Source organism: Roseateles sp. DAIF2, assembly GCF_015624425.1.
In the GTDB taxonomy this organism is placed as follows: domain Bacteria; phylum Pseudomonadota; class Gammaproteobacteria; order Burkholderiales; family Burkholderiaceae_C; genus Kinneretia.
The window spans coordinates 1,112,824-1,337,769 of the sequence record NZ_CP049919.1 but is presented as its reverse complement, the minus strand read 5'-3'; the positions used below and the strand labels follow the sequence as shown (position 1 = coordinate 1,337,769).

At 69.1% G+C, this 224,946-nt stretch carries 204 protein-coding genes, 1 tRNA gene and 2 pseudogenes (2 of these 207 cut by a window edge); 95 read left to right on the top strand and 112 right to left on the bottom strand.

Going from position 1 to position 224,946, the window contains the following annotated elements; genetic code table 11:
• Positions 1–328 carry the 3' portion of a UbiX family flavin prenyltransferase gene (locus tag G8A07_RS06260; RefSeq protein WP_195796212.1) on the top strand. 242 nt of this gene lie to the left of the window's left edge, so 328 of the gene's 570 nt are visible here — the last part of the coding sequence; its start codon lies off the left edge, out of view; its stop codon occupies positions 326–328.
• Here the strand turns inward: G8A07_RS06260 and G8A07_RS06255 are convergent, their stop codons facing one another.
• Positions 329–946, bottom strand: a complete 618-nt coding sequence (locus G8A07_RS06255; RefSeq protein ID WP_195796211.1) for a lytic transglycosylase domain-containing protein — start codon at positions 944–946, stop codon at positions 329–331. It lies immediately after the preceding gene.
• The gene (locus tag G8A07_RS06250) at positions 943–2,688 is read right to left on the bottom strand and encodes a proline--tRNA ligase (RefSeq protein ID WP_195796210.1); all 1,746 of its coding nucleotides are present in this window, start codon (positions 2,686–2,688) and stop codon (positions 943–945) included. Before G8A07_RS06250 ends, G8A07_RS06255 begins: the two co-directional genes overlap by 4 nt.
• Before the next feature lie 123 nt (positions 2,689–2,811).
• Here G8A07_RS06250 and G8A07_RS06245 point away from each other — a divergent pair, with 123 nt between their 5' ends.
• Complete coding sequence (locus G8A07_RS06245; protein WP_195796209.1) at positions 2,812–3,405, top strand: RNA pyrophosphohydrolase; 594 nt, start codon at positions 2,812–2,814, stop codon at positions 3,403–3,405.
• Positions 3,406–3,484: 79 nt separating this feature from the next.
• Here the strand turns inward: G8A07_RS06245 and proB are convergent, their stop codons facing one another.
• The 4 genes from proB to rplU form a co-directional block, all read right to left on the bottom strand.
• Complete coding sequence (proB, locus tag G8A07_RS06240; RefSeq protein WP_195796208.1) at positions 3,485–4,615, bottom strand: glutamate 5-kinase; 1,131 nt, start codon at positions 4,613–4,615, stop codon at positions 3,485–3,487.
• Positions 4,612–5,679: an Obg family GTPase CgtA gene (gene cgtA, locus G8A07_RS06235; protein WP_195796207.1), complete on the bottom strand. Its 1,068-nt coding sequence runs from the start codon at positions 5,677–5,679 to the stop codon at positions 4,612–4,614. The genes proB and cgtA overlap by 4 nt, the downstream gene beginning before the upstream one ends.
• Positions 5,680–5,800: 121 nt before the next feature.
• Positions 5,801–6,058 carry a 50S ribosomal protein L27 gene (rpmA, locus tag G8A07_RS06230; protein ID WP_195796206.1) on the bottom strand — a complete coding sequence of 86 codons (258 nt, stop codon included), beginning with the start codon at positions 6,056–6,058 and terminating at the stop codon, positions 5,801–5,803.
• 40 nt (positions 6,059–6,098) lie between these two features.
• Positions 6,099–6,410 (bottom strand): 50S ribosomal protein L21, encoded by a 312-nt coding sequence (gene rplU / locus G8A07_RS06225; protein ID WP_195797624.1) that lies wholly within the window; start codon positions 6,408–6,410, stop codon positions 6,099–6,101.
• A 197-nt stretch (positions 6,411–6,607) separates the two neighbouring features.
• On the opposite strand from rplU, the gene ispB reads away from it, so the two are divergent.
• Together ispB and G8A07_RS06215 are read left to right on the top strand one after the other, a co-directional pair.
• Entirely contained in the window at positions 6,608–7,594 is a 987-nt protein-coding gene (gene ispB, locus G8A07_RS06220) for an octaprenyl diphosphate synthase (RefSeq protein ID WP_371816435.1), read from the top strand.
• A gap of 57 nt (positions 7,595–7,651) precedes the next feature.
• Positions 7,652–7,728, top strand: a tRNA-Pro gene (locus G8A07_RS06215).
• Positions 7,729–7,812: 84 nt separating this feature from the next.
• Here the strand turns inward: G8A07_RS06215 and G8A07_RS06210 are convergent.
• Positions 7,813–10,200 (bottom strand): tetratricopeptide repeat protein, encoded by a 2,388-nt coding sequence (locus tag G8A07_RS06210; RefSeq protein ID WP_195796205.1) that lies wholly within the window; start codon positions 10,198–10,200, stop codon positions 7,813–7,815.
• 233 nt (positions 10,201–10,433) lie between these two features.
• Between G8A07_RS06210 and pilB the strand changes: the two genes are divergently transcribed.
• From pilB to G8A07_RS06180, 6 genes are all read left to right on the top strand, one after another.
• Positions 10,434–12,161 (top strand): type IV-A pilus assembly ATPase PilB, encoded by a 1,728-nt coding sequence (gene pilB / locus G8A07_RS06205; protein WP_195796204.1) that lies wholly within the window; start codon positions 10,434–10,436, stop codon positions 12,159–12,161.
• A gap of 36 nt (positions 12,162–12,197) precedes the next feature.
• On the top strand, positions 12,198–13,418 hold the full coding sequence (locus G8A07_RS06200; protein WP_195796203.1) for a type II secretion system F family protein: 1,221 nt from the start codon (positions 12,198–12,200) through the stop codon (positions 13,416–13,418).
• An 18-nt stretch (positions 13,419–13,436) separates the two neighbouring features.
• Positions 13,437–14,363, top strand: a complete 927-nt coding sequence (locus tag G8A07_RS06195; RefSeq protein WP_195796202.1) for an A24 family peptidase — start codon at positions 13,437–13,439, stop codon at positions 14,361–14,363.
• A 2-nt stretch (positions 14,364–14,365) separates the two neighbouring features.
• A complete protein-coding gene (coaE, locus tag G8A07_RS06190) occupies positions 14,366–14,959 on the top strand; it encodes a dephospho-CoA kinase (protein ID WP_249937244.1) in 594 nt (197 codons plus the stop codon).
• An 82-nt stretch (positions 14,960–15,041) separates the two neighbouring features.
• Entirely contained in the window at positions 15,042–15,797 is a 756-nt protein-coding gene (gene zapD, locus G8A07_RS06185; RefSeq protein WP_195797621.1) for a cell division protein ZapD, read from the top strand.
• A 5-nt stretch (positions 15,798–15,802) separates the two neighbouring features.
• Positions 15,803–16,015 (top strand): DNA gyrase inhibitor YacG, encoded by a 213-nt coding sequence (locus tag G8A07_RS06180; protein ID WP_195796201.1) that lies wholly within the window; start codon positions 15,803–15,805, stop codon positions 16,013–16,015.
• Here G8A07_RS06180 and G8A07_RS06175 read toward each other — a convergent pair.
• Genes G8A07_RS06175 through tal form a run of 3 tightly spaced genes read right to left on the bottom strand, consistent with a single transcriptional unit; the run spans position 16,004 to position 19,232 of the window.
• On the bottom strand, positions 16,004–16,621 hold the full coding sequence (locus tag G8A07_RS06175) for an HAD family hydrolase (RefSeq protein WP_195796200.1): 618 nt from the start codon (positions 16,619–16,621) through the stop codon (positions 16,004–16,006). The genes G8A07_RS06180 and G8A07_RS06175 overlap by 12 nt on opposite strands.
• Before the next feature lie 25 nt (positions 16,622–16,646).
• Positions 16,647–18,269, bottom strand: a complete 1,623-nt coding sequence (gene pgi, locus G8A07_RS06170) for a glucose-6-phosphate isomerase (protein WP_195796199.1) — start codon at positions 18,267–18,269, stop codon at positions 16,647–16,649.
• Between the two features lie 6 nt (positions 18,270–18,275).
• The gene (tal, locus tag G8A07_RS06165; protein WP_195796198.1) at positions 18,276–19,232 is read right to left on the bottom strand and encodes a transaldolase; all 957 of its coding nucleotides are present in this window, start codon (positions 19,230–19,232) and stop codon (positions 18,276–18,278) included.
• 134 nt (positions 19,233–19,366) lie between these two features.
• Here tal and zwf point away from each other — a divergent pair, with 134 nt between their 5' ends.
• Complete coding sequence (gene zwf, locus G8A07_RS06160) at positions 19,367–20,812, top strand: glucose-6-phosphate dehydrogenase (RefSeq protein WP_195796197.1); 1,446 nt, start codon at positions 19,367–19,369, stop codon at positions 20,810–20,812.
• A 2-nt stretch (positions 20,813–20,814) separates the two neighbouring features.
• Complete coding sequence (locus G8A07_RS06155) at positions 20,815–21,675, top strand: MurR/RpiR family transcriptional regulator (protein ID WP_195797620.1); 861 nt, start codon at positions 20,815–20,817, stop codon at positions 21,673–21,675.
• A 10-nt stretch (positions 21,676–21,685) separates the two neighbouring features.
• Here the strand turns inward: G8A07_RS06155 and G8A07_RS06150 are convergent, their stop codons facing one another.
• From G8A07_RS06150 to G8A07_RS06030, 25 genes are all read right to left on the bottom strand, one after another.
• Entirely contained in the window at positions 21,686–21,988 is a 303-nt protein-coding gene (locus tag G8A07_RS06150; protein ID WP_195796196.1) for a lipid asymmetry maintenance protein MlaB, read from the bottom strand.
• Between the two features lie 14 nt (positions 21,989–22,002).
• Positions 22,003–22,656 carry a phospholipid-binding protein MlaC gene (locus tag G8A07_RS06145; RefSeq protein WP_195796195.1) on the bottom strand — a complete coding sequence of 218 codons (654 nt, stop codon included), beginning with the start codon at positions 22,654–22,656 and terminating at the stop codon, positions 22,003–22,005.
• A 77-nt stretch (positions 22,657–22,733) separates the two neighbouring features.
• On the bottom strand, positions 22,734–23,510 hold the full coding sequence (locus tag G8A07_RS06140; protein WP_195796194.1) for a VacJ family lipoprotein: 777 nt from the start codon (positions 23,508–23,510) through the stop codon (positions 22,734–22,736).
• Positions 23,507–23,992, bottom strand: a complete 486-nt coding sequence (gene mlaD, locus G8A07_RS06135; RefSeq protein ID WP_195796193.1) for an outer membrane lipid asymmetry maintenance protein MlaD — start codon at positions 23,990–23,992, stop codon at positions 23,507–23,509. Before mlaD ends, G8A07_RS06140 begins: the two co-directional genes overlap by 4 nt.
• A gap of 14 nt (positions 23,993–24,006) precedes the next feature.
• Positions 24,007–24,789: a lipid asymmetry maintenance ABC transporter permease subunit MlaE gene (gene mlaE / locus G8A07_RS06130; RefSeq protein WP_195796192.1), complete on the bottom strand. Its 783-nt coding sequence runs from the start codon at positions 24,787–24,789 to the stop codon at positions 24,007–24,009.
• A 2-nt stretch (positions 24,790–24,791) separates the two neighbouring features.
• Complete coding sequence (locus G8A07_RS06125) at positions 24,792–25,625, bottom strand: ABC transporter ATP-binding protein (RefSeq protein ID WP_195796191.1); 834 nt, start codon at positions 25,623–25,625, stop codon at positions 24,792–24,794.
• A 71-nt stretch (positions 25,626–25,696) separates the two neighbouring features.
• Positions 25,697–26,359, bottom strand: coding sequence for a hypothetical protein (locus tag G8A07_RS06120; protein ID WP_195796190.1), 663 nt, complete (start codon positions 26,357–26,359; stop codon positions 25,697–25,699).
• Between the two features lie 8 nt (positions 26,360–26,367).
• Positions 26,368–29,910 (bottom strand): pilus assembly protein, encoded by a 3,543-nt coding sequence (locus tag G8A07_RS06115; protein ID WP_195796189.1) that lies wholly within the window; start codon positions 29,908–29,910, stop codon positions 26,368–26,370.
• Between the two features lie 30 nt (positions 29,911–29,940).
• Entirely contained in the window at positions 29,941–30,594 is a 654-nt protein-coding gene (locus G8A07_RS06110) for a hypothetical protein (protein ID WP_195796188.1), read from the bottom strand.
• A 1-nt stretch (position 30,595) separates the two neighbouring features.
• On the bottom strand, positions 30,596–31,645 hold the full coding sequence (locus G8A07_RS06105) for a PilW family protein (protein WP_195796187.1): 1,050 nt from the start codon (positions 31,643–31,645) through the stop codon (positions 30,596–30,598).
• 60 nt (positions 31,646–31,705) lie between these two features.
• Positions 31,706–32,122: a pilus assembly protein PilV gene (locus tag G8A07_RS06100; RefSeq protein ID WP_195796186.1), complete on the bottom strand. Its 417-nt coding sequence runs from the start codon at positions 32,120–32,122 to the stop codon at positions 31,706–31,708.
• A 17-nt stretch (positions 32,123–32,139) separates the two neighbouring features.
• A complete protein-coding gene (locus G8A07_RS06095) occupies positions 32,140–32,712 on the bottom strand; it encodes a GspH/FimT family pseudopilin (RefSeq protein ID WP_195796185.1) in 573 nt (190 codons plus the stop codon).
• A 91-nt stretch (positions 32,713–32,803) separates the two neighbouring features.
• Positions 32,804–33,274 carry a type IV pilin protein gene (locus tag G8A07_RS06090; RefSeq protein WP_195797619.1) on the bottom strand — a complete coding sequence of 157 codons (471 nt, stop codon included), beginning with the start codon at positions 33,272–33,274 and terminating at the stop codon, positions 32,804–32,806.
• Positions 33,275–33,551: 277 nt separating this feature from the next.
• Positions 33,552–35,018 carry a glutamate synthase subunit beta gene (locus G8A07_RS06085; RefSeq protein ID WP_195796184.1) on the bottom strand — a complete coding sequence of 489 codons (1,467 nt, stop codon included), beginning with the start codon at positions 35,016–35,018 and terminating at the stop codon, positions 33,552–33,554.
• Positions 35,019–35,029: 11 nt separating this feature from the next.
• Entirely contained in the window at positions 35,030–39,778 is a 4,749-nt protein-coding gene (locus G8A07_RS06080) for a glutamate synthase-related protein (RefSeq protein ID WP_195796183.1), read from the bottom strand.
• 130 nt (positions 39,779–39,908) lie between these two features.
• Positions 39,909–40,601: a transposase gene (locus tag G8A07_RS06075; protein ID WP_195796182.1), complete on the bottom strand. Its 693-nt coding sequence runs from the start codon at positions 40,599–40,601 to the stop codon at positions 39,909–39,911.
• A 59-nt stretch (positions 40,602–40,660) separates the two neighbouring features.
• Positions 40,661–41,797, bottom strand: coding sequence for a deoxyguanosinetriphosphate triphosphohydrolase (locus G8A07_RS06070; protein ID WP_195796181.1), 1,137 nt, complete (start codon positions 41,795–41,797; stop codon positions 40,661–40,663).
• 17 nt (positions 41,798–41,814) lie between these two features.
• Positions 41,815–42,942, bottom strand: a complete 1,128-nt coding sequence (gene aroB, locus G8A07_RS06065) for a 3-dehydroquinate synthase (RefSeq protein ID WP_213086240.1) — start codon at positions 42,940–42,942, stop codon at positions 41,815–41,817.
• A complete protein-coding gene (locus tag G8A07_RS06060) occupies positions 42,932–43,495 on the bottom strand; it encodes a shikimate kinase (protein ID WP_195797617.1) in 564 nt (187 codons plus the stop codon). Before G8A07_RS06060 ends, aroB begins: the two co-directional genes overlap by 11 nt.
• Positions 43,496–43,537: 42 nt before the next feature.
• A complete protein-coding gene (locus tag G8A07_RS06055; RefSeq protein WP_195796180.1) occupies positions 43,538–45,562 on the bottom strand; it encodes an Ig-like domain-containing protein in 2,025 nt (674 codons plus the stop codon).
• A 56-nt stretch (positions 45,563–45,618) separates the two neighbouring features.
• The gene (gene pilQ, locus G8A07_RS06050) at positions 45,619–47,820 is read right to left on the bottom strand and encodes a type IV pilus secretin PilQ (RefSeq protein ID WP_195796179.1); all 2,202 of its coding nucleotides are present in this window, start codon (positions 47,818–47,820) and stop codon (positions 45,619–45,621) included.
• Positions 47,817–48,365: a pilus assembly protein PilP gene (locus G8A07_RS06045; protein ID WP_195796178.1), complete on the bottom strand. Its 549-nt coding sequence runs from the start codon at positions 48,363–48,365 to the stop codon at positions 47,817–47,819. Before G8A07_RS06045 ends, pilQ begins: the two co-directional genes overlap by 4 nt.
• Entirely contained in the window at positions 48,362–49,069 is a 708-nt protein-coding gene (locus G8A07_RS06040; RefSeq protein WP_195796177.1) for a type 4a pilus biogenesis protein PilO, read from the bottom strand. Before G8A07_RS06040 ends, G8A07_RS06045 begins: the two co-directional genes overlap by 4 nt.
• 15 nt (positions 49,070–49,084) lie before the next feature.
• Entirely contained in the window at positions 49,085–49,693 is a 609-nt protein-coding gene (locus G8A07_RS06035; RefSeq protein WP_195796176.1) for a PilN domain-containing protein, read from the bottom strand.
• The gene (locus tag G8A07_RS06030; protein WP_195796175.1) at positions 49,690–50,769 is read right to left on the bottom strand and encodes a pilus assembly protein PilM; all 1,080 of its coding nucleotides are present in this window, start codon (positions 50,767–50,769) and stop codon (positions 49,690–49,692) included. The genes G8A07_RS06035 and G8A07_RS06030 overlap by 4 nt, the downstream gene beginning before the upstream one ends.
• Positions 50,770–51,066: 297 nt before the next feature.
• Here G8A07_RS06030 and G8A07_RS06025 point away from each other — a divergent pair, with 297 nt between their 5' ends.
• Entirely contained in the window at positions 51,067–53,463 is a 2,397-nt protein-coding gene (locus tag G8A07_RS06025; protein WP_195796174.1) for a penicillin-binding protein 1A, read from the top strand.
• A gap of 119 nt (positions 53,464–53,582) precedes the next feature.
• On the opposite strand, the gene cyaY is transcribed toward G8A07_RS06025, so the two are convergent.
• Positions 53,583–53,939, bottom strand: a complete 357-nt coding sequence (gene cyaY / locus G8A07_RS06020; RefSeq protein WP_195796173.1) for an iron donor protein CyaY — start codon at positions 53,937–53,939, stop codon at positions 53,583–53,585.
• Between cyaY and G8A07_RS28070 the strand changes: the two genes are divergently transcribed.
• Positions 53,938–54,117, top strand: coding sequence for a lipoprotein (locus G8A07_RS28070; RefSeq protein WP_371816434.1), 180 nt, complete (start codon positions 53,938–53,940; stop codon positions 54,115–54,117). The two genes, cyaY and G8A07_RS28070, sit on opposite strands and share 2 nt — an antisense overlap.
• A 21-nt stretch (positions 54,118–54,138) precedes the next feature.
• On the opposite strand, the gene G8A07_RS06010 is transcribed toward G8A07_RS28070, so the two are convergent.
• From G8A07_RS06010 to G8A07_RS05975, 8 genes are all read right to left on the bottom strand, one after another.
• Entirely contained in the window at positions 54,139–55,137 is a 999-nt protein-coding gene (locus G8A07_RS06010; protein WP_195796172.1) for an ABC transporter ATP-binding protein, read from the bottom strand.
• Positions 55,134–56,117 carry an ABC transporter ATP-binding protein gene (locus G8A07_RS06005; protein ID WP_195796171.1) on the bottom strand — a complete coding sequence of 328 codons (984 nt, stop codon included), beginning with the start codon at positions 56,115–56,117 and terminating at the stop codon, positions 55,134–55,136. Before G8A07_RS06005 ends, G8A07_RS06010 begins: the two co-directional genes overlap by 4 nt.
• An 11-nt stretch (positions 56,118–56,128) precedes the next feature.
• Positions 56,129–57,073, bottom strand: coding sequence for an ABC transporter permease (locus G8A07_RS06000; protein WP_195796170.1), 945 nt, complete (start codon positions 57,071–57,073; stop codon positions 56,129–56,131).
• Entirely contained in the window at positions 57,070–58,317 is a 1,248-nt protein-coding gene (locus G8A07_RS05995; protein ID WP_195796169.1) for a M20 aminoacylase family protein, read from the bottom strand. Before G8A07_RS05995 ends, G8A07_RS06000 begins: the two co-directional genes overlap by 4 nt.
• A 1-nt stretch (position 58,318) precedes the next feature.
• Positions 58,319–59,302 (bottom strand): ABC transporter permease, encoded by a 984-nt coding sequence (locus G8A07_RS05990; RefSeq protein ID WP_195796168.1) that lies wholly within the window; start codon positions 59,300–59,302, stop codon positions 58,319–58,321.
• A gap of 245 nt (positions 59,303–59,547) precedes the next feature.
• The gene (locus tag G8A07_RS05985) at positions 59,548–60,297 is read right to left on the bottom strand and encodes a DUF3047 domain-containing protein (RefSeq protein WP_195796167.1); all 750 of its coding nucleotides are present in this window, start codon (positions 60,295–60,297) and stop codon (positions 59,548–59,550) included.
• A 205-nt stretch (positions 60,298–60,502) separates the two neighbouring features.
• Positions 60,503–61,894 carry a porin gene (locus G8A07_RS05980; RefSeq protein WP_249937242.1) on the bottom strand — a complete coding sequence of 464 codons (1,392 nt, stop codon included), beginning with the start codon at positions 61,892–61,894 and terminating at the stop codon, positions 60,503–60,505.
• Positions 61,895–62,118: 224 nt separating this feature from the next.
• Positions 62,119–63,135: a porin gene (locus G8A07_RS05975; protein ID WP_195796166.1), complete on the bottom strand. Its 1,017-nt coding sequence runs from the start codon at positions 63,133–63,135 to the stop codon at positions 62,119–62,121.
• A gap of 264 nt (positions 63,136–63,399) precedes the next feature.
• Between G8A07_RS05975 and coq7 the strand changes: the two genes are divergently transcribed.
• Complete coding sequence (gene coq7, locus G8A07_RS05970) at positions 63,400–64,056, top strand: 2-polyprenyl-3-methyl-6-methoxy-1,4-benzoquinone monooxygenase (protein WP_195796165.1); 657 nt, start codon at positions 63,400–63,402, stop codon at positions 64,054–64,056.
• Positions 64,057–64,077: 21 nt separating this feature from the next.
• On the opposite strand, the gene G8A07_RS05965 is transcribed toward coq7, so the two are convergent.
• Entirely contained in the window at positions 64,078–64,500 is a 423-nt protein-coding gene (locus tag G8A07_RS05965) for an OsmC family protein (RefSeq protein ID WP_195796164.1), read from the bottom strand.
• Positions 64,501–64,963: 463 nt separating this feature from the next.
• Between G8A07_RS05965 and ilvA the strand changes: the two genes are divergently transcribed.
• Both ilvA and G8A07_RS05955 read left to right on the top strand, forming a co-directional pair.
• Complete coding sequence (gene ilvA / locus G8A07_RS05960) at positions 64,964–66,550, top strand: threonine ammonia-lyase, biosynthetic (protein WP_195796163.1); 1,587 nt, start codon at positions 64,964–64,966, stop codon at positions 66,548–66,550.
• 74 nt (positions 66,551–66,624) lie between these two features.
• Complete coding sequence (locus G8A07_RS05955; protein ID WP_195796162.1) at positions 66,625–67,707, top strand: nicotinate-nucleotide--dimethylbenzimidazole phosphoribosyltransferase; 1,083 nt, start codon at positions 66,625–66,627, stop codon at positions 67,705–67,707.
• A gap of 8 nt (positions 67,708–67,715) precedes the next feature.
• Here G8A07_RS05955 and G8A07_RS05950 read toward each other — a convergent pair whose 3' ends face one another.
• Positions 67,716–68,294: a hypothetical protein gene (locus tag G8A07_RS05950; protein ID WP_195796161.1), complete on the bottom strand. Its 579-nt coding sequence runs from the start codon at positions 68,292–68,294 to the stop codon at positions 67,716–67,718.
• Between the two features lie 111 nt (positions 68,295–68,405).
• On the opposite strand from G8A07_RS05950, the gene gspG reads away from it, so the two are divergent.
• The 11 genes from gspG (at position 68,406) to gspF (ending at position 78,963) form a co-directional block, all read left to right on the top strand.
• The gene (gene gspG, locus G8A07_RS05945) at positions 68,406–68,843 is read left to right on the top strand and encodes a type II secretion system major pseudopilin GspG (RefSeq protein ID WP_195796160.1); all 438 of its coding nucleotides are present in this window, start codon (positions 68,406–68,408) and stop codon (positions 68,841–68,843) included.
• A 94-nt stretch (positions 68,844–68,937) separates the two neighbouring features.
• On the top strand, positions 68,938–69,414 hold the full coding sequence (locus G8A07_RS05940; RefSeq protein ID WP_195796159.1) for a prepilin-type N-terminal cleavage/methylation domain-containing protein: 477 nt from the start codon (positions 68,938–68,940) through the stop codon (positions 69,412–69,414).
• Complete coding sequence (gspI, locus tag G8A07_RS05935; protein ID WP_195796158.1) at positions 69,411–69,782, top strand: type II secretion system minor pseudopilin GspI; 372 nt, start codon at positions 69,411–69,413, stop codon at positions 69,780–69,782. Before G8A07_RS05940 ends, gspI begins: the two co-directional genes overlap by 4 nt.
• Positions 69,783–69,808: 26 nt before the next feature.
• Positions 69,809–70,495: a prepilin-type N-terminal cleavage/methylation domain-containing protein gene (locus G8A07_RS05930; protein WP_249937241.1), complete on the top strand. Its 687-nt coding sequence runs from the start codon at positions 69,809–69,811 to the stop codon at positions 70,493–70,495.
• The gene (gene gspK / locus G8A07_RS05925) at positions 70,492–71,442 is read left to right on the top strand and encodes a type II secretion system minor pseudopilin GspK (protein ID WP_249937240.1); all 951 of its coding nucleotides are present in this window, start codon (positions 70,492–70,494) and stop codon (positions 71,440–71,442) included. The genes G8A07_RS05930 and gspK overlap by 4 nt, the downstream gene beginning before the upstream one ends.
• A 55-nt stretch (positions 71,443–71,497) precedes the next feature.
• Positions 71,498–72,733 (top strand): type II secretion system protein GspL, encoded by a 1,236-nt coding sequence (gspL, locus tag G8A07_RS05920; protein WP_195796157.1) that lies wholly within the window; start codon positions 71,498–71,500, stop codon positions 72,731–72,733.
• The gene (gspM, locus tag G8A07_RS05915; RefSeq protein WP_195796156.1) at positions 72,730–73,245 is read left to right on the top strand and encodes a type II secretion system protein GspM; all 516 of its coding nucleotides are present in this window, start codon (positions 72,730–72,732) and stop codon (positions 73,243–73,245) included. Before gspL ends, gspM begins: the two co-directional genes overlap by 4 nt.
• Positions 73,246–73,250: 5 nt before the next feature.
• Entirely contained in the window at positions 73,251–74,078 is an 828-nt protein-coding gene (gene gspN / locus G8A07_RS05910) for a type II secretion system protein N (RefSeq protein ID WP_195796155.1), read from the top strand.
• A gap of 4 nt (positions 74,079–74,082) precedes the next feature.
• A complete protein-coding gene (gene gspD / locus G8A07_RS05905; protein WP_195796154.1) occupies positions 74,083–76,299 on the top strand; it encodes a type II secretion system secretin GspD in 2,217 nt (738 codons plus the stop codon).
• Between the two features lie 18 nt (positions 76,300–76,317).
• Positions 76,318–77,733, top strand: a complete 1,416-nt coding sequence (gene gspE, locus G8A07_RS05900) for a type II secretion system ATPase GspE (protein WP_305798668.1) — start codon at positions 76,318–76,320, stop codon at positions 77,731–77,733.
• A 9-nt stretch (positions 77,734–77,742) separates the two neighbouring features.
• Complete coding sequence (gene gspF / locus G8A07_RS05895) at positions 77,743–78,963, top strand: type II secretion system inner membrane protein GspF (RefSeq protein WP_195796152.1); 1,221 nt, start codon at positions 77,743–77,745, stop codon at positions 78,961–78,963.
• A 1-nt stretch (position 78,964) separates the two neighbouring features.
• Here the strand turns inward: gspF and G8A07_RS05890 are convergent, their stop codons facing one another.
• Positions 78,965–79,669: a 2OG-Fe(II) oxygenase gene (locus tag G8A07_RS05890; RefSeq protein WP_195796151.1), complete on the bottom strand. Its 705-nt coding sequence runs from the start codon at positions 79,667–79,669 to the stop codon at positions 78,965–78,967.
• Positions 79,670–79,729: 60 nt separating this feature from the next.
• On the opposite strand from G8A07_RS05890, the gene G8A07_RS05885 reads away from it, so the two are divergent.
• The 3 genes from G8A07_RS05885 (at position 79,730) to gnd (ending at position 85,654) form a co-directional block, all read left to right on the top strand.
• Complete coding sequence (locus tag G8A07_RS05885; RefSeq protein ID WP_195796150.1) at positions 79,730–80,629, top strand: 5'-nucleotidase; 900 nt, start codon at positions 79,730–79,732, stop codon at positions 80,627–80,629.
• A 100-nt stretch (positions 80,630–80,729) separates the two neighbouring features.
• A complete protein-coding gene (locus tag G8A07_RS05880; protein WP_249937239.1) occupies positions 80,730–84,080 on the top strand; it encodes a S41 family peptidase in 3,351 nt (1,116 codons plus the stop codon).
• A 110-nt stretch (positions 84,081–84,190) separates the two neighbouring features.
• The gene (gene gnd, locus G8A07_RS05875) at positions 84,191–85,654 is read left to right on the top strand and encodes a decarboxylating NADP(+)-dependent phosphogluconate dehydrogenase (RefSeq protein WP_195796149.1); all 1,464 of its coding nucleotides are present in this window, start codon (positions 84,191–84,193) and stop codon (positions 85,652–85,654) included.
• Here gnd and G8A07_RS05870 read toward each other — a convergent pair.
• Positions 85,642–86,292, bottom strand: coding sequence for a hypothetical protein (locus tag G8A07_RS05870; RefSeq protein ID WP_195796148.1), 651 nt, complete (start codon positions 86,290–86,292; stop codon positions 85,642–85,644). The two genes, gnd and G8A07_RS05870, sit on opposite strands and share 13 nt — an antisense overlap.
• A 31-nt stretch (positions 86,293–86,323) precedes the next feature.
• Positions 86,324–87,502: a tyrosine--tRNA ligase gene (tyrS, locus tag G8A07_RS05865; protein WP_371816432.1), complete on the bottom strand. Its 1,179-nt coding sequence runs from the start codon at positions 87,500–87,502 to the stop codon at positions 86,324–86,326.
• A 313-nt stretch (positions 87,503–87,815) separates the two neighbouring features.
• On the opposite strand from tyrS, the gene G8A07_RS05860 reads away from it, so the two are divergent.
• Entirely contained in the window at positions 87,816–89,198 is a 1,383-nt protein-coding gene (locus G8A07_RS05860) for a M23 family metallopeptidase (protein ID WP_249937238.1), read from the top strand.
• A 13-nt stretch (positions 89,199–89,211) separates the two neighbouring features.
• Positions 89,212–90,321 carry an anhydro-N-acetylmuramic acid kinase gene (locus tag G8A07_RS05855; RefSeq protein ID WP_195796146.1) on the top strand — a complete coding sequence of 370 codons (1,110 nt, stop codon included), beginning with the start codon at positions 89,212–89,214 and terminating at the stop codon, positions 90,319–90,321.
• 67 nt (positions 90,322–90,388) lie between these two features.
• On the opposite strand, the gene erpA is transcribed toward G8A07_RS05855, so the two are convergent.
• The 3 genes from erpA to rplM all read right to left on the bottom strand — a co-directional run bounded on the left by erpA (position 90,389) and on the right by rplM (position 91,749).
• Entirely contained in the window at positions 90,389–90,763 is a 375-nt protein-coding gene (gene erpA / locus G8A07_RS05850; RefSeq protein WP_195796145.1) for an iron-sulfur cluster insertion protein ErpA, read from the bottom strand.
• A gap of 155 nt (positions 90,764–90,918) precedes the next feature.
• Positions 90,919–91,311: a 30S ribosomal protein S9 gene (rpsI, locus tag G8A07_RS05845; protein ID WP_195796144.1), complete on the bottom strand. Its 393-nt coding sequence runs from the start codon at positions 91,309–91,311 to the stop codon at positions 90,919–90,921.
• Positions 91,312–91,320: 9 nt separating this feature from the next.
• Positions 91,321–91,749, bottom strand: a complete 429-nt coding sequence (gene rplM / locus G8A07_RS05840; protein WP_195796143.1) for a 50S ribosomal protein L13 — start codon at positions 91,747–91,749, stop codon at positions 91,321–91,323.
• Between the two features lie 263 nt (positions 91,750–92,012).
• Between rplM and G8A07_RS05835 the strand changes: the two genes are divergently transcribed.
• The 3 genes from G8A07_RS05835 to G8A07_RS05825 all read left to right on the top strand — a co-directional run bounded on the left by G8A07_RS05835 (position 92,013) and on the right by G8A07_RS05825 (position 94,758).
• Complete coding sequence (locus tag G8A07_RS05835) at positions 92,013–92,720, top strand: GNAT family N-acetyltransferase (RefSeq protein ID WP_195796142.1); 708 nt, start codon at positions 92,013–92,015, stop codon at positions 92,718–92,720.
• Between the two features lie 149 nt (positions 92,721–92,869).
• Positions 92,870–93,658, top strand: coding sequence for a DUF2726 domain-containing protein (locus G8A07_RS05830; protein WP_195796141.1), 789 nt, complete (start codon positions 92,870–92,872; stop codon positions 93,656–93,658).
• Between the two features lie 50 nt (positions 93,659–93,708).
• Complete coding sequence (locus G8A07_RS05825; protein WP_195796140.1) at positions 93,709–94,758, top strand: serine/threonine protein kinase; 1,050 nt, start codon at positions 93,709–93,711, stop codon at positions 94,756–94,758.
• 61 nt (positions 94,759–94,819) lie between these two features.
• Here G8A07_RS05825 and htpG read toward each other — a convergent pair whose 3' ends face one another.
• The 5 genes from htpG to rsmI form a co-directional block, all read right to left on the bottom strand.
• Positions 94,820–96,700 (bottom strand): molecular chaperone HtpG, encoded by a 1,881-nt coding sequence (gene htpG / locus G8A07_RS05820; RefSeq protein WP_195796139.1) that lies wholly within the window; start codon positions 96,698–96,700, stop codon positions 94,820–94,822.
• Between the two features lie 163 nt (positions 96,701–96,863).
• Positions 96,864–97,175 (bottom strand): hypothetical protein, encoded by a 312-nt coding sequence (locus tag G8A07_RS05815; RefSeq protein WP_195796138.1) that lies wholly within the window; start codon positions 97,173–97,175, stop codon positions 96,864–96,866.
• 36 nt (positions 97,176–97,211) lie between these two features.
• Complete coding sequence (locus G8A07_RS05810; protein ID WP_195796137.1) at positions 97,212–98,324, bottom strand: 3-deoxy-7-phosphoheptulonate synthase; 1,113 nt, start codon at positions 98,322–98,324, stop codon at positions 97,212–97,214.
• A gap of 268 nt (positions 98,325–98,592) precedes the next feature.
• Positions 98,593–100,056: a metalloprotease TldD gene (gene tldD, locus G8A07_RS05805; RefSeq protein ID WP_195796136.1), complete on the bottom strand. Its 1,464-nt coding sequence runs from the start codon at positions 100,054–100,056 to the stop codon at positions 98,593–98,595.
• Positions 100,057–100,063: 7 nt separating this feature from the next.
• Positions 100,064–100,978, bottom strand: coding sequence for a 16S rRNA (cytidine(1402)-2'-O)-methyltransferase (gene rsmI / locus G8A07_RS05800; RefSeq protein WP_249937237.1), 915 nt, complete (start codon positions 100,976–100,978; stop codon positions 100,064–100,066).
• On the opposite strand from rsmI, the gene G8A07_RS05795 reads away from it, so the two are divergent.
• From G8A07_RS05795 to G8A07_RS05785, 3 genes are read left to right on the top strand one after another with little or no spacing between them, the layout of a single operon-like run.
• The gene (locus G8A07_RS05795; RefSeq protein ID WP_195796135.1) at positions 100,971–101,360 is read left to right on the top strand and encodes a YraN family protein; all 390 of its coding nucleotides are present in this window, start codon (positions 100,971–100,973) and stop codon (positions 101,358–101,360) included. The two genes, rsmI and G8A07_RS05795, sit on opposite strands and share 8 nt — an antisense overlap.
• 23 nt (positions 101,361–101,383) lie before the next feature.
• Positions 101,384–101,935 (top strand): SIS domain-containing protein, encoded by a 552-nt coding sequence (locus G8A07_RS05790; RefSeq protein ID WP_195796134.1) that lies wholly within the window; start codon positions 101,384–101,386, stop codon positions 101,933–101,935.
• Between the two features lie 41 nt (positions 101,936–101,976).
• A complete protein-coding gene (locus tag G8A07_RS05785; RefSeq protein WP_195796133.1) occupies positions 101,977–102,603 on the top strand; it encodes a BON domain-containing protein in 627 nt (208 codons plus the stop codon).
• 43 nt (positions 102,604–102,646) lie between these two features.
• Here the strand turns inward: G8A07_RS05785 and G8A07_RS05780 are convergent, their stop codons facing one another.
• The 3 genes from G8A07_RS05780 to G8A07_RS05770 form a co-directional block, all read right to left on the bottom strand.
• Positions 102,647–103,549, bottom strand: a complete 903-nt coding sequence (locus tag G8A07_RS05780) for an NAD(P)-dependent oxidoreductase (protein ID WP_195796132.1) — start codon at positions 103,547–103,549, stop codon at positions 102,647–102,649.
• Positions 103,550–103,559: 10 nt separating this feature from the next.
• Positions 103,560–104,696 carry a PilT/PilU family type 4a pilus ATPase gene (locus G8A07_RS05775; RefSeq protein ID WP_195796131.1) on the bottom strand — a complete coding sequence of 379 codons (1,137 nt, stop codon included), beginning with the start codon at positions 104,694–104,696 and terminating at the stop codon, positions 103,560–103,562.
• A gap of 147 nt (positions 104,697–104,843) precedes the next feature.
• A complete protein-coding gene (locus tag G8A07_RS05770; protein WP_195796130.1) occupies positions 104,844–105,887 on the bottom strand; it encodes a type IV pilus twitching motility protein PilT in 1,044 nt (347 codons plus the stop codon).
• Positions 105,888–105,914: 27 nt separating this feature from the next.
• On the opposite strand from G8A07_RS05770, the gene G8A07_RS05765 reads away from it, so the two are divergent.
• The 7 genes from G8A07_RS05765 to G8A07_RS05735 all read left to right on the top strand — a co-directional run bounded on the left by G8A07_RS05765 (position 105,915) and on the right by G8A07_RS05735 (position 114,094).
• Positions 105,915–106,604: a YggS family pyridoxal phosphate-dependent enzyme gene (locus tag G8A07_RS05765; RefSeq protein ID WP_195796129.1), complete on the top strand. Its 690-nt coding sequence runs from the start codon at positions 105,915–105,917 to the stop codon at positions 106,602–106,604.
• A complete protein-coding gene (locus G8A07_RS05760; RefSeq protein ID WP_195796128.1) occupies positions 106,601–108,025 on the top strand; it encodes a PLP-dependent aminotransferase family protein in 1,425 nt (474 codons plus the stop codon). The genes G8A07_RS05765 and G8A07_RS05760 overlap by 4 nt, the downstream gene beginning before the upstream one ends.
• A gap of 44 nt (positions 108,026–108,069) precedes the next feature.
• Positions 108,070–108,768 carry a c-type cytochrome gene (locus G8A07_RS05755; protein ID WP_195796127.1) on the top strand — a complete coding sequence of 233 codons (699 nt, stop codon included), beginning with the start codon at positions 108,070–108,072 and terminating at the stop codon, positions 108,766–108,768.
• A complete protein-coding gene (locus tag G8A07_RS05750; protein ID WP_195796126.1) occupies positions 108,765–110,027 on the top strand; it encodes a cytochrome c in 1,263 nt (420 codons plus the stop codon). The genes G8A07_RS05755 and G8A07_RS05750 overlap by 4 nt, the downstream gene beginning before the upstream one ends.
• Positions 110,028–110,268: 241 nt before the next feature.
• Positions 110,269–111,825 carry a methyl-accepting chemotaxis protein gene (locus G8A07_RS05745; protein WP_195796125.1) on the top strand — a complete coding sequence of 519 codons (1,557 nt, stop codon included), beginning with the start codon at positions 110,269–110,271 and terminating at the stop codon, positions 111,823–111,825.
• Positions 111,826–111,880: 55 nt separating this feature from the next.
• Complete coding sequence (locus tag G8A07_RS05740; protein ID WP_195796124.1) at positions 111,881–112,216, top strand: energy transducer TonB; 336 nt, start codon at positions 111,881–111,883, stop codon at positions 112,214–112,216.
• A gap of 270 nt (positions 112,217–112,486) precedes the next feature.
• Positions 112,487–114,094, top strand: coding sequence for a methyl-accepting chemotaxis protein (locus tag G8A07_RS05735; RefSeq protein ID WP_371816431.1), 1,608 nt, complete (start codon positions 112,487–112,489; stop codon positions 114,092–114,094).
• Between the two features lie 7 nt (positions 114,095–114,101).
• On the opposite strand, the gene G8A07_RS05730 is transcribed toward G8A07_RS05735, so the two are convergent.
• Positions 114,102–114,515 carry a cupin domain-containing protein gene (locus G8A07_RS05730; RefSeq protein ID WP_195796122.1) on the bottom strand — a complete coding sequence of 138 codons (414 nt, stop codon included), beginning with the start codon at positions 114,513–114,515 and terminating at the stop codon, positions 114,102–114,104.
• A gap of 192 nt (positions 114,516–114,707) precedes the next feature.
• Between G8A07_RS05730 and G8A07_RS05725 the strand changes: the two genes are divergently transcribed.
• The gene (locus G8A07_RS05725; protein WP_195796121.1) at positions 114,708–115,946 is read left to right on the top strand and encodes an HD-GYP domain-containing protein; all 1,239 of its coding nucleotides are present in this window, start codon (positions 114,708–114,710) and stop codon (positions 115,944–115,946) included.
• Positions 115,947–116,016: 70 nt separating this feature from the next.
• Here G8A07_RS05725 and G8A07_RS05720 read toward each other — a convergent pair whose 3' ends face one another.
• Positions 116,017–116,790 (bottom strand): ferredoxin--NADP reductase, encoded by a 774-nt coding sequence (locus tag G8A07_RS05720; RefSeq protein ID WP_195796120.1) that lies wholly within the window; start codon positions 116,788–116,790, stop codon positions 116,017–116,019.
• A 75-nt stretch (positions 116,791–116,865) separates the two neighbouring features.
• Entirely contained in the window at positions 116,866–117,177 is a 312-nt protein-coding gene (locus tag G8A07_RS05715; protein ID WP_195796119.1) for a flagellar basal body protein, read from the bottom strand.
• A gap of 160 nt (positions 117,178–117,337) precedes the next feature.
• Here G8A07_RS05715 and ylqF point away from each other — a divergent pair, with 160 nt between their 5' ends.
• Positions 117,338–118,264 (top strand): ribosome biogenesis GTPase YlqF, encoded by a 927-nt coding sequence (gene ylqF, locus G8A07_RS05710; protein WP_195796118.1) that lies wholly within the window; start codon positions 117,338–117,340, stop codon positions 118,262–118,264.
• On the opposite strand, the gene G8A07_RS05705 is transcribed toward ylqF, so the two are convergent.
• Genes G8A07_RS05705 through G8A07_RS05690 form a run of 4 tightly spaced genes read right to left on the bottom strand, consistent with a single transcriptional unit; the run spans position 118,261 to position 123,859 of the window.
• Positions 118,261–119,124 (bottom strand): 3-keto-5-aminohexanoate cleavage protein, encoded by an 864-nt coding sequence (locus G8A07_RS05705; protein WP_195796117.1) that lies wholly within the window; start codon positions 119,122–119,124, stop codon positions 118,261–118,263. The genes ylqF and G8A07_RS05705 overlap by 4 nt on opposite strands.
• Before the next feature lie 4 nt (positions 119,125–119,128).
• Complete coding sequence (locus G8A07_RS05700; RefSeq protein ID WP_195796116.1) at positions 119,129–121,057, bottom strand: biotin carboxylase N-terminal domain-containing protein; 1,929 nt, start codon at positions 121,055–121,057, stop codon at positions 119,129–119,131.
• 6 nt (positions 121,058–121,063) lie between these two features.
• Positions 121,064–122,218: an acyl-CoA dehydrogenase family protein gene (locus G8A07_RS05695; RefSeq protein WP_195797609.1), complete on the bottom strand. Its 1,155-nt coding sequence runs from the start codon at positions 122,216–122,218 to the stop codon at positions 121,064–121,066.
• A gap of 30 nt (positions 122,219–122,248) precedes the next feature.
• Positions 122,249–123,859 carry an acyl-CoA carboxylase subunit beta gene (locus G8A07_RS05690; RefSeq protein WP_249937236.1) on the bottom strand — a complete coding sequence of 537 codons (1,611 nt, stop codon included), beginning with the start codon at positions 123,857–123,859 and terminating at the stop codon, positions 122,249–122,251.
• Between the two features lie 226 nt (positions 123,860–124,085).
• On the opposite strand from G8A07_RS05690, the gene G8A07_RS05685 reads away from it, so the two are divergent.
• The 4 genes from G8A07_RS05685 to G8A07_RS05670 are packed head-to-tail and all read left to right on the top strand — an operon-like array spanning position 124,086 to position 129,100.
• Positions 124,086–124,541, top strand: a complete 456-nt coding sequence (locus G8A07_RS05685) for a MerR family DNA-binding transcriptional regulator (protein WP_195796115.1) — start codon at positions 124,086–124,088, stop codon at positions 124,539–124,541.
• A complete protein-coding gene (locus tag G8A07_RS05680; RefSeq protein WP_195796114.1) occupies positions 124,538–125,716 on the top strand; it encodes an acyl-CoA dehydrogenase family protein in 1,179 nt (392 codons plus the stop codon). The genes G8A07_RS05685 and G8A07_RS05680 overlap by 4 nt, the downstream gene beginning before the upstream one ends.
• A gap of 22 nt (positions 125,717–125,738) precedes the next feature.
• Positions 125,739–126,944 carry an acetyl-CoA C-acetyltransferase gene (locus G8A07_RS05675; RefSeq protein WP_195796113.1) on the top strand — a complete coding sequence of 402 codons (1,206 nt, stop codon included), beginning with the start codon at positions 125,739–125,741 and terminating at the stop codon, positions 126,942–126,944.
• A gap of 2 nt (positions 126,945–126,946) precedes the next feature.
• Positions 126,947–129,100, top strand: a complete 2,154-nt coding sequence (locus G8A07_RS05670) for a 3-hydroxyacyl-CoA dehydrogenase NAD-binding domain-containing protein (protein WP_195796112.1) — start codon at positions 126,947–126,949, stop codon at positions 129,098–129,100.
• 3 nt (positions 129,101–129,103) lie between these two features.
• Here G8A07_RS05670 and G8A07_RS05665 read toward each other — a convergent pair whose 3' ends face one another.
• Complete coding sequence (locus G8A07_RS05665) at positions 129,104–129,478, bottom strand: EF-hand domain-containing protein (RefSeq protein WP_195796111.1); 375 nt, start codon at positions 129,476–129,478, stop codon at positions 129,104–129,106.
• 46 nt (positions 129,479–129,524) lie between these two features.
• Positions 129,525–130,361 (bottom strand): lectin, encoded by an 837-nt coding sequence (locus tag G8A07_RS05660; RefSeq protein ID WP_249937235.1) that lies wholly within the window; start codon positions 130,359–130,361, stop codon positions 129,525–129,527.
• Positions 130,362–130,623: 262 nt separating this feature from the next.
• Here G8A07_RS05660 and G8A07_RS05655 point away from each other — a divergent pair, with 262 nt between their 5' ends.
• Positions 130,624–131,055, top strand: a complete 432-nt coding sequence (locus G8A07_RS05655) for a hypothetical protein (RefSeq protein ID WP_195796110.1) — start codon at positions 130,624–130,626, stop codon at positions 131,053–131,055.
• A 15-nt stretch (positions 131,056–131,070) separates the two neighbouring features.
• On the opposite strand, the gene G8A07_RS05650 is transcribed toward G8A07_RS05655, so the two are convergent.
• On the bottom strand, positions 131,071–132,252 hold the full coding sequence (locus tag G8A07_RS05650) for a YbfB/YjiJ family MFS transporter (protein WP_195796109.1): 1,182 nt from the start codon (positions 132,250–132,252) through the stop codon (positions 131,071–131,073).
• A gap of 80 nt (positions 132,253–132,332) precedes the next feature.
• On the opposite strand from G8A07_RS05650, the gene G8A07_RS05645 reads away from it, so the two are divergent.
• Complete coding sequence (locus tag G8A07_RS05645) at positions 132,333–133,151, top strand: zinc-dependent peptidase (RefSeq protein WP_195796108.1); 819 nt, start codon at positions 132,333–132,335, stop codon at positions 133,149–133,151.
• Here the strand turns inward: G8A07_RS05645 and G8A07_RS05640 are convergent.
• Positions 133,141–134,064: a LysR substrate-binding domain-containing protein gene (locus G8A07_RS05640; RefSeq protein WP_195796107.1), complete on the bottom strand. Its 924-nt coding sequence runs from the start codon at positions 134,062–134,064 to the stop codon at positions 133,141–133,143. The two genes, G8A07_RS05645 and G8A07_RS05640, sit on opposite strands and share 11 nt — an antisense overlap.
• Positions 134,065–134,178: 114 nt before the next feature.
• On the opposite strand from G8A07_RS05640, the gene G8A07_RS05635 reads away from it, so the two are divergent.
• Genes G8A07_RS05635 through G8A07_RS05625 form a run of 3 tightly spaced genes read left to right on the top strand, consistent with a single transcriptional unit; the run spans position 134,179 to position 137,142 of the window.
• Entirely contained in the window at positions 134,179–135,150 is a 972-nt protein-coding gene (locus tag G8A07_RS05635) for a tripartite tricarboxylate transporter substrate binding protein (protein ID WP_195796106.1), read from the top strand.
• A 19-nt stretch (positions 135,151–135,169) separates the two neighbouring features.
• Positions 135,170–136,327, top strand: coding sequence for a CaiB/BaiF CoA-transferase family protein (locus G8A07_RS05630; protein WP_195796105.1), 1,158 nt, complete (start codon positions 135,170–135,172; stop codon positions 136,325–136,327).
• Positions 136,324–137,142 carry a CoA ester lyase gene (locus G8A07_RS05625; protein WP_195796104.1) on the top strand — a complete coding sequence of 273 codons (819 nt, stop codon included), beginning with the start codon at positions 136,324–136,326 and terminating at the stop codon, positions 137,140–137,142. The genes G8A07_RS05630 and G8A07_RS05625 overlap by 4 nt, the downstream gene beginning before the upstream one ends.
• Here the strand turns inward: G8A07_RS05625 and G8A07_RS05620 are convergent.
• Complete coding sequence (locus G8A07_RS05620; RefSeq protein ID WP_195796103.1) at positions 137,139–137,678, bottom strand: protein phosphatase CheZ; 540 nt, start codon at positions 137,676–137,678, stop codon at positions 137,139–137,141. The genes G8A07_RS05625 and G8A07_RS05620 overlap by 4 nt on opposite strands.
• 99 nt (positions 137,679–137,777) lie before the next feature.
• Entirely contained in the window at positions 137,778–138,458 is a 681-nt protein-coding gene (locus G8A07_RS05615) for an HPP family protein (RefSeq protein ID WP_195796102.1), read from the bottom strand.
• Between the two features lie 47 nt (positions 138,459–138,505).
• Here G8A07_RS05615 and G8A07_RS05610 point away from each other — a divergent pair, with 47 nt between their 5' ends.
• The 3 genes from G8A07_RS05610 (at position 138,506) to G8A07_RS05600 (ending at position 141,876) form a co-directional block, all read left to right on the top strand.
• Positions 138,506–138,766 carry a hypothetical protein gene (locus tag G8A07_RS05610; protein ID WP_195796101.1) on the top strand — a complete coding sequence of 87 codons (261 nt, stop codon included), beginning with the start codon at positions 138,506–138,508 and terminating at the stop codon, positions 138,764–138,766.
• A gap of 27 nt (positions 138,767–138,793) precedes the next feature.
• Positions 138,794–139,831, top strand: coding sequence for a patatin-like phospholipase family protein (locus G8A07_RS05605; protein ID WP_195796100.1), 1,038 nt, complete (start codon positions 138,794–138,796; stop codon positions 139,829–139,831).
• Positions 139,832–139,911: 80 nt separating this feature from the next.
• Positions 139,912–141,876, top strand: a complete 1,965-nt coding sequence (locus tag G8A07_RS05600) for a C1 family peptidase (protein ID WP_195796099.1) — start codon at positions 139,912–139,914, stop codon at positions 141,874–141,876.
• On the opposite strand, the gene G8A07_RS05595 is transcribed toward G8A07_RS05600, so the two are convergent.
• The 9 genes from G8A07_RS05595 to G8A07_RS05555 all read right to left on the bottom strand — a co-directional run bounded on the left by G8A07_RS05595 (position 141,863) and on the right by G8A07_RS05555 (position 149,394).
• Positions 141,863–142,636 (bottom strand): ABC transporter substrate-binding protein, encoded by a 774-nt coding sequence (locus G8A07_RS05595; RefSeq protein ID WP_195796098.1) that lies wholly within the window; start codon positions 142,634–142,636, stop codon positions 141,863–141,865. The two genes, G8A07_RS05600 and G8A07_RS05595, sit on opposite strands and share 14 nt — an antisense overlap.
• Before the next feature lie 17 nt (positions 142,637–142,653).
• The gene (gene cyoE / locus G8A07_RS05590) at positions 142,654–143,544 is read right to left on the bottom strand and encodes a heme o synthase (RefSeq protein WP_213086287.1); all 891 of its coding nucleotides are present in this window, start codon (positions 143,542–143,544) and stop codon (positions 142,654–142,656) included.
• Positions 143,545–143,586: 42 nt separating this feature from the next.
• Complete coding sequence (locus tag G8A07_RS05585; RefSeq protein WP_195796097.1) at positions 143,587–143,895, bottom strand: cytochrome C oxidase subunit IV family protein; 309 nt, start codon at positions 143,893–143,895, stop codon at positions 143,587–143,589.
• A 9-nt stretch (positions 143,896–143,904) separates the two neighbouring features.
• Positions 143,905–144,588: a heme-copper oxidase subunit III family protein gene (locus G8A07_RS05580; RefSeq protein ID WP_195796096.1), complete on the bottom strand. Its 684-nt coding sequence runs from the start codon at positions 144,586–144,588 to the stop codon at positions 143,905–143,907.
• 20 nt (positions 144,589–144,608) lie between these two features.
• Positions 144,609–145,196, bottom strand: a complete 588-nt coding sequence (locus G8A07_RS05575) for a bb3-type cytochrome oxidase subunit III (RefSeq protein WP_195796095.1) — start codon at positions 145,194–145,196, stop codon at positions 144,609–144,611.
• Positions 145,193–146,971, bottom strand: coding sequence for a cbb3-type cytochrome c oxidase subunit I (locus tag G8A07_RS05570; RefSeq protein ID WP_195796094.1), 1,779 nt, complete (start codon positions 146,969–146,971; stop codon positions 145,193–145,195). The genes G8A07_RS05575 and G8A07_RS05570 overlap by 4 nt, the downstream gene beginning before the upstream one ends.
• A gap of 9 nt (positions 146,972–146,980) precedes the next feature.
• Entirely contained in the window at positions 146,981–148,111 is a 1,131-nt protein-coding gene (gene coxB / locus G8A07_RS05565) for a cytochrome c oxidase subunit II (protein WP_195796093.1), read from the bottom strand.
• Positions 148,112–148,178: 67 nt separating this feature from the next.
• Positions 148,179–148,655 (bottom strand): hypothetical protein, encoded by a 477-nt coding sequence (locus G8A07_RS05560; RefSeq protein WP_249937234.1) that lies wholly within the window; start codon positions 148,653–148,655, stop codon positions 148,179–148,181.
• A 268-nt stretch (positions 148,656–148,923) separates the two neighbouring features.
• Positions 148,924–149,394 (bottom strand): Lrp/AsnC family transcriptional regulator, encoded by a 471-nt coding sequence (locus tag G8A07_RS05555; RefSeq protein WP_195796091.1) that lies wholly within the window; start codon positions 149,392–149,394, stop codon positions 148,924–148,926.
• 129 nt (positions 149,395–149,523) lie between these two features.
• Between G8A07_RS05555 and G8A07_RS05550 the strand changes: the two genes are divergently transcribed.
• The 6 genes and pseudogenes from G8A07_RS05550 to G8A07_RS05525 all read left to right on the top strand — a co-directional run bounded on the left by G8A07_RS05550 (position 149,524) and on the right by G8A07_RS05525 (position 158,878).
• Positions 149,524–153,102 carry an indolepyruvate ferredoxin oxidoreductase family protein gene (locus G8A07_RS05550; protein WP_195796090.1) on the top strand — a complete coding sequence of 1,193 codons (3,579 nt, stop codon included), beginning with the start codon at positions 149,524–149,526 and terminating at the stop codon, positions 153,100–153,102.
• A gap of 328 nt (positions 153,103–153,430) precedes the next feature.
• Positions 153,431–154,681, top strand: a complete 1,251-nt coding sequence (locus tag G8A07_RS05545; RefSeq protein ID WP_195796089.1) for a trypsin-like serine protease — start codon at positions 153,431–153,433, stop codon at positions 154,679–154,681.
• A 187-nt stretch (positions 154,682–154,868) separates the two neighbouring features.
• Positions 154,869–155,120, top strand: coding sequence for a hypothetical protein (locus G8A07_RS05540; RefSeq protein ID WP_195796088.1), 252 nt, complete (start codon positions 154,869–154,871; stop codon positions 155,118–155,120).
• 258 nt (positions 155,121–155,378) lie between these two features.
• Positions 155,379–155,957: pseudogene (locus tag G8A07_RS05535) on the top strand (CsgG/HfaB family protein); the annotation flags it as partial.
• Between the two features lie 93 nt (positions 155,958–156,050).
• Positions 156,051–157,610, top strand: a complete 1,560-nt coding sequence (locus G8A07_RS05530; RefSeq protein WP_249937232.1) for a DUF1800 domain-containing protein — start codon at positions 156,051–156,053, stop codon at positions 157,608–157,610.
• Positions 157,607–158,878 (top strand): DUF1501 domain-containing protein, encoded by a 1,272-nt coding sequence (locus tag G8A07_RS05525; protein ID WP_249937231.1) that lies wholly within the window; start codon positions 157,607–157,609, stop codon positions 158,876–158,878. The genes G8A07_RS05530 and G8A07_RS05525 overlap by 4 nt, the downstream gene beginning before the upstream one ends.
• A gap of 182 nt (positions 158,879–159,060) precedes the next feature.
• Here G8A07_RS05525 and G8A07_RS05520 read toward each other — a convergent pair whose 3' ends face one another.
• The 11 genes from G8A07_RS05520 to G8A07_RS05470 all read right to left on the bottom strand — a co-directional run bounded on the left by G8A07_RS05520 (position 159,061) and on the right by G8A07_RS05470 (position 171,125).
• Positions 159,061–159,579, bottom strand: a complete 519-nt coding sequence (locus G8A07_RS05520) for a DUF3592 domain-containing protein (protein ID WP_195796087.1) — start codon at positions 159,577–159,579, stop codon at positions 159,061–159,063.
• Positions 159,580–159,670: 91 nt separating this feature from the next.
• Positions 159,671–160,489: a M55 family metallopeptidase gene (locus tag G8A07_RS05515; protein ID WP_195796086.1), complete on the bottom strand. Its 819-nt coding sequence runs from the start codon at positions 160,487–160,489 to the stop codon at positions 159,671–159,673.
• Positions 160,486–161,514: a P1 family peptidase gene (locus G8A07_RS05510; protein ID WP_195796085.1), complete on the bottom strand. Its 1,029-nt coding sequence runs from the start codon at positions 161,512–161,514 to the stop codon at positions 160,486–160,488. The genes G8A07_RS05515 and G8A07_RS05510 overlap by 4 nt, the downstream gene beginning before the upstream one ends.
• Position 161,515: 1 nt before the next feature.
• On the bottom strand, positions 161,516–162,439 hold the full coding sequence (gsiD, locus tag G8A07_RS05505; RefSeq protein WP_195796084.1) for a glutathione ABC transporter permease GsiD: 924 nt from the start codon (positions 162,437–162,439) through the stop codon (positions 161,516–161,518).
• 1 nt (position 162,440) lies between these two features.
• Complete coding sequence (gsiC, locus tag G8A07_RS05500; RefSeq protein WP_195796083.1) at positions 162,441–163,361, bottom strand: glutathione ABC transporter permease GsiC; 921 nt, start codon at positions 163,359–163,361, stop codon at positions 162,441–162,443.
• A gap of 71 nt (positions 163,362–163,432) precedes the next feature.
• Positions 163,433–164,983, bottom strand: coding sequence for a glutathione ABC transporter substrate-binding protein GsiB (gene gsiB, locus G8A07_RS05495; RefSeq protein WP_195796082.1), 1,551 nt, complete (start codon positions 164,981–164,983; stop codon positions 163,433–163,435).
• Positions 164,984–165,047: 64 nt separating this feature from the next.
• Entirely contained in the window at positions 165,048–166,946 is a 1,899-nt protein-coding gene (locus G8A07_RS05490) for a dipeptide ABC transporter ATP-binding protein (protein WP_195796081.1), read from the bottom strand.
• Positions 166,947–166,981: 35 nt separating this feature from the next.
• Positions 166,982–167,956 (bottom strand): isoaspartyl peptidase/L-asparaginase family protein, encoded by a 975-nt coding sequence (locus tag G8A07_RS05485; RefSeq protein WP_195796080.1) that lies wholly within the window; start codon positions 167,954–167,956, stop codon positions 166,982–166,984.
• Positions 167,953–168,918, bottom strand: a complete 966-nt coding sequence (locus G8A07_RS05480) for a MurR/RpiR family transcriptional regulator (protein ID WP_195796079.1) — start codon at positions 168,916–168,918, stop codon at positions 167,953–167,955. The genes G8A07_RS05485 and G8A07_RS05480 overlap by 4 nt, the downstream gene beginning before the upstream one ends.
• A 192-nt stretch (positions 168,919–169,110) precedes the next feature.
• Positions 169,111–169,752, bottom strand: coding sequence for a response regulator transcription factor (locus tag G8A07_RS05475; RefSeq protein ID WP_195796078.1), 642 nt, complete (start codon positions 169,750–169,752; stop codon positions 169,111–169,113).
• Positions 169,749–171,125: a histidine kinase gene (locus G8A07_RS05470; RefSeq protein ID WP_195796077.1), complete on the bottom strand. Its 1,377-nt coding sequence runs from the start codon at positions 171,123–171,125 to the stop codon at positions 169,749–169,751. The genes G8A07_RS05475 and G8A07_RS05470 overlap by 4 nt, the downstream gene beginning before the upstream one ends.
• Before the next feature lie 212 nt (positions 171,126–171,337).
• Between G8A07_RS05470 and G8A07_RS05465 the strand changes: the two genes are divergently transcribed.
• Genes G8A07_RS05465 through G8A07_RS05455 form a run of 3 tightly spaced genes read left to right on the top strand, consistent with a single transcriptional unit; the run spans position 171,338 to position 176,894 of the window.
• On the top strand, positions 171,338–172,528 hold the full coding sequence (locus G8A07_RS05465) for an efflux RND transporter periplasmic adaptor subunit (RefSeq protein WP_195796076.1): 1,191 nt from the start codon (positions 171,338–171,340) through the stop codon (positions 172,526–172,528).
• Entirely contained in the window at positions 172,525–175,578 is a 3,054-nt protein-coding gene (locus G8A07_RS05460; protein ID WP_195796075.1) for an efflux RND transporter permease subunit, read from the top strand. Before G8A07_RS05465 ends, G8A07_RS05460 begins: the two co-directional genes overlap by 4 nt.
• A complete protein-coding gene (locus G8A07_RS05455; protein WP_195796074.1) occupies positions 175,572–176,894 on the top strand; it encodes a TolC family protein in 1,323 nt (440 codons plus the stop codon). The genes G8A07_RS05460 and G8A07_RS05455 overlap by 7 nt, the downstream gene beginning before the upstream one ends.
• A 9-nt stretch (positions 176,895–176,903) precedes the next feature.
• On the opposite strand, the gene G8A07_RS05450 is transcribed toward G8A07_RS05455, so the two are convergent.
• Complete coding sequence (locus tag G8A07_RS05450; RefSeq protein ID WP_195796073.1) at positions 176,904–177,392, bottom strand: OmpA family protein; 489 nt, start codon at positions 177,390–177,392, stop codon at positions 176,904–176,906.
• A gap of 131 nt (positions 177,393–177,523) precedes the next feature.
• On the opposite strand from G8A07_RS05450, the gene G8A07_RS05445 reads away from it, so the two are divergent.
• Positions 177,524–177,871: a hypothetical protein gene (locus G8A07_RS05445; RefSeq protein ID WP_195796072.1), complete on the top strand. Its 348-nt coding sequence runs from the start codon at positions 177,524–177,526 to the stop codon at positions 177,869–177,871.
• 1 nt (position 177,872) lies between these two features.
• Here G8A07_RS05445 and G8A07_RS05440 read toward each other — a convergent pair whose 3' ends face one another.
• Positions 177,873–178,556: a 2-hydroxychromene-2-carboxylate isomerase gene (locus tag G8A07_RS05440; RefSeq protein WP_249937230.1), complete on the bottom strand. Its 684-nt coding sequence runs from the start codon at positions 178,554–178,556 to the stop codon at positions 177,873–177,875.
• A 367-nt stretch (positions 178,557–178,923) separates the two neighbouring features.
• On the opposite strand from G8A07_RS05440, the gene G8A07_RS05435 reads away from it, so the two are divergent.
• From G8A07_RS05435 to G8A07_RS05405, 7 genes are all read left to right on the top strand, one after another.
• Positions 178,924–179,307 carry a FagA protein gene (locus G8A07_RS05435; RefSeq protein ID WP_195796071.1) on the top strand — a complete coding sequence of 128 codons (384 nt, stop codon included), beginning with the start codon at positions 178,924–178,926 and terminating at the stop codon, positions 179,305–179,307.
• 26 nt (positions 179,308–179,333) lie between these two features.
• Complete coding sequence (locus G8A07_RS05430; protein ID WP_195796070.1) at positions 179,334–180,713, top strand: lyase family protein; 1,380 nt, start codon at positions 179,334–179,336, stop codon at positions 180,711–180,713.
• Complete coding sequence (locus tag G8A07_RS05425; RefSeq protein WP_195796069.1) at positions 180,700–181,194, top strand: hypothetical protein; 495 nt, start codon at positions 180,700–180,702, stop codon at positions 181,192–181,194. Before G8A07_RS05430 ends, G8A07_RS05425 begins: the two co-directional genes overlap by 14 nt.
• A 7-nt stretch (positions 181,195–181,201) precedes the next feature.
• Positions 181,202–181,828 carry a superoxide dismutase gene (locus G8A07_RS05420; RefSeq protein ID WP_195796068.1) on the top strand — a complete coding sequence of 209 codons (627 nt, stop codon included), beginning with the start codon at positions 181,202–181,204 and terminating at the stop codon, positions 181,826–181,828.
• A complete protein-coding gene (locus G8A07_RS05415; protein ID WP_195796067.1) occupies positions 181,825–182,751 on the top strand; it encodes a ZIP family metal transporter in 927 nt (308 codons plus the stop codon). The genes G8A07_RS05420 and G8A07_RS05415 overlap by 4 nt, the downstream gene beginning before the upstream one ends.
• 60 nt (positions 182,752–182,811) lie before the next feature.
• Positions 182,812–184,818 (top strand): S9 family peptidase, encoded by a 2,007-nt coding sequence (locus tag G8A07_RS05410; protein ID WP_195796066.1) that lies wholly within the window; start codon positions 182,812–182,814, stop codon positions 184,816–184,818.
• A gap of 130 nt (positions 184,819–184,948) precedes the next feature.
• Entirely contained in the window at positions 184,949–185,692 is a 744-nt protein-coding gene (locus G8A07_RS05405; protein ID WP_195796065.1) for an ABC transporter substrate-binding protein, read from the top strand.
• Between the two features lie 4 nt (positions 185,693–185,696).
• Here G8A07_RS05405 and G8A07_RS05400 read toward each other — a convergent pair whose 3' ends face one another.
• Positions 185,697–186,788: a diguanylate cyclase gene (locus G8A07_RS05400; RefSeq protein WP_195796064.1), complete on the bottom strand. Its 1,092-nt coding sequence runs from the start codon at positions 186,786–186,788 to the stop codon at positions 185,697–185,699.
• Positions 186,789–186,943: 155 nt separating this feature from the next.
• Between G8A07_RS05400 and G8A07_RS05395 the strand changes: the two genes are divergently transcribed.
• Positions 186,944–187,657 carry a hypothetical protein gene (locus tag G8A07_RS05395; protein WP_195796063.1) on the top strand — a complete coding sequence of 238 codons (714 nt, stop codon included), beginning with the start codon at positions 186,944–186,946 and terminating at the stop codon, positions 187,655–187,657.
• On the opposite strand, the gene G8A07_RS05390 is transcribed toward G8A07_RS05395, so the two are convergent.
• From G8A07_RS05390 to G8A07_RS28255, 9 genes are all read right to left on the bottom strand, one after another.
• Positions 187,654–188,784 (bottom strand): acyl-CoA dehydrogenase family protein, encoded by a 1,131-nt coding sequence (locus G8A07_RS05390; RefSeq protein ID WP_195796062.1) that lies wholly within the window; start codon positions 188,782–188,784, stop codon positions 187,654–187,656. The two genes, G8A07_RS05395 and G8A07_RS05390, sit on opposite strands and share 4 nt — an antisense overlap.
• A complete protein-coding gene (locus G8A07_RS05385; RefSeq protein WP_195796061.1) occupies positions 188,771–189,226 on the bottom strand; it encodes a hypothetical protein in 456 nt (151 codons plus the stop codon). The genes G8A07_RS05390 and G8A07_RS05385 overlap by 14 nt, the downstream gene beginning before the upstream one ends.
• Positions 189,223–189,891 (bottom strand): SDR family oxidoreductase, encoded by a 669-nt coding sequence (locus G8A07_RS05380; RefSeq protein ID WP_195796060.1) that lies wholly within the window; start codon positions 189,889–189,891, stop codon positions 189,223–189,225. The genes G8A07_RS05385 and G8A07_RS05380 overlap by 4 nt, the downstream gene beginning before the upstream one ends.
• Positions 189,892–191,070 carry an acetyl-CoA C-acyltransferase gene (locus G8A07_RS05375; RefSeq protein ID WP_195796059.1) on the bottom strand — a complete coding sequence of 393 codons (1,179 nt, stop codon included), beginning with the start codon at positions 191,068–191,070 and terminating at the stop codon, positions 189,892–189,894. It abuts the gene before it with no gap.
• Between the two features lie 36 nt (positions 191,071–191,106).
• Entirely contained in the window at positions 191,107–192,996 is a 1,890-nt protein-coding gene (gene aceK, locus G8A07_RS05370; protein ID WP_195796058.1) for a bifunctional isocitrate dehydrogenase kinase/phosphatase, read from the bottom strand.
• 22 nt (positions 192,997–193,018) lie between these two features.
• Positions 193,019–193,693, bottom strand: coding sequence for a carbonate dehydratase (gene can / locus G8A07_RS05365; RefSeq protein WP_195796057.1), 675 nt, complete (start codon positions 193,691–193,693; stop codon positions 193,019–193,021).
• Positions 193,694–193,778: 85 nt separating this feature from the next.
• Entirely contained in the window at positions 193,779–194,696 is a 918-nt protein-coding gene (locus tag G8A07_RS05360; protein WP_195796056.1) for a pyridoxal-phosphate dependent enzyme, read from the bottom strand.
• Positions 194,697–195,875, bottom strand: a complete 1,179-nt coding sequence (locus G8A07_RS05355) for an isovaleryl-CoA dehydrogenase (protein WP_195796055.1) — start codon at positions 195,873–195,875, stop codon at positions 194,697–194,699.
• A gap of 31 nt (positions 195,876–195,906) precedes the next feature.
• Positions 195,907–196,392, bottom strand: coding sequence for a hypothetical protein (locus tag G8A07_RS28255; RefSeq protein ID WP_371816430.1), 486 nt, complete (start codon positions 196,390–196,392; stop codon positions 195,907–195,909).
• 43 nt (positions 196,393–196,435) lie between these two features.
• On the opposite strand from G8A07_RS28255, the pseudogene G8A07_RS05345 reads away from it, so the two are divergent.
• A pseudogene (locus tag G8A07_RS05345) lies at positions 196,436–196,639 on the top strand (sodium-dependent bicarbonate transport family permease); the annotation flags it as partial.
• On the opposite strand, the gene G8A07_RS05340 reads toward G8A07_RS05345, so the two are convergent.
• Positions 196,636–197,523: a LysR family transcriptional regulator gene (locus G8A07_RS05340; protein ID WP_195796053.1), complete on the bottom strand. Its 888-nt coding sequence runs from the start codon at positions 197,521–197,523 to the stop codon at positions 196,636–196,638. The pseudogene G8A07_RS05345 and the gene G8A07_RS05340 sit on opposite strands and share 4 nt — an antisense overlap.
• Positions 197,524–197,624: 101 nt before the next feature.
• On the opposite strand from G8A07_RS05340, the gene G8A07_RS05335 reads away from it, so the two are divergent.
• The gene (locus tag G8A07_RS05335) at positions 197,625–198,047 is read left to right on the top strand and encodes a PACE efflux transporter (protein ID WP_195796052.1); all 423 of its coding nucleotides are present in this window, start codon (positions 197,625–197,627) and stop codon (positions 198,045–198,047) included.
• On the opposite strand, the gene G8A07_RS05330 is transcribed toward G8A07_RS05335, so the two are convergent.
• Entirely contained in the window at positions 198,048–198,524 is a 477-nt protein-coding gene (locus tag G8A07_RS05330) for a DUF1854 domain-containing protein (protein WP_195796051.1), read from the bottom strand.
• Entirely contained in the window at positions 198,524–200,803 is a 2,280-nt protein-coding gene (locus G8A07_RS05325; protein ID WP_195796050.1) for an ABC transporter ATP-binding protein, read from the bottom strand. The genes G8A07_RS05330 and G8A07_RS05325 overlap by 1 nt, the downstream gene beginning before the upstream one ends.
• Positions 200,804–200,998: 195 nt before the next feature.
• On the opposite strand from G8A07_RS05325, the gene cphA (G8A07_RS05320) reads away from it, so the two are divergent.
• The 4 genes from cphA (G8A07_RS05320) (at position 200,999) to G8A07_RS05305 (ending at position 208,984) form a co-directional block, all read left to right on the top strand.
• On the top strand, positions 200,999–203,173 hold the full coding sequence (gene cphA / locus G8A07_RS05320; RefSeq protein WP_195796049.1) for a cyanophycin synthetase: 2,175 nt from the start codon (positions 200,999–201,001) through the stop codon (positions 203,171–203,173).
• 33 nt (positions 203,174–203,206) lie between these two features.
• Positions 203,207–205,789, top strand: coding sequence for a cyanophycin synthetase (gene cphA / locus G8A07_RS05315; protein ID WP_195796048.1), 2,583 nt, complete (start codon positions 203,207–203,209; stop codon positions 205,787–205,789).
• Between the two features lie 160 nt (positions 205,790–205,949).
• Positions 205,950–208,226 carry a bifunctional diguanylate cyclase/phosphodiesterase gene (locus tag G8A07_RS05310; protein ID WP_195796047.1) on the top strand — a complete coding sequence of 759 codons (2,277 nt, stop codon included), beginning with the start codon at positions 205,950–205,952 and terminating at the stop codon, positions 208,224–208,226.
• Positions 208,223–208,984, top strand: coding sequence for an ABC transporter substrate-binding protein (locus G8A07_RS05305; RefSeq protein ID WP_195796046.1), 762 nt, complete (start codon positions 208,223–208,225; stop codon positions 208,982–208,984). Before G8A07_RS05310 ends, G8A07_RS05305 begins: the two co-directional genes overlap by 4 nt.
• Here G8A07_RS05305 and G8A07_RS05300 read toward each other — a convergent pair.
• Complete coding sequence (locus G8A07_RS05300) at positions 208,968–210,359, bottom strand: sigma-54 dependent transcriptional regulator (protein ID WP_249937229.1); 1,392 nt, start codon at positions 210,357–210,359, stop codon at positions 208,968–208,970. The genes G8A07_RS05305 and G8A07_RS05300 overlap by 17 nt on opposite strands.
• A gap of 203 nt (positions 210,360–210,562) precedes the next feature.
• Here G8A07_RS05300 and G8A07_RS05295 point away from each other — a divergent pair, with 203 nt between their 5' ends.
• The 5 genes from G8A07_RS05295 (at position 210,563) to G8A07_RS05275 (ending at position 216,039) form a co-directional block, all read left to right on the top strand.
• Positions 210,563–212,239, top strand: a complete 1,677-nt coding sequence (locus tag G8A07_RS05295; RefSeq protein WP_195796045.1) for an OFA family MFS transporter — start codon at positions 210,563–210,565, stop codon at positions 212,237–212,239.
• 92 nt (positions 212,240–212,331) lie between these two features.
• Complete coding sequence (locus tag G8A07_RS05290; protein WP_195796044.1) at positions 212,332–214,686, top strand: FdhF/YdeP family oxidoreductase; 2,355 nt, start codon at positions 212,332–212,334, stop codon at positions 214,684–214,686.
• Complete coding sequence (locus G8A07_RS05285) at positions 214,679–214,942, top strand: hypothetical protein (RefSeq protein WP_249937228.1); 264 nt, start codon at positions 214,679–214,681, stop codon at positions 214,940–214,942. The genes G8A07_RS05290 and G8A07_RS05285 overlap by 8 nt, the downstream gene beginning before the upstream one ends.
• Positions 214,929–215,771, top strand: a complete 843-nt coding sequence (gene fdhD / locus G8A07_RS05280; protein ID WP_195796043.1) for a formate dehydrogenase accessory sulfurtransferase FdhD — start codon at positions 214,929–214,931, stop codon at positions 215,769–215,771. The genes G8A07_RS05285 and fdhD overlap by 14 nt, the downstream gene beginning before the upstream one ends.
• A gap of 82 nt (positions 215,772–215,853) precedes the next feature.
• Entirely contained in the window at positions 215,854–216,039 is a 186-nt protein-coding gene (locus G8A07_RS05275) for a hypothetical protein (protein ID WP_195796042.1), read from the top strand.
• Here G8A07_RS05275 and G8A07_RS05270 read toward each other — a convergent pair.
• Both G8A07_RS05270 and G8A07_RS05265 read right to left on the bottom strand, forming a co-directional pair.
• Positions 216,023–217,312 (bottom strand): tetratricopeptide repeat protein, encoded by a 1,290-nt coding sequence (locus G8A07_RS05270; protein WP_195796041.1) that lies wholly within the window; start codon positions 217,310–217,312, stop codon positions 216,023–216,025. The two genes, G8A07_RS05275 and G8A07_RS05270, sit on opposite strands and share 17 nt — an antisense overlap.
• 42 nt (positions 217,313–217,354) lie before the next feature.
• The gene (locus G8A07_RS05265) at positions 217,355–217,726 is read right to left on the bottom strand and encodes a hypothetical protein (protein ID WP_195797998.1); all 372 of its coding nucleotides are present in this window, start codon (positions 217,724–217,726) and stop codon (positions 217,355–217,357) included.
• Positions 217,727–217,960: 234 nt separating this feature from the next.
• On the opposite strand from G8A07_RS05265, the gene G8A07_RS05260 reads away from it, so the two are divergent.
• Positions 217,961–218,401 carry a hypothetical protein gene (locus tag G8A07_RS05260; protein ID WP_195796040.1) on the top strand — a complete coding sequence of 147 codons (441 nt, stop codon included), beginning with the start codon at positions 217,961–217,963 and terminating at the stop codon, positions 218,399–218,401.
• On the opposite strand, the gene G8A07_RS05255 is transcribed toward G8A07_RS05260, so the two are convergent.
• A complete protein-coding gene (locus G8A07_RS05255) occupies positions 218,349–219,260 on the bottom strand; it encodes a LysR family transcriptional regulator (protein ID WP_195796039.1) in 912 nt (303 codons plus the stop codon). The two genes, G8A07_RS05260 and G8A07_RS05255, sit on opposite strands and share 53 nt — an antisense overlap.
• 131 nt (positions 219,261–219,391) lie before the next feature.
• Between G8A07_RS05255 and G8A07_RS05250 the strand changes: the two genes are divergently transcribed.
• The 5 genes from G8A07_RS05250 to G8A07_RS05230 form a co-directional block, all read left to right on the top strand.
• Complete coding sequence (locus G8A07_RS05250) at positions 219,392–220,174, top strand: SDR family NAD(P)-dependent oxidoreductase (protein WP_249937227.1); 783 nt, start codon at positions 219,392–219,394, stop codon at positions 220,172–220,174.
• A 166-nt stretch (positions 220,175–220,340) separates the two neighbouring features.
• Positions 220,341–220,850 (top strand): RNA polymerase sigma factor, encoded by a 510-nt coding sequence (locus G8A07_RS05245; protein ID WP_195796038.1) that lies wholly within the window; start codon positions 220,341–220,343, stop codon positions 220,848–220,850.
• A 58-nt stretch (positions 220,851–220,908) separates the two neighbouring features.
• Positions 220,909–221,964, top strand: coding sequence for a FecR domain-containing protein (locus tag G8A07_RS05240; protein WP_195796037.1), 1,056 nt, complete (start codon positions 220,909–220,911; stop codon positions 221,962–221,964).
• Between the two features lie 115 nt (positions 221,965–222,079).
• Entirely contained in the window at positions 222,080–224,461 is a 2,382-nt protein-coding gene (locus G8A07_RS05235; protein ID WP_195796036.1) for a TonB-dependent siderophore receptor, read from the top strand.
• A gap of 49 nt (positions 224,462–224,510) precedes the next feature.
• Positions 224,511–224,946: the start of a lysine N(6)-hydroxylase/L-ornithine N(5)-oxygenase family protein gene (locus G8A07_RS05230; RefSeq protein ID WP_195796035.1), read on the top strand. The gene runs 896 nt beyond the window's last position; 436 of the gene's 1,332 nt are visible here — the first part of the coding sequence; it begins with the start codon at positions 224,511–224,513; the stop codon falls past the right edge of the window.

The following is a 224,946-nucleotide window of genomic DNA, read 5'->3' as shown; positions in this document are numbered from 1 at the left end:
GATGGTGGTGGCGCCCTGCTCGATGAAGAGCCTGGCCGCGATTGCCCATGGTTTCGGCGACAACCTGCTGACGCGCGCCGCCGACGTCACGCTGAAGGAACGGCGCCGCCTGATCCTGATGGTGCGCGAGACGCCCTTCAACCTGGCGCATCTGCGCAATATGACTGCCGTGACCGAGATGGGCGGCATCGTGTTCCCGCCGCTGCCGGCCTTCTATCACCACCCGAAGAGCATCGAGGAGCTGGTGAACGAGAGCGCCGAGCGGGTGCTGGAGCTGGCCGGCGTGGCCGGCGCCGCGCCGCAGGCCTGGAACGGCCTGCGGCCCTGATCAGGCCTCGCCGGGCATCAGCCAGCGCTTCCTGGCGCCGAACACCAGGTTCGGATACTCGGCCTTGCCGCGGCTGCCGTTGTAGCGGCCCAGGGCCAGGAACAGGTCGCCCTTCTCGCGGTCGAGGTAGTGGCGCAGGATCACGCAGCCGAAGCGCAGGTTGGTCTGCATGTGGAACAGGTGCGAGGCATTGCCGTCGCCGATCACGCGGGCCCAGAAGGGCATCACCTGCATATAGCCGCGCGCGCCGGCCACGCTGATCGCGTACTTGCGAAAGCCGCTCTCGACCTGGATCAGGCCCAGCACCAGGCTCGGCTCCAGGCCCGCGCGCCGGCTCTCGTACCAGACGGTCTCGAGGAACTCGATGCGGGTCTGCGCCTCCGACAGACGCTTCTTCAGCCGCTCGCTCATCTCGCCCAGCCAGCGCAGATAGGCCAGGCGTTCCTCGACCTGGTTAAAGCGCGGCTTGGGCGGCGCGCTGTTGGCGACGGCCGAGGACAGGGCCGAGCGCACGGCATCGGCCAGCGGTTCCTCGACCTGGGCACCGGCCTGCGCGTCGCGCAGCGGCGACAGCGCCGTCAGCGCGGCTGCCGAGATCAGCAGGCCACGCCGCCTCAAAGCTTCAGCTTGCCCTTCAGATGGGACACGACCTCGGCCAGGGCCAGCTTGGTGGCCTCGGCATCGCGGCGGCCCTGGTACTCGACCTGGCCTTCCTTCAGGCCGCGGTCCGACAGCACGACGCGATGCGGCGCGCCGATCAGCTCCCAATCGGCGAACATCGCGCCGGGGCGCTCGCCGCGGTCGTCCAGCAGCACGTCGACGCCCAGCGCCTGCAGCTCTTCGTACAGCTTCACGGCGGCGGCCTTGACCTCCTCGCTGCGGTCCATGCCGATCGGGCAGACCACGACGGTGAAGGGCGCGATCGCGTCCGGCCAGATGATGCCGCGCTCGTCATGGTTCTGCTCGATCGCCGCGCCCAGGATGCGGGTCACGCCGATGCCGTAGCAGCCCATCTCCATCGGCTTGGGCTTGCCGGTCTCGTCCAGGAAATTGGCGTTCATCGCGGCCGAATACTTGGTGCCGAGATAGAACACATGGCCGACCTCGATGCCGCGCTGGATCGCCAGCACGCCCTTGCCGTCCGGCGAGGGGTCGCCGGCGACGACGTTGCGGATGTCGGCCACCAGATCGGGCTCGGGCAGGTCGCGGCCCCAGTTGGCGCCGGTGTAGTGGAAGTCGGCCTCGTTGGCGCCGCAGACGAAGTCGGCCATATTGGCCACGGTGCGGTCGGCGATGACCTTGACCGGCTTCTTCAGGCCGATCGGGCCCAGGTAGCCGGGCTTGCTGCCGAAGTGATCCTCGATCTCGGCCACGGTCGCGAAGCGGAAGCCGGCCTTCAGACCCTCGACCTTGCCGGCCTTGACCTCGTTCAGGTCGTGATCGCCGCGCAGCAGCAGCAGCCAGACCTGGCTCTTGGCGATGTCGCCGGTCTCGTTCAGCTCGTCGGTGGCCAGCACCAGGGACTTGACGGTCTGCGCCAGCGGCAGCTTCAGCAGCTCGGCCACATCGGCGCAGGTGCTCTTGCCCGGCGTCGGCGTCTTGGTCAGCGCCTGCGCAGGCGCGGCGCGGGCGGCCAGCAGGGCCACGGCCTCGGCCAGCTCGATATTGGCCGCGAAGTCGCTGGTGGGGCAGTAGATGATCGCGTCCTCGCCGGTGTCCGCGATCACCTGGAACTCGTGCGAGCGGTCGCCGCCGATCGCGCCGGTGTCGGCCGCGACGGCGCGGTACTCCAGGCCCAGGCGGTCGAAGATCTTGCAGTAGGCCGCGTACATGTTCTCGTAGCTGCGGCCCGCGCTCTCGACGTCGCGGTCGAAGGAGTAGGCATCCTTCATCGTGAACTCGCGGCCGCGCATGATGCCGAAGCGCGGACGGCGCTCGTCGCGGAACTTGGTCTGGATGTGATAGAAATTCTTCGGCAGCTGCTTGTAGCTGCGCAGTTCCTGGCGCGCGATGTCGGTCACCACCTCTTCCGAGGTCGGCTGGATGATGAAGTCGCGCTCATGGCGGTCCTTCACGCGCAGCAGCTCGGGGCCCATCTTGTCGAAGCGGCCGGTTTCCTGCCACAGCTCGGCCGGCTGAACGACGGGCATCAAGAGCTCGACGGCGCCGGCGCGGTTCATCTCCTCGCGGATGATGTTCTCCACCTTGCGGATCACGCGCAGGCCCATCGGCATGTAGTTGTAGATGCCGGCGCCCAGGCGCTTGATCATGCCGGCACGCATCATCAGCTTGTGGCTGACCACTTCGGCGTCGGCGGGGGCTTCTTTCAGCGTGGAGATGAAGAACTGGGAGGCTTTCATGGCGCGAGCAGCAAGGCCTGACCGGGGGCCAAGCACAGAGAGGAAAGGTGAGGGTTAGCGAGGGTAATGCCCGGAGGGCGCCCCGATGCAATAATCGATCTAACTATAGATTTGGGGTTGATTATGCTCGACCGTGAAGGCTTCCGGCCCAACGTCGGCATCATCCTGCTCAACCACAGGAACGAGGTGTTCTGGGGCAAACGCATCCGGACCCATTCCTGGCAGTTCCCGCAAGGGGGCATCAAACATGGCGAGACGCCCGAGCAGGCGATGTTTCGTGAGCTCCACGAAGAGGTGGGGCTGCACGCGGATCAGGTGCGCATCATTGCGCGCACGCGCGACTGGTTGCGCTACGAGGTGCCCGAGCACTTCATCCGGCGCGATGCGCGCGGGCACTACAAGGGACAGAAGCAGATCTGGTTCCTGCTGCAGCTGACCGGGCGCGACTGCGACATGAATCTGCGCGCCACCGACCACCCGGAGTTCGACGCCTGGCGCTGGAACGAGTACTGGGTGCCGCTGGAGGCGGTGATCGAGTTCAAGCGCGGCGTCTACCAGATGGCGCTGACCGAGCTGGCCCGCTACCTGCCGCGCATCAACCATCACAACCGCTATCTGCGCGCCGGCATGCGGCCGCAGCACCGCGAGCCGCGGCCGGCGCCGGACTGCGGCGAGGCGCTGCCGCAGCCGGCACCGGAGGCAGGGGACACGAAGTAAGCGAGCCCGCAGCCACCAGGTTATGGCTTCGGCTCACATCGCTGACGCGATATGAGCCTGCGCCGCAATCTCGCGCTCGTTACACGAGCACGAGATTGTCTCTGTGGATCAACTCCGGCTCGGCCGCATAACCGAGCACCAGCTCGAACTGGTTCGAGGCCTTGCGCGCGATCAGGCGCGCCTCGGCGCTGCCATAGTTGGTCAGGCCGCGCGCCAGCTCGCGCCCCGCGGCATCGCGCACCGCGATCACATCGCCGCGATGGAACTCGCCCTGCACCTCGGTGACGCCGATCGGCAGCAGGCTCTTGCCCTCGTCGCGCAGCTTGACGGCGGCACCGGCATCGACGATCACCGCGCCGCGCAGCTGCAGATGATCGACCATCCACTGCTTGCGCGCCGCCTGCTTCTGGGTGCTTGCAATCAGGGCCGTGCCGATCGCCTCGCCGCCGGCCAGGCGCAGCAGCACATCGGGCTCACGGCCCCAGGCGATCACGGTGCTGGCACCGGAACCCGCGGCGCGCTTGGCGGCCAGGATCTTGGTGATCATGCCGCCGCGGCCCAGCGATGAACCGGCGCCGCCCGCCATCTGCTCCAGCTCGGGCGTGCCGGCCACCGCGACGTCGATGAAGCGCGCGTTCGGATCCTTGCGCGGATCGGCCGAGTACAGGCCCTTCTGATCGGTCAGGATCACCAGCGCATCGGCCTCAACCAGGTTCGCGACCAGCGCGCCCAGGGTGTCGTTGTCGCCGAACTTGATCTCGTCGTTGACGACCGTGTCGTTCTCGTTGATCACCGGCAGCACACGGTGCTGCAGCAGGGTCAGCAGGGTCGAGCGCGCGTTCAGGTAGCGCTCGCGATCGGCCAGGTCGGCATGGGTCAAGAGCACCTGGGCGCTGCCCATGCCCTGCTCGCTGAGCTTGCTCTCGTACATCTGGGCCAGGCCCATCTGGCCGACCGCGGCGGCGGCCTGCAGCTCATGCACTTCCTTGGGTCGCGTGGCCCAGCCCAGGCGCTTCATGCCTTCGGCGATCGCACCGCTGGACACCATCACCAGCTCGCGGCCCTGGCCGGCCAGCGCGGCCAGTTGGCGGCACCAGTTGCCGATCGCCTCGGCATCGACGCCGCGGCCCTCGTTGGTGACCAGGCTGGAACCCACCTTGACGACGATGCGGCGCGCGTCCTTCAGCGGCGACGACGAGCCGGCACTCATGCCTGTTCGCCGTCCGCCGATTCAAAGCGCACGTCGGGCTCGACATGGTGCACCTGGAAGGCCGCCACATGCTCGTAGATCGCATGGATCAATGGCTGGCAGCCCTCGCGGGTCAGGGCCGAGATCTCGAACACCGGGCCCTTCCACTTGTAGCGCTTGACGAAGTCCTTGACGCGCTTGGCGCGCTCGTCCTCGGGCACCATGTCCAGCTTGTTCAGCACCAGCCAGCGCGGCTTGTCGTGCAGCGATTCGTCGTACTTCTTCAGCTCGTTGACGATGGCCTTGGCCTCGGCAACCGGATCGACCTCGGGATCGAAGGGCGCCAGGTCGACCACATGCAGCAACAGGCGGGTGCGCTGCAGATGGCGCAGGAACTGGTGGCCCAGACCGGCGCCTTCCGAGGCGCCCTCGATCAGGCCGGGAATGTCGGCGACGACGAAGCTCTTCTCCGGACCGACACGCACCACGCCCAGGTTCGGATGCAGGGTCGTGAACGGGTAGTCGGCGATCTTGGGCTTGGCGTTCGAGACCGCGGTGATCAGGGTGGACTTGCCGGCATTGGGTTGGCCCAGCAGGCCGACATCGGCCAGCACGCGCAGTTCCAGCTTGAGCTTCTTGGCCTCGCCGGGCCAGCCGGGCGTCTTCTGGCGCGGCGCGCGGTTGGTGCTGGTCTTGAAATGCAGATTGCCAAAGCCGCCATCGCCACCCTTGGCCAGCAGCACCTTCTCGCCCGGCTCGATCAGCTCGGCGATCACGGTGTCGGTTTCCAGGTCCTTGACGATGGTGCCGACCGGCATGCGCAGCACGATATCGTCCGCCGCGGCGCCATACTGATCCGAGCCGCGCCCGGCCTCGCCGTTGCGGGCCTCGTGGCGGCGCGCATAGCGGTAGTCGATCAGCGTGTTCAGGTTCAGGTCGCCGACCGCCCAGACGCTGCCGCCGCGGCCACCATCGCCGCCGTCCGGTCCACCGAAGGGGATGAACTTTTCACGGCGAAAGCTCGCACAGCCGGCACCACCATTGCCGGCCACGATGTCGATGGTGGCTTCGTCTACGAACTTCATGTTTTTGCGCCTTGAGGGGCCCAGATGTTAAGGCAGCCTTGAAACGCAAAAGCCCCGGCGGGCCGGGGCTTCTGTGGCTGGCGGGCGGCTGCAGCCCTCCGCCAGCATAACGCGCGGTGACTTAGACCGGCGTGACGATGACCGTCGAACGGTTGGCCTCGCCCTTGACGGCGAAGGACACCGTGCCGTCGATCAGCGCGAACAGGGTGTGGTCCTTGCCCATGCCGACATTGGTGCCGGCGTGGAACTTGGTACCGCGCTGACGCACGATGATCGAACCGGCCGAGATGGTCTGGCCGCCGTAAACCTTCACGCCCAGCATTTTGGGCTTGGAGTCGCGGCCGTTCCGTGTGGAACCGCCGCCCTTTTTCTGTGCCATGGATTAGCTCCTTGAACTGTTGGCGAAGAAGAAAGCCGGATTAACCGTTGACCGCGCTGATTTCCAACTCGGTGTAGGTCTGGCGATGGCCCTGGCTCTTCTTGTAGTGCTTGCGACGACGCAGCTTGAAGATGCGCACCTTGTCGTGCTTGCCTTGTGCCACAACAGTGGCTTTGACGCTTGCGCCAGCAACCAAGGGAGTGCCAACCTTGAGCTCCGCGCCGTTACCCACGGCGAGAACTTGGTCGATCACGATCTCTTGGCCAACATCCGCAGCAATCTGTTCTACCTTGATCTTTTCGCCAGCAGCAACCTTGTATTGCTTGCCGCCGGTTTTTATGACCGCGTACATATCAGCCCTTTCAATAAAACCACCTCCGCCGACTCTGCCCGGCAAAGGCACTACTCCAGCGCAAAAAGCGCAGAGCCCGAAAGTATAGCACCCTCTCGGGAAAACACCAAGAGCCCCGGCGAACACCGCGCGGCGGGCCCGCGCCCTCTTCCTATAATCCCGGCTTCGCCCGAACAAGGCCCGAAAGAGAGTTGAGAGTGCACGCAGCATCCGCATCCCCCATCGCCGAGGTCCAAGCCCTGCTGGACGCCGAGATGCGCGAGGTCGATGCCGTGATCGCGCGGCGCCTGAGCTCCGATGTCGCCCTGATCGACCAGATCGCCGGCTACATCGTGCATGCCGGCGGCAAGCGCATCCGGCCCAAGCTGGTGCTGCTGTTCGCCAACGCGCTGGGCTTCCAGCGGGCCGAACGCTTCGAGCTGGCCGCGGTGGTCGAGTTCATCCACACTGCCACCCTGCTGCACGACGATGTGGTCGACGAGTCCTCGCTGCGCCGCGGCAAGCCGACCGCCAATGCGCTGTTCGGCAACGCGGCCAGCGTGCTGGTCGGCGACTTCCTCTATTCCCGCGCCTTCCAGATGATGGTGTCGGTCAACCGCATGCGCGTGCTGGAGGTACTGGCCGAGGCGACCAATGTGATCGCCGAGGGCGAGGTGCTGCAGCTGATGAACATGCACGACCCCGACATCGCGGTCGAGCAGTACCTGCGCGTGATCCGCTACAAGACCGCCAAGCTGTTCGAGGCCAGCGCCCGGCTCGGCGCGGTGCTGGCCGATGCCAGCCCCGAGGTCGAGGAGGCCTGCGCCGGCTACGGCCGCGCGCTGGGCACCGCCTTCCAACTGATCGACGATGCGCTCGACTACAGCGGCGACACCAGCGCGCTGGGCAAGAACGTCGGCGACGATCTGCGCGAGGGCAAACCGACGCTGCCGCTCTTGGTCGCGATGGAGCGCGGCAGCCCGGCCGAACGCGAGCTGATCCGCCATGCGATCGAGCAGGGCGAGGTGCAGGGCCTGGCCGAGATCGTCAAGATCGTGCGCAAGACCGGCGCGCTGGATGCCACCCGCGAGGCCGCGCGCGCCGAGGCGGATCGGGCGCGCGAATGTTTAAATGCATTACCCCCTTCCCTCTGGCGAGAAGCTCTGCTAGAATTTTGCGTTCAGTCAGTTGATCGCTCTTTCTAGCGCCAGACGACAGACCAGCAAACGCTTGAAGACCTGCCTTCAAGAGGGTTCGCAAATCGGGGTGTAGCTTAGCCTGGTAGAGCGCTACGTTCGGGACGTAGAGGCCGGAGGTTCGAATCCTCTCACCCCGACCAGATTCATTGGATGACCGACTACCCGGTCATCGCCGAGAAGCCCCGCATGCCGGGGCTTTTTTGCGTCGATACACGGCCAATCCATCAATCGGGCGCCAGCGCGCCCAGCATGCGCCGCAGCGCGGCCGAATGGCGCCGCACCGATTCCCAGCCGGCGATGTCGGCGCGGTACACATAGCGCGGCGTCCGTTCCTGCGCCAGCTCGTTGCGCAGCGCCGCCAGCATCCGCGCCCCCTCCTCGTCGCGCCCCAAGCCACGCAGCGCCACCGCCCTCACGATCTGCGCGGACTCGCACCAGGCCGCCCGAGCCAAGGCCGCGTCGGCCTTGTCGAGCGCCAGCGCATGCCGCCCATCCCGCAGCGCCAGCCAGCCCTCCAGCGCCAGCAGCTGCGGCTCGGTGGCACGCAGGGTACGCGCCTCGGCCAGTTGCACCCGCGCCGCCTCGACGCGCCCCGCCAGCATCAGGTCACGCACCAGGTCCAGGCGCAGCGCCAGGATGCCGGTGCGCAGCCGCAGCGCCCGCTCGTAGACGACAAAGGCCTCATCCCAGCGCGACGCCAAGGCCAACGCGGCCGCCCGTCCCCAGAGCGCCTCGGGGCTGTCGCCCTGCTGCGCCAGCGCGCGGTCGAAGATCTGCAGCGCCGCCTCGGCCCGGCCCTGGTGCAGGGCGTAGCCACCCAAGGCCAGATCCACCTCGAAGCCATCCTCGGCGCGCAGCGCCTCCCGGCCGGCCGCCAGCCGCGTCACCAGCGGTGCCAGCGCCCGGCCCCCGTGCCACAAGGCATCGGCCGCGGCGACGCGCAGCGCGCCGCTGTCGGGATGGCGCGCCAAGGCCCGCGCCGCCAGGGGCTCGACCGTGCCGGCCTGCCCGCGCAGCGCGAGCCCATACAGGTTCGCGCCCAGCACCTGCTCGTCCTCCGGCGCCAGACCCAACGCCCGCGTCAGCAAGGCTTGTCCAGCCTCCAGCTCGCCGGCCTCGAGATGCCGCTGCCCACCGTTGACCAGCGCCACCGGCAGGCTGGCCGCCACATCCTGGGCCGCGAAGTGGCGCAGCACCAGGGCCTGCAAGGCCGGATCGTGCGCGACCAGGCGCTCGCGCACGATCTCGCGATGGTCAAAACGATCGCGGCGCGGCGAGTCCAGCGAGTTCGCGCCCTCGGCAAAATACTCCCAGACCGAGCCGCCGGCATAGCGCGACAAAAAGGCCTCGCCGGTCCTGGCATCGCGCTCCTTGGCCTGGCGGTACAACTCCTGGATCTCACGCTTGTGCGCCGCGGTCATCACGCCATGCACCTGATGCGTCAGCTCATGCAGTACCGTGTTGTAGCGTCCGAACACGGAGCGCTCGACATCTTCGATGCCGGTCACCGTCATATGGCCGCCAACGCCGCGCACGTCGTCCCACAGGCGCGAGTCGTAATCGATGCGGGCATCGCGCAGCGCCGCCGCGCCGGGCGTCTCGGACAGGCGCAGATAGAGCGGCTTGATGTAGTGCGTCGCCCCGCCTGCGACCAGGATCGGCACATAGGCCTTCCAGGGCGCGATCGACAGCGCGACCCGCTTGCGATGGCGCGCCGACAGCGAGCGCCAGTTCAGGACATAGCGCTCGATCTGCGGCACCTCGGGCATCGGCGTGGCGGCAAAGCGGCGCTCATGCGCCGCGCGATGCACATCCACCGCCAGCCGCTCCGACTCGGCCACCTTGGCCAGCACCGCATGCGCGCGACCATAGCCGGGGCAGGCCCGCAGCGCGGCCCGTGCGCCCTGCCGCGCCAGGTCCAGCCGGCCGCGCTCGAAGGCATCGGAGGCGCGTCGCGTCGCGTGCGCAGCCCGCTCGAAGCCGGCGTCGCCGCAATCCCGGGCCAGCTCGCTGTAGTTGCGGCGCGTGTAGCCGTTGCCGAGCTGGTAGTTGGCGGCCTCGTGATCGGGATTCAGGCGGATCGCCTCCTCAAGAGCGGCAACGGCCTCGTTGGTGCGGCCCAGCCGGACCAGGATCTCGGACTGGGTCACCAGCACATCGGCCGTGGCGGCCTCGCGCCGCGCGGCCTCCAGCTGCCGCAGCGCACCCTCGTAGTCGCGCCGCTGATGCGCCAGCAAGCCCAGACCGCGCAGGGCTGGTGCTCGATGTGCGGCCGAGTCGGCCTCGCGCAATGCTCGCTCGAACAATTGCCCCGCCCGCTCGAAGTCCCGCCCTTCCAGCGCCAGCCGCCCTGCGGCGAGCAGATCAACGGCCGCCGACCCGGTGGCGCTGCGGCGCTCCACCTCGGCCAGGTCGTCGACCGCAAACAGCCAGTCGTAGATCAGCGCACGTTCGGCGGCATCGGGCCGAGCCTTGGCCAGCAGCGGTCGCATCAGCGGCGCCGCTTGGCGGAACTGCTGCGCCTCCAGCAAGTCCCGCGCCGTGCGCGGCGCGGGTTCGGCCTCGACGGCACCGGCCGCCAGCAGCCCCAGGGAAAACCAGAATCCGGACATGCGCGTTTTCTTCATGCCGACATCTTCGCCCGGCACCTGGTCGTTGCCCATCCGGCACGGCCACGATGCCGGAAAACATCAGTTGCAACTGCCTGACTCATGAATCGTGAGCTCTAGCACGCTTGGCGGGGTATTTCGGGACACGGCTCGGTTTACAGTGTGAAATCCTTGGGCCATGATGATTCGCTGCACCGCTGGCGACATGCCGCCCGGTCCTTGCGCAGAATCGTCCGATGAACGTGGATACCACCCTGGTCGAGCCGCCCCATTCCGCCCTGTCCGGCGTCGCCCGCGTGCTGGTGCATGCCGGCAAGCTGCAGGCCAAGACCGCCGAGGATCTGGTGCGTCAGGCGCGCGAGAAGAAGACCACCTTCGTCGCCGCGGTGATGGCGGCCAATGCGGTCTCGGCCACCGAGCTGGCGCATACCCTGTCCGCAGCGTTGGCGTTGCCGCTGCTGGACCTCAACGCGATGGACGCGCAGCGCCTGCCGACCAATATCATCGACAGCAAGCTCGCGCTGCAGTATCAGGTGATCGCGCTGGGCCGGCGCGGCAACCGCCTCTTCATCGGCGGCGCAGACCCGACCGACCAGGAGGTGGTGGAGCGCATCAAGTTCGCCACCCAGCTGGCGCCCGAATGGGTCATCGTCGAGTACGACAAGCTGGTCAAGCAGTTGCAGGGCAGCAGCGCCAGCGCGGCCGAGGCGCTGGAATCGATCGCCGGCGGCGACTTCGATTTCGACATCGCCGAGGAAGACACCACTCCTGAGCAGGAGGCGGCCGAGATCGCCGATGTGGAAGACGCGCCGGTGGTGCGCTTCCTGCAGAAGATGCTGGTGGATGCGATCAATATGCGCGCCTCGGACCTGCACTTCGAGCCCTACGAGTACCATTACCGGGTGCGCTTCCGCGTCGATGGCGAGCTGCGCGAGATCACGCAGCCACCCATTGCGATCAAGGACAAGCTGTCCTCGCGCATCAAGGTGATCTCGCGCCTGGACATCGCCGAGCGCCGCGTGCCACAGGACGGCCGCATGAAGCTGAAGTTCGGCGCCAAGGCGATCGACTTCCGCGTCAGCACCCTGCCGACCCTGTTCGGCGAGAAGATCGTGATCCGGATCCTGGACCCCTCCTCGGCCAAGCTGGGCATCGAGGCGCTGGGCTACGAGAAGATCGAGAAAGACCGCCTGCTCGCCTGCATCCACCGCCCCTACGGCATGATCCTGGTGACCGGTCCGACCGGCTCGGGCAAGACGGTGTCGCTCTACACCTGCCTGAACATCCTGAACCAGCCGGGCGTCAACATCTCCACCGTCGAGGACCCGGCAGAAATCAACCTGCCGGGCATCAACCAGGTCAATGTCAACGACAAGGCCGGCCTGACCTTCTCGGCCGCGCTGAAGTCCTTCCTGCGCCAGGATCCGGACATCATCATGGTCGGCGAGATCCGCGACCTGGAGACGGCCGACATCGCGATCAAGGCCGCCCAGACCGGCCATATGGTGATGTCGACCCTGCACACCAACGACGCGCCGACCACGCTGACCCGCCTGCTGAACATGGGCGTCGCACCCTTCAACATTGCGTCCAGCGTGCTGCTGATCACCGCCCAGCGGCTGGCACGGCGCCTGTGCGAACACTGCAAGGCGCCGGCCGACTATCCACATGACGCTTTGCTGCGCGCCGGCTATGCCGAGGAGGAGCTGGACGGCAGCTGGAAGCCCTACCGTGCCGTCGGCTGCTCAAGTTGCAACAACGGGTATCGAGGACGTGTCGGTCTTTACCAAGTGATGCCGGTCACGGAGGCGATTCAACGCATCATCCTGTCCGAGGGAACGGCCATGGACATCGCCGAGCAGGCGCGCAGCGAAGGCGTGCGCGATCTGCGGCAATCCGGGCTGGTCAAGGTCAGGGCCGGCGTCACGACACTGGAAGAAGTGCTGGCGGCCACCAACGAATAACGCGATATGGGACGGGGCCGCCCCGCTGGAGGTGATATGGCAACAGGCGCAATAGCCAAGAACGTCAAGGACTTTGTCTTCGAATGGGAAGGCAAGGACCGCAATGGCAAGACCGTGCGCGGCGAGCTCCGCGCGGGCGGCGAGGCCATGGTCAGCGCCACCCTGCGCCGCCAGGGCATCCTGGTCAGCAAGGTCAAGAAGCGCCGCAACACCGGCGGCAAGGCCATCAAGCAGAAGGACATCGCGGTCTTCACCCGCCAGCTCGCGACGATGATGCGCGCCGGCGTGCCGCTGCTGCAATCTTTCGACATCGTCGCGCGTGGCAGCACCAACCCGCGCCTGACCCGGCTGCTGAACGACATCCGCCAGGACGTCGAGACCGGCACCAGCCTGTCGGCCTCCTTCCGCAAGCATCCGATGTACTTCGACGCGCTGTACTGCAATCTGGTTGAAGCCGGCGAAGCGGGCGGCATCCTGGAAGCGCTGCTGGACCGCCTGGCGATTTACCAGGAGAAGACGGTCGCGCTCAAGAACAAGATCAAATCCGCCCTGACCTACCCGATCGCGGTGCTATCCGTGGCCTTCATCGTCGTGGCCGTGATCATGATCTTCGTCGTGCCGGCCTTCAAGGACGTGTTCCAGTCCTTTGGTGCCGACCTGCCGGCACCTACCCTGGCCGTGATCGCGATGTCGGAATTCTTCGTCAGCTACTGGTGGGCCATCTTCGGTTTCATCGGTGGCGGCCTCTATTTCTTCATCCAGTCCTGGAAGCGCTCGGAGTCGATGCAAAAGCGCATGGACCGGTTGCTGCTGAAGATCCCCGTTTTCGGCGACCTGCTCTACAAGTCCGCGGTCGCGCGCTGGACCCGCACCCTGTCGACGATGTTCGCCGCCGGCGTGCCCTTGGTCGAGGCCCTGGACTCGGTCGGCGGGGCGTCGGGCAATGCGGTGTTCGTCGAGGCGACCGAGAAGATCCAGCGCGATGTTTCGACCGGCGCGGCCCTGACCACCTCGATGCAGGCCACCGCCATCTTTCCCACGATGGTGCTGCAGATGGCCTCGATCGGTGAGGAATCCGGCTCGCTGGACCATATGCTGTCCAAGGCCGCCGAGTTCTACGAGGACGAAGTGGACGAGGCGGTCAAGGCCCTGTCCAGCCTGATGGAACCCTTCATCATCGTGATCCTCGGTACCGTGATCGGTGGCATCGTCGTCGCGATGTACATGCCGATCTTCAAGCTCGGCCAGGTGGTCTGAACCCGCTGCTCTCTCTTCATGATCCAAGACTACGAATGGCTGCTCTCGCCCTGGGGCCTGGGCGTGCTGGGCCTGTGCATCGGCAGCTTCCTGAATGTGGCGGTGCACCGCCTGCCGCTGATGCTGGAACGCCAATGGCGGCTTGAGGCCTGTGCCCAGTTGGGCGACGGTGCCGACCTGCAGAAGGCCGGCTTCGCCAAGGCCCAGGCCGACCGGCTGGCCGCGGACGCCGAGGCCTTTCACGACCATCTGGAGCGGCAGCCCGCGCTGGGCATCGCCCGGCCGCGCTCGCGCTGCCCGCATTGCGGCCATGCGATCGCCTGGCACGAGAACCTGCCGCTGATCGGCTGGCTGCGCCTGGGTGGCCGCTGCGCCGGCTGCAAGGCGCGCATCTCGATCCGTTATCCGCTGGTGGAACTGGGGACCGGCGCGCTGTTCGCCGCGCTCGGCTGGCGCTTCGGCGCCCAGCCGCTCGCGTTGCTGTGGTGCGGCTTCGGCGCCACGCTGCTGGCTCTCGCCCTGATCGACTGGGACACCACCCTGCTGCCCGATTCGATCAACCAGCCCCTGCTGTGGGCCGGCCTGATCGCGGCGCTGGCGGGCTGGACCCTGCCGCTGGACAAGGCGCTGATCGGCGCGCTGGTCGGCTATCTCTCGCTGTGGTCGGTCTACTGGTTGTTCAAGCTGGCCACCGGCAAGGAGGGCATGGGCTACGGCGACTTCAAGCTGCTGGCCGCGCTGGGTGCCTGGCTGGGCTGGCAGATGGTGCTGCCCATCGTGCTGGGCGCCTCGCTGATTGGCGCCATCGTCGGCATCGCGATGAAGCTCAACAGCGCGCTGCGCGAGGGCCGCTACGTGCCCTTCGGCCCCTTCCTGGCCGGCGGCGGCCTGGTGGTGCTGTTCGCCGGCTCCGAGCGCGTGCTGGGCTGGCTGGGCTGGGCCTGACGGTGCCGCTGCGCATCGGCCTGAGCGGCGGCATCGGCAGCGGCAAGAGCACGGTGGCCGCGCTGCTGGCCGAGGCCGGCGCGGCCGTGATCGACACCGATGCGATCTCGCGCGCGCTCACCGCCGCCGCCGGTGCCGCGCTGCCGGCCATCGAAGCCGCCTTCGGCCCCGCGGTGATCGCCGCCGATGGCGCGCTGGACCGCGTCCGCATGCGCGAGCTGGTGTTCGCCGACCCGCCGACCCTGCAGCGACTCGAGGCCATCCTGCATCCAATGATCGGCGCGGAGACCGACCGGCTGGCGCAGGCAGCGGCCGACCGGGCGTTGATCGTGTTCGACGTGCCGCTGCTGGTCGAATCGGGCCGCTGGCGCGCCCGCGTCGACCGCGTGCTGATCGTCGACTGCGCGGCCGAGACCCAGATCGCGCGCGTGATGGCGCGCTCCGGCTGGACCCGCGAGGCGGTCGAGGCCGTGCTGCGCAAGCAGGCCACGCGCGCGCAACGCCGCGCCGCGGCCGATGCGCTGATCCACAATGACGGACTTGATCTCGACGCCTTGCGCCGTCTCGTGCTGGCCCTGGCCGCGCGCTGGGGCTAAGACCTACACGGGGCCGCATCGGCTTGTGAAACAATCGGGGTCAGACGCGGCTCTGTCAGCCGACACACAAGGAATGGCCCCCTTGGTCCTCTACGAATATCCGTTCAACGAAAGCATCCGCACGATGCTGCGCCTGGAGCATCTGTTCGACCGACTCGGTCAGCTGATGGCGCGCGAAACCCCGCTGGACCACCATTTCGCCCTGGTCACGATCTTCGAGATCATGGACGTGGCCTCGCGCGCCGACCTGAAGTCCGATCTGCTGAAGGAGCTGGAGCGCCACAAGGCCCAGCTCAACAGCTATCGCGGCAACCCGGCGATCGCCGAGGAGGCGCTGGACGAGGTGATCCGCCGCATCGACCATGCCTTCAACGGGCTGAACCAGCTCAATGGCAAGGCCGGCCATGCGCTGACCGCCAACGAATGGTTGATGAGCATCCGCAGCCGCATCAGCATCCCGGGCGGCACCTGCGAGTTCGACCTGCCGGCTTACTACAGCTGGCAGCAGCTGCTGCCGGTGCGCCGCCGCAACGACCTGATGAGCTGGGCCCAGACCCTGATGCCGATGGCCGAGGCGCTGCAGGTGCTCTTGAGCCTGCTGCGCGACTCGGGCGCGCCGCACAAGGTGGCAGCCCAGAGCGGCCAGTTCCAGCAGAGCCTGGCCGCCGGCAAGACCTATCAGCTGTTGCGCATGCGCCTGGACCCCAGCCTGGGCCTGATCCCGGAGATCAGCGGCCACCGGCTGATGGTCTCGATCCGGCTGATGCGCCAGGACGAGGAAGGCCGCCTCAAACCCGCCCAGCAAGATGCCAGCTTCGAGCTGACCCTGTGCGCCTGACGATCATGAGCAGCAGTACCTCCGACCCGAGCGCGGCCAAGCCGCCGCGCATCGTGCCCTGCCCCACCTGCGGTGGGGACAGCGTTTTCGCGCCCAGCAATCTGTGGCGCCCCTTCTGCAGCGAGCGCTGCCGCCAGCTCGATCTGGGCGCCTGGGCCAGCGAGAGCTTTCGCGTGCAGGCCGCGCCGCCCAGCGAGGATCAGGACCTAGAGCAGTAGGCCCAGCTCGCGCAGCCGCGGCCGCACCGCCTCGGCGCTCGTGAAGTGCAGCGCCTGCCAGCCGGCGGCATGGGCCGCGTCGATATTGGCCGGGTGATCGTCCAGGAACAGGCAGCTCTCGGCCGGCACGCCGAACTGCTCGGTCGCCAGACGATAGATCTCGGCGCCCGGCTTGGACTGCTTGACCCGCCCCGAGAACAGGCCTCGCTCGAACCAGTCGCGCAGCGGATGGCTGCGCTCCAGATGGTCCGCATAGGGCTCGGGCATATTGGAGAGGTAGAAGAGCCGATGGCCGGCCGCCTTCAGCTCCTCGATCAGGGCCACGGTATCGGGCAGCAGGGCCAGTTCGTCCGGCACCGCGGCCACCACCTGCGCCACCTCGGTGCGCGGCCAGCCGGTGCGCGCCGCGATGCGGTCCGTCACCTCCTCCGCACCGATCAGGCCCTGGTCGAAGGCGCCCCAATCCCCGGCGTAGTGCTGGAAGAACTGGCCCGCCACGGCCTTGCCGGCCGCCTCGTCTGCCACCCGATGCGGCCAGACACGAGCCAGGAAACTGGGCGGATGCCAGCGGAACAGCACGCCGCCGAAATCGAAAACGATATTCATCGCTTGAGAAGATTCGGAGTCAGGTTCAGGCGCGCAGCTTGGCCAGCAGGCCGGCGGTCGAGCCGTCCAGGCCCGTCGCGTCGCCGCTGGCCAGGCGCGGCAGCAGGCTGTTGCACAGGGCCTTGCCGAGTTCCACGCCCCATTGGTCGAAGCTGTTGATGCCCCACAGCGCGCCGGTCACGAACACGCGGTGCTCGTACAGCGCGATCAGCGCGCCCAGCGAGCGCGGCGTCAGCGCCTCCAGCAGCAGGGTGCTGCTGGGCCGGTTGCCGGGGAAGCTGCGATGCCGCGCCACGGTCAGCGGGCCCAGGGTCTTGGACGCCGTCGGCGCCTTCTCCTGCAACGCCTCCTCCACGCTCTTGCCCTGCATCAGCGCCTGCGACTGGGCCAGGCAGTTGGCCAGCAGCTTCTGGTGCTGATCCGCCAGCCGCTCGGCCAGCTCGCCGCGGGCCGCGCCATGGTTGGGCCGCTTGACCGCGATGAACTCGACCGGGATCACGTCGGTGCCCTGGTGCAGCATCTGGAAATAGGCATGCTGGCCATTGGTGCCGGCCTCGCCCCAGACCACCGGGCTGGTGCCATAGGGCAAGGCCTGACCCTCGCGGTCCACGCCCTTGCCGTTGCTCTCCATCTCCAGCTGCTGCAGATAGGCCGGCAGGCGGCGCAGGCCCTGATGGTAGGGTGCGACCGAGCGGCTCGTGAAGCCATGGAAGTTGCGGTACCAGATGTCGATCAGGCCCTGCAGCACCGGCACATTGCGCTCCAGCGGCGTGCGGCGGAAATGCTCGTCCATCGCATGGGCGCCGGCCAGCAGCGCGCGGAAGTGCTCGGCACCGATCGCGATCGCGATCGGCAGGCCGATCACCGACCACAGCGAGTAGCGGCCGCCGACCCAGTCCCAGAAGCCGAAGGCGGTCGTGATGCCGAAGGCCGCGGCGGCCTCGGTGTTGCTGCTGGTGGCGACAAAGTGGCGCGCGATGTCGCGCCCGCCCTGCTGCAGGAACCAGGCCTTGGCGGCCTGGGCGTTGGCCAGGGTCTCCTGGGTCGTGAAGGTCTTGGAGGCGATCACGAACAGGGTCTTGTCCGCCTCCAGCAGCGGCAGCACCGCGGCCAGGTCATGACCGTCGACATTGGAGACGAAATGCAGGCGCTGGCCCGGCTGGGTGTAGGCGCCCAGCGCCTGCACCACCATCGCCGGCCCCAGGTCGCTGCCGCCGATGCCGATATGCACGATGTCACGGATGCCGCTGGATGCCTGGTCGCGCACGCTCTCGGCGAAGGTCAGCATGCGCGTGAGCGCGGCCTGCACCTCATCGCTGAACAGGCCCTGCCCCGCGGGGGCGCGCAGCGCGGTATGCAGCACCGCGCGGCCCTCGGTGTGGTTGATGGCCTCGCCCTTGAACATCGCCTCGCGTTGCGCCTCCAGCCCGCAGTCACGCGCCAGCTGCAGCAGCAGCTGCAGGGTCGGCGCGTCGATACGGTTCTTGGACAGATCGGCGAAGACCTCCGGGGCCTGGAAGGACCAGGTCTCGAAACGCCGCGCATCGGCCGCAAAGGCCTCGCGCAGATCGAAGCCCCGGCCCTGCGCCAGGTAAAGGTCCTGCAAGCCGGCCCAGGCCGGGCTCTGGTCGCAACGCGAATACAGCATCGGTTCTTACCCTTGTTGTCGGTCGATGATCATCTGGTCCAGCTTGCCGGCGTCGACGGCGAACAGGCGGATGCCCTCGGCCAGCTTCTCGGTGGCCATGGCGTCCTGGTTCAGCGCGAAGCGGAAGGTCGCCTCGTCGTAGGCCACGGCGGGAATGTCGGCGCGGCGCGCGGCCTCGGCATCCAGCGCGCGCGGCAGAGGCGCCTCGCTGGCCTGCAGCTGGGCCAGCAGGTCCGGGCTGATGGTCAGCAGGTCGCAACCCGCCAGGGCCTGGATCTGGCCCACATTGCGGAAGCTCGCGCCCATCACCTCGGTCTTGATGCCGTGCTTCTTGTAGTAGTTGAAGATCTGGGTCACGGACCTGACGCCCGGGTCGTTGACGCCGGCGCTGGCCGCCTCGTCCCAGGCGCTGCCGGCGCTCTTTTTGTACCAGTCGTAGATGCGGCCGACGAAGGGCGAGATCAGCTGGATGCCGGCCGCACCGCAGGCCACCGCCTGGCAGAAGGAGAACAGCAGGGTCAGATTGCAGCGGATGCCCTCGCGCTCCAGCTCGGCCGCGGCCTGGATGCCCTCCCAGGTGGAGGCCACCTTGATCAGCACGCGCTCGCGCGAGATGCCGGCGGCCTCGTACAGGCCGATGAGGCGATGCGCGCGCGCGATCGTGGCGGCCTTGTCGAAGGACAGGCGCGCGTCCACCTCGGTCGAGACGCGGCCCGGCACCACCTTCAGGATCTCCAGGCCGAAGCGCACCAGCACCTGATCGACGATCTCGTCCAGCGGCTTGGCACGATAGGCGGCCACCGTGTCGTCCAGCAGCGGCGCGTAGTCCTTGGACTGCACCGCCTTCAGGATCAGCGAGGGATTGGTCGTCGCATCGCGCGGCGCGAACTGGGCCAGCTGCAGGAAGTTGCCGGTGTCGGCGACGACGGTGGTGTGGGACTTCAGTTGATCGAGCTGGTTCATGGTCAGAATGGGGTCGTGGGACAACAAGCCTTATTAGAACCCGCCTCGGCGATCCGGATTGACCCCTGAAAGAAACTCGTGCATCATAAATCCGGTAACTTCGTTACATCAACAAAACATTCTTGCATCCACGCATGTCATTCGATCTCGTGTTCTTCGGCGGTACCGGCGACCTCACCTGGCGCAAGCTGATGCCGGCCCTGTTCCAGGCCTTCCGCCACGGCAAGCTGCCCGAGGGCGGCCGCATCCTGGCCGTCGCCCGCGACGAGCAAAGCGACGAGCGCTATCGCGAATGGCTGCAGGAGCGCTTCCGCGAAGTCGAGGGCCCGAAGCGCCCCAGCGATGAGGAATTCGAGAGGTTCGCCGCCCTGATCCATTACCGGCGCATGGACCTGTCCCAGCCCGAGCATTACCAGCGCCTGAAAGACTGGCTGGCGGAACGCAATGCCGACACCGTGGTGCTGTATCTCGCCACCAGCCCGCACCTGTTCACCCAGATCTGCGCGCAGCTGGGCGCAGCCGGCCTGAACGGCCCGCAGGTGCGCGTGGTGCTGGAGAAGCCGCTGGGCCATGACCTGGCGAGCGCGCAGCAGATCAACAAGGTGGTGCGCTCGGTGTTCGCCGAGAACCAGGCCTTTCGCATCGACCACTACCTCGGCAAGCCCTCGGTGCAGAACCTGATGGCGCTGCGCTTCGGCAATGCCTTCTTCGAGCCGCTGTGGCGCCGCGAGAGCATCGCCAACATCCAGATCACCCTGGCCGAGAGCCTGGGCGTCGGCACGCGCGGCCCGTTCTACGACGGCACCGGCGCGCTGCGCGACATGGTGCAGAACCATGCGCTGCAGCTGCTGACGATGATCGCGATGGAGCCGCCCTCCACCAACGACGCCGACGCCATCCGCGACGAGAAGCTCAAGGTGCTGCGCTCCCTGAAGCCCTTCACCGCCGAGTCGGTGGCGCGCGATGTGGTGCGCGGCCAGTACCGCGCCGGCACGGTGGACGGCAACGCCGTCGTGTCCTACCTCGACGAAGGCAAGATCCCGGCCGACAGCCATACCGAGACCTTTGTCGCGCTGCGCACCGAAGTGCAGAACTGGCGCTGGGCCGGCGTGCCCTTCTACCTGCGCACCGGGAAGCGCCTGGCCGCGCGCGACGCGCAGATTGTCGTCAACTTCCGGCCGGTGCCGCACCCGATCTTCCCTGGCGCCAACCAGGCCAACCAACTGGTCATCAAGCTGCAGCCCGAGGACGGACTGGAACTGCGCCTGCTGGCCGCCAAGGGCGGTGCGCACGGCGAGGCGCTGGCCCCGGTCTCACTGGACTTGGACTTCGAAAAAGTCTTCCCGACCCACCGCGTCGGCGCCTACGAGCGCCTGCTGCTGGATGCGATCGCCGGCCGATTGAACCTGTTCGTGCGCAGCGACGAGCAGGAGCAGGCCTGGCACTGGGTCGAACCCATTCTCGACGCCTGGGCTCAGGATCCCTCCGGCCCGCGCACCTACGGCGCCGGCTCCTGGGGGCCACCGGCCGCCAGCGCCCTGGTCGCACGCGACGGCTTCAGTTGGGCCGAAGAACAATGAGCATGCTCGAGCGGATCAAGGCGGCGCTGCCGGCGCTGCCACCGGCGGAGCAGCGGGTGGCCAAGCTGCTGCTGGCCGACGCGCGCTCCTTCGCGAACCTGCCGGTCAGCGAGCTGGCGGACCGCGCCCATGTGTCGAAGCCGACCGTGGTGCGCTTCTGCCGCTCGGTCGGCTATGACGGCCTGGCCGACTTCAAGCTCAAGCTGGCCGGCAGCGTCAACGAGGGCGTGCCCTTCGTGCACCGCGCGGTGGATGAGGACGACAAGCCGGGCGACCTGATCGTCAAGGTGGTGGACAACGCGGTGGCGGCCTTGCTGCACTATCGCAACGACGCCGCCAGCCATGCCTTCGAGCGGGCGATCGCGGCGCTGGCCGAGGCCGGCCGCAACGGCCGGCGCATCGAGTTCTACGGCGTCGGCAACTCGGGCATCGTCGCGCAGGATGCGCAGCACAAGTTCTTCCGCCTGGGCGTCAACACCATCGCCTGCAGCGATGGCCATGTGCAGCTGATGAGCGCCACGATGTTGGGCCCGGGCGACTGCGCGGTGATCATCAGCAACTCGGGCCGCAGCCGCGACCTGATGGACGCCGCCGAGATCGCGCGCAAGAAGGGCGCGACCACGGTGATCATCACCGCCAGCGGCTCGCCACTTGCCGCGATGGGCCAGGCCCCGGGTCAGGTCTTGCTGGCGGTCGACCATCCGGAGGATTTCGACCGCTACAGCCCGATGGTGTCGCGCCTGCTGCACCTGATCGCGGTGGACATCCTGACCACCGGCGTGGCGCTGCAGCTGGGCCCGAAGCTGCGACCGCTGATGCAGGAGATCAAGCGCAATCTGCGCAGCAAGCGCTACGCAGCTTGATCAATATCGTTCAGGCCTGGGCGTTGTTCGGCCACAGCAGTTCGGCGACACCGTAGACGCGCGCGAGCTCCTGCAGCTTGGCCGGGGCGTTGTGGATCTGCAGGGTCAGGCCTTGCTGGCCGCACAGCCGCGCTGCCTGCAGCAGCAGGGTCAGCGCGGAGGAGTCGAACTCACGCAGCTCGCCGGCATTCAGGCCCAGGGTCTTACCGGCGGCATTGCCGATCTGCGCCGCCTCGGCGCGCAGGCCCGCCTGCAGCTGGGTCCACAGGCCGGTGGCCTGGGCCAGCCGCACGCTGGCGGGCAGCTTCAGCATCGCATCCTGCGGCATCAGGACTTGGCCGCCGCGGGGCCGCCAGCCTTGGCATTGCGATCGGCCAGGGCCTTGATCAGGCCGTCGATGCCGTTGGCGCCTATTTCCTGGGCGAAGCTGTTGCGGTACTGGTCCGCCAGCCAGATGCCCAGCACATTGACGTCATAGATCTTCCAGACGCCGCTGCTCTTTTCCAGGCGGTAGTCCAGCTGGATCGCGTCGCCCTTGCCGCGCACCTCGGTGCGCACCACCACCTCGGTGTCGTCGGGCGAGGCGCGCAGCGGCTTCAGCGCCACGGTCTGCTCCTTCACTTGGGTCAGCGCGCCGGCATAGGTGCGCATCAGCAGGGCCTTGAACTCCTCCTGCAGGCGCTTTTGCTGCTCGGGATTGGCCTGGCGCCAGTAGCGCCCCACGGCCGAGGCGGTCATGCGCTGGAAGTTCACATGCGGCATGACCTTGCTGTCGACCAGCTGGACAATCTTCTGCACATCGCCGCCCTGGATGGCCTTGTCGGCCTTGACAGCCTCGATGGTTTCCAGCGAGAGCTGGCGGATCAGGGTGTCGGGGGCGCTGGCATCGGCGGCATGGGCCGCGATCGGCAGCGCGCTCAGCGCCGCCAGGCTCAGGCCCATCAGGCCGCGCAGCAGGCTTCGTTTGGATGCGAAGAACATGGACTTCCTTTCGTCTCTTTCACGGGGGCCGGCAGCGCCGGGCTCAAAGGCCTCAACGCATGCCAGCGCGATTGGGTTCACCGGTCGGCCTGCGGGTTCGCGGGCGTCTCGGGGGTCAGCACCTCGTAATCATCCTCTTCGTCGTCGTCCTCGAAGCTGCGCCGCTTGGTCAGGTAGGCGTCGCGGATGAAGGTGTACTTGTCCAGCGCGATGCCATCCAGCATCTCGCCGGCACGCAGGAAATTGGCGCGCGCGTTGATGGTCTGCAACGCGATGATCGCGGCCTTGCTGTTGCCGCCTTCCAGCACCAGGGCCGGACTGGCCAGGCGGTCGAACGGCAGCGCGAAGGAATCGCGCACCGACGAAGGCCCGAAGAAGGGCCAGACGACATAGGCGCCGGTGCCGGTGCCCCAGCGGCCGAAGGTCTTGCCCAGGTCCTCGCTGTGCCGCTCCAGGCCGGCCTCGCTGGCGATGTCCAGCACGCCGGCAAAGCCCAGGGTGGAGTTGACCGCGAAGCGCATGGTCTGCTGCACGCCGATCTTGAAGCGCCCCTGCAGGAACAGGTTCACCGCCGACCAGGCATCGCCGACATTGCCGAAGAAGTTGTCGACGCCCTGGCGCACCGGGCTGGGCACGACCTCGCTGTAGGCCGTTGCGACGGGCTTCAGCACCGCCTCGTCGACGCTCTCGTTGAAGTTGAAGACCTTGCGGTTCCAGCTTTCCCAGGGATCGAGCTTCTGGCCCGGCGAGCCCGGGCCCTTGGTGCTGGCGCAGGCCGTCAGGCCCAGCACCAGCAGGCCGGCCAGCAGCAGGCGCGACCAGCGGGGCCGGGACAGCGCCGCGGCGCCGCTCACTTCTTGTCTCCGTTGCTACTGCTACTGCCCATGTCGGCCGCCTTGCTGTTGATGAACTGGCCGATCAGGTTCTCAAGCACCACGGCCGACTGCGTCAGCTTGATGCTGTCGCCCGCCGCGAGGTTCTTCTCGTCCGCGCCGGGTTCCAGGCCGATGTACTGCTCACCCAGCAGGCCCGAGGTCAGGATCTTGGCCGAACTGTCCTTCGGGAAGGCCACATTCTTGTGCAGATTCAGCACAACCTTGGCCTGAAAGGTCTTGTCGTCGAAGACGATGGACTCCACCCGGCCGATCACCACGCCCGCGCTCTTCACCGCGGCGCGCGGCTTCAGGCCACCGATATTGTCGAACTTGGCCGTCACCTGGTAGGTCTCGTCGAAGTTCAGGCTCAGCAGATTGCCGGCCTTCAGCGCCAGGAACAGCAGCGCAGCGCCACCCAGCAGCACAAAGAAACCCACCCAAGCATCGTGACGAGATTGCATCTTCTCATCCCTCCTCAAATCGAAAACATCATCGCGGTCAGCACGAAGTCCAGACCGAGCACCGCCAGCGAGGACAGCACCACGGTGCGCGTCGTCGCCTGCGACACGCCTTCCGGCGTGGGCTTGCAGGTGTAGCCCTGCAGCAGCGCGACAAAGCTGACCGTGATGCCGAACACCAGACTCTTGATCACGCCGTTGCCGACATCGGCAAACACATCCACCCCGCCCTGCATCTGCGACCAGAACGCGCCGGAGTCGATCCCGATAAGTACCACGCCGACCAGCCAGCCGCCAATCACCCCAACGGCCGAGAACACCGCAGCCAGCAGCGGCATCGCAATCACACCGCCCCAGAAGCGCGGCGCCAGCACCCGCTTCACCGGATCGACCGCCATCATCTCCATCGCGGTCAGCTGCTCGCCGGCTTTCATCAGGCCGATCTCGGCGGTCAGCGAGGTGCCCGCACGGCCGGCGAACAGCAGCGCCGTCACCACCGGACCGAGCTCGCGCACCAGGCTCAGCGCCACCAGCAGGCCCACCGCCTCGGCCGAGCCATAGCGCTGCAGGGTGTAGTAGCCCTGCAAGGCCAGCACGAAGCCGACGAACAGACCCGACACGCCGATGATGGACAGCGAGCGGTTGCCCAGGAAGAACACCTGCTCGCGCACCAGGCTAAAGCGCATCAGCGCCTGGCCGCTGCGCGCCAAGATCTGCACGAACAGCCGCGCGCTGGCACCGATGTCGGCCAGCTCCAGGCGCAGGGCTCGCCCGATACGGGCCAGGAAACTCTGGGTCATGCCTACGCCCCCGTCACGCCGAAATCGGCCGCCACCGGCAGCGCCGGCTGATGGAAACGCACCGGCCCGTCGGCCTGCGCACCGACGAACTGCCGCACCAGCGGATCCTCGCTGTGGCGCAACTCGTCCGGCGTGCCCTGGGCCACGACCCGGCCGTTGGCAATCATCGCCACCTTGTCGGCGATGCCGAAGGTCTCGTGCAGGTCATGCGAGACGATGATGCTGGTCAGGCCCAGCGCGTCATTGAGATCGCGGATCAGCCGCGCGGCCACGCCCAGCGAGATCGGATCCAGGCCCGCGAAGGGTTCGTCATACAGCACCAGGTCCGGATCCAGCGCGATCGCCCGCGCCAGCGCCACGCGCCGCGCCATGCCGCCCGACACCTCCGAGGGCATCAGGTCGCGCGCACCGCGCAGGCCCACCGCGTTCAGCTTCATCAGCACCAGGTCGCGGATCATCGCCTCGGGCAGGTCGGTGTGCTCGCGCAGCGGGAAGGCCACGTTCTCGAACACCGACAGATCGGTGAACAACGCGCCGAACTGGAACAGCATGCCCATGCGCCGGCGCACCGCGTACAGCTGCTGCTGATCCAACGCGGCCAGATCCTGGCCATCGAACAAGACCTGACCCTTGATCGGGCGCAGCTGACGCCCCAGCAGACGCAGCACCGTGGTCTTGCCGCCGCCCGAGGTGCCGATCAGTGCCAGAACCTGGCCGCGCTCGAGCGTGAGGTTGACGTCCTCCAGGATCAGGCGATCGCCGTAGCCGCAGCTGACGTCGCGCAGTTCGATCAGGGGTGTCGTCGAGTTCGGTGGAGAAACAGTCGATGGGGCCATAAGCCTCGCGATGAAGGGCCTGGACCCTCGATCCAAAGCTCACATCATAGGGGAAACACCAGGCGTCCACGTTAAGGCGTTGCAGGCGGTCCGAGCGGCAGCAATTCGGCGTCGAAACTGACTTCGATGCGGATCCAGGAGCGGACTGCGCGCCCCTGCACTTCGCCCGGCTTGAAGCTGGCAGCAAGGAAGGCTTGTCGAGCCACATTAACCAAAGAGACAGGCAACTCCTCATCATCGGGCTCAACCCGCTGGACACGCCCCCGCTCATCGATGAAGAGTTTTAGCACGCCACGGTAAGAGCCCCTGGCCGGGCCGTCCGAGGGCCACTGCAGCAGTACCGGACGCTGTGCCACGGGTGCGGCACTCAGAAGCGACCGAGGCACATAGGCCGGTTCACCGACATGCGTCGACACGCGCTCCTCCGCCTCATCCGGAACCACCCGATCGGCCGCAAAAGCCTCTGTCGAGGTCGGCAGCTCCAGCTCGGCGGCGCCTAGAGAATCGGCATCGGATAGCGGTATCGGATCGCTCGACTGCGGGGGCCCCGCCGGCTTCACGCTGACATGCACCGACAGCGGCCGCGGAGGCTGCGAAGGCACGATGGAGCGGATCCATTCGCGCCACGCTGCACGGCCCTGCTCCAGCAAAAGCAGGTGCCCCGCCAGCACTGCCGCGAGGCACAAACCGAAACTCCATCGCCTCGCGGAGACCGAGGACTTGCGACGCGGCATCTGCTCCGTCAGTTCATCAGCTCACGCCAGGAGGTGCGACGCACCGAGCCCGGTGGCATGTTGCTTGGATCTGCACCGGCCTTGGCCAGCGTCCTGCCGTCAGCGTACTGAGGCAATCCCACCAACTTGCCGGTCGTCGTCTGGATGAGCGTGACCCCCACCAGCAGCGCCGGCCCCGAGTAGCTGAGCAGGGGCTTGCCGCTGCCCACATCCAGGTAGTAAAGCCAGGAACTGCCGCCAGGCGAGCAGGCCGTGGGCGTAGGAATGTTGCTCGCCACCACCAGTTGGTTGAGCTGCTGCTCCACATCGACATTGACCCGCTCGCCAAGGGTGAGGCTCAGATCCACGTACCAGCCAAGCTGGTCTTTCCACACCACCGCCTTTGGATTGTCCAACCCGCTGCGATCGGCCTTCATGGTCTGCTTGACCATGGCCGTATTGCTGCGCAGCACGCCCATCGAGCCATCCCCGAGGGTGTCCTTGAAGGTGTAGACCGATTGCACCGTCTTGTCACCGACGTCGCTGACGCCCAGATAGCGGCCGGTGGCCACGGTCACCACCGGATAGCGATACGCGCCCTCGACGATTTCGCTGAGCACCGGTCGAGTGGTGATGGGCTGTCCGCTGCCCGTGGACCCCAGCAGCGTGGCCTCCTGGCCGGCGGCGCCGTAGTTGTCATCGAAATCAAAGCGCCAGATGTTGCCCAACATGTCACCCGCATAGAAGCGTGAGGCCACATTGCGCGTCGGATCCTCCACCCAGGCATTCAGACGCCCCAGATTGCTGGGCGTCGCAGCATCACCGGTGAACACCTTGGTGTCGGCGGTCTTTGCCTCGATCTTGCTGATCTTGGCGCCGGTGATGGCGTCCAGCACGTAGAGGAAACCCTTGCCGCTGCTGTTGTTGTAGCCGGAGGTGAAGGCCACCACCCACTTGCCGGCCTTGTTCTTGGTGATCACCGGGTTGCCGTAGCTATAGCCCAGATCCTGAGTCGAGCCGTCCTGCGCGGCCGTGAACTCCCACAACACCAGCGGATTGTCGGGATTCGTGACATCCAGGGCGTAGTAGCCCTGCCCACCCTTGCCCAACCCACCGACCAGGATGGTGCGCCAGTCGCCGCCTGCATTCTTCACATCGGCCACCACCGGAGCCGCGTCCACGAAGAAGCGGTGATTGGATTCGTAAGTGGCATCGGCCAGCAGGTACATCTGGTCCATCACCATGCTGGGCACATAAGCCCAGAGCTCCTGGCCACCTGTGGGCCCCTCATCAACCTTGATCGCATGCAGCATGCCGTCGTTGGCTGCAACATAGACCACGGCCTGGCGGGTGGCATTGCTGCTGGCGAACTGGGCATATCCGTCACCGTAGGGCATCACCGGCTTCTTCACATAGACCGGCGCCCCGTTGACGATGTCGCCCAGAGGACTGGTGCGCGAGCGGAACAGTCGGTCGGACTCGACCGTGGCGCTCAACTCATGGGTGGCGCTGCCACGCAGGAAGGTGATCACATTCGCGCCCGTGACCTTGGCCTTGGATTCCTCGCTAAGGGTTGCGCATTGAGACAGCTTCGGCGTGCCGGAGCACAGCCCTTGGAACTTGCTCACCAGACTCGAGTCATCCTTGGTGAATTCGGCACGAGCCCCATTCTTGTTGAAGTAGATCTTGCGCGCGTCCGCGCCCTGCGCCTTGATGCGCTCCGCGGCCGACCAGATCGGCTTGGTCGGGTTGATCACTTCGCCGGTGGCCGTGTTGAGCTTGAAGGCATTGACCGTGCCGTCCCAGGTTCTGGTGGTGTACAGCGGCACGAACAGCCAGTCATCCCCGGCGCTCGGCGTCAGGGAACTGGTCGCCGCGGCGGCCGAACTGCCAGTCGCTGCCTCAATCTTGCTCAGCGCGTCCACCAGACTCGAGGCCATGTCCGCTGCATTGCTCGCGCTGTAGTAGCTGCCCCGTCCATTGACCGCGGCGTGCCACAGGTCGTCGATACGCTCCGCACCGCTGTTGTTGATTGGATCGGGCCAGACCTTGGTGCCTTGCTTGATATCGAAGAAATGGCCACTGGTCTGTGTCAGGTAATTCTTGTCGTAGGTCAGCTTGCCGCTGAGCCCCAGACCGAGCGTGAAGGTCGTCATGTGCTGGGCCGGGTTGGTGTCGCGGCCACCATCGCTGGGCACATTGTTCTCGCAAACATCCTGGTTGGCGACCGAGCCGCTGCAGTTGGTCAGGCCGTCGGTCCGCAAATCGTTGACGTAGTAGTACATCGCCACGTCGGCCAGCGTGTCGCCGAAGCCAACGCCGGCATTGATCTCGTCGCGCATAGGGCGCTCCACCGAGTTGCCCGCATCGGGATTGCCGACTCCCGCCCCTCCCGTGAGGTTCAGCGGCGATGCATCGTCCTGATTCCAGTAGCCATCGGTAGAGAGAATGGTGTAGTTGCGCTGGCAGGAGTACTGCACGGGGTCGCTCTGGCCCGAAAGCTTGTTCGCGAAGTAGCGCCCGGCCCGAGCCAGCGCAGGACGCAGCGGCGTGTTGCTGGTGCCGGAGGTGTTGTACAGGCGTGAGAAGAATGCGACCTTCTGGTCGTTCGTGTTGCCCTTCTCATAGTCGTAGTCGCGGATGTTCAGGAATCCCCGGCTGTCAGCACCACCGTTGGCATACTCGCTGATCTTGGAGAAGCCAACGCGAAACCGGGTGGCATCGATCTTCGCGAAGGCGCGCCCCGCACCGGCCCGCATGGCCAGCATGCGGGTTCGGTAGTAGGAGAACCAATTGGCATAGTTCGTCTTCTGCGTCGCAGTGAGCGCGGCGCTGGCCCGCACCACGTCAAAGTCCGCCACATTGCAGCTATCCGGATTGGCACCGCTCTTGCGCTTGGCCCACAAGAAGGAGCCCGGCCGGCCCTCGGTCGTCGTCACCGTCTTGGTGGTGCGCAGCGAGCAGCTATTGGTGGAATTGTTGCGGCAGGTCTTGCCCGGCGCATCGATGCGCTCGACCTTGATCTCGGTAATGACAGTATTGGTGCCGTCGTACGATTCGCTGTAGCTGGGGTTGTCTTCCGGCAAGGCACAAGCCCAGGAGTTTCGCGCACCACAGACGTAGCTATCGCTAGAAACTGCAGGGGTGCCAACGACAGCACCATAGATCGAGGGCGTTTGGGGATTGTTATTACCAAGATTGACCAAGTCGCCGGAGTTGTTGTACCCATCCTCACGAGCCGCAGTGAAGCTGGCATTGCTCATCGAGGTACCGTCCGAATTCAGCGGTGCGAGATAGGTGCGGGTCGGGTCGTAGAAGATGAGGTTCTTGTCAACCGACCCAAAACAGACATCGTTGCGCGGGGCAGTGTCGGGCAGGTAGTTCCAGTTCATCGAACCCGAGTCGTCCAGCACGAACATCAGGTTGCTGCGCACCGTCGCACCGCTGTTTGCCGTGGCCAGAGGCCGATCCGCCAAATCGGCCGCCCCCCCCCAACTCCCGGTGCTAAGCAATGCCAACACCCCCAGTACGGCACTTGCGCGGACGCCGCAAAGAGACCAGATCTTGCTCATGTTCATGCTCCTGCCGGGCTCTGACGCCCATTACATCTGGACGATGGCTTCGGTAAAGGCTGCGGTGCCCCTAGGCCCCTGCACCCGCACCACCACTCGGTAGTACTGGCTGCTGCTGAAGGGCAACTGAATCCGCTGAGACTTCTGACTAATTTCGCCCCTGTTGCCCCCAGGAGGGGTTGCGGAGCCTGGCGGCGTGGCGCAGTCAATCCCATTGGGATTGCCTTCGGTGGCACACAGCCGCGTGATGACCCAACTCGCCGTGTTCCCACCAATAGACTGCGGATTCGAGGAGCGCATGCAGCTGCCAAAGCTGTCCTTGGCGAAGGTCGAGCAGTCACCCTTGCCGGACCAATCTACGACGGCACGGCCCACGTCCTTGCTGCTCTGGCCGGTCGGGTCCATGCTGTCGCGACTAGCGGCGTAGTAGCCCTGCTGTGCATTGTCGTTTTGCAGGCCCGCTCCGGCATTGGCGATCAGCCAGGTGATCGCCAGCTCCGTAGCGCGGCCCGCGGTGGCGGTGGCATCCTGCTTGAAACCCAGATTGCCAATCACCAGTCCCGTGGTGTCAACCGAACGTATCAGGGCCACGGAAGCTAGCGAGATCACCACCAGCGCCATCAAGGCGAACAGCAGCGACAGGCCTCTTTGGGCAAGCGAATTCTTGGATACGCGAGCAGCCATTTCAGTTGCTCCTCCACAGCATATTGCGCAGGGGAATGATCACGTCATAGACCGAGTAGCGGTAGTGCTTCCAGTCAGGCTGGGCATCGACTTTCAGGGTGAGGCACTTGCTGGCTCCGCAGTCTGCAGAGCCAGCCACCGGCACCGAGGTGCCCACATCCCAACCGGGCTGGGCGGTTGTCACCTCGTCCTTCTGGTAGGCCACGCTGCGCGCCACCAGGGCAACGCGCACCGTCATCACCTGCAGCCAGGCCGCGTTGCCCACCGGCGTCTGGTTGTCGTAGACATCTACCTGCAGATCGCCATTGGTATCGCGGCCATAAAGAGCCTGCATGTTGACGATCTGCGGAAACAGGTCCTGGCTGTCCATGCCACCGGTGGTCAACAGCAGCGTCTGCTGATTCAGCGAGAGGCCGTTGGTGACAGAAAAGGTGCGGCTGACGATGCTCCCGGCGTTCATGAGCTGGCTACCTGCTGGGTAACCACCTGCCGGGGCTATCTGGGCGCTGTTCCAGTCTCCCCCGCTATGAACCAGTTGGTTGGTGTTCTCGATATCCGTGATGCGATAGGTACTGCACCAGTTGGTCGCTGCATTGAAATTCTTGTCGGCTGGCACCGCGATCACCAAGTCGCCCTTCTTCACGCCGACGGCCGAGCGCACAGTAAATCGATCGGCGGTGGTGGGATGGTCCGTCGAAACGGCGATCGGCACGGAATAGGCGCGACTGGAGCTGAGGATAGAAATGGTATCGGATGCACCATTGGCCCCATCCGTGATCACAATGGGGGCCAGATTCCAGCTCAAGGCACCAGCGGTTGCATGGTTGGCCTTAACAGGGCATCCCAGCACATCCTTGTCGCTGATCAAGCCGTAGCCCGCCATTTGGATTTCACGTTGCAGGCTGTACAGCGCCAGCGCTCCATTGACCTGTGCATCGCCACCGCCGGTGGTGACACGCTTTTGCCCTTCGGCGAAGCCGAGCACCTGGGCCACCACAAGCACCACGACCAGGCCGAGCACCAGGCCCACCATCAATTCGATCAGGGTCACCCCCCGCAGCCGGAAAGCGAACGGCCGATGGCCAAATGACGAGGCTCGCATAGATTGGGCTCAGTTCGAGGTCACGGCCGTGACCGTGTTGTAGCGATTGACCGACTCACCCGGTACCGCCCATCGGATCTCGATGGCCACGGTCCCAGCGCCATCGACGGCCACCGTCGCGGCCCCCTGAGGCAGCTTGGCGGCCAAGCGATCAAGCCAGGCCTTGCAGGGAGCCGCGCAGCTAGCCGTGTTGTACTGGGCCATGTTCTGGCGATTGCTCCATATCTCTCCGATCAACTGTTGAGCCTGGAAAGCGGCTTCGGCACGGAAGGTCGATGCGCTCTGCGCCCGGGTCATCGAACCCTGCAGTCCGACCACTCCGAGGATGCCCATGGCGCAGATCAGCAAGGCGATCAGGGCTTCGAACATCACGAAGCCTTTGCTGGAGCGGCGGCGGATACGGGGGGGGGAAGAGCGCAGCATCATCAGTCTCCGTCGATGCATCAGCAGGCCCGAGGGTCCGAAACAGTACTGACCTTGGGTTCGCACATACGTACGGTGCCACCAAGACCGACCATGATGCGCAAGGCCCGATAGTCGTCACCCGGAGTCTCGTTATCGATATCGACCACGCTGATGCTGCCAGCCCCCGTTACGCGCCCGAAGCCGTCGAACAGAACCTGCGCCGCATCTTCGCCGTTGGCGGCCGTTCCCAGCACCTTGGCCGCCTTGCTCGTTCCACCAGTCGCATGCGAGTCGATCATGCGAGGGGCTGTGGCATCGGAAACAGCCTCACCGCATTTGCCTGCGGGATCGTCGAGGCTCACAACCCATGACAGGCCGTTCTCTGCGACGGCGCAGCTGTTGTCCATCAAGCCGGGATTGCCGAGAGTCACCAATGAGAAGCGAACGACCTCGTTGCGTCGCATGGCCTCAGCACGTGCGCGCTGCAATCCGGCCTGGATCGATGTGGCGGTGTTACGGATCTGGGTATTTCGGATCCACACCTGAACACTGGGCACGGCCATCATCGCCAGAAACAACAGCAGAACCAGCACTACGATCAGCTCAACCAAGGTCAAGCCGCGTGTCGCGGCACGCCAGCCGGACCGATGAACCCGGTCCCCGGGCAGGCTGACGGAGCTTAAGGTGCTATGTGGCCTCATCTCAGCACTCGCTGCCGCGCAGCATCCAGCAGCTCTTGGTGACCGAAGCCCCCTTGTAGGCCGTGGTGCGCTGCAGGTTGGTATGGTCGATCGTGTACGTATGACCACTGGCCGGCGTGCCGCTCTTGCCGGTTGCTGTTACCAGGAAGCCCTGCCCGTTAGCCTGAATAGCGCAGCCATAAGAAAAATTCTTGGCGGCGGCCGGCGCAAAGTTCTTCCAGCTCGGATTGCTCCCACCATCGGCGCAGGCCGCAGCGCCATAGTTGCGGTTGTCCTGGTAATACTGTTCCAGCTTGACCCGGTAGTCGGCCAGTTGGGCGAAACTCTCCGGCAAGGAGCCGCGGCGCACGTAGTCGGTGTAGGCCGGCAAAGCCACCGACGCCAGGATGCCGATGATGGCCACCACGATCATCAGCTCCACCAAGGTGAAACCGCGGTTGCGGCAAGAGGGGAAGCGTCGTGCTTGGGGCATAAGGTCACCTGAGTTCGGAACCCGCAAGCCTTGCGGGAGAGGCCAATAAGCCTGGATGGCGCTCATTGTGCGCATCGCATGGCGGCCATATCGTGCATATTGCTCACTTTTTGACCCACACCCGACGGGCGCACCGCCCGGCACGACAAACGGAGGCAGAACGTAAGCAGCTGCTACATCCCGCAGCCATCCGTCCCACGCCAGCCACACAAACCTCGACGCCGAAAAAGACAAAGCCACCCGAGGGTGGCTTTGTCAATCCGGATAAGGGGCCCGCTCAGCGCGGCAGATCGCTCCCCCCCATCAGGAATTCATCCATCGCCCGCGCGGCCTGACGGCCCTCGCGGATGGCCCAGACGACCAGGCTCTGGCCACGGCGCATGTCGCCGGCGGCGAAGACCTTGGGCACGTTGGTGGTGTAGCCGCCGCTGAAGTCGGTCGTGGCCTTGGCGTTGCCGCGGTTGTCCTTGCTGACGCCGAAAGCGTCCAGGATGGTCGCGACCGGGCTGACGAAGCCCATGGCCAGGAATACCAGGTCGGCCTTCAGGATCTGCTCGCTGCCGGGCACTTCCGTCATCTTGCCGCCGGACCATTCGACCTTGACGGTCTTGACGCCGGTCAGCTTGCCCTTCTCGCCAAGGAATTCCTTGGTGGCGATCGCGAAGGCGCGCTCACAGCCCTCTTCGTGGCTGGACGAGGTGCGCAGCTTGACCGGCCAGTAGGGCCAGGTCAGCGGGCGGTCCTCGACCTCGGGCGGCTGGGGCATCAGCTCGAACTGGGTGACGCTCTTGGCGCCGTGGCGGTTGCTGGTGCCGACGCAGTCGCTGCCGGTATCGCCGCCGCCGATCACGATCACATGCTTGCCGTCGGCGCGGATCTGGCCCTTCAGCTTGTCGCCGGCATTGACCTTGTTTTGCTGCGGCAGGAACTCCATCGCGAAGTGCACGCCCTGCAGATCGCGGCCGGGCACCGGCAGGTCGCGCGAGGCCTCGGCGCCGCCGGCCAGCAGCACCGCGTCGAATTGCGACTTCAGCTCCTCGGCCGACACCGTTTCCTTGGCCCAGTTGGTGACCTTGGAACCCTCGTCCAGATGGGCCACCAGCACGCCGGTGCGGAACACCACGCCCTCGGCCTCCATCTGCGCGACGCGGCGGTCGATGTGCGACTTCTCCATCTTGAAGTCGGGAATGCCGTAGCGCAGCAGGCCGCCGACACGGTCGTTCTTCTCGAACACCGTGACGCTGTGGCCGACGCGCGCCAGCTGCTGGGCCGCGGCCAGCCCGGCCGGGCCGGAGCCAACCACGGCCACGGTCTTGCCGGTCTTGCCCTTGGGCGGCAGCGGCTTGACCCAGCCCTCTTCCCAGGCGCGGTCGATGATCGCGTGCTCGATCGACTTGATGCCCACCGCGTCGTCGTTGACGTTCAGGGTGCAGGCCGCCTCGCAGGGAGCGGGGCAGATGCGGCCGGTGAACTCGGGGAAGTTGTTGGTGCTGTGCAGCACCGTGATCGCGTTGGCCCAGTCGTTGCGATACACCAGGTCGTTGAAGTCCGGGATGATGTTGTTGACCGGGCAGCCGTTGTTGCAGAAGGGCGTGCCGCAGTCCATGCAGCGCGCACTCTGGATCTTGGCCTGCTCGGCGTTCAGGCCGATGACGAATTCCTTGTAGTTCTTGACGCGAGCGACGACGGGCTCATAGCCCTCTTCCAGGCGCTCGTACTCCATGAAGCCGGTGACTTTTCCCATGATCTTGTTCCTTAAACCTTCGCGGCTGCAGAGGGCGCCTTGGCGTGGGCGATGGTGTCGGCGGTTTCCTTGACGGCGTTGATCTCGCCCAGCGCGCGCTTGTACTCGTGCGGGAAGACCTTGACGAACTTGGCGCGCGAATCGGCCCAGTGGTCCAGGATGTCGCGGGCGCGCTGGCTGCCGGTCCAGCGGTGATGGTCCTCGATCATCTTCTTCAGGATGGCCTCGTCGCTCATCGGCTCGTGGTCACCCAGGTGATGCCAGACGGCGCGGTCCTGCGTGGCTTCCTGCTCGGCCGCGGGCAGCACCTTGTCCAGCGCCACCATGCTGGTGTTGCAGCGCTTGGCGAACTGGCCGTCCTCGTCGTAGACATAGGCGACACCGCCGCTCATGCCGGCAGCGAAGTTGCGGCCGGTCCTGCCCAGCACGACGACGGTGCCGCCGGTCATGTATTCGCAGCCATGATCACCGGTACCCTCGACCACCGCCTTGGCGCCCGACAGGCGCACCGCGAAACGCTCGCCGGCCACGCCGCGGAAGAAGGCTTCACCGCGGGTCGCGCCGTAGAGCACGGTGTTGCCGACGATGATGTTCTTGGTCGCGTCGCCGCGGAAGTCGATCGAGGGCCGCACCACCACGCGGCCGCCCGACAGGCCCTTGCCGGTGTAGTCGTTGGCATCGCCGATCAGGTAGAAGGTGATGCCCTGCGCCAGGAAGGCGCCAAAGCTCTGGCCGCCGGTGCCCTCCATCTGGATGAAGATGCTCTGGTCCGGCAGGCCCTCGGGCTTGCGGCGCACCAGCTCGCCCGACAGCATCGCGCCCACGGTGCGGCGCACATTGGTCACCTGCTGCATGAACTGCACCTTCTCGCCCTTCTCGAAGGCGGGCAGGCATTTCTCGATCAGCTTGACGTCCAGCGCGCGGTCCAGGCCATGGTCCTGGCTGTCGTTGTGAATGCGGGCCACATCGGCCGGCACCTGGGGACGATGGAAGACGCGGCTGAAGTCCAGGCCCTTGGCCTTCCAGTGCGTGATGCCCTTCTTGGTGTCCAGCAGGTCCGAGCGGCCGATCAGCTCGTCGAACTTGCGGATACCCAGCTGGGCCATGATCTGGCGCGCTTCCTCGGCAACGAAGAAGAAATAGTTCACCACATGCTCGGGCTTGCCGGTGAACTTGGCGCGCAGCACCGGGTCCTGCGTGGCCACGCCCACCGGGCAGGTGTTCAGGTGGCACTTGCGCATCATGATGCAGCCCTCGGCCACCAGCGGCGCGGTGGCGAAGCCGAACTCGTCCGCGCCCAGCAGCGCGCCGATCACGACATCGCGGCCGGTCTTCATCTGGCCGTCGGCCTGCACCCGCACGCGGCCGCGCAGGCGGTTCAGCACCAGGGTCTGCTGCGCCTCGGCCAGGCCCAGCTCCCAGGGCGTGCCGCAATGCTTGATCGAGCTCCAGGGCGAGGCACCGGTGCCGCCGTCATGGCCGGCAATCACGATATGGTCGGCCTTGGCCTTGGCCACGCCGGTGGCGATCGTGCCGACGCCCACTTCCGACACCAGCTTGACCGACACGTCGGCCTTCGGGTTGACGTTCTTCAGGTCGTGGATCAGCTGGGCCAGATCCTCGATCGAGTAGATGTCATGGTGCGGCGGCGGCGAGATCAGGCCGACGCCCGGCACCGAGTAGCGCAGGAAACCGATGTAGTCGCTGACCTTGCCGCCGGGCAGCTGGCCGCCCTCGCCGGGCTTGGCGCCCTGGGCCATCTTGATCTGGATCTGATCCGCGCTGACCAGGTACTCGGTCGTGACGCCGAAGCGGCCCGAGGCCACCTGCTTGATCTTCGAGCGCAGGCTGTCGCCTTCCTTGAGCTCATAGTCGACCGCGATCACCTTGGAGCCGACCACGTCGGACATCTTGGTGCCGGCCGTGATCTTGATGCCCTTCAGCTCGTTGCGGTAGCGCGCCGGATCCTCGCCGCCCTCGCCGGTGTTGCTCTTGCCGCCGATGCGATTCATCGCGACGGCCAGGGTGGCATGCGCCTCGGTGGAGATCGAGCCGAGCGACATCGCGCCGGTGGCGAAGCGCTTGACGATATCGGCGGCCGACTCGACCTCCTCGACCGGGATCGCCTTGCTCGGGTCGAACTTGAACTCGAACAGGCCGCGCAGGGTCATGTGGCGCTTGCTCTGGTCGTTGATCAGCTGGGCGTATTCCTTGTAGGTCTCGAACTTGCCCGAGCGCGCGCTGTGCTGCAACTTGGCGATCGCGTCCGGCGTCCACATATGCTCCTCGCCGCGGGTACGCCAGGCATATTCGCCGCCGGCGTCCAGCATCGTGGCCAGCACCGGGTCGTCGCCGAAGGCGGCCTTGTGCAGGCGGATCGCCTCCTCGGCCACCTCGAACACGCCGATGCCGCCGACCTGGGTCGGCGTGCCGCGGAAGTACTTCTCGACGAAGTCCTTCTTGAGGCCGATGGCCTCGAAGATCTGCGCGCCGCAGTAGGACATATAGGTCGAGATGCCCATCTTGGACATGATCTTCGAGAGACCCTTGCCCACCGCCTTGATGTAGTTGTAGACCGCCTTCTCGGCGCTCAGGTTGCCGGGCAGCTCGGCATGCATCGCGGCCAGCGTCTCCAGCGCCAGATAGGGATGCACGGCCTCGGCGCCGAAGCCGGCCAGCACCGCGAAGTGATGCACCTCGCGCGCGGTGCCGGTCTCGACCACCAGGCCGGCGGTCGTGCGCAGGCCCTCGCGCACCAAGTGGTGATGCACGGCCGACAACGCCAGCAACGCCGGGATCGCGATGCGCTCGGCCGAGATATGGCGGTCGCTGATGATCAGGATGTTGTGGCCGGTGCGGATCGCATCGACGGCCGAGGCGCACAGCGAGGCCAGCTGCGCCTCGACGCCCTCGCGGCCCCAGGCCAGCGGGTAGGTGATGTCCAGCTCGAAGGGCTTGAACTTGCCATGCGTGTGGGCCTCGATGCCGCGCAGGCGCGCCATGTCCTGGAAGTCCAGGATCGGCTGGGTCACCTCCAGGCGCATCGGCGGGTTCACCGCGTTGATGTCCAGCAGGTTGGGCTTGGGGCCGATGAAGCTGTTCAGGCTCATCACGATGGCCTCGCGGATCGGGTCGATCGGCGGGTTCGTGACCTGGGCGAACAGCTGCTTGAAGTAGTTGTAGAGCGGCTTGTCCTTGGATGAGAGCACGGCCAGCGGCGAATCGTTGCCCATCGAGCCGATGCCCTCTTCGCCGTTGGTGGCCATCGGCGCCATCAGGAACTTGATGTCCTCCTGCGTGAAGCCGAAGGCCTGCTGGCGCTCCAGCAACGGCGTCTCGAAGGCCTGCGGTGCCACGTCGGCCACCTCAATCTCGTCGAGCTTGACGCGGACGTTCTCGATCCACTGGCGGTAGGGCTTGGCGAAGGCGAACTGGTTCTTCAGCTCCTCGTCATCGACGATGCGCCCCTGTTCCAGGTCGATCAGGAACATCTTGCCGGGCTGCAGGCGCCACTTCTTGACGATCTTGCTCTCGGGGATCGGCAGCACGCCGCTTTCCGAGGCCAGCACGACCAGGTCGTCGTCGGTGACGCAGTAGCGCGCCGGGCGCAGGCCATTGCGGTCCAGCGCGGCACAGACCTGGCGCCCGTCGGTGAAGACCATCGCGGCCGGGCCGTCCCAGGGCTCCATCATCGCCGCGTGGTACTCGTAGAAGGCGCGGCGGCGCTCGTCCATCAGCTCATGGTTCTCCCAGGCCTCCGGGATCATCATCATCGCCGCATGGGCCAGCGGATAGCCGCTCATCGTCAGCAGCTCGATCGCGTTGTCGAAGGTGGCGGTGTCGGACTGGTGCTCGAAGCTGATCGGGTACAGCTTCTTCAGGTCCTCGCCCAGCACCGGCGACTTCATCACGCCCTCGCGGGCGCGCATCCAGTTGAAGTTGCCCTTGACGGTGTTGATCTCGCCGTTGTGCGCCACCATGCGGTAGGGGTGGGCCAGCGGCCATTCCGGGAAGGTGTTGGTCGAGAAGCGCTGGTGCACCAGGGCGATCGCCGAGACCACGCGCGGATCGGCCAGGTCCTGGTAGTACTTGCCGACCTGGTCGGCCAGCAGCAGGCCCTTGTAGATGACGGTGCGGCAGCTCATGCTGGGCACGTAGTACTCGCGGCTGTGCGTCAGCTTCAGCGCCTGGATCGCGCTGGAGGCGGTCTTGCGGATCACATAGAGCTTGCGCTCCAGCGCATCGGGCACGATCACATCGGTGCCGCGGCCGATGAAGATCTGGCGGATGATCGGTTCCTTCTCACGCACGGTGGGCGACATCGGCATGTCGCGGTCCACCGGCACGTCGCGCCAGCCCAGCAAGACCTGGCCCTCGGTCTTGATCGCGCGGGCCAGCTCCTGTTCGCAGGCCAGGCGCGAGGCATGCTCCTTGGGCAGGAAGATCATGCCGACGCCGTATTCGCCGGGCGGCGGCAGCTCGATGCCCTGCTTGGCCATCTCGGCGCGGTAGAAGTCGTCGGGGATCTGGATCAGGATGCCCGCGCCGTCGCCCATCAGCTTGTCGGCGCCGACCGCGCCGCGGTGATCCAGGTTCTCCAGGATCTTCAGGCCCTGCTGGACGATCGAATGCGCCTTCACCCCCTTGATATGGGCCACGAAGCCCAGGCCGCAGGCGTCCTTCTCGTTCGCCGGGTTGTAGAGACCATGGGTGCTCAGGGCCTCGATTTCTTGTTGCTGGGTGGGAATGGCCTGGCTCATGCTGCTCTCCAAAGGGGCTCGGGAGGCGAAGATTACTGCGCTGCAGCAGCAGGAGCAATGCCAATAAATTAGGGTCAGACTCTTTTATAGAAGAAACACCACAGGCCGCGCCAATTAAATAGGGACATAGTCAAGAAAGGCGTGGCGGCCGCCCCCGCTTGCGGGGCTGCAGGGGCCGGTCGGTGTCCTGGGCCAGATCTTGCAAGAAGCCTGCCGAGCCCAGTGGCCAACCCTTCTGCGCCGCCTCGTGCAGGCGCAGGCGTTCGTCCGGCCCGACACCCTGCTCCAGCCGGGCGCGCCAGGCGGCCTCGCGTTCGAAGGGGGTGTTGCCCAGGGCCCAGAACAGGGCATGGTCGTAGACCAGCGGGTCGCGACGCAGGCCCAGATGGTGCGCCGCGCTGCACCAGCGGTAGTCTTCAGGTGCTGCCAGCCACTGGCCGGCGCGCTGGGGGTTCAGCTCGATATAGCTCATGCAAGCCAGCAGCCAGGCCTGGGCCTCCAGCGGCGCGGCGCGAAAGCGCCCGTCCCACAGGGTGCCGCTGCGGCCATGGCGCTTGTTGAAGGCCGCCACATAGCGGCGGCCCAGCGACTGCATCATGCGGCTCAGGCCCTCGGCCGTCTCGGGCGTGGCCAGCAGGTGCAGATGGTTGTCCATCAGCACATAGGCGTGGATGGCCACCTTGTGCAGCGCGGCGCTTTCGCGCAGTTCGGCCAGCAGGCGCTCACGGTCGGTGTCGTCCAGCACGATGGGCTGGCGGTTCAGGCCGCGCTGGATCAGGTGGTGGGGCAAGCCGGCAAGAGCCAGGCGGGCAAGTCGGGCCATGGTGGGGTCGGATGAATCTGACCCCAATTATCAGCCCGGACGCTCACAGGCGTCCGGCCTCAGAACAATTGCTGCCCGGTCAGGCGCTGATGCTCCTTCAGCGCGAAACGGTCGGTCATGCCGGCGATGTAATCGGCGCAGGCCCGCGGCAGGTCCTCGCTGGACGCGTGATCGGTCGGCAGCTGGGCCGGGTCGGCAAGATAGATGCCGAACAGTTCGCGCAGCACCTGCTCGGCGCGGATGCGGGTGCCCTGAACCTGCGGATGACGGTACAGGCTGGCGAACAGGAAGCGCTTCAGCTCGCTGCTGGCGCGCCGCATCTCGGGCGAGAAGCGCAGCAGCGGCGTGCCGGCCCGCCGCACCGCGTCGACATCGGCCGGATCAGCCTCGGCCAGGGCCAGGCGGCTGGCGTCGATGATGTCGTAGACCTGGGCCGAAAGCATGCGGCGGATGGTCTCGAACAGCAGGCGCTTGCCGGCCAGGGCCGGGAACTCGGCCAGCGCCTCGCGCAAGAAGCGCCGCACCAGCGGCACAGCCGCCTCCAGCTGCTCCAGCTCCAGCAGGCCGGAGCGCACGCCGTCGTCGATGTCGTGGGCGTTGTAGGCCACCTCGTCGGCCAGGTTGCAGAGCTGGGCCTCCAGGCTCGGTTGCTCGCCGCGCAGGAAGCGCGCACCGACGCCGCCGGGCTCCTGCGCCTCGATCAGCTCGGCGTTGCGCCGGCTGCAATGCTTGAGGATGCCCTCGCGGCTCTCGAAGGTGAGGTTCAGGCCGTCGAAGGCCGGGTAGCGCTGCTCCAGCCGGTCCACCACGCGCAGGCTCTGCAGGTTGTGCTCGAAGCCGCCATAGTGCTTCATGCATTCGTTCAGCACGTCCTGGCCGGCATGGCCGAAGGGCGTATGGCCCAGGTCATGGGCCAGCGCGATGGTCTCGATCAGGTCCTCGTCCAGCGCCAGACTGCGGCCGATCGAACGCCCCAGCTGCGCCACCTCCAGCGAATGGGTCAGCCGGGTGCGGAACAGGTCGCCCTCATGGTTCAGGAAGACCTGGGTCTTGTAGACCAGGCGCCGGAAGGCCGTGCTGTGCACGATGCGGTCGCGGTCACGCTGGTACTCGCTGCGTGTGGGCGCTGCCGGCTCGGGGAAACGCCGGCCACGGCTGGATGTGAAAGGGTCACAGGCGTAGCAGGCGAGCGGCATCTTGTGTGGGGGGGGCCTCAGTCGCAATAGGCGTCGAGCACTTCGGCGACCAGGGCATCGGGTGCGCCCCGCATGCCGGCCCGTCCCAGGCCCTCGATCACGACGAAGCGGATCTCGCCGCCCTCGCTCTTCTTGTCCACCCGCATCAGCTCCAGGTAGCGCTCGACGCCCAGCCGCGGCGCCCGCACCGGCAGGCCGGCGCGTTCGATCAGCTTGCGCATGCGAGTCAGAAACTCGGGTGGCATCAGGCCCAGGCGCACCGACAGGTCGGACGCCAGCACCATGCCGCAGCCGACCGCCTCGCCATGCAGCCATTCGCCGTAGCCCAGGCCGGTCTCGATCGCATGGCCGAAGGTATGGCCGAAGTTCAGGATCGCGCGCAGGCCGCTTTCGCGCTCGTCCTGGCCAACGACCCAGGCCTTGATCTCACAGCTGCGCTGGACCGCGTGGGCCAAGGCCGCCTTGTCGCGCGCTAGCAGCGCGTCGAGATTGGCTTCGATCCAGCTCAGGAACTCCGCATCGGCGATCGGGCCGTACTTGATGATCTCGGCCAGGCCCGCGGCCAGCTCGCGCGGCGGCAGGCTGTCCAAGGTGTCCAGATCGGCAATCACGCGCGCCGGCTGGTAGAAGGCGCCGAGCATGTTCTTGCCCAGCGGATGGTTGATCGCGGTCTTGCCACCGACCGAGGAATCGACCTGGGCCAGCAGGGTGGTTGGCACCTGCACGAAGGGCACGCCGCGCATATAGATCGCCGCGGCGAAGCCGGTCATGTCGCCCACCACGCCGCCGCCCAGCGCGAACAGCACGGTCTTGCGGTCACTGGCCGTGGCCAGCAGATGGTCGACGATGCGGTTCAGCGAATCCCAGTCCTTGTAGCGTTCGCCATCGGACAGGATCACAGCATCGACGCGGGCATAGTGGGGCGCCAGCTGCGCACGCACGCGCGCCAGAAACAGCGGCGCGATCGTCTCATTGCTGACGATCACCGCGGCCGCGGCCTTAGGCAGGCCCTGCCAGGTGGCGGGACGGTCCAGCAGCGCCGGGCCGATCAGGATGTCGTAGCTGCGCTCATCCAGCGCGATGGGCACCACCCGCACCGGGCCGCCGCTCAGATCGTCATTGTTGCCGTCATGCTCAGTCATCATGCCCCGAGTGTACGGGGCGCGGCTCGGCGCCGACCGTGGCCGCCACCCGCTCGGGGCTGACCAGGCCCGCCAACTCCAGCTGCATCAGCACCATATTGACCAGCGCATGCACGGAGGGGCGGCCGGTCTCCAGCACGTAATGCGCGGTGCGCCGGTACAGCGGGTCGCGCTGCGCATAGAGCTCGCGCAACTTCTTCAGCGGATCCTTGACCTGCAGCAGCGGGCGCTGCGTGTCATGCCGCAGCCGGCGGAACAGCTCCTCGGGCGAGGAGCGCAGATAGAAGACCGTCGAGCCCTTGGACATTGCCTGGCGATTGGCCTCGCGCAGCACGGCGCCGCCGCCGGTGGCCAGCACCATGTCCTGGTTCGAGGCCAGCAGCTCGAGGATCACCTCGGTCTCCAGATCGCGAAAAGCCTCCTCGCCCTCTCGGTCGAAGAAGCTCCGGATCGGCATGCCGATGCGTTTCTCGATTTCGCTGTCGGAGTCCAGGCAGGGCATCCCCAGCTGCCGAGCCAGCTGCCGCCCGACGGTGGATTTGCCACCGCCGGGCATGGCGACGAGGGAGAGGATCAAGGCCAAAAGCCCGAGCCCCTATCAGTTCGCACTCGTGCAACTGCTGTTCTGGCCATACGGACTCAAACGGAACGGGGGCTCGCCTTCCGCTGCGACGGCTTCGGTCGGAACACCGAGTATGCGTGCCGTGCCTTCCAGGCTTGCAGCAGGAACGCCAGGTGCGGCAAAGCGGCCCATCCAGGCGGGGGGGCTCACCACCCCGGTAGCACTCACTTGAATCCGATACTCGACCCACGAACCCATGCTCTGAGGGTACTCGATGCGCACAACGGCCTGACCATTGGAGTCGGTCCTGGCCAAGCCCACGAACGAGACGGAGATATCCGACTGCCGCGGATCCAACTGTCCGTTGCCATTCAGATCCTCACCCGACTCCATTACGGTACTGCGGACCCCGCCCTTGTTGTCCTCGTTGATGCACAGCGTATTTACGGTCTGCATCCATCGGAGGCCCACACGAGTCCAGAAACCCTTCAAATAGGTCGGCAAATCAAGAACCGCGGACAACTGCACGTCCGCCTTCGGATTGTTCGCCGAGTCAACCACCAGCACCACAAAATCCTGAGCATAGGTGTGGGTGTTAACAACTAGCTTGTTGTTCGTCCCAATGGAGATCGAAACAGGCTCCTCCACGACCGTCAAGGAGATTTCTTTCAGATTCCCGGCTGGACAGGCAGCAATCTGCTCCACCGCATCGGTCTTTCCGAAGCAGGCATAGACCTTTACGCCCCCCACGGGGCTAGATCGCAGTCCGGGAACAAAACTGCTGGCTGCCACGCCGTTTGGGTCAGCGACGATGACCTTGTCGTTACCTGTCCCGACGACGCCATCCGTTCCTGACGCGTTGCCCCCTAAGCCCAGGCGCACCCGCACATTGGGCACCGGCAGATTCTGGTCGTTGCGGAAGAGCAGGCGCAACTCGGAACGATTGGCGGTACTCCCTGGCTGATTCACATTGACAACCGCGGGCGCCGCCGTGAAGGTCGCCGATGCAATCGTGGTTCCCGCAGGAACATCCGAAACCGGAGTGTTAATCTGAATATTGCTTTCGACGCGGACGTCTCCCGGCGCGACGGCCGAGATCAGGGTAGAGCCACTACCCGCTGCGGTAAAGCTATAGGTGTACTTGCCCTGGAAATTCGTTGCACCGCTTCCGGTGGCACCGCCCGGACCACTCACGGTGATCGTCGAACCCTCGATCGGGTTGCCCCCCGAGTCCAGGAGGGTGTATTCGACCGTCCCCGGCTGGCCGGCGGTCAGCGAGTTTTGCGCCAGCGATGCGGAGAGCTTGGCACCGGTTACGCGAAAAACCGTCTGGCGACTCAGGGTTCCGACCTCGGCAACGACATTGACGGTGCGGTTGTTGCGATTCGCGCCGATACGGATCGTGGCGCGAGCCTGACCATTGGCATCGGTGCTGGTGTTTGTCGCAACGATCAACGCGCTGTTGTCGTCGGAGCTGAATTTCACCGGCAGGCCAGCAACGGCATTGCGAGCGGCGTCCACGGCGGTGACGGTAGCCTCGACCGAATCCGACCCCGTGTTTGTCACGCTGGCCTTGCTCAGAATCACACTTGCGTCACTGGCCACAGGTTGTGAAGTGGTCGACTCGACGACCGCTACCGTCGCGGCCTTGCTCGCGCTCCCGGCTTTGGCCGTCACGGTGATCGTGCGCTTGGTCTTGTTGTCACCAATGCCCAGCGTCGCCTTGATTTCCCCTTTGTCGTCCGTGGCAGTCGCCAGGGGGCTGATGGTGCCGCTATCCGCTGCAAAGGTCACGGCAACGTTCTTGATCGCCACATTGTTGGCGTCCAGTGCCGTCACTGTGATCGTGGACGTCTGCGTGCCATCGTTAGGCAGCGAAGCCAAACTGGGCGCGACAGACAACGAGGCCACAGCAATGGGAGTGCTGCCGCCCCCATCCCCTCCAACTACCGGTGAGCCAGAGTTGCCACCGCCACCGCCACAGGCACTCAGCAAGACGGCCAGCGCCATGGCCGCGCACATGCGTCCTGGGGCCCGCTTCGATTTCCAAAAACCACTCATCGATAACTCCTTATATGCCGCACGTCGCGTCCGCCACGTGCGACCTCTCCCTCATGTCAACGCGCCACCACCCGGTCGGTCACAACCTTGGGGGTGAGGAATATCAGCAATTCGGTCTTGCTTGAGATACGCGACTTGCTCTTGAACAGATGTCCCAGCACCGGCACATCACCCAGCAGCGGCACCTGCGAGACATCTTCCTTTTCGTCCATCGTAAAGATGCCGCCGATCACCACGGTACCGCCGTTCTCCACCAGTACCTGGGTCTGCACATGCTTGGTATTGATCGCATAGCCCTGCGGGGTCAGGGTGCCACGGGTGTCCTTGTTGATATCGACGCTCAGGATCACGTTGCCTTCGGGCGTGATCTGCGGTGTGACCTCCAGCTTCAGGTTCGCCTTGCGGAACTGGATCGATGTTGCGCCACTGGCCGTAGCAACCTGGTAGGGCAACTCTTCGCCCTGTTCGATCAAGGCCTTGACCTGATCGGCCGTGATCACACGAGGGCTGGACACCACCTTGCCCTTGCCGTCAGCCTCCAACGCCGACAGCTCCAGGTTCAAGAAACGATTCGCCGAAGCACTGAACAAGGACAACGCGAAACTCGCGGCAGTGGCACCGCCGAACGCGTCGGAAGACACGTTCGCAGGCAGATTGACGAAATTGCTGTTGCCGTAGTTTTGGGCCACGCCTTGCCGTGTCTGCGCCCCCACCGCGTTGTAGTTGCCGCCAATCGTCACATAGTTGTTGCCCCCGACGTTGTAGCCCGGAACTCCGCCTTGTATGCCGCGCAGGTCTTGCGATCCCAATTTGACGCCTAGCGCACGGCCAAAACGGTCATCGGCTTCGACGATACGGGCCTCGATCAGCACCTGCCGCACCGGAATGTCGATCTTGGCGATCATCGCCATGATCTCTTCCAGTTTCGAGGGGATGTCAGTCAAGAACAGTTGGTTGGTGCGGGTTTCGTAGATCAGACTGCCGCGCGGCGACAGAATGCGCGCATTGTTCTGGCTGCCGCCACCTCCGCCGCCCTGCCCCGCCGTCTGCCCCGTCAACCCCTTGGCAACCTCCTCGGCCTTGGTGTAATTCAGCTGGATCGACTGGGTACGCATCGGCTCCAGGTTGGCGATCTGCGCCTTCGATTCAAGATCCAGCTTTTCCTTGGCCGCCAGCTCGTCCTTCGGTGCGATCCACAGCACGTTGCCCGACTTCCTCAGACCCAAGCCCTTTGCCTGCATGATGATGTCCAGCGCCTGATCCCAGGGCACATCCTTCAGGCGCAAGGTGACATTGCCGGTCACCGTGTCGCTGGTCACGACGTTGAAGTTGGTGAAGTCCGCGATCACCTGCAGCAGCGCCCGCACCTCGATGTTCTGGAAGTTCAGGCTCAACTTGTCGCCGGCATAACCCGGGCCCTGCGTCAGCTTGTTGGGGTCGACCTTCTGCGGCCGCACCTCCAGCACGAACTGGTTGTCGCTCTGGTAGGCGCTGTGCTCCCAGTTGCCGCGCGGCTGCACCAGCATGCGCACGCGATCGCCGTTCTGCGAGGTCGAGATCGTCTGTACAGGCGTGCCGAAATCGGCCACGTCCAGCTTGCGACGCAGCCGCTCGGGCAGTTGCGAGCGCAGGAAGTCGACGACGAGGTTCTGGCCCTGCTGCTGGATGTCCACACCGACCTGGTTGCTCGGCAGATTGACAATCACGCGGCCAGTGCCATCGGCGCCGCGACGGAAATCGATGTCCTGCAGCGCTTGCGGCGCGGCATTCAGGCTCTGCGCAAAGTGCACCGGCTCGGTCGGAGTCGCGGGACTGGCCGCAGCCACCGTCGGCGCCGGATCCAGCACGATCAGCAGCGCGCTGTCCTGCAGTTCGGCACGGTAGCTCGAGGCCTGACGCAGATTCAACACCAGGCGGGTGCGCTCGCCGGCCTGCGCCACGTTGGCCGAGCGCAGATTGCCCTGATTGATCTCGACCAGATTGCGGCCCAGCCCATTGGCTACGCCCGGCAGATCGATCGCGATGCGCGGCGGCGTCTGCACCGTGAAGCCCTTGGGCAGCTCGGTGAGCGGCTGACTCAGCTCGATGCGCAGCACCTCGGCGCCGGCCTGCTGCATGCTGTTGATGGACCGAATGGCGTTGCTTTGCGCCAGCACCTGCGCCGGCAGCAACAGGCACACGCCGAAGACCCATGCCAAGAATCCCGCCTTGTGGCGCCACTGGCTCATGCTGAAGCTCTCCTGGAAATTCTTCTTCATCGTCCCGTCTCCTGCAGCTGGAGGGTACTGGTGCGCTCGACCCATTCGCCGGCGGCGTCCTGGACGACTTCCCGCAAGGTGATGTCGGTTTCGGTGATCTGCGTGATGCGGCCGAAGTTCTGGCCGAGATAGTCGCCCGCCTTGACCTGGTGCAGCAGGTTGTCGACGCGCAGCAAGGCATAGCGGCGCGCCTGACGCGTCAGGCTGCCCACCATCGCCATGCTGTCCAAAGGGAAGGCCTCAAGCGGCTCGCGGCGGCGCCCCATCTCCGCAGCCAGCAGCGAGCTAAGCTGATTGTTCTCCTGCTTGACGGCCACGCTCAGCTTCTGCGGACTGAAGGGCTCGACGCCCACCTGTGCAGCATAGGGCTCGGGCAAAAACTTCTTGGGCGCGACCAGGGGCTGGACCGATGGCTTCACCTCGCGCCGCTGCTGCTCCATCCACTCCTGCAGCTCGCTCAGATTCGCGGCGCAGCCGCCCAGCAGCAGCAAGGCCGACAGGGCAACCGGCCACTTTGCCATCAAGCGTATCCGCAACGGGCTCATTTCTTCGCTCCCGCGTTCTTGGCCGCCGCCTTCTTCTGCTCGGCCACCTCGGTCGCATCAAGATAGCGATAGGTGCGTGCCGTCGCTTCCATGCTCAGGTTACCGCCTGCCATCTCCTTGCCTTGTGCGGGCGGTGGCGTCACTACGGTCACGTTGTGCAGGGTGACGATACGCGACAGGTTCGAGACATCGGCAGCAAACGAGCCAATGTCGTGATAGCGCCCGGAAACACGCAGCGCGATCGGCAACTCGGCGTAATAGTCCTTCACCACGATCTGGCCGGGCCGAAACAGCTCGAACTGCAGACCGCGCCCGAGCCCGGCCTGGTTGATGTCCGACAGCAGGGCATCCATCTCGGCCTTGCCGGGCAGCTGCTTCTCCAGCTGGGTCACATATTCCTCGACCTGGCTCTTCTGCTTGCGCAACTCGGGCAGGTTGATCGCCTGGGCCAGCTTGCCGCGATAGTCTTCCTTCAGGGCCGGTTCGCGGCCGCGCTCATTCTCCAGACCCGTCTGCACATCCGATAACAGCGCAAACCAGCCGACCACCACGACCAACAGAGCCACGACGACAAAGGCACTCAGACGCGGTAGCAGTGGCCACTGGCCAGGCTCGTTGGGATTTAGACCTCGAAACTGGTCTGCCGCATCCTCAAACCAGGCATTCAGGTCAAGATTGATCGATGAGAGTTTTTTGCTCGCCATATCAGCAGGTCCTGATCAGGTCCGTTTCGCCGGCGCGCTGGCGGCGCCTTCAGGGCCCTCGGCTTGCGGCGTCTTGATCGACACGCGCAGCGAGAACTCGAACAGGCGCTTCTGGTCGCGGGTATTGGCCGTCACATTGGCCAGCTTGATCTCGATCAGTTCGGGCTTGTCCAGCCATTCGGAATTGCGAGAGGCATTGCGCAGGAACTCCGACACCCGCTCATTGGTCTGTGCGATGCCATTGACCGTCACCACCTTGTCGGCCTGGCGGATGGCCGTCAGGTAGATGCCTTCCGGCGTATGACGGGTCAACTCATTGAGCAGATGCACCGGCGTGTTGCGATCGGTCTGCAGATCTTCGACGGCCTTCTGGCGCGACTTCAGCGCCTCGATCTCGGAGCGCAGATTCGCGATGTCCTTGATCTGCACCTCCAGGCGGCCGATTTCGGTACTGAGATATTGGTTGCGGGCTTGCTGCTCGTCCGTCAGATGCAGCAACAAGGCCCAGGCGGCGGCCACCAGGCCTGCGCCAACCAGGGCCGCAAACCCCATGCCGACGAAGAACGCCTGTTTGCGACGCTTGCGCTTTTCTTCCCGGTGGGGCAGCAGGTTGATCAGGATCACTGGAAAAACCTCCGCATCGCCAAACCGCAGGCGGTCAGGTAGGCGGGCGCCTCCCGGCGCAGCTTGGGCTCGCGCACCGCGGAACCCAAGGCCATGTTTTCAAAGGGATTCACCACCATGCAGGCAAACCCTGTCAGCTCGGTCACCCGTTCCTTCAGACCATTCAGGGTTGCGGTGCCGCCGGCCAGCATCACGTAATGCACCTTGTGGTGCGGCGTGCTGGTGAAGAAATACTGCAGCGCGCGGCCGATTTCCTGCGACAGGCTGTCGACAAAGGGATTCAGCACCGCGGTCTCGAAATCCTCCGGCAGATCGCCCGAGAGTTTCTTCTGCTCGGCCTCCTCGAAGGAGAAACCATATTGGCGCGAAATCAGCTGGGTCAGTTGCGAACCGCCAAAGGCCTGGTCGCGGTCATACAGCATCTCGTCGTCGCGCAGCACCTTCAGGCTGGTCGTGTCGGCGCCAATCTCGAACAGCGCCACCAGCGCGTCCTTGCCTTCGCTGGGCAGATTGGCGATCAGCCGCCCCATCGCCATGCGCGAGGCATGGGACTCGATGTCCAGCACCATCGGCCGCAGGCCGGCCGCCTCGGCCAGGCCCTGGCGATCCTGCACCCGGTCCTTGCGCGAGGCCGCGATCAGCACCTCGACATCGCCCACCGAGGTCGGGCTCGGCCCGATCACGCAGAAATCGAGGCTCACCTCATCCAGCGAAAAGGGAATGTACTGATTCGCCTCGGCCTCGACCTGGATTTCCAGCTCTTCCTCGCGCAAACCCGCGGGCAGCATGATTTTCTTGGTGATCACCGCCGACTGGGGCATCGCCAGCACCGCATCGCGGGTACGTGTGCCACTGCGCGCGACCACGCGGCGCACGGCGTCGGCCACCTCGTCGAATTTCTCGATCTGGCCGTCCGTGATCCAGCCTTTTTCAAAGGGTTCGGAGGCAAACCGCTCCAGCACCATTTCACCGCTGGCGCTCTGGCTCAGTTCCACCAGCTTGACGCTGGACGAGCTGATATCCAGGCCAATCATGGGCGGATGCTTGCGACCCAACAGTACGTCAAGTAGTCCCATGACGCTTGTTCCCCCAGTCCGGTCCCAACACGCTTTATAGCGCTGATGACTATTAATAAGTTACTTGAATGCTAGCAGCAAAGCCTTTGACGGCCCGAGGCTTTCCCGCCACAGCAAGTAACACCACGTTGCGAAACATACACGCTCGACGTGAAACGAAAGCGGGGAAAAACACCCCATCTCCGGCCCTTGAAACCGTCGGCAACCGGCGGCAACCGACCGCTTACACCTGGGCCTCGCAGCCGGCATGGCCGCCACGTCGGCTTCCTATAATGGCCGCCAGCCACCCGGAGGCCCATGAGCGACCCCAAGAAAAAGACTTCTCAGAAGAATGCTTCGTCTGAGTCCCCACGAGCCACCCCCACGCATCCCGCACTTGCCCTGGCCGGCCGAGGCCTGGCCTGGCTGCTCGGGCTGGCCGTGGCCGGCGCCGTCTCCATCCTGCTGCTGGTCGGCCTGGGCCTGGCGATGGCCTACCCCAACCTGCCCGACATCAGCGGTCTGACCGACTACCGGCCGAAGCTGCCGCTGCGTGTGCTGTCCAGCGAGGGCAACCTGCTGGGCGAGTTCGGCGAAGAGCGCCGCAGCTACCTGCCGGTCGACCAGATCCCCAAGGTGATGCAGGACGCGGTGCTGGCGATCGAGGATGCGCGCTTCTACCAGCATGGCGGGGTGGACTACCTCGGCGTACTGCGCGCCGGCCTGGCCAATATCAGCGACTCGCGCAGCCAGGGCGCCTCCACCATCACGATGCAGGTGGCGCGCAACTTCTATCTGAGCTCGGAGAAGACCTTCACCCGCAAGATCTACGAGATCCTGCTGGCCCTGAAGATCGAGAGCGCCCTGCCCAAGGACAAGATCCTCGAGATCTACATGAACCAGATCTTCCTGGGGCACCGCGCCTATGGCTTCGCGGCCGCCAGCGAGGTCTATTTCGGCAAGCCGCTGAAGGACATCTCGATCGCCGAGGCCGCGATGCTGGCCGGCCTGCCCAAGGCCCCCTCGGCCTACAACCCGATCAGCAACCCGCGCCGCGCCACCGTCCGCCAGCAGTACATCATCGACCGCATGCTGGACAACGGCTTCATCACCGAGCCGCAGCACCTGGAGGCCAAGGCCCAACGCCTGCGCTACCGGCCGCAGATGAGCGAGAACTCGGCCCATGCCGAGTACGTGGCCGAGGCCGCGCGCCAACTGATCTTCAATCAGTACGGCGACGAGACCTACAGCCGCGGCCTCAATGTCTACCTGACCGTGCGCGCCGACGAGCAGATGGCCGCCTACCGCGCGCTGCGCCGCGGCATCATGGACTACGAGCGGCGCCAGATCTACCGCGGCCCCGAGGCCTATGTGGACCTGCCGGCTAACCCCGACGACCTGGACAGCCGGGTCGCCGAGGCCCTGTCCGACCACCCGGCCAATGACGAACTGCTGCCGGCGGTGGTGCTCTCGGCCGATCCGAAGAAGGTGGTGGCGGCCCTGCAGAGCGGCGACACGATCGAGATCGTCGGCGAGGGCCTGAAGCCCGCCGCCTCCGGCCTGACCGACCGCGGCAATCCCAAGACCCGGGTGCGCCGCGGCGCCATCATCCGCGTGCTGAAGACCGGCAAGGAAGGCAGCAAGGAACCCTGGACCATCACCCAGCTGCCCGAGGTCGAGGGCGCCTTCGTCTCGCTCGATCCGCGCAACGGCAATCTGCGCGCGATGGTCGGCGGCTTCGACTACGCGAAGAACAAGTTCAACCATGTGACCCAGGCCTGGCGCCAGCCCGGCTCAGCCTTCAAGCCCTTCATCTACTCGGCCGCGCTGGAGAAGGGCCTGACGCCCAGCACCGTGATCAACGACGGCCCGCTGTTCTTCGATGCCGCGACCACCGGCAGCCAGCCCTGGGAGCCGAAGAACTACGACGGCACCTTCGAAGGCCCGATGTCGATGCGCCGCGCGCTGGCCCGTTCCAAGAACATGGTGTCGATCCGCGTGCTGCAGTCGGCCGGCGTGCATTTCACGCAGGACTGGATCGGCCGCTTCGGCTTCGAGGCCGAGAAGCACCCGGCCTATCTGACGATGGCCTTGGGCGCCGGCTCGGTGACGCCGATGCTGATGGCGCAGGGTTATGGCGTGTTCGCCAACGGCGGCCATCTGCTGGCGCCGCGCCTGATCGCCAAGCTGACCGACAACAAGGGCCGACTGCTCTACGAGGCGCCGGAACTCTCGGCGCAGGACACGCCGCAGGTGATCGAGCCGCGCAACGCCTTCCTGATGAACAGCCTGCTGCAGGAGGTCACGCGCAGCGGCACCGCGGCGCGCGCGCAGGGGGCCCTGAAGCGCCCCGACCTGTACGGCAAGACCGGCACCACCAATGATTCGATGGACGCCTGGTTCGCCGGCTTCCAGCGCGAGGTGGTGGCGGTGGTCTGGATCGGCTACGACCAGCCGCGCAAGCTGGGCAGCCGCGAAACCGGCGGCGGCCTGTCGCTACCGGTCTGGATCGAGTACATGGGCTTCGCGCTGCGCAATGCGCCGGTCGCCGAGTACAGCGCGCCCGAGGGTGTCGTGAACCTGAACGGCGAGTGGTACTACGAGGAGTTCTCGGGCAATGGCGGCGTGCGCGCGCTGGGCAACGAGGCCGGCAACGCGCCGCAGGAAAGCAGCCAGGAAGAGAAGAAGAGCATCCTCGACCTCTTCCGCCGCTGAACGCCCACCCCCTACGGCCTTCGGCCGCCCCCTCAAGGGGGCACGCCCGATGGACCGGCAAAGCCGGATCCACGGGCGTCGTGCGGTTAATGCACGACTTGTGCGTCAGGCCTTGTACGTCAGGCTGGAGTGAACTGCAGGGCGCGGCCGCCCTGCTCACTGGCGGCTTGCGACAGCACCGCATGGAACTCGCGGCCCTCACGCTCCAACCATTGGCCGGCCACATGGCGGAAGTGGTAGCCGCCGCTGCGCGCGGCCAGCCACAGCTCCTGCAGCGGCGGCTGGGTGTTCAGCACGATCTTGCTGCCGTTCGGGAAGCTCAGCTCCAGCAGGCCGCCGGTGCGGTGCGTGTCAATGTCGATCACGTCCGCCTCCAGCCAGGCATCGGTCTGCGCCTCGACGCCGGCCAGGATCGCATGGGTCTTGGCGTGGTAGTCGGCATCGCTGAGCGGGGTGGCGGCGGAAGCGGCGGTCATGACCGATAAACTCGTGGGAATGAATACGACCGCAAGTGTAGGCCCGCGCGCATGCGCCGCCCTGGGCATCGCCCTGATCTCCCTGATGCTGGCAGGCTGCGGCCAGAAGGGCCCGCTGAAGCCGCCGGGGCAGCCGGCCAAGCCTCCGGCCGCCACCGCCTCGCAGCCCAAGGCCTGAAGCGGCAGCGCGGGCCTTCGCTCAGGCCCGGCCTTCCTCGACGGCGTGGCAGGCCACCTGCACGCCCTTGAACTCGCGCAGCGCCGGGCGCTCGGCCTTGCAGCGCTCGTTGGCATGCGGGCAGCGCGGGTGGAAGCTGCAGCCGCTGGGCGGATTCAGCGGGTTCGGCACCTCACCCTGCACCGGCGTGCGCGCACGGCCGCTCATGTGGATGTCGGGAATCGCATCCAGCAGCATGCGCGTGTAGGGATGGCGCGGCGCGCTGAACAGGTCGGCCTTGTCGGCCACCTCGACCAGGCGACCCAGGTACATCACGCCGACCTGGTCCGACACATGGCGCACCACCGCCAGGTTGTGCGAGATGAACAGATAGGTCAGGCCCTGCTTGCGCTGCAGGTCCTTCATGATGTTCAGCACCTGGGCCTGCACCGACACGTCCAGCGCCGAGGTCGGCTCGTCGCAGACCAGGAACTCGGGCTCGGTCGCCAGCGCGCGCGCGATCGAGATGCGCTGGCGCTGGCCACCGGAGAACTGGTGCGGGAACTTCTCGGCATCGACCGGCGACAGGCCCACCGAACGCAGCAGCTCGCCGACGCGAGTCTTCAGCTCCTCCGGCTTGCTGATCAGCCCATGCTCGCGCAGCGGTTCGGCGATGATCTCCTGCACCTTCCAGCGCGGGTTCAGCGAGGCATAGGGATCCTGGAAGATCATCTGCATGCGCCGGCGCAGCGCCGGCGCGCCGGCGCCGGCCAGGGTCTGCGCGGTATCGCTGCCGTCAAAGCTGACCGCGCCGCGCGTGGGCTTGTACAGCCCCACCAGCAGGCGCGCCACCGTGCTCTTGCCGCAGCCGGACTCGCCGACCAGGGCCAGGGTCTTGCCCTTCTGGATGCGAAAGCTGACGCCGTCGACCGCATGCACGAAGGCCTTGGGCTTGCGTTCGACGACGCGGTTCAGCCAGGGCGGCGAGACATCGAAGATCTTGGCCAGATCCTGGACTTCGACCAACGCTTGTTGGCTCATACGACAGCTTCCTTCTGGGCGGCATGCAGCCAGCAGGCCGCACGCGTGGCGGACACCGGCGTCAGTTCGGGGCGCTCGGTGCGGCAGCGGCCGAACACCTTGGGGCAGCGCGGGTTGTAGGCGCAGCCGGTGGGGATGGCATTCAGGCGCGGCATCGCGCCGTCGATCTGCAGCAGGCGCTCGCGATCCTCGTCCATCGCCGGGATCGATCCCATCAGGCCCATCGTGTAGGGATGGGCCGGCTTGTGGATCACGTCGTGCACGGGACCGATCTCGACCACGCGGCCGGCATACATCACCGCGACGCGGTCGCAGGTCTCGGCGATCACGCCCATGTCGTGCGTCACCAGCATCACCGCGGCGCCCTGATCCTTGCAGATGCGCTTGAGCAAGGTGATGATCTGCGCCTGGATCGACACGTCCAGCGCGGTGGTCGGCTCGTCGGCGACGATCAGCTTGGGCTCGGCCGCCAGGGCCAGCGCGATCACGACGCGCTGGCGCATGCCACCGGAGAACTGGTGCGGGTACTGGTCGATGCGCGCCTCGGCGGCCGGGATGCCGGTCTGCTTCAGCAGGTCGATCGCGCGCGTGCGCGCCTGCGACTCGGTCAGGTTCAGGTGCGTCGTGATGGTCTCGATCAGCTGGCGGCCCACCGTGTAGAGCGGGTTCAGCGAGGTCAGCGGATCCTGGAACACCGCGCCGATCTGGCGGCCGCGGATCTTGCGCATCTCCTCGTAGGGCAGATTGTCGATGCGCCGACCTTCCAGCAGGATCTCGCCGCTGGCGATGCGCCCGGGCGGGTCCAGCAGGCCGATGATGGCAGCGCCAGTCAGCGACTTGCCGGCGCCCGATTCGCCCACGACGCCGAGGATCTCGCCCGGTGCGATGTCGAAGCTGATGTCGTCCAGCGCCAGCAGGGTGCCGCGGCGCGTCGGGAACTCGACGCGCAGGTTGCGGACTTGAAGCAGAGGTGCGGTCATAGGAAAAGCTCTCAGCGCAGACGGGGGTTGAGCGCGTCGCGCAGCCAGTCGCCCAGCAGGTTCACCGACAGCGCGATCAGCACCAGCATCACGCCGGGCCAGATCGTGATCCACCATTCGCCGGAGAACAGGAAGTCGTTGCCGACGCGGATCAGGGTGCCCAGCGAGGGGCTGGTCGGCGGTACGCCAACACCCAGGAAGGACAGGGTCGCCTCGGTGATGATCGCGGCCGCCACCTGGATCGTCGCCAGCACCAGCACCGGCCCCAGCACATTGGGCAGCACATGCTTGCGCATGATGCGCAGCGGGTTGACGCCGATCACGCGCGCGGCCTGCACATATTCCTTGTTGCGTTCCACCATCGTCGAGCCGCGCACCGTGCGCGCGTACTGCACCCAGCCGGTCAGCGCGATCGCGAAGATCAGCACCGCGAAGGCCAGGGTGTCATGCGCGTTCGGAAACATCGCCCGGCCGACACCGTCGATCAGCAGCGCGACCAGGATCGAGGGGAAGGACAGCATCACGTCGCAGATGCGCATGATGAAGGCATCGACCTTGCCGCCGACGAAGCCGGCCAGCAGGCCCAGGCCTACGCCGATCAGCATCGACAGCAGCACCGAGGCCAGGCCGACGAACAACGAGATGCGCGCACCATACATCAGCGCCGACAGGATGTCGCGTCCCTGGTCGTCGGTGCCGAGCAGGTACTTGGTCGAGCCCTCGTCGATCCAGGCCGGCGGCAGGCGCGCATCCATCAGCTCCAGCGAGGCCAGGTCGAAGGGGTTGTGCGGCGCGACGAATTCGGCGAACACCGCGCAGAAGACGCAGATGAAGGCGATCACCGCCGCAACGATCGCGGTCGGCGAATGGCGGAAGGAGAACCAGACATCGCCGTCGAAAAAGCGCTTGAGCGCGCCCGGCGCGGCGGCGGGGCTGGAAGGACTGCTGCTACTCATTGAACAGGAACTCCGGGGGAGGTGGATGCGGAGGAAGACGAAGGCAGCCCCTGCTCGACCAGCGCGGCGAACAGCGCGCCGCCCAGCGGCAGGATCTCGTCGTTGAAGTCGTAGCGCGGGTTGTGCAGGCCGCAGGCATTGCCGCTGCCGTCGACCGCGGCCTGGCCGATGCGCAGATAGGCGCCGGGCTTGGCCTGCAGCATGAAGGAAAAATCCTCCGAGCCCATGCTGGGCGGCAGGTCGGCCTGCACATTGGATGCGCCGACCAGCGAGGCCGCGACGCGCGCCGCGAAGGCCGCCTCGGGCGCGGTGTTGATCGTGGCCGGGTACAGGCGTTTGTAGTGCACCGTCGCATGGCCGCCGAAGCCCAGGGCCAGCGATTCGACCAGCGCGTTCAGGCGCTCCTCGATCAGCTGCTGCACCTCGGGCCGGAAGGTGCGCACGGTGCCGGTCAGACGCGCCTCGCGCGGGATCACGCTGAAGGCGCCGGGATCGCCGGCCTGCATCGCGCACAGGCTGATCACCGCCTGATCCATCGGCGCCACATTGCGCGACACCAGACTCTGCACCGCGGTGATCACATGGCCGGCCATCAGCACCGGATCGACCGCCAGCTGCGGATGGGCGCCATGGCCGCCGCGGCCCTGCAGCACGATCTCGATCTGATCAGCCGCGGCCATCATCGCGCCGGGATTCAGGCCGATGCGGCCGGCCGGCATCAGCGGCCAGTTGTGCATCGCGTAGACCGACTCGACCGGGAAGCGCTCGAACAGCCCGTCATTGATCATCTCGCGCGCGCCGGCATAGCCCTCCTCGCCGGGCTGGAAGATCAGCACCGCGGTGCCGTCGAACTGGCGCGTCTCGGCCAGATGGCGCGCCGCGGCCACCAGCATCGCGGTGTGGCCGTCATGGCCGCAGGCATGCATCAGGCCCGGCGTCGCCGAACGCCAGGGCACATCATTGTCCTCCTGCAGCGGCAGCGCATCCATGTCGGCGCGCAGGCCCAGCATGCGTCCGCCAGGGCCCGAGCGGCCATGGATCAGCGCGACGACGCCGGTGCGGCCGATGCCGGTGTGGATCTCGTCGACGCCGCAGACCCGCAACGCCTCGACGACGCGCGCCGCGGTGCGCGTTTCCTGGAAGCCCAGCTCGGGCATCGCATGCAGCTCGCGGCGCAGCGCGGTCAGCTCGCCGCGCAGCGCGAACAGCCGCTGATAGGCGCCGTTGTCGGTGAGCGCCACCATCTCAGTGGCCTCCGGCCTTGCCCTCGATGCGCAGGCGCGGATCAACCGCGAAATACAGCATGTCGACCAGCAGGTTGATCGTGACGAAGATGAAGGAGATCAGGCACAGATAGGCGGCCATCACCGGGATGTCGGCGAACTGCACCGCCTGGATGAAAAGCAGGCCCATGCCCGGCCACTGGAACACGGTCTCGGTGATGATCGCGAAGGCGATCAGCGAGCCGAGCTGCAGGCCGGTGATCGTGATCACCGGCACCAGGGTGTTCTTCAGCGCGTGGCCGAAATACACGGCGCGGTTGGAGAGGCCGCGGGCGCGGGCGAACTTGATGTAGTCGGTGCGCAGCACCTCCAGCATCTCGGCGCGCACCAGGCGCATGATCAGGGTCAGCTGGAACACCGACAAGGTGATCGCCGGCAGCAGCAGATGCTTGAGCCCGTCCCAGGTTAAGAGGCCGGTGGTCCATGTGCCGAAGGCGATCACCTCGCCGCGGCCGAAGCTGGGCAGCCATTTCAGGTTCACCGCAAAGATCAGGATCAGCAGGATGCCGATCAGGAAGGTCGGCAGCGACACGCCCAGCAGCGACAAGGTCATCAGCAGCTGTGAGGCGAAGCGCCCGCGCCGCAGCGCGGCGTAGACGCCCAGCGGTATGCCCACCACGAGCGCGATCACGCCGGCCGCCATCGCCAGCTCCAGCGTGGCGGGGAAGCGCTCGACGATCAGGGTCGAGACCTTGCGGCCCTGGCGCAGGCTGAGGCCGAACTCGCCCTGCACCGCATTGCCGATGAACTTGGCGAACTGAACCGGGAAGGGATCGTCCAGGCCCAGGTCCTTGCGCAGCTGGTCGCGTTGTTCGGGCGTCGCGTCTTGGCCCAGCAGGTTGGTGACCGGGTCGCCGACATACTGGAACAGCATGAAGGCGATGAAGGCCACGGTCAGCATCACGACGATGGCCTGAGCGAGGCGTCTGAGAATGAAAACTAGCATGTCTTGTCGGTCAGCGATTGGAAACGTGGGCCACCATTACCACGCTCGTCGCATGCATGATCCGGGCCACCTGCCATGCCTGATGCCACCGCCGTCACGCAACGCGCGCCAAGCGTGGCAGCTGGTCAATACAGCAAGGCAGCCCCTCAGCGCATGCACATACATCGACCGGGCACCAAGGCAGTGCACCGGCCGGCTGGGCGCCATCATGGAGAAGTCTGGTAACAGCGGCAAACGGGAAAGCCCTAGGACGCCGATGCGGGTTTGTTGCCCTGTGGTAATTGCAGGCTGCCGGGCAGCAGGCTGGCGTCGGGTGCGCGGAAGACCAGGTCGCCGTAGCAGGCGGTCTTGCGGCTGCGGGTGTTGTCGGCATCGGTCATGAAGGCCGCACCGACCAGCGCGCCGGGCGGCTCGCCGAAGGCGCGCCGGTAGTCGGCCACCACATCGCGCCGGAAATCGAGCCAGCGCCCCTGCTGCCCATCGCCGGAGCCGACGACGATCTTGCGCACGCGGTCGCTGTGCACGCTGACCACCATGCTGCCGGGCTCGGCATGGCTGTCCCAGACATACATCAGGGTGGCGTAGGGCGGCGCCTCACCGGTCAGCGTTTCCATCATCTCGAACAGCGCGCGGTTGCGCAGCGACAGGCGCTGCCGGTCGCCATCAAAGGCCAGCACCAGACGCGCCGGCGCATCGTCACGGTCCGACTGGGTCACGGTCGCGCGCGGCTCGGCGCGCATCAGCCACCAGGAGAACTCGACCTGGGCCAGCGACTCCGGCGCCAGCTGCAGGCGGCGCCGCCACAGGCTTGCCGACTGCTCGGCCCGCGCCAGCACGCAGGAACGCCCGCCCTGCGCGCTGAGGCTGTAGGCCGTCGCGCGCTTGCCCGGCAGGGTCTGGTCGGACCAGCCCGGCAGATCGATCTGCTGCGCCGCACCCGTATCGGCCGGCGGCGGCGCCTGGTGGGCGCAACCTGCGACCAGCAAGGCCGTCACGGCCACGACATGCCATGGCCTTGCACCTGATGCATCAACCCCGCATCGCTGCTGCTGCCACCATTCCACGCAAATCCTCCGATCGTTCCATGCGCCGCCTGCTCAGCACAAAAAGACAAGGGCCGCACGCGGCGGCCCTTGCTTGCTTCGCTCTCAACGTCAGGCGGATTGTGGCAGCACGGTCGCCGCCATCCGCCCGGCCGGATCAGAAACGGTGACGGATGCCCATCGCCAGATTGTTGGAGTCCACGCCCGGCGCGCGGGTGAAGCCGCCGAGGAAGCCGGCCTGACCCGGCGCGGCCTGACCGCCCGCCTTGTTGTCGAAATGGGTCGCGACAAAGTTCAGGTCGGTGCGCTTGGACAGCGCATAGGTGTAGACCACGCCGTAGGAATCGGTATCCCCGTTGAAGCGGGTCTTGTCGTTCAGACGGTTGAAGGCGGTGTAGACCGTGTGCGGGCCGAAGGTGGCGCGGTAGCCGATGCTGAAAGCGGCCGCATCCTGAACGAAGGCCGACTTGTAGTCATTGACCAGGTTGTTCACATTGATCTGGCTGGCCATGAAGGCGCCTTGACCGCCCGGAACTCGGGCATTGATCGCCGCCGCGATTGCTCCCGACGTGATCCCGCCCTGCAGTGCCCCGCGCAAATTGCCCAGCAGACGCGAGATGCCGGCAGGATTGGGATTGGAGATGTCGTTGTAGAGGAAGCTCAGGGTGCCCGGGCCGATCTTGGCCGAGGCGCCCAGCGTGATGGTGCGCAGCGAACGTTCACCCAGTTCGTTCTGCTTGGTATTGATGCCGACACCGACACCATAAGCGTCGGTCTTGTACATCGCCATCGCGCCATAAAAGCGCCCCTGGGAGGTCGAGCCCTCGCCGGCGGCCGCCATCAGGCTGGCGCTAAGCCCGCCTTGCTGGATACGGTATTGCAGCGCGTTGTCCTGACGGATGTCGATCACGGCCGGTACGGCGGCCACCTGGCCCGCAGCCAGGCTGGACTGGGTACCCATCGTGTCGAAAGCCGCGTTCAGCTCATAAGCCGGGGTGTACTGACGACCGGCCAGGATGCCACCGAACGGCGTCACCAGGCCCACATAGGCCTGACGATCCCAGAAGCGGGTATTGCCGATGTTGACGCCAAAGGACCCCGCCGACAGGGCGGCGCCGAGTTGGTCCGTGGCCGACTGCAAAACGCCACCAAGAACAGCACTGGCAGTACCGATCAGCGCCTGCTGCGTCGGCCCGGCCGGCGCCGTGAATGCGGTCGGCGTGAAGATCGCCGACTGTTTGCCCCAGCGATCCGGCAGGAAGGTCCCGCCCGACACGGGCAGGTTGCTGTTGCTGCCAGTATCCAGTTCCAGCCGGTTTTCCATCAGGAACAGCGCACGATAGCCACCACCCAAGTCTTCATTGCCTCGCAGGCCGAAACGCGAGCCGTCCATGATGCCGCTGACCACCTGTTTGCGTGTGCCGCCCGCAATGCCCGTGGTGTAGCTGACGCCTCCATCCAGGATGCCGTAGATGTTGACGCTGGACTGCGCCCAGCCGACGGGGCTCACGGCAGCCAGAGCGAGAATCAGGGCAGTCTTCTTCATCATCAGCTTGTCTCCTTCGGTTCGCCTTGTAATCGCACAATTGTCGATCTAGGGACTAGACAGCGGATTGCTTTGTTGCCCTCGACCCACAGGCACTAACCCTGTCGCGCCAGCGACAGTGAGCTCGTCACTTGACCAAGCTAACTCAGACAAAGAAAAAACCGCCCCGGAGGGCGGCTTCGCAAGGCCTGCCCCGCAAAACGGGGCAGCAGCTTCCTTCTTTGTTATTAGAAGGTGTGGCGGATACCGACTTCGACGCCGCCGTTGTCAAAGCCAGACTTAATGCCAGCAATCCAAGGATCGGTGCCAGCCACGCGGGCGCTGGAACCGGGCTTGTTATCCACACGAGCCACGGTACCGTACAGCGCCGTACGCTTGGACAGGTCGTGGATGTAGCCAACCGCGATCTGCGAGGTGTTCGTAGCCTTGGTGTAAGAGGCTCGCACGGTACCGCTGCCCAGCGGGGCGCTGGCGCCGATCAGGCCAATCTTCTGCTTGGCAGAGCCGAACTTGTTCTGCGAGTAGAAGCCCATCAGCTTAACCACGCCGAGATCGTAAGAGCCGGAGAAGGTCGTACGCTTGTAGTCGATGTTCGAGGTGTCGGGATCATTGCTCGAAAACGCGCCACTGACGTTGAACGGGCCCTGAGCGTAACCCACACGCACGCCGATGTACTTGTTGTTCGGATCCGGAAGGGTCTGACCTTCACCAGCAGCCACTTCGACCGAGCCGTAGAAGCCACCCAGATTGGAAGGCAGGAAGTAGCCAACGATGTTGTCGGCACGGGTCGAGCCCGAGATATTGCCGTTGATCGGGTGCGCTTCCTTGGCGAAGAACTTGTTCACGTCACCAACGCCATTGGTACCGAACGGATCGAAGTCAGCGAAAGCCGTGAACTGGTTGGTCAGATAGCGACCCAGGCGCACCTCACCGAAATCACCCATCAGGCTGACCGAAGCACGACGATGCCAGAAACGCTTGCCGTTGGGCGTGCCGCTATCCGGGTTGATTGCCGACTCCAGCCAGAAACCAGCCTTCAGCCCACCGCCCAGATCCTCGACGCCACGCAGACCCCAACGGCTGCTATAGATACCGTCGGAACCCATCGACTTCGTGGTCTGGCCGCCACCCTTGTTGTAGCGCACGTTCAGGTCAACACCGCCGAACAGCGTCACCGAGGACTGTGCTGCCGCAGCGCCCACCATCGAGCCCAGCACGGCCAGCGCAATCAGGGATTTCTTCATTCGATTCTCCTTGGTTGAGTAAGAGGCCCCGATCCGGGAAGCCCTTTTGACGGGGCCGATCAGGCCAACCTCCTGAGCGGAAGTTGCCGTATTGCACCAGAGCAAACCCGCTGTGACCAGATAGAAACGCGCAAAAAGCCTGGGCTTCGTTGTCCAGGCGCAACGTGAAACAGGACTCGAAAAACTGTCATCGAAAACCCTCATATTCAATCCCGCCAGACTGATTTGGCGGGTCGCGGGCGAGCGGACTAAACTGCCGCCCCGATGAGCTCCGCGACCCCGCCCTCGACCCGTCTCTCTCCGCCCGACCGGCTGCTCGCCAGTCTGGATCATGGTCTGCGCACGATGTTCGGCCACCATGGCCGCAGCCGCGCGACGCCGCGGGCCACCGAGGCAACACCGGCACTCGCCCGCGAGGAACAGCAGCTATCCGGCGCCCTGATGCGGGTCAACCATGTCGGCGAGATCTGCGCCCAGGCGCTGTACCAGTCGCAGGCCCTGGTCTGCCGTGATGCCGGGCTGCGCGAACATTTCCTGCACGCGGCCCGGGAAGAAGAAGACCATCTGGCCTGGACGCGCGAGCGGCTGGACCAGCTGAACAGCCATGTCAGCCGCCTGAGCCCGCTGTGGTGGGGTGGCGCGTTCGCCTTCGGCACCCTGGCCGGGCTGGCCGGCGACAAGCTGAGCCTGGGCTTCGTGGTCGAAACCGAGCGCCAGGTCGAGGAGCATCTGGCCGGCCATCTGGATCGCCTGCCGGCCGAAGACCACGCCTCACGCGCCATCGTCGCCCAGATGAAGGAGGACGAGGCCCGCCATGCCGACGAGGCGCTGGCCGCCGGCGCACAGGAACTGCCCGCGCCCATCAAGGGCCTGATGCGCCTCGCGGCCAAGGTGATGACCGTCACCGCGCACCGGATCTGACCCGGCGCGCTTCGCGCCGATTCAAACTTCGACGATCTCCACCGAGGTCGTGATCGCCGCGGTCTTGGCCAGCATGATGCTGGCCGAGCAGTACTTCTCATGCGACAGCGCTACCGCGCGCGCCACCGCATCCGCGTTCAGGCCCTTGCCGGTGACGACGAAGTGCATGTGGATGCTGGTGAACACCTTGGGGTCGACTTCGGCCCGCTCGGCCTTGAGCTTGACCTGGCAGCCGCGCACATCGTGACGGCCGCGCTTGAGGATCAGCACCACGTCATAGGCGGTGCAGCCGCCGGTGCCGGCCAGCACGGCTTCCATCGGCCGAGGCGCCAGGTCGCGGCCGCCGCCGGCCGGCGCGCCGTCCATCGTCAGCAGGTGGCCGCTGCCGGTCTCGGCCACGAAGGCCATGCCATCCACGCCCATCCAATTGATCGTGCATTCCATCTGGGATCGTCCTTCCAACTTGTCGCGAAAACCACCCATCATCGCCGCAATGGCGCGGCCGTGAATTCCTGCACCGCGCCCGGAAAAACATATTGCAGCGCAACATGAGTTGCCGGTAGAATTCCAGACAAGCAGATGGAAACAAGCCGCAAACGTATGCGGTTGAATGCAGATCGCGGTTTTTACCAAAGTGATGCATTAGTTTTTCGCGATGCACCGTTCTGGAGAAAAAAGTATTTCAGCAGAACGGCTTCGCGCCAAAACGGGTTCCCGTTGCACCGTTTGTCTCCTCCACCGCCTCCATGGTGGATTCAGCCCGAGCCCGCAAGGACTCGGGCTTTTTTTCGTCCCGCGCTTCCCCCGCCGCCTTTTGGCCGTTTGTGCACCGCCCCGGTGAACCGGGCCGCCGCCGCCCCTCGCTTATCATGCTGCGCCGCAACAGCCACAGCATCGGAGGACATTCATGGCCGGCCCCGCCCCCTCGCGCCGCACCCCCAACAGGACCCGTTCGAGCAGCCAGCAACCGGCGCTGATTCCCAGCGACAACAGCTATCTGCAGCGCATCCTGAACGCCAAGGTGTATGAGGTGGCGATTGAAACCCCGCTGGACGCCGCCAAGAACCTGTCCAAGCGCCTGGCCAACAAGGTCTTCCTGAAGCGCGAGGACCAGCAGCCCGTGTTCAGCTTCAAGCTGCGTGGCGCCTACAACAAGATGGCGCATCTGTCGCCCGAGGCTCGTGCCAAGGGCGTGATCTGCGCCTCGGCCGGCAACCATGCCCAGGGCGTCGCGCTCTCGGCAAAGAAGCTAGGCTGCCGCGCGGTGATCGTGATGCCCGTCACCACCCCCAAGGTCAAGATCGACGCGGTCCAGGCCCTGGGCGGCGAGGTCGTGCTGCATGGCGACAGCTTCACCGACGCCTATGGCCGCGCGATCGAGCTGGAGCGCGAGCAGGGCCTGACCTTCGTCCATCCCTTCGACGATCCGGACGTGATCGCCGGCCAGGGCACGATCGCGCTGGAGATCCTGCGCCAGCATCCCGGCCCGATCGACGCGATCTTCGTCGCGATCGGCGGCGGCGGCCTGATCTCCGGCGTCGCCGCCTACATCAAGGCGGTGCGCCCCGAGATCAAGATCATCGGCGTGCAGACCAAGGACTCGGACGCGATGGCGCGCTCGGTCAAGGCCGGCAAGCGCGTGCAGCTAGCCGACGTGGGCCTGTTCTCCGACGGCACCGCGGTCAAGCTGGTCGGCGAGGAAACCTTCCGCATCACCCGGGCCCTGGTCGACGACTTCGTGATCGTCGACACCGACGCCGTCTGCGCCGCGATCAAGGATGTGTTCGAGGACACCCGCAGCATCCTGGAGCCGGCCGGCGGCCTGGGCGTTGCGGCGATCAAGCAGTACGTCGCCAAGACCGGCGCCAAGGGCCAGACCCTGGTCGCGATCACCTGCGGCGCCAACATGAACTTCGACCGCCTGCGCTTCGTCGCTGAGCGCGCCGAGGTCGGCGAGCAGCGCGAGGCCCTGTTCGCGGTCACCATCCCCGAGGAGCGCGGCAGCTTCCGGCGCTTCTGCGAGCTGCTCGGCCCGCGCAGCGTCACCGAGTTCAACTACCGCATCGCCGACGCCGAGTCGGCCCATATCTTCGTCGGCGTCTCGATCCACAAGCGCGACGAGGCCGAGCGCCTGGCCAAGCAGTTCATCAGGCATGGCTTCCCGACCGAGGACCTGACCGACAACGAGCTGGCCAAGCAGCACCTGCGCCACATGGTCGGCGGCCGCGGCGAGCTGGCAAAGAACGAGCGCCTGTACAGCTTCACCTTCCCCGAGCGCCCGGGCGCGCTGATGCGCTTCCTCTCCAGCATGCATCCGGACTGGAACATCAGCCTGTTCCACTACCGCAACCAGGGCGCCGACTACGGCCGCATCCTGGTCGGCATCCAGGTGCCGCGCGGCGACAGCGGCGCGCTGCGCGAGTTCCTCGATTCGCTGCACTACCCCTACCAGGACGAAAGCCAGAACCCGGTCTACAAGCTGTTCCTGCGCTAGGCGACGGGCAGCGCCCCGGCTAGGGGCGCTGCGGATGGCCGGCCACGCCGCCCGGCCGCAGAATCAAGCCTGCCATGCCCATCCACCAGTCGCTGATCTCGCCGACCGCCAACCCCGAGCTGGAGAGGTCGCTGCGCGAGCGCATCGACCGCCGCGCCGCGGTGGCCGGCGGCATGGGCGAGCTGGAGCCGCTGGCGGTGCGCCTGGGCCTGGTGCAGAACACCCTGACCCCGCGCTTCAACGCCCCGGCCCTGGCCCTGTTCGCGGCCGACCATGGCATCGCGGTCGACGGCATCGGCCTGCTGCATGGCCGCAGCACCCGCGAGCAGGCCCTGCTCGCGCTGCAGCAGCGCATCCCGGCGGCGGTGTTCGCGCGCCAGCAGGGGCTGGGCTTTCATGTGGTCGACTGCGGCATCGCCGAGCCGCTGCAGCCGCATGCCCGGCTGCTGGCGCGCAAGATCGCACATGGCACACGCAACGCCCGCACCGGCGCGGCGATGAGCATGGAGCAGGCCCATGCCGGCCTGCGCGTCGGCATGGAGATCGCCGACCATCTGCCCGGCAACGCGCTGGCCTTCGCCGGCCTCGGCCAGGGCTCGCAGGAAAGCGCCGCGCTGCTGCTGGCAGCGCTGGTCGGCAGCCCGCTGCGCGACTTCATCGTCGCCGGCCCCGACATGCGCCAGGATCACCTGTCCCATCTGCTGCTGATCCTGCAGGGCGCGCAGGCGCGGCACCGCGAGCTCAGCGAACCGCTGGAGGTGCTGGCCGCGCTGGGCGGATTCGAAATCGCGGTGATGACCGGCGCGATGCTGGTCGCGGCCAGCAAGCGCCAGCTGATCATCATCGACGGCATGGCCGCCTGCGCCGCGCTGAAGATCGCCGCGCTGATCGCCGCACCGGTGACCGACTATGCGGTGTTCTGCCGCAGCCATGGGCATCGCGGGCTCGATGAAGCGCTGGCCATCTTCCATGCCTCGGCCCTGCTGGAGCTGGGCATGGAAAGCGGCGACGGCACCGGCGCCGCGCTGGCCTGGCCACTGATCCGCAGCGCCGCGGCCCTGCTCAGCGAGCTGCACGAAGTCAGAGACAAGCCGGGCGACTCGCGCCCCTTGCCGCTGCTGGATCAGGCGGTCAGCGGCCCGATCAACAATTTATGACAATTGATTCAGCGCGCGGCCCCGCCGCGGATCGGCAGATCCGATGGCGGCGGCTGATGTTGCTGTTGCTGCTGCAGATCCGGCGCGGTGCCACCGGGGCCGCCGCTCACCAGCCCCGGCAGCGGTGCATTCGGTGAGGGTTGCGGCGGCGGCGCCATCATCGGCTGCCCCGGCACCGGCGTGCTCTGCGCGACCGGCAGGGAACCGGTCGCGGCGGGCACCGGCGGCGCCAGATTCAGCCGCAGGCTGACCACGCCCTGGCTGCCCAGCGCGGCCGAGCGAGCATCCAGCGCCAGCAACCGCAGCTCGCCATCCACCAGGCCGCCCACGCGCACCGGCCGCGGCGGCGCGCCATCGACCGAGATCACAGCGACGCCCTCGCCGGCATGCTGCGGCTGGCCCGCCTGCTTGGGCGCGACCAAGCCCACCAGGCGCAAGCGCCCCTCATTGGCCGCCTGCGGCTCGGGCACCGCGGCCTGCGCCTGCGCTGCGCCGAGCAGGCGCGCGAGGTCGGCGCGCGGGCCGGTCGCGTCGGCCGCGGGCACGGCCTGCGGCGGCACCGGCAAGGGCCGAACTACCAGCTTCATGAGCCAGAAAACGCTGACACAGGCCAACAAGGCCCAGACCACAAAGGCCAACAATCGAGCACGCATGAGCCGATTATGATTCAGCCGATCCGATCAACCCGGCTGGGCCGCATGCAAGCAAACCCTCTATCCCGTCTCCGCCGCACGCGCGGCTTCACCCTGATCGAACTGCTGGTCGTGCTGGTCATCATCGGCGTGCTGGCGGCGCTGGTGGTGCCCAATGTGCTGGACCGCGCCGACGACGCGCGCGTCACCGCGGCGCGCACCGACGTCAACAACCTGATGCAGGCGCTCAAGCTCTACAAGCTCGACAACCAGCGCTTTCCCACCGGCGAGCAAGGCCTGGAGGCGCTGGTGCGCAAGCCCAGCTCCGGCCCGGCCCCGGGCAACTGGAAGCCCTATGTCGAAAAGCTGCCCAACGACCCCTGGGGCCGCCCCTATCAATATGCCAATCCCGGCGTGAAGGGCGAGATCGACGTCTACAGCTTCGGCGCCGACGGCCGCGCCGGTGGCGAGGGCAAGGACGCCGATATCGGCTCTTGGCAGTAGCAAGGTGCCCCTCGCCTGCGGGTACGCAGTCGGTCCCCCGCGGGGACCGCAACCAGGCCGGGGCCTGCCCCGCCCCGGTTGCGCCCTGCCGTTCTTGGGGCGGCCCGGCGAACGGCAGCACAGCGCCGCCCGCCCTGCGCGTGGCTTCACGCTGATCGAGCTGCTGGTGGTCGTCGCGCTGATCGCGATCGCCACCGCGACGATCAGCCTGAGCCTGCGCGATCCGGCCGCGGCCCAGCTGGAGCGCGAGGCGGAGCGCCTGGCCGCGCTGTTCGAGAACGCCCGCGCCGAGGCGCGCGCCGCCGGCCTGAGCGTCTTCTGGCGGCCGGTGCAGGATGCCCATGGCGCGCAGTTCCGCTTCGAGGGCCTGCCGGCGCGCATGCGCATGCCGACCCGCTGGCTGGGTGAGCCGGTGGCGGTGCAGATCGCCGGCGGCAACAGCGTGCGCCTGGGCCCGGAGCCGCTGATCGGCGCGCAGCGCGTGCGCCTGAGCCTGGGCCAGCAACACCTGACCCTCGCGACCGACGGGCTGGCGCCCTTCGAGACCGTCAGCGAGGCGCCGCCGCCATGAGGCCCGGCGGCCGCCCGGCGCGGGGCTTCACCCTGGTCGAGGTGCTGGTGGCGCTGGCCATCGTCGGCATCACCCTGGCGGCCGGGCTGAAGGCGGCCGGCGCGCTGACTGACAACGCCGAGCGCCTGGCCCAGGTCAGCGCGGCGCAATGGTGCGCCGAGAACCAGCTGACCGAGTTGCGCCTGACCCGCCAGTTCCCCGGCGTCGGCGACCAGGACTTCGGCTGCAGCCAGCTCGGCCGCGAGTACCGCGGCAAGCTGCTGGTTCGACCCACGCCGAACCCGAACTTCCGCCGCATCGACGCGCAGATCGGCAGCGCCGACGGCGTGCCGCTCCTGACCCTGTCCACCATCATGGGCCGCTACTGATGATGGCGATCCGCAGATCCCGCGGTTTGTCGAACCGGAGTACCGGTTTCACCCTGGTCGAGGTGCTGGTGGCCCTGGTCATCATGGCCGCGATCGCGGTGATGGCCTGGCGCGGCATCGACGGCATGCTGCGCAGCCGCGAGATCAGCCAGGCCAGCCTGCAGCGCAGCGAGCGGCTGCAGACGGTGCTGGTGCAATGGGAGCAGGACCTGCGCATGCTGCAGGACAGCGAGCTGAACACTGTGCCGCCGTTGACCTTCGACGGCTCCACGCTGCGCATCCTGCGCCGCCAGGCCGAGGGCCTGCAGCTAGTCGCCTGGACCCTGCGCGAAGGCAGGCTGTACCGCTGGGAAAGCGCGGCGCTGACGACCCAGCAGGCCCTGATCGACGCGCTGACGCGCAGCCAGCAGGGGCTGGAACCGCAGACGCGCCAGCTGGTGGCGCTGGAAGGCCTGAGCGGCTGGCAGATGTTCTTCTACCGCGGCAACGCCTGGAGCAACGCGCAGTCCAGCGACGACGTGGCCCAGCCGAGCCCGCCGCCCGCCAATCCGCCCGGCCCGAACCCCAATCCGAACCCCAACCCCGACCAGGCCGGCCCGAACAGCAGCAAGCATGTGCTGCCCAGCGGCGTGCGCATGATCCTGCAGTTCGCGCCCGGCGGCGGCTTCGACGGCCCGCTGACGCGCCAGATCCTGCTGGGGCCGCAGACGTGAGGAGGCTCGCCCGCAAGGCCCAGGCCGGCACCGCGCTGCTGACCGCGATGCTGATCGTCGCGCTGGTGGCCAGCCTGGCCGCGGCGATGGTCTGGCGCCAGTACCGCGCGGTGGAGATCGAGGCGGCCGACCGCGCGCGCGCGCAGTCGTCCTGGATCCTGCAGGGCGCGCTGGACTGGGCTCGCCTGATCCTGCGCGAGGATGCGCGCGCCAACCGCAACGAGCCGGTTGACCATCTGGGCGAGATCTGGGCCGTGCCGCTGGCCGAGGCGCGGCTCTCGACCTTCCTGGCGGCCGACCGCGAGAACGCCCAGGATGGCCCGGAGGCCTTCCTGGCCGGCGGCATCGCCGATGCCCAGGCCCAGTACAACCTGCGCAACCTGCTGCGCCCGGCCGATGCCGCGCTGGAGCAGCGCACCTTGGAGCGCCTGTGCGAAAACGCCGGCGTGCCGGCCGAGACCGCCGGCCGCCTGCTGACCCAGCTGCGCGCCGCCTTCGCCGAGCAGCCCGACATGGCCACCGCGCCGCTGCGCCCAAGGGAGCTGGACCAGCTGCGTTGGCTGGGCCTGTCGGCCGAGACCATCGAGCGGCTGCGCCCCTTCGTCACCCTGCTGCCGACCCCGACGCCGGTGAACCTGAACACCGCGCCGCGCGAGGTGATCGCCGCGCTGTTCGACGGCATGGACCTGGCCTCGGCCCAGCGCCTGGTGCAGGTGCGCAAGACCGCACCGTTCCGCAACCTGGAGGAGGCCAAGACCCAGCTGCCGCAGGCCGTCGTGCTCAGCGCGGAGCGCGCGTCCGTCGCCTCCAACTATTTCCATGTCAGCGGCCGCCTGCGCCTGGAGGAACGTGTGCTCGAGGAGCGCTCGCTGATCCGCCGGCGCGACCTGGAGATGCAGGTGCTGAGCCGCCAGCGCGTCAACCTGGTGCTGGAGGCTGCACGCTGAGGGGATCACCCGCTATCGGCGCGTCATGCCCTCCTCCTAGAATGTCCCACCGAACATGAGCACCCTCATCCTCCTTCTGCCCCAGCGCAGCCGCCTGCGTGCCCAGGGCCGCAACGCCCCGCCCGCCGACGCGCCCCGCGCCGAGGCGGGACGCGAGTACGACTTCGTGCTGAGCCTGGACGGCCGCCATGTCGAATCGCAGGGCCGCGCCGCGCCCGCGCTGCTGCCGCGCGCCGACACCGTCTTGGCCGTGCCGGCCGAGGCCGACATCGGCTGGCAACGCCTGACCCTCCCGCGCGCCGGCCGCGGCAAGCTGCGAGCCGCCCTGGGCGGCCTGCTGGAGGAGGCGCTGCTGGACGATACCGAGCAACTGCACTTCGCGGTCGAGCCCGAGATGCTGGGCGGCGAGCCGGCCTGGGTGGCGGTGACGCACCGGGGTTGGCTGCAGGAGCAGCTGGCCCAGCTGGAGGCGGCCCAGGTCTTCGTCGACCGCATCGTGCCGCTGTCCTGGCCGGACGAACACGCCCGCGGCCATTTCTTCGAGAGCCCCCAGGGCCTGCAGCTGCGCTGGAGCCATGCCGAGGGTGCCAGCACCCTGTGCCTGGCCGGCAGCCTGGCGCGCGATCTGTTCCCGCCCAGCCTGGTGCAGTCGGCGCAATGGAGCGGTGCACCCAATGTGATCCCGGCCGCCGAGCATTGGCTGGGCACCGCGGTGCCGCCGCTGACCGAGGGCGAGCGCGCGCTGCAGGCGCTGCAGAGCCCCTGGGACCTGCGCCAGTTCGAGCTGGCGCCGCGCACCCGCGGCATCCGTGCGCTGCGCGAGTTCTGGCAGGTGTTCCTGAGCCGGCGCTGGCAGCCGGTGCGCTGGGGCCTCACGGCCCTGATCGCGGTGCAGCTGCTGGGGCTGAACCTCTGGGCCTGGCAGCAGCACCGCCAGGTCGAGGAGCGTCGCGCCGCGCTGGAGGCCACCCTGCGCAGCGCCCATCCGCAGGTGCGCGCCATCCTCGATGCGCCGATCCAGATGCAGCGCGAGACCGAGCTGTTGCGCGCTCATGCCGGCCGCGCCGGCGAGCAGGATTTCGAGACCCTGCTATCGGCCGCCGCCACCGCCTGGCCACCGGAGCGCGGCCCGGTCGACGCGCTGAGCTTCGAGACCGGCCGCCTGCAGCTCTCCGCCACCGGCTGGACCGAGGCGCAGATACAGCAATTCCGCCACCAGCTGCAGAGCGAAGGCTGGCAGCTCGACGTCAGCGACGGCCGCATGGCCCTGAGCCGCGCCCGCACCCTATGAAACCTCGTTTCCTCGATGCCGACAGCCCGGCCGGCCAGCGCTGGATCGCCCTGCAGAACCATTGGCAGGCCCTCGGCGCGCGCGAGCGCGGCCTGCTGCAGCTGGCCGGCGCCGCGCTGGGCCTGCTGCTGCTGTGGAGCGTGGCGGTGCAGCCGGCGCTGCGCATCCTGCGCCAGACGCCGGCCCAGCTGACCCAGCTGGACGCGCAGCTGCAGACCATGCAGGCGCTGGCGCTGGAGACGCGCGAGCTGCGCGCCCAGCCGATGGTGCCGGCGAGCCAGGCCCGGCAGGCGCTGCAGGCGGCCAGCGAGCATCTGGGCACGAGCGCGCGCCTGAACGTCAGCGGCGACCGCGCGGTGCTGAGCCTGAACGGCGTCGGCAGCGAGGCCCTGCAGAGCTGGCTCGCCGAGGTGCGCGGCGCGGCGCGCGCGCGCCCGGTCGAGGCCAGCCTGCAGCGCGGGCCGCAGGGCTACTCCGGCACCATCGTGCTGGCCTTGGGAACCGCGCCATGAAGCCGATGAGCACCGGACCCAAGACCCATCATCACCATGGCAACCCCTCGCGGCGCTGGAGCATCGGCGGCGCATTGGCCGGCGCGCTGATCGCGCTGGTCGCCTTCGCACCGGCCAGTTGGCTGGCGCGCGGCCTGAACCAGGCCAGCGGCGGCCATCTGCTGCTGGCCGAGACCCGCGGCAGCGTCTGGAACGGCTCCGGCCTGCTGGTGCTGACCGGCGGCGCCGACAGCCGCGACGCCAGCGTGCTGCCCGGCCGCCTCGAATGGAAGGTCGGCCTGCAGGGCCTGGGCCTGCTGTTCAGCGCGCGCCAGGCCTGCTGCCTGAACGGCGAGCTGCAGCTGCTGCTGAAGCCGGGCCTGGGCCGCTTCGAGCTGAGCGCGCCCAACCCCTCCGGCGGCGACTGGCAGGCGCGCTTCCCGGCCGCCTGGCTGGGCGGCCTCGGCACGCCCTGGAACACCCTGCAGCTCGGCGGCGGCATGCGCCTGGCGACGCGCGAGTTCGCGCTCGAATGGGCGCAGGGCCGCTGGGTGCAGCGCGGCCAGCTGGATCTGGACTTCGTCAACCTGTCCTCGCGCATCGCCACCGTGGCGCCGCTGGGCAGCTACCGCTTCAGCATCGCGGCCGATCCCGGCGCGGCCGGCGTCTCGACCCTGCGCCTGAGCACCCTGGACGGCGCCCTGCTGCTGAACGGCCAGGGCAGCCTGAGCAACGGCCGCGCGCGCTTCGAGGGCGAGGCCCAGGCGGCGCCGGAGCGCGAAGCCGCGCTGAACAATCTCCTGAACATCATCGGACGCCGCCAGGGCGCGCGCTCCGTCATTTCGATCGGATAAGAGCATGACCGCCAAGCTCCTGCCCCTGCTGGTTTCGCTGTCCTCCGCGCTGCTGCTGGCCCCGCCGGCCGCCGCGCAGGCCCCGGCCGCGACCCGCGGCCCCGCGCTGAAGGCCCAGACCCCGGTGACATTGAACTTCGTCAATGCCGACATCGAGGCGGTGACCCGCGCGATCGGCGTGATGATGGACCGCCAGTTCCTGATCGACCCGCGCGTCAAGGGCCAGATCACGCTCTACAGCGAACAGCCGCTGAGCGTGCGCGAGGCCTATCTGAGCTACCTGGCCGGCCTGCGCGGCCTGGGCTTCACGGTGGTCGAATCCGGTGGCCTGTACAAGGTGGTGCCGGAGGCCGATGCCAAGCTGCAGACCAGCGCGGTGGTGGTCGGCGGCGAGGGTGGCAAGCAGCGCGGCGACCAGATCCTGACCCAGGTCTACAAGCTCAGCCACGAGAACGCCAACAACCTGGTCGCGGTGCTGCGCCCGCTGATCAGCCCGAACAACACGATCAACGCCAACCCGGGCAACAACAGCCTGGTGATCACCGACTACGCCGAGAACCTGCAGCGCCTGTCGCGCATCATCGCGGCGATGGACACACCCAGCGGCACCGATCTCGAGGTGGTGCCGCTCAAGCATGCGGTGGCCTCCGACATCGCGGCCCTGGTGCAGAAGCTGGCCGAGGGCGGCGGTGCGGTGCCCGGGGCACCGGGCCAGGCCGGCGGCGGCAGCGGGCTCAGCGTGCTGGCCGATCCGCGCAGCAATGCGCTGATCCTGCGCGCGCCCAATGCGGCGCGCATGGCCTCGCTGCGCGCGATGATCGACAAGCTGGACCAGCCGGCGCTGGACAACAACGCCGCCGGCAATATCCGCGTCGTCTACCTGAAGAATGCCGACGCGGTGAAGCTGGCCACGGTGCTGCGCGCCGCCTTCGGCGGCGGTGCGGGCGGCGGCTCCGGCGGCAGCGGCTCGGGCAGCAGTTCTTTCGGCGGCAGTGGCTCGCTGACCCCGGCCAGCCAGGGCACGATCAGCGCCGCCGCCGGCGGCCTGGGCGGCAGCAATACCAGCAGCAGCAACAGCGGCAGCCAGGGTTCCACCGCGGCCACGACGCCGGTGGCCGCCTCGGCCAGCCCCTCGACCGGCGGCTTCATCCAGGCCGATCCCTCGACCAACTCGCTGATCATCACCGCCCCCGAGCCGCTGTACCGCCAGATCCGCGCCGCGATCGACCAGCTCGACGGCCGGCGCGCGCAGATCCATGTCGAGTCGATGATCGTCAAGGTCGATGCCAGCAAGATGGGCCAGTTCGGCGTGCAATGGCAGGGCATCACCGGCAACAAGGGCGACTCGACGATCGGCGGCATCGGCACCAATTTCGGCAGCGGCAACCAGAACATCATCAACCTGTCCGGCGCCGTGGCCAACGGCCGCGCCGGCATCGGGGACGCGCTGAAAACCGGTGGCTTCCCGCAGGGGATGAACATCGGCGTGCTGCAGAAGATCGGCGGCTTCTACACCCTGGGCGCGATCGCCAATTTCCTCGAGGCCAACACCGGCGCCAACATCCTGTCGACGCCGAACCTGGTGGCGCTGGACAACGAGGAGGCCAAGATCGTGATCGGCCAGAACGTGCCCTTCGTGACCGGCAGCTTCACCAACACCGGCACCGGCACCGGTTCGGTCAACCCCTTCCAGACCATCGACCGCCGCGACGTTGGCCTGACCCTGCGCGTGCGCAGCCAGGTCGGCGAGGGCGGCACGGTGCGCATGACCGTCTACCAGGAGAACTCCTCGGTGGTCGGCGGCACCAGCAGCTCCAGCAGCGGTCCGACCACCGACAAGAGCGCGATCGAGACCACCGTGGTGGTCGACGACGGCCAGATCATGGTGCTGGGCGGCCTGATGAAGGACGAATACCAGGACGGCGACGACCGGGTGCCGGGTCTTGCCAGCATCCCGCTGCTGGGCCAGCTGTTCAGGAGCGAGAACCGCAAACGGGTTAAGTCCAATCTGATGGTGTTCCTGCGCCCGGTGGTGATGCGCGACCAGCGCAGCCTGGACCAGCTGACCCTGGACCGCTACGAGGCGATCCGCGCCAACCAGCAGAATGCCCAGCCGCGCCAGAGCGCCGTGCTGCCCGAGACCGGCGCGCCGGTGCTGCCCGCGCTGCCGGGCTCGGTGCCGGCTACGCCGGCGGCGCCCGCCTCGGCACCGGGCAACTGAGGACCGGCGACCATGGCCATCCGCCACCCCCTGCCCTATGCCTATGCCAAGGCCAACACCGTGCTGCTGGAGGACGACGGCAACCAGCTGACCCTGTGGGCCGCGCCCGAGGTGGCGCTGGCCACCCTGTCCGAGGTGCAGCGCCTCTATGCGCTGGACCGGCTCGAGCATGAGGCCCGGGCCACCCTGGCCGAGCGCATCAACAGCGCCTATGCCGGCAGCGAGTCGAGCGCCGCGGTGGTGGTGGGCGAGGTCGAGAGCGCGGTGGACCTGTCGCGCATGATGCAGGACCTGCCGGCGGTCGAGGACCTGCTGGAGGCGGCCAACGACGCGCCGATCATCCGCATGCTCAATGCGCTCTTGACCCAGGCCGCCAAGGACGGCGCCAGCGACATCCATATCGAGCCCTTCGAGCGCGCCTCCTCGGTGCGCTTTCGCGTCGACGGCACCCTGCGCGAGGTGGTGCAGCCCAAGCGCGGCCTGCATGCCGCGCTGATCTCGCGTCTGAAGATCATGGCCGAGCTGGACATCGCCGAGAAGCGCCTGCCGCAGGACGGCCGCATCTCGCTGCGCATCGGCGGCCGCGCGATCGACGTGCGCGTCTCCACCCTGCCCTCGGCGCATGGCGAGCGCGCGGTGCTGCGCCTGCTGGACAAGACCGAATCGAAGTTCACCCTGGAAGGCCTGGGCATGAGTGGCGAGGTGCTGTCCGCCTTCAAGCGCGTGGTGCAGCAACCGCATGGCATCGTGCTGGTCACCGGCCCGACCGGCTCCGGCAAGACGACCAGCCTCTATGCCTCGCTGCAGACGGTCGACACCAGCACCACCAATGTGCTGACCGTCGAGGATCCGATCGAGTACGAGCTGCCCGGCATCGGCCAGACCCAGGTCAACAGCAAGATCGACCTGACCTTCGCGAAGGCGCTGCGCGCGATCCTGCGCCAGGATCCGGACGTGATCATGATCGGCGAGATCCGCGACTACGAGACCGCGCAGATCGCGATCCAGGCCTCGCTGACCGGCCACCTGGTGCTGGCCACCCTGCACACCAACGATGCGCCGAGCGCCGTAACCCGCCTGATGGACATGGGCGTCGAGCCCTTCCTGCTCAGCTCCAGCCTGCTGGGCGTGCAGGCCCAACGCCTGGTGCGCAAGCTGTGCGACGGCTGCAAGCGCCAGGGCCCCGATGGCCATTGGCATCCGGTCGGCTGCCCGGCCTGCGGCCAGACCGGCTACCGCGGCCGCACCGGCGTCTACGAGCTGATGGTGCTGGACGACGAGTTGCGCGCGCTGGTGCACCAGCGCGCCTCCGAGGGCGAGCTGGCGATCGCCGCGCGCGCCAAGGGCCTGCGCTCGATGCGTGAGGACGGCGAGCGCCTGATCGCCGAGGGCATCACCTCGGCCGAGGAAGTCCTGCGCGTCACCCGCGACTAGTAGCCCGCCATGCCCGCCTTCAAGTACGAAGCCCTGAACGCCGCCGGCCGCAGCAGCACCGGCCTGCTGGAGGCCGACAACGCCCGCGCCGCGCGCGCCCAGCTGCGCGCGCAGCAGCTGGTGCCGCTGAGCGTGGCGCCGGTCGAGCAGCATGGCGCCGAGGCCCAGGGCGGCATCGGTTTCATGAAGCGCCGCGTCTTCAGCGCCACCACCCTGTCGGTCTGGACACGCCAGCTGGCCGGCCTGGTCGGCTCGGGCCTGCCGATCGAGCGCGCGCTGACCGCGCTGGCCGACGAGAGCGAGGACCAGCGCCAGGCCGAGCTGCTGGCGCAGCTGAAGGCCGAGGTCAATGCCGGCGCGCCCTTCGCGCGCGCGCTGGCCAGCGCGCCGCGCGAGTTCGACGAGGTCTACCGCGCGGTGGTCGCCGCCGGCGAGCAGAGCGGCGCCCTGGGCGCGGTGCTGGAGCGCCTGGCCGACGACCTGGAGCAACGCCAGGAGCTGCGTGCCAAGCTGATCGGCGCGATGGCCTATCCGGCCATCGTCTCGCTGATCGCGGTCGTCATCGTGATCTTCCTGGTCACCTATGTGGTGCCGCAGATCGCCACCGTGTTCACCGGCAGCAAGCGCGCCCTGCCCTTCCTGACCGTCGCGATGCTGGCGCTCAGCGACTTCGTGCGCCACTGGGGCTGGCTGATGCTGGGCCTGCTGGCGGGCGGCTTCTCGGCCCTGTCCTGGGCGCTGCGCAATGCCGCCTTCCGCGAGCGCTTCGACGCGGCCCTGCTGAAGCTGCCGCTGATGGGGCGGCTCACGCGCGGCTACAACGGCGCGCGCTTCGCCGCGACCCTGGCGATGTTGGCCGGCGCCGGCGTGCCGATCCTGAAGGCCTTGCAGGCCGCGGCCGAGACCCTCTCCAACCGCGCGATGCGCGCCGATGCGCTGGACGCGCTGGTGCAGGTGCGCGAGGGCGCGCCGCTCGGTTCGGTGCTGGCCGGCAAGAAGCGCTTCCCCGGCATCCTGGCGATGTTCGCGCGCCTGGGCGAGCAGACCGGCCAGCTGCCGCAGATGCTGGAGCGCGCCGCGCGCCAGCTCGGCACCGAGGTGCAGCGCCGCGCGATGGCCATGGCCACCCTGCTGGAGCCGCTGCTGATCGTCGCGATGGGCGCGATCGTGATGCTGATCGTGCTGGCCGTGCTGCTGCCGATCATCCAGCTCAACACCTGGGTGAAGTGAGCTAGGCCCCCTTGCCGTACAGCGCCTCGGCGCGCTGATACAGCAGCCAGCTGGTCGCGATGTACTTGTTGCCGCCCCGCGGCATATTGCCGCGGTGGGTGTGGGTGAAGGCCGCCGGCGCGATCAGCAGGCTGCCGGTGCGGGGTCGGATCTTGCGCTGCTGGTAGAGAAACTCGGTCTCGCCGGCCGCAAAGCCGTCGTTCAGGTAGATCGTCCACAGCAGGGCGCGGTGCAGGGTCTCGCCGCGGTCGTCCTTCGGGTATTGCTCGCTGTGCCAGTAGGGATAGCCGCCCTGGTCCGCCAGGTATTTCTGCAGATTGATGCCGCCGGGGCGGAACACCTTGGCGACCAGCGCCGTCAGCAGTTCGTCCTTCATCTCCGCCACATCGGCCGCCTCGACCACCGTCAGCGCGCCCGAGGGCTGGCGCTGCTTGAGCTGCAGCGGCGCCAGCGCCACATGGGCATAGCGGCGCAGGTAATGCCGGAAGCCGCCCAGCACCGCATCGTTCAGCAGCTGCCGCGCATCGGCCCAGCCGCTCGACTGGTCGAGCTGGATGTCCCAGCTGTCCTTCAGGCTCAGGTCGACGCCGCTGCCGGTGCTGCCGCGCTGCGCCTGGCCGCTGGCCTCGAAGCGCTCGATCAGCTGCCGGCAGGTGGCGGCGTCCAGCACCTCGTCGTAGACCTCGACAAAATCCATGGTGGGCATGACGGCCGGGCGAAAGTTCAAAGCAAAATTACACCACGCCCAGAACTCCAAGAATCCCACATGCCGGCCACCCTGGACAGACAACTCGTCGTCGCGATCTCCTCGCGCGCCCTCTTCGATTTCGAGGAGGAGAATGAACTCTTCGAGGCCGGCGACGACCGCGCCTACATGGCGCTGCAGCAGCAGCGCCTGGACGTGCCGGCCAAGCCCGGCGTGGCCTTCTCGCTGGTGCACAAGCTGCTGGGCTTCAATGTCGGCGCGGCCGCGCCGCGGGTCGAGGTGGTGGTGCTGTCGCGCAACGACCCGATCTCGGGCATGCGGGTGTTCCGCTCGGCCCAGCATTTCGGGCTGAAGATCGAGCGCGGCGTGTTCACCCGCGGCACCAGCCCCTGGCGCTATCTGCGCCCGCTGAAGGCCCAGCTCTTCCTGTCGGCCAACGAGGCCGATGTGCGCTCGGCGCTGGGCGCCGGCGTCGCGGCCGCGCGCGTGCTGCCCAGCGGGGCGCGCGCCTCGGACGCGCATCCGCATGAGCTGCGCATCGCCTTCGACGGCGACGCGGTGCTGTTCTCCGACGAGGCCGAGCAGGTCTACCAGGCCAGCGGGCTGGACGCCTTCCAGGCCCATGAGATCGAGCGCGCCGGCCTGCCGCTGCCCGCCGGCCCCTTCAAGCCGGTGCTGGAGGCCCTGCACCGCCTGCAGCGCGACAAGGAGGATGCGATGAGCGTGCGCACCGCCCTGGTCACCGCGCGCAGCGCGCCGGCCCATGAGCGCGCGCTGCGCACCCTGATGAACTGGCAGATCGAGGTCGACGAGGCGATGTTCCTCGGCGGCCTGGCCAAGGGCGAGTTCCTGCGCGAGTTCGAGCCCGACTTCTTCTTCGACGACCAGATCGGCCATGTCGAGAGCGCGCGCGCCCATGTGCCGGCCGGCCATGTCGCCAGCGGCGTGAAGAACGTCTGACCCCCTCGGTCTGCCGCACAATCCGCCCCCACGCGGCGCCAGCCTACCCGGCGGCGCCCGCCCTCCTCCCGCTATCAACCCAGGCCCACAAGGACTGCACGTGACCCTGCTCTGCACGCCATTGCGACTCCTGCCCCTGTTCGCCGCGCTGGGCTTCGGCCTGGCCGCGGCCCAGCCGACGACCGGCTACTACCGCATGCCCGCGCTGCAGGGCGAGCAGCTGCTGTTCGTCGCGGAGGGCGATCTGTGGCGCGCGCCGGCCCAGGGCGGCGGGGCGCAGCGCCTGAGCAGCCATGCCGGCAGCGAGACGCATCCGGCCCTCTCGCCCGATGGCCGCTGGCTGGCCTTCATCGGCCAGTACGACGGCGGCGCCGGCGATGTCTATGTGATGCCGGCCGCAGGCGGCGTGCCCAAGCGCCTGAGCTGGAACCAGAGCGCGCAGCAGCGGGTCTGGGGCATCAGCGCCCAGGGCGAGGTGATCTTCACCGGCCCGAACCCGAGCGGCCAGCCCGGCACGCGCCTGCTGGCCGCCGACATCGCCAGCGCGCGCTTGCGCGCCCTGCCGGTCAACCAGGCCAGCGACGGCGCGCTGAGCGCCGATGGCCGTCAGCTGTTCTTCACCCGCAACGGCCTGCGCGGCGACAACGCCCGCCTCTACCGCGGCGGCGGCATCGCGCGCCTGTGGGCGCTGGATCTGGACGGCCAGGCCGAGGCGCGAGCCCTGGTCGACGACGGCCACAACAACCTGCGCCCGCAGCCCTACCGCGACGCCGGCGGCGCCCTGCGCATCGCCTTTCTGTCGGACCGCGACGGCCGCTTCAACCTCTGGTCGGTCGACGCCAAGGGTCAGGACTTGCGCCAGCACACGCGACACCGCGACTGGGACATCCGCCAGCTCAGCCTGGCCGCCGACGGGCGCGCCCTGGCGGTCTACAGCCTGGGCGCCGACCTCTACCGCCTGGACCTGGGCGGCGGCGCCGAGCCGCAGCGGCTGGCGATCGGCCTGAGCGGCGATTTCGACCAGCAGCGCCAGCGCTGGATCGACAAGCCGCAGGACTTCCTCAGCCACCTGGCCTTCGCCCCCGACGGCGAGCGCGTGCTGCTGACCAGCCGCGGCCGCCTGGCCACCCAGGGCGCCGGCCCGCTGCGCCGCGCCGAGCTGCCCCTGCCCGCCGGGCTGAAGGACGGCGGGCGCTGCCGCGAGGCCAAGTTCAGCGCCGATAGCAAGCAGGTGTTCGCGCTGTGCGACTTCGGCGGCGAGCTGGAGGTCTGGCGCTTCGCGGCCGATGGCCTGAGCCCGCCCCAGCAGCTGACCCGCGATGCGCAGGCGATGCGCCTGCAGCTGCAGCCCTCGCCGGACGGCCGCTACCTCGCGCACAGCGACAAGGAGGGCCGGCTCTACCTGACCGACCTGCAGGCCAAGGCGCCGGCCGAGGCCACCCGCGAGATCGACCGCGACCGCCATGGCAACGATTATGGCGAGCTGCGCTGGTCGCCGGACGGCCGCGCGCTGGCCTACAGCCGCAACGAGGGCAGTGGCTGGCGCGAGCAGCTGATGCTCTACACCCCGGCCGACCAGCGCCTGCATGTGCTGACCGGTGACCGCTACGACAGCGCCTCGCCCGCCTTCAGCCCGGACGGGCGCTGGCTCTATTTCCTGTCGCGCCGCCATTTCGCGACCAGCGGCCGCCCCAATCCCTGGGGCGACCGCAATATGGGCCCGAGCTTCGAGCGCGGCTGGAAGGTCTATGCGCTGGCGCTGCAGGCCGGCCCGCAGCGCTTCCCCTTCGCCGCCGCCGACGAGCTGCAGCCGGCCAAGCCCGACGAGAAACCCGAAACCAAGCCGGAGGCCAAGTCCGAGTCGAGCAGCAAGCCGCGCCTGCCCGAGATCGCCACCGCCGGCCTCGCGCAGCGCCTGTACGAGCTGCCGCTGGCGCCGGGCAACTACAGCGAGCTGGCCACCGACGGCAAGCGCCTGTGGCTGCTCGACGAGGAGCGCGGCAGCCGCGCGCTGAAGAGCCTGCCCATCGGCCCGCAGGAGAGCAAGACCGAGACCCTGGCCGAGCAGGTGCAGGCCTATGCGCTGAGCCGCGACGGCAAGAAGCTGATGCTGCGCCGCGGCGCGGAGGGCGCCACGCCGGAGATCCTGATCGTCGAGAGCGGACCCAAGCTGCCGACCGATCTGGGCAAGGCCCAGGTGCGCTGGAGCGACTGGCAGATCGCCACCGAGCCGCGCGCCGAATGGCGCCAGATGTTCCATGACGCCTGGCGCATGCAGCGCGACTTCTTCTACGACAAGGCCTTGCACGGCGTGGACTGGAACGCGATGCGCGACAAGTACGCGCCGCTGGTGGAGCGCGTCACCGAGCGCGGCGAGCTCAGCGATCTGCTGCAACAGCTGGTCGGCGAACTGAGCCTGCTGCACAGCCAGGTGATCGCGCCCGATGTGCGCAAGGGCCCGCAGGAGCCGGGCCTGGCCGGCCTGGGCGCCGAGCTGCAGCGCGTCGAGCAGGGCTGGCGGGTCGAGCGCCTCTACACCGGCGACCCCGAGCTGCCCGCCGAGGCCGGCCCGCTGGCCGCGCCCGGGCTTGCCATCGCACCCGGCGCCCTCATCACGCGCATCAACGGCCGCCCCGCGGCCGAGTCCGCGCATCCCAGCGAGCTGCTGCGCGGCCAGGCCGGCCGCCAGGTGCTGCTGGAGCTGCAGGATCGCCCCGGCGCCGCCGCACGCCGTGTCATCGTGACCCCGGTGGACGCGATGCGCGAGGCGCGGCTGCGCCTGGACGACTGGCGCTACGGCCGCGCCCGCGCAGTGGCCGCGGCCTCGCAGGGCCGCATCGGCTATCTGCATCTGCGCGCGATGGGGCGCGACGACATCGCCGATTTCGCGCGCGAGTTCTACGCCCAGGTCGACCGCGAGGGTCTGATCATCGATGTGCGCCACAACGGCGGCGGCAATATCGACAGCTGGATCCTCAACACCCTGCTGCGCCGCGCCTGGATGTTCTGGCAGCGCCGCTCGCCGGAGAACGCGCCGCCGGGCTCGAACATGCAGCAGACCTTCCGCGGCCAGGTGGTGGTGCTGGCCAACGAAGAGACCTATTCCGATGGCGAGACCTTCACCGAGGGCTTCAAGCGCCTGGGCCTGGGCCCGGTGATCGGCCGCACCACGGCCGGCGCCGGCGTCTGGCTGTCGGACCGCAACCGCCTGGCCGACAACGGCATGGTGCGCGCCGCCGAGACCGGCCAGTTCCTGCTGGAGGACGGCCGCTTCATCATCGAGGGTCAGGGCGTGCGTCCCGACATCGAGGTCGACAACCCGCCGCGCGCCAGCGCCCTGGGCCAGGACGCGCAGCTCGATGCCGCCCTGGCCTGGCTGCGCAAGGCCATGAGCGAGAAGCCGCTGCGCGAGCCGCGCCCCGGCCCCTATCCGCGCCCGCTGGCGCGCTGAGCGCAGCCTCCGGCCGGACCGCAAGGTCCGGCCGTCCAGCAGCCCCGATTTCCCACGAGTCCCGGGTTTCCCCTAGGATTCGGGTTTTGCCACCGAGCTGAAAAGAACATATGCATAGCGCGCAAGCCGACATCGCCCTCATCGGCCTGGCCGTGATGGGCCAGAACCTGATCCTCAACATGAACGACCATGGCTTCACCGTCGTGGCCTACAACCGCACCACGTCCAAGGTGGACGAGTTCCTGGCCCATGAGGCCAAGGGCACGAAGGTGATCGGCGCGCATTCGATCGAGGAGATGGTCGGCCTGCTGAAACGCCCGCGCCGCGTGATGCTGATGGTCAAGGCCGGCGCGCCGGTGGACGAGTTCATCGAGCAGCTGCTGCCGCACCTGGAGCCGGGCGACATCATCATCGACGGCGGCAACTCGCTGTTCGACGACACCGCGCGCCGCGTCAAGTACGTCGAGTCCAAGGGCCTGCTCTACATCGGCACCGGCGTCTCCGGCGGCGAGGAAGGCGCGCGCTTCGGCCCCAGCATCATGCCCGGCGGCTCGCCGGCGGCCTGGCCGCATGTGAAGCCGATCTTCCAGGCCATCGCCGCCAAAGTCGATGACGGCTCCCCCTGCTGCGACTGGGTCGGCGAGGGCGGCTCGGGCCATTACGTCAAGATGGTGCACAACGGCATCGAGTACGGCGACATGCAGCTGATCTGCGAGGCCTACCAGCTGATGCAGGAAGGCCTGGGCCTGACGCCCGACGAGATGAGCGCGATGTTCGCCGACTGGAACCGCGGCGAGCTCGACTCCTACCTGATCGAGATCACCCGCGACATCCTGGCCAAGAAGGACGAGGCGGACGGCGCGCCGCTGGTCGACAAGATCCTCGACACCGCCGGCCAGAAGGGCACCGGCAAATGGACCGTGATCTCCTCGGCCGACCTGGGCATCCCGATCACGCTGATGGCCGAGGCGGTCTACAGCCGCTGCGTCTCCGCGATGAAGAACCTGCGCGTCGAGGCGGCCAGGCTGTTCCCGGGCGGCAGCCGCAAGATCGAGGACGCCGAGCGCGCCGCCTTCGTCGAGGAGATCCGCCAGGCGCTCTACGCCTCCAAGATCGTCAGCTATGCCCAGGGCTATATGCTGATGGCGGCGGCCGCCGAGCAGAACGGCTGGCACCTGAACTACGGCGGCATCGCGCTGATGTGGCGCGGCGGCTGCATCATCCGCAGCGCCTTCCTCGGCAACATCAAGGACGCCTTCGACCAGAACCCGCAGCTGCAGAACCTGCTGCTGGCGCCCTTCTTCGAGCAGGCGATCAAGAAGAGCGAGGCCAGCTGGCGCCGCGTGGTCGCCACCGCGGTGCTGAAGGGCATCCCGGTGCCGGCCTTCGCCAGCGCGCTGGCCTTCTTCGACGGTTTCCGCAGCGCGCGCCTGCCGGCCAACCTGCTGCAGGCCCAGCGCGACTACTTCGGTGCCCATACCTATGAACGCGTGGACCAGCCGCGCGGCCAGTTCTTCCACACCAACTGGACCGGCAGCGGCGGGCGCACCGCGTCGAGCACCTACTCGGTCTGAGCCGGACGGCCCAGCGCGGCGCGCAGGGCCGCCTGGGCGTCTTCCAAGCGGCCGGGCAGCACCCGGCCGTCCTCCAGATCCGCGAACTCAAGCATGGCCTGCGGCGCAAAGCGGCGCAGGGGCTCGGCCGCCGGCGACAGCGGGCGGATGTGGAACAGCACGCCCGGCACCGTGACCAGTTCAAAACTCAGGCAGGGAAAGCCGCCGGTGGCGTAGTAGTCCTGCCCGCGCAGCAGCAAGAGCTCCCGCGGGCCGGTCTGGAACAGGTAGAAGGCGCCCGAGTCACCCAGTTCCTCGAACTCGACATAGGCCTCGGCCTCGACCCGCAGCACCTCGGCCCGGTTCTGCGCCAGCGCCCGGCGCAGGGCCCACAGCCGCCCGCGCCCCTGCCGCTCCTTGGGCACCCAGAGGATCAGCAGCAGCAGGCCCGCTACCCACAGCGCGCCCAGCATCGAGTAGTAGAAGCCATGGCTGCCGAACAGCCCGAAGCCCAGGCCCACCAGCAGCGCCGCGCCGAAGGCCTGGACGGCCTCGCGCACCTTGGCCCGCGGCGACAGGCGCCGCTCCCAATGGGCCAGATCGGCGCCCAGGCGCCGTTTCTCGGACCCGTTGAGCGGCCGGTTCAGCGTTTCCCGCATCGTTGCCGCCTCCCTTTGGAGGTGCAAAAACTCAAGCCAGGGTCACGCGCGCGAACTTGCGCTTGCCGACCTGCAGCACGAAGGTGCCGGCTTCCAGCTTCAGGCCCTTGTCGCTGATCACCGTGCCGTCGATCCGGACGCCGCCCTGCTCGACCATGCGCATCGCCTCGCTGCCCGAGGCCACCAGCCCCGCCGCCTTCAGCAGCGCGCCGATGCCCTGCGGGGCGCCGGACAGGTTTAGCGCCGGGATGTCGTCCGGAATGCCGCCCGCGGCGCGCTTGTTGAAGTCCTGCTCGGCCTCGTCGGCCGCGCTCGCCGAATGGAAGCGAGCGGTGATCTCCTTGGCCAGCAGCACCTTGGCTTCCTTGGGGTTGCGGCCGGCCTCGGTCTCGGCCTTCAGGCGCGCGATCTCGTCCAGCGGGCGGAAGCTCAGCAGCTCGAACCATTTCCACATCTGCACGTCGCTGATCGACAGGATCTTCGCGAACATCTGCGTGGCCGGATCGGTGATGCCCACATAGTTGTTCTTGGACTTGGACATCTTCTCGACGCCGTCCAGGCCCTCTAGCAGGGGCATGGTCAGGATGCACTGCGGCTCCTGGCCATATTCCTGCTGCAGGTGGCGGCCCATCAGCAGGTTGAATTTCTGGTCGGTGCCGCCCAGCTCCAGGTCGCTCTTCAGCGCCACCGAGTCGTAGCCCTGCATCAGCGGGTAGAGGAACTCGTGCACCGAGATCGGGGTCTGGGCCGCGAAGCGCTTGGTGAAGTCGTCGCGCTCCATCATGCGCGCCACCGTGTACTTGGCGGCCAGCTGGATCAGGCCGCGCGCGCCCAGCGGGTCGCTCCACTCGCTGTTGTAGCGGATCTCGGTGCGGGCGGGGTCCAGCACCAGGCTGGCCTGCTTGTAGTAGGTCTCGGCGTTGTGCTTGATCTGCTCGGGCGTCAGCGGCGGGCGCGTGGCATTGCGGCCCGAGGGGTCGCCGATCATCGAGGTGAAGTCGCCGATCAGGAAGATCACCTGGTGGCCCAGGTCCTGCAGCTGGCGCATCTTGTTCAGCACCACCGTGTGGCCGATGTGGATGTCCGGCGCGGTCGGGTCCAGGCCCAGCTTGATGCGCAGCGGCACGCCGGTGGCCTCGGCGCGGGCCAGCTTGTTCAGCCAGTCGGCCTCGGGCAGCAGCTCGTCCACGCCGCGCTTGGAGATGGCCATGGCCTCGCGCACCTTGTCCGTGACCGGATAACGCGGGGCTTCGGCGGGAGCGGAAGACGGCGTGGCGGCTGGAGTTCGCGATTCGGACATGGCGTGGAAGTTTGGGCGCAGGCTAGATGTAAAGCCTTGATTTATCGGGTTTTCTTGGCGTTGACGAGGCGATCGCCTCGGTATACTCGCCGCTGTTTTGCGTCAGAACCCCTCGCTTGGGGGTGTGGCGCAAACCATGAATTCTAGTGGACGCCCCTCGTGCTCCATGGCTCCCTGACCATCGGGCAGGACGGCAAAACAACAAGGTCCCAGGTTTTTAAGCGTGATTGACTGGAAAAACGAACTGAAGCAGGCTCTGGCGCGAGCCGAAGCCTTCGCAGCTCGGCACCCGCGCGCCCTCACCAGCACCGTGGTGGGCCTGCTGGGCGGCTTTGCCGTCACCGCCTTTGGTATCGCACCGCTGGCGCCCAATGCCGAGGATCTGCCGCAATACCTGATCACCGAGCCGGTGCGCACGCTGGATCTGGACGAGCAGCTCAGCGCGCTGGCCGCGCATCAGATGGCCCTGGTCCGCAACGACCAGACCCGCGCCAGCGACACCGCCGATTCGCTGCTGCGCCGCATGGGCGCCTTCGACCCGGCCGCCGCCGCCTTCCTACGCAATGACCAGCTGGGCCAGCGCGTGCTGAAGGGCCGCGTCGGCAAGATGGTGCAGCTGAGCGCCGATGCCGACGGCACCGTGCGCTCGATGATCGTGCGCTTCCCGGCCGAGCTGGCCGAGCAGCAGGCCACCCACTTCAGCCGCCTGAGCATCGAGCGCCAGGGCGAGGTCTTCAGCGCCCGGCTCGAGACCGTGCCGCTGCAGGCCCAGGTGCGCCTGGGCAGCGGCATGGTGCGCAGCTCGCTGTTCGTCGCCACCGACGAGGCCGGCATCCCCGATGCGATCGCCTCGCAGATGGCCGACATGTTCTCCGGCGACATCGATTTCCACCGCGAGCTGCGCAAGGGCGACCGCTTCTCGGTGGTGTTCGAGGCCATGACCGCCGACGGCGAGCCGATCAATTGGGGCCAGACCAGCGGCCGCGTGATCGCCGCCGAGTTCGTCAACAACGGCAAGAGCCATGCCGCGGTCTGGTACAAGGATTCCGCGACCGGCAAGGGCAACTTCTACGGCTTCGATGGCCAGAGCAAGCGCCGCTCCTTCCTGGCCAGCCCGATGGAGTTCTCGCGCGTGACCTCCGGTTTCGCGATGCGCTTCCACCCGATCCTGCAGAAGTGGCGCGCCCACCTCGGCACCGACTACGGCGCGCCGACCGGCACGCCGGTGCGCACCGTCGGCGACGGCGCGGTCGAGTTCGCCGGCTGGCAGAACGGCTTCGGCAATGTGATCTTCGTGCGCCACAGCGGCGAGCGCCAGACCGTCTACGCCCACCTGAGCCGCATCGACGTCAAGAAGGGCCAGAAGGTCGAGCAGGGCCAGAAGATCGGCGCCGTCGGCGCCACCGGCTGGGCCACCGGCCCGCATCTGCACTTCGAATTCCGCGTCAAGGGCCAGCACCAGGATCCGCGCGTGATCGCGCGCGCCTCCGAGGCGATCAACCTGCCGGCCAGCGCCAAGGCGCAGTTCCAGGCCACCGTGGCCAGCGTCAAGAACCAGCTCTCGGCCGCCGAGTCGATGGGCGTCGGCGTCAGCGGCGCGGACTGAGCCCCGGCCGACCGTGAGCGATCTGTTCATCGGCCTGATGTCCGGCACCTCGCTGGACGGGGTCGACGCGGTGCTGGCGCGCTTCCCGGGCCGCGACGGCACCCCGGCCGAGGTGCTGGGCCACCGGCACCAGCCCTTCGAAGATTTTTTGCGCGAGGAGCTGCTCGCACTGAACAGCCCCGGCGCCAACGAGGCGCACCGCTGCGCGCTGGCCGCCAATGGCGTCGCGCGCGCCTATGCCCAGCTGAGCCATGAGCTGCTGCGCGAGACGGGCCACCAACCCAGCGAGGTGCGCGCGCTCGGTGCCCATGGCCAGACCATCCGCCATCGCCCCGGCGAGTTCGACGGCAGCGGCTACACCCTGCAGCTGCTCAACGGCGCCCTGCTGGCCGAGCTGAGCGGCATCGACGTGATCTGCGACCTGCGCAGCCGCGACCTCGCCGCCGGCGGCCAGGGCGCGCCGCTGGTGCCAGCCTTCCACCGCGCGCTGTTTGGCCGCGCCGACGCGGATGTCGCGGTGCTGAACATCGGCGGCATCAGCAATATCAGCCTGCTGGGCCGTGACGGCGCCACCCTCGGCTACGACTGCGGGCCGGGCAACTGCCTGATGGACTTTTGGGTGGCGCGGCATCGCGGCCTACCCTATGACGCCGATGGCGCCTGGGCCGCCAGCGGCCGGGCGCTGCCGACGCTGCTGCAGACTCTGCTGGCCGAACCCTTCTTCGCGCTGCCCGCACCGCGCAGCACCGGCCGCGACCTGTTCAATCCCGACTGGCTGCTGCGCCAGCTGCCCGCCGACGCCCGCCCCGAGGATGTGCAGGCCACCCTGCTCGAGCTGACCGCGGCCAGCATCGCCGACTGCCTGCGCGACGCGGCGGCCGGCAGCGAGCTGCTGGTCTGCGGCGGCGGCGCCCTGAACGGCCGGCTGATGGCGCGCTTGCAGACCCGACTGCCCGCGCTAACCGTGCTGAGCAGCGCCGCCCGCGGCCTGCCGCCGATGCAGGTGGAGGCCGCCGCCTTCGCCTGGCTGGCCCAGCGCTTCGTGCGCCGCGAGCCGGGCAATCTGCCGCGCGTCACCGGCGCCGCCGGCCCGCGCCTGCTGGGCGCGCTGCACCCGGCCTAAGAGCTGCAGAGGAAATGCAAAGGCCGCCCGCAGGCGGCCTCAGAGGCGGGATGCGACGAGCGCCCGATCAGACCGAGAAGCTCGAACCGCAGCCGCAGGTGGTGCTCGCGTTCGGGTTCTTGATCACGAACTGCGCGCCCTGCAGGTCTTCCTTGTAGTCGATCTCGGCGCCCATCAGGTACTGCAGGCTCATCGCGTCGATCAGCAGGGTGACGCCGTTCTTGTTCATCTGGGTGTCGTCTTCGTTGACGGCCTCGTCGAAGGTGAAGCCGTACTGGAAGCCGGAGCAGCCGCCGCCCTGCACGAACACGCGCAGCTTCAGATCCGGATTGCCTTCCTCGGCCACCAGATCACGCACCTTGTCGGCGGCGCTGTCGGTGAAGACCAGCGGCGCGGGCATGTCGTCGGCGCCAACGGTGGGAGTGTCGAGAACTGCGCTCATGATGGAATTTCCTGATAGATGGCTCTGACGCCGATTGTCCACCCAAACGGGCGACCTTGCAGACGGAGGATATTTGGGGACGCCCCCAAATGAAACAAGGCCGCTGCGAGGCAGCGGCCTTGTTGCCAAACCCGGCAGGCCGAGCTCGGGATCGATCAGCGCTTGCTGAACTGCTTACGACGACGAGCGCCGTGCAGACCGACCTTCTTACGCTCGACTTCACGCGCATCGCGAGTGACGAAGCCGGCGCGGCTCAGTTCGGGCTTCAGCGCGGCGTCGTAGTCGATCAGCGCGCGGGTGATGCCGTGACGGACGGCGCCGGCCTGGCCGGACTCGCCACCACCGTGGACGTTCACCTTGATGTCGAAGGCCTCGCCATTGTTCGTCAGCAGCAGGGGCTGCTTGGCGATCATGATCGAGGTTTGACGGCCGAAGTACTGCTCAACGGGCTTGCCGTTGATGACGATCTGGCCCGTGCCCTTCTTGATGAAGACGCGAGCGACCGACGACTTGCGGCGTCCGGTACCGTAGTTCCAGTTTCCGATCATTGCCGCTCCTTAGATTTCCAGCGCCTTCGGCTGCTGGGCGGTATGCGGGTGCGTGGCACCTGCGTAAACCTTCAGCTTCTTCACCATGGCATAACCCAGCGGGCCCTTGGGCAGCATGCCCTTGACGGCCTTCTCCAGGGCACGGCCCGGATGCTTGGCTTGCATGTCCTTGAACTTGGTGGCGTAGATGCCGCCCGGGAAACCCGAGTGACGGTAGTACACCTTGTCCGTGGCTTTGTTGCCGGTGACACGCAGCTTGTCGGCGTTGATGATGACGATGAAATCACCGGTGTCGACGTGAGGCGTGTAGATGGCCTTGTGCTTGCCGCGCAAACGGAGTGCCACTTCGCTGGCAACACGTCCGAGCACCTTGTCGGTGGCGTCAATCACAAACCACTCGTGCGTCACCTCGGCCGGCTTGGCGCTGAAGGTCTTCATGAGTATCTTTCTAAAAACCGCTCATCCATCACAAGCGCGAAGGACAAGGGGCGGTAGCATGGCTGAACATCAATCCCGGAGCTCTAGTTCGGTGCCGCTTCGTCAAAGGCGGCCTCTCATGCGGGCACAAGGACCTCTTCCCCGCAGCCAAATACGGGAAAGCCCGCGAGTGTACCCGATCATGCCGGACACGCCAAGAGGGCGCGGACAAGGCCGGGCACAGGGCCTCGGATAAAATCAGGGTTATTACTTACACCACCGCCATGACCGCGCCGCAAAAACCCGCCGCCGCCGCCGAATCCGCCCCGGCCTGGGGGGCGCTGCAGCTGCTGCCCTCCTGGGTGCCGATCCGCTCGCTGGCGCGCCGGCATCGCCGCCGCATCAAGGACCATCTGCTGAGCCTGTCCGAGCGCGACCGCTACCTGCGTTTCGGCTACCCGGCCTCAGATGAGCAGATCACCCGTTATGCGATGGGCCTGGATTTCGAGCGCGACGAGGTGCTGGGCATCTTCAACCGCCGGCTGCAGCTGGTGGCGATGGCGCATCTGGCCTACGCCCCGCAGCCGCAGCGCCAGGGCAAGCCGGCGATGGCCGAGTTCGGCGTCTCGGTGCTGGACAAGGCGCGCGGCCGCGGCTTCGGCGCCCGGCTGTTCGAACGCGCCGCCCTGCATGCTCGCAACCGCGGCATCGAGACCCTGTTCATCCACGCGCTGAGCGAGAACGCGCCGATGCTGAAGATCGCGCGCAAGGCCGGCGCCACGGTGGAGCGCGACGGCTCCGAGTCCGAGGCCTGGCTGCGCCTGCCGCCGGACACGGTGGCCTCCCATGTCGGCGAGGCGATCGAGCGCCACATGGCCGAGCTGGACTTCCAGTTCAAGCGCCATATCCGCGTGCTGGGCGACATCATCGACGGCGTGGCCGAGGTGAAATCCCAGTTCGACGACGCCGGCAACAAGGCCGCCAAGCAGTAGCCGACCACCGCCGACCTTTCATAGGCGCAGGCCGCCGACTCCGACACCCCGCGTCTGGGGGTAGGCACGGGGGTTCTTGTCACGAAATTCCGTTACATTTCGTCGCTTAGGTGCCGAGGGGCGCCGCCAACCATACGAGATCACGAGGGATGCAAACAATCGTTCCGTGGATCATCGCGCTGGTATCCGGCCTGGGTTTCGTGGCGATCGCCGTGCTGTGGCTGCTGCGCCGCCCCAGCCAGGGCGCCAAGCCGCTGCCCACCGAGTGGTCCCTGAGCGCACGCCCCGTGTTCAGCACCGATGAGCGCCGCGTCTACCGCCTGCTCAAGGAAGCGCTGCCGCACCATGTCATCCTGTCCAAGCTGCCGCTGGTGCGCTTCTGTCAGCCCACCGAGGCCAAGCAGGTGCGCTACTGGTTCGACCTGCTGGGCGCCACCCATGTGAGCTTCGCGATCTGCAGTCCGAACGGCCGCGTGCTGGCCGCGGTGGACCTGGACAGCGACCGCCAGGCCTCCAGCCGCAGCCTGCAGATCAAGCAGTCGGTGCTGGGCGCCTGCCGCGTGCGCTATCTGCGCTGCCCGATCGACAACCTGCCCAGCGCCGCCGAGCTGCAGCTGCTGGTGCCCTTCAGCGGCGCCGCCAACCGCGGCCCGCAGCCGGCCACCCTGCCGCAGCGGGCGCCGGCGCGCCCCAGCATCAGCGCCAAGACGCCGCGCCGCGGCGGCAGCCGCGAGAACCTCTGGCAGGACTCGGCCGTGTTCCACGACTCCTTCTTCGCGCCGGACAGCCGCTACGACAGCCTGGCCGGCAGCCGCCCGGGCTTCCGCAACAGCCGCCCCTTCGGCGAGCCGCTGGGCGCCGATTCGCAGTACCCGGACGAGGCGCCGAATGACATCGTCGGCGTGGTGGTGGACTCGCCGCGCTACGGTCATCGCTAGACTGCGAACCGAGCCCACTCCCTGACACGGCGCCGCGGGCGCCGTTTTTCATGAGCATCCACAGCAGCACCGACACCAGCTTCCGCGACCTGACCCCCGAGTTCATGCTGGACGCGCTGGAAAGCGTCGGGCTGTACGGCGATGGCCGCATGCTGCAGCTGAACTCCTACGAGAACCGGGTGCTGCAGGCGCATCTGGAGGACGGCAGGATCGCGGTGGCCAAGTTCTACCGCCCCGGCCGCTGGAGCGATGCGCAGATCATGGAGGAGCATGCCTTCGCGCAGGAGCTGCTGGCGGCCGAGGTGCCGGTGGCCGCCCCCTGGACGCTCGGCGAGGCGGCCGCGACCCTGATCCATTACCAGGGCCAGCGCTTCGGCGTCACGCCGCGCCAGGGCGGCCGCGCGCCGGAGCTGGAGGATCCCGCGGTGCTGACCTGGATCGGCCGCTACCTGGGCCGCATCCATGCGGTGGGGCGCCAGCGGCCCTTCGAGCATCGCCTGGCCTGGGCCAGCGCCGAGCCCGGCCGGCAGGCGCTGGACTGGCTGCTGGCGCATGAAAGCGTGCCGCTGGAGATCCGCCCGGCCTGGGAAGATGCGCTGCGGCGCTGCCTGGACGCGATCCAGCAGGCCTTCGATGCCCTGCCCGACCTGCAACTCGGCCGCCTGCATGGCGACTGCCATCCCGGCAATATCCTGTGGACGCCCGACCGGGGCCCGCATTTCGTCGACCTGGACGACGCGGTCACCGGCCCGGCGGTACAGGACCTGTGGATGCTGCTGTCCGGCGACGCGCTGAGCATGCGCCAGCAGCTGGCCTGCGTGCTGGAGGGCTACGAGAGCATGGCGGAATTCGACCGCCGCGAGCTGGCCCTGATCGAGCCGCTGCGCACCCTGCGCATGATCCACCACAGCGCCTGGCTGGCGCGGCGCTGGGGCGACCCGGCCTTCCCGCTGGCCTTCCCCTGGTTCGGCACGGCCAACTACTGGAACGACCAGGTGGTCAAGCTGCGCGAGCAGCTGGAGGCGATGCGGCCGGAGCCGATCGCCCCCCAGGCGCCCGACGAAGACGATTATGTCTTCTGGGACCAAGACCGGACATGAAAAGTCCAGTGGACTGTTCATGCCTGTCGAGGGCCTTGGGCCACTGGCCCAAGGCGCCTGCTCAGCCCAACAACATCGCGTTGACGCGCTTCACATAGGCCGCCGGATCTTCCAGGCTGCCCCCTTCTGCCAGCACAGCCTGGTCGAAGATCACATGGGCCAGGTCCTCGAAGCGCGGGTTGCCGTCCAGCTTCTTCACCAGCTCATGCTCGGCATTGATCTCCAGGGTCGGCAGCGAGGCCGGCGCGGCCTGGCCTGCCTGCTTCAGGAGGCGCGCCAGATGGCCGCTCATGTCGCCCTCCTCGACCACGATGCAGGCGGGCGAGTCGACCAGGCGGGTGGTGACGCGCACATCCTTGGCACGGCCCTGCAGCGCGGCCTTGAGCTTCTCCAGCAGCGGCTTGAACTGCTCGGCAGCCTCCTCGGCCTTCTTCTTCTCGTCCTCGTCCTGCAGCTTGCCCAGGTCGACCGCGCCCTTGGCGACCGATTGCAGCGGCTTGCCCTCGAACTCGTAGAGGTGCGAGAGCATCCATTCGTCGACGCGATCGACCAGCAGCAGCACCTCGATGCCCTTCTTGCGGAAGATCTCCAGCTGCGGGCTGTTCTTGGCGGCCTGCAGGCTGTCGGCGGTGATGTAGTAGATCGCGTCCTGGCCTTCCTTGGCGCGGCCCAGATAGTCGGCCAGGGACACGCCCTCGTCGGCATGAGTCGAGGCGAAGCGCAGCAGCTTGGACAGGCGCTCCTGGTTCTGGTGGTCTTCGCCGATGCCCTCCTTCAGCACCTGGCCGAAGTCGGTCCAGAAGGCGGCGTACTTGTCCTTGTCGGCCTGCTCCTCGCTGTCGGCCAGCGATTCCAGCATCGCCAGCACGCGCTTGGTCGAGCCCTCGCGGATCGCCTTCACGTCGCGGCTTTCCTGCAGCAGCTCTCTAGAGACGTTCAGCGGCAGATCCGCCGAGTCGATCACGCCCTTGACGAAGCGCAGGTAGACCGGCATCAGCGCCTCGGCGTCGTCCATGATGAAGACGCGCTTGACGTAGAGCTTGACGCCGCCGCGCTTGTCGCGGTTCCACAGGTCGAACGGCGCCTTCTTCGGGATATAGAGCAGCTGGGTGTATTCGCTGCGGCCCTCGACGCGGTTGTGCGTGTAGGCCAGCGGCGCCTCCTGGTCATAGGAGATCTGCTTGTAGAACTCCTCGTACTGCTCGGCCGTCACCTCGCTCTTGCTGCGGGTCCACAGCGCCGAGGCCTTGTTGACGCTTTCCCACTCGTCCTTCAGCACCTGCTGGCTCTTTTCGGCGTCCCATTCCTCCTTCTTCATCAGGATGGGCAGCGAGATATGGTCGCTGTACTTGCCGATGATGGACTTCAGGCGCCAGGTCTTGAGGAACTCCTCCTCGCCCTCGCGCAGGTGCAGGATCACGTCGGTGCCGCGGCCGGCCTTCGTGATGGTCTCGACCTCGTAGTCGCCGGTGCCTTCCGAACTCCAGCGCACGCCCTCTTCGGCCTTCAGGCCGGCACGGCGTGTCTCGACCGTGATGCGGTCGGCGACGATGAAGCCGGAGTAGAAGCCGACGCCGAACTGGCCGATCAGGTTGGCGTCCTTCTTCTGGTCGCCCTCCAGCTTGGCCATGAACTCGCGCGTGCCGCTCTTGGCGATCGTGCCCAGGTGGGCGATCGCCTCGTCGGCGCTCATGCCGATGCCGTTGTCGCTGATCGTCACGGTGCGGGCCGCCTCGTCGAAGCTGACGCGCACCTCCAGGTTCGGCTGCTCCTCGTACAGCGCCGCATTGTCCAGCGCCTCGAAGCGCAGCTTGTCGCAGGCGTCGGAGGCGTTGCTGACCAGCTCGCGCAGGAAGATCTCCTTGTTCGAATACAGCGAATGGGTCACCAGATGCAGGATCTGCTTGACCTCGGCCTGGAAGGAATGGGTTTGCTTTGCCATGTGAGATGCGTTCGAAAAGTGGAAGCGACAGAAGCCGCGCGCTGCCCAGATAAGGGCGCCGCGGCCGGCTTCAAGAGGGATTTGTCACAAGCAAACGCAGGGCCGCCCCAAGTTTGCTTGACCCCCTCGGGGGCGGGCGGGCGCAGCCCGGCCCTGGGGGCGCTCAGTAGGACAGGCTCTGCTTCGGAACGTCCACCCGCACCAGGGCCTTGGCCAGTGCGCCGCGCGTGGCGCGGGCGAAGTCCAGCGCGAAGGCCGGATCGCGGAAGGCCGCCGGCCCGACGGCCGCGGCCACCGCCAGCACCTTGTCGGCAATCAGCACCTTGCCGGAGCCCCGCATCGGTTCGCATTCGTTCTTGACGAACTGCTCGTCCAGCCAGCGGCGGGCGGCCTCGAAGTCCAGCACCTCGCTGCCATCCACCACCAGGTCGAACTCCTCGCCCGGACCGAACACAAGCTTGATCTCGCTGCGCATCGCCTGAACCTCCGAGAGTTGTGCAGCGATTCTCTCTCAGCCGCGCGCCGCCTGGACCGCCTCGCTCAGCACCTCCAGCACCGCGATCGAGTCGTCCCAGCCCAGGCAGGCGTCGGTGATGCTCTTGCCGTATTCCAGCTTGGTCGGGTCGTCCTTGCCGGGGCTGAACTTCTGCGCGCCGTCCTTCAGATGGCTTTCCACCATCACGCCGAAGATGCTCCGGCTGCCGGCCTTCAGCTGGGTGCCGATGTCGCGCGCCACATCCAGCTGGCGCTCATGCTTCTTGCTGCTGTTGGCATGCGAGCAGTCGATCATCAGGCGCTGGTCCAGCTTGGAGGCGGCCAGGTCGGTGCAGGCCGCGGCCACGCTGTCGGCGTCGTAGTTCGGCGCCTTGCCGCCGCGCAGGATCACATGGCAGTCCTTGTTGCCCTTGGTCTCGACGATCGCGACCTGGCCGTTCTTGTGCACCGACAGGAAATGGTGCGGCCGCGCCGCGGCCTGGATCGCATCGGTGGCGATCTTGATATTGCCGTCGGTGCCGTTCTTGAAGCCGATCGGCGCCGAGATGCCCGAGGCCAGCTCGCGGTGCACCTGGCTCTCGGTGGTGCGCGCGCCGATCGCCCCCCAGCTGATCAGGTCGCCGATGTACTGCGGCGAGATCACGTCCAGGAACTCGCTGCCGGCCGGCATGCCCAGGCGGTTGATCTCCAAGAGCAGCTGGCGCGCGATGCGCAGGCCCTCGTCGATGCGGTAGCTCTCGTCCAGGTAGGGGTCGTTGATCAGGCCCTTCCAGCCGACCGTGGTGCGCGGCTTCTCGAAGTAGACCCGCATCACGATCTCCAGCGTGTCGGCGTACTTCTCGCGCTCGGTCATCAGGCGGCGCGCGTACTCCAGCGCGGCGGCCGGATCGTGGATCGAGCAGGGGCCGATGATGACCAGCAGGCGGTCGTCCTTGCCCTGCATGATGTCGCGGATCTTCTGACGGGTGCCGGTGATCAGGCGCTCCATCGGCGTGCCGGAGATCGGGAAGAAGCGGATCAGGTGTTCGGGCGGAGGCAAGGGCGTGACATCTCGAATGCGTTGGTCGTCGGTTTCGCTGGTTTTGTCCTGCGGCGAATACCAGCGTTCGGCGGTGGTCTTGGCGTTCATGCTCGTGGGTAGGTGGGTGGGTTCGGATCGATCGGACAGGCGCCGGGACGAAAAAAAACCGCCGGGTGGTGACCCGGCGGTTTCTGGGAGATTCTTGGCGCTTGTTGCTTGCTTGCGTTTACGCGTTCGCCTCTCCTCCGCCGGTGCGGTGCGAGAACCAAAAGTACGCAAAATAAAACTTGCCAACGAAACGCATGGGGCCGAATGTAGCACGGGGCCTGTGACCTCCGTCAATGCCCCGTCAATCCTCGTCTGTTGTGCCGGAACCTCAGGCCGTGCCACCAACGGTCAGGCCGTCGATGCGCAGGGTCGGCTGGCCGACGCCCACCGGCACGCTCTGGCCCTCCTTGCCGCAGACGCCGACGCCCGTGTCCAGGCGCATGTCGTTGCCGATCATCGAGACGCGGGTGAGCGCGTCGGGGCCGTTGCCGATGATGGTTGCGCCCTTGACCGGGTACTGGACCCGGCCGTCCTCGACCCAGTAGGCTTCGCTGGCGGAGAAGACAAACTTGCCGGATGTGATATCCACCTGGCCGCCGCCGAAGTTGGTCGCGTAGAGGCCCTTCTTGATACTGGCGATGATTTCCTGCGGATCCTTGTCGCCGCCCAGCATGTAGGTGTTGGTCATGCGCGGCATCGGCACATGGGCATAGCTCTCGCGCCGGCCGTTGCCGGTCGGCTTGACCTTCATCAGGCGCGCGTTCATCGCGTCCTGGATATAGCCCTTCAGGATGCCGTCCTCGATCAGCACATTGCGCTGCGAGGCGCAGCCCTCGTCGTCGATGTTCAGCGAGCCGCGTCGGTCCGGGATGGTGCCGTCGTCCAGCACCGTCACGCCCTTGGCGGCGACGCGCTGGCCGATGCGGCCGGAGAAGGTGCTGGAGCCCTTGCGGTTGAAGTCGCCCTCCAGGCCATGGCCCACCGCCTCATGCAAGAGCACGCCGGGCCAGCCCGGGCCCAGCACCACGGTCATCTCGCCGGCCGGGGCCGGGCGCGATTCCAGATTGGTCAGCGCGGCCGACACCGCCTGCTCCACATAGCTGGCGATCATCTCGTCGCTGAAATAGGCCAGGCCGAAGCGACCGCCGCCGCCGCCGCTGCCGACCTCGCGCCGGCCGTTCTGCTCGGCGATCACGGTGATCGACAGGCGCACCAGCGGCCGCACGTCGGCGGCCAAGGTGCCGTCGGCGCGCGCGATCAGCACCACCTCATGCTCGGCCGCCAGGCCGGCCATCACCTGCGCGACGCGCGGGTCCTTGGCGCGGGCCATCTTCTCGGCGCGCTCCAGGAGCGCCACCTTGGCCGTGCTGTCCAGGCTGGCGATCGGGTCGGCGTCGCCGTAGAGCGCGCGGCTGCCCGGCACGGTCGGCGTACTCGGCACCTGCACGCGCTTGCTCTGGCCGGCTGCGGCGATCGCGCGCACGGTGCGGGCGGCGTCCAGCAGCGCGGCCTCGGAGATGTCGTCCGAGTACGCGAAGGCGGTCTTCTCGCCGGCGACGGCGCGCACGCCCACGCCCTGGTCGATCGAGAAGCTGCCGCTCTTAACGATGCCCTCCTCCAGGCTCCAGCCCTCGGCGCGGGTGGTCTGGAAGTACAGGTCGGCGTCATCGACCCGGTGTTCGGTGATCAGCCGCAGGGCCTTGGCCAGGGACGCCTCGGTCAGGCCATAGGGTTCCAGCAACTGGGCTTGGGCCGTCGCGAGACGGGCCAGGGTGGGTTCGCGCGAGATCATGGCGGGATTATGGCGCGCCATCCTTCAATGCGAGCGCCCGTTGGTAAAGCCCGTTGCGCGGCGCGCCGCTGAGCTCGGCCGCCAGGCTCACCGCCTGCTTCAGCGGCAGCTCGCGCAAGAGCACGGCGAGCATCCGCTCGGCCTCCGGCGGCAGCTCGGACTCGGCCGCCGCGGCCGGCGCCTGGGCATGCAGCACCAGCACGAACTCGCCGCGCTCGCGCTGCGCGTCCGCCGCCAGCCAGGCCGGCAGCTCGGCGGCCGGCGCGGTGTGCACGGTCTCGAACTGCTTGGTCAGCTCGCGGCAGACGGTGACGCGCTGCTCGCCGCAGACCTCGGCCAGCAGCTCGAGCAGCGCCTTGATGCGATGCGGCGCCTCGAACAGGATCTGGCTGCGCGGGCTGCCGGCCAGGGCCTGCAGGGCCGTGCGGCGCTCGGCCGCCTTGGTCGGCAGGAAGCCGGCGAACTCGAAGCCCGCGGCGGCCACATCGCCGGCCACGCTGAGCGCGGTCACCGCGCTGCTGGCGCCGGGAATCGGCAGCACGCGCAGGCCGGCCGCGGCCACCGCCGCCACCAGCACCGCACCGGGGTCGGAGATGGCCGGCGTGCCGGCGTCGCTCACATAGGCGATGCGCTCGCCTGCCTGCAGCCGCGCGATCAGCGCCATGCTGGCCTCATGCTCGTTGTGCTGGTGCAGCGAGATCAGCGGCTTGTGCAGGCCCAGGTGGCGCAAGAGCCCGCCCGAGACCCGCGTGTCCTCGCAGGCCACCGCGTCGACCAGGGACAGCAGATGGGCGGCGCGAAAGCTGATGTCCGCCAGATTGCCGATCGGCGTGGCCACCATATAAAGCGTGGAAGCGGGATACTGCTGGCCACCGGCCGCGGCCGCGGCCGCCTGCAACAGCAGGGAGGCATCGATGTTCAAGTGGGGCTCCACCAAGAGTCGCGGGGATGCAGGCGAGGACCGCGCGCTGCAGCACCTGCAGCAGCAGGGCCTGACCTTGCTGGAGCGCAATTATCGGGTCGCCGCCGGGCCCGGCGCCCGCGCCGGCGAGGTGGACCTGATCATGCGCGACCCGCGCGACGGCACCTTGGTCTTCGTCGAGGTGCGCACGCGGCTCGATGGCTCGCACGGCGGCGCCGCGGCCAGCGTGACGCCCGCCAAGCAGCGCCGGCTCATCTATGCGGCGCGCCATTACCTGCTGCACCATGCGACGCCGCCGCCCTGCCGCTTCGACGTGGTGGCGCTGGAGGGCGGCGGTATCGAGTGGTTGCAGGCCGCCTTCGAGGCCGGGGGATACGGGTAAGCCCTGGCTTATGATGCCGCCCAATGCTTGAGCAACGCATCCAACAACAATTCTTCGAAAGCGCCGACCTGCAATACCAGGTCGCCGAGGGCCTGTCCCGCCCGCTCGCGGTGGCGGCGCAGATGCTGGTCGACGGCATCACCGCCGGCGGCCGCGTGCTGTGCGTCGGCCTGGGCCGCTCCGAGCTGGACGCCCGCTACATGGCCGCGCTGCTGACCGGCGGCTTCGAACAGGACCGCCCCGGCCTGGCCGCCTGGGCGCTGGACGGGCTGACCGATCCGGCGCGCCAGATCCAGACCCTGGGCCATCCCGGCGACCTGCTGCTGCTGTTCGAATCCGGCCCGGCCGACCTCGCCACGCATGGCGCGCTGCTGGAGGCGGCGCATGCGCAGGAGATGAGCGTGATCGCGCTGACCGGCAGCCAGGACGAGGCCCTGCGCGGCCTGCTGCTGGATACCGATGTGCAGATCCGCGTGCCGCACAGCCGCTTTGCCCGCGTGGCCGAGGCGCATCGCCTGCTGGCTCATTGCCTGTGCGACGCGGTCGACATGCAGCTGCTGGGCACCGGCGAATGAACCCGACGATGGAGAACGAACCCGCGATGAGGACCTCACCGATGAAGCCCCTGGCGCGCCGCGCCGCCCTGCTCGGCGCCCTGAGCGCCGCCCTGCTGACGAGCGCCTGCGCGCCGCTGCTGGTCGGCGGCGCGATGGTCGGCACCGCGCTGATGACCACCGACCGCCGCACCTCGGGCACGCAGATCGAGGACCAGGGCATCGAGCTGAAGGCCTCGACCCGCCTGCGCGAGCAGATCGGCGACCGCGCCCATATCTCGGTCAACAGCTACAACCGCATGGTGCTGCTGACCGGCGAGGCGCCCAGCGAGGGCGACCGCGCCGCGGCCGAACGCGTGGTGGCCCAGATCGACAACGTCAGCCGCGTGCTCAACGAGATCGTCGTCTCCGGCAACAGCTCGCTGACCAGCCGCTCCAACGATGTGCTGATCGCGAGCAAGGTCAAGGCCAGCCTGGTCGATGCGCGCGACCTGATCTCCAATGCCTTCTATGTGGTGGTGGAGCGCGGCACGGTCTTCATCATGGGCCGCGTCACCGAACGCGAGGCTACCCGCGCCAGCGAGATCGCCCGCGGCGTCGGCGGCGTGCAGAAGGTGGTGCGCGCGATGGAGATCATCAGCGAGGAAGAACTCGCCCGCATCACCCCCCAAGCACCGGCCGGCAAGTGATGCGCGCCGGCCCGCCCCCTCGCAGGGGCGGGCCGGCCTGCTCTTACTTCAGCCGCTTGATCAGGCTCGACGTGTCCCAGCGCCCGCCGCCCAGGGTCTGCACGTCGCCGTAGAACTGGTCCACCAGGGCCGTCACCGGCAGCTTGGCGCCGTTGCGACGCGCCTCGTCCAAGACCAGGCCCAGGTCCTTGCGCATCCAGTCGACCGCGAAGCCGAAGTTGAACTGGTCGTCCACCATGGTCTTGCCGCGGTTGTCCATCTGCCAGCTCTGGGCCGCGCCCTTGCCGATCACGTCCAGCACCTGCTTCATGTCCAGGCCCGCCTTCTGGCCGAAGGCCACCGCCTCGGACAGGCCCTGCACCAGGCCGGCGATGCAGATCTGATTGACCATCTTGGCCAGCTGACCGGCGCCGCTCTCGCCCACCCGGGTCACCGCCTTCGAGAAGGCCAGCGCCACCGGCTTGATCGCCTCGAAGGGTGCCGCGTCGCCGCCGCACATCACGGTCAGCGCGCCGTTCACCGCACCGGCCTGGCCGCCCGAGACCGGCGCGTCGATGAACTGCAGGCCGCGCTTGAGCGCCTCGGCATACAGCTCGCGCGCCACCTCGGCCGAGGCCGTCGTGTGGTCGACGAAGACCGCGCCGGCCCGCATGCCGGCGAAGGCGCCGTCGTCTCCCAGCACCACGCTGCGCAGGTCGTCGTCATTGCCGACGCAGGCGAACACGATGTCCGCACCGGCCACCGCGGCCGCCGGCGTCGCGGCGAAAGCGCCGCCATATTCCCTGGCCCAGGCCTCGGCCTTGGAGGCGGTACGGTTGTAGACCGTCACGCGGTGGCCGGCGCGGGCCAGATGGCCGGCCATCGGATGGCCCATGACGCCAAGACCGAGGAACGCCACCTGACGCGGCGCGATGGAGTCGTAGGTGCGGGAGGTGGGTGCATTCATGCACCCGACTTTAGACGATCGTCAGATGCTCGGTGCCCGAGGACAAATCGCCCTGGCGCGCGCGCTCGCTGTTGAGCTTGATCTGCAGGCGCAGGTCGTTGACCGAGTCGGCATTGCGCAGCGCGTCCTCGTAGTTGACCTTGCCGTTCTCGTAGAGGTCGAACAAGGCCTGGTCGAAGGTCTGCATGCCCTGCTCGCGCGATCGCTTCATCACTTCCTTGATCTCGCCGACCTCGCCCTTGAAGATCATGTCCGAGATCAGCGGCGTGTTCAGCAGGATCTCCACCGCGGCGATGCGGCCCTTGCCCTCCTGGCGCGGCAGCAGGCGCTGGCTGACCAGGGAGCGCAGGTTCAGCGACAGGTCCATCAGCAGCTGGGCGCGGCGCTCCTCGGGGAAGAAGTTGATGATGCGGTCCAGCGCCTGGTTGGCGCTGTTGGCATGCAGGGTCGCCATGCAGAGGTGGCCGGTCTCGGCGAAGGCCACCGCATGCTCCATGGTCTCGCGGTCGCGGATCTCGCCCATCAGGATCACGTCCGGCGCCTGGCGCAGCGTGTTCTTCAGCGCCGCCTCCCAGTTGTCGGTGTCGATGCCGACCTCGCGCTGGGTCACGATGCAGTTCTTGTGCGGATGCACGAACTCGATCGGATCCTCGATCGTGATGATGTGGCCGTGGGTGGTCTCGTTGCGATGGTCGATCATCGCCGCCAGGGTCGTGCTCTTGCCCGAGCCGGTGGCGCCGACCACGATCACCAGCCCGCGCTTGGCCTGCACCACATCGTTCAGGATCGGCGGCAGATCCAGCTGGGCGATGCTGGGCAGGGTGGCGGGAATCGTGCGCAGCACCAGGCCGACCTGGCCCTGCTGCAGGAAGGCATTGGCGCGGAAGCGCCCGACACCGGCCGGCGAGATCGCGAAATTGCACTCCTTGCTGCGCTCGAACTCGGCGGCCTGCTTGTCGTTCATGATCGAACGCGCCAGCTGCAGGGTGTGGCTGCCGGTCAGCGGCTGCGGCGAGACCTTGGTGACCTTGCCGTCGACCTTGATCGCCGGCGGGAAGTCCGCGGTCAGGAACAGGTCCGAGCCGCGGCGCGAGATCATCAGGCGCAGCAGATCATTGATGAATTTCGAGGCCTGATCGCGTTCCATACACGTTCCCAATCTGCGTCTTTTACGGGCCGAGCGCCGGGCCGCCACAAGCCGGCCCGCGCTGCAATCCGATAAGGGCCCATGCCCGCATCGGATTGCACCCCCTCGGGGGTGGCCCGGCGTACCCGCCGGGCCGGGGGCTCACCATCAGCCCGGAAAGTTCTCCGGAAACTTCGCCTTGGCGCGGGCCTCGGCCGGCGAGATGATGTTGCGGCGGACCAGGTCGGTCAGGTTCTGGTCCAGGGTCTGCATGCCCTGGCTGTTGCCGGTCTGGATCGCCGAGTACATCTGCGCCACCTTGTTCTCGCGGATGAGGTTGCGGATCGCCGAGGTGCCCAGCATGATCTCGTGCGCCGCGACGCGGCCGGTGCCGTCCTTGAGCTTGCACAGGCTCTGCGAGATCACCGCGACCAGCGATTCCGACACCATCGCGCGCACCATCTCCTTCTCTGCCGCGGGGAACACGTCGACGATGCGGTCCACCGTCTTGGCGGCGCTGGAGGTGTGCAGGGTGCCGAACACCAGGTGGCCGGTCTCGGCCGCGGTCAGCGCCAGGCGGATCGTCTCCAGGTCGCGCATTTCGCCGACCAGCACCGCGTCCGGATCCTCGCGCAGCGCCGAGCGCAGCGCGTTGGCGAAGCTCAGGGTGTGCGGGCCGACCTCGCGCTGGTTGATCAGGCTCTTCTTCGATTCATGCACGAACTCGATCGGGTCCTCGATCGTGAGGATATGGCCGTACTCGTTTTCGTTCAGGTGGTTGACCATGCCGGCCAGGGTGGTCGACTTGCCCGAGCCGGTCGGGCCGGTCACCAGCACCAGGCCGCGCGGCTTCAGGGCCAGCTCGGCGAAGACCTTGGGCGCGTTGAGCTGCTCCAGGGTCAGGATCTTGGACGGAATCGTGCGGAACACCGCGCCGGCGCCGCGGTTCTGGTTGAAGGCATTGACGCGAAAGCGCGCCAGGCCCTGGATCTCGAACGAGAAGTCGCACTCCAGGGTCTCTTCGTAGGCCTTGCGCTGCGAGTCGTTCATGATGTCGTACACCATGTCGTGCACATGGCGGTGCTCGAGCGGTTCGACATTGATGCGCCGCACGTCGCCATGCACCCGGATCATCGGCGGCAGCCCGGCGGAGAGGTGCAGGTCGGAGGCCTTGTTCTTGACCGAGAATGCCAGCAGTTGGGTGATATCCATGGGACGGAAGGTATAGCGTGGGCCATTATGGCGACGATCTCTGACAACTTACAACAGCTGCACCAGCGCCTCACAACTGCTTGCACGGCCGCCGATCGACCCGTGCAAAGCGTCACGCTGCTGACGGTCAGCAAGACATTTCCGGGCGACGCGGTGCGCGCGGCCTTCGCCGCCGGCGAGCGGCGCTTCGGCGAGAACTATGTGCAGGAGGGGTTGGACAAGATCGCGCAGCTGGCCGATCTGCGCAGCCAGCTCGAATGGCACCTGATCGGCCCGCTGCAGAGCAACAAGACCCGCGCGGTGGCCGAGGCCTTCGACTGGGTGCACAGCGTGGACCGGCTGAAGATCGCCGAGCGCCTGTCGGCCCAGCGCCCGCAGGGGCTGCCGCCGCTCTCGGTCTGCCTGCAGGTCAATATCAGCGGCGAGGCCAGCAAGAGCGGCTGCGCGGTCGCCGAACTGCCGGCCCTGGCCCGCGCGGTGGCGGCGCTGCCGCGGCTGCGGCTGCGCGGCCTGATGGCCATCCCCGAGCCGACCGGCGACTTCGAGGCCCAGCGCGCGCCGCACCGCGCGCTGGCGCGCCTGCTGGCCGAGCTGAACACCACGCAAGACCTGGCCCTGGACACCCTGTCGATGGGCATGAGCGCGGACCTGGAGGCGGCGATCGCCGAGGGCGCAACCATGGTGCGGGTCGGCACCGCGATCTTCGGCCAGCGGTGAAGCAGGACGCCGCCGCACCGCGCTACCGCCAGCTGGCCGACGAGATCGCCGGCCTGATCGGCAGCGGCGCGCTGCGGCCCGGCGACCGCCTGCCCTCGGTGCGCCAGACCCGCGCCAGCCGCGGCTGCAGCGCCGCCACCGTGTTCCAGGCCTATTACCTGCTGGAGTCGCGCGGCCTGATCCGCGCGGCCGAGCGCTCCGGCTATTTCGTCGCGCCCAAACCGGCGCCGTTGCCCACCCGCGCCGAGCCCAGCGGCGAGCCGCAGGCGGTGGCGGTCAGCGAGCTGGTGTTCCAGCTGCTGGGCACCGGCGGCCATGAGATCCATGCGCCCTTCGGCTCCGCCTTTCCGAGCCCGGCGCTGTTCCCGCTGGAGAAGCTGCGCCGCGCTTTAAGCAGCGGCAGCCGCCACATGAGCCCGGCCCAGCTGACCAGCCAGCTGCCTGGCGGCGACGATGAGCTGCGCCACCAGATCGCGCGGCGCTATCTGCGCCTCGGGCTGGCCATCGATCCCGAGGAGATCGTGCTGTGCAACGGCGCGCTGGAGGGGCTGAACCTGGCGCTGCAGCTGCTGACCCGCCCCGGCGACGCGGTGCTGATCGAGTCGCCCGGCTTCTATGCCGCGCTGCAGGCGCTGGAGCGCCTGGGCCTGCGCGCGATCGAGCTGCCGACCGACCCGGCCGAGGGCGCCGACCTGGAGGCCCTGGCCACCCTGATCGAGCGCCATCGCCCGAAGGCCTGCTGGCTGATGACCAGCTTCCAGAACCCGCTCGGCGGCCTGATGCCGTCGGACAAGAAGCGCGCGCTGGTGGCGCTGCTGGAGCGGCACGACATCGCCCTGATCGAGGACGATGTCTATGCCGAGCTGCAGCACGAGGGCCCGGCGCCGCTGCCGGCAAAGGCCTTCGAGACGCGCGGCGCGGTGCTGCATTGCGGCTCCTTCTCGAAGAGCCTGGCGCCCGGCTACCGGGTCGGCTGGGTCGCGGCGGGCCGCTATGCGCCGGCCCTGCTGCGCGCCAAGCTGAGCCTGAGCCTGTCGGGCTCCTGGCCCGCCCAGGCCGCGCTGGCCCAGTATCTGCAAGGCGGCGAATACGACCGTCATCTGCGCGCGCTGCGCCGCGCGCTGGCCACGCAGCAGCGCGCAATGCTGGCCGCGATCGAACGCCATTTCCCGCCCGACACCCGGGTGACCCGGCCCAGCGGCGGCTACTTCCTCTGGGTCGAGCTGCCCGAGGGCCACGACAGCCTGGCCCTGCATGCGGCCGCGCTGGCCGAGGGCATCAGCCTGGCGCCGGGGCCGATGTTCTCGGCCCGCGGCGACTTCCGGCGCTGCCTGCGCCTGAACTGCGGCCAGCCCTGGACCCCGCCGCTGGAGCGGGCGCTGGCGCGGCTGGGCGAACTGATCCGGTCGCAGCGCCCCTGATCTGCTCCTTTTGCCACGGCCCGCACCAGGGCAACATGGGCCCCATGTTGCCCTCGCCCCGCCAGATCCCCCTGCTCCTGCTGCTGAGCCTGCTCGGCGGCGCCCCCGCGGCCGCGCCGCGTGTCGAGGACAGCCTGGCGCAGCGCGCCCAGGCCTGCCTGCCCTGCCATGGCAAGGAGGGACGTGCCGCGGCCGACGGCTATTACCCGCGCCTGGCCGGCAAGCCGCAGGGCTATCTGTACAAGCAGCTGCTGAACTTCCGCGACGGCCGGCGCGACTACGGCCTGATGAGCGAGCTGATCGCGCCGCTTTCCGACGCCTATCTGCTTGAGCTGGCCGGCTATTTCGCCGGCCTGGATCTGCCCTATGCGCCGCCGCAGCGCCCCACGGTGGAGCCCACCGCCCTGGCGCGCGGCGAGGCGCTGGCGCTGCAGGGCGACAAGGCGCGCGGCATCCCGGCCTGCGTGGCCTGCCATGGCGAGAAGCTGACCGGCGTCGCGCCCTTCATCCCCGGCCTGCTGGGCCTGCCGCGCGATTATCTGAACGGCCAGCTCGGCGCCTGGCGCAGCGGCCAGCGCCACGCGGTGGCGCCGGACTGCATGGCCGGCATCGCCAAGCGCCTGAACCCCGAGGAGATCAACGCGGTCTCCCAATGGCTGGCCGCGCGACCGCTACCGCCCGATCCCAAGCCGGCAGCGACACATGCCGCGCCGCTGCCGCTGCAATGCGGAGGCCTGCGATGAGCCGCGCCCGCCGCTGGGTCGCGGCCGCCCTGTTGCTGCTCGGCGCGGCCGGCGCCGCGGCGATCTACGGCCTGAACCGCCTGGACGAGCAACCGGCGGGCGCCGATGCCTTCCGCGCCACGCCGGCCCTGGTCGAGCGCGGCGCCTACCTGGCGCGCGCCGGCAACTGCATGGGCTGCCACACCACCCGCGGCGGCCAAGCCTACGCCGGCGGCCGCGCGGTGCCGACGCCCTTCGGCGCGGTGTTCGCGCCCAACCTGACCCCGCATGCCGAGACCGGCCTGGGCGCCTGGGATGCCGACGACTTCTGGCGCGCGCTGCACAACGGACGCGGGCGCGACGGCCGGCTGCTCAGCCCGGCCTTCCCCTACACCAATTACGCGCTGGTGACCCGCGCCGACAGCGACGCGCTGTTCGCCTATCTGCAGAGCCTGGCGCCGGTGGCGCAGCCGCGGCGCGAGTCGGAGCTGCGCTTCCCCTACAACACCCAGGCCGCGCTGGCCGTCTGGCGCGCGCTGTACTTCCGGCCCGAGGTGTTCAGACCCGACCCCGGCCGCGGCGAGGTCTGGAACCGCGGCGCCTATCTGGTGCAGGGCCTGGGCCATTGCAGCGCCTGCCATGCGCCGCGCAACGGCCTGGGCGCCAACGGCGGGCCGGCCGACTTCAGCGGCGGCTTGCTCGAGGGCCTGGGCTGGTATGCGCCCTCGCTGCATGACACCGCCGAGGCCAGCGTCGCGCGCTGGAGCCCCGAGGCGCTGCGCCAATGGCTGCGCAGCGGCCGCAACGAGCATGCGACCGCGCTCGGCCCGATGGCCGAGGTGGTGCTGGGCAGCACCCAGCACCTGAGCGATGCCGACCTGGACGCGATGAGCAGCTATCTGCGCGGCCTGCCGCTGCAGGCCCACGCGCGCGCCAAACCGCCGCGCCCCGAGCCGGGCCTGCGCGAGCTGGGCGCCAAGCTCTACGAGCAGCATTGCGCCAGCTGCCATGGCGCGCAGGGCGAGGGCGTGCCGGGCATCTATCCGGCGCTGGCCGGCAACCGTGCGGTGACGATGGACAGCGGCGCCAATGTGCTGCGCATCATGCTGCGCGGCGGCTTCGCGCCGGCCACCGCCGGCAACCCGCGCCCCTTCGGCATGCCGCCCTTCGCCGGCGTGCTGAGCGACCACGAGATCGCCGCGGTGGCCAGCCATCTGCGCAACAGCTGGGGCAACAAGGCCGGCGACATCCGTCCGCTCGACGTGCTGCAGCACAAGTAACCCGAGGCAAGACCTGACCCCAGGCCCGCCGGCCGCCCTCGAGGGCGACGGCGGGCCTTTTGCATGGACCCGGATAAACCCTTGGTTTCGGCTTGTAACTGCGATCTTTATCACGTGGCTTACGCGGGCCTGAATCACACCCCCTCAAGCGGAGTGCATTCCCACCGATAGTGCGGGCACGCCCCGTACCGCTGGGCGCAAGAAAAACATCTTTGATTTGATCGAACCGAGGGATCTTCAGATGAAGCTTCTGTCACAGCTGCGCATCAGCCAACGCCTGTTCGTCAGCTACGCCCTGCTCCTGCTGCTGCTGATTGCGATCGGCGCTTTCGGCGCCCAGAACGCCAGCCGCCTGGCCCATGACCTGGACAGCACCGCCAACACCAGCCTGGTGAAGATTGCCGCAGCGAACGCGCTGGAGGGCAATGTCAACGTGATCGCCCGCGCCGCGCGCGACCTGATCCTGCTCGACGAGGCACGCCAGATCAAGCGCCAGAACGCCGCGATCGACGAGGCCATCGCCGACACCGAGAAGCAGCTCTCCAGCCTGGGCGCCGGCAACGACGCCAAGGAGAAGGAGCTGATCGCCCAGGTGCGCGAGACCGAGACCAAGTTCATGGCCGCGGTCGCCAAGTTCCGCAAGGTGGCCGAGGCCGGCAACCCGGACGAATCGCGCGAGAGCCTGATCACCGACGTGCGCCCGGCTCAGCAGGCCTACCAGAACGGCCTGAAGGGCCTGGTGGATCTGCAGTTCGAGAACGCCCGCACCCTGGCCGTCTCCGGCGGCGAGCTGGCCCGCAACTCGATGCTGGTGACCGCGGTGATGGTGATCGCGGCCGTCGCGATCGGCGGCGGCGGCGGCTTCACGATCGCCCGCTCGATCGTGCTGCCGGCGCGCAAGGCCCAGTCCGCCGCGCAGGCGATCGCCGCCGGCGACCTGACCCAGCGCATCGAGGTCGAGGGCAGCGACGAGCTGTCGCAGATGCTCGCCGCGATGCGCGACATGCAGCTGGCGCTGTCCGGCGTGGTGCAGAGCGTCAGCTCGGCCGCCGGCGAGGTGGCGCACAACTCCGGCCTGATCGCCGGCAACAACCAGGACCTGTCGGACCGCACCGCGCGCTCCGCCGCGAGCCTGCAGAACACCGCCGCCTCCGTCGAGCAGATCGCCTCGAATCTGAACGGCGCCAGCCAGCTGACCCGCAAGGCCGCCGGCATCGCCAGCAAGGCGCGCCAGTCGGCCTCGGCCGGCGGCGCGGTGGTGACCGAGGTCGTGACGACGATGGAAGCGATCAGCCAGAGCTCGAAGAAGATCGGCGACATCATCGGCGTGATCGACGGCATCGCTTTCCAGACCAACATCCTGGCGCTGAACGCCGCGGTCGAGGCCGCACGCGCCGGCGAGCATGGCAAGGGCTTCGCGGTGGTCGCCTCCGAGGTGCGCGCGCTGGCCTCGCGCAGCGCCCAGGCCGCCAAGGAGATCAAGGTGCTGATCCAGGAGTCGTCCGTCAAGGTCGAGGCCGGCACCGAGCTGGTCAACAACGCCGGCGCGACCATCCGCTCGGTGGTCGACGAGGTCAACAACATGGGCCAGTTGATCGAGGAGATCTCGCATTCGGCCCAGGAACAGGCCGCCGGCGTCGGCGTGGTCAACAGCGCGATGAGCGAGCTGGACCAGACCACGCAGCAGAACACCACCCTGGTCGACGAGCTGAGCCGCTCGACCGACGAACTCAAGCAGAGCTCCTCGCGCCTGCTGGACGCGGTCGGCTTCTTCCGCGCCGCGCCGAGCGCGGCCTGAGCTAGCAACCGCCCTTCCTTCTTCTTCCCCATTCATCGCACTCACGAGGTTCCGCATGAAGCAGCATCCCCTTTCCACCCTGGGCAAGATCCTGGCCGCCACCGCGCTGGCCGCCACCTTCGCCGCCCAGGCCTCGACGCCCAAGGTCATCAAGAAGGTCCCGCCCGAGTTCCCGCGCGAGGCCGCCCAGCAATCGATCAGCAGCGGCGTGGTCAAGGCCAAGATGTCGATCGACGGCGAGGGCAAGGTCACCGAGGTCAGCATCGTCGAAGCCGAGCCGCGCCGCGTGTTCGACCGCGCCGTCACCCGCGCGCTGATGGACTGGCGCTTCGAGGCCAGCGGCGAGAAGCAGACCCACGAGGTCAAGCTGGTGTTCCGCAACGAGGACTGAACATGGACCGAGCCGAGCCCCCGCAGGCTCGGCGACGCCATGTGAAGGCCAAGCCGCCCGCAAGCGGCGTGACTGAGCTCCGAGCCCCAAGCCCGCCCTCCGGCGGGCTTCGTTTTTCTGCAACAAAATTTGTTGGCGGCGCCCCCGTCGCGCCGCTATGCTCGCTATGCGCACAAAAGGGAAGCAAAAAGTTCCCGTGCGCCGCCGGACAGGCTTTCGCCGCGATGCGGCTTGGCAACAGGGGGTGTCCTCATGCGAAACAATGGGCCCGTGACCCAGCGCGAATTCCCGTTCCCACGCGGCGAGACGCTGGTTTCCACCACCGACCTCCAGGGGCGCATCCTCTACTGCAACAGCGCCTTCATCTCGGTCAGCGGCTATGAGCGCGCCGAACTGCTGGGCCAGCCCCACAACATGATCCGGCATCCGGACATGCCGCCCGAAGCCTTCCGCGACATGTGGGAGACCATCCAGAGCGGCCAGCCCTGGTCGGCGATGGTGAAGAACCGCCGCAAGGACGGCGACTTCTACTGGGTGCAGGCCAATGTGACGCCGCTGCTGGACGAACGCGGCCAGCCCAACGGCTTCATGTCGGTGCGCACCGAGCCCGAGCGCCACGAGGTGCAGGCCGCCGAGGCCCTGTACGCCCGCATGCGCCAGCAGGGCGACGGCGGCTCGATGCGGCTGCGCCAGGGCCAGCTGGTCGACATCTCGCTGGGCGGGCGCGTGCGCGACGCGCTGCGCCTGAGCCTGGGCGCGCGCATGAGCCTGACCGTGCTGCTCGCGGGGCTCTCCGGCCTGTGGCTGGGCCATGGCCTGGCGGACAGCGGCGGCTGGGCGATCGGCGGGGGCGCGCTGGGCATCGCGCTGCTGGCCCTGCTGGGCGGTTGGTATCTGCGCGGCACCGCGATCGCGCCGATCGAATCGCTGGTGCGCTTCGCCAACCGCATCGCGGCCGGCGACCTGACCCAGCACATCAAGAGCACGCGACGCGACGAGATCGGCCGCGCCACCGCGGCGCTGGCGCAGCTGAACGTCAACCTGATGTCGATCGTGCGCGATGCCCGCATCGGCGTGATGCAGGTGCGCCAGGGCTCGCAGGCGATCTCGGCCGGGAATCAGGACCTGTCGGGCCGCACCGAGACCCAGGCCAGCAATCTGCAGCAGACCGCCTCCTCGATGGAGCAGATCACCAGCACCGTGCATGCCAGCACCGACATGGCCGCCACCGCCGCCGGCCAGGCCGACGCGGCGCGCCAGGTCAGCCAGCGCAGCGCCTCCGCGGTGGCCGCGGTGGCCACGACCATGCAGAACATCAGCGAGGCCTCGGCGCGCATCGCCGACATCATCCAGGTGGTCGACAGCATCGCCTTCCAGACCAATATCCTGGCGCTGAACGCCGCGGTGGAAGCCGCGCGCGCCGGCGAGCAGGGCCGCGGCTTCGCGGTCGTCGCGGCCGAGGTGCGCACCCTGGCGCAGCGCACCTCCGAAGCCGCCAAGGAGGTGCGGGGGCTGATCCAGGCCTCCAGCGAGCGCGTCGCCGAGGGCGGCAACCAGGTGCAGAACGCCAGCCGCGCGATGGGCGAGGTGCAGCACGCGGTGGAGGAGGTGCATGGCCTGATCACCCGCATCAGCCAGGGCATGAACGAGCAGATGCAGGGCATGGACCAGATCAATGCCTCGGTGGCCCAGCTCGACAGCCTGACGCAGCAGAACGCCGCCCTGGTCGAACAGGTCTCGGCCGCCGCGCTGGGGCTGAACGAGAAGGCCCAGGAGGTGGCCAACTCGGTCAGCGTGTTCCGCCTGCAGGGCCAGGCCGGCGAGGCCCCGCCCGATGCGGTGGCGCTGCGCCGCGCCGCCAAGCTGGCGCGGGCCTGAGCAGGGCTCAGGGCACGGGCGTCGCCAGCGGCTTGCCCTTCTCGACCACATAGACGCCGACCAGCTTGATCGGCGCCGCGGTGTCGTTGTGGGCGTCGTGCACGACGCCGGCCGGGATCACGAAGCTCTCGCCGGCCTTGACGGTGCGCGGCGCCTGGCCGTCGATCAGCAGGGTCGCCTCGCCCTCCAGCACATAACTGATCTCGTCGCCCGGATGGGTGTGGCGGCCGGCCTTGGCGCCAGGCGCCACCTCGACCCGCGCGACCACCGCCTCGCGCCCCGGCGCCGAGACTTCGGCGCGGCCCACCAGCTGGCGCGTCAGGCCGGGCGCCTGCGCGAGCAGCAGCCCGGTGGCGCCGGCCAGCGCCAGCCCGGCCAGGAGGCGCCGCGACCAGAGAGGGAATGAGTTCGACTCTTGCATGTGAGGGCTCCTTGTTGGATGTGTGAAGCAGGGGCGCATGCCCCGGCCCATGCTGGCCCAGGCCCGCCGCGCGGGCATCCAGACAAGCCCTGCTCCGCCATGGGGCATGGTCTGCAACAAATTGCACGGCGCCCCGGGGCCGCGCCGGCCGCAGTGCGAAATACTGCGCGATTTGCTGGCATGCTCCCGCCCGTGCTGAAAACGATCCCCACCCACCAGCTGCGCCTGGGCATGTTTCTCCACCAGCTGACTGGCTCGTGGATGAACCATCCCTTCTGGCGCTCGCGCTTCCTGCTGCGCGACGCGCGCGACATCGAGCGCATCCGGGAGGCCGGCATCCAGGAAGTGGTGATCGACACCGCGCTCGGCCTGGACGTCGCGCCGGAAGCGCCCGCCGAGGCCGCGCCCCCGCCCATCGCGCCATCGCCGGCCGCCGACACCCCGGCAGCCGCCCCACCGCTGCCGGAGCCCCATCCCGCGATCGCCAGCGCCGGGCCCGAATACACCGCGGCGCTGGATGTGAGCCGCCGCTCGCTGGGCGCCGTGGTAGAGCTGTTCACCCAGGCCCGCCTCGGCCAGGCGCTCGACGCGCAGACCTGCGTGCCGGTGGTCGAGGACGTGATGAGCTCGGTCAGCGACAAGCCGAATGCGCTGATCAGCATCTCCCGGCTCAAGACCGTGGACGACTACACCTATATGCATGCGGTGGCCACCTGCGCGCTGATGGTCGGCCTGGCGCGGCAGATGGGCCTGCCCGACGACAAGGTGCGCGAGGCCGGCCTGGCCGGGCTGCTGCTGGACGTCGGCAAGGCCGCGATCACCGCGATCGAGCCCGAGCTGCTGAGCAAGCCCGGCCGGCTCAGCGACGAGGAAATGGCCCTGCTGCGCACCCATGCGAAGCGCGGCCACGAGATGCTGGTCAAGGAGGGCGGCTTCAGCGCCGCGGTGCTGGACGCGGTGCTGCACCACCATGAGCGCATCGACGGCAGCGGCTATCCCGACGCGCTGGCCGGTGCCCGCATCGCGCCGCTGGCGCGCATGGCGGCGATCTGCGATGTCTACGACGCGGTCACCTCGCGCCGCCCCTACCGCGCCCCCTGGGATCCGGGCGAGGCGATGCGCCACATGGCCCAGGCCAAGGGTCAGTTCGACCCGATGATCTTCCAGCATTTCGTCAAGGCGCTGGGCATCTACCCGGTCGGCTCGCTGGTACGGCTGCAGTCGAACCGGCTGGCGGTGATCGTCGCCCAGGGCAAGGACTCGTTGCTAAAGCCCAGGATCAAGGTGTTCTACACCGCCGAGGAGCAGCACCGCCTGAGCCCGGCCTTCGAGCTGGACCTGGCCGACCCGGACGCGGCCGACAAGATCGTCGGCGTCGAGCCGCCGGCCTCCTGGCGCTTCCAGGACCTGGACCAGCTCTGGCTGGAGTGACAGTCCACGCTTCCAAAAGCAAAGGGCCCGCACTGCGGGCCCTTCTCATTGGGTGCCGATGCCGGCCGGCTTACTGCTCGGCGAAGGCGCGTTCGATCACGAAATGGCCCGGGGTCTGGGTCGAGCCCTCGTCGAAGCCGCGCGACTCCAGCAGATGCTTCAGGTCCTTCAGCATCGCCGGGCTGCCGCAGATCATCACGCGGTCGTTGGCCACGTCCAGCTTGGGCAGGCCCAGGTCGGCCTCGATCTTGCCCTCTTCCAGCAGGTTCGTGATGCGGCCCTGGTTGCGGAAGGGCTCGCGGGTCACGGTCGGGTAGTACAGCAGCTGCTGGCTGGCGAACTCGCCCAGAAACTCATGCTCGTGCAGTTCCTTGGTGATCAGGTCCTGGTAGGCCAGCTCGTTCACATGGCGGCAGCCGTGCACCAGGATCACCTTCTCGAAGCGCTCGTAGGTGTTCGGATCGCGGATCAGGCTCAGGAAGGGGGCCAGGCCGGTGCCGGTGGCCAGCATCCACAGGTTCTTGCCGGGATGCAGGTAGTCGGTCAGCAGGGTGCCGGTGGGCTTGCGGCCGATCAGCAGCTTGTCGCCCGGCTGCAGATGCTGCAGGCGCGAGGTCAGCGGGCCGTCCTGCACCTTGATGCTGAAGAACTCCAGATGCTCTTCATGGTTGGCGCTGGCCACGCTGTAGGCGCGCAGCAGCGGGCGGCCCTCGACCTTCAAGCCCAGCATCGTGAAATGGCCGTTCTGGAAGCGGAAGGCGGCGTCGCGGGTGGTGGTGAAGCTGAAAAGCCGGTCGGTCCAGTGACGGACGCTCAGCACCTGTTCTTCGTTGAAAGCACTCATGAGCGGGGCCCTAGTAATAACCCCCAATTCTAACGAGCGCTTGTGCGGCGCACCAAATAGCCGCTTCTTATAACCTTAAACCTTGATGTCCAGCAAAGTTCCGCTGGCTTGCAGCTGAGTCTGTAACACCCGCAGGTTGGCCACGAAGCTGTAAGTGGCGCTGCGCTGCTCGACCAGCTCGCGCTCGGCCGACACCTCGGCGGACATCTGGGCCTGCTGGACCCGCTGGGTCTGGGCCACGACGCCGCCCTCGGGCTGGCTGGCCAGTTCGACCCGCTCCGACCGGAAATTGGCGGTGTTCAGATTCGCCACATTGTGGGCCGAGGCGCGCAGCCGCTCCTGGGCGGCGGACATGCCGGACAAGGCGGTGGAGAGGCTGATGGCCATGGCGGGAACACTCCAGACTGCGGGTGCAATGCCGTCATCATCGGCGCAAAACCCGGGAACTTGAGGCCGATCCGCGGAAAAGAAGGGCTGGAGGCCGCCACATTCTCACGCCGGGCCGGAGACAATCGCCCCTTCTCCCCTTTCGGCAGCAAGACAGAAGATGGCCATTCAATGGTTCCCGGGTCATATGAACTCGACCCGTTACGCGATCAAGGAACGCATGAAGGCGGGTCTGGACGTGGTGATCGAGCTGCTGGACGCCCGCCTGCCCGGCTCCAGCCGCAACCCGCTGCTGGCACAGCTGACCGAGGGCAAGCCGAGCCTGAAGCTGCTGAACAAGCAGGACCTGGCCGATCCGGCGTGCACCGCGGACTGGCTGGCGCACTACAACGCCCTGCCCGAGACCCGCGCGATCGGCCTGGACGCCAGCGTCACCGCGCCCGCCAAGGCCCTGATGAGCGCCTGCCGCGAACTGGCGCCGAACCGCGGCGGCATGGCCAAGCCGCTGCGGGTGCTGATCTGCGGCATCCCCAACGTCGGCAAGTCCACCCTGATCAACACCCTGATGGGCAAGCGCGCCGCCAAGACCGGCGACGAGCCCGGCATCACCAAGATCGAGCAGAAGCTGGTGCTGGAGAACGATTTCTACCTGTTCGACACGCCGGGCATGCTGTGGCCCAAGATCACCGTGCCCCAGGTCGGCTTCAACCTGGCCGCCAGCGGCGCTATCGGGCGCAATGCCTTCGTCGAGGAGGAGGTCGCGGTCGAGCTGCTGGCCTATCTGCGCCTGCATTACGCCCCGCTGCTGCTGGAGCGCTACAAGCTGGAGGTCGACCCGACCCTGTCCGACGAGGAGCTGCTGGAGCAGCTCGGCAGGAAACGCGGCGCGGTGCTGAGCGGCGGCCGGGTCAATCTGCAGAAGGCGGCCGAGATCCTGATGTACGAGTTCCGCCAGAGCACCCTGGGCCGCATCACGATCGAGACGCCCGAGGAATTCGCCGCCTGGACCGCCAGCGGCGAGGCGGCCGAGATCCAGCGCCTAGAAGAGCAGAAGGCCCGCAAGGCCGCGCGCAAGGCCCGGCGCTAGGTCAATCCCAGCAGCGCCCGTGCCTCGGCCGGACTGGCGATGCCGCGCCCGGCCTTGCGCGCACATTGCGCCAGCGCCTCGATCAGCTCGCCATTGCTCCGCGCCCGGCGGCCGTCGGGCAGGTAGAAGGTGTCCTCCAGACCCGTGCGCAGCATGCCGCCCAGCTCGGCGGTCTTCTGATGCACCGGCCAGATCTCGGCACGGCCGATCAGGGTCGTCTGCCAGACCGCGCCCGGCGCCAGCCAGCGCGGCAGCAGGGCCAGCAGCTCGGCATCGACCGGCATGCCCGAGGCCACGCCCATCACCAGATTGCAGGCCGGCACGCCAGTGAACATGCCGGCCTTCAGGTACATGCCGACCGAACGCAGGATGCCGACATCGAAGCATTCGAACTCGGGCCGCGTGCCGCTCTCGCGCATCACGTCCAGAAAGGCCTGCACCTTCGCCACCGGGTTGTCGAACAGCAGCGGCGGCCAGGCCCAGTTCCAGTCCTCCTTCAGCTTCAGGTAGTTCAGGCTGCCGGCATTGCAGGCCGCGATCTCGGGCCGCACGCGCCGGATGCAGGTGGCCGGCCCGGCAATGTCGGGCCCGATCACGCCGCTCGTCAGGTTGATGATCACGCCCGGGCAGGCGGCGCGGATCGCGTCGACCACCGCCTCGGCCAGCTCCGGCTCCCAGCTCGGCAGATGGCCCTGGCCCGGCTCCTGGCGGCGCAGATGCACATGCATCACCGCAGCGCCGGCCTCGAAGGCCGCGCGCGCCTCGGCGGCCATCTGCGCGGGCGTCACCGGCACCGGATGCTGGCGCGGGTCGGTCAGCACGCCGGTAAGCGCGCAGGTGAGGATCGCCTTCTCGTCCATGCCCTCAGTCCTCCAGCTCCAGCAGCAACGCGCCGGCCGCGACCGCGTCGCGCGGGCCCACGAACAGGGCGCGGACGCGCCCGGCACGCCCCGCCGTGATCCATGTCTCCATCTTCATCGCCTCGAGGCTCAGCAAGGCCTGGCCCTCGGCCACCGCCTCGCCGGGCGCCACCAGCAGGCGTGACACCAGGCCGGCGACCGGCGCGCGGGCGCGGCCCGGGTCAGTCCCCTCATCCGCCGCGGCCGTCCTGCCGAGCGCCGGCTCCGCGAAGGAGTAGATGCCCGCCTCGCCGGCCAGCTGCAGTGTGGCCGGCCCGAGGCGGCAGACGGCGCGGCGGATCAGATGCCCCTCGATCAGCAGCCGCTCGCGCCCCTGTTCGTCCGGCCCCAGCACCTCCACCGATCGCGCCTCGCCCGGCGCCTCCAGCCGCACTTGACGGCCGACCACCGCCACCCGCCAGCGCCGCGTCTCCCCCCGGCAGGCCAGGGTCAGGTCTTGCTGCACCAGCCCGGCCGGCCGCGGCGGCCCGTCCACGGGCTCGCCCAGGGCCAGCAGGGCGGCGGCGGCCAGCCAGTCCGGCGCATCGGGCCGCGGCGCCGGCCAGTTGCCGGCATCCAGCACACCGGTCGACCAGGCGCCGGCACGGAAGTCGGGATGGCGCAGCAGCCCGCGCAGGAAGGGGCCGTTGTTGACCACGCCCAGCAGCGGCGCATCCAGCAAGGCCGCATCCAGGCGCCGCAGCGCCTCCGCCCGGTCGCGGCCATGGGCAATCAGCTTGGCCAGCAGCGGATCGTAGAAGGGCGTGATCGCGTCGCCCTCGGCCACGCCGCCGTCGATGCGCAGCAGGCCCGGCCGCTCGGCAAACTGCGGCCGCCAGCGGGCGATGCGCCCGGTCTGCGGCGCGAAGCCCGCATGGGGATCCTCGGCGCACAGCCGCGCCTCGATCGCATGGCCCTCGAAGCGGATCTGCTCCTGGCGCAGCGGCAGCGGTTCACCGGCCGCGACGCGTAGTTGCCACTCGACCAGGTCCAGCCCGGTGCGCAGCTCGGTGACCGGATGCTCGACCTGCAGCCGCGTGTTCATCTCCAGGAAGAAATGCGCGCCGCTGTCGATGTCGACGATGAACTCCACCGTGCCGGCACCGCGGTAGTCGTCCACCGCGCGGGCCGCACGCAGCGCGTCGCGCAGCAGGGCCTCGCGTTGTGCCGCATCGAGCGCCGGCGACGGGGATTCCTCGATCAGCTTCTGGCGCCGGCGCTGCGTCGTGCAGTCGCGCTCGCCCAGGTGCACCAGGCCGCCATGGGCATCGCCGAACACCTGCACCTCGACATGCCGGCCGCGCGCGACCAGGCGCTCCAGCATCAGCCGACCATCGCCGAAGGCGCTCTCGGCCTCGCGCCGCGCATCGTCCAGCGCCGCCGCCAGCTCCTCGGCGCCGCGCACGATGCGCATGCCGCGCCCGCCGCCCCCGGCCAGCGCCTTGACCAGCAGCGGGAAGCCCAGGCGCGCGGCCAGTTCGGGCGTGGCCTCGACGCCCGGCAGGCAGGGCACGCCGGCGGCCGCCATCAGGGCCTTGGCGCGCGCCTTGTCGCCCATCGCCGCGATGCAGTCGGCCGAGGGGCCGATGAAGACCAGGCCCGCGGCCTCGCAGGCGCGCGCGAAGTCCGCGCGCTCGGACAGGAATCCATAGCCCGGATGCACCGCCCCGGCCCCGCTGCACCGCGCCGCCGCGATCAGCGCATCGATGTCCAGATAGCTCTGCGCGGCCGGCGCCGGGCCGATGCGGCAGGCCTCATCGGCCTCGCGCACATGCAGCGCCCGGGCATCGGCATCGCTGTAGACCGCCACCGTGCGGTAGCCCAGCGCCCGCGCCGTGCGGATCACACGGCAGGCGATCTCGCCGCGGTTGGCAATGAGGATTTTGTCGAACATGCCTGCTCAATGCCCACCCTTGGGCAAGGTGCCCTCGAGCTTGCAGATGATGCCGAGCATCACCTCGTCGGCGCCGGCGCCGATCGAGACCAGGCGACCATCGCGGTAGCTCCGGCTGATCGGGTTGTCCCAGGTGTAGCCCATGCCGCCCCAGTACTGCAGGCAGCTGTCCGCCACCTCGCGGCTCAGGCGGCCGGCCTTCAGCTTGGCCATCGAGGCCAACCGGGTCACGTCCTGCCCGGCCACGTACTGCGCCGCCGCGCGGTAGCTCAGCGCGCGCAGGGCCTCCACCTCGCAGCGCAGCTCGGCCAGGCGGAAATGCAGCACCTGGTTGTCCAGCAACGGTCGGCCGAAGGCCTGGCGCTCGTGGGTGTAGGCGATCGTCAGGTCGATCAGCCGGTCCAGGTTCGCCAGGGTCGAGGCCGCGCCCCACAGCCGCTCCTCCTGGAACTGCAGCATCTGGTAGCCGAAGCCCGCGCCCTCCTCGCCGATCCGATACTGCTGCGGCACGCGCACCTCGTCGAAGAAGAGCTGGGCGGTGTCGGAGGCGTTCATGCCGATCTTGCGGATCTTCTGCCGGGTGATGCCCGGCGCGTCCATCGGCACCACGATCAGGCTCTTGTTGCGATGCGCCGGCCCCTCGCCGGTGTTGGCCAGCAGGCAGCACCAGTCGGCCTGCATGCCATTGGTGATCCACATCTTGCTGCCGCTGATCAGGTAGTCGCCGCCCGCCTTGCGCGCGCGGGTCTGCAGCGCTGCCACATCGGAGCCGCCGCCCGGCTCCGACACGCCCAGGCAGCCGACCAGCTCGCCGGCGATCGACGGCGCCAGGAACTCGCGCCGCAGCGCATCCGAGCCGAAGCGCGCCAGCGCCGGCGTGCACATATCGGTATGCACGCCGATGGCCATCGGCACGCCGGCGCAGGCGCAGCGGCCCAGCGCCTCCGCCATCACCATCGAGTAGCCGAAATCCAGACCCTGGCCGCCATAGGCCTCGGGATATTTCAGGCCCAGCAGGCCCAGCGCGCCGAGCTTCCTGAACACCGCATGCGCCGGGAACTGCTCGGCCGCCTCCCAGGCCGGCACATCGGGATCGAGCTCCTGCTCGACGAAGCGCGCCACCAGCTCGTAGAGCGCGCGCTGTTCGCTGTTCCACTCCATCGCCATCATCATCGCCCCACCCCTTTTGCCTCAGAAGCGCGCCACGCCGAAGGCATTCGGCCGCAGCACGCGCGCCCGCGCCTCGGCCGCCAGGGCCAGGCACAGGCCCAGCACCGCGCGGCTGTCGCGCGGGTCGATCACGCCGTCGTCCCACAGCCGCGCGGTACCAAACAGCACATGCGACTCGCGCTCGATGCGCGCGCACAGCCGCTCGCTCGCGGCGGCCAGCGCGGCCTCGTCGACGGGCCGGCCCGCGCGCGCCAGCTTGCTCCGCTCCACCAGCTCCATCACCCGCGCCGCCTGGGCGCCGCCCATCACCGCGGCGCGCGCCGAGGGCCAGCTGAAGATGAAGCGCGGATCGAAGCCGCGCCCGCACATGCCGTAGTTGCCGGCGCCGAAGGAGCCGCCCACCAGCAGGGTGAACTTGGGCACGCGGGCGGTCGCCACCGCCTGGATCATCTGCGCCCCATGCTTGACCGCGCCCTGCGCCTCGGCCTCGCGCCCGACCATATAGCCGCTGGTGTTCTGCAGGAACAGCAGCGGCAGCCCGGCCTGGTCGCAGAGCTGGATGAACTGCGCCGCCTTGCGCGAACCCTGCGGCTGGATTGGCCCGTTGTTGGCCAGGATGCCCAGCGCATGGCCCTCGATGCGGGCATGGCCGCACAGGGTCTCGGCGCCGTAGAGCGGCTTGAACTCCAGCCAGTCGGATGCGTCGACCAGGCGCGCAATCAGCTCGCGCGCGTCATAGGGCTCGCGCTCCTCGGCCGGCACGATGCCCAGCAGCTCCTCGGCCGGGTACAAGGGCCTCGGCGCCTCTGGCGCCGAGGCGGCGCCGTCCCAGGGCAGCTTGTCCAACAGCTCGCGCACCAGCGCGATCGCCTCGGCATCGTCCTCCGCCAGGTAGTCGCCCAGGCCGGTCGTGCCGGCATGCAGGGCCGCGCCGCCCAATTCCTCCTCGCTGGCGTCCTCGCCGATCGCGGCCTTCACCAGCGGCGGGCCGGCCAGGAAGATCTGCGAGCGCTGCCGCACCAGCACCAGATAGTCCGACAGCGCCGGCAGGTAGGCGCCGCCGGCGGTCGACGAGCCATGCACCACCGCGATCTGCGGGATGCCGGCGGCCGAGAGCCGGGCCTGGTTCGCGAAGCTGCGCCCGCCCTCGACGAACATCTCGGCCTGGTACAGCAGATTGGCGCCGCCGCTCTCCACCAGATGGATCAGCGGCAGCCGGTTCTCCAGCGCGATCTGCTGCGCGCGCAGCGCCTTCTTCAGCCCCAGCGGCGGCACGGTGCCGCCCTTGATGCCGCTGTCGCTGGCCGAGACCAGCACCCGCTTGCCCGCCACCCGGCCGATGCCGACGATGGCGCCGCCGCCCAGCACCGTCTCGCGCCCGTCGTCGTCATGCAGACCCAGCCCCGCCAGGCTGGACAGCTCCAGAAAGCCGCTGCCCCGATCCAGCAGCCGCGCCACCCGCTCGCGCGGCAAGAGCTGACCCCGCGCCTCGAAGCGCTCGCGCCGGCGCTCCGACTCGGCCACCACCCGCGCCTCCAGCGCCCTCACCTCGGCCAGGCGCTCGGCCATGCGCTGCGCATTGGCGTGGAAGGCGGCCGAGCGCGGGTCTAGCCGCGAGACGATGGCGCTCACTTCAGCACCTCGGGCGGCGTGACCCAGAGGCGCTGCCCGGCCGGCAGGCCCGGCCTGAACACGCTGCGGTACGGCATCGCATCCCCCACCATCGCGGCTCCTCGCGAAGCGATGGCGTGAGCTTCCGTTAACGTCACCCTGCTTTCATATTGGTGAATACGCGCAGGCGCCGGGCAGCCGGGCGGCCTAGCATGGCCCCCGTCATCGACTCGAAGCGGGAACTCGGATGGACAGGCGGGCCAAGGCCGCGGCGCTGGAAATGCTGGCCGACACGAGCGCGGGCGCGCCGCAGGAGCGGCTGTGGGGCATCACCGAGCTCTGCGCCGAGTTCGCACTGTCGCCGCGCGCGATCCGCTTCTACGAGGACAAGGGCCTGCTGGCGCCGCGCCGCATCAACGGCGCGCGGGTCTACGGCCAGCGCGAGCGCGCGCGGCTGAAGATCATCCAGCGCGCCAAGGCGATCGGCTCCTCGCTGGACGAGATCAAGCATTTCCTCGACCTCTACGGCGCCCATGGCGAGGGTCGGGCCCGGCAACTGCAATGGACGCTGGAGCGCACCGGCGCCGCGATCGCCGAGCTGGAGGAGAAGCGCAGCCATATCGACGCCACCCTGGCCGAGCTGCGCCTGATCAACGAGAGCGTGCGCCAGCAGCTGGCCGCGCAGGAGACGACGAAACGATGAGCCTGCCCCTGTTCCCCTCGAGCTGGATGAGCGACGAGCACCGCATGCTGCAGGACGGCGTGGCGCGCTTCTTCAGCGAGCGCTGGGTGCCGCGCGCCGCCGCCTGGCGCGAGGCCGGCATGATGGGCCGCGACACCTGGCTGGAGGCCGGCGCCCAGGGCCTGCTGTGCGCCTCGATGCCCGAGCGCTACGGCGGCGCCGGCGGCGACTTCGGCCATGACGCGGTGATCCTGCTGGAGCAGGCCAAGGCCAACCTCAGCGGCTTCGGCGGCGGCCTGCATTCGGCCATCGTCGCGCCCTACATCCTGCACCATGGCAGCGAGGCCCAGAAGCAGCGCTGGCTGCCGCGCATGGCCCGCGGCGAGCTGGTCGGCGCGATCGCGATGACCGAGCCCGGCACCGGCTCCGACCTGCAGAGCGTCGCCACCCGCGCCCGGCGCGAGGGCGACCATTACCGGCTCTCCGGCCAGAAGGTCTTCATCACCAACGGCCAGAACGCCAACCTCGTCATCGTGGTCTGCCGCACCGGCGCCGAGGCCGGCGCCAAGGGCCTGTCGCTGCTGGTGGCCGAGGTCGAACACGAGGACGGCAGCCTGGTCGAGGGCTACCGCCGCGGCCGCAACCTCGACAAGATCGGCATGAAGGCACAGGACACCTCGGAGCTGTTCTTCGATGAGGTCCGGGTGCCCGTCGCCAACCTGCTGGGCGGCGCGGGCGGGCAGGAGGGCCTGGGCTTCGCCCAGCTGATGCAGGAACTGCCGCAGGAGCGTCTGATCATCGCGGTCAGCGCCGTCGGCGCGATGGAGCGCGCGCTGGCCGAGGCGCTGGCCTATACCAAGGAGCGCCGCGCCTTCGGCAAGCCGGTCTGGGAGTTCCAGAACACCCGCTTCAAGCTGGCCGAGGTGCAGAGCCAGCTGCTGGCCGCGCGCGCCCTGGTCGACGCCTGCATCGCCGCCCATCTGCAGGGTCAGCTGGACCCGGCCCGCGCCGCGCTGGCCAAGGCCTGGACCACCGACCTGGCCTGCCAGGTGATGGACGAATGCCTGCAGCTGTTCGGCGGCTACGGCTACATGATGGAGTACCCGATCGCCGAGCTCTATGCCGACGCGCGGGTGGCGCGCATCTACGGCGGCACCAACGAGATCATGAAAGAGCTGGCCTCGCGCTTCATGTGAGGGTCGGCCCAGGAGACAAGCCATGTTCGATGCCTATCTGTACGACCATGTCCGCACGCCGCGCGGCAAGGGCAAGAAGGACGGCGGCCTGCACCAGGCCAGCCCGGTCTGGCTGCTGCGCGGCCTGCTGCAGGCGCTGCAGCAGCGCCTGGGGCTCGACACCGCGCAGGTCGATGATGTGGTGCTGGGCTGCGTGACCCCGGTCGGCGAACAGGGCGCCGACATCGCCCGCACCGCGGTGCTGGATGCCGGCTGGGCGCAGAGCGTCGGCGGCGTCACCCAATCGCGCTTTTGCGCCTCGGGGCTGGAGTCGATCAACCTGGCCGCGGCCAAGGTGGCCAGCGGCTTCGAGCAACTGGTGGTGGCCGGCGGTGTCGAGTCGATGAGTCGTTGGCCCATGGGTAGCGACGGCGGCGCCTGGTTCATGGACCCGCGGGTCAACGCGGCGCTGGGCTTCATCCCGCAGGGCGTCAGCGCCGACCTGATCGCCACCTTGGAGGGCTTTGACCGTGCCGCGCTCGACGCCTATGCCAGCGAGTCGCACCGCCGCGCCGCGGCCGCACGCGAAGCCGGCCACTTCGAGCGCTCGATCGTGCCGGTGCAGGACATCGCCGGCCTGCCCCTGCTGGCGCAGGACGAGACCATCCGCCCCGGCACCACGCCCGAGACCTTGGCCAAGCTGGAGCCCTCCTTCGCCATGATGGGCGGCATGGGCTTCGATGCCACCGCGCTGCGCAAGTACACGACCGTGGAGCGCATCGCCCATGTGCACCATGCCGGTAACTCCTCGGGCATCGTCGACGGCGCCGCGCTGATGCTGGTCGGCTCCAAGGCCGGCGGCGCAGCGGCGGGCCTGCAGCCGCGCGCGCGCATCCGCGCCGCGGCGGTGATCGGCTCCGAGCCGACCATCATGCTGACCGGCCCGGCGCCAGCCTGCGAGAAAGCGCTGCGGCAGGCCGGCATGGAGGCGGCCGAGATCGACCTGTGGGAGATCAATGAGGCCTTCGCGGTGGTGCCGATGAAGACCGCGCGCGACCTCGGCGTGAGCCTGGACCGGGTCAATGTCAACGGCGGCGCGATCGCGCTGGGCCATCCGCTGGGCGCCACCGGCTGCATTCTGCTGGGCACCCTGCTCGACGAGCTGGAGCGCCGCGACCTGCGCACCGGCTGCGCGACCTTGTGCGTCGGCGGCGGCATGGGCATCGCCACCATCATCGAGCGAGTCTGATCATGAGCAACAGCAACGCATTGCACATCGAGAAGGGCGAAGACGGCGTCGTTGTCGCCACGATGGACCTGCCAGGCCACTCGATGAACATCCTCAACGAGGCGCTGGCAGCGCCGCTGCGCGGCCTGGCCGATCTGCTGGAGGACCAGGACGCCGGTGTCACCGGCCTGATCCTGCGCTCCGGCAAGAAGGATTTCCTGGCCGGCGCCGACATCGACCGCCTGCAGGCGCTGAGCACGGCGCAGCAGGCCTTCGAGGCCTCGATGGCGCTGAAGCGCTTCATCCGCCGCTTCGAGCGCTGCGGCAAGCCGGTCGTCGCGATCCTGAACGGCCAGTGCAAGGGCGGCGGGCTGGAGATCGCGATGGGCTGCCATCGCCGCATCGTGATCGACGACGGCCGCGCGCGCCTGGGCCTGCCCGAGGTCAAGCTGGGCCTGCTGCCCGGCGGCGGCGGCACGCAGCGCCTGCCGCGCCTGGTCGGCATGCAGCAGGCCCTGCAATGGATGGGCGAAGGCAGCGACATCCGCGCCGCCGAGGCCCTGTCCAGCGGCCTGGTGCATGAGCTCGCGCCCGATGCCGACGCGGCGCTGGCGGCGGCGCGCCACTGGATCGCCGCCAACCCGAAGCCGCTGCAGCCCTGGGATGCGCCGAAGTTCCGCTACCCCGGCGGCGATTCACGCGCGCCGGCCGTGGCCCAGCTGTTCTCGATTGCGCCCGCGGTGGCCGGCGCCAAGAGCCAGGGCAATTACCCGGCCCTGGTCCACATCATGTCCAGCGTGTTCGAGGGCGGGCTGACCGACATCGACCGGGCGCTGGAGATCGAGTCGCGCTTCTTCGCCGTCTGCGTGATCAGCCCGGCCTCGCGGCATCTGATCTCGACCCTCTGGTACCAGCTGAACGCGATCAAGAAGGGCGCCTCGCGGCCGGCCGGGCCGCCGCGCCGCCAGCTGCGGCGCATCGGCGTGCTCGGCGCCGGCATGATGGGCGCGGGCATCGCCCATGTCTCGGCCGAGGCCAGCATCGAGGTCGTGCTGCTGGACGTCTCGCCGGAGGCGGCCGAGCAGGGCAAGCGCCATTCGCAGACGCTGCTGGACCGCGCGGTCAAAAAAGGCCGGCTCACACCTGCGCAGCGCGAGGCCCGGCTGGCGCTGATCCGCACCGGCACCGACCATGCCGATCTGGCCGGCTGCGAGCTGGTGATCGAGGCGGTGTTCGAGGACCGCGCGCTGAAGGCCGAGGTGACCCGCCTGGCCGAGGCCCGGCTGGCCGACGATGCGGTGTTCGCCTCCAACACCTCGACCCTGCCGATCACCGGCCTGGCCCAGGCCAGCGCCCGACCGGCCAACTTCATCGGCCTGCATTTCTTCTCGCCGGTCGACAAGATGCCGCTGGTCGAGATCATCGTCGGCGCCGCGACCTCGTCCGAGACCCTGGCGCTGGGCTTCGACTATGTGCGGCAGATCGGCAAGACGCCGATCGTCGTCAACGATGCGCGCGGCTTCTATACCAGCCGGGTGTTCGCCACCTATCTGATGGAGGGCCTGGCGATGCTGCGCGAGGGCGTGCATCCGCGCTCGATCGAGGCCGCGGGCCTGGCCGCCGGCATGCCGATGCCGCCGCTGGCCCTGCAGGACGAGGTCTCGCTGAGCCTGGGCGTGCATGTCGCCGAGCAGACCCGCAAGGACCTGGCCGCCGAGGGCCGGCCCTATCGCGAGCATCCGGGCGAGGCCGTGCTGCGCGCCCTGAGCGAACTCGGCCGCGTCGGCAAAAAGGTCGGCCGCGGTTTCTACGACTGGGCCGATGGCGACAAGACCCTGTGGCCGGAGCTGGTGCGGCTCTACCCGCCGGCCGCCGCCCAGCCCAGCCAGCGCGAGCTGATCGACCGGCTGATGCTGGTGCAGGCCAACGAGGCCGCGCGCTGCCTGGAGGAAGGCGTGCTGCGCTCGGTGCCGGACGCGAACGTCGGCTCCATCCTCGGCTGGGGCTTTGCGCCCTTCGAGGGCGGCGCGCTGCAGTTCATCAATGCGCGCGGCCTGCCGGCCTTCGTCGCCCGGGCGGACGAGCTGGCCGCCGCGCATGGCGAGCGCTTCGCGCCGGCCGCGCTGCTGCGCCGCATGGCCGAACGCGGGGAGCGCTTCGAGCAGGGCTCGCCCTAAGGGTCAGGGCTTCTTCTTGCGCTCGCTGCGCAGCTTGGCCTCATAGGCCTCGATCTCGTCCTTGGACAGCACATCGTCCTGGTTGAGGTCGGCGGCCTCGAAGGCCGCCATGCGCGTGGCCACCACCTCCTTGAAGGACAGGCGGCCGTCGCCGTCGCTGTCGGAGCGGCGCAGCGAGCCCAGCATGCCCTGGGCCTTCCTGGGCAGCGACTTCAGCTCGGCGCGCGTGATGTAGCCATCGCCGTCCAGGTCCAGCGCATGCCAGGAGCGCAGCAGGTCGCGGTGGTATTCCTCCAGCGTCACCGAGCCGTCCGGCCCGGCCTGGACCCCGGCGCCGCCCAGGGCCAGCAGGCCCAGCAGCGCGATCTTGCGTGTCATCGTCGTCGTCTTCATCATCGACCTCCCCGCTCGCCGCCGCTCATCGTTACCACCACCAGCGCTGGTTCTCGCCGCCATGGCAGTCCCACAGCTGCAGCGGCTGGCCGGCGCGGATGCGGCCGTCGCGCACATCCAGGCATTTGCCGTTCATGCGGCTGCGGATCTGGTTGCCGCGCATCTGCCAGCGCTGGTTGTCGTCGCCGTTGCAGCGGAAGGCGATCACCTGGGCGCCGTTGTCGCGGTTGCCGCCGGCCACGTCCAGGCACAGGCCGCCGACGCGCAGCTCGCCGCCGCGGCCCCAGTCGAAGCGCTGGTTGTCGCCGTTGTTGCAGTTGTAGAGGATGGCCGGCGCACCCTCGCGCACCCGGCCGCTGATGTCCATGCACATATTGCCGGCGCCGCGGATCTGGCGCGCATAGCCGCTGCCGCCGTTGTTGTTGTTGCCGCCGTCGTTGTAGTCGGGCCGGTCGCGGTCCTTGTCCTTGTCGCGGTTGTGCGAGGCCAGCAGCGCCAGGCCGGCGATCGCCGCCACCGCCGCCACCGCGATGCCGGCGTTCGAGGAGTTGCCGCTGCGCTCCTCGTCCTTGAAGTCGCCGCTAAGGCGGAAGCGCCCGGCGCAGCCGCCATTGACCCACAGCTCCTTGTTGCTGAGGTCATAGCCCCAGGTGCGGTTGAAGCGGCAGGAGCCGGACAGCTGGCGGTCCAGCTCCACCTCGCGCGTGCCGTCGGGCAGGCGCTGCGAGACATAGTCGCCGCTGGAGCGCAGCTCGACCTTCTGATCCTCGGCCAGCGCAGGCGTGGCGACCAGGGCCAGGCTCAGGGTGCCGGCCATCAGCTGGCGGCCGCGGCTGCGTGCCCCGGGATTCGGCGGTTGTCGCGTCATTTTCTTCCTCCTAGATCGGCGGCGCTGATGGGCCGCCCTGTTTCCTCGGACCCTAGCATGGAGCGCCGTCCGGCATGCCCACTCCAACGCCGCAGTTCCCGCCGGGCCGACAGGATCTCGCAAGCCCGGCGAAAAATTTGCAAGCGGCGGTATCCGGCGCCGGCGGCCCGGCCATTTTGCGCGCCTGACGCACAAATGAATGCCACCGATTTAAGTCGAGCCGTGCGGCGGTCGCCAGGACTGGATGTACCGCCCATCCGTCATGGCCAATTCGCAATCCCGCTCCGGCGGCGGCCTCAACCGCGCCGCCCTCAAACCCGGCTCCTCGCGCCCCCAGGCGCCTCGGGAGGCACCGGCGGCGCCGGTGCGCGCGGCGGCGGCCCTGCCCGGCCGGGTGGCGCCGCCCGCGCCCTCGATGCTGGGCGAGACGCTGCAGATCATCGGCGGCGTCGCGATCACCCTGGCCGGCATCGCGCTGCTGCTGGGCGTGCTGCACCTGATCCGCGACAGCGTCGCGGTCGGCAAGCACCTGGCCGACGCCAAGGGCCAGCGCAGCAGCCTGATCTGCCAGGACGGCCGCATGGCGCGCGGCGACGGCTCGCTGCGCGACATCATCCTGGAAGACGCCTATTTCGTCTGCACCGACTGGCGCACCTTGCAGAGCATCGAGCTGGAAGAGTCCAAAGGGCGTTAAGCCCCTGTCCGCCCGCTACAGCCCCTCGCGGCGCAGCCGCAGCAACAGGCCCATGCCCAGCACCAGCACCGCGGCGGTCAGCCACAGCGCGGCGCGGTAGCTGCCGCTGGCCTGGGCCATCGCGCCGGCCAGCGCCGGTGCGCTGATCTGTGCGACGCCGTAGCTGAGCGTCAGCCGCGCCATCGCCTTGCCGGGATTGGCCGGCGAGCGCCGTCCGACCAGGGCCAGGGTCAGGCTGACGATGCCGATGAAGGTGGCGCCGTACAGCAGGGCTCCGGCCAGCGCCGCGACCAGGCTGCCCGACAGCGCCGCCAGCAGCACCGAGGCGCATTGCAGCGCCAGCGCCAAAAGCAGCGCGTTCAGCTCGCCGAGCGCGCGCGCCACATGGTCCCAGAGGAACACCGCCGGCGTCGCCGCCAGCCCGACCAGCAGCCAGGCCCAGGGGCCTTGCCCGGCCAAGAGCGGCTGGCGCTCGACGATCGCGACCGTGAAGGTGGCGCTGATCACGAAGCCCCAGCCGGCGCAGAAATACATCGCCGCCATCAGCAGCATCCAGCGCCGTGGCGGCGGCGCGTCCGGGCGCGCGGCCGCCGCCGCGGGCGGCACCGGCGGGCGCCAGGCCCAGGCCAGCGCCAGGAACAGCAGGCCCAGCAGCGCGAAGCCCAGCCATTGCCCGGCCCAGTCGAAGGCCAGCCGCGTCATCGCCATCGCGCCCAGCGCCGAGACCACGATGCCCAGCCCCAGGCCCATGAAATGCAGGCCCAGCTCGGGCCGGCGCCCGGCGCGCATCAGCCAGCCCAGCACCAGGCCCGAGCCCAGCAGCATGCCGGCCGCGCCGGTCAGCCCGCCCAGATAGCGCGACAGGGCCCAGACCCAGAGGTTGTCGCTGGCCGCCATCAGCGCGGTGCTGGCCAGCGCCAGCAGCAGGCCCCAACCGTAGAGCCGGTGCCGCCATTGCGCATCCTCCAGCCAGGCCGCCAGCAGCGCGCCGCTCATATAGCCGGCATAGTTGATCGCGGCCAGCCAGCCGGCCGCCAGGTCCGACAGCCCGGCCTGGGCCTGCATCTGCGGCAGCAGCGGCGTGTAGGCGAAGCGCGCCAGGCCGATGGTCAGCACCAGGCCGGCGATGCCGCCGCCGATGACCTGCCAGGCGCGCAGCGAGGAGGCGGATGAGGAAGCATGGGAGTCGTCGTGCATGGACCCGCAGCGTACCCGCAGACTTGAAATCGCGCCGGCCGGGGCCATCTGGGCTGCATACCCCAACGAGGAAGCGCGCCATGGCCCTGCTGATCGTCTGCGGCCTCGCCCTGGCGCTGATCGCCTGGCTGGCCGGCCAACCGCTGTGGCGCGCCCGACGCCGCGCGCGCCTGCAGCGCCAACCCTTCCCGCAGGCCTGGCGCCGCATCCTGCGCCGGCGCGTGCCGCTGGTCGCAAGCCTGCCGCCGGACCTGCAGCTGCGCCTGAAGCGCCTGATGCTGGTGTTCCTGGCCGAGAAGCCCATCATCGGCTGCGCCGGCCTGACCGTGACCGACGAGATGCGCGTGACGATCGCGGCCCAGGCCTGCCTGCCGCTGCTGGGCGCCTCGCGCGGTTACTACCCCAAGCTGAGCCAGGTGCTGCTCTACCCGCGCGCCTTTGTCGTCGACCGCGTCGCCCAGGGCGCCGCCGGCGTGCAGATGGAGCAGCGCCGCCTGCTGTCCGGCGAGTCCTGGACCCAGGGCCAGGTGATCCTGTCCTGGCAGGACGTGCTGGAGGGCGCGGCCGATCCGGCCGACGGCCGCAACGTCGTGATCCACGAGTTCGCGCACCAGCTGGACCAGGCCAAGGGCCATGCCAACGGTGCGCCGGTGCTGCGCGACCGCGCCGCCCATGCGCGCTGGTCGCGCGTGATGAGCGCCGAGTTCGAGGCGCTGCAGCAGCGCCTGGCGCGCGGTGAGGAGGGTGTGCTGGACGCCTATGGCGCCACCGACCCGGCCGAGTTCTTCGCGGTGGCCAGCGAGGTCTTCTTCGAGCAGCCGCTGCGCCTGGCGCAGGAGCATCCGGCGCTGTACCAGGAGTTGGCGCGCTACTACCGGCTCAATCCCTTCAGCTGGTAGGCCCGTCGGGCCAGACCGCGCCGTGATGGGCGCAGATGCGCTCGATCAGTTCCTGCGCATAGGGCGGCAGGCGCTGGCCGGCACGCGTCAGCAGGTAGCGCTCGCGCAGCGCCCAGGGATCCGATAGCGCCACCAGCGCGATGCCCATGCCGGCAGCCTGATGGCGCCGCGCCGCCGATTCCGGTGCGATGCCCAGGCCCACGCCGGCCTCCACCATGCGGCACATCGCGTCGAAGCTGCCGACCTGCACGCGCAGCTTGGGCGCGGGCAGGCCCATGTCCTCGACCACGCGGGCCAGGAAGCGCTCGATCGTGCTGCCCTCGTGCATGCCGACCAGGGCGTCGCCCAGCACCTCTGCCAGCGCGACCTGGGCGCGGCGCGCCAGGCGATGACGGCGGGCGGTAACCAGCACCAGCCGGTCGGTCGCGAAATGGAAGGCCGCCAGGCCCTGGCTGTCGAGCTGGCCGGCGGCGATGCCGAGGTCGGCCCGGCCCTCGCGCACGCCGCGCGCGATCTCGTGGTTGGCATGCTCGCGCAGGCCCACCGTGATGCGCGGATGCGCGGCCAGGAAGCCGGCCAGGATCTCGGGCAGGAATTCGGTCACCGCGGTGGTGTTGGCGAACACCCGCACATGGCCCTGCAGCCCGCCGCCGTACTCCTGCAGCTCGCTACGCAGCGCCTCGGCCTGCTGCAGCATCAACCGCGCGTGATGGGCGAAGGCCTCGCCGGCCGGCGTCAGCTTGACGCCGCGCGCCTGGCGCTCCAGCAGCGGCAGGCCGGCCTGGGCCTCGATCGCGCGCACCCGCGTGCTGGCCGCGGTCAGCGACAGATGCACCCGCTCGGCCGCGCGGGTCAGGTTGGCCAGCTCGGCCACGGCGGTGAAGAGGCGCAGATCGCCCAGGCTCAGATGCATGGCGTCGGTACCGGCCAGCCTTCCGGATCCCGGAAGGCTCGCTCCCAAAAAAGGCCATTGTTGCAGGCCCGGGGCGCGGCCAAGATCGGCGCCACATCAACGGAGACATCGCCCATGCAACGCCGCTACGCACTCGCCCTGGCCGCCGGCCTCGCCACCCTCGGCTTCAGCGCTCACGCTTCCGACTACCCCGCCAAGCCGATCACGCTGATCGTGCCGCAGAACGCCGGCGGCACCAACGACATCGTCGCGCGCATCGTCGGCCAACGTCTGGGCGAGGTGCTGGGCGGCACCGTGGTGATCGAGAACCGGGTCGGTGCCGGCGGCAATATCGGCACTCAGGCCGCGGCCAAGGCCGCCAAGGACGGCCATACGCTGCTGATGACGATCAGCAGCAGCCAGGCGATCAACCCGGCCGTCTACAAGGCGCCGGGCTTCGACCCGGTGAAGGACTTCGCGCCGATCGCGCTGGTCGGCGCGGTGCCGAACGTGCTGGTGGTGAATCCGGCCTTCCCGGCCAAGAGCCTGGACGAATTCCTGAAGGTGGTGAAGGCGGCCAAGCCGGACACTTATCAGTACGCCTCGGCCGGCAACGGCACCCTGAACCATCTGCTGGGCGAGATGCTGAACAGCACCGCGGGCCTGTCGATCCAGCACATTCCCTACAAGGGCGTCGCGCCGGCACTGACCGACGTGATCGGCGGCCAGGTGCCGATGGCCTTCGCCAGCCTGCCCTCGGTGCTGGGCTATCTGAAGAGCGGCCGCCTGCTGGCGCTGGGCGTCAGCTCGCCGCAGCGCTCGCCCGCCCTGCCCGAGGTGCCGGCGATCGGCGAGAAGGTGCCGGGCTATGCCGGCACCCTGTGGGTGGGCCTGTTCGCGCCGCGCGGCGTCAGCGCGGAGATCGAGCGCAAGCTGCAGGACGCGATGGGCAAGGTGCTGGCCAATGGCGAGACGCGCACCGCGCTGACCGCGCAGGGCGTGGAGCTGGCCGGCAGCACGACACCGCAGCAGTTCGCCGCGCTGCTGCAGGAGGACATCAACCGCTGGGCCAAGATCGTCAAGGCCTCCGGCGCGAAGATCGACTGAAGAAGAACACGAGGCCGCGATGAGCAACACCCGACCCCGCCCGCTCGACGGCATCACCGTCGTCTCGCTCGAACACGCGATCGCCGCGCCCTTCTGCACCCGCCAGCTGGCCGACCAGGGCGCTCGCGTCATCAAGGTGGAGCGCGCCGGCGAGGGCGATTTCGCCCGCCATTACGACACCCGCGTGGCCGGCCAATGCTCGCATTTCGTCTGGGTCAACCGCTCCAAGGAAAGCCTGGCGCTGGACCTGAAGAGCCCCGCAGCGGCCGAGGTGATGCAGCGCCTGCTGGCCCGGGCCGATGTGTTCGTGCAGAACCTCGCGCCCGGCGCCGCCGCGCGCCTGGGGCTGGATGCCGCGACCCTGCGCGCCCGCTACCCGCGCCTGATCGTCTGCGACATCTCGGGCTATGGCAATGACGGCCCCTACCGCGATCGCAAGGCCTACGACCTGCTGATCCAGGCCGAGGCCGGCTTCCTCTCGGTGACCGGCACGCCGGACGAGCCGGTCAAGGCCGGCGCCTCGATCGCCGACATCGCCGCCGCGATGTATGCCTACACCGGCATCCTGAACGCGCTGCTGCTGCGCGGCCGCAGCGGCGAGGGCTCGCACATCGATGTCTCGATGCTGGAGGCCCTGGGCGAATGGATGGGCTACCCGCTCTACTACGCCTACGACGGCGCCGCGCCGCCGCCGCGCGCAGGCGCCGCCCACGCGACCATCTATCCCTACGGCCCCTTCCAGGCCGGCGACGGCCGCACCGTGATGCTGGGCCTGCAGAACGAACGAGAGTGGGTGGCCTTCTGCGCGGTGGTGCTGGAGCAAGCGGAGCTGGCCACCGACGCGCGCTTCGCCAGCAATGCGCTGCGCAACGAGCACCGCGAGGCCTTGCGCGCGCTGATCCTGGAGCGCTTCGCCACCCTGACCAGCGCGCAGCTGCGCGAGCGCCTGGACCGCGCGCAGATCGCCAATGCCGATGTCAACGCGATGGCCGATGTCTGGCAGCATCCGCAGCTGGCCGCGCGCGGGCGCTGGACCGAGGTCGGTTCGCCGGCCGGCCCCATCGCCGCGCTGAAGCCGCCAGGCCGCAACGCCGCCTACGAGCCGCGCATGGACCCAATCCCCGCGGTGGGCCAGCACAACGACGCGATCCTGCGCGAACTGGGGTTGGGTTCGTGAACCGGCCGCTGGCGCAGGCGCGCAGCCTGCTGTTCGTGCCCGGCAATCGGCCGGAGCGCTTCGCCAAGGCGCTGGTCAGCGGCGCCGATGCGGTGATCCTGGACCTGGAAGACGCGGTACCGTCGGCCGACAAGGACGCGGCGCGCGCCGCGATCGCCGCGCAATGGCCGGCGCTGCGCGAACAAGGCGTGCCGCTGCTGCTGCGTCTCAACGCGCCGGGCTCGGCCGACTGGCGGCAAGACCTGACCCTGCTGGACCGGCTGCCGGGGCTGGCGGGGCTGATGTGCCCCAAGGTGGAGTCGCCCGTGGCCCTGGCCGCGCTGGCGCCGCATGGCGTGCCGCTGCTGCCGCTGATCGAGTCGGCGCGCGGCTGGGCCGCGCTGGCCGAGATCGCCGCGGTGCCCGGCGTGCTGCGCCTGGTGCTGGGCCATATCGACTTCATGGCCGACACCGGCATCGCTTGCGATGAAGATGAAAGCGAACTGGCGCCGCTGCGCTTCGCGCTGGCGATGCACACCCGCATCGCCGGCCTGGCGCCGGCGGTGGACGGCGTCACCGTACAGACCGGCGATGCGGACCGGCTGCATGCGGATGTGCGGCGCGCGCGCCGCTACGGCTTCGGCGCCAAGCTATGCATCCACCCCAGGCAGGTCGAGGGCGTGCATGAGGGCTTGCGGCCCAGCGAGCAGGAGCTGGATTGGGCCAGGCGCGTCGTCGCGGCCGATGCGGCGGCGAACGGTGCCGCGGTGAAGCTGGACGGCCGCATGGTGGATCTGCCGGTGGTGCTGCAGGCCAAGCGCCTGCTGGAGACCTAGAAGCCCAGCGAGGCCAGCAGGTCGTCGACGTCGTCCTGCTTCAGGGCCTTGTCGGGCGTCTGCACGCCCTGCAGCTGCTCGGGCGCGGCCGGCGGCGGCGCGACGGGCGTCTCGCCGACCAGTTCATTGAGCGGGCCCTCCGCCTGCTCCAGCATGCGGATCACCTTGTTGATCACCTGGCCGGACAGGTCCTGGAAGTCCTGCGCCATCATGATCTCGCTGTGCAGGCCCTTCTCGCGCGCGGCGAAGCTGGCGGCGGTGGCCGCGTAGGCGGCGCACAGCTTCATCATCGAGCGCGCGCGCTCCAGGCTCAGCTCCGGCGAGGTGGCCATGCGGGCCAGCGATTCGGACAGGTCGGTGCCCTGGCGGCGCACCTGCTCGGCATCGTCCTGCGCGCCTTCGACCAGGCCCAGCACCTTGTTGGCGGCCTGGGCCGTCATCTGCTTGACATAGGCCAGCCGTTCGCAGGCGTCCGGCAGCTCATGCGCGAACTGCTGCAGGGCGGGCGGATGGGTGACGGCGGCGGTGGAGGACATGGCGGCATCCTAAGCGGCCACCGCGGCCTTGCACGGCCCCCGCCCCGCGCCGGCAGCGTGCTTTTTCACGCCCGGCGCGGCTTTGTTGGGGGGGAGAGATCAGCTCCAGAGATCCAGCGGCGGCTCGTGCGTCAGCGCGCGTAGCAAATCGTTACGCGACAGGAAGCCCTGCAGCTGGCCCTGCTCGTCCAGCACCGGCAGGCCCGGCAGATGCAGCTCCAGCAGCAGCTGGGCGGCTTCGCGCACGCCGGTGTCGGGCTGGGCGCTGGGCACCGGGCTCCACATCGCCGCGGCCACCGGCGCGGCCAGACGTTCGGCCCAGGCCGGCGCCTCGGCCAGATCCAGCGGCAGCAGCTGCTCGCGCAGCAGATCGGCCCGGCTGATCAGGCCCACCAGGGCGCCGGCCTCGTTCAAGACCGGCGCCTGGCCGACGCCGGCGCGCGCCAGGGTGGCCCAGGCCTCGCGCACCGTGGCCGACAGCGGCACCGTCACCAGCCGCCGGCTCATCAGCTGCTGCACCAGGGTCAGCGGCTGGCGTGCCGCCTCGCCGGCGGTCTGCGCATAGGCCTGGGCGCCGGCCGCGCCGCCGCCCAGGCCGGCCCAGCCGCTGGGCTGGGCCTCGCGCTGCGCGGCCACCACCTCGGCCAGGCCGGGCTGCTCCTGGCGCTGCACGCCGGCCAGCGCGCGCAGCCGCGCCACGGCCTGCACCGCGCCCAGCTCGCGCACCCGCTCCAGCGGCCCGCTGTAGAGCCGCCCCTGCAATCCATAAACGGCAAACATGATGGGGTGGAGCATGGCACAGGCGCGGCTTTGGGCACAATGCGGACATGCTGCGCCTTCGCCCCACGCTGTTCCTGACCCCGTTCCTGCTGCTGTCGACGGCCCTGCCGCTGACGGGCTGCGCCGTCGTCAGCGTGGCCGGAGCTGCGGCCGGCGCCGCGATCTCGGTGACCGGCGCGGTGGTCAGCACTGGCGTCAAGGTGACCGGCAAGGTCATCGAGAAAACCATCGACGTGGTGGTACCGGCCCCCGAGCCCGCGCCCTCCCCGGTTCCAAGCCCGGTGCCGGTACCGGTGCCGACCGTGTAGCGGCGACCCGCAGGAGCGGCGACAACGATGCCTTGGTTCGGTACCGCTCCCATCCAACATTCCATCAACCTGGCCCTGCAGGGCGGCGGCGCGCATGGCGCCTTCACCTGGGGCGTGCTGGACGCGCTGCTGGAGGACGGGCGGCTGCGCTTCGACGGCGTCAGCGGCACCAGCGCCGGCGCGATGAATGCGGTGCTGCTGGCCCAGGGCCTGATGGAGGGCGGCCGCGCCGGTGCGCGCGCGGCGCTGGCGCGCTTCTGGACCACGGTGGCGGCCAGCATGCCCGAGCATTTCACCCAGGAGCTGCCCGAGGGCCAGGGCGTGGGCCTGGCGCCGATGCTCAAGCTGATGCTGCATTGGACCCATTACCTGGCGCCCGAGCAGCTGAACCCGCTGGACCTGAATCCGCTGCGCGACATCCTGGAGGCGCAGGTCGATTTCGCGCGCCTGCGCCGCGAGAGCCCGCTGCGCCTGTTCATCGCCGCGACCCGGGCCAACAGCGGCCAGCTGCGCCTGTTCCGCCGCGAGGAGCTGAGCTGCGAGGCGCTGCTGGCCTCGGCCTGCCTGCCCAGCGTGCATCGCGCCATCGAGATCGACGGCGAGCCCTATTGGGATGGCGCCTATGCGGCCAACCCGGCGGTGTTCCCGCTGTTCTTCGACTGCGAGGCGCGCGACATCCTGCTGGTGCTGCTGACCCCGCTGCAGCATCCGGCGACGCCGGTGGGCGCCGCCGCGATCCAGCAGCGCGCGCTGGAGATCGCCTTCTCCGCCACCTTCCTGCGCGAGATGCGCCTGTTCGCCCATCTGCGCGAGCAGCTGCCGAGGCGCTGGCCGGGCTGGAGCCTGGGCCCGCTGGAGCGGCGCGCGCTGCGCACCCATTTCCATCTGATCGAGGCCGCCGACGTGCTGGGCGAGCTGCGCGCCGACAGCAAGCTGGCCGCCAACCTGAAGTTCTTCGACATGCTGAAGGCGCTGGGCCGCGAGCGCGCCCAGGCCTGGCTGGCCCGGCACCGCGGCGCGCTCGGCCAGCGCTCGAGCTTCGACCTCGCCGGGCTGTTTGGCTGACGCCCTCATTGCTGGGGATGTGCAGCGGGGGGCGGCTCTGGCAGCCTCGCGCCTGCCGCAAAACAACCAGGAGGCAAGCGATGGCCAGCAAGAAGACGACGACAACGAGCACCAAGCCCAAGCGCGTGCTGAACGCGCGCCGCGACACGCTGGACTTCCGCGACCGCATGTACATCCCGCCGCTGGTCGAGGTGCCGACGCGCATCCCGCTGGAGGATTACTGGGCCTACGAGGTGCCGATCCTCGACCAGGGCCAGGAAGGTGCCTGCACCGGCTTCGGCCTGGCCACCGTCGCCAACTACCTGCTGCGCCGACGCAAGGTGGTGCCGGACACCGCGCCGGTCAGCCCGCGCATGCTCTACGACATGGCGCGCCGCTACGACGAATGGCCCGGCGAGGGCTACTCCGGCTCCAGCGCGCGCGGCGCGATGAAGGGCTGGCACAAGCATGGGGTCTGCGCCGAGGCGAGCTGGCCCTACGCGCTCAAGCGCGGCGCCAACAAGGGCCTGACGCAGGCACGGGTCGAGGACGCGCAGCAGCGCCCGCTGGGCGCCTATTTCCGCGTCAACCACAAGGACCTGGTCGCGATGCACGCGGCGCTGGCCGAGGTCGGCGTGCTGTACGCCACCTCGATGGTGCATGGCGGCTGGGACGAGGTCGGCGCCAACGGCTTCATCAAGCCGCGCGAGACGCCCGACGGCGGCCATGCCTTCGCGATCGTCGCCTACGACACCGAGGGTTTCTGGATTCAGAACTCCTGGGGGCCGGACTGGGGCCGCAAGGGCTTCGCACGCATCGCCTACGACGACTGGCTGCGCCATGCCACCGATGTCTGGGTGGCGCGCCTGGGCGCCCCCATCCGCCTGGCCACCGCCGAGGCCGCGCCGGCCGCGCGCCTGGCCGCGCCCTCGGGCGCCACCAAGGTGGACTTCGCGACCCTGCGCCCGCATGTGGTCAGCGTCGGCAACGAGGGCCGGCTGCGCCCCGGCGGCGAATACGGCATGAACGAGGACGAGCTCGCGACCCTGTTCGCCGAGGATCTGCGCCGCACCATCGCGCCCTGGCCGAAGAAGCGGGTGCTGCTGTATGCGCATGGCGGCCTGGTCAGCGAGCAGTCGGCGCTGCAGCGCCTGGCCGAGTACCGGCCGGCCCTGCTGTCCGGCGGCGTCTACCCGCTGGCCTTCATCTGGAAGAGCGACTACTGGAGCACCATCACCAACATCCTGCAGGACGCCGTGCGTCGGCGCCGCCCCGAGGGCGCCTTCGACGCCGCCAAGGACTTCCTGCTGGACCGGCTGGACGACCTGCTGGAGCCGGTGGCACGCGGCCTGACCGGCAAGGCCGCCTGGGACGAGATGAAGGAGAACGCGCTGGCCGCCTCGAACCGCGGCGGCGCCGCGGCACTGGTGGTGCGGCACCTGGCCGCACTGGCCAAGGAGGAGAAGGGGCTGGAGATCCACCTGGTCGGCCACAGCGCCGGCTCCATCCTGCTGGCACCGGTGGTGGGCCTGCTGGCGGCCGCGGGCCTGAAGATCAGCACCTGCACCCTGTGGGCCCCGGCCTGCACGGTGGAGCTCTTCAAGCGCGACTACCTGCCGGCGATCAAGAGCGGCCGCATCCAGGACTTCGCCACCTATGTGCTGGACGACCAGACCGAGCGCGACGACAACTGCGCCAAGCTCTACAACAAGTCCCTGCTCTACCTGGTGTCCAACGCCTTCGAGGCGCGCCAGCGCATTCCGATGGTGCAGGCCGGCACGCCGGTCCTGGGCCTGCAGCGCTGCATCGAGGCCGACGCCGAGCTGAGCAAGCTGTTCGCCTCCGCCAAGGCCGGCCTGGTGCTGGCGCCGGACCAGAGCGGCGGCCGCGAGCCGCTCAGCGGCGCGCGCCACCATGGCGATTTCGACGACGACCCGGCCACCGTGCGCTCCACCTTCGCGCGCATCCTCGACGCGAAGGCCGCGCGGCTGCCGGCGCTGCAGTTCGGCCGCTCGGCCGCATCGCTGCGCGAGCTGCGCCAGCAGCTGGAGCTCAAGAGCCGCTGAGCCCGGCGGCCGGCACGCGGTACTGGCGGTACTCGGCGCTGGCGCGCGCCGCCTCGATCGCGCGCCAGTAGGCGCGCACCAGCTCGCCATGCCGGGCCAGATAGGGCCGCCCCACCATCAGGTAGAGCGTGAAGCGCTCGAACAGCGGCTCCAGCGCCTCGACCTGGCCGGCATAGCGCTGCGCGATCAACTGCTCGCCCTGGCGCTCCTGCATGATCACGACCGGATTGCGGCCGCGCACCAGCTTCTGCAGCAGCTGCTCATGGCCGATCGCGCGGTCGTCGATCGGCAGCTTCAGCGCCTCCAGCTTCGGTCCATAGGCGAAGCCGAACAGCACGCCGACCGCACCGCCGTCCAGGTTCGCGAAGCGCTCGCCGTCCCAGCTCACCGCGCTGCCAACGCGGCGGTAGGCGACAAAGCGCACCTCGCCCAGGCCCTGGGCCGCATCCGGCTGCTCGCCGCGGCCGGGATAGGCCAGATAGCCCAGGCGCTCGCGGGTGAACACGCCCACGGCCGCATCGGCCCGGCCCTGGCGCAGGTCCTGCAGGCAGCGCGGCCGCGGCGCCATGTAGTTGTCCAGCGTCAGCGGCAGTTTGCGCGCGGCCAGGCGCAGCAGGAACTGGTGCTGGCCGCTGCCGTCGGGCATCGTGAAGGGATAGAAGGGCTGGTCGGCGGTGCACAGGCGCAGGCTCACCGGGTCCGCAGCCTGGGCGGCCTGCGCCACCAGCAGGGCCAGCAGGCAGGGCCAGGTCGGTGCCATGTCCACCCCGCGGCTGCTCAGCCGAGGTAATGGTCGGCCAGCAGGAATCCGAACAGCCCGAACAGGTAGACGATCGAGTAGCGGAAGGTCGGCATCGCCAGCGCCTCGTCGCGCCGCAGCCGCCAGGCCAGCTGCGCGAAGCGCGCGCCCAGCGCCAACGCGCCGGCCAGGTAGAGCGCGCCGCTCATGCCGATCGCCGCGGGCAGCAGGCTCACCGCCAGCAGCGCCAGGGTATAGGCGAACACGCGCCGCGCCGTGTAGGGCACGCCGTGGATCACCGGCAGCATCGGCACCGCGGCCCGTGCATAGTCCTCCCGGCGGTGGATCGCCAGGGCCCAGAAATGCGGCGGGGTCCAGATGAAGATGATCAGGAACAGCAGCAGCGCGCCGGGATCGGCGCTGCCGGTCACCGCCACCCAGCCCAGCAGCGGCGGGGCCGCGCCGGCCGCGCCGCCGATCACGATGTTCTGTGGCGTCGCATGCTTCAGGTAGAGGCTGTAGATCACCGCATAGCCCACGAGCGAGGCCAGGGTCAGCAGCGCGCAGAGCCGGTTCGTCGTCAGCAGCAGCAGGGCCAGGCCGGCGGCGCCCAGCAGGGCCGCGAACAGCGCCACCTGGGTCGCGCCGAGCCGGCCGCGCGGCAGCGGGCGGACGCGGGTGCGGGCCATCAGCGCGTCGATATGCCTATCCACCAGATGGTTCAGCGCCGCGGCCGCGCCGGCCACCAGCGCGATGCCCAGCGGCGCCACCAGCCACAGCCACCAGGGCTGCGGCCGCGCCTGCGGCGCCAGCAGCATGCCCACCAGCACGGTGAACAGCATCAGCGCGACGACGCGCGGCTTGGTCAGCACCAGGTACTCGCGCCACAGCGCCCGGCGCGCCGGCATGGCGCCGCTGCGGCCGCGCATCAGGGTCAGTTCTTGCGAGGGCGTCGACATCGGGCTGACGAACTAGCGGAAGAACAGCAGCCGGGTGAACCAGGTGTGGTTGGCCTCGATCGCCATCATCGCCACCAGCACCAGCAGGCACAGCGGCGGCAGCAGGATCGCGTAGATCAGCGCCAGGCGTTCCCAGGCCATGTGCATGAAGACCGCGACGATCAGCCCGGCCTTGAGCATCATGAAGATCAGGATCAGGCTCCAGCGCAGCAGGCCCTGCAGGTGCAGGTAGTCGACCATATAGGACATGGCGCTGAGCACGAACAGCAGCAGCCAGATCTTCAGGTACAGGCCGATCGGATGTTGTTTGGTGGTGCTCATGACCGCTCCTCACCAGAGGTAGAAGAAGGCAAAGATGAAGACCCAAACCAGGTCGACGAAGTGCCAGTAGAGGCCTGCGATCTCGACGATCTGGTAGTCGCCGCGTTTCTCGTAGTCGCCGCGCCGGACCTTGAGCGCGACGATGATCAGGTAGATCACGCCGATCGACACATGCAGGCCGTGGAAGCCCGTGATCATGAAGAAGCAGGCGCCGAACTGCGCCGCGCCCATCGGGTTGCCCCAGGGCCGCACGCCCTCGGAGATCAGCTTGCTCCACTCGAAGGCCTGCATGCCGACAAAGGTGGCGCCCAGCAGCGCGGTGGCGAACATCAGGCGCGCCGTGTTCTCGCGGTCGCGCGCGTAGCCGCGCATCACCGCCATCGCCATCGTGCCGCTGCTGCTGATCAGCACGAAGGTCATGATCGCGATCAGCAGCAGCGGCACATTGGCGCCGCCGACATGCAGCGCGAACACCTCGCTGGGATTCGGCCAGGGCACGGTGGTGGACATGCGAACCGTCATATAGCCGGTCAGGAAGCTGCCGAACACGAAGGTGTCGCTGAGCAGGAAGATCCACATCATCGCCTTGCCCCAGGACACGCCCAGGGCCTGGCGGTCGGCCGACCAGTCGGCCACCAGGCCGCGCAGGTCGTTCGGCAGGGCGCTGCCCGGTTCGCTGTGGCTGCCGCTCATGGTGACCTCCTTCTTCTTGCTTACACCCGCGTGCCGCAGATGGCGCGCACCAGGTCCGGCGTCAGCAGCCCCAGCATGGCGAACAGGCCCAGCCAGAGCAGCAGCAGGAAATGCCAGTAGCGCGCGACCAGGCTCACGCGCCAATGCGCCGGTGCATCGTCGCGCCAGGCCAGCCACCAGCCGCCCAGCCCGCCCAGCACATGCAGGCCATGCATCGCGGTCAGCAGGTAGAGAAAGCTGGCGGCCGGATTGCCGGCCGGGCCGACCTTCTCGGCCAGCAGGGCCGACCAGCCCCACAGCTGCACGCCGACGAAGGCCAGCGCGCACAGCCCACCCGCCAGCAGCCAGCGACGCGCCACCACCACAGCCACCGCGCGCCGCGCCAGCTCCAGCGCCGCGCTGCCGGCGACCAGCAGGGCCGTGCTGAGCCAGAACTGCCAGGGCAGCGCCAGCGGATAGCCCTCGACGCTCTCCAGCCGCATCACATAGGCCGCGAAGAACAGGCCGAACAGCGCGCAGGCCACGCCGATGAAGAACCACAGCGCGATGCTGGCGGCCTGGGCGCGGTCGACGCCGCGCTCGGTGGCCAGGGGCAGGACGGCGCTCATGCCGCGGCTCCCCGCACCGCGGCGCCCTTGTCCTCATGGCCATGGTGCTCGTCGCCGCCCAGCTCGGGCGGGTCGGTCTGCGCGATGAAGTCCTGGCCGGCGCCGGGCACGCTGTAGGCATAGGCCCAGCGGTGCACCACCGGCAGCGCCGGGCCCCAGTTGCCGTGCCGCGGCGGGGTGTCGGGCGTCTGCCATTCCAGCGAGGCGGCGCGCCAGGGATTCGGCTCGGCCTTGCGGCCCCTGAAGGCGCTCCAGATCAGGTTCCAGACGAACACCAGCTGCACCACGCCGACGATGATCGCGACCACGGTGATGAAGGCGTTCAGCTGATGCGCCGAGGCGGGGAAGGAGGTGTAGGGCTCGTAGTTGTAGTAGCGCCGCGGCATCCCGAGCAGGCCCAGGTAATGCATCGGGAAGTAGATCGCATAGGTGCCCAGGAAGGTGACCCAGAAATGGAACTGGCCCAGCCGGTCGTCCAGCATGCGGCCGCTGATCTTCGGGTACCAGTGGTAGATCGCGCCGAACACCACCAGCAGCGGCGCCACGCCCATCACCATATGGAAATGGGCGACGACGAAATAGCTGCCCGACAGCGGGATGTCGACCGAGACATTGCCGAGGAACAGGCCGGTCAGGCCGCCGACGATGAAGGTGGAGATGAAGGCCAGCGCGAACAGCATCGGCACCGACAGGTGTATGTCGCCGCGCCACAGGGTAAGCAGCCAGTTGTAGACCTTGATCGCGGTCGGCACCGCGATGATCAGGGTGCTGGTCGCGAAGAAGAAGCCGAAGTACGGGTTCATGCCGCTGACGAACATGTGGTGGGCCCAGACCACGAAGCTCAGCACCGCGATCGCCAGGATGGCCCAGACCATCTGGCGATAGCCGAAGATGCATTTGCGCGCATGCACGCTGATCAGGTCCGAGACGATGCCGAAGGCCGGCAGCGCGACGATGTAGACCTCGGGGTGGCCGAAGAACCAGAACAGATGCTGGAACAGCAGCGGCGTGCCGCCCTTGTACTGCGTCACCTGGCCCAGCGAGACCAGGGCCGGCATGAAGAAGCTGGTGCCGATGGTCTTGTCCAGCAGCATCATCAGGCCGCTGACGAACAGCGCCGGGAAGGCCAGCAGGGCCAGGATGGTGGCGGTGAAGATGCCCCACACGGTCAGCGGCATGCGCAAGAGGGTCATGCCGCGGCAGCGCGCCTGCAGCACCGTCGAGACATAGTTCAGGCCGCCCATCGTCGCCGCGACGATGAAGATCAGGAGCGAGACCAGCATCAGGATGATGCCCCAGTCATGCCCCGGCGTGCCGGGCAGGATGGCCTGCGGCGGATACAGCGTCCAGCCCGCGCCGGTGGCGCCGCCGGGCACGAAGAAGCTGGCCAGCAGCACCAGCACCGACAGCAGGTAGACCCAGAAGCTCAGCATGTTGAGATAGGGGAACACCATGTCGCGCGCGCCGACCATCAGCGGGATCAGGTAGTTGCCGAAGCCGCCGAGGAAGAGCGCGGTCAGCAGGTAGATCACCATGATCATCCCGTGCATCGTGACGAACTGGTAGTAGCGCTCGGCATTGATGAACTCGAAGGCGCCGGGAAAGCCGATCTGCAGCCGCATCAGGTTGGACAGCAAGAGGCCGATCAGGCCCACGACGATGGCCGTGCCGCCGTACTGCAGCGCGATCACCTTGTGGTCCTGGCTCCAGACATATTTGGTCCAGAAGCTCTGCGGCTCGTGATGCTCGTCGTCATGCGCGTCGTGGTCGTGCATTGCGCCTCCTCATTTCAATGCGCGGATATAGGCCACCAGGGCCGTGACCTCGGCCTCGCTGAGTTCGGACTTCGGCATGATCGGCGCGAAGCCCTGCACCACCTTGGCGGTCGGATCGCGGATCTCGCGCGCCAGGGTGGTCTCGTTCATCGCCTCCTTGCTGCCATCGGCAAAGGCCTCGGTCTTGCCGTACAGGCCCTTCCAGCTCGGGCCGACGCCCGGTGCGCCGTCCACCGAATGGCAGGCCACGCAGGCCTTGGCCTTGGCCAGCGCCAGGCCCTGCGCGGCCGGATCGGCCACGCCACCCTCGCCGGCCGAGGCCGCCGCCACCGGCGGTGGCGGCGCGATCGCGGCCGCGAAGCTGGGCTTACTCTTCAGCCAGGCCTGGAAGGCGCCCTCCTCCTCGACCACCACCACGCCGCGCATCGCCGCATGGCCGACGCCGCAGAGCTGCGCGCACATCGCCTCGTAGCGGCCCGGCTGGGTGGGCTTGAACCAGTAGGTGGTCACCATGCCCGGCACCATGTTCATGCGGGCGCGAAAGGGTGGCACATAGAAGTCGTGCAGCACGTCATGCGCGCGCAGCAGGATCTTGACCGGCCGGTTCAGCGGCAGGTGCAGCTCGTTGGCCTCGACCAGCGCATCGTCCTGGCCCTGGGCATCGTCCGGATCCAGGCCGAAGGGATTGGCCGCGGTGACGAAGCGCGCATCGGTGCCGCCCAGCTTGCCGTCGGCGCCGGGGAAGCGGTAGCGCCATTGCCATTGCGAGCCCAGCACCTCGACCTCCAGCGCGTCATGCGGGGGACGCACATAGTCGGCGTAGACCTGCAGGCCCGGCGCCAGCAGCGCGACGATGCCCACCGTCGTGACGATGGTCAGCCAGCGCTCCAGCCGGTGGTTCTGCGGCTGGTAGGCCACCTGCTCGCTGGCCTTCGCGCCGCGCCGGCGGAAGCGCCAGATCACATAGACCAGGAACAGGTTGAGGATGACGAAGAAGATGCCGGTGATCACGAAGGTGATCGTCAGCGTGTCGTCCATCTGCTGCCAGTTCGAGGCCAGCGCCGGCGGGTGCCAGGGGTTGATGTAATGGAACAGCAGCGACGCCAGGACGATGACGACCAGGGTGATGGCGATGACCATGCCTGTCTCCTCCTGCTCTTCTAGCTCTGATGTGGAAGCGGCGCCCAGGGGCGCCGCTGCAGCGAACTCAGCTCGTGGCTACCGAGCCGCTGCGGGCCAGCTTCCAATAGACCATCGCGGCCGTCATGCCGAACACCAGGTGCTCGACCAGGTAGGCGCCGCTGCGCATCTCCGCCACCCAGGGGAAGAGGCGCACGAAGCCGTAGAAGTTGATGAAGTACAGCGCGATGCCGGACAGGCCGCCGATGATCTCCAGCATCGGCAGGTCGCCTTCGTAGTGGAAGCCGGTGACGATGAAGGCGATCAGGCAGCCGAACAGCACGCCCAGGCCGTAGTGGATCAGCAGCGCGGTCGCGACGATGCCCAGCTGGAACTGGTGCGTTGGGCCCTGCAGCAGCTCGGGCCCCATCAGCATCGCCGCCACCTGGTGCGAGGTCTGCCAGGGATTGCCGCCCAGCATCAGGGTGGTCCAGAGCAGATCGATCACCATCGCCACCGCGCCGGCCACCAGGCCCGCGACGATCGCCGCCGGCCAGTCCGGCATGCGGCTCTCCCATCGATGACTTTGCACCTGAAGTTCCATGACCACCTCCGAAGGGTAGGGACTGAAACCGATCGCTGCCTTGTCGTGCAGCCTCAATGCTTGAGGGCCAGGTGTTGCTACCGCAGTCGCGATGTTCGGCTCGTCTTCGGCGAGCGGGCATCGTGGCGAAGGCGCCATGCCGGATGGCTTCGTTTATATACCTGTGCCTGACCCGTCGCAAGCGGGCTTGCATGCAGGGGCGCCGGGGGCAATACCCGGCCCCAGGGGATCAGGGCACCGGCAGCGCGGTCTCGTACTTCACCTCGCGCAGCACCACATTGCTGCGCACGCTGGCCACGCCGGGTACCTTGAAGACCTTCTGCTGCAGGAACTGGTCGTAGGCCTTCATGTCCGGCGCGACCACCTTGACCACATAGTCGGCCTCGCCGGTGATGGCCTGGCATTCGATGATCTCGGGGCTGGTGATCACCATCGCCTCGAAGGCCTCGACCGCGCCCTCGCTGTGGCGCAGCAGGCTGACATTGGCCAGCACGCAGATGTTCAGGCCCAGGCGCTCGCGGTCGACCAGGGCCACATGGCGGCGGATCACGCCGCTTTCCTCCAGTTCCTTGACGCGGCGCCAGACCGGCGTCGCCGACAGGCCGACCTTGTCCGCCAGGGCCTGGGTGCTCTGCCGGCTGTCGGCCTGCAGGGCCTCGAGGATCTGGCGCGTCGCCTTGTCGAAACGATCAATTTCCATCCTGGCGCCTCTTGAGATGAATTTTCTCCAATACTGGATTATCAATAGCAAAGAAGAAAACTAAAACCCGGGGTCATGACAAAAAATCCTGCGCCTGCACAGCCATCATTCCATAAGACGGAGACAGCCATGTCCAGCCTCCTGCCGGCCCAGCCCGCCCTGCGCGACTACAAGCTCTCGGACAACCTGGGCGCCAAGCATGGCGCCGTGTTCATGACCGGCACCCAGGCCCTGGTGCGCCTGCTGCTGGCGCAGAAGGCGCTGGACGAGCGCGCCGGGCTGAAGACCGCGGGCTTCGTCTCCGGCTACCGCGGCAGCCCGCTGGGCATGGTCGACCAGCAGCTCTGGAAGGCCAAGAAGTTCCTCGAGGCCGCCCAGGTCAACTTCCTGCCCGCGATCAACGAGGACCTGGCCGCCACCGCCTGCCTGGGCGTGCAGCGCGTCGCGCTGGACCCCAAGCGCACCGTCGATGGCGTGTTCGCGATGTGGTACGGCAAGGGCCCGGGCGTGGACCGCTCCGGCGACGCGCTCAAGCATGGCAATGTCTATGGCACGGCGCCGCAGGGCGGCGTGCTGGTGGTCTGCGGCGACGACCATGGTTGCGTCTCGTCCAGCACCCCGCACCAGAGCGACCTGGCGCTGCAGGCCTGGAGCATGCCCATCGTGCACCCGGCCAATGTGGCCGAGTACCTGGAGTTCGGGCTCTACGGCTGGGCGCTGTCGCGCTTCTCCGGCGCCTGGGTCGGCTTCAAGGCCATCTCCGAGGTGGTCGAGTCCGGCATGACGGTCGACCTGGACAGCGTGCCGCTGGACTTCGAACTGCCGGTAGATCACACACCGGCGACCAATCTGCACATCCGCAGCGTCGACCTGCCCTCGCTGGAGCTGGAGTCGCGCCTGGAGCACAAGCTGGCCGCGGTGCGCGCCTTCAGCAAGCTGAACTCGATCGACAAGCACATCGTCGCCAGCCCCAGCGCCACGCTGGGCATCGTCACGGTCGGCAAGGCGCATTACGACTTCATGGAGGTGCTGCGCCGCCTGGACCTGGACCCCAACGCGCTGGCCGCGGCCGGCGTGCGGATCTACAAGGTCGGCCTGGTCTACCCGCTGGAATCGACCCGCATGGTCGAGTTCGCGCAGGGCCTGACCGACATGCTGGTGATCGAGGAGAAGGCCCCGGTGGTCGAGCGCCAGATCAAGGAGCTGCTCTACCACCTGCCCGACGCGCAGCGCCCCCATGTGATCGGCAAGACCGACGAGCGCGGCGCGGCCGTGCTCTCCAGCCTTGGCGAACTGCGCCCCTCGCGCATCATGTCCACCGTGGCCGACTGGCTGGCGCGCCTGAACCCGGCGCTGGACCGCCGCCACCTGGTGGTCGACTTCCTGACCCCCTGCCTGCTGTCCAATGCCGCCGACGGCGTGCGCCGCCAGCCCTACTTCTGCTCCGGCTGCCCGCACAACACCTCGACCAAGCTGCCCGAGGGCTCGCGCGCGCTGGCCGGCATCGGCTGCCACTTCATGGCCAGCTGGATGGAGCGCGGTACCTCGGGCCTGATCCAGATGGGCGCCGAGGGCGTGGACTGGGCCGCGCACAGCCGCTTCACGACCGAGAAGCATGTGTTCCAGAACCTGGGCGACGGCACCTACTATCACTCCGGCTATCTGGCGATCCGCCAGGCGATCGCGGCCAAGGCCAACATCACCTACAAGATCCTCTACAACGACGCGGTCGCGATGACCGGCGGCCAGCCGGTCGACGGCCAGACCAGCGTGCCGCAGATCGCGCGCCAGGTCGAGGCCGAGGGCGTCAAGCGCCTGGTCGTCGTCTCCGACGAGATCGACAAGTACGATGGCCACCACGGCCTGTTCCCGGCCGGCACCACCTTCCACGACCGCTCGGAGCTGGACCAGGTCCAGCGCGAGCTGCGCGAGATCGAGGGCGTCACGGTCCTGATCTACGACCAGACCTGCGCCGCCGAAAAGCGCCGCCGCAGGAAGAAGAAGGAGTTCCCGGATCCGCCGAAGCGCCTCTTCATCAACGAGGCGGTCTGCGAGGGCTGCGGCGACTGCGGCGTCGCCAGCAACTGCCTGTCGGTCGTGCCGGTCGAAACCGATTTCGGCCGCAAGCGCGCGATCGAGCAGAGCAGTTGCAACAAGGACTTCAGCTGCGTCAACGGCTTCTGCCCCAGCTTCGTCTCGGTGCACAACCCGCAGCTGAAGAAGAAACAGGGCGCGGGCTACACCGCACAAGACCTGGCCCGCGAGATCGCCGCGATCGCCGCGCCCGCCGCCTGGCAATGGACCGGCCCCTTCGACCTGCTGGTCACCGGCGTCGGCGGCACCGGCGTCGTCACGGTCGGCGCGCTGGTCTCGATGGCCGCGCACCTGGAGGGCAAGCAGGCCTCGGTGCTGGACTTCATGGGCTTCGCGCAGAAGGGCGGCTCGGTGCTCAGCTTCGTGCGCCTGGCGCCGACCCAGGACCTGCTGAACCAGGTGCGCATCGACACCCAGCAGGCCGATGTGCTCTTGGCCTGCGACATGGTGGTCGGCGCCAGCCCCGATGCGCTGGGCACGGTCAAGCCCGGCCGCACCGTGATCCTGGCCAACACCCATGAGCTGCCCACCGCCGCCTTCGTGCGCAACCCCGATGCCAATCTGCAGGGCGAATCGCTGCTGGCCAAGATGAAGTATGCGATCGGCGGCGACGCGGCGCTGCTCAGCACCGTCGACGCCCAGGCCATCGCCCAGACCCTGATGGGCGACACCATGCCCAGCAACATCATCATGCTGGGTGCCTGCTGGCAGCGCGGCCTGATCCCGCTCAGCGAGGCCGCGCTGATGCGCGCGATCGAGCTGAACGGCGTCGCGGTCGAGGGCAACAAGACCGCCTTCGCGCTGGGCCGCCTGGCCATCGCCGCGCCGGACGCGCTGACGCGCCTGGCCGGCCGCGACAGCGCCACAAAGCCGGTGCAGCTCCTCCTAGGCCAGGACAAGCTGGACGGCCCGGAGGGCCTGATCGCGCGCCGCATGCAGCATCTGACGGACTACCAGAACGCCGCCTACGCGCAGCGCTACCTGGCCCTGGTCGAGCAGGTGCGCGCCGCCGAGGCGAAACTGGGCGAGGCCGGCAAGGCCGAGCGCCTGACCAAGGCGGTGGCGCGCTACTACGCCAAGCTGCTGGCGATCAAGGACGAGTGGGAGGTCGCGCGCCTCTATACCGACGGCCGCTGGGAGGCCGCGCTGAAGGCCCAGTTCGACGGCTGGGAGCGCATCAGTTTCCACATGGCCCCGCCGCTGCTGGCCAGGCCCGACGCCAAGGGCCATGCGAAGAAGATCGAGCTCGGCGGCTGGACCTTCAAGGCCCTGAAACTGCTGGCCCGCTTCAAGGGCCTGCGTGGCACGGCGCTGGATGTCTTCGGCAAGACCGAGGAACGCAAGATGGAGCGCCAGCTGATCGCCGACTACGAGGCCCTGGTCGCCGACCTGATCGCGCATCTCTCAGCCGAGAAACTGGACCTGGCCGTCAAGCTGGCGCGCCTGCCGGAAAGCATCCGCGGCTACGGCCATGTGAAGCTGGCCAATGTCGTGACCGTGCGCGCGCAGTGGAAGGACCTGCTGGACCGCTTCCACGGCCGCGCGGTCGAGGCCCCGGTGCAGATCGTCGCGCACAAGACGGTGGAGCGGGTGAAGGGCGTGGCGGAGCTGTGAAGCTCCGCGCCTGAAACGGCCGGCCCCTCCCGGGGCCAGGTCTTGCCACAGGGCCCGATCGGCTCAGGGGTAAACGCGTACAGGGCCAACCCTGTGCGCATATCGCCCACAAATGCGCGACGATCGCGCCGCCTGCAACAAGCCTCCCCGGCGCCCACAAGGCGTCTGCATGGCATGAGCCCGCGCCTTCGCCGTGGAGGTGGGCCGGTTCGCGACCCGCGCTTACCCAAAAGGCAGCGCGGGCTCGGGCCGGGTTGTCGCGTTCACGGCTGGCGTCCTTGTTTCTTCATCAATGCAGTACCCACGCATGAAAGAGAGACCGTCAACCATGTCTACGAGACTTCCCACCGCCGCGGTTCACAAGACCGCCTACCTGCTCGGCCTGATCCTGCTGAGCGGCGCCGCCCCGGCGCAGCAGCTGCAACAGCGCCCCGGCGACCTGATCCAGCCGCAAATCGTCGGCGGCACCGAAACCCAGCCCAACTCGCGCCCCTACCAGGTGGCCCTGCTGTCCAGCGGCCGCCAGGTCTGCGGCGGCACCCTGATCAGCCCCGACTGGGTGCTGACCGCCGCGCATTGCCTGGACAGCGCCAGCACCAGCACCCTGACCGTCCAGGTCGGCGCGCACAGCATCAGCCGGCGCGACGGCCAGAACCACCGCGTCAGCCAAATCATCCGCCACGAGAACTGGCGCGGCGCCCAGGGCATCCGCTCCGGCTGGGACATCGCCGTGCTGCGCCTGGCCACGCCCGCGGCCGCCGGCGTGCAGCCGGCCAAGCTGCCCAGCGTCGCGGTCGAGAACCAGATCGCCGCGGTGGGCCGCTATGTCACCGTCTCCGGCTGGGGCCTGACGCGCAACCAGGGCAGCCCCAGCGATGTGCTGCGCGAGGTCGACCTGCCGGTGATCAGCAATGCCAGCTGCAGCAGCGAGCTGCGCTTCAACCTGCCGGCCTCGGCGGTCTGCGGCGGCGGCGCCGGCGGCCGCTCGGCCTGCAACGGCGACAGCGGCGGCCCCTACGCCGCGGCGCTGAACGGGCGCCACTACAGCATCGGCACCGTCAGCTGGGGCCAGTCCTGCCAGGGCGCCACCGTCTTCACCCGCACCAGCAGCTATCTGGACTGGATCGCGCAGAAGACCGGCGTGCGGCCGGACGACGGCAACCCCGGCGACCAACCGCCGGTGGCGCGCTTCAGCGCCACGGTGAACGGCCTGAACGTCGCCTTCGCCGATGCCTCCAGCGACGACCGCGGCGTCCAGCGTTGGGCCTGGAACTTCGGCGACGGCGCCAGCTCGACCCAGGCTTCGCCCAGCCATGCCTATGCGCAGCCGGGCAGCTACACCGTGACCCTGACGGTCACCGACACCGCCAACCAGAGCCACAGCAGCTCGCAGCTGGTGAATGTCGGCGGCGATGGCGGCGGCTGTGCCGGCCTGCCGGCCTGGAGCGCGGCGACGCTGTACAACACCGGCGCCCAGGTGGCCTATGCCGGCGCCCGCTATCAGGCGATCTGGTGGTCCCAGGGTGCCCGGCCGGACATCTACACCAATGTCTGGAGCCGCCAGGGCAGCTGCCAGTAAGTAAGGCGCCAAACACCGGCCGGTCTCACCCGGCCGGCTGTTTGTAAGCAGAAGCAAACCGGCGCGGCGCATCCCCACCTCCGTGGGATGCCCCGCCGCCGCGGTCTGGGGACAATGCGCGCTGGCCGACATCGGCCCCCGCCCCCCCTCCTCACGTCCTCACAGACCAGACCGCCACATCATCATCATGTCCATCGCCCGCCCGCCTCGTCTTCGCGCCTCTCTGTCCCCCCTGCTTCTGCTGCTCGCGCTGGGCCTGAGTGCCTGCGGCAAGCAGGGCGTGGAGCTGGGCCAGGGCGGCTCCGTCGTCTCCGGCTCGGCCGGGCCGCAGGGCGCCAGCAACCATGCACGCGAGCTGCAGAAATGCGAGGCGCCGATCGCCGTCGTCGCGCTGCAGGAGAACCAGGGCGGCCAGGGCCTGCTGACGCCACGGCAATAGGCCGCGTTGCCCTCAGGAAGGCCGCAGGTTAGGCGCAAGCCGCAGCCGGGTTCGATACCCGGCGAGGACTTGCAACAACGCATGCGACCTTCTTGAGGGCAACCCTTCGGGAAGACCCGACACAGGGGCCACTCGTCGTTGCAACGCTGGCCCGCACGCGAGTGCGGGCGGCGCGCTGCGCCTAGATTGGCCCCTGTGTCGGGTCTTCGCGGCCTATTGCCGTGGCGTCAGCAGGCCCATGGCATCGGCCGCGGCGGCCTGCCGGAATCGCCGCTGCCCCTGGTGCGCGTGCTGATGCAGCAGAGCGGCTGCTTCCGCATCGTCGACCGCAACGCCGGCCTGAAGGCCACGGTGCGCGAGCAGGAGCTGAAGGAGGCCGGCGTGCTGCGCAGCGACGGCGAGGGCAATGTCAAGAAGGGCCGAGGCATCGTCGCGCAGTACAGCGTGATGCCCAGCCTGGTGTTCTCCGAGCAGGATGCCGGCCGCCAGCTGGGCGGGCTGGTCGCGATGATCCCGGGGCTGAACAAATTCGCCGGCGCGGCCGAGCAGGTCAAGCTGAAGGAGGCCCAGGTCGTGCTGCTGCTGACCGACAACGAGACCACCGAGCAGCTGTCCTCGGCCACCGGCGCAGCGCGCACCACCGACCTGGGCGTCGGCGGCTTCGCGCTCGGCGCCGGCGGCGGCCTCGGCGGCCTGGGCTGGAGCAATACCAACGAGGGCAAGGTGATCGCCGCGGCCTTCCTGGACGCGCACAACCAGCTGGTGACCCAGCTGCGCACCCTGGCCGCGAAGGAGCTGCCCGCGCCGGTCGCGACGCGTGGCGCCACCAAGGGCTGACGAGCCACCGGAGCCAGCAACACCTGGCCCTCCCGCCTGTGAACAAACGCAAAGCCCGTGGACAGCCGCGGGCCCGCTTGGCATGCTGGCCGGATGCCAGATGCAGTCGCCGCCATCGCCGCCGCCTCGCTGCCCTCCCCCACGCGCCGGGCGCTGTGTGCGCTGCTGCCGCTGTCGCTGTTCGGCGCCTGCGCCACGCAACAGACAACACCGCCAGCCTTCCGCGAGCCCGAGGGCCTGTACCGCGCGGTCAACCGCATCGGCTGGGGCGCCACCCAGGCCCAACTGGACCAGGCGCGCGAGCTGGGCTGGGGCGCCTATGTCGAACGCCAGCTGCGCGCCGAGCCTCGCCTACCGCTGCCGCAGGCCGCGGCGCAGGCCCAGATCGATGCGCTGAGCATCACGCGCCAAGGCCTGGCCGAACAGATGAGCCAGGTCGAGCAGCTGCGCCGCGAGCAGGACAAGGCGCCCGATGAGGAGGGCCGCAAGGCCGCCCGCCAGGCCTACCAGGAGCTGCTGAACCGCCTGGCCCGCGAGGCCGCGCATCGCCAGCTGCTGCGCCAGCTCTACAGCGAGCAGCAGCTGCAGGAGCAGCTGGCCTGGTTCTGGTTCAACCATTTCAATGTGCACCAGTACAAGCGCGAGCTGCGCGCGCTGCTGGCCGACTACGAGGACGCCGCGCTGCGCCCGCAGGCGCTGGGCTCCTTCCGCGCGCTGCTGGGCGCGGTGGCGCGGCACCCGGCCATGCTGCGCTACCTGGACAACGACCAGAACAGCGTCGGCAAGCCCAACGAGAACTACGCGCGCGAGCTGCTGGAGCTGCACACCCTGGGCGTCGATGGCGGCTACACGCAGCGCGACGTGCAGGAGCTGGCGCGCGTGCTGACCGGCTTCGGCACCCGCTTTGACCACGAACGCCCGCGGCTCAAGCCCGGCCAGGAGGCGCAGTACCTGCGCCAGGGCTTCTTCGAGTTCAACCCGGCGCGCCACGACTTCGGCGACAAGCAGCTGCTGGGACGCACGATCAAGGGCCGCGGCGCCGCCGAGCTGGACGAGGTGCTGGACCTGCTGGCCGGCCACCCCTCGACCGCGCGCTTCATCGCGCGCAAGCTGGCGGTCTACCTGCTGGCCGACGAGCCGCCGCCGGCCCTGGTCGAGCAAATGGCGCGCGCCTTCGAGCGCGGCCGCGGCGACATCGGCGCGAGCTTGCGCGTGCTGCTGCTGGCGCCCGAATTCGCCGCCGCCGAGCCGCGCAAGTTCAAGGACCCGCAGCATTACCTGCTGTCCGGCCTGCGCGCCGCCTACGGCTCGGAGGCCGCACCCGTCATCAGCAACAGCCAGCCGCTGCAGTCCTGGCTGCGCCGCCTGGGCCAGGGCCTGTACGACCGGGCCACGCCGGACGGCTATGCGCCGAGCGCCTCGGCCTGGAACAGCGCCGGCCAGCTGAGCACCCGCTTCGAGCTGGCGCGCAACCTGGCCGCCGGGCCGGCCGCGCTGTTCAATGCAGCGGCCGGCGCGGCGCCGCGGCCGCTGCTGGCCCGCGCGCCGCGGCCGCCGCTGGGCGAGCCGACGTGCGCCGCGCTGGCCCGGGCGGCCAGCCCGCTGGAGCGCGATACCCTGCTGCTCAGCTCGCCGGAGTTCATGTACCGATGATGATCAGCAAGGCCTCGACACCGATCTCCGCGGCGCGCCGGCGCTGGCTGCAGCTCTGCGCCGGCGGCCTGCTGCTGCCGCAGGGCAGCGCGCTGTTCGCCGCGCCCGAGGAGCGCGACGCGCGCTTCCTGCTGGTGTTCCTGCGCGGCGCCTATGACGCGGCGAACCTGCTGGTGCCGATCGCCAGCGACTTCTACTACGAGCAGCGCCCACGCATCGCGATCGCACGGCCCGGTTCCGGCGGCGATAGCGCCCTGCCGCTGCCGGGCAACAGCGACTGGGGCCTGCATCCGGCGCTGCGCGACTCGGTGCACCCGCTGCTGCAGGCCGGCCAGGCCCTGTTCATCCCCTTCGCCGGCAGCGAGGATCTCAGCCGCAGCCATTTCGAGACCCAGGACAGCATCGAGCTGGGCCAGCCCCTGGCCGGCTCGCGCGACTATGGCAGCGGCTTCATGAATCGCCTCGCGGCCGAGCTGGGTGCGCGCCGCGCGATGGCCTTCACCGATCAGCTGCCGCTGGCCTTCCGCGGCGCCGCACCGATCGCCAACACCGCGCTGCGCGAGGGCCCGCGGCCGGCGCCCGATGCGCGGATGCGCGCCGCGCTGCTCGCCATGTATCAGGGCGATGCCTTGCTGCAGGCGCGGGTGCAGGAGGGTTTCGCGCTGCGCGAGGAGCTGGCGCGCGAACTCGACCCCGCGCGCCGCGGCGCGGTGAACATGGCCGGCGGCGAACCGGCCAGCCGCGCCCCGCTGCTGAGCGCCAAGGGCTTCGAGCTGGAGGCGCGGCGCATTGCGCGGCTGATGAGCGCGCGGGTGCAGCTGGGCTTCGTCGATGTCGGCGGCTGGGACACCCATGTCGGCCAGGGCGGCGCCAGCGGCGCGCTGGCCACGCGGCTGGAGGAGCTGGGGCGCGGCCTGGCGGCCTTTGCCGACGAGCTGGGCCCCGAGGCCTGGCGCCACACCACGGTGCTGGTGATCAGCGAGTTCGGCCGCACCTTCCGCGAGAACGGCAATCGCGGCACCGACCATGGCCATGGCAGCACCTACTGGCTGCTGGGCGGCGGCCTGGCCGCCAACGCACACGGCGGCGTGGCCGGCGAGCAGATCGCGCTGACGGCCGCCAGCCTGAACCAGGGCCGCGACTATCCGGTGCTGACCGACTACCGCTCGCTGCTGGGCGGGCTGTGGCGGCGCCAGTTCGGCCTGTCGGACGCGGCGCTGGCGCGCATCTTTCCCGGCGTGGCGGCCCGCGATCTCGGGCTGATTTAGCTTGAGTCTATGTTCGGCCAAGCCCTTCGCTGTGCAGACCCGGCCCCGCCAGCCGCCGAGCTCCGATGCGGGGGTCTTGCCGGCCTCCCGGCCGACAAGACTGCCCTGCGGTGCTCGCGTCGCGGGGCAACTGGCGGGGCCGGATCTGCTGGCACCGTTACCCTCCGCGGAGAAGTCCGCACTCAATCGCCGCTGCGAAAACTCCAGGCCAGCCACAGGCAAAAGGCCGGCGCCACCAGCAGCAGCAGGCCGGTTTCCAGCCATTGGCGGCGCAGCGCCGCCGCCTCGGGCAGGGCCAGATAGGCGACCGCCGGGTCCTGGCGCAGCACATGCACCGTCAACGCCATGCCCGGCTCCAGCTGCGAGGGCCGGCGGCCCAGCACGCGCAGCACCTCGGCGGGCAGGCAGGGCGAGCACAGCGGCGAGAACTGATTGCCCTGCAGCTCGGCGCCGTCGACGCGGTAGCGGAACCTCAGCTCGGCGAAATGCTGGACCTGGTGTTCATCGCCGTCGACATGCTTGATCACCTCCAGCAGCTCGCCGGCGGCGTCGCGGTAGGCCGAGTCGGGGCGCAGCGCCTCGCGCAGGATCGCGGCCTGCTGCAGCCCGGCATAGAAGGCCAGCGCCGCCAGCAGCAGGCACAGCACGCGCGGCACGGCGAAGTAGGCGGGAGCGGCGTTGAGGTGGCGGCGGGATGTCATCGGCGGCGATTCCGGACAGGGACCGCCGCTCTTGTAGCAGAAGCCGGTGCCGGCCGGGCCGGCGCGGCACCCGCTTCCCTCTTCGGAGGGGTCAGCGCAGCATCGAGGACATCGCCGACAGGCTGTTGATCATGCGCACCGCGGCCTCCACCGTCGGCGCCTCGAAGCCGATCTCGTCGCCGGCCAGGCGCTCCAGGCTGGGCCATTGGCAGAACAGGTCGGCCAGCGCGGCGGTCTGGGTCTGGATGCGCACCGCGATCTTGCCACTCAGGACGAAGGCCGGCGGCAGCGGCGCGCGCAAGGCCTCGGCCACGCCGGCGCGGATCGCCGCGCAGGCCGCGACCGGCGCGAGGCTGATGCCGGCGGTATGGCCGGTGGCGCGCTTGGTCTGCACGAAACGGGTGCGCGGGAACAGCGGGCGGTGCTCGTCGATGAACACATCGTCGCCGCTGGCCATCGCCACCGGCACGCCGTATTCGCCGGCCAGCGCGCCGTAGATGCCCATCTCGCCCAGCTCCTGGCCGTTCAGCCAGACGCGCGCGAAGGCGAAGCTGTTGATCGTGTGGGCCAGGATGCCGCGGCCCTGGGCGCGCGAGTGGTAGCCGATCATGCAGACCGCCGCGATGCCCGGCTCGTCGACGCCGGCAACCATGCTCAGGTAGCGCGGCTTGCCCTGCACGACCTGCGCGCGCGCATCGAGCTGGTCGGGCAGCAGGTTGCGGAAGCCGCCATGCGAGTCGTTCACCAGCACCTCGCTCGCACCGGCCTCGAAGGCGCCCGCGATCGCGGCATTGGCCTCCTCCGTCATCAGGCGGCGCGCGCGCTCGTACTCGCCGTTGCCGGCGCGGGTCTGCTCGGGGTGGTAGACGCCGGCGACGCCCTCGATATCGGTGGAGATCAGGACTTTCATGGGGCGAGTTCGTCGGGTTGCAGAAGTTCGCGCAGGGCCAGGCGGCGCTGGCCGTCGCGGCCCTCGACCGTCTCGGCCTGCCACAGCGCCTGCACGATGGCCTGCTCGGTGGCGTCGGCCGCGGCCTGGAACAGCGGGTCCAGCTTCGCGTCGTGCAGCAGCGCGACCGCGGGCATGGGCCGCGCCGGGTCCTGCGGCAGGGTGTAGGCGCTGGAGAAGGCCAGTGCGATGTCGCCGCTGCCATGGCCGAACACCGAGCCGGTGCGGGCCAGGCCGGCGCCGGCGCGCAGCGCCAGGCGGCGCAGTTGGCGAGCGTCGAGCGGCGCGTCGGTCGCCAGCAGCATGATGATCGAGCCCTTTTCGGGCTCGGCACTCAGTTCGGCCAACTTCGCGCTCAGCGCGGCACCAAGGTGCCGCCCGGCCAGCGTCAGCTGCTCGGGCCGGCCGTAGTTGGACAGCACCAGCGCGCCGACCATGTAGCCACCCGCAATGCGCGAGGCCGAGCCGATGCCGCCCTTGACGCCGAAGCTGGACATGCCGCGTCCGGCCCCGACCGCGCCCTGCGCGAATTCGGGCGCCGCGGCCTCCAGCGCCGCGCGGTACTGCGCCTCGCCGACGGCCAGCGCCTGGATGTCATTGAGCTGGCCGTCATTGCACTCGAACACCAGCGGGTTGACGGTGGACAGGCGCCGGCCGCTCTGCGGATTGGCGGCCACGCAGGCGCGGATCTGCGCCTGCGCCACCGCACCGACCGCGAAGGTGTTGGTCAGCGCGATCGGCGTCTCCAGCACGCCCAGCTCCTCCAGCTGCACCAGGCCGATGCTCTTGCCGAAGCCGTTCAGCACCACGGCCGCGGCCGGCACCCGGTCGCGGAAGGGATCGCCGGCATGCGGGCGCACGACGGTGACGCCGGTCTGCAGCGGCCCCTCGGCCAGGGTGCAGTGGCCGACGCTCACGCCGGCCACATCGCTGATCAGGTCGAGCGGGCCGCTGGGCAGCGTACCGATGCGCGGCGCTTGGCTCATGTCACTTGCGGTCGATCTTCGGGTCGAGGGCATCCCGCAGACCGTCACCCAGCAGGTTGAAGGCCAGCACGGTCAGGAAGATCGCCAGGCTGGGGAACAGGGCCACATGCGGCGCGTTGACCATGTCGGCGCGCGCCTCGTTGAGCATCGCGCCCCATTCCGGCGTCGGCGGCTGCGCGCCCATGCCGAGGAAGGACAGGCTGGCCGCGGTGATGATCGAGGTGCCCAGGCGCATCGTGAAGTACACGACGATCGAGGAGATCGTGCCCGGCAGGATGTGGCGCACGATGATGGTCCAGTCGGAGGCACCGATCGAGCGCACCGCCTCGACATAGGTCATCTGCTTGAGCACCAGGGTGTTGCCGCGCACCAGGCGGGCGAAGGCCGGCACGCTGAACACCGAGACCGCGACCACGACGTTGATCATGCTGCTGCCCAGGATCGCGACCACGCCCAGCGCCAGCAGGATGCCGGGGAAGGCGAACAGCACGTCGGAGATGCGCATCACGATGCGGTCCCACCAGCCCTCGTAATAGCCGGCCAGCAGGCCCAGCGCGGTGCCGATCAGGCCGCCCAGCGCGACCGACAGGAAGCCGGCGGCCAGCGAGATGCGCGCGCCCATCAGGATGCGGCTGAAGATGTCGCGGCCCAGCGGGTCCACGCCCAGCCAGTGCAGCGCCGACGGGCCCTCGTTGAGGCGCTCGTAGTCGAAGTAGTTCTCGGCGTCGAAGGGCGAGATCCAGGGCGCGAAGATCGCGACCAGCACCAGCAGCAGCACGAAGACCAGCGCGACCAGGGCCACATGCTGCTTGCGGAACTTGCGCCAGAACTCGCTCCAGGGCGTGCGCACGCCCTCGGGCTTGGTGGCGGCGACAGCGACGGCGGCCGTGCCGGCCGCGGGGGTGGAGTTGGTGGTACTGCTCATGTCACTTGTAGCGGATGGTCGGGTTGATGAAGCCGTACAGCAGGTCCACCACCAGATTGATCAGGATGAACTCCAGCGAGAACAGCAGCACCAGCGCCTGGATCACCGGATAGTCGCGCTGCGTCACCGCGTCGACCAGCAGGCGCCCCAGGCCCGGCCAGTTGAAGACGGCCTCGACCACGATGGAGCCGCCCAGCAGAAAGCCGAACTGCAGGCCCATCATCGTGACCACCGGGATCAGCGCGTTGCGCAGCGCATGCTTGGCGATCACCGTGCGCTCGTTCAGGCCCTTGGCCCGCGCGGTGCGCACGAAGTCCTCCTGGATCACCTCGACGAAGGAGGCCCGCGTGAAGCGCGCCATCACCGCGGCCACCGCGGCGCCCAGGGTCAGCGAGGGCAGGATGTAATGCTTCCAGCTGTCGGCGCCGACGGTCGGCAGCCAGCCCAGCTGGACCGAGAAGACCTGCATCAAGAGCATCCCCAGCGCGAAGGCCGGGAAGGAGATGCCCGAGACCGCGATCGTCATGCCCAGGCGGTCCGGCCAGCGGTTGCGGTAGACCGCCGAGGTGATGCCGATCGCCATGCCGAACACCACGGCCCAGGCCATGCTGGTGACGGTCAGCAGCAGGGTCGGCATGAAGCGCTCGGCGATCTCGGTCGAGACCGGGCGGCGCGTGCGCATCGAGGTGCCGAAGTCGCCCTGCACCAGATGGCCGAAGTAGCTGACGAACTGCTGCGGCAGCGGCTTGTCCAGGCCCAGCTCCTGGCGCACCAGCTCGATGGTCTGCTCGTCGGCATCCTGGCCGGCGGCCAGGCGCGCCGGATCGCCCGGCAGCATGTGCACGAACAGGAACACCAGCACGGCGACGATCAGCAGGGTGGGAATCAATCCCAGCAGCCGTTTCAGAAAATAGTTCAGCATGGTGGCTTCAGGCCGGAAGGCCCGCACCCCGAGGGGCGCGGGCGGGTACTACAGCAAGGGGCGAGGGGCGATCAGGGCGTGACCGCGATCTCGGTCGAGTTGATGTTGCCGTCGGGCATCACGAACACGCCGGACAGGCGCTTGGACGTCGCATACAGGTTCTGCTCGGTCACCAGCGGCGCCCAGGGCGCGTCCTTCATCAGCTGTTCCTGCGCGGTGCGGTACAGAGCGGCCTTTTCCTTGTCGTCGGTCGACTTCAGGGCCTTGGCGAGCGCCTCGTCCACCACCGGGCTGCTGTAGTAGGCGGTGTTGTTCAGCTTCGGTGGCCAGGACTCGGTGGCCAGCAGCGGACGCAGCGCCCAGTCGGCCTCGCCGGTCGAGGAGGACCAGCCGGCGTAGTACATGCGCACCTTGGCGGTCTTGGCGTCCGGTGCCTGCTGCACCCATTCGACGCGCTGGCCGGGTTCCAGGGCCTGCACCGAGACCTTGATGCCGACCTGGGCCAGCTGCTGCTGCAGGAACTGGATCGCCTTCTGCGCGGTGGTGGTCGTGTAGGCGCTCCACAGCACCGACTCGAAGCCGTTCGGGTAGCCGGCTTCCTTCAGCAGCTCGCGCGCCTTCTTCGGGTCATAGGGCCAGGGCGCCATCTTGTGGGCGTACTGCACGCCCTGCGGCACATAGCCCTCGGCCGGCACGGCGTAGCCGTTGAAGGCCACCTTGGCCAGGGCCTGCTTGTTGATCGCGTAGTTGATCGCCAGGCGCACCTTCGGGTTGTCGAAGGGCTTCTGCATCTGGTTGAAGCTGACGTAGCGGGTGATGATCGACGGGCCGGTCGTCACCTTCAGCTTGTTGCTCTTCTTCAGCGCCTCGGCCTGCTCATAGGGCAGCGGGAAGGCAAAGTCGGCCTCGCCGGTCTGCAGCATCGCGGCGCGGGTGTTGTTCTCGGCGACCGGCTTCCAGGTGATGTTGTCGACCTTGGGGTAGCCCTTCTGCCAGTAGCCGTCGAACTTCTTGCCCTTGACGAAGTCGGTCTGCTTCCACTCGACGAAGGTGAAGGGGCCGGTGCCGACCGGGTTGAAGGCGATGTCCTTGTTGCCGTACTTCTTCAGCGCGGTGGGCGAGATCATCGCGGCCGAGGCATGGGCCAGCGAGTTGATGAAGGGGCCGAAGGGCTCCTTCAGCGTGATGCGCACCGCCAGCGGACCGGTCACCTCGACCTTGTCCACGCGGTTGAACTGGTTGAAGCGGGCCAGCTTGTTGTCCGGGTCCAGCACGCGGTCCAGCGTGGTCTTGACCGCCTCGGCGTTGAAGTCGGTGCCGTCGTGGAACTTGACGCCGGCGCGCAGCTTGAAGTTGTAGACCAGGCCGTCCTTCGAGACGGTGTGGCTCTCGGCCAGCACCGGGCGCACCTTCAGGTCCTTGTCGAACTCGTACAGGCCCTGGTAGAAGGACTTGGTGACCGCGGTGGTCAGCGTCGTGTTGGTGTTGTAGGGGTCCAGGGTCTCGGGCTGGCCGCTGATGGCCAGCACCACATCCTTGGCGGCGAAGGCCGAACCGGCGGCCAGGGCCAGCAGGCCGGCGGCGAACAGGCTGCGTCGCAGCGGGGTCATGCGTACGGTCATGAAGAGAACTCCTGAGGGGTGATGGAGTGGTGGAAGGAAGCGAAGAAGAAGTCGAAGGTCGGACTCAGTAGGCGCCGCTGATGCGGTGCTGGGCCACGAAATGGTCGGGGCCGACCTGGACCAGCGGCTGCACGATCGGCTCGTCGCCCAGGGCACGCACCGGGCTCGGGATCTCGTCGGACATCAGCTGGCGCTGGCGATGGCGGCGCGCCGGATCGGCCACCGGCACCGCGGCCATCAGCTTGCGGGTGTAGGGATGCTGCGGGTTCTCGAAGATCGCGCGGCGCGGGCCGATCTCGACGATCTGGCCCAGGTACATCACCGCGACGCGGTGGCTGACGCGTTCCACCACCGCCATGTCGTGCGAGATGAAGAGGAAGGCGATGCCCAGCTCGCGCTGCAGGTCCAGCATCAGGTTGACGATCTGCGCCTGGATCGACACGTCCAGCGCCGAGACCGCCTCGTCGGCCACCACCACCTTGGGGTTCAGGGCCAGGGCACGGGCGATCGCAATGCGCTGGCGCTGGCCGCCGGAGAACTCGTGCGGGTAGCGCTGCGCATGCTCGGGCGTCAGGCCGACCTTCTGCAGCAGCCAGTCGACGCGCGCCTGCGCCTCAGACCCGCTGGCGATCTTGTGCACCAGCAGCGGCTCCATGATCGAGAAGCCGACCGTGACGCGCGGGTCCAGCGAGGCGAAGGGATCCTGGAAGATGAACTGGATGTTGCGGCGCAGGCTCTGCAGCGCGGCGGTCGGCAGCTCGCGGATGTTCTGGCCGCCGAACTCGATCGCGCCGCTCTGGCTCTCGACCAGGCGCAAGAGCGAGCGGCCGGTGGTGGACTTGCCGCAGCCGGACTCGCCGACCAGGGCCAGGGTCTCGCCCGGGCGCAGCTCGAAGCTGATCTGCTCGACCGCATGCACGCGGCGCGTGACCTTGTTGAACAGGCCGCTGCGGATGTCGAAGCGCGTGATCAGGTCCTTGACCCGCAGGATCGGCGCGGCATCGGGCTTGACCGTGTCCTGCGGCAGCGCCTCCGGTTCCGGCTCGGCCTGCGCCTCGGTGCGCAGCAGCTCGAACTTCAGCGGATGATCCAGCCCCTGCATCGCGCCCAGACGCGGCACGGCCGACAGCAGGGCGCGCGTGTAGCGGTGCTGCGGCTTCGCGAACAGGGTCTCGGAGGCGCCCTCCTCCACCTTGTCGCCGCGGTACATCACCAGCACGCGGTCGGCCACCTCGGCCACCACGCCCATGTCATGGGTGATGAAGACCACGCCCATCTGCATCTCGTCCTGCAGCGCACGGATCAGCTGCAGGATCTGCGCCTGGATCGTCACATCCAGCGCGGTGGTCGGCTCGTCGGCGATCAGCAGCGAGGGCTTGCAGGACAGGGCCATCGCGATCATCACGCGTTGGCGCATGCCGCCCGAGAGCTGGTGCGGGTAGCGGTCCAGCACGTTCTTCGCTTCCGGGATGCGCACCAGCTCCAGCATGCGCAGCGCCTCGGCGCGCGCGGCCGCGGCGCTCTTGCCCTGGTGCACGCGGATCGACTCGGCGATCTGGTCGCCGGCGGTGAACACCGGGTTCAGCGAGGTCATCGGCTCCTGGAAGATCATCGCGATGTCGGCGCCGCGCACCTCGCGCATCGTCGAGTCCCTGGCCTGGGCCAGGTCCAGCACCTGACCACCGCGGCGGCGGAACTGCATCGAGCCGCCCACGATGCGGCCGCCGCCATGCTCGACCAGGCGCATCAGCGCCAGCGAGGTGACCGACTTGCCGGAGCCCGACTCGCCGACGATGGCCAGGGTCTCGCCCCGGTCCACATGGAAGCTGAGCCGCTTGACCGCATCGACCGTGCGCTCGGAGGTGGAGAAACGCACCGACAGGTCGTTGACGGACAGCACGCGCTGCTCCGGCAGGATCAGGGCGCCGGACTTGGCGGGGGCTTCGAGCACGGTGGAGGACATAGAGGGGACTGCTTACTCGAAAGAAGGGGGAGCGATCAGCGGAAGATCGCGGTGAAGGGCTCGGCGTCGCCGACCCGCATCTGGCCGCGGTACATGCCCTCGGTATTGAAGGGCAGGCTGACATGGCCGCGCGCATCGACCGCGATCAGGCCGCCGCGGCCATCGATCGCCGGCAGCGCCTGCATCACCACCTGCTCGGCGGCGTCCTGCAGCGACAGGCCGCCATAGGCCATGCGCGCGCAGACATCGAAGGCCGCGCTGGCGCGGATGAACATCTCGCCGCTGCCGGTGCAGGACACGGCCGCCGTGCGGTTGTCGGCATAGGTGCCGGCGCCGATCAGCGGCGAATCGCCGACCCGGCCCGGGCGCTTGTTGGTCATGCCGCCGGTCGAGGTGGCCGCGGCCAGGTTGCCCTGCGCGTCCAGTGCCACCGCACCGACGGTGCCGAACTTGCGGCCCTCGTCCAGCGGGCGCTCGTCATTGCCGCCGCCGTCATGGTCCAGCACCGTCACCGCGGCCGCCTGTGCGCGCTTGAGCTGGGCGCGGCGGAATTCGGTGGAGAAGTAAGCCGGGTCGACCAGCTCCAGGCCCTGGGCCGCGGCGAAGGCCTCGGCGCCGGCGCCGGCCATCAGCACATGCTCGCTGTGCTCCATCACCGCGCGCGCCGCGCGCAGCGGGCGCTTGATGCGGCCGACGCAGGCCACCGCGCCGGCGCGCAGGTCGCGGCCATCCATCACCGCGGCGTCCAGCTCATGCGTCTCGGCGCTGGTGAACACCGCGCCATGGCCGGCATTGAACAGCGGGTTGTCCTCCAGCATGTCGACCGCCAGGCTCACCGCGTCGAGCGCGCTGCCGCCTTGCGCCAGCAGGGCCTGGCCGGCGCGCAGGATCTCGGCCAGCGCCGCATGGTAGGCCGCCTCCTGCTCGGGGCTGATATTGCTGCGGCTCAGGGTGCCGGCGCCGCCGTGGATCGCGATCACGGGGCTGGGGGTGCTGCTGCTGCTATTCACTTCTTGCGGACCTTGGCGGGGGAAGAGGAGGAGGAGGAAGACGATTCGGGGCTGCCGGCCTCGACCGGGCGCAGTCGGCCGCCATGCGGGCCGTCCAGCCAGGGCAGCACCGACTCGACCAGTTGCTCGGCGGCCTGCAGCGAGCCCTTGGACGCATGGGCCACCGCGCTGCTGAGGGCCTCGATCAGGGCCAGCGCGCCGGCCTCGGAATTGGCGAAATAGGCGCTGTCGGTGCGGGCGAACAGCGCCAGCGTCGACAACGGCACCAGCGGCGAGGCGGGGCCGTCGGTCAGCGCCAGCAGGGGCACGCCGGCCTCATGCACGCGCTTGGCCAGCAGCACGGTGTCGGACAGGTAGCGCGGGAAGGCGATCGCGATCACCAGGTCGCGCGGCTTGAGCCGGCCCAGCAGGCGCGCGCCATGCGAGGAGCCCTCGATGCTGGCGAGCAGATGCACGTTGTCGCAGTAGCGGTCCAGGCTGCGCGCCAGCAGGCCACCCAGCCAGCCGCTGGCGCCGTAGCCGACGATATGGATGCGCTGCGCCTTCAGCACCGCGTCCACCGCCTGCGCGCAGGCGCGGCGATCCAACCCCTGGCGCGTCGCCTCGGCGTTGCGGGCGATGTCGGCCAGCGCGCCGTCGAACACATCGGCCACCGTCGCCGGCCCTTCCTCCAGCTTGCTGCGCAGCCGCTCGACCGGCGCCAGCGCCGTCTCGAAGCCCAGCACCAGCGCGGCGCGGAACTGCGCGAAGCCCTCGAACTCCAGCGCCCGCGCGAGTCGGTTCGCGGTGGCCACCGAAACGCCGGCGGCCGCGGCCAGCTCGTCGATCGGCATCGTCGCCACCTTCAGCGGGTGGGCCAGCACATAGTCGGCCACCTGGCGGTGCGAGCGGGTCAGCGTCGGCATGGCGCGCGCAATGCGCTGCGCCATCGAGGGATTGCCGGGAAAGGGGGTCGCCGCCATGTACTTGCTGCCTGCCGAAGTCCGGGTGGGTACGACCTTCAGGGCGGCCGCATTTGATCAAGGATTTTCAGTTTTTTGATCATAGCGACATTTTTTGATCAAACACAAAACGATGACGGCCGTGTGGATTGGGGTTTCCACCGATGCCTACGGATGTTTCCGGGATCGAGCCGCCCGATCGGCGGGCCACACTTAAGGCTTGGGTCGGCCTTTGAGCCCCTCGCGCCAGGCATACACGGCGGCCTGTGTGCGGTCCTCCAGCTGCAGCTTGGCCAGCAGGTTGGAGACATGGTTCTTGACCGTCTTCTCGGCCAGCGCCAGGCGGGCGGCGATCTGGGCGTTGCTGAGGCCGTCGGCCACCAGGCTCAGCACCTCAGCCTCGCGCTCGCTGAGGCCGCCAGCGCTGCCGCCGCGCGGCTGGGTCAGCGCGCGCACCATCGCGCCGGCGACGCGCGGATGCAGGGTGGCCTCGCCGCGCGCGGCGCGCTCGATCGCCTGCACCAGCTCGGCCGGCGGCGTGTCCTTCAGCAGGTAGGAGATCGCGCCGGCCTGCATCGCCTCCAGCGCCGGCTCGTCGCCCTCATGGCTGGTCAGCAGCAGCACCTGGCTGGCGGGGCTGACGCGGCGGATCTCGCGCGTCGCCTCGACGCCGTTCATGCCCGGCATCAAGAGGTCCATCAGCACCACCTGCGGCCGCTCGCGCTGCGCCAGCTCGATCGCGCGTGCGCCCTCGCCCACCGCGCCGACGATGCGGAACTCGCCATGGGCCTCCAGCACCGCGGCAATGCCATAGCGCACCAGCGCATGGTCGTCACAGATCAGCACGGAAATCATCGGCTCGGCTCCTCCTGAAACTGGAAGCGCACGGCCAGGCGGCAGCCCCGGCCCGGCGCGGCATCGAGAAAGAGCGCGCCGCCCGGCAGGGCCGCGGCGCGCTCGAACATATTGGTCAGGCCATGACCGTTGGCGGTCTGGCCGGCATCGAAGCCCCGGCCCTCGTCGGCGATCACCAGCTCGGCATGGCCGGCCTCCGCCGACCAGCCCAGCCGCACGCGCCGCGCGCCGCCATGGCGCAGCGCATTGGCCACCGCCTCGTTGGCGATGCTGGCCAGCTCATGCGCCTGCTCGAAGGGCAGCGCCAGCCCGCCGGGCACCTCCAGGCTCAGTTCCAGATGGGCCTGCCAGGGCTGCAGGCGCAGCGCCAGCTCCTCGCGCAGGTCCTGGCGGCGCGAGGCCTCCAGCGGCTTGAGCCGCGACAGCAGGCCCGACAGGTCGCGGTGCACCGCCTGGTTCTGCGCCGCGGCCTCGGCCAGCAGCTGCGCCGCCTTGGCCGGCTGGCGCTCCAGCCATTGCTGGGCCGCATGCAGCTGCAGGCCGGTGGCGAAGACCTGCTGCTTGATGCTGTCGTGCAGCTCGCGCGCCAGGCGCTGGCGCTCCTGCAGCGCGGCCAGCTCGCGGTTGGTCTCGACATGGGTCTGCAACTGGCCCGCGACCTGGTTGATCGCACGCGCATGCTCGCCCAGCTCGTCGCGCGAATCGTCGGCCAGGCGCATCGAGAAGTCGCCGCGCGCCCAACCCTCGGTCATGCGCGCCAGCCGGCGCAGCCGGTAGGCCAGCCACCAGGTCAGGCCCACGCCCAGCATGATGCCCGGCAGCGCCATCAGCAGCACCATCCAGCCAAAGAAGCTGCCGGCATCCCGCAGCGCGCTGCGCAGGTTCTTCCAGACGTCGAAGCGCGCGTAATGGCGCACCATCAGGGTCCCGCCATCACCCAGCGGCAGCACCAGCAGGCGCTCGGCCGCCGAGACCGCCTCCAGCCGCAGCGGCCCCGGCTGCCAGCGATCCGGCAGCGCCAGCGCCGGGTTCTCGCGCAGCGCGACGCGCCTGCCCTCGTCGTCGAACAGCGCCAGGCTGACCATCGGGTCGGAGGACTCGCGGATGCCGTAATAGCCCTCGGGGCCGTCGACGTTGAGCAGGCGCTGCTGCATCGCGTCCAGCATCTGTGCGACCAGCGCGCGGTCCTGGCGCCGCCCCTGCAGTACGCGCAGCTCCGGCTCGATCAGCTGGCGCAGATGGGCCGGCTTGACCACCTGCTTGAAGCCATGCGCGTCCTGCACCGGGCTCAGCAGCAGGGCCGCCAAGGTGCTGCCCACCAGGGTCACGGCGATCGAGCCGAGGCTCAGCTTCCACCACAGGGATTGCCACAAACGCAAGATGCTTCGCTCCAGGACCCGGCCCCCAGCGGACCGCCCGGTCAGCATAGCGGCCCGGACTGTGCGCGCCGCGCACCGACTGGGTCTGCAGACCCAGGGCCGCGGGCCGCCGGGCCCAGCGCCGCGCCGCGGGACTCAGGCGCGCCGTGCCGGCGCCGCCTACATTGCGCCACTTCCTTATTGGCCACGCAGTCCGGAGTCCTTCCTTGCCCGCCCATCGTTTCTCACCCCCCTTCCCCGCCCGCCAGCTGTTTGCGCCCGGGCTGGCAACGCTGCTGCTCCTGCAAGCCTGCAGCGAGGCGCCCGCGCCGACACCGCAGGACAACGCGACGATGCGCATCACCACCCTGGTGGTGCGCCCGCAGGAGGCCCGAGCCGCGCTGGAACTGCCGGGCCGCATCGTCGCGCGCCAGCCGATGCAGCTGCTGCCGACCGTGCATGGCCTGCGCGTCGAGGCCGTGCTGGCCGACGCCGGCGAGCTGGTGAAGGCCGGCCAGCCGCTGGTGCAGCTGGATGCGCGCAGCCAGCGCCACGAGCACGAGGAGGCGCGCCAGCAGCACCGCCGCCTGCAGGCCCTGGCCGAGGCCGCACAGGCCCAGCTGGGCAAGGCCGAGGCCAGCCTGGCGCTGGCGCGCGCCACCGACGAGCGCTACCGCCTGGCGGTCGCCACCGGCGCCGTCAGCCAGCAGGACCAGCAGGACCGCGCCAGCACCCTGGCCCAGCAGGAAAAGGAGCGCAGCAACGCTGCCCAGCAGGCCCAGGCCGCCCGCGCCGAGCTGGCCGCTGCCGCCGCCAAGCTCGCGCAGGCGCAGCAGCGCCTGGACGAGACCCTGCTGCGCGCGCCGGCCGCCGGCCGCCTGTTTGAGCGCCACGTCGAGCGCGGCATGTTCAGCGACACCGCGTCAACCACGCCCTGGTTCCTGCTGGCCGCCGACGGCGATCGCGAGTTCGAGGCCTGGGCCGATGTGCAGCGCCTGGCCGGCCTCGCGCCCGGGGCCGCGGTCAGCGTGCAGCTGGAGGGCCAGGGCCTGGCGCCGCTGCAGGGCAAGCTGCGCAGCATCGAGACCGGCCAGGGCCAGGAGTCGCGCCGCGCTCGCCTGCGCATCGCGCTGCAGGGCAACGCGTTGCCGCCGCTGGGCGTCGCCGCGCTGGCCCGGCTGCAGGGCCCGGCCCTGCAGGGCACGCCGCTGCCGGCGGGCGCGCTGCAGTTCGATCCGCGGCCCTGGGTCTTCGTCGTCGATGACAAGCAGCGCCTGCGCAAGCGCCATGTGCGCCTGGCGCCGGACCAGCAGCTGGTCGTCGAGGGCCTGGCCCCGGGCGAACAGGTGGTGCGCGGCGCGGCCGCCCTGCTCAACGAAGGCCAGCGCATCACGCCGGTGCCGGAGGCCAAGCGATGAGCCTGAAGATCTCTTCCTGGGCGATCGCCAAGCCGACGCCCATCGTGCTGCTGTTCCTGCTGCTGTCGCTGGCCGGCATCGTCGCCTTCAACAAGCTGCCGGTCGCCGGCGACCCGCGCGTCGAGCTGCCCATCATCAGCGTCGACGTCGCACAGCCCGGCGCCACGCCACAGGAGCTGGAGACCAATGTGGCGCGGCGCCTGGAGGAAGGCCTGGCCGGCCTGCCGGGGCTGAACAACCTCAGCACCACGATCGCCAACGGCCAGGTCTCGATCACCGCCGAGTTCCAGCTGGAGGCCAATATCGACCGCGCCGCCAGCGATGTGCGCGACGCGGTGAGCCGCATCCGGCCCGAGCTGCCGGCCCAGATCGGCGAACCGCTGGTGACGCGGGTCGATGTCTCGGGCTGGGCGCTGCAGAGCTTCTCGGTTTCGGCCGAGGGCATCGACGAGATGGAGCTGAGCCGCCGCATCGACGAGCAGCTCGGGCCCAAGCTGCTGGGCGTCACCGGCGTGCAGCAGTTCAAGCGTCTGGGCGGCGCCAAGCGCGAGCTGCGCATCGAGCTGGATCCGGCACGCCTGAGCGCGGCCGGCGTCAGTGTCGCCGAGCTGGCGCGCCAGCTGCAGCTGGGCGAGGCCAATATCCCGGCCGGCACGGTGCGCGACGGCGACGAGCGCATGCGCCCGCTGCGCGTGCTGGGCGCCAGCACCGATGCCCAGACCCTGGCCAAGCGCCTGGTGACCCTGGACAAGGGCCGCAGCATCGCGCTGGGCGAGCTGGGCCGGGTGGTCGACGAGGGCAACGAGCCGAACGGCTTCGCGCTCTTGAACGGCCAGCCGGTGCTGGTGCTGGAGGTCTACAAGAAGCGCGGCGCCTCCGAGCTGAAGCTGGCCGAGGGCGTGGCCCGTGCGCTGGACGAATACCGGCAGGCGCATCCGGAGATGCGCATCGAGCTGTTCGAGGACAACGTCGAGTTCACCCGCATGAGCTACGGCGGCGCGCGCGACACCCTGCTGGAGGGCGCGCTGCTGACCGTGCTGGTGGTCTGGTTCTTCCTGCGCGACTGGCGCGCCACCCTGCTGGCCGCGGCGGCGATCCCGCTGTCGCTGCTGCCGACCTTCGTCGCGATGCAGTGGCGCGGTTTCCAGCTCGACAGCATCACCCTGCTGGCGCTGATCCTGGTGATCGGCATCCTGGTGGACGACGCGATCGTCGAGATCGAGAACATCGCGCGCCGCATCGAGAACGGCGAGACGCCGCGCGAGGCCTCCGCGCGCGGCGCCGACGCGCTGGGCCTGGCGGTGGTGGCGATCACGATGACCATCGTCGCGGTGTTCCTGCCGGTCAGCTTCATCGGCGGTGTGGTCGGCAAGTACTTCACCGAGTTCGGCCTGACCACCACCTTCGCGGTGCTGGCCTCGCTGTGCGTGGCGCGCCTGGTGACGCCGATGATGTGCGCGCGCTGGCTGCGCCCCCACCATGGCGGCGAGGTCGCGCCGGGCCGCATGCAGCTGGGCTATCTGCGCCTGCTGGACTGGGTGATGCGGCACCGCCGCGCCTCGCTGGGCATGGGCGGCTGCCTGCTGCTGGCGACCTTCGGCCTGTTGTCCCTGCTGCCCTCGGGCTTCATGCCCGAGACCCGGCCGCAGGCGATCCCCGTCTACTACGAGCTGCCGCCGGGCGCCAGCCTGCGCCAATCGGTGCAGGCCGCCGAGCGGCTGCGCGGCGCGATCGCCGGCGTGCCCGACGTCACCGCCGTGTTCGCCTACGAACGCAGCAGTCCCGACCAGGGCGCGCTGCGCCTGCAGCTGGCGCCGCCCAGCGCGCGCAAGCTGAGCGCCACCGAGCTGGAGGATCAGCTGCGCGAGCGCCTGGCCACGGTACCGGATCTGCGCAGCAACCTGCTGCTGGGCGGCTGGGAAAAGGACATGAGCCTGAGCTTCGTCTCCACCGACCCGGGCAAGCTGGAACCGGCGATGCTGCGCCTGCTGCGCGAGGCCGCCGAGCTGCCGCTGCTGCAGGACGTCGGCCTGGACCAGGGCCGGCCGCTGACCAGCCTGGACCTGCGCCTGCGCCCCGAGGCCGCCGCCCGCCTGGGCGTCGACGCCAACACGCTGGCCGACGCGATGCGCCTGGCCACCCTGGGCGCCAGCGACGCCGCGCTGCCGCGCATCGTGATCGACGGCAAGCTGGTCGCGGTGCGCCTGCGCCTGGCCGGCGGCCAGGCCCTGTCGATCGAGGCGCTGCGCCAGCTGCCGATCCCGACCGGCAGCGGTGGCGTGGTGCCGCTGGAGACGGTGGCGACGATCGAGCCGGGCAGCACGCCCTCGAGCCTGAACCGCCTGAACCGCGAGCGCGTGATCAAGCTGGAGGCCAACCTGGCACCGGGCGTCTCGCTCAGCGAGGGAATCGCGGCGATCGAGGCCCTGCCCGCCTACCGCGAGCTGCCGCCCGGCGTGCGCCTGGCGCCTTATGGGCAGGCGCAGCACATGGCCGAGATGTTCGAGCGCTTCGCGACCGCCGCGCTGTTCGGCCTGGTGGCGGTCTATGCGGTGCTGGTGCTGCTGTTCGACGACTGGCTGCAGCCGCTGTCCATCATGCTGGCGTTGCCGCTGGCGCTCAGCGGCGCCTCGATCGCGCTGCTGCTGGGCGGGCATTCGCTGAACCTGTCCACCGTGATCGGCCTGCTGATGCTGTTCGGCATCGTCGCGAAGAACTCCATCCTGCTGGTGGACTTCATCATCGAGGCGCGCCGCGACGGCCTGGGCCTGGATGCCGCGATCACCCAGGCCGGCCGCGAGCGGGTGCGCCCGATCGTGATGACCACCTTGGCGATGGTCGGCGGCATGCTGCCGGCGGCGCTGGGCTGGGGCCATGACGACGGCTTCCGCGCGCCGATGGCGGTGGCCGTGATCGGCGGCCTGATCAGCAGCACCCTGCTGAGCCTGCTGTTCGTGCCGCTGGTCTACCGCCAGCTCGAAGGGCTGCGCCAGCGTCTGGGCGGCAAGAAGAAAGACAAGCCAATGAACGAGGAACAACAAGCATGCTGATGAGCAAGCATTCGCTGCTGCGGGCGGCCTGGCTGCTCGGCGCCAGCCTGCTGCTGGCGGCGCGGCCCGGCCTGGCGCAGGGTGACGCGCCGCCGGCGCTGCGCCTGGAGCCGGCGGCCGAGGCGCTGATCGAGCGCGGCGTCAACAACAGCGCCGAGCTGGCCGGGGCGCTGGCCAAGCTGCGCGAGGCCGAGGCCGAACTCGGCATCGCCCGCGCCGACGGCGCTCCGAAGCTGGATCTGAAGGCCGAGGCCGGCAAGGCGCATGAGCAGCGCAGCGACGGACAGAAATCAAGCCGCGTCGATGGCCAGCGCCGCCAGGCCAATCTCACTTTCCGCTGGGAGCTGGACCTGTTCGGCCGCCAGCGCGCTCGCAGCCAGGCGGCGCAGGCCCAGCAGGCCGCGGTCGAGGCCGATCTGCAGGCCGCGCGGCTGGCGCTCGCCAACTCGCTGCGCGCCGAGCTCCTGCGCCTGCGCAGCGCCGGCCTGGCGCAGCGCCAGCGCGGCGAGCTGCTCGCCACCCTGCAGCACCAGCAGCAGCTGGAGCAGATGCTGCTGGCCGCCGGCCTGCGCGGCGCGGGCGATCAGCTGGAGGGCGAGGCCGAGCTGGAGCAGCGCCGCGCCGAGCTGGCCCAGCAGGAACAGCAGCGCCAGCATGCGCTGCTGCGCCTGGTGCGGCTCAGCGACATCGAGGCGGGCGAATGGCAGGCGCTGGCCGACGGCCCGCTGCCCGAGCATCGGGTCCCGGCGCAGCTGCCGCTGCAGAGCCTGGCCCAGCGCCCCGATGTGCGGGCGGCCGAGGCGCGCCTGCGCGGCTCCAGCGCCTCCGCCACCGCGGCCAAGGCGGCGCTGTGGCCCAGCGTGGCGCTGGAAGCGAACATGCAGCGCCTGCGCAATGGCGGCGGCCTGGCCGGCGCTTTACGCGACAGCACCGACCGCTTTCTCGGCCTGGGCCTGGCCTGGGCGCTGTTGGACGGCGGCGAGCGCCGCGCCCAGCGCGACGCCGCGCAGGCACGCGCCGAGCTGGCCGCGGCCGAGTTCCGGCGCGTGACGCTGGAGGCCGCGGAGGAGACCCAGGGCGCGCTGGCGCGCGCGCAGGAGCTGGGCTCGGCCGCGAACCATGCGGACAGGGCGGCGCGCCAGGCGCGCCAGGCCGCACAGCTGTCCGAGCAGCGCTACCGCCTGGGCATCGACAGCCTGCTGCAGCGCCTGCGCCAGGATCGCCAGGCGCTGGAGCGCGAGCTGCTGGCGCAGGACCTGCGCGGCGAGCAGCTGCAGGCGGCGCTGAAGCTGGAGCGGGCGCTGGCCCGCCCTTGAAGAGGTGCCTTAGCGCAAGGTGACTTCGACGCGGCGCGCCTCGCGCTGGGTGCCGGTACCGGTGCTCAGCGCGGGCTTCTCCAGCGCGATGCCGGCCTCGGCCACGCCCAGCGCCAGCAGCGCCTCGCGCACCGCCAGCGCGCGCCGCTTCGCCAGCTCGGCGTTCAGCGCGGCATCGCCGCTGGCGTCGTGATAGCCGCTGATCACCAGGAGGCGGCCCTGGCCCTGCGATTGCACCAGCTCGCCCAGCGCCTCGCGGGCACCGCCGGCCAGTTCGGCACTGGCGCTGGCGAAGAAGAACTTCACCAGGCCGTTCTCGACCACGATGGCGGCCACATCCGCCTCGACCAGCTGCACCGGCGGCGCGGCGGCCGGCTTGGCCGCGCCGCGCGCCTTGTAGACGCCCAGGCCGACGGCCAGCGCGACCACCAGCAGCACGATGATGCCCACCAGACGCAGCGCGATGCCCTCGTCTTCACCCACAAACGGAGTCGTCATGAACAGATCCTCCTGGCAGGGAATGCGAGCGCATTGTAGGGATTAAGCCTCGCCTAATTCGGCGCGCGCAAGGTGGAGACATGCGGCCCGAACAAGCGGCGCCGCTTCACGCTCACAGAAGGAGTCTCGCGATGAGCCATGGCAACAACAAGTCCACCCCGGTGCTGGCCCTGGTGGCCGCCTTCGCGGCCACCTCGGCCCAGGCCGCGGCCGACCCGGACGAATCGACGCGGCGCCAGGAGCGCCGGGCCCAGGTCCAGCAGCAGCTGCGCGCGGCCCAGGTCGAGCTCTATTGCGATCACGACAGCCAGGCCCTGCGCCTGATGCGCGAGACCCGTCAGGCCCTGCTGGCCCAGCCCGATCCGAGCAGCCTGCGCGCGGTGGACCAGGTCATCTGGCTGCTGCGCCGCGGCGAGACGGCGCAGGCGATCGCGGCGCTGGAATCGGCGCGCGCGGCTCAGCGAGTGCCGCAGGCCTGAATCAGATCAGGCCCTTGAACGGGCCGCTGCCGAGCCAGCGCTCGATCTGGCCCTGCCGGTCATGGCCCCAGAAGGGCTCGCCGTCGACGATGAAGAAGGGCGCGCCGAACACGCCGGCGCCGATCGCGGCCTCGTTGACGGCCTTCAGCTTGTCCTTCCAGACCGGATCGTTCCAGGCCGCCTCGGCCGCGTCGGCATCCAGCCCGCTCTCGCGCGCCAGCGCCTTCAGCGCGGCCGGCTCGTTGAGCGCGACGCCGCGCGTGAAGTAGGCGCGCAGCCCGGCGCGCGCCCAGGCCACCGCGCGGGCCGGGTCCTCGGCCTGCAGCCACCAGAACACGCGGGCGGCGTTCTGCGTCGGCACCGGGAAATTCTCGGGCTGGCGAAAGGGCACGCCGGCATAGGCGGCCGAGCGGGCGAAATCGCGCAGCGCGTAGTCGCGCTTGATCGGATGGGCGACCGGCGGCTTCAGCTCCGCGGCCTGGAAGGTCACGCCCAGCAGGATCGCCTGCCAGGCCACGCGCCGGCCATGGCGCGCCGCCACCGCATCGATCCACTCGGAAGCAATGTAGGCATAGGGCGAGGAGAAGTCGAAGTAGAACTGGATCGGCGCGCGCGGCACCGCGGCGCGCGCGGGCAGCGAGGAGGCGGCCGGGGCCGGCGGGGGATTGGGGAACTCATCGGGCATGCCCGACGGTAAGGCATTCACCCTGCTGGCACAGCGGGGTTTGTTCTGGTTGATGTTGCAAATGAGATGAATTCTCATTTATAGTCATTTCAAACAAGAGCAATCAACCAATGCCTTCCGGGCCCGGGTGGCGGAGTCTTCTCTCCGACGTCAGGGACCGGCTGTTCAGTGGAGGGTGCGACCCGGAATCGGGGAAGCGCAACACTTGCCGGGTGGCACCCTCCCGTTTTTTGCGGCTTGTTTGACGGGCGTGTCCGGCGGATGCGTCCGGCGAGGTCTTCATCAACGCACCAGCCAGCACCGCCCCCCCAGGCGGCAGCCCGTGCCGCCGCCGGCCGGGCATCCCGGCCTCGAGGAGAAACCGGTCTTGCTGCAGAACACGCCCTGCCCCGCCCATCCGGCGCTGGAATGCTGGCGTTGGCTCGCCTTCAAGATCGCCTGCGCGCTGGAGCCGGACAGCCCCGAGCTGCTGGACCGCTACCTGGACGCCGGCGCGCAGCTGCTGCGCCTGGGCCTGATCGACGAGCGCGAACTGGCCGAGCAGACCCTGGACCTGCTGTACCGCAGCGCCTGCGAGGTGCTGCTGCCCTGGCACTGGCGCTGCCAATGTCTGGACAGGCTATTTCTGCCGCTGGAAGCGCTGGCCCGGCTGTCGGGGCAAGATCCGCAACTGCAGGGTCGTGTGCGCTCGCTGCGCGTGCGCCTGGCCTGCACCGAGATGCTGCCCAGCGAGGCACCACCACCCTTTTGACGATCCCGACGAGGAAACGATTCATCATGACAGCAGCCACCCGTATCGAACGCGACAGCATGGGCGAAATGAAGGTCCCGGCCGATGCGCTCTACGGCGCCCAGACCCAGCGCGCCGTGCAGAACTTCCAGATCAGCGGCCCGATGCCGACCCGCTTCATCGCGGCGCTGCTGAAGGTCAAGCAGGCCGCGGCGCGCGCCAATGTCGCCCTGGGCCTGCTGCCGGCCGAGACCGGCGTGGCGATCGAGCGCGCCGGCGCCGAGCTGCTGGCCGAGCCGGACTTCATCCGCCATTTCCCGGTCGATGTGTTCCAGACCGGCTCCGGCACCAGCAGCAATATGAACGCCAACGAGGTGCTGGCGACCCTGGCCACGCGCCTGACCGGCACGGCGGTCAGCGCCAACGACCATGTCAACATGGGCCAGAGCAGCAATGATTCGATCCCGTCGGCGCTGCACATCTCGGCCGCGCTGGCGCTGCACGAGGAGCTGCTGCCGGCACTGCGCGGCCTGGCCGCGGCGATCCGCGCCAAGAGCCAAAGCGATGGCCATCACGTCAAGACCGGCCGCACCCATCTGATGGATGCGATGCCGGTGCGCCTGGGCCAGACCCTGGACGGCTGGGCCGCGCAGATCGAGGCGCAGATCGCCCAGCTGGAAGGGCTACAGCCCCGCATCCAGGCCCTGGCCCAGGGCGGCACCGCGGTCGGCACCGGCATCAACGCCCATCCCGACTTCGCCGCGCGCTTCGCCAAAGAACTGTCCGGCCTGACCGGCCTGCCCTTCACGACCGCGCCGGACTTCTTCGCCGCGATGGGCTCGCAGGACGCAGCGGTCGCGCTGTCCGGCGCGCTGAAGGGTCTGGCGGTCAGCCTGATGAAAATCGCCAACGACCTGCGCTGGATGAACTCCGGCCCGCTGGCCGGCCTGGCCGAGATCGAGCTGGAGGCGCTGCAGCCCGGCTCCAGCATCATGCCCGGCAAGGTCAATCCGGTGATCCCGGAGGCGGTGGCGATGGCCGCGGCCCAGGTCATCGGCCATGACGCCGCGATCACGATCGCCGGCCAGAGCGGCAACTTCGAGCTCAACGTGATGCTGCCGCTGGTCGCGCACAACCTGCTGGACAGCCTGGTGCTGCTGGCCAAGACCAGCACCCTGCTGGGCGAGCGCGCGATCGCCACCTTCACGGTCAACGAGGCCGCGCTGAACCAGGCGCTTGCGCGCAACCCGATCCTGGTCACCGCGCTGAACCCGGTGATCGGCTATCTGAAGGCCGCCGAGATCGCCAAGGCCGCCTACAAGCAGGGCCGGCCGGTGATCGATGTCGCGGCCGAGATGACCGAGCTGTCGCGCGAGCAGCTGCAGCAGCTGCTCGACCCGGCCAAGCTGACCCATGGCGGACTCTGAGCCGCGCTGCAACTGCGTGCCGGCCAGCGGCCCGCTCAGCGCGGAGCTGATGGCCGGCTGGCGCGAGGCGATGGCGATGGGCCGCGCCCAGCTGGAACGCGGCGCGCGCAACGCGGCGCTGTTCCACTTCCAGCGCGCGCTGGCCCAGGCCGAATCGCTGTTCGGCCGCTGGCACAACCATGACGACGCGACCGCCGCGCTGGTGGTCAGCCACCATGGCGTGGCCGATGTGCTGAGCCGGGCCGGCCAGCTCGACGACGCCGCGCGCCGGCTCTGCCATATCCATCTCCTGCTGCAACAGGTCGCCGGCGACGGCGGCCTGCAGCCCGGGCTGTGCGCCGCCGCGGCGCGCCACAGCCGCCAGACCTGGGCCGAACTGGCCCATTTCGATAGCCAGCACCCCGGCGATGCGCGCATCCGCGCCTGCCTGGCAGCCAAGCCCGTCGAGTCCCCCAACCGCTCCACGACCACCTTGCACTGACAGCGCCATGCCGCACATCCTGCCCGCCCTGCCCTATCCCCACGACGCCCTGGAACCCCATCTGGATGCCCAGACCATGGCGATCCACCACGGCCGCCACCACCAGACCTATGTGACCCAGCTCAATGCCGCGCTGCAGGGCACGCCCTATGCGGAGCTGGCGGTGGAGGACCTGCTGCAGCGCTTCGCGCTGCTGCCGCAGGAGCTGCACACCGCGGTGCGCAACCATGGCGGCGGCCATGCCAACCACAGCCTGTTCTGGCTGGTGATGGCCCCGGCGGGCCAGGGCGGCGGCGGCCGACCCAGCGGCGCGCTGGCCACCGCGATCGACGAGCAGTTGGGCGGCTTCGAGGCCTTCCAGAAGGCCTTCACCCAGGCCGCGGTCAGCCGCTTCGGCAGCGGCTGGGCCTGGCTCAGCGTGACGCCCGAGCAGCGCCTGGTGGTCGAGAGCAGCGCGAATCAGGACAGCCCGCTGATGCAGGGCCACCGACCCATCCTCGGCCTGGACGTCTGGGAGCATGCCTATTACCTGCGCTTCCAGAACAAGCGCGCCGACTACATCCAGGCCTTCTACAAGGTGGTCCACTGGCCCGAGGTGGAGCGCCGCTACCAGGCAGCGCTGGCCCAGGCATGAATCCGAGCAGCACCGCCACCGCCGCGTCCGCAGCCCGCCGGATGAACACCCGCCGGGCGATCGGCCTGATCATCGTGCTGCTGGGCGCGCTGCTGCTGCTGCACCAGGGCTGGCACCGCCTGCTGCAGCCGGCGGCCTGGCCCGACGCGATGTGGCCGGCGCTGCAGGCCGGCTGCCTGGCCGCGCTGGCCACCGCCTTCGGCACCCTGCCCGCCCTGGGCACGCGCAGCATGTCGGCGCGCAGCCAGGATGCGCTGATGGGTTTCGGCGCCGGCGTGATGCTGGCGGCCTGCTCCTTCTCTTTGATCATCCCGGGGCTGGAGGCCGCGCGCGCGCATGCGACGCCGGGCGGCGCCGCGGCCCAGGTGGCGCTGGCGGTGCTGCTGGGCGCCTGGTCGCTGATGCTGCTGGACCGCTGGCTGCCGCACGAGCATTTCATCAAGGGCCGCGAGGGCCCGGGCGCGCATGAGGCCGCGCAGCGCCTGCGCCGCACCACCCTGTTCGTGATCGCGGTGACCCTGCACAACCTGCCCGAGGGCCTGGCGATCGGCGTCGCCTTCGCCGGCGGCGACACGGTGGGCGCCGCCACGCTGAGCCTGGCGATCGCGATCCAGGACATGCCCGAGGGCTTCGTGATCGCGGTGGCGCTGATGGCGGTCGGCTACAGCCGGCGGCGCGCGCTGCTGCTGGGCGCGGCCTCCGGCCTGGTCGAGCCGATCGGCGCGCTGCTGGGCGCCTGGGTGGTGTCGCAATGGCAGCCGCTGCTGCCCTGGGGCCTCGGGTTCGCGGCCGGCGCGATGCTGTTCGTGATCAGCCACGAGATCATTCCCGAATCGCACCGCAAGGGCCATGAGCGCTGGGCCACCCAGGGCCTGATGCTGGGCTTCGCGTTGATGATGGTGCTGGACACGGCGCTGGGTTGATTCGGGAGGGCAAGTGCAGGGCATACTGCGCGCCCACAAGAAGGATCCCCGAGGGAGTCGATGAAGAACAAGAGTCCCCACCGGGCAGTCGGCCCGGTGCGCGCGCTGCTGTGCGCCGCCGGCCTGTGGCTGGCCGCCGTGCCGGCGTTCGCGGCCGAACCGCTGCCGCTGGAGAGCATCGCCAGCCTGCCGCGGCTGTCGGGCGTGATGCTGTCGCCGGACGGCCAGCAGATCGCCGCGCTGCTCAACGAGGCCGACCGCACCGTGCTGATCACCCGGCCGCTGCAGGGCACGCCGATGCGCGCGGTGCTGGCCAGCGACAACAAACAGTTCCTGTTCAACTGGGCGCGCTGGGTCAACAACGAGCGGCTGCTGGTCAGCGTGCGCTTCGCCTCGCGGCGCGACTTCGTCGGCACGCAGGAGACGCGTCTGCTCTCGGTCAAGGCCGATGGCAGCGGCCTGCAGAACCTGGTCAAGAGCGATCCCTTCATCGGCAGCGCGGTCGGGCGCGAATATGCGCAGCAGATCCAGGACCGCGTGATCGACTGGCTGCCCGACGACGGCAAGCATGTGCTGCTGCAGCTGGCCAGCGGGCCGGAAAGCGTGCTGCCGGCGGTCTACCGGTTGAACATCGAGACCGGCGAGCGCCGCATGGTGCAGGCACCGGAGCGTCGCGTGCACGAGTGGATGACCGACCGCCAGCACCGCGTGCGCCTGGGCATCCGCGAGCATGAGGGCCGCTACGAGGTGATCGAGCGCGCGCCCACCGGCGGCGACTGGCGCACGCTGTGGGCCTTCGACGGCTTCAAGCGCGACGCGGTCTGGCCGCTCGGCTTCGGCACCGACCCGCAGGAACTCTATGTGCGCGCCAACCACGAGGGCCGCGACGCGATCTTCACGGTGCGGCTGGACCGGCCGGAGCTGCCGCGCAGCCTGAAGCTGGCCCATCCGCGCTACGACATCCGCGGCCGGCTGCTGCGCGCGCCGGCCAGCGGCGCGGTGATCGGCCTGCAGGGCACCCAGGACGAGGAAAGCGGCGCGGCCTCGCGCAGCGAGTTCTGGGATCCGCAATGGCGCGCCCAGGTCCAGGCGATCGACCTGGCCCTGCCGCAGCGCGAGAACCGCCTGATCGCGATCAGCCGCGACGAGCAGCGCTACCTGGTCTACAGCAGCGGCAACGGCCAGCCCGGCGAGTATTTCGCCGGCGACCGACGAACCGGCGACCTGGCCCTGATCGGCCAGGACCATCCGGCGCTGCAGCCCGAGGCGCTGGCCGGCAAGCGGCATGCCACCATCAAGGCCCGCGACGGCCTGGCGCTGAACGCCTACCTGAGCCTGCCGCGCGGCCACCAGATTGAGCGCAACGGCCCGCTGCCGCTGGTGCTGCTGCCGCACGGCGGCCCGCACAGCCGCGACGATCTGGACTTCGACGCCTGGACCGAGTTCCTGGCCAGCCGGCGCTATGCGGTGCTGCAGGTCAACTTCCGCGGCTCCGACGGCTATGGTCACGACTTCGCGGCCGCCGGCCTGCAGCGCTGGGGCCTGGAGATGCAGGACGACCTCAGCGACGCGGTGGCCTGGGCGGTCGGCCAGGGCATCGCCGACGCCAAGCGGGTCTGCATCGTCGGCGGCAGCTATGGCGGCTACGCGGCCCTGATGGGCGTGGTGAAGACGCCGGATCTGTACCGCTGCGCGGTCAGCTTCGCCGGCGTGACCGACCTGCAGGACCTGATCGCCCACGAGGCCCAGTATGTCGGCGGCCGCGCGATGGTGGAGCGCCAGATCGGCCGCGCCTGGGGCGACCGCGAGCGCCTGCGCGCCACCTCGCCGGCGCTGCAGGCCGAGCGCATCCGGGTGCCGGTGCTGCTGGTGCATGGCACGGCCGACCGCACGGTGCCGGTCGACCAGAGCCGCGACATGGCCAAGGCCCTGAAGCGCGCCGGCAAGCCGCATGAGTACCTCGAGCTGGAGGACGGCGACCATTACCTCGGCCGCAACAGCCACCGGCTGCAGTTCTTCCAGGCGCTGGAGCGCTTCCTGGGCGCGCAGCTGACGCCCGCGCGCTGACGGCCCATGCGCCGGCCTCTTTTTCCTTCATCCATCCAGAGGATAAAAGCCGGCCCATGACCCCGGCGACTGTTGCGATCGGCGCCGCGGGCCTATGCTGCGCGGTGTCAGGGAGTCATACGGGGCCGCCATGCCGCTGCACCGACGCGATCTCATCCGGGCCGGCCTGGCCTGGGCGCTGCTGCTGGATCCGGCGCGTGCGCTCGCACGCGAGCCGGTGCTGCTGCGCGTCGTCGGCAGCGCGGATCCGCCGTTCCGCACCTTCGAGCCGGGCCGGCCGCCCGGTGGTCTCTATCACGACCTGATCAACGAGGCGGCCCGGCGCCTGGGCTGGCAGCTGGTGTTCCTGGAGGTGCCCTGGCTGCGCGCGCTGAAGATGCTGGAGGGCGGCCAGGCCGACCTGATCGTCGGCCCACTGCGCAATCCCGAGCGCGAGCAATACCTGAGCTTCGGCAAGGTGGCGCTGCCGGCGGTGGACAAGGTGTTCTACACCCGCCCCGACGCCCGCCCGCTGCACGAGCTGTCCGATCTGCAGGGCCTGACGATCGCGGTGCATCGCGGCAAGCGCTATGGCGGCCTGTTCGACCAGGCGAGCGGCCTGCAGCGGGTGGAGCTGAACGACTACCGCACCGTGCTCGAGATGGTGGCGCGCGGCCGCCTGGACGTGGCGCTGATGCCGGAGCGCCAGGGCGACTGGATGCTGCGCCAGCTGGGCCTCGCCCTGATGAAGCAGCCGCTGCGCCTGGGCGGCGACATCCACCATGTGGCGATGTCGCGCCTGTCACCCTGGCTGGCGCTGCAGGCCGAGCTCGACCAGACCCTGCAGGCGATGAAGGATGACGGCAGCTGGCGCCACATCCTTGATCGCTACTAGGCCGCTAGGCCGATTCCGACACCACCCGGTTGCGCCCCTGATGCTTGGCGCGATACAGCGCCGCGTCGGCCGCGGCCAGCAGCCGCTCGGCCTGCTGCGCCGGCTCGCGCCCGGCGGGCTCCGGGTCCAGCAGGGCCAGGCCGATCGAGATCGTGACAGGGATGCGGGCCGGGCCGGCCTCGATCGGGCGCGCCGCGACATGGGCGCGGATGCGCTCGGCGATCTCGCGCGCCTGCGGGCCGCCGGCCTGGGGCAGCAGCGCGACGAACTCCTCGCCGCCCCAGCGCGCGATCGTGTCGCCGGCGCGCAGCTGGCCCTGGATCGCCTGGCCGACCATGCGCAGCACGATGTCGCCGGCGCCATGGCCATGGCCGTCGTTGATCGCCTTGAAGCCGTCCAGGTCGAGAAACAGGCAGGCCAGCGGATGGCGGTAGCGGCGCGCCTGCGCGATCTCGATCAGGCAGCGATGCTCCAGATAGCGGCGGTTGTGCACGCCGGTCAGCATGTCGGTCAGGCCGGCCAGCTTGAGCCGCTCCTGGTTCAGCGCGCTTTCCAGGCAGACGCCGACGATGCCGCCCAGGCGCTCCAGCAGCTGGGTGCCCGCGTCCGCGGTGTAGCGCTCGGGATCGCTGCTGCCGAAATGCAGCGAGCCGATCAGCTGACCACGGCGCACCAGCGGCAGCAGCGCCACCGAGGCCAGGCCGGTGCCCAGCAGCGGGCCGTGGCGGGCCGCGTCGAAGGGGCCGAGCCGTGGCCGCTCGTCGCCGCCGAACAGGGCCTGCAGCGGCGCGGCCGAGGGCAGCAGGCGCAGCCCGCGCAGATGCATGCCCTCGCGCAGCTCGGCCTCCAGCAGGCGCGCCAGCTCCTGCTCGCGATCCACCAGGGCCAGGCTGCAGGCATCCAGGCCGAAGGCGCGCCGGTACTCGTCCATCAGCAGCTGCAGCAGCTCGTGCAGCGAGCGCGCACCGATCAGGCGATGCTCCAGCGCCTCGAAGCGGCGCATCTTCTCCTCGTTGGCGCGCGCCTCGCGCAGCAGCGCCTCGAGCTGCCGGCGCAATGCGCGGTTCTCGGCCTCTAGCGGGTGGGGCTGCTGCATGGGAAACAAAGATGGGCGGATGGACAAAACCCCGACTGTATCGGCAGGCCGCGACGAAACGCGCAAGGTTTCACGGCCATCGCCCTGTTACGACTGCGCCTGGCCCCCGGCGCGGCCGAAGATCGGGACACAACCAGACCCGCCGGTGAACGACGATGCCGCTGCTGTCCCTGCTCCTGAGCGCCACCCTGCTGGCCGCTGCCACGACGGTGCCCTCATTGACGCCGCTGGAGCAGCGCTGGCTGCAGGGCCTGTGGCCGGTGGTCGCGCATGCGCGTGAGCGGCTCGGCCTGCCGCTGGACATCGTGGTGCAGCCGCAGAGCGCGGCCGGCGCCGCGCCGCTGGCCCTGGGCTTCGTGGCCGGACGCTGCAAGCTGGTGCTGACCCTGCGCGACAACCCCGAGGCCGCGGCGAGCCTGGCGCGCATCCCTGCGCCGCTGCAAGACGGCGCGCTGGAGCTGATGGCCGCGCATGAGCTGGGCCATTGCCGGCGCTGGCTGGACGGCGTCTGGCAGGCCGCGCCGGCCGGCTTCGCCGCGCCGCGCGTGCCCGAGGCGCTGAGCGCCGAGCTGCAGGCCGGCTACCGCGCGATGCGCATCGCGCGCCGCGAGGAAGCCTATGGCGACCTGGTCGGCCTGGCCTGGGTGCAGCGCCAGCGCCCGCAGCAATACGCGGCCCTGCATCAATGGCTGCGGGGCGAACGCGAGCGCGAACTGCAGCCCGGCAGCCATCACGACACCCGGGCCTGGCTGCGCCTGGCCGCGGACCCGGCCCGCCTGGCCGGCGGCGATTCGACGATCTTCGCCGCCGCGGCGCCGCTGTGGGCCGCCGGGCTGGCGCATGAGGATGATGACGAGGAAGAGAACTAGATCAGCGCACGGCCGATCAGGATCTTCTGCACCTCGGACGTGCCCTCGTAGATCTGCGTGACGCGCACATCGCGGTAGATGCGTTCGACCGGGAAGTCGCTCACATAGCCATAGCCGCCATGGATCTGGATCGCGGCGGAACAGACCTTCTCGGCCATCTCGGAGGCGAACAGCTTGGCCATCGCCGCCTCCTTCAGGCAGGGCCGACCGGCGTCCTTCAGCGCTGCCGCATGCCAGATCAGCTGGCGCGCGGCCTCGATCTGGGTGGCCATGTCGGCCAGCTTGTGTTGCATCGCCTGGTGCTCGAAGATCGGCACGCCGAAGGCGACCCGCTCCTTGCTGTACTTCAGCGCCGCCTCGAACGCCGCGCGCGCCATGCCGACGCTCTGGCTGGCGATGCCGATGCGGCCGCCCTCCAGGCCGGAGAGCGCGATCTTCAGGCCCTGGCCCTCCTCGCCCAACCGGTTCGCGGCCGGGATGCGGCAGTTCTCGAACAGGATCTGCGCCGTGTCGCTGGCATGCTGGCCCATCTTGTCCTCGATGCGCGCGACCTGGTAGCCGGGCGTCGCGGTCGGCACCAGGAAGGCGCTGATGCCCTTCTTGCCGGCGGCCTTGTCGGTGACCGCCATCACGATCGCGACATCGCCGTTCTTGCCGCTGGTGATGAACTGCTTGACGCCGTTGATGACGTAATCATCGCCATCGCGTACCGCGGTAGTCTTGAGGCCACCAGCCTCCGAGCCCACATGCGGCTCGGTCAGGCAGAAGGCGCCCAGCATCGCGCCGCGCGCCAGCGGCTTCAGGAAGCGATCCTTCTGCTCCTCGTTGCCGAAGGCCATCAGGATCGAGCAGACCGGACAGTTGTTGACGCTGACCACGGTCGAGGTCGCGCCGTCGCCGGCGCCGATCTCCTCCAGGATGATGGCCAGGGCCAGATAGTCCAGGCCCGCGCCGTCGTACTCGGTCGGCACCGCGACGCCGTAGCAGCCCAGCTCGGCCAGGCCCTTCAGCTCGGCGGCGGGGAAATGGTGCGTCTTGTCCCATTCGGCCGCCTTCGGCGCGATCTGGTCCTGCACATAGGCGCGCACGGCGTCCTGCACCGCGCGGTGATCGTCACTCAGCAGCATGCTTGCGTGTCTCCGTTAGATCTTCTTGATAGGCGCAGCAGAACAGCACGCGCCAGCCCTGGGCCGTGCGGCCCAGCTGGTAGCCGGTGCCGAAGCGCTGCAGCAACTCGCCCGAGGCGCGCCGCAAGCTCCATTCGACATCGGCAAAGAAATGATGGGCGCCCAGCGGCCGCCCCTCTCGCAGCTCGAAGCTCCAGGCATGAGGCCCCAGCTCCGCGTAGACGCGGCACAGCGCGGCCATATTGGCCCGCATCGCGGCCGGTTCGGGCCAGCAGCTCAGGCGTGCCACGCCGTCCGGCGCATCGGCGATGGCGCTGGACTCATGCCACAGCGCCGCGACGGCCGCCGCGTCGCCAGCGTTGAAGGCATCGCGGTAGCGCGCGAAGAAATCGCGCGCCTGATCCGGCGCCAGCGGTGGCGGGGTGTTCGGCACGCCGCTCACCAGGCCAGCGCCTGGCCGTCGTAGTTGAAGAAGCCGCCGCTGTGCTCCGGCTTCAGGGTCGCGAGCACGGTGCGCATGCCGGCGACGCTGGTCTGCACATCGATGTCGGCGCCGCTGCCGCCCATGTCGGTGCGCACCCAGCCCGGGTGGAAGCTGCACAGGCTGGCCTTGCCGGCCAGTTCCAGCGCCGCATCCTTCATCACCGAATTGACCGCCGCCTTGGACGCGCGATAGAGCCAGCCGGCATTGCTTTCGCGCAGGCCGATCGAGCCCATGCGCGAGGACAGGATGCCGATGCGCGCATCCGCCGCCAGCGCGTCGGCCAGCTGCGGCAGCACCCGCATCGGGCCCAGCACATTGGTATGCATCACCGCGTCGAACTCGGCCGCGGTGGGCGTTTCCAGCCCGCCGTGGCGCGGGCCGTAGACGCCGGCATTGATGACCACCAGATCGAACTGGTGGCCATCGATCTGCCAGGCCAGGCCGGAGGCGCTGGCCGTATCGGCCACGTCCAGCTTCAGCGCGGTGGCGCCCAGCGCGCGCAAGGCGGCCAGGGCCTCCTCGCCGCGCGCGGTGGCCACGACCCGATCGCCGGCGACACGGTACTGGCGCACGAACTCAAGGCCGATGCCCCGCGACGCGCCGATGATCAGGACCTGGGCCATTTAGACAAGCTCCACGCCCACGGCCGTCGCCTCGCCGCCGCCGATACACAGCGCCGCGACGCCACGCTTCAGGCCGCGATGCTTCAGCGCGCCCAAGAGGGTCACGATGATGCGCGCGCCGGAGGCGCCGATCGGGTGACCCAGCGCGACCGCGCCGCCGTTGACGTTGACGATCTCGTGCGGCAGCTTGAACTCGGCCATCGCGGCCATCGTGACCGCGGCGAAGGCCTCGTTCACTTCCCACAGGTCGACGCTCTTGGCGTCCCAGCCGTTCTTGGCCAGCAGCTTCTGGATCGCGCCGACCGGGGCGGTGGTGAACCATTCCGGCGCATTGGCATGCACGGCGGTGCCGACGATGCGCGCCACGGGCTTCAGACCCAGCTTGGCGGCATGGCTCTCGCGCATCAGCACCAGCGCGGCGGCGCCATCGCTGATCGAGCTGGAGGTGGCGGCGGTGATGGTGCCGTCCTTCTTGAACGCCGGTTTCAGGCCGGGGATCTTGTCCAGCTTGGCCTTGAAGGGCTGCTCGTCCTTGGCGATCACGGTGTCGCCCGCCTTGCCGGCGATGGTCACCGGGGCGATTTCCCAGGCGAAGCTGCCGTCCTCGTTGGCGCGCTTGCTGCGCTCGGTCGACGAAACAGCGAAGGCGTCCTGCGCCTCGCGCGTGAAGCTGTACTTGGCCACGCATTGCTCGGCGAACACGCCCATGGCCTTGCCGCGCTCGTAGGCGTCTTCCAGGCCGTCCAGCGCCATGTGGTCGTAGATCTGCGCGGCGCCGTACTTGACGCCCTTGCGCGCGAACATCAGATGCGGCGCATTGGTCATCGACTCCATGCCGCCGGCGATCAGGATGTCTGCGCTCTCGGCCTTCAGCGTGTCATGCGCGAACATCACCGCGCGCATGCCGGCGCCGCACATCTTGGACAGGGTCACCGCGCCGACCGATTGCGGCAGGCCGGCCTTCAGCACCGCCTGGCGCGCCGGGGCCTGGCCCTGGCCGGCCATCAGGCAGTTACCGATGAAGGCTTCCTGGATGGCATCGCCGGGGACGCCGGCGCGCTCGACCGCGGCCTTGATCGCGACGGCGCCCAGCTCCCAGGCGGAGAGGCCGGCGAAATCGCCCAGCAGGCCGCCGATCGGCGTGCGGGCGGCGGAGACGATGACGATGGGATCGGACATGGTGTTGCTCCTTGGGTCTTCGATGGAATCTGTTGTTTACTGGATCGGCAGCTCGCGATGCTCGGGCTCCGGAGCCCGCAGCAGCGGCGCGGCCGCCTTGGCGTAGAAGCGCTTGTGCGCCTCGTAGGGAAACACGTCGTGCACATGGCCGGCCAGGATGCGCGCCTTGTGGCTCTGCCAGAAGGCGGGGTCCAGCAGCTCGGCATGCTGCTTCAGGAAGATCTCGCGCACGCCCGGATGGCCCAGCAGGAAGGGGCCGAAGGTCTCGGGAAACACGTCGCGCGGGCCGACCGGCCACCAGACCTCCCCCGAAAGCTCCTCCTCCTCGTTGCGCGGCGCCGGCACCGGGCGGAAGTTGCAGTCGCTCAGGTACTCGATCTCGTCGTAGTCGTAGAACACCACCTTGCCGTGGCGGGTGACGCCGAAGTTCTTCCACAGCATGTCGCCGGGGAAGATGTTGGCGGCCACAAGGTCCTTGATCGCGTTGCCGTACTCGATCACCGCATGCTCCAGCTGGGCCGGCGTGGCCTCCTGCAGGTAGAGGTTCAGCGGCACCATGCGGCGCTCGATGTAGAGATGGCGGATCACCAGGTCCTCGCCGCGCTCTTCCAGCAGGCTGGGGCAGAAATGCTTCAGCTCGGCGATCAGCTCCTCGTCGAAGCGCTGGCGGGGGAAGGCCACCATCGTGTATTCCAGCGTGTCGGCCATGCGCCCGACGCGGTCGTGGGTCTTGACCAGCAGGTATTTGCGCTGGATCAGCTCACGCGTCGTGTTTTCCTTCTGCGGCGGGAAGAAGTCCTTGATCACCTTGAACACGAAGGGGAAGGACGGCAGGTCGAACACCAGCATCACCATGCCCTTGATGCCGGGCGCGATGCGGAACCTGTCGCTGGAATGGCGCAGGTGGTAGAGGAAGTCACGGTAGAACAGGTTCTTGCCCTGCTTCTGCAGGCCCAGCGCCGAGTAGATCTCCGAGCGTGGCTTCCTGGGCATCATCGAGCGCAGGAACTGCACATAGGCGCTCGGCACGTCCATGTCGACCATGAAGTAGGCGCGCGCGAAGCTGAACAGCAGCAGCAGGTCGTCCTCGCCGAACAGCACCGCGTCGATGTAGAGCAGCGAAATAGTTGGCCCCGAGACGCCTTCGGCGTCGCCCCCCGAGGGGTGTTGCTGCGGCTTGGGACGGCCCGGCGCCGCAGCGCCGCCGTCCTTGTGCAGGATCGGCAGCGCGAACGGCGTCTCGGTGAAGCCGTTGATGATCTTGCCGACCAGATAGGCGCCCTTGTTGCGGAAGAACAGGGACGACAGCACCTGGATCTGGAAATTGGTGCGCCAGCGGAACAGGCCCAGCTCGCGCTGCATCGCGTTCAGCACGCAGTCGATGTCGCGGCCCAGGTCCTCGAACTCCGGCTCCAGCTGGAAGTTCCAGACGATGCGCATCAGGGTCTCGCGCAGGGTCTCGCGGCTGGGGTAGTAGGCGCGGTAGGTCGGCTGCGCGGCCGGCTCCTCGTTCTCGATGTACTCGGTCGAGACCGCGGGCCGCACGAAGATGAAGGCGTTGTGGAAGTAGCTGTGGTGCAGGATGCGGGTGCAGACCGAATTGAAGAAGGTCTCGGCCAGCTCCGGCTGCAGATGATTGGTCAGGAGGCCGATGTAATGCAGCTTGACCTGCTGCCAGACCTCCATCGGCAGCGCGCCGGCCTGGAAGCGCGCCTCCAGCAGCTCGACCGCCTCGTCGACCCGCTTGTCATAGAACTCGATGCGCTGCGCCTGCGCGCGCTGCTGGCCATGCCAGTCGGCCGCCTCGAAGCGCGCCTTGGCGGCCGCGCTGGTGGCGCGGAACAGCCGGTAATGCCGGTTGAAGCCGCCCAGCAGCGCCTCGGCGATCTCGAAGGCGCGGGCGTCGGTCAGCTTCTGCGGGAACATGGCCGGCGGTTCGGGGGAGGCGCTAGCGCCGGTCGTAGCGCTGCTTGACCTTGGCCAGCGCGCGCTTGTAGGCCGGTTCCACCTCGTCGGCGCTGCCGGCGGTGATGCTCAGGTCTTCCAGCAGGCCGTTGTGCAGGCCATAGACCCAGCCATGCACCACCACCTCCTGGCCGCGCGCCCAGGCGTCCTGCACCACCGTGGTCCGGCAGGCATTGCGCGCCTGCTCCAGCACGTTGAGCTCGCACAGCGCGTCGACGCGCTGCGCCTCCGGCACGCCCATGATCCAGTCCTGGTGGTCGTTGCGCACGTCCTGCACATGGCGGATCCAGTTCGACACCAGGCCCACGCGCGCATCGGTCAGCGCGGCGCGCACGCCGCCGCAGTTGCTGTGGCCGACCACGATGATGTGCTTGACCTTCAGGTGGTCGACCGCGAACTGCATCACCGACAGGCAGTTCAGGTCGGAATGCACGACGACGTTCGCGACATTGCGATGCACGAACAGCTCGCCCGGCAGCAGGTCCACCAGCTCGTTGGCCGGCACGCGGCTGTCGGCGCAGCCGATCCACAGGTATTGCGGGGTCTGCTGCTTCAGCAGGCGCGAGAAGAAGCCGGGTTCACGCGACTCGGTCTCGGTGGCCCAGCGCTTGTTGTTGTCCAGCAGGTCTTGCAGTTCGTTTGGGGTGTGAGTGCTCATGCCGCCATTCTCCCCGCGCCGGCTGAAACCGCGCCGGAACCGCCGCGATTGGCCGCCCTGACCAGTCGGTCAAACTGCCAGAGCGTCATGCTTCCGCCCATTGGCGCAGCAGCGCCAGCGACACGCCGACGCCGCCGCAGACCTCGACCAGCGGCCGCTTGAAGCGCGCCAGCAGCGGCGCATGCACGTCGACCGCCGCCAGCGCCGCGCCGCAGGCCGGCTCCACCATCACGCGCATCTGCTCGGCCAGGCGCACCGCGGCCTTGCAGGCCTGGTCGTCGCTGACCAGCACGCTGTGCGTCGGATGCAGGCGCGCCAGCCGGAAGGCCTCGTCGGCGACGCGGCGCGCGCCCAGCGAGGTGGCGACCGTGCGGATCTCCGGCAGGGTCAGCGGCTGGCCGGCCCGCAGGCTGTCATGCAGGCTGGCCGCGCCCTCGGTCTCGACCGCGATCACCGGGATCTCGTCCAGGCCATGACGGCGCAGGCCCTGCACGATGCCGGCGAACAGGCCGCCGCCGCCGACCGCGGTGACCACGACATCGAAGTCCAGGCCCTGGTCCAGCACCTCGTCGATCAGGCTGGCATGGCCCTCCCACAGCAGCGGGTGATCGAAGGGATGGACATAGGTGGCACCGCGCTCCTCGGCCAGCGCCTGGGCGAATTCATTGCTGGCGTCCCAGACCGCGCCATGGCGCAGCACCGTGGCGCCGCGCTGCTCGATCAGGCCCTGCACCGCCGCGCTGCTGGTCTCGGGCAGCACGATGGTGACCTTCAGGCCCAGGGCCTGGCCGGCATAGGCCGCCGCGAAGCCGGCATTGCCGCCGGAGGCGCAGATGATCTCCGTGGCACCGTCCTGCGCCGCCTTGCGCACCAGCCGCCCCACGCCGCGCAGCTTGAAGCTGCCGCTGGGCTGCAGCGCGTCCATCTTCAGCCAGACCTCGGGATGCGAGAACTGGCCGGGCGCGGCGCGCAGCAGAGGGGTGTTCAGGTGCAAAGGCTTCATTTACATCGTCTCGGCAAACAGTTCGCGGCCGATCAGCATGCGGCGGATTTCACTGGTGCCGGCGCCGATCTCGTACAGCTTGGCGTCGCGCCACAGGCGGCCCAGCGGGTACTCGTTGATATAGCCGTTGCCGCCAAAGATCTGCACGCCCTCGCCGGCCATCCAGGTGGCCTTCTCGGCGGTCCACAGGATCACCGAGGCGCAGTCCTTGCGGACCTGGCGCACATGGTCCGTGCCCAGCATGTCGAGGTTCTTCGCCACCGTGTAGGCAAAGCTGCGCGCGGCCTGCAGCACGGTGTACATGTCCGCCACCTTGCCCTGGATCAGCTGGAACTCGCCGATGCTCTGGCCGAACTGCTTGCGGTCGTGGATATAGGGCACGACGTTGTCCATCACGCTCTGCATGATGCCCAGCGGGCCGCCGGTCAGCACGGCGCGCTCGTAGTCCAGGCCCGACATCAGCACCTTGGCGCCGCTGTTGACCGCGCCCAGCACGTTCTCGGCCGGCACCTCGACGTTCTGGAACACCAGCTCGCCGGTGTGCGAGCCGCGCATGCCCAGCTTGTCGAGCTTCTGCGCGATGCTGAAGCCCTTCATGCCCTTCTCGATCAGGAAGGCGGTGACGCCGCGCGCGCCCAGCTCGGGCTCGGTCTTGGCATAGACCACCAGGGTGTCGGCATCGGGGCCGTTGGTGATCCACATCTTGTTGCCGTTCAGCAGGTAGTAGCCGCCCTTGTCCTCGGCCTTCAGCTTCATGCTGATCACGTCGGAGCCGGCGCCCGGCTCGCTCATCGCGAGGGCCCCGACATGCTCGCCGCTGATCAGCTTGGGCAGGTACTTGGCCTTTTGCGCGGCATTGCCGTTGCGGTTGATCTGGTTGACGCACAGATTCGAATGCGCGCCGTAGGACAGGCCCACCGAGGCGCTGCCGCGGCTGATCTCCTCCATCGCCACCATATGGGCCAGATAGCCCATGTTGGCGCCGCCGTATTCCTCCGGCACGGTCACGCCCAGGATGCCCAGCTCGCCCATCTTGCGCCACAGGTCCATCGGAAACTGGTCGCTGCGGTCGATCTCGGCCGCGCGCGGTGCTACTTCAGCATCGGCGAAGGCGCGCACCGCGTCGCGCAGCGCGTCGATGTCCTCGCCGAGTTGGAAGTTCAGGCCGGGCAGGTTCATGGATGTCTCCTGGTGCTGGGGCGCGACCGGCCTATGGTACGGACCCGGCTCGGTCTTGCTGTTGACGACTTACGTTTACGTAAACGTCAATTCTAGTGAAGCCGGACCTCGCCCGCCGGTCCGCGGCCCAAAGCAAGGGTAATCCCCAGTCTCGCAGCGCCCGGAGGCTCAGCGCGGCGCATCGAGCAATCGGCGCACCAGCGGATGCGCCACCCGCTTGGCGGTGTCGATCGCGTAGAAATGCTCCCCACCCCGTCGCAGGCGCCGATGCGCTGCAGGCCGTAGCGCTGCGCCAGCTTGTCCTGCACCAGCTCGGCGGCCGGGAACACGCCCATGCCGCTGGCGCCGAGGCGGCCAGCAGGGCCGCGTATTCGAACTCGCCGGCGATGCGCGGCCGCAGCCCATGGCGCTCGAACCATTGGTCGAGCCGGTTGCGTACGCCGGCATGCTGGGTCGGCAGCAGCACCGGCACCTTGCCCATCGAGCGCGGGAAATCGGCCCGCGCCGCCTCCGCCAACTCCGGCGGGCCGTACCAGATCAGCGGCGGGCGGCCCAGCCTGTGGCTGTCGGGCGGCAACAGCGCGCTGCTGATGGTGCTGGCGGCCAGCGCCTCCTATATCGCGGTGCCGGCGGTGCTGCGCCATGCGATCCCAGAGGCGCGACCATGGCTGTACTTCGGCATGTCGCTGGGGCTGACCTTCCCCTTCAACATCCTGCTGGGTATCCCGCTCTATACCGGGATGGCGCAGCGAATGCTCGGTTAGCTCCGGCTCTCGTTCATCAGCTCGATGAAGCGCCGCGCGCCCAGGCCCAGCGCGCGGTCCTTCAGCCAGACCACGTCGACCCAGAGCCGCACCTCGTTGCTGGCGTTCTCGAACTCGATCTGCAGCAGGCTGCCGGCCGCCAGCAGCGGCGCCACCATGCGCCGCGGCAGGAAGGCCCAGCCCAGGCCGGCCTGCACCAGGCTTAAGGAGGCCAGATGGCTGTCGGTGCGCCAGAGCTTGCGCGACAACAGCACCCGCGGGTCGTCGCCGCCCGCGTCGCGCCGCGCCACCGCGATCTGGCGCTGCTCGACCAGTTCCTCCAGCCGCAGCCGCGCCCGCCCGGCCGCAGCGACCGGATGCTGCGGCGCGACCACCGCCACCAGCACCTCGCTGGCGAATTCCTGGAAGGCCTCACGCTCGTTGAAGCCGAAGCGCTCGAACATCAGCGCCAGGTCGATCTCGCCCTCGTGCAGCATCTGCAGCACCGCGGTCTGCGGCGCCGACAGCACGTCCACCTCCAGCGCCGGGAACTCGGCCGCCAGCCGGGCCAGCGGTTCGCTCCAGGGCGCGGACAGCAGCTCGGGCGCGATCGCCAGGGTCAGGCGCCGCTCCAGGCCCTGGTGCAGGGTCAGGGCATGGGTCTGCAGCCGACGCAGGCCCGCCACCAGCTGGCGCGCCTCGGGCTCCAGCGCCCGCGCCACCTCGGTGGGCCGGACGTCGCGGGTGCTGCGCTCGAACAGCTGCAGGTCCAGCTCGGCCTCCAGCTGCGCGATCGCCATGCTGACGGCCGAGGGCACCCGCCCCAGCGCCCGCGCGGCGGCCGAGAAAGAGCCGTGGTCCAGCACGGCCAGGAACAGGAGCAGGTTGTCGCTGTGCAGGGCCATGCGCCCAATTTATCAATGAAATTGAAAACTGTCGACTTTTGCTATCAATTTTCAAGCCTTACGATGCGGGCATTCCGATGACAAACAAGTGAGTTCCCGCCATGCAAGGCATCAAGCGCAAGCTGGTTTATGTGTCCATGTACGAATTCTTCGCGGTCGGCCTGACCAGCATCGGCCTGGTGCTGGCCGGCAGCAACCTCGGCCATGCCGGCGTCGCCGCGGTCGCCTCCTCGGCCATCGCCCTCGGCTGGAACCTGGTCTACAACACCCTGTTCGAGGCCTGGGAGGCACGCCAGGCCACCCGCGGGCGCAGCGTCGCGCGTCGCATCGCCCACGCCCTGGGCTTCGAGGCCGGCCTGATCGTGATGCTGGTGCCGCTGTTCGCCTGGTGGCTGGACGTGTCCCTGCTGCATGCCCTGCTGCTGGACATCGGCCTGATCATCTTCTTCCTGGTCTACACCTTCTTCTTCAACCTGGCCTTCGACCGCGTGTTCGGCCTGCCGGCCTCGGCCCAACCCGCCTAATCAAAGAAAGCGTTCGAGGATCCGTTTCGAGGCCCGGTCCAGCGCGAAGCGGTCCGGCACCAGGAACTGCAGGCCATGGCTGCTGGTGATCATCAGCCGGCCCTCGCCGAGGCGGCGGATGTCCTCCTCGGTCTTCAGGATGAAGCGGGCCGCGCCGCGCTCGGTGTCGACGGTCCACTGGCTGGGGGTCGAGAAGGTCGAGACCTCGCGGATGGCGCGGATCGTCGGCATGAACTCGCGCGCGGCGAACTCGTCCTCCAGCAGTTCGCGGTCCGCCGCCGGCAGCGCGGACAGGCGGTCGATCCAGGCCAGCTCATGGCCGTCGCCGCCGACCAGTGAGACGCCCTCGTCGGGCGCGCTGATCGGATGCGCGCGCACCGGGTTCACGCCCTCATGCTCGCGCCCCTCCAGGTCGGTCAGCACCAGGCGGCCGAAGGGGTTGCGGCGCAGCGAGTGGTAAGGCAGGGCGGCGGACATCAGGCGACCTCCGCCGTGTGGGCGTTCTGGTTGGGGGGCAGCAGCGGCATCTGGTCCTCGGCATCGACACGGCGCGCCTGCGCCTCATACAGGCGCCAGTAGGCGCCCTTCTTGTCCATCAGCTCGTCATGCGGGCCGACCTCGACGATCTGGCCGCGGTCCATCACGACCAGGCGGTCCGCCTTGCGCAGGGTCGAGAGGCGGTGCGCGATCGCGATCGTGGTGCGGCCCTTGACCAGGTTGTCCAGCGCCTTCTGAATCTCCTTCTCGGTCTCGGTGTCGACCGCCGAGGTGGCCTCGTCGAGGATCAAGAGGCGCGGGTCGATCAGCAGCGCGCGCGCGATCGAGATGCGCTGGCGTTCGCCGCCGGACAGGCCCTGGCCGCGCTCGCCGACCAGCGAGTCGTAGCCATGCGGCAGGCGCAGGATGAACTCATGCGCATGGGCGGCGCGGGCCGCGGCGACGATCTCCTCGCGCGTCGCCTCCGGCTTGCCGTAGGCGATGTTCTCGGCGATGGTGCCGAAGAACAGGAAGGGCTCCTGCAGCACCAGGCCGATATGGCGGCGGTAGTCGGCCACGCCGATGCGGCGCAGATCGGTGCCGTCGATGCGGATCGAGCCCTCGGTGACGTCGTAGAAGCGGCAGATCAGGTTCACCAGGGTGCTCTTGCCCGAGCCGCTGTGGCCCACCAGGCCGATCATCTCGCCGGGCTGGATGTCCAGGCTGAGGCCGCGGATCACCGCCCGGTTGCCATAGCGGAAACCAATGTCCTGGATCTCGATGCCGCCCCGGACCTTGGAGAGCGCCACCGGGTTGGCCGGCTCCGGCACATTGGACTGGTGGTCCAGGATGTCGAAGATGCGCTTGGCGCCGGCCGCGGCCTTCTGCGTCACCGAGACGATGCGGCTCATCGAGTCCATGCGGCCGTAGAAGCGGCCGATATAGGCGATGAAGGCGGTCAGCACGCCGACCGTGATCGCGCCGCCGGCCACCAGATAGATGCCGAAGGCCCAGACGACCAGCAGGCCGATCTCGGTCAGCAGCGCGACGGTCGGCGTGAACAGGCTCCAGGTCTTGTTCAGCTTGTCGTTGACCGCCAGGTTGTGCGCGTTGGCGTCGCGAAAGCGCGTGGCCTCGCGCTTTTCCTGCGCGAAGGCCTTGACCACACGGATGCCGGGGATGGTGTCGGCCAGCACGCTGGTGACCTCGCCCCAGACCCGGTCGATCTTCTCGAAGCCGGTGCGCAGCCGGTCGCGCACCAGATGGATCATCCAGGCGATGAAGGGCAGCGGCAGCAGGGTCGCCAGCGCCAGCCAGGGGTTGATCGAGAACAGGATGATCGAGGTCATCACCAGCATCAGCACGTCGGTGATGAAGTCCAGCGCATGCAGCGACAGGAACACGCTGATGCGGTCGGTCTCGCTGCCGATGCGGGCCATCAGGTCGCCGGTGCGCTTGCTGCCGAAATATTCCAGCGATAGCGAGAGCAGATGCTCGAAGGTGGCGGTGCGCAGGTCCGCCGCGATGCGCTCCGAGACCAGGGCCAGGATATAGGTCTTGGCCCAGCCCAGGATCCAGGACAGCAGGGCCGCGCCCAGCAGGCCGCTCAGGTACAGCGCGACCAGCCAGGGGTCGATCTGCTGCCCGTTCTGGAACGGGATCAGCACCTTGTCCATCAGCGGCAGGGTCAGGTAGGGCGGCACCAGGGTCGCGCCGGTCGCGCCCAGCATCAGCGCGAAGCCCAGCAGCAGCTGCCCCTGGTAGGGCCGGGCGAAGCGCCACAGCCGCAGCAGCACCCAGGTGCTGGGCGGCGTGTGCAGCTCGCGGGCGCAGGTCGGGCATTCCTCGCTCTCGGGCGGCAGGGGCGCCTTGCAGCTGGGGCAGAACTCCACGTCCTCGGCCTCGGTGCGGGCCGGTTCGTCGCGTTTTTCAAACAGTTCCTGGAAGCGTTGCGCCTGCAAATTGATTTGCAAGGTGAAACGCCAGGACGCCAGGCGCCGATTCTGGTCCAGCAGCTCCAGGCAGCCGACCCCGGCATGGTCCGAGATCTTCAGCCGCAGCGCCGGGTCCAGCGCCCATTCGGTCCAGGCCCCGGTGGACGGCTCCCAGGCCTGCAGGCGGCGGTCGGTCAGCAGCAGCAGCCCATGGCCGAAGTGCAGCCGGGCGTCCAGGTCAACCTCCAGGCTGCCCAGCACGTTCTCGTCGTTCGCCAGTCGCGCCAGGGCGGATGCCAGTTCCGGGTGCTGGTCCGGCGCCTTTTCGGGATCGAGATGCTGCATTGTTTTGTGTTCTGTCATGAGGGCCTGAGCCGACCGGGGATGCCACCGCGGCGGCGGGTCGGGCCCGGATTTTCGCCGATACCGGGCTTGCCCGCGCGAAGCAGTCACTAACGAGCAACGCCCCGGAACGCGCACAATGGCGCCTGGTTGCGAAAATCCGCACCGGAAGAATCCCCGCCTCCCCTCCCCAAGTCCATGAGCAGACACGAAGACATCAAGCTGTTGCGCATCAACTACCTGCGCGGCCCCAATATGTGGACCTACCGTCCCGTGCTGGAAACCTGGCTGGACCTGGGCCGCCTGGAGGACTTCCCCTCCAACCTGCTGCCGGGCTTCACCGAGCGCCTGACCGCGCGGCTGCCGGCGCTGATCGAGCACCATTGCGGCGTCGGCGAGCGCGGCGGCTTCCTGCAGCGCCTGACCGAGGGCACCTGGATGGGCCATGTGCTGGAGCACATCGTCATCGAGCTGCTGAACCTCTCGGGCATGCCCACCGGCTTCGGCCAGACCCGCTCGACCAGCCAGCATGGCGTCTACCGCATGGTGTTCCGCGCCCGCGACGAGCAGGTCGCCCGCGCCGCGCTGGCCGAGGGCCATGCCCTCCTGATGGCCACCATCAACGGCGACGAGTTCGACGTCCAGGCCGCGGTGACGCGCGTGCGCGACAAGCTGGACGACTGCTATCTCGGCCCCTCCACCGCGGCAATAGTGGCCGCCGCCACCGACCGCCGCATCCCGCATATCCGCCTGAACGACGGCAACCTGGTGCAGCTGGGCCATGGCGCGCGCCAGCGCCGCATCTGGACCGCCGAAACCGACATGACCAGCGCGATCGCCGAAAGCATCGCCGGCGACAAGGACCTGACCAAGACCCTGTTGAAGGCGGTCGGCGTGCCGGTGCCCGAGGGCCAGGCGGTCAAGACCGCCGAGGAGGCCTGGGAAGCGGCCCAGGACCTGGGCCTGCCGGTCGTGATCAAGCCCAGCGACGGCAATCATGGCCGCGGCGTCACCCTGGACCTGCGCGAGCGCGCCGATATCGAGGCCGCCTTCAAGCTGGCCGACGAGGAAGGCTCCGAGGTGCTGGTCGAGCGCTATATCCGCGGCAACGAGCACCGCGTGCTGGTGGTCGGCGGCCAGGTGGTCGCCGCCGCGCGCGGCGAGGCCGCCTGGATCACCGGCGACGGCGCCCAGACCGTGGCGCAGCTGGTCGACAGCCAGATCAACACCGACCCGCGCCGCGGCCTGACCGAGGAATTCCCGCTCAATCGCATCACGCTGGGCGAGGACCCGGTGGTGCTGCTGGACCTGCAGCGCCAGGGCCTGGGCCCCGACACCGTGCCGGCCGCCGGCCGCCAGGTGCTGATCCAGCGCAACGGCAATGTCGCGATCGACTGCACCGCCCAGATCCACCCCGAGGTGGCCCAGGCGGTCAGCCTGGCCGCCCGCACGATCGGCCTGGACATCGCCGGCGTCGACCTGGTCAGCGAGGACATCGGCAAGCCCCTGGCCGAAACCGGCGGCGCGATCGTCGAGGTCAATGCCGGCCCCGGCCTCTTGATGCACCTGAAGCCGGCCGAGGGCATGCCCCAGCCGGTCGGCCAGGCCATCATCGACCATCTGTTCGCCGAAGACGAGAACGGCCGCATCCCCATCGTCGGCATCGCCGGTTCGCAGGGCGGCGCCCAGGTGGCGCGCCTGGTGGCCTGGCTGCTGCACCTGAACGGCCGCTCGGTCGGCCTGGCCTGCGGCGAGGGCCTGTACCTGGGCAACCGCCAGGTCGAGAGCCGCCCCAGCGCGCGCTGGGATGCGGCGCACCGCCTGCTGATGAACCGCGGCGTCGACGCGGTGGTGACCGAGAACGGCGCCGCCTCGATCCTGAACGACGGCCTGGCCTATGACCGCTGCCTGGTCGGCGTGGTCACCGACATGGAAGGCCTGGGCGCGCTGGACGCGCACGACATCAAGACCCCGGAGCAGCTCTACAAGGTGCTGCGCACCCAGGTCGACGTGGTGCTGTCCGAGGGCGTCGCGGTGCTGAACGCGGCCGAGCCGCAGCTGGTCGAGATGGCCGAGCTGTCCGACGGCGAGGTGCTGTTCTATGCGCTGGATGCGGCCCTGCTGGCCGAGCACCGCGCCAAGGGCGGCCGCGCGGTGTTCCTGCAGAACGGCGTCGCGATGCTGGCCCAGGGCCAGTCCGAGACCCCCGGCGCCCATGTCGACCAGCTGCTGGCCCGCTATGCCGCCGCCGGCCGCGCCGCCACGCCCGCCACCGTGCTGGCCGCCGTCGCCACCGCCTGGGCCCTGAACATCCCGTCCGAACTGATCTCGGCCGGCCTGGATACCTTCCAGCCCGCCGCCGTCCAGGCCTGACCCGCGTAGATCACAAGAAGCACCGACAACATCATGGAAGTCTCCCGCATCCGAGCCCTGCGCGGCCCCAATATGTGGAGCCGTCACACGGCGATCGAGGCCGTCGTCGGCTGTGCCGACGCCGAACGCGACATCGCCGGCCTGCCCGGCTTCGAGGCCCGCCTGCGCGCCCTCTTCCCCAGCATCGGCCCGCTGCGCCCGGCCAGCAGCCAGAAGGCGCCGATCTCGCTGGCCCATGTGCTGGAGCAGGCGGCGCTGGCGCTGCAGGCCCAGGCCGGCTGCCCGGTCACCTTCAGCCACACCCATGTCACTGGCGAGGCGGGCATCTACCAGGTGATCGTCGAGTACAGCGAGGAAGATGTCGGCCGCCTGGCCTTCGACGCCGCGGTCGAGCTGCTGCAGGCGGCCGTCGCCGAGGGCGGCAGCTTCGCGCTGGACGCCACCCTGGCCAAGCTGCGCGAGACCGACGAGGACGTGCGCCTGGGCCCCTCGACCGGCTCCATCGTCGATGCCGCGGTCGCGCGCGGCGTGCCCTTTCGCCGCCTGACCCAGGGTAGCCTGGTGCAGTTCGGCTGGGGTGCCAAGCAGCGCCGCATCTGGGCCGCCGAGGTGGACAACACCAGCGCCGTCTCCGAATCGATCGCGCAGGACAAGGACCTGTCCAAGCGCCTCCTGCAGTCCGCCGGCGTGCCGGTGCCGATCGGCCGCCCGGCCGACAGCCTGGACGATGCCTGGGCCGCCGCGCTGGAGGTGGGCCTGCCGGTGGTGGTCAAGCCCCAGGACGGAAACCAGGGCAAGGGCGTCACGGTCAACGTGGCCTCGCGCGAGCATATGGAGATCGCCTACAAGGCCGCCGACGAGATCGGCCAGGTGATGGTCGAGAAGTTCCTGCCCGGCAGCGACTACCGCCTGCTGGTGGTTGGCGACAAGCTGGTCGCCGCCGCGCGCCGCGACCCGCCCAATGTGATTGGCGACGGTGTGCTGAACGTGCGCGAGCTGGTGGCCAAGGTCAACGAGGACCCGCGCCGCGGCGACGGCCATGCCACCTCGCTGACCAAGATCCGCCTCGACGAGATCGCGGTGGCGCGCCTGGACCTGCAAGGCCTGACCCCCGAGTCGGTGCCCGAGAAGGGCCGCCGCGTGATCCTGCGCAACAACGCCAACCTCTCCACCGGCGGCACCGCCACCGATGTGACCGACGACGTGCATCCCGACGTCGCGGCGCGCGCGATCGCCGCGGCCCAGGTCGTCGGCCTGCATGTCTGCGGCGTCGACGTTGTCGCCGAGAGCGTGATGCGCCCGCTGGAAGAGGTCAACGGCGGCATCGTCGAGGTCAACGCCGCGCCGGGCCTGCGCATGCATCTCTCGCCCAGCTACGGCAAGGGCCGCCATGTCGGCGAGGCCATCATCAGCCACCTCTACGGCGCCGGCCAGAAGAGCGAGGACGGCCGCATCCCGGTGGTCGCGGTCACTGGCACCAACGGCAAGACCACGACGACGCGCCTGATCGCGCATCTGTTCGCGACCTGCGGCCTGAAGGTCGGCATGACCAACACCGACGGCGTCTATGTCGACGGCCGCCAGACCGACAGCGGCGACTGCTCCGGCCCGAAGAGCGCGCGCAATGTGCTGATGCATCCCGACGTCGAGGCCGCGGTGTTCGAAACGGCGCGCGGCGGCGTGCTGCGCGAGGGCCTGGGCTTCGATCGCTGCCAGGTCGCGGTGGTCACCAACCTCGGCGAGGGCGACCACCTGGGCATGAACTTCCTCAACACCGTCGAGGAACTGGCCCTGGTCAAGCGCGTGATCGTGCAGAACGTCGCGCCCAGCGGCTACGCGGTGCTGAACGCCGCCGACCCGGTGGTGGCGAACATGGCCGCGGTCTGCCCCGGCCAGATCATCTTCTTCGCCGCCGACCGGCATCACCCGCTGATGGCCGCGCACCGCGCCCAGGGCAAGCGCTGCGTCTACATCGACGGCGACCAGTTGGTCGCGGCGCAGGGCAGCTGGCGCGAGACCATCCCGCTGCGCGACATCCCCTTCACCCGCGGCGGCACCATCCCCTTCCAGGTCGAGAACGCGATGGCCTCGGTCGCGGCCGGCTGGGGCGTCGGCCTGGACTGGGACACGATCCGGCGCGGCGTCGGCAGCTTCAGCAACGATGCCGACAATGTGCCGGGCCGCTTCAATGTGATGGACTACCGCGGCGCCACCGTGGTTGCCGACTACGGCCACAACGGCGATGCGATGCGCGCGCTGGTGCAGGCGGTCGAGGCCATGCCGGCCAAGCGCCGCTCGGTCGTGATCTCCGGCGCTGGCGACCGCCGCGACGAGGACATCCGGGTGCAGACCCAGATCCTCGGCCAGGCCTTCGACGAGGTGCTGCTGTTCCAGGACGCCTGCCAGCGCGGCCGCGAGGACGGCGAGGTGCTGGCCCTGCTGCGCCAGGGCCTGGTCGGTGCGACCCGCACCCAGCATGTCGAGGAGATCCGCGGCGAGTTCGTCGCGATCGACCGCGCGCTGGAGCGCCTGCAGCCGGGCGACCTGTGCCTCGTTCTCGTGGATCAGGTCGAGGAAGCCTTGGCCCACCTGTCCGCGCGCATCGCGCAGGGCTGAGATTGTCGGGCGGCCCCGCGCCGCCCGCACCTTCCACCGCCAACAGCCGCCAAAGCGGCAGTAATGCGCAATCGGGCGCCGCTGACGTTCTGTTACGCGCCCTAAGATCGCCGAGCCCGCGCGGCCGCCCTGGCCGTGCGACCACCTCATCACAAGCTCCGTGATCTACGCGCTCGCGTTCAACCTGCTGGTCAACCTGGTGCTCGGCCTGGCGCTGTGGCGGGTCTGGGTGCGCGACCGCGAGCAAGGCTTCACGCGCCTGCTGGGCGCCAGCTTCCTGGTCCATGTGCTGGCCACGCCGGCCTATCTGCTGTGGCTGCAGCCCGCGCCGCTGCCGCATGGGTTGGGCGGCGCCGGCATGGCCGCGGCCGGCGCGGCCGCGATGACCCTGCTGGTGCTGGGCCTGCGCGAGCTGACCGGCCGGCCGCTGGCGCGGCGCGAGGCCGCGCTGCTGGGCCTGGTGCTGCTGGGCCTGTTCGCGGCCCTGATCGCGCAGGGCATCGAGGTCGCCCAGGCCGCCGGCGCCGGGCTGCAGACCTGGCTGGGCCTGGTGGCGCTGCGCTGGCTCTGGGGCCTGGGCCGGGCCGAACGCTTCGCCGGCCTGCTGCTGCTGCTGCTGGGCCTGAGCCAGTTCCCCTATGCGCTGGGCGGCGCGGAGTGGCTGCCGCTGCAGACCAGCATCGGCGCCGGCCTGCGCCTGATGCTGGGCATCAGCCTGATGCTGGCGGCGCTGCGCCACGCCAATGTCGAATCGCACCGGCTGCGCGAGCAGCTGCATTTCCTGACCGAGAACTCGCACCAGGGCGTCGGCATCAAGCGCGGCCGCCACATCCTCTATGCCAACGCCGCGCTGCTGCGCCTGTACGGCGTGCCGGATCTGGCCGCCTTCGAGGCCCTGCAGCGCGAGCAGCCCGAGGCGCTGCGCCACAGCACCGCGCAGCGCCATCGCGCGGTGCTGACCGGCCGGCTGCCGCATGCGCAATGGGAGGGCGAACGCCGGCGCAGCGACGGTGGCACGATGCGCCTGGTGTTCTCGTCCTGGCGCGTCAGCTGGAACGGGCGCGCGGCAGAGCACATCGTCGTCAGCGACGACACCGACCGCTTCCTCGCGGCCCAGGCCCTCTTGCACCAGGCCACGCATGACCCGCTGTCGGGCCTGCCGAACCGCAGCGCGCTGCAGCGCCGCCTGCGCGAGCTGTGCGGCGCCGGCCGGGCCTTCGGCCTGGTCTGGCTGGACCTGGACCGCTTCACCCAGCTCAACGACGCCTATGGCCATGGCATCGGCGACGCGCTGCTGCGCCAGATGGCGCGGCTGCTGTGCACCGAGTTCCCGGCGCCGCGCGTCGAGGTGATGCACCTGGGCGAGGACGAGTTCGCGCTGCTGCTGCCCGGCGACGCGCGACCCGAGGCGCTGCGCGCGCTGACCCAGCGCCTGCGTCTGCGCCTGACGCGCCCGGTGCAGGCGGCCGGGCATGAGATCTATCTGGACGTGTCGATGGGCGTGGCCAGCTTCCCGGCCACCGCCGACGATGCCGACGGCCTGATGCGCGAGGCCAGCGCCGCGATGCACGAGGCCAAGCAGGACCCCGGCACCGCCGAGCGCTGGGCCCAGGCCAGCGCCCGGCGCAGCAGCGCGACCATGCTGGCCGAGCAGGCGATGCGCGCCGGGCTGAAGAACGCCGAGTTCCAGCTGCTCTACCAGCCCAAGGTGGCGGCCGAGGGCGGCGCGCTGCTGAGCTTCGAGGCCCTGGTGCGCTGGCATAGGCCCGGCCATGGCATCGTCAGCCCGGTCGAGTTCATCCCGGCGGCCGAGCGCACCGGCCTGATCCTGCCGCTGGGCGCGATGCTGCTGGAGCAGGCCTGCCGCCAGCAGGCGATCTGGCGCGCGCTGGGCGGCCCGCTGGTGCCGGTGGCGGTCAATGTCTCGCCGCTGCAGCTGCAGGACCCGGCCTTCCCCGATTTCGTGCTGAGCACCCTGCAGGCCTTCGAGCTGCCGCCGGCGCTGCTGAGCCTGGAGGTCACCGAGACCGCGGCGGTGCGCGACGCCGAGCAGGCGCAGGAACGCCTGGCGCGGCTGAAGGCGCTGGGCATCAAGGTCGCGCTGGACGACTTCGGCACCGGCTTCTCCTCGCTGAACCTGCTGCGCAATCTGCCGCTGGACGCGGTCAAGATCGACCGCAGCCTGATCGAGCCGATGCCGCAGCCGGCCGCCAGCGCGGTGGTGCGCTCGATCTGCCAGCTGGCCGCGGCGCTGCGCCTGCAGGTGGTGGCCGAGGGCATCGAGACCGAGGCCCAGGCCGCGGCCGCGCGCGCCGCCGGCTGCCAGGCGCTGCAGGGCTATCTGTTCGCCAAGCCGCTGCTGCCCGCCGAGGCCGGCAGTTGGCTACGCCGCATGGAAGAAGATGAGCAAGCCGGGGCAGAATTGAGCCCATCATGAAATCGCTGCTGCACCCGCTGCTGCTCTGCGCCTGGCTGCTCTGCATGGCCGGCACGGCGCGGGCGGCCGAGGTGCACATCGTGTTCGGCCAGTCGCTGGCCCCCTTCGCCGACGAGAAGACCGGGCGCGGCATCGAGATCGACATCATCCGCGCCGCGCTGCAGGCCGCCGGCCATGGGCTGCGCATCAGCTTCGTGCCGCAGGCGCGCGTGCCCGTCGCGCTGCAGAGCGGCCAATGCGACGGCGCCGCGACGATCACGCCGGACTCCGGCGTCGCGGCCGCCTACTCGGAGGTCTACATCCATTACCAGGACTACCTGATCGCGCCCAAGGGCCGCTTCGCCCAGGCACCCAGCATTGCCGAGCTGGGCCGGCTGCGCCTGGTGGCCTTCCAGAAGGCGGCCGAATACCTGGGCCCGGCCTTCGCGCAGATGGCGCGCGCCAACCCGCGCTACAAGGAGGAGGCCGACCAGCTCTCGCAGCTGCGCATGCTGTTCGCCGGCCAGGCCGAGGCCATCGTCGCCGAACGCCATATCTTCGAGCACCAGCTCGGCCAGCTGCGCAGCAGTAGCCGCTTCCGCGAGCAGCCCTTCGAGGTCGAGTTCTTCGCGCTGTTCGACAAGATCCCCTACCGCGTGGGCTTTCGCAACCCGGCGCTGCGCGACGACTTCAACAGCGGCCTGGCGCGCATCCGCGCCGAGGGCGTGCTGGCGCGCATCGAGGCGGCCTATGTCCCGCTGATCAAGCTGGCCGACTGAGCTCGCCGGTCTCGGTCCATTCGGCGAAGCGCCGCTCCAGCGTGCGCTTGGAGATGCCCAGCAGCTGGGCCGCCTGCTGCTTGTCGCCGCCGACCGATTCCAGCACCGCCAGGATGTGGCGTTTCTCCAGGCTCTGCAGATCCACCGGGCCGGACAGCTTCGCACGCGGTACCACCGGCTGGCCCTGGGTGCGCGCCAGGCTCTGGTAGAGCGCCGAGACGTTCAGCGCGCCAACGATCAGCGAGCGCTCGATCAGGTTGCGCAACTCGCGCACATTGCCGGGCCAGTCGTACTGCTGCAGATAGCGCATCTCGTCGGCGCTGATCTCGATCGGCGCCAGGTTCAGGCGCGGCGCCAGCATCTCGATGAAATGCGCGCTGAGCTGCGGGATGTCCTCCTTGTGCGCGCGCAGCGGCGGCAGGCCGATCTCGACCACCTGCAGCCGGTAGTACAAGTCCTTGCGGAAGCGCCCGGCCGCCACCTCGTCGGCCAGCGGCCGGTTGGTCGCGGCGACGATGCGCACATCGACCGGGATCTCGTGCTCGCTGCCAACCGGGCGGATATGCCGGTCCTCCAGCACGCGCAGCAGCGTCGCCTGCAGCGCCAGCGGCAGGTCGCCGACCTCGTCCAGGAACAGGGTGCCGCCCTGGGCATAGACGAACAGGCCGTCCCGGCTCTTGTGGCCGTCGGCGCCCCAGCCGGCCTGGCCGAACAGCTCGGTCTCGATCAGCGCCGGCGACATGGTGGCGCAGTTGACCGGCACGAAGGGCGCATTGGCGTTCGGCCCCAGCCGGTGCAGGGCCTGCGCGGCCAGCTCCTTGCCGGTGCCCGATTCGCCGGTCAGCAGCACCGTGCTGCCGACCCGCGCGACCCGCTCCAGCGCCGCGCGCAGGCCCTTGATCGCGATCGAGTCGCCGATCAGCGCCTCGTCGTGGCTGCGCCGCGAGAGGCTGCGCTTGAGCACCCAGTTCTCGCGCTTCAGGCGCGCGCGCTCCAGGCATTGCTCGACGATATTGAGGATCTGGGTGACGCGAAAGGGCTTCAGCAGGAAGTCGCTGGCGCCGGCGCGCACCGCCTCGATCGCGGTGTCCAGGTCGGCGAAGGCGGTGATCAGCACCACCTCGCTGGCATCCGCGCGCTCGCGCAGCTCCTTCAGCAGCGCAATGCCGCTCTTGCCCGGCAGGGTGATGTCCAGGATCACCAGGTCGAAGCGGTGCCGGCGCAGCAGCTCCTCCGCGGCCTCGGCCGAGCCGGCGGTCAGCACCGCTCCGGTGGTGCGCGGCGCCAGGGTCTTCTCGAGGAAGTTGAGCATGCCCGGCTCGTCGTCGACGACCAGGATGGCGGCGCGGGGCCAGGTTTTGCTGAGCTTGTTCAAGACGGGGCGGAGGGCGGGCTGCTGCGCATTCTAGGAAGGCGCGATGCGACAAATTGTCGCAAGCGTCAACTTGCCCGCGCCAGCCTGTCGCGTTTTGCCCGGGTGTCGCCGGATGGGCAAGCGGCGAGGCATGCAGTCTGATCGCTGCCGGCCCAGCCTTGCCGCCACGGCCGCCCTCACAGACCCTCAGGAGCACCACAGGAATGTCCTCAGTATTGACCGATACCACCCTCGGCGGCAATGCCGCGCCGGGCTGGCTGGACAAGGAGCGCACGATCGCCTCCCCCGGCTACAACCGCTGGCTGGTGCCGCCCTGCGCACTCGCCATCCATCTGTGCATCGGCATGGCCTACGGCTTCTCGGTGTTCTGGCTGCCGCTGTCCAAGGCCCTGGGCGTGGCCGGCACCGGCGCGCTGGCCTGCGGCAAGGACGTCGGCTTCTTCGCCCAGCTCTTCACCACCAGCTGCGACTGGAGCGTCGCGACCCTGGGCTGGATGTACACCCTGTTCTTCGTCTTCCTCGGCTGCTCGGCCGCGATCTGGGGCGGCTGGCTGGAACGCGCCGGCCCGCGCAAGGCCGGCCTGGTCAGCGCGGTGTGCTGGTGCGGCGGCATGCTGCTGTCGGCGCTGGGCATCTACACCCACCAGTTCTGGATGATGATCCTGGGCTCGGGCGTGATCGGCGGCATCGGCCTGGGGCTGGGCTACATCTCGCCGGTGTCGACCCTGATCAAGTGGTTCCCGGACCGCCGCGGCATGGCCACGGGCATGGCCATCATGGGCTTCGGCGGCGGCGCGATGATCGGCTCGCCGCTGGCGGTCGAGCTGATGAAGCATTTCGCGACGCCCACCGAGGTCGGCGTCTGGCAGACCTTCGTCGTGATGGCCCTGGTGTACTTCGTCTTCATGGTCGGCGGCGCGCTCGGCTACCGCGTGCCGCCCACCGGCTGGAAGCCCAAGGGCTGGACCCCGCCGGCCGCGCAGACCAGCAACGCGATGATCACGCAGCGCCATGTGCATGTGAAGAAGGTCTGGGGCATCCCGCAGTTCTGGCTGGTGTGGATCGTGCTGTGCATGAACGTCAGCGCCGGCATCGGCGTGATCGGCATGGCCAGCCCGATGCTGCAGGAGGTGTTCGGCGGCGCGCTGATCGACGTGCAGGGCAAGTTCACCGAGCTCGACAAGACCCAGCTCGCCGCGATCGCCGCGGTGGCCGGCGGCTTCACCGCGCTGCTGAGCCTGTTCAATATCGGCGGCCGCTTCTTCTGGGCCAGCCTGTCGGACAAGCTGGGCCGCAAGGCGACCTATGTCGTGTTCTTCGTGCTGGGCGGCCTGCTGTACTTCAGCATCCCCTCCTCGGCCGCGGCCGGTTCGGCCCTGCTCTTCGTCGGTGCCTTCTGCATCATCCTGTCGATGTACGGCGGCGGCTTCGCCACCGTGCCGGCCTACCTGGCCGACCTGTTCGGTACCCAGATGGTGGGCGCGATCCACGGCCGCCTGCTGACCGCCTGGGCCACCGCCGGCATCCTGGGCCCGGTGGTCGTCAACTACATGCGCGAGTACCAGCTGGGCCTGGGCCTGCCGCGCGAGCAGGTCTACAACCAGACCATGTACATCCTGGTCGGCATGCTGGTGATCGGCCTGATCGCCAACCTGCTGGTGCGCCCGGTGGCCGACAAGCATTTCATGAGCGACGCCGAGCTGGCGGTCGAGAAGAAGCTGGCCCATGAGCGCGCCGCCGCCGCCGAAGTGGGCAGCGGCCCGGGCGCCGGCGCCGCGACGCCGACCGCCCTGGTCCTGCTGGCCTGGGCCGCCGTCGGCATCCCGCTGGCCTGGGGCGTCTACAAGACCCTGCTGAGCGCAGCCAAGTTCTTCCACTGACTGCAGCGCCCGGCCCGCGGGCCGGTTAGCATCGCATGGCCTCGACCCGCATTTAGCCTGGGTCGAGGCCATGCCCCATTGGGGACATCTCCATGAGCGAACAGAAGATTCATTTCTACAAGGGCCCGGCCGGCGGCTGGGGCGCGCTGAAGAGCGTGGCCAAGCATCTGCAGGCGCAGGGCATCGCGGTCAAGGGTGCGAAGACCCTGCTGGCGGCGAACCAGCCCGAGGGCTTCGACTGCCCGGGCTGCGCCTGGCCGGACCGCGACCACCGCTCGACCTTCGAGTTCTGCGAGAACGGCGCCAAGGCCGTCGCCGCCGAGGCCACCGCGCATCGCGCCACGCCCGAGGTGCTGGGCGCGCACACCGTCTCCTGGCTGGCCGAGCAGAGCGACTTCTATCTGGAGAACCTGGGCCGCATCACCGAGCCGCTGGTCTACGACGCGGCCAGCGACCGCTATGTGCCGATCCAGTGGGATGACGCCTTCGAGCTGATCGCCGCGCAGCTGAACGCGCTGGCGACGCCGGACGAGGCGATCTTCTACACCTCGGGCCGCGCCAGCAACGAGGCCGCATTCCTGTATCAGCTGTTCGTGCGCGAGTTCGGCACCAACAACTTCCCCGACTGCTCGAACATGTGCCACGAGCCCAGCGGCCAGGGACTCAAGCCGACCATCGGCATCGGCAAGGGCACGGTGACCCTGGAGGACTTCGAGCTGGCCGACGCGATCTTCGTGTTCGGCCAGAACCCCGGCACCAATCACCCCCGCATGCTCGGCGAGCTGCGCGCGGCCTCCAAGCGCGGCGCGAAGATCGTCAGCTTCAACCCGCTGCGCGAGCGCGGGCTGGAGCGCTTCGCCGACCCGCAGGACAAGTTCGAGATGGCGACCCTGGGTTCGACGCCGATCTCGACCCATTATTTCCAGCTGCGCATCGGTGGCGATCTGGCCGCGATCAAGGGCCTGGCCAAACGCCTGTTCGAGCTCGACGACATGGCGCGCGCCGAGGGCCGCGAGCGCCTGCTGGACCTGGACTTCATCGCCCAGCACACCCATGGCTTCGCCGAGTTCGAGGCCGATGTGCGCGCCGAGGGCTGGGCCACCCTGGTCGAGGAATCGGGCCTGAGTCAGGAGCAGCTGTTCGCCGCCGCCGACATCTATGCCCAGGCCAAAAGCACCATCATCTGCTGGGGCATGGGCATCACCCAGCACCAGCATTCGGTCGCGACGATCCAGCAGATCGCGGCCCTCCTGATGCTGCGCGGCAACCTCGGCCGGCCCGGCGCCGGCGCCTGCCCGGTGCGCGGCCACAGCAATGTGCAGGGCGACCGCACGATGGGCATCTACGAGAAGCCGCCGGCCGCCTTCCTGGACAGCCTGGGCCGCGTGTTCGGCTTCGAGCCGCCGCGCAAGAACGGCTATGGCACGGTGGAAGCGATCCAGGCCATGCTGGACGGCGCGGGCAAGGTCTTCTTCGCGCTGGGCGGCAACTTCGCCTCGGCCACGCCGGACACCGTCGCCACCTGGAAGGCGCTGCGCAATTGCGAGCTGACCGTGCATGTGACGACCAAGTTCAACCGCAGCCACACCATCCACGGCAGGCAGGCGCTGGTGCTGCCCTGCCTCGGCCGCACCGAGATCGACATGCAGGCCGCGGGTCCGCAGGGCGTCACGGTGGAGGACTCGATGAGCATGGTGCATCTGTCCAGCGGCATGAACGCGCCGGCCTCCGAGCATCTGCTGTCCGAGCCGATGATCGTCGCGCGCCTGGCCGCCGCCACCCTGAAGGGCCGCAGCAAGACGCCCTGGCTGTGGCTGGTCGAGGACTATGCGCGCATCCGCGACAAGATCGAGGCCGTGCTGCCCGACTTCAAGGACTTCAACGAGAAGCTCAAGAAGCCCGGCGGCTTTCGCCTGCGCAACACGCCCTCGGAGCGGATCTGGACCACGCCGACCGCCAAGGCCAACTTCATCCCCTTCAAGGTGCCGACCGACACGCCGCTGCGCCAGGCGCGCCGCCAAGCCCGCGACGCGGTCGTGTTCACCCTGGCCACGGTGCGCTCGCACGACCAGTACAACACCACGATCTACGGCATGGACGACCGCTACCGCGGCGTCTGGGGCCATCGCCGCGTGGTCTTCATCAATGCCAAGGACCTGCAGGACATCGGCATGAAGGCCGGCGACTGGGTCGACATCACCAGCCTCTGGGCCGACGGCGAGCACCGCCGCGCCGAGAAGTTCGTGCTGATCGAATACGACATCCCGCGCGGCTGCCTGGCCAGCTATTTCCCCGAGACCAATGCGCTGGTGCCGCTGGCCAGCGTCGCGATCGGCGCCGGCACGCCGACCTCCAAGTCCATCCCGGTGGTGCTGACCTTGCGCCCGCAGGATGCGCCGCTGGCCGAGGCCCGCAGCGTCGCCACGGACGCGCCGCTGCATGCCTGAGACCGCGCCCGAAGCCCTGGCCGAGGCCGCGCTGCGCGCGCTGGCGGAGCTGGACCAGGGCCAGGGCGTGGCCCTGCCGCGGCTGGCCAAGAAGCTGGGCCTGCGGGTCAGCGTGCTGCTGCGCCTGTACACCTTGATGAGCGACGCCGCGCTGGGCGGCGTGGCCGGGCCCGGCTGGGTACGGCTGCAATGCGAGGACAACGGGCGCTGGCTGGCCCATCTGACCGAGGCGGGGCGCGGCGATGCGCAAGATTGACGACGGGGACGAAGAGCTCGCGCTGCCGGCCGCGCTGGCGCGGCTGGCCACGTGGCGCTGGCCCGGCGGCGAGACCGGCGCGGACTGGGTCGCCGAGGAGGTGCCGGTGGCGCTGGAGTACAACGGCATCTCCCATGTGGTGATGCTGGCCACGCCGCTGGACCTGGAGGATTTCGCGCTCGGTTTCTCGCTCAGCGAGGGCCTGATCGACACGCCCGCCGACCTGCTGGAGGTCGAGATCGCCGCCGGCTGCAACGGGGGCCTGGTCGCGCAGCTGCGCATCAGCGCGCGCTGCGAGATGCGGCTGAAGGAGCGCCGCCGCAACCTGGCCGGCCGCACCGGCTGCGGCCTGTGCGGCACCGACAGCCTGGACCAGGTGCTGCGCCCGCTGAAGCGGCCGGTGACCCCGCCGCGCCTGGCCGGCGATGCGCTGCAGCGCGCGATGCGCGAGCTGGCCGCGGCCCAGCCCCTGCAGCAGCGCGCCGGCGGCCTGCATGCCGCCGCCTGGTGCGACGCGGACGGCGCCCTGCTCCTGCTGCGCGAGGATGTCGGCCGCCACAACGCGCTGGACAAGCTGGTTGGCGCGCTGGCCCGCGCCGGCACCGATCCGGGCCGGGGCTTTGTCGCGGTCACCAGCCGCGCCAGCTTCGAGATGGTGCAGAAGACGGCCCAGGCCGGCATCGGCCTGTTGGCCGCGGTGTCAGCACCCACTCACCTGGCAATCCGCACCGCACATGACTGTGGCCTGGCGCTGGCAGGCTTCGTGCGCGAGCAGCGTGCCACTTTTTATAGCGGCTGGCCGGCCGGGAACGAGCCGCCGCCGGCCTGACCATCCCATGTTCGCAGTCCCCCGCCACCAGTCAGGGTCATATTTCCAGGGCCATACTGCAGTGCAGCAAAAGGAGGATTGCATGGAACTGGAGGCCCTGGCGGGCCGCTACGCCCGCTTGCGACGCGAGCTGGCGGCCGCCTATCAAGAACTGCCCTGGCAGAGCAGCCGGATTGACCGCATCGCCGACGATCTGGCCCAGGCCGAACGCGAACTGCTGGCCGCCGAGCGCGGCCAGGGATCCGCAGCCCTCAGCGGCCAACACTAGCCCGCTGCGCCGCGAGCTCGGACCGTTCCGTCCGCAGCGCCCGTGCCAGCGCGGCCTCGCCGCCGCGCTCGGCCGCGTCGATCAGGGTCTGATCCAGCAGGTCGCGTTGCGCATGGCTGCCGCCAAAGCGCTGGGCGCGGCCGAGCACCGGCCGCAGCAGCGCGCTGGCGCGCCGGTAGTCGCCCGCCGCATGGGCCAGCATCGCCTCGGTGGCGGGCCGGCCCACCTCGCGCAGGAAGGCCGCGTTGTCGCCGCCGGCGGCCTGGGCCCGGTCCTGCGCGGCGCGCAACTCGGCCAGCGCGTCCGTGCGGCCGGCCATCACCAGGGCCAGCGCGGCATGCACATCGTTGAAGGCGTAGTTGCCGCTGCCGGCAAAGGGCGTCCAGCGCTCCGCCAGCGCCGCCCAGCGGTCCCCAAGCTCGACGCCGCGCAGCCGCAGCCGCCACAGCAGCGCGCTGGCGTCGACCAGCTCCAGCACCAGGTCCGAGCGGCCGCCCTTCAGCGGCCCGTCGTAGAGCGCCAGCACCGCCTCGAACTCGCCCGCCTCCAGGTGGTAGAGCGCCAGATGCCACCAGTTGTGCACCGCCAGGAAGCTGTCCTGCTGCCAGCCGGGGTTGCCGCGCATCCAGGCGATGCCCTCGGCGCGCCGGCCCTGCATCTCCAGCACATGGGCCACCGCATGCTGGGCCCAGGCGTCGCGCGGCTCCAGCTCGACCGCCTCGCGGCCCAGGCGTTCGGCGCGCGCATAGTCGCCGTTCTCCTCCAGCCCGAAGGCATACATGCCCAGCAGCGCATGGCGCCCGGGCCGGCCCGGCGCCCAGGCCGGCAGCGCGCGGGCGATGCGGTCGCGCAGCAGGCGCGCGTCGCCGGTGAAGAAATCGATCTGCTGGCCGGCCTGCAGCGCCAGCAGGTCCAGCGGCCATTCGATGCTGAGGTCCTGCAGGCGCAGGCCGGCCTCATGCCAGCGCCCCTCGGCCAGCGCGGTCAGCGCGCCCAGATGGGCGGCCTCGCGCGCATCGTGCGGCAGCGCGCGCGCCGTGGCCAGGGCTTCGCGCGCCGGCGCCAGGGCCGGCGCCTCGGTGCTGAGCAGCAGCAGCCAGGCCTTCAGCAGATGCGCCATCACCAGGGCCGGCGCGGCGGCCAGCGCGGCCTCGGCGCTGGCCAGCGGGTCGCCGCTGAAGCAGCGGAACTGGCCCAGGCCACGCAGCAGCGCGTCGAGCCCGGGATCGGTGGCGCCCGACAGCGGCAGGCCTTGTTCATCTCGATGGGACATCGTCGCGGCCTCCTGGCTGATCGCAGGCCGCGAGCTTAAACCTCAACGGCGCCAGGCGTTGTGGTCGTGCCGGTCGTAGCGATTCGGCACGCCGTCGCCATCGCGATCCCAGGCCGGGTTGTAGCGGCGGTCGTAGCGGTTCGGGATGCCATCGCCGTCGCGATCCCAGCGGGTGGGCTGCTGGTAATGGGCGCGCGGCGCTCCATGGCGCGGGTAGGCCTGCGGATAGAGCTGCGGGTAGACGGCGACGGGCGGCGGCGCATAGACCCGCGCGGGGCTGCCGATGGTGACGGACCAGCGGACATCGGCGCCGTCGCGCGCGCTCGCCGCGCCGGCGCACAGCAGACCGGCAAGGCCGAGGCCGGCGAGCAGCAGCAGGCGACGCGCGCCTTGTCTTTGGGCAGTGGATTTCATGGCGGTGACACTCCTGTCTGAAGAGGCGATGGATACGGACCGGGCCGGCCGCCCTTCCTCAACGGCGCGCCCGGGTCCGGCAGCGACCGCCGGCCGGTGAAGTCCGGCAAAGCCGCGTGAAGCAGCGGTATCGCGATGGCACGGCGGTGAGCAGATGCAAACGGGATGGCCTTCTTTTATTGAGAATGGTTCGCATTACAATAAAAATCCGATCCAGCCCGAGTCCTTCCGCCGATGAAGCCCGCCGATCCGCTACACCAACGCTGGCTACGCCTGGAAGTCCATGTGCGCTGCGCCCTCTACCCGGACCAGGTGGGCCGGCTGCGCGCCTATCTGGGCACCGGCGAGCTGCTGGTGCGGCGTGGCCTGCGCCCGGCCGCGGCGACCCAGGCGCGCATGCTGCACACCCTGCTGCGCTGCGCGCGCGACGAGGGCCTGCCCTGGTTCTGGCGCAGCCTCTGCCTGGAGCATGCCGACCTGCCGCTCGCGCGGCTGCGCTCGCAGCTGGCCCTGCACGACCCGCTCAGCGTCGCCGCGCTGGAGGACGAGCTGGAGCGCGCCCGCGCGGCCCTGCCGCTGGGCCCCGGCCCGGCCGATCCCGGCCCGATCCGGCGCCCCGATCTCAAGGCCAGGGCAGCAGATGCGGGCGCAGCACCTCGGTCAGCCAGTTCATGAAGACCTGAACCCGCTGCGGCAGCTGGCGCCGGTGCGCATAGACCAGGGAGACCGGCATCGGCGGTGCCTGGTATTGCGGCAGCACCTCGACCAGCAGGCCCTGCTCGACCAGGGGTGACAGGCCCGGCACCGGCACCTGGGCCAGGCCCGCGCCGGCCAGGCAGGCGGCCTCGTAGGCCTCGGAGTTGTTGACCGTCAGGCTGCCCGCCATCGGCAGGCTCTGCGGCCGGCCCGCCTCGTCCAGGTATTCGAAGCCCGGCGAGCGCGCGCCCAGCACCGCGGCGTAATGGATCAGCCGGTGGCCGGCCAGGTCCTCCAGGCTGCGCGGCACGCCATGGGCGCGCAGATAGGCGGCGCTGGCCAGGTTGAGCTGGCGCAGCCGGCCCAGCGGCCGCGCCACCAGGCTGGAATCGCCCAGCTGGCCAACCCGCAGCACGCAGTCGAAGCCCTCGCGCACCAGGTCCACCCGCCGGTCGGTGCAGCTCAGCTCGATCTCCAGCTTCGGATGCGCGGCCATGAACTCCGGCAGCCGCGGCAGCACCAGCAGGCGCGCCGCACCGACCGGCAGGTCCACCCGCAACCGCCCGGTCAGTGCCGCCGGCGTCGGCAGGAAGAGCTGCTGCAGCTCCTCCAGATCGGCCAGCAGGTCCTTGCAGCGCTCATAGAAGGCCTGGCCGTCCTGGGTCAGCTGCACACGCCGGGTGGTGCGGTGCAGCAGCCGTGTGCCCAACTGCGCCTCCAGGCGCTGCACCGCGCCGGACACGCTAGCCTTCGGCAGGCCCAGGCCCTCGGCCGCCTGGGTGAAGCTGGCCAGCTCGGCCACGCGCACGAAGACGCGCATCGCGTCGGGCTGGATCATCGCTTGCCTCGGCTTTTTGTTCGTTTCATGCGAACAGTTTTATCAGATCAAGCCAATTTATCCAGATCAAGCCGATTAATAGACTGCCTTCCATGTTTTTCCTCAACCCCAAACCCTCTCAGGAGCAAGACATGAGCATGAGCAGCAGCAGCAACACCTCCCCCAAGATCGCCCTGGTCACCGGCGGCAGCCGCGGCCTGGGCCGCAACACCGCGCTGGCCCTGGCCCGGCGCGGCGTCGATGTGATCCTGACCTACCGCAGCCAGCGCGCCGAGGCCGAGCAGGTCGTCGCCGAGATCCGGACCCTGGGCCGCCGCGCCAAGGCACTGCCACTGGATGTCGGCCACAGCAGCGGGTTCCCGGCCTTCGCCGCGGCCCTGCGGGCGCAGCTGGCCGAGACCTGGCAGCGCGAGCGCTTCGATTTCCTGATCAACAACGCCGGCATCGGCGCTCATGCCCTGCTCGCCGAAACCAGCGAGGCCCAGTTCGACGAGCTGATGCGCATCCACCTGAAGGGCCCCTTCTTCCTGACCCAGGCCCTGTTGCCGCTGCTGGCCGACGGCGGCCGCATCGTCAACCTCTCCAGCGGCCTGACCCGCTTCGCCCTGCCCGGCTACGGCGCCTATGCGGCGATGAAGGGCGGCGTCGAAGTGCTGACCCGCTACCTGGCCAAGGAGCTGGGCGGTCGCGGCATCGCGGTCAACACGGTGGCGCCCGGCGCGATCGAGACCGACTTTGGCGGCGGCACGGTTCGCGACAACGCCCAGGTCAATGCCTTCATCGCCGGCCAGACCGCACTGGGCCGGGTCGGCCTGCCCGACGACATCGGCCCGGTGATCGCCGCGCTGCTGGCCGAGGACAACCGCTGGATCAACGCCCAGCGCATCGAGGCCTCGGGCGGCATGTTCCTGTAAACGCGCCTGCGAAGCCCCGGCTCGGCGCGGAAACCACAAAAAACCCCGCGCCGCGCCGGGCATCGCCGATTCGTCACGAAGGCATTGAGAGAATAAGAATTATTCCTATCCACACCCTGAAGGCATCTGGACGGGAGATCCGACATCTTGCGGAGCCGTCCACGCCGTGTTCGAGCGCTATTACAAGGAATTGCTGAACTTCTGCTCGCGCTCGCTGCGCGACCGCGAGGCCGCCGCCGACCTGGTGCAGGAGAGCTATGCCCGCGTGCTGGCCCTGCAGCAGTCCGGCCGCACCGTCGAGGAGCCGCGCGCCCTGCTCTACCGCACCGCGCGCAATCTGCAGATCGACCAGTACCGCCGCCGCGGCAGCGAGCCGGAGACGGCCGACGCCGAGCTGCTGCAGACCGAGCTGGAGCGCCTGATGGCCCCGCTCGCCGACGAACCCCAGGCCGCGCTGGCCTCCAGCCAGGCGGTGCGGCAGCTGCTGGCCACGATCGACGCACTGCCGCTGCGCTGCCGCGAGGCCTTCGTGCTGCACAAGTTCGACGGCCTGCCCCATGCCGAGGTGGCCGAGCGCATGGGCATCTCACGCAAGATGGTCGAGCAGCATATCCAGCTGGCGCTGCAGGCCTGCCGGCGCTGCCGGCAGCGGCTGGACGGCGAGACCACCCCATGAGCCCGCCCCGCCCGCCAGCCCTTGTCACCCCGCCCCGTTCACCGTTCCCCGCACGCCCATGATCCCGCCCTCGCCAGCCCCGTCGCCAGCCCCCTCCGCCCCCGACGCGGCGCCGCTCGAGAAGGTGGCACTCGACTGGCTGGTGCGCAGCCGCTCGGGCGACTTCGGCCCGGCCGAGCGGCAGGCCCTGCAGGCCTGGCGCGCCGCCGACCCGGCCCATGAAGAGGCGCTGCAGCGCTGGCAGCGGGAGTGGAGCGCGCTGGACGCGCTGCCGCCGGCCGGCGTCGCCTGGCTGAAGCAGCGCATGGCGCTCGACAAGGCGCGCGCGGCGCTGCCGGCGCGGCGCCCGGCCGCCCGGCGGCCGCGCCTGGCGCTGGCCGCCAGCCTGCTGAGCCTGGGGCTGGGGGGCTATCTGGGCTGGGACCTCTGGGCCCGCCAGCCGCAGTATGAGCACAGCTTCGCCAGCGCCCGCGGCCAGCAGCTGGAGGTCCGGCTGCCGGACGGCAGCCTGCTGCGCCTGGACAGCGCGACCCGCGCCGAGGTGGCGCTGTACCGCCAGCGCCGCGAGGTGCGGCTGCTGGAGGGTCAGGTCTTGTTCCAGGTCAGCGCTGATCCGCAGCGGCCCTTCGATGTGCTGGCCGGCGCGCAGCGGGTGACCGTGCTGGGCACCCGCTTCGCGGTGCGCCACACGCCGGGCGTACCGGGCCGCGATGGCGTCGCCGTCGCGGTGGAGGAAGGCCGGGTGCAGGTCGCCGGCCTGGCCGAAGGCGCGCCGCGGCTCCGGCTGGGCGCCGGCCAGCAGGTGCTGGCGGATGCACAGGGGCGCCTCGGCCCGATCGCGGCGGTGCCGCAGGCCGGCATCGCGCCCTGGCTGGAGCGGCGTCTGAGCTTCGACAACGCGACCCTGGCCGAGGCCCTGGCCGAGTTCGAACGCCATGGCCCGACCGGCCTGCGCCTGCGCGACCCGGCGGTGGCCCGGCTGCGCATCACCGGCAGCTTCGACGCGCGCCGCCCGGACCGCTTCGCGCGCGCGCTGCCGGAGGCGCTGCCGCTGCGGCTGGCACCGATCGGCGATTCGCTGCAGGAAATCCGCGCCCTGTCCGCGGCGCGCTGAGGGCGGCGCCGGTCGGCGCGAAGAAAAATATTTCGCGCCGGACCTAGGGGGCCGCGTGGCTCGCCCGTCTACATGAGAAGAGTTCTTATTTCACTTTTCATGGAGACCTTGTCGCATGTCGCATTCCTTCAGCCGCTCCGCCACCCTGGTGATGGCCCTGTCCATCGCCTTCGGTAGCCAGGCGGTGGCCCAGGCCGAGACGCCCACTTCGATCCATATCGCCGCCCAGCCGCTCGGCCAGGCGCTGAACGAGCTGGCGCGCCAGACCGGCCTGGAGCTGATCGTCGATCCGACCCTGGTGGCCGGTCGCGAGGCGCCCGCGCTGTCGGCGCGGCTGACGCCGCAGCAGGCGCTGGAGCGGCTGCTCAGCGGCAGCGGCCTGACGGCCAGCCGCAATGCCGGCGGCGCCCTGGTGATCCGTCGCGCGCCGCCCCCGGGCGGCGAGGCGCAGCACCAGCTGCCGCTGCTGACCGCCCGCGCCGGCTCCGCCGCGGCCGACCCGGACGCCCGCGCCGCACGCCGCAGCAGCTCCGGCACCAAGACCGACACGCCGCTGCTGGAGACACCGCAGGCGATCTCGGTGCTGACCCGCCAGCAGCTGGAGGACCAGAAGCCGCGCAGCATTCCCGAGGCGCTGAACTACAGCCCCGGCACCTTCACCGGCCTGGTCGGCTCCTCCAACCGCTATGACTATGTCGCGCTGCGCGGCTTCAAGGACAGCAGCGTCGACAGCGTGCTGCTGGACGGCATGCGCATGCTCAGTGACCAGGGCAGCTACACCTCGATGCAGGTCGACCCCTATGTGCTGGAGCGCATCGACGTCGTGCGCGGCCCAGCCTCGGTGCTGTATGGCCGCGCCTCGCCGGGCGGCCTGGTGGTGCTGAGCAGCCAGCGCCCGCAGTTCCAGCCGGAGCGCGAGCTGCAGCTGACCCTGGGCAACCGCCAGCGCGTCGAGGGCGCGCTCAACCTCGCCGGCCCGATCGACGGCCAGGGCGTCGCCGCCTACCGCCTGGTGGCGATGGCGCGCAAGCTGGACTCGCAGTTCCAGGGCGTGCGCGAGGAGCGCGTCGCGTTGGCCCCCTCGGTCGGCCTGAACCTGTCCAGCAACACCTACCTGCTGCTGCAGGCCTATCTGCAGCGCGACCCGCAGGGCAGCTATCACAGCGGCGTGCCGGCCGATGCCAGCCTGACCAGCACGCGCAACGGCGCCACCATCTCGCGCCATTTCTTCGACGGCGACCCGAGCGTTGAGCAGTACCGCCGCACGCAGCGCTTCGTCGGCTACCAGCTGGAGCACAGTTTCAACAACCAGTGGAGCTTTCGCCAGCATCTGCGCGTGGTCGCCGCCGACGCCAGGCTGCGCCAGGTCTATGGCTATGGCTGGGCCAGTCCCACCACCCTGACCCGCTACTTCTCCGGCGCCAACGAATCGACCCGCGGCCACGCGCTGGACAACCAGCTGGAAGGCCGCTTCGCCAGCGGTGCGCTGCAGCACCATCTGCTGATCGGGCTGGACTACCAGAAGCGCAAGGTCGACGGCGACTGGTCCTGGGGCGGCGCCAAGCCGATCGACGTCTACCAGCCTGTCTACGGCGATGCCGGCCTGAACAACCTGGGCGGCGCGCCGATCGACCGGCGCTTCGAGCAGACCGGCCTCTACCTCCAGGACCAGCTGGCCTGGGAGCGCTGGCGCCTGACCCTGGGCGGCCGCCAGGACTGGGCCCGCGCCGCCAACCGCATGGGCGACGCCGGCACCGCAGCCGCCACCTGGAGCGGCTCGCGCTTCACCAAGCGCCTGGGTCTGGTGCATCTGTTCGACAACGGTTTCGCGCCCTATGTCGGCTATGCGGACGGTTTCAACCCCAGCCTGCGCAACGACAAGGAAGGCCGCAACCTGCAGCCGGCCGAGACGCGCCAGACCGAGCTGGGCCTGCGCTACCAGCCCAAGGGCTCGCAGACCCTGCTGAGCGCCGCGCTGTACGAGCTGACCCAGGACCAGGTGGCCTCGCGCCCGGTCGGCGCGGCCTACCACGTGGCGGCCGGCAAGGTGCGCTCGCGCGGGCTGGAGCTGGAGGCGCGCGGCGAACTGAGCCGCGGCCTGAACGTGCTGGCCAGCTACACCTTCAACGACATGAAGTACCTCGAGTCGCCCGAGGGCTTCGTCGGCAAGACGCCCTACCAGGCGCCGCGCCAGCAGGCCTCGGCCTGGCTGGACTGGAGCGTCGCGCCGGGCTACACGCTGGGCGCCGGCCTGCGCCACATCGGCAGCAGCTGGGTCGACAACACGAATCAGCTGAAGGTGCCGGCCTACACCCTGGCCGACCTGATGCTGCGCATCGAGCTGGACCGGATCAGCCCGGCGCTGAAGGGCGCCCAGCTGCGCCTAAGCGCCACCAATGTGGCCGACAAGACCTACATCGCCTCCTGCATGAGCATGGAGTACTGCTACTGGGGCGACGCGCGCAACCTCAGCGCGACGCTGAGCTATCGCTGGTAGCGCGCAGGCGCGGTCGGCCGGCCCGTTTCAAGCACATCAAGGGAGTGTCATGAGCCAAGCGATTCACGATTTCATCGCCATCGGCCTGGGCCCGTTCAACCTCAGCCTGGCCTGCCTGGTCGAGCCGATCGAGGATCTGGACGGGCTGTTCCTGGAGCGCAATGCCGAGTTCAGCTGGCACCCGGGCATGCTGATCGACAACACCACGCTGCAGAACCCCTTCCTGGCGGATCTGGTCAGCCTGGCGGATCCGAAAAGCCCGTACAGCTTCCTGAACTACTGCAAGGAAGAGGGCAAGATCTACTCGTACTACTTCCGCGAGAGCTTCTACCTGACGCGCCAGGAGTACAACGCCTATTGCCGCTGGGCCGCCGGCCGGCTCAGCCGGCTGCGCTTCCAGCATGAGGTGCAGGCGCTGGACTACGACCTGCAGGCCGGCTGCTACGTCATCACCGGCGTGCGCGGCCCGGGGCGCCAGCCCTTTG

Excerpts from the sequence above, each read along its gene's own strand:
- G8A07_RS06250 (WP_195796210.1), bottom strand. The coding sequence starts at position 2,688 with ATGAAAGCCTCCCAGTTCTTCATCTCCACGCTGAAAGAAGCCCCCGCC.
- G8A07_RS06245 (WP_195796209.1), top strand. The coding sequence starts at position 2,812 with ATGCTCGACCGTGAAGGCTTCCGGCCCAACGTCGGCATCATCCTGCTC.
- proB (WP_195796208.1), bottom strand. The coding sequence starts at position 4,615 with ATGAGTGCCGGCTCGTCGTCGCCGCTGAAGGACGCGCGCCGCATCGTC.
- cgtA (WP_195796207.1), bottom strand. The coding sequence starts at position 5,679 with ATGAAGTTCGTAGACGAAGCCACCATCGACATCGTGGCCGGCAATGGT.
- rpmA (WP_195796206.1), bottom strand. The coding sequence starts at position 6,058 with ATGGCACAGAAAAAGGGCGGCGGTTCCACACGGAACGGCCGCGACTCC.
- rplU (WP_195797624.1), bottom strand. The coding sequence starts at position 6,410 with ATGTACGCGGTCATAAAAACCGGCGGCAAGCAATACAAGGTTGCTGCT.
- G8A07_RS06210 (WP_195796205.1), bottom strand. The coding sequence starts at position 10,200 with ATGTCCGGATTCTGGTTTTCCCTGGGGCTGCTGGCGGCCGGTGCCGTC.
- pilB (WP_195796204.1), top strand. The coding sequence starts at position 10,434 with ATGAACGTGGATACCACCCTGGTCGAGCCGCCCCATTCCGCCCTGTCC.
- G8A07_RS06200 (WP_195796203.1), top strand. The coding sequence starts at position 12,198 with ATGGCAACAGGCGCAATAGCCAAGAACGTCAAGGACTTTGTCTTCGAA.
- G8A07_RS06195 (WP_195796202.1), top strand. The coding sequence starts at position 13,437 with ATGATCCAAGACTACGAATGGCTGCTCTCGCCCTGGGGCCTGGGCGTG.
- G8A07_RS06180 (WP_195796201.1), top strand. The coding sequence starts at position 15,803 with ATGAGCAGCAGTACCTCCGACCCGAGCGCGGCCAAGCCGCCGCGCATC.
- G8A07_RS06175 (WP_195796200.1), bottom strand. The coding sequence starts at position 16,621 with ATGAATATCGTTTTCGATTTCGGCGGCGTGCTGTTCCGCTGGCATCCG.
- pgi (WP_195796199.1), bottom strand. The coding sequence starts at position 18,269 with ATGCTGTATTCGCGTTGCGACCAGAGCCCGGCCTGGGCCGGCTTGCAG.
- tal (WP_195796198.1), bottom strand. The coding sequence starts at position 19,232 with ATGAACCAGCTCGATCAACTGAAGTCCCACACCACCGTCGTCGCCGAC.
- zwf (WP_195796197.1), top strand. The coding sequence starts at position 19,367 with ATGTCATTCGATCTCGTGTTCTTCGGCGGTACCGGCGACCTCACCTGG.
- G8A07_RS06155 (WP_195797620.1), top strand. The coding sequence starts at position 20,815 with ATGCTCGAGCGGATCAAGGCGGCGCTGCCGGCGCTGCCACCGGCGGAG.
- G8A07_RS06150 (WP_195796196.1), bottom strand. The coding sequence starts at position 21,988 with ATGCTGAAGCTGCCCGCCAGCGTGCGGCTGGCCCAGGCCACCGGCCTG.
- G8A07_RS06145 (WP_195796195.1), bottom strand. The coding sequence starts at position 22,656 with ATGTTCTTCGCATCCAAACGAAGCCTGCTGCGCGGCCTGATGGGCCTG.
- mlaD (WP_195796193.1), bottom strand. The coding sequence starts at position 23,992 with ATGCAATCTCGTCACGATGCTTGGGTGGGTTTCTTTGTGCTGCTGGGT.
- mlaE (WP_195796192.1), bottom strand. The coding sequence starts at position 24,789 with ATGACCCAGAGTTTCCTGGCCCGTATCGGGCGAGCCCTGCGCCTGGAG.
- G8A07_RS06125 (WP_195796191.1), bottom strand. The coding sequence starts at position 25,625 with ATGGCCCCATCGACTGTTTCTCCACCGAACTCGACGACACCCCTGATC.
- G8A07_RS06120 (WP_195796190.1), bottom strand. The coding sequence starts at position 26,359 with ATGCCGCGTCGCAAGTCCTCGGTCTCCGCGAGGCGATGGAGTTTCGGT.
- G8A07_RS06115 (WP_195796189.1), bottom strand. The coding sequence starts at position 29,910 with ATGAGCAAGATCTGGTCTCTTTGCGGCGTCCGCGCAAGTGCCGTACTG.
- G8A07_RS06110 (WP_195796188.1), bottom strand. The coding sequence starts at position 30,594 with ATGGCTGCTCGCGTATCCAAGAATTCGCTTGCCCAAAGAGGCCTGTCG.
- G8A07_RS06100 (WP_195796186.1), bottom strand. The coding sequence starts at position 32,122 with ATGATGCTGCGCTCTTCCCCCCCCCGTATCCGCCGCCGCTCCAGCAAA.
- G8A07_RS06090 (WP_195797619.1), bottom strand. The coding sequence starts at position 33,274 with ATGCCCCAAGCACGACGCTTCCCCTCTTGCCGCAACCGCGGTTTCACC.
- G8A07_RS06085 (WP_195796184.1), bottom strand. The coding sequence starts at position 35,018 with ATGGGAAAAGTCACCGGCTTCATGGAGTACGAGCGCCTGGAAGAGGGC.
- G8A07_RS06080 (WP_195796183.1), bottom strand. The coding sequence starts at position 39,778 with ATGAGCCAGGCCATTCCCACCCAGCAACAAGAAATCGAGGCCCTGAGC.
- G8A07_RS06075 (WP_195796182.1), bottom strand. The coding sequence starts at position 40,601 with ATGGCCCGACTTGCCCGCCTGGCTCTTGCCGGCTTGCCCCACCACCTG.
- G8A07_RS06070 (WP_195796181.1), bottom strand. The coding sequence starts at position 41,797 with ATGCCGCTCGCCTGCTACGCCTGTGACCCTTTCACATCCAGCCGTGGC.
- aroB (WP_213086240.1), bottom strand. The coding sequence starts at position 42,942 with ATGATGACTGAGCATGACGGCAACAATGACGATCTGAGCGGCGGCCCG.
- G8A07_RS06060 (WP_195797617.1), bottom strand. The coding sequence starts at position 43,495 with ATGCCCGGCGGTGGCAAATCCACCGTCGGGCGGCAGCTGGCTCGGCAG.
- G8A07_RS06055 (WP_195796180.1), bottom strand. The coding sequence starts at position 45,562 with ATGAGTGGTTTTTGGAAATCGAAGCGGGCCCCAGGACGCATGTGCGCG.
- pilQ (WP_195796179.1), bottom strand. The coding sequence starts at position 47,820 with ATGAAGAAGAATTTCCAGGAGAGCTTCAGCATGAGCCAGTGGCGCCAC.
- G8A07_RS06045 (WP_195796178.1), bottom strand. The coding sequence starts at position 48,365 with ATGAGCCCGTTGCGGATACGCTTGATGGCAAAGTGGCCGGTTGCCCTG.
- G8A07_RS06040 (WP_195796177.1), bottom strand. The coding sequence starts at position 49,069 with ATGGCGAGCAAAAAACTCTCATCGATCAATCTTGACCTGAATGCCTGG.
- G8A07_RS06030 (WP_195796175.1), bottom strand. The coding sequence starts at position 50,769 with ATGGGACTACTTGACGTACTGTTGGGTCGCAAGCATCCGCCCATGATT.
- G8A07_RS06025 (WP_195796174.1), top strand. The coding sequence starts at position 51,067 with ATGAGCGACCCCAAGAAAAAGACTTCTCAGAAGAATGCTTCGTCTGAG.
- G8A07_RS28070 (WP_371816434.1), top strand. The coding sequence starts at position 53,938 with ATGACCGATAAACTCGTGGGAATGAATACGACCGCAAGTGTAGGCCCG.
- cyaY (WP_195796173.1), bottom strand. The coding sequence starts at position 53,939 with ATGACCGCCGCTTCCGCCGCCACCCCGCTCAGCGATGCCGACTACCAC.
- G8A07_RS06010 (WP_195796172.1), bottom strand. The coding sequence starts at position 55,137 with ATGAGCCAACAAGCGTTGGTCGAAGTCCAGGATCTGGCCAAGATCTTC.
- G8A07_RS06005 (WP_195796171.1), bottom strand. The coding sequence starts at position 56,117 with ATGACCGCACCTCTGCTTCAAGTCCGCAACCTGCGCGTCGAGTTCCCG.
- G8A07_RS06000 (WP_195796170.1), bottom strand. The coding sequence starts at position 57,073 with ATGAGTAGCAGCAGTCCTTCCAGCCCCGCCGCCGCGCCGGGCGCGCTC.
- G8A07_RS05995 (WP_195796169.1), bottom strand. The coding sequence starts at position 58,317 with ATGGTGGCGCTCACCGACAACGGCGCCTATCAGCGGCTGTTCGCGCTG.
- G8A07_RS05990 (WP_195796168.1), bottom strand. The coding sequence starts at position 59,302 with ATGCTAGTTTTCATTCTCAGACGCCTCGCTCAGGCCATCGTCGTGATG.
- G8A07_RS05980 (WP_249937242.1), bottom strand. The coding sequence starts at position 61,894 with ATGATGAAGAAGACTGCCCTGATTCTCGCTCTGGCTGCCGTGAGCCCC.
- G8A07_RS05975 (WP_195796166.1), bottom strand. The coding sequence starts at position 63,135 with ATGAAGAAATCCCTGATTGCGCTGGCCGTGCTGGGCTCGATGGTGGGC.
- coq7 (WP_195796165.1), top strand. The coding sequence starts at position 63,400 with ATGAGCTCCGCGACCCCGCCCTCGACCCGTCTCTCTCCGCCCGACCGG.
- G8A07_RS05965 (WP_195796164.1), bottom strand. The coding sequence starts at position 64,500 with ATGGAATGCACGATCAATTGGATGGGCGTGGATGGCATGGCCTTCGTG.
- ilvA (WP_195796163.1), top strand. The coding sequence starts at position 64,964 with ATGGCCGGCCCCGCCCCCTCGCGCCGCACCCCCAACAGGACCCGTTCG.
- G8A07_RS05955 (WP_195796162.1), top strand. The coding sequence starts at position 66,625 with ATGCCCATCCACCAGTCGCTGATCTCGCCGACCGCCAACCCCGAGCTG.
- G8A07_RS05950 (WP_195796161.1), bottom strand. The coding sequence starts at position 68,294 with ATGAAGCTGGTAGTTCGGCCCTTGCCGGTGCCGCCGCAGGCCGTGCCC.
- gspG (WP_195796160.1), top strand. The coding sequence starts at position 68,406 with ATGCAAGCAAACCCTCTATCCCGTCTCCGCCGCACGCGCGGCTTCACC.
- gspI (WP_195796158.1), top strand. The coding sequence starts at position 69,411 with ATGAGGCCCGGCGGCCGCCCGGCGCGGGGCTTCACCCTGGTCGAGGTG.
- gspL (WP_195796157.1), top strand. The coding sequence starts at position 71,498 with ATGAGCACCCTCATCCTCCTTCTGCCCCAGCGCAGCCGCCTGCGTGCC.
- gspM (WP_195796156.1), top strand. The coding sequence starts at position 72,730 with ATGAAACCTCGTTTCCTCGATGCCGACAGCCCGGCCGGCCAGCGCTGG.
- gspN (WP_195796155.1), top strand. The coding sequence starts at position 73,251 with ATGAGCACCGGACCCAAGACCCATCATCACCATGGCAACCCCTCGCGG.
- gspD (WP_195796154.1), top strand. The coding sequence starts at position 74,083 with ATGACCGCCAAGCTCCTGCCCCTGCTGGTTTCGCTGTCCTCCGCGCTG.
- gspF (WP_195796152.1), top strand. The coding sequence starts at position 77,743 with ATGCCCGCCTTCAAGTACGAAGCCCTGAACGCCGCCGGCCGCAGCAGC.
- G8A07_RS05890 (WP_195796151.1), bottom strand. The coding sequence starts at position 79,669 with ATGCCCACCATGGATTTTGTCGAGGTCTACGACGAGGTGCTGGACGCC.
- G8A07_RS05885 (WP_195796150.1), top strand. The coding sequence starts at position 79,730 with ATGCCGGCCACCCTGGACAGACAACTCGTCGTCGCGATCTCCTCGCGC.
- gnd (WP_195796149.1), top strand. The coding sequence starts at position 84,191 with ATGCATAGCGCGCAAGCCGACATCGCCCTCATCGGCCTGGCCGTGATG.
- G8A07_RS05870 (WP_195796148.1), bottom strand. The coding sequence starts at position 86,292 with ATGCGGGAAACGCTGAACCGGCCGCTCAACGGGTCCGAGAAACGGCGC.
- tyrS (WP_371816432.1), bottom strand. The coding sequence starts at position 87,502 with ATGGCCATCTCCAAGCGCGGCGTGGACGAGCTGCTGCCCGAGGCCGAC.
- erpA (WP_195796145.1), bottom strand. The coding sequence starts at position 90,763 with ATGAGCGCAGTTCTCGACACTCCCACCGTTGGCGCCGACGACATGCCC.
- rpsI (WP_195796144.1), bottom strand. The coding sequence starts at position 91,311 with ATGATCGGAAACTGGAACTACGGTACCGGACGCCGCAAGTCGTCGGTC.
- rplM (WP_195796143.1), bottom strand. The coding sequence starts at position 91,749 with ATGAAGACCTTCAGCGCCAAGCCGGCCGAGGTGACGCACGAGTGGTTT.
- G8A07_RS05835 (WP_195796142.1), top strand. The coding sequence starts at position 92,013 with ATGACCGCGCCGCAAAAACCCGCCGCCGCCGCCGAATCCGCCCCGGCC.
- G8A07_RS05830 (WP_195796141.1), top strand. The coding sequence starts at position 92,870 with ATGCAAACAATCGTTCCGTGGATCATCGCGCTGGTATCCGGCCTGGGT.
- G8A07_RS05825 (WP_195796140.1), top strand. The coding sequence starts at position 93,709 with ATGAGCATCCACAGCAGCACCGACACCAGCTTCCGCGACCTGACCCCC.
- htpG (WP_195796139.1), bottom strand. The coding sequence starts at position 96,700 with ATGGCAAAGCAAACCCATTCCTTCCAGGCCGAGGTCAAGCAGATCCTG.
- G8A07_RS05815 (WP_195796138.1), bottom strand. The coding sequence starts at position 97,175 with ATGCGCAGCGAGATCAAGCTTGTGTTCGGTCCGGGCGAGGAGTTCGAC.
- G8A07_RS05810 (WP_195796137.1), bottom strand. The coding sequence starts at position 98,324 with ATGAACGCCAAGACCACCGCCGAACGCTGGTATTCGCCGCAGGACAAA.
- tldD (WP_195796136.1), bottom strand. The coding sequence starts at position 100,056 with ATGATCTCGCGCGAACCCACCCTGGCCCGTCTCGCGACGGCCCAAGCC.
- G8A07_RS05795 (WP_195796135.1), top strand. The coding sequence starts at position 100,971 with ATGTTCAAGTGGGGCTCCACCAAGAGTCGCGGGGATGCAGGCGAGGAC.
- G8A07_RS05790 (WP_195796134.1), top strand. The coding sequence starts at position 101,384 with ATGCTTGAGCAACGCATCCAACAACAATTCTTCGAAAGCGCCGACCTG.
- G8A07_RS05785 (WP_195796133.1), top strand. The coding sequence starts at position 101,977 with ATGAAGCCCCTGGCGCGCCGCGCCGCCCTGCTCGGCGCCCTGAGCGCC.
- G8A07_RS05780 (WP_195796132.1), bottom strand. The coding sequence starts at position 103,549 with ATGAATGCACCCACCTCCCGCACCTACGACTCCATCGCGCCGCGTCAG.
- G8A07_RS05775 (WP_195796131.1), bottom strand. The coding sequence starts at position 104,696 with ATGGAACGCGATCAGGCCTCGAAATTCATCAATGATCTGCTGCGCCTG.
- G8A07_RS05770 (WP_195796130.1), bottom strand. The coding sequence starts at position 105,887 with ATGGATATCACCCAACTGCTGGCATTCTCGGTCAAGAACAAGGCCTCC.
- G8A07_RS05765 (WP_195796129.1), top strand. The coding sequence starts at position 105,915 with ATGGCGACGATCTCTGACAACTTACAACAGCTGCACCAGCGCCTCACA.
- G8A07_RS05755 (WP_195796127.1), top strand. The coding sequence starts at position 108,070 with ATGTTGCCCTCGCCCCGCCAGATCCCCCTGCTCCTGCTGCTGAGCCTG.
- G8A07_RS05750 (WP_195796126.1), top strand. The coding sequence starts at position 108,765 with ATGAGCCGCGCCCGCCGCTGGGTCGCGGCCGCCCTGTTGCTGCTCGGC.
- G8A07_RS05745 (WP_195796125.1), top strand. The coding sequence starts at position 110,269 with ATGAAGCTTCTGTCACAGCTGCGCATCAGCCAACGCCTGTTCGTCAGC.
- G8A07_RS05740 (WP_195796124.1), top strand. The coding sequence starts at position 111,881 with ATGAAGCAGCATCCCCTTTCCACCCTGGGCAAGATCCTGGCCGCCACC.
- G8A07_RS05730 (WP_195796122.1), bottom strand. The coding sequence starts at position 114,515 with ATGCAAGAGTCGAACTCATTCCCTCTCTGGTCGCGGCGCCTCCTGGCC.
- G8A07_RS05720 (WP_195796120.1), bottom strand. The coding sequence starts at position 116,790 with ATGAGTGCTTTCAACGAAGAACAGGTGCTGAGCGTCCGTCACTGGACC.
- G8A07_RS05715 (WP_195796119.1), bottom strand. The coding sequence starts at position 117,177 with ATGGCCATCAGCCTCTCCACCGCCTTGTCCGGCATGTCCGCCGCCCAG.
- ylqF (WP_195796118.1), top strand. The coding sequence starts at position 117,338 with ATGGCCATTCAATGGTTCCCGGGTCATATGAACTCGACCCGTTACGCG.
- G8A07_RS05705 (WP_195796117.1), bottom strand. The coding sequence starts at position 119,124 with ATGGACGAGAAGGCGATCCTCACCTGCGCGCTTACCGGCGTGCTGACC.
- G8A07_RS05700 (WP_195796116.1), bottom strand. The coding sequence starts at position 121,057 with ATGTTCGACAAAATCCTCATTGCCAACCGCGGCGAGATCGCCTGCCGT.
- G8A07_RS05695 (WP_195797609.1), bottom strand. The coding sequence starts at position 122,218 with ATGGAGTGGAACAGCGAACAGCGCGCGCTCTACGAGCTGGTGGCGCGC.
- G8A07_RS05685 (WP_195796115.1), top strand. The coding sequence starts at position 124,086 with ATGGACAGGCGGGCCAAGGCCGCGGCGCTGGAAATGCTGGCCGACACG.
- G8A07_RS05680 (WP_195796114.1), top strand. The coding sequence starts at position 124,538 with ATGAGCCTGCCCCTGTTCCCCTCGAGCTGGATGAGCGACGAGCACCGC.
- G8A07_RS05675 (WP_195796113.1), top strand. The coding sequence starts at position 125,739 with ATGTTCGATGCCTATCTGTACGACCATGTCCGCACGCCGCGCGGCAAG.
- G8A07_RS05670 (WP_195796112.1), top strand. The coding sequence starts at position 126,947 with ATGAGCAACAGCAACGCATTGCACATCGAGAAGGGCGAAGACGGCGTC.
- G8A07_RS05665 (WP_195796111.1), bottom strand. The coding sequence starts at position 129,478 with ATGACACGCAAGATCGCGCTGCTGGGCCTGCTGGCCCTGGGCGGCGCC.
- G8A07_RS05660 (WP_249937235.1), bottom strand. The coding sequence starts at position 130,361 with ATGACGCGACAACCGCCGAATCCCGGGGCACGCAGCCGCGGCCGCCAG.
- G8A07_RS05655 (WP_195796110.1), top strand. The coding sequence starts at position 130,624 with ATGGCCAATTCGCAATCCCGCTCCGGCGGCGGCCTCAACCGCGCCGCC.
- G8A07_RS05650 (WP_195796109.1), bottom strand. The coding sequence starts at position 132,252 with ATGCACGACGACTCCCATGCTTCCTCATCCGCCTCCTCGCTGCGCGCC.
- G8A07_RS05645 (WP_195796108.1), top strand. The coding sequence starts at position 132,333 with ATGGCCCTGCTGATCGTCTGCGGCCTCGCCCTGGCGCTGATCGCCTGG.
- G8A07_RS05640 (WP_195796107.1), bottom strand. The coding sequence starts at position 134,064 with ATGCATCTGAGCCTGGGCGATCTGCGCCTCTTCACCGCCGTGGCCGAG.
- G8A07_RS05635 (WP_195796106.1), top strand. The coding sequence starts at position 134,179 with ATGCAACGCCGCTACGCACTCGCCCTGGCCGCCGGCCTCGCCACCCTC.
- G8A07_RS05630 (WP_195796105.1), top strand. The coding sequence starts at position 135,170 with ATGAGCAACACCCGACCCCGCCCGCTCGACGGCATCACCGTCGTCTCG.
- G8A07_RS05620 (WP_195796103.1), bottom strand. The coding sequence starts at position 137,678 with ATGTCCTCCACCGCCGCCGTCACCCATCCGCCCGCCCTGCAGCAGTTC.
- G8A07_RS05615 (WP_195796102.1), bottom strand. The coding sequence starts at position 138,458 with ATGTTTGCCGTTTATGGATTGCAGGGGCGGCTCTACAGCGGGCCGCTG.
- G8A07_RS05610 (WP_195796101.1), top strand. The coding sequence starts at position 138,506 with ATGCTGCGCCTTCGCCCCACGCTGTTCCTGACCCCGTTCCTGCTGCTG.
- G8A07_RS05605 (WP_195796100.1), top strand. The coding sequence starts at position 138,794 with ATGCCTTGGTTCGGTACCGCTCCCATCCAACATTCCATCAACCTGGCC.
- G8A07_RS05600 (WP_195796099.1), top strand. The coding sequence starts at position 139,912 with ATGGCCAGCAAGAAGACGACGACAACGAGCACCAAGCCCAAGCGCGTG.
- G8A07_RS05595 (WP_195796098.1), bottom strand. The coding sequence starts at position 142,636 with ATGGCACCGACCTGGCCCTGCCTGCTGGCCCTGCTGGTGGCGCAGGCC.
- cyoE (WP_213086287.1), bottom strand. The coding sequence starts at position 143,544 with ATGCGCGGCCGCAGCGGCGCCATGCCGGCGCGCCGGGCGCTGTGGCGC.
- G8A07_RS05585 (WP_195796097.1), bottom strand. The coding sequence starts at position 143,895 with ATGAGCACCACCAAACAACATCCGATCGGCCTGTACCTGAAGATCTGG.
- G8A07_RS05580 (WP_195796096.1), bottom strand. The coding sequence starts at position 144,588 with ATGAGCGGCAGCCACAGCGAACCGGGCAGCGCCCTGCCGAACGACCTG.
- G8A07_RS05575 (WP_195796095.1), bottom strand. The coding sequence starts at position 145,196 with ATGAGCGCCGTCCTGCCCCTGGCCACCGAGCGCGGCGTCGACCGCGCC.
- G8A07_RS05570 (WP_195796094.1), bottom strand. The coding sequence starts at position 146,971 with ATGCACGACCACGACGCGCATGACGACGAGCATCACGAGCCGCAGAGC.
- coxB (WP_195796093.1), bottom strand. The coding sequence starts at position 148,111 with ATGGTCATCGCCATCACCCTGGTCGTCATCGTCCTGGCGTCGCTGCTG.
- G8A07_RS05560 (WP_249937234.1), bottom strand. The coding sequence starts at position 148,655 with ATGCCGGACTGGCCGGCGGCGATCGTCGCGGGCCTGGTGGCCGGCGCG.
- G8A07_RS05555 (WP_195796091.1), bottom strand. The coding sequence starts at position 149,394 with ATGGAAATTGATCGTTTCGACAAGGCGACGCGCCAGATCCTCGAGGCC.
- G8A07_RS05550 (WP_195796090.1), top strand. The coding sequence starts at position 149,524 with ATGTCCAGCCTCCTGCCGGCCCAGCCCGCCCTGCGCGACTACAAGCTC.
- G8A07_RS05545 (WP_195796089.1), top strand. The coding sequence starts at position 153,431 with ATGTCTACGAGACTTCCCACCGCCGCGGTTCACAAGACCGCCTACCTG.
- G8A07_RS05540 (WP_195796088.1), top strand. The coding sequence starts at position 154,869 with ATGTCCATCGCCCGCCCGCCTCGTCTTCGCGCCTCTCTGTCCCCCCTG.
- G8A07_RS05530 (WP_249937232.1), top strand. The coding sequence starts at position 156,051 with ATGCCAGATGCAGTCGCCGCCATCGCCGCCGCCTCGCTGCCCTCCCCC.
- G8A07_RS05525 (WP_249937231.1), top strand. The coding sequence starts at position 157,607 with ATGATGATCAGCAAGGCCTCGACACCGATCTCCGCGGCGCGCCGGCGC.
- G8A07_RS05520 (WP_195796087.1), bottom strand. The coding sequence starts at position 159,579 with ATGACATCCCGCCGCCACCTCAACGCCGCTCCCGCCTACTTCGCCGTG.
- G8A07_RS05515 (WP_195796086.1), bottom strand. The coding sequence starts at position 160,489 with ATGAAAGTCCTGATCTCCACCGATATCGAGGGCGTCGCCGGCGTCTAC.
- G8A07_RS05510 (WP_195796085.1), bottom strand. The coding sequence starts at position 161,514 with ATGAGCCAAGCGCCGCGCATCGGTACGCTGCCCAGCGGCCCGCTCGAC.
- gsiD (WP_195796084.1), bottom strand. The coding sequence starts at position 162,439 with ATGAGCAGTACCACCAACTCCACCCCCGCGGCCGGCACGGCCGCCGTC.
- gsiC (WP_195796083.1), bottom strand. The coding sequence starts at position 163,361 with ATGCTGAACTATTTTCTGAAACGGCTGCTGGGATTGATTCCCACCCTG.
- gsiB (WP_195796082.1), bottom strand. The coding sequence starts at position 164,983 with ATGACCGTACGCATGACCCCGCTGCGACGCAGCCTGTTCGCCGCCGGC.
- G8A07_RS05490 (WP_195796081.1), bottom strand. The coding sequence starts at position 166,946 with ATGTCCTCCACCGTGCTCGAAGCCCCCGCCAAGTCCGGCGCCCTGATC.
- G8A07_RS05480 (WP_195796079.1), bottom strand. The coding sequence starts at position 168,918 with ATGGCGGCGACCCCCTTTCCCGGCAATCCCTCGATGGCGCAGCGCATT.
- G8A07_RS05475 (WP_195796078.1), bottom strand. The coding sequence starts at position 169,752 with ATGATTTCCGTGCTGATCTGTGACGACCATGCGCTGGTGCGCTATGGC.
- G8A07_RS05460 (WP_195796075.1), top strand. The coding sequence starts at position 172,525 with ATGAGCCTGAAGATCTCTTCCTGGGCGATCGCCAAGCCGACGCCCATC.
- G8A07_RS05455 (WP_195796074.1), top strand. The coding sequence starts at position 175,572 with ATGCTGATGAGCAAGCATTCGCTGCTGCGGGCGGCCTGGCTGCTCGGC.
- G8A07_RS05450 (WP_195796073.1), bottom strand. The coding sequence starts at position 177,392 with ATGACGACTCCGTTTGTGGGTGAAGACGAGGGCATCGCGCTGCGTCTG.
- G8A07_RS05445 (WP_195796072.1), top strand. The coding sequence starts at position 177,524 with ATGAGCCATGGCAACAACAAGTCCACCCCGGTGCTGGCCCTGGTGGCC.
- G8A07_RS05440 (WP_249937230.1), bottom strand. The coding sequence starts at position 178,556 with ATGCCCGATGAGTTCCCCAATCCCCCGCCGGCCCCGGCCGCCTCCTCG.
- G8A07_RS05430 (WP_195796070.1), top strand. The coding sequence starts at position 179,334 with ATGACAGCAGCCACCCGTATCGAACGCGACAGCATGGGCGAAATGAAG.
- G8A07_RS05425 (WP_195796069.1), top strand. The coding sequence starts at position 180,700 with ATGGCGGACTCTGAGCCGCGCTGCAACTGCGTGCCGGCCAGCGGCCCG.
- G8A07_RS05420 (WP_195796068.1), top strand. The coding sequence starts at position 181,202 with ATGCCGCACATCCTGCCCGCCCTGCCCTATCCCCACGACGCCCTGGAA.
- G8A07_RS05415 (WP_195796067.1), top strand. The coding sequence starts at position 181,825 with ATGAATCCGAGCAGCACCGCCACCGCCGCGTCCGCAGCCCGCCGGATG.
- G8A07_RS05410 (WP_195796066.1), top strand. The coding sequence starts at position 182,812 with ATGAAGAACAAGAGTCCCCACCGGGCAGTCGGCCCGGTGCGCGCGCTG.
- G8A07_RS05405 (WP_195796065.1), top strand. The coding sequence starts at position 184,949 with ATGCCGCTGCACCGACGCGATCTCATCCGGGCCGGCCTGGCCTGGGCG.
- G8A07_RS05400 (WP_195796064.1), bottom strand. The coding sequence starts at position 186,788 with ATGCAGCAGCCCCACCCGCTAGAGGCCGAGAACCGCGCATTGCGCCGG.
- G8A07_RS05395 (WP_195796063.1), top strand. The coding sequence starts at position 186,944 with ATGCCGCTGCTGTCCCTGCTCCTGAGCGCCACCCTGCTGGCCGCTGCC.
- G8A07_RS05390 (WP_195796062.1), bottom strand. The coding sequence starts at position 188,784 with ATGCTGCTGAGTGACGATCACCGCGCGGTGCAGGACGCCGTGCGCGCC.
- G8A07_RS05380 (WP_195796060.1), bottom strand. The coding sequence starts at position 189,891 with ATGGCCCAGGTCCTGATCATCGGCGCGTCGCGGGGCATCGGCCTTGAG.
- G8A07_RS05375 (WP_195796059.1), bottom strand. The coding sequence starts at position 191,070 with ATGTCCGATCCCATCGTCATCGTCTCCGCCGCCCGCACGCCGATCGGC.
- aceK (WP_195796058.1), bottom strand. The coding sequence starts at position 192,996 with ATGTTCCCGCAGAAGCTGACCGACGCCCGCGCCTTCGAGATCGCCGAG.
- can (WP_195796057.1), bottom strand. The coding sequence starts at position 193,693 with ATGAGCACTCACACCCCAAACGAACTGCAAGACCTGCTGGACAACAAC.
- G8A07_RS05360 (WP_195796056.1), bottom strand. The coding sequence starts at position 194,696 with ATGAAGCCTTTGCACCTGAACACCCCTCTGCTGCGCGCCGCGCCCGGC.
- G8A07_RS05355 (WP_195796055.1), bottom strand. The coding sequence starts at position 195,875 with ATGAACCTGCCCGGCCTGAACTTCCAACTCGGCGAGGACATCGACGCG.
- G8A07_RS05340 (WP_195796053.1), bottom strand. The coding sequence starts at position 197,523 with ATGGCCCTGCACAGCGACAACCTGCTCCTGTTCCTGGCCGTGCTGGAC.
- G8A07_RS05335 (WP_195796052.1), top strand. The coding sequence starts at position 197,625 with ATGCAAGGCATCAAGCGCAAGCTGGTTTATGTGTCCATGTACGAATTC.
- G8A07_RS05330 (WP_195796051.1), bottom strand. The coding sequence starts at position 198,524 with ATGTCCGCCGCCCTGCCTTACCACTCGCTGCGCCGCAACCCCTTCGGC.
- G8A07_RS05325 (WP_195796050.1), bottom strand. The coding sequence starts at position 200,803 with ATGCAGCATCTCGATCCCGAAAAGGCGCCGGACCAGCACCCGGAACTG.
- cphA (WP_195796049.1), top strand. The coding sequence starts at position 200,999 with ATGAGCAGACACGAAGACATCAAGCTGTTGCGCATCAACTACCTGCGC.
- cphA (WP_195796048.1), top strand. The coding sequence starts at position 203,207 with ATGGAAGTCTCCCGCATCCGAGCCCTGCGCGGCCCCAATATGTGGAGC.
- G8A07_RS05305 (WP_195796046.1), top strand. The coding sequence starts at position 208,223 with ATGAAATCGCTGCTGCACCCGCTGCTGCTCTGCGCCTGGCTGCTCTGC.
- G8A07_RS05295 (WP_195796045.1), top strand. The coding sequence starts at position 210,563 with ATGTCCTCAGTATTGACCGATACCACCCTCGGCGGCAATGCCGCGCCG.
- G8A07_RS05290 (WP_195796044.1), top strand. The coding sequence starts at position 212,332 with ATGAGCGAACAGAAGATTCATTTCTACAAGGGCCCGGCCGGCGGCTGG.
- G8A07_RS05285 (WP_249937228.1), top strand. The coding sequence starts at position 214,679 with ATGCCTGAGACCGCGCCCGAAGCCCTGGCCGAGGCCGCGCTGCGCGCG.
- fdhD (WP_195796043.1), top strand. The coding sequence starts at position 214,929 with ATGCGCAAGATTGACGACGGGGACGAAGAGCTCGCGCTGCCGGCCGCG.
- G8A07_RS05275 (WP_195796042.1), top strand. The coding sequence starts at position 215,854 with ATGGAACTGGAGGCCCTGGCGGGCCGCTACGCCCGCTTGCGACGCGAG.
- G8A07_RS05270 (WP_195796041.1), bottom strand. The coding sequence starts at position 217,312 with ATGTCCCATCGAGATGAACAAGGCCTGCCGCTGTCGGGCGCCACCGAT.
- G8A07_RS05265 (WP_195797998.1), bottom strand. The coding sequence starts at position 217,726 with ATGAAATCCACTGCCCAAAGACAAGGCGCGCGTCGCCTGCTGCTGCTC.
- G8A07_RS05260 (WP_195796040.1), top strand. The coding sequence starts at position 217,961 with ATGAAGCCCGCCGATCCGCTACACCAACGCTGGCTACGCCTGGAAGTC.
- G8A07_RS05255 (WP_195796039.1), bottom strand. The coding sequence starts at position 219,260 with ATGATCCAGCCCGACGCGATGCGCGTCTTCGTGCGCGTGGCCGAGCTG.
- G8A07_RS05250 (WP_249937227.1), top strand. The coding sequence starts at position 219,392 with ATGAGCATGAGCAGCAGCAGCAACACCTCCCCCAAGATCGCCCTGGTC.
- G8A07_RS05240 (WP_195796037.1), top strand. The coding sequence starts at position 220,909 with ATGATCCCGCCCTCGCCAGCCCCGTCGCCAGCCCCCTCCGCCCCCGAC.
- G8A07_RS05235 (WP_195796036.1), top strand. The coding sequence starts at position 222,080 with ATGTCGCATTCCTTCAGCCGCTCCGCCACCCTGGTGATGGCCCTGTCC.